Genomic DNA, 227,116 nt, shown 5'->3' on the forward strand with positions numbered 1-227,116 from the left:
CATCAGGTTGGTTGGCAATTTTAAGAAAGCGATCAGCCCAAGAACGACCATCACGATAACAGCGGCAAGTGTACCCATCGGATGATTGATAGGCACTTCCAAAATATGTTTTTTCTTTTCTGGCATACTTTTATTTTTTATCTGTACTTGGACCGGTTATTATTTTTACAGGAGCACCATCTTTAAGTTGTTCCATACCTTTTGTAACAACCAGTTCTCCCTCAGAAAGACCTTGAATAACCTCAACCTGATTTTCAAGTACCGCTCCCAGCTCTATTTTTCGCTTTTCCACCTTATTGTTTTTCACTACAAAAACCGTTACTTCACCACTTTGTGTATCTTCGGTAATCGCCGTTCGATCAAGTGTAATCGCTTGTTCCCGTATAGCAGTTGAAAACAATACGCTTACCTGATAGCCGGGTTTAAGTTTCGGGAACACTGACCCTGCATTCAGTTCTACGCCAATTTGATGAGATACAATATCGGAAGCGGGAGATACGTGACCTATCTTCGCAGGTAATGGATCATTCGTAAATTCTGACTGCAAGAGTACTCCATCACCCACTTTTAAAGTTGAGGCAATTGTTTCTGGAACTTTAGCTACAACCAATAAACCGGATATATCTGAAACGGTAAACAAAGGGCTACCTGCCTGTACGGTATTCCCTGTAAATACCTGTTGGTCTGTAATGATACCCGTGATAGGGCTTGGGAAGTTGGTGAAGGAAAGCAGGGTCATTAACCGTTTAACATTCTCCTGGTCAGCAGATTTTTGCGCTATGGCAGTCTGAAGCCTTGTTTGGTTCGCCAGTCTACGATCAACAAGAGCCTGGGCACGTTTTAATTCATCAGTGGAACGTACAAGCTGCGCTTGTGCCTGGCGTAAATCAGCCAGTTGCAAGCGGCTGTCCAGGATAGCCAGTGATTGTCCCTTTGTTACTCGGTCGCCTATTTTTACATTTACTTTTTGTAATACGCCGCTGACTTGGGAAAGCACAGGGATTTCCGATTTTCCATGTACGGTGGCTACTGCCTTATATTGTTGATTTAAGGTGGTTTTACTTACACTGGCAACAACTACAGGCACCGGGCTTTTATTCGCATTTGTTGTTTGTGTGGATTTGTCGCCGATACCCAAGTAAGGGTATATGAATAATGCAGCCGTAATAGTAGCTACAACTATCAGCGGAATATTTTTTTTGAGTGTTTCAGAAAGTTTGCTCATTGATTAATTGTTTGCGGTTTACGGGCATTAACTTCTAAATCCGGCAATGTTTCAAAAGAGTTATCTAATGGCTTTTGTACTATGTTTTCTAAGCTGCCCAGCGTGGTTTGCAGCCGTATCAATGCCTGAAGCAGAGCCCTCCGGGCTAATGCAGTTTCCAGCTTTGCGCTTAACACATCCAGGTAAGTGAAGTCGCCTGAATTAAAAACTCCGGTAATTTTCTTTTCCCGATCTTCATTTATTTTTAGTATTGTTTGCGCTGCTTCATATTCTTTCAAATTTGATTGATATACTGCCTGCACTCTTTCCAGTTCAGTTAGAGAGTTAGCCTGTAATTGTAAAAAGGTAGCTGCAATTACGTCCCTGTTTGCTTTAGCCTCAGCAATTGGCCCCTGGTTTTTATTAAATATGGGCAAATCCATACCTGGAGTAGCCTGCCACCTTTGCTGCCCCTGATAAAAACGGAGGCTTGTGCCAAGTTGAACATCAGGGTATTGTTTGGCTACCTCTAACTGGAGGGTTGCTTCTGAAACTGAATAATCCATTAAAGCACGGCGGATATTCAGGTTATTTATCAGTACCTGACTTTCAAGTGTATCCAACTCCATTAATGCGGGTGGATTAAATAAATCTGGATAGATAAACTGTTTACCAGACAAGGCGGTTAGAGGAACGCCGAGGCTGTTAGCGAGGAACACTTTTCTTTCCGCCATCAATCCTTCGCCAGTAATCATGCGCAAACGGGCGTCGTTTAGCGTAATACGCGCCAGTTCCATATCTGTAATAGTAATTTCACCGAACTCAAACAAGGTCTGTAGACTGTCTACAAATTCACTACGCAGTACCACTTCCTTCTTTAGCAATTCAAGGTCGTTTTCAAAAAGTATATAACTTGCCAGTTGCTGGCGCAGACGACTTCTTACCTGCCATGCAGCCACACCTACATTTAGGCGTGCAGCCTCGATGAGGTAATTTGCCTGATTGATACGCAACTTTCGTTTACCCGCTGTTTCAATAATAAAGTCAAACGAAGGAGTAAAAAGCCAGGGACTAAGGGGGATTTGCCCTGGCGTGTAATTATAGCCAACGTTTATCCCTACACGTGGATTGGGCCTTTGCCCGGCTGTAATCAATTTTCCTTTTTGAATGTCCAGTTGGCTGCGGGCAATATCCAAATCCGGATGATAATAAAAAGCGGCAAAAGTCAAAACTTTAGCATCCCATACTGTATCTGGAGGTATTGCATCCAAATATTTGTTGAGGTATTGTTTTAATTGAGGATCATCCAAACCCCGGCTCTGATAAAAGGAAATTTTCTCCTGAGCCGATATAGGCTTAGCCTGATACCGCTGGAAAGCACACCCGTTAAATATAAAAGTTAGAGTGCTTAATGGAATCAATATTTTCAAATAATGATAGACTGGAAACATATCCCGTCGTTGGACTTTATTCATGCTCTAATAGATTACTCTCTGATAATGCAGACTATCAAATAGGACATACTGGTGTCTTATGAAACATCATAAAACACCAGACGCCATTTAATTGCTTAAAATGCAATGCATTGAACTGCTGCCGGTTCCTAGTAGAAACGGAAGCAGACTTTTAAAAGAAAAATCTTAAATTAGAAAAACAGAATAATGCAGATAGAGTTTGTCAGGCTTAGGAGGCCGGATACGATTATAAGAGAAGACAGTGTTTTGAATGCCGTTATAGAGAATACAATTTGCAATCCAATTGTCTTTTAATAAGAAATGCTCATCAAGATGCTTTATTATTTTGAGATGATAACTATCAGCTTGATTTTTTGCATGAATGTAAGTATGGGTTTCTTTCTCATAATTCTGCAACCTCTCAGCTTCGCATATTTCAAGCGTAGAAGAAGTATAACAAATAGCTGTTATAAGAATGAGGCAATATTTAAAGAAAGACTTCAAGTTTGCAAGGTAGTAATAATATTTTAATTAGAGAAATGGCATTACGCATGGCGATGGTATGTCAGAAGCCAACGAAAACCATTTAAAACCGTTTGACACTCCTTTTTCTTTTACCCCATCTGTACTGATGTGTCCAATAGGAAATTTTTGTTGACAATATTCCAATGCCCGCACCTACTAGCACATCGCTTAAATAGTGTTTGTTATTCATGATGCGTAGTGCGCCAACTGTAGACGCCAATGTATAGGAGAGATAGGGAACCCACTTATACCTTTTGCCGTATTCCTCAGAAAGAAAAGCAGCAGCAGCAAATGCCTGGGCTGTATGTCCTGATGGGGCTGAATTATTAGCACTATGATCGGGCCTAGTTTCATAAATAGTGCTTTTAAGAACTGTAACAGTGCTTAGCATGAGCAACTCACTTTTCATCAATATTGCTGATCTGTTGTAGAAATCAGTTCTTGATGGCATTCCTAATGCATCGAAACTATAAGCCAAGATAATAGGCGAAAACTGTAGGTAGTCGTCAGCACCCGTTTGAAAATGAGGAATGTCATTATTCCTCTCTTTATACAATTCAAAGTTTAAGGACTTTTTAAAATTGACCTCCGAAATGATGCCACCAAAGATGAGCGCTGAAGGAGCATACAATTGCCGCAAAGGATGATTACCGCCCGCTTTAAAACTAATTTTGGGAAGAGTATCATTAGTTTGAGCAAACCCCAAGAAAGTATGCAGTAGTAAAAATATAGTTAATAAATTTTTCATAACAACCATTTCAAAATGTTAATAATTTTAATCTTGTTCCCCACCCTGCGATTTATTCTTTTCCGACACCAGAAAATATGTTCCCTTTGTAACGACTTTAGCAGAAGGAGGAACGCTTTCTAAAAAACTGACCTGTGTATAGCCTGCTTCGGAAGCGCCAGTCTTCACCTCCTTCACTGAAAAAATATAATTGGTATCCTGCTTTTCGACGTAGGTTCGGGAGAGGATAAAAATGTTTTCTGTTTCGCCTGTTTTAAAGATTGCTTCCTCCGGAAGGGCAGTGACATTTTCATTTCCGGTTTCAATAAACGCATTTACATAAATGCCAGGCATTAAGTCTCCTATTGTATTGCGATCAACTCTTGCATGAACCGTTATTGATTTATTGGTGCTGTCAAAAGCTCTATCTATAGCGTAAATAGTTGCCATTGTATTGGCAGTACTTAATGATGGAGTAGTGAAAGTGAGTTTTTGACCGATGCGTATTTTACCTAAATCCTGCTGATAAATTTGAAGGTCTATGAATAAAGTACTATTATCGTAAATTTCAAAAATTATTTGGGTTGGGTCAGCAAACTTTCCAACATTCGCATTTACTTTCTGCACGTATCCGCTAATGGGTGAAATCAGTGGCACGGCTTGCAGTATTCTTCCATTTTCAATACTATTAATCGGTATGCCCAATAAATTAAGTTTATTTTTCAGGGAAAGTACAGTTGCACTTGTAGTATTATAATTGCTTAGCGTTTGCTGAACTAATTTTTTAGATGTAGCACTGTCGCTTAACATGTTTTTTTGCCTATCGTATTCCTGCTCTAAAAACACAAGCGAACTTTTAGCTTTCAGATAATCTTCTTGTAACTGTATATAATCGGGATGTTCTAAATAAGCAAGCACCTGCCCTTTTTTTACATAGCTGCCAGGGATAACCGATACAGATCTGATAACCCCACCCATTACCGGGGAAACATTTGCTTTATTTTGTGGTGGCGATGTAATAAATCCATTTGCTTTTATAATGTTTGTGAGATTTTTTTGAACAGGATTGCCGAGTTCTATTTTCATTATGTCAAACTGCTTTTTAGTAAGCATTACTTCGTCTGGTTTTAGACCTGCTTTTTCTTTGGTAGCTTCCTCCTGCGCTTTTTCCTTTTTTTCCTTGTCCTCGCTTTCCATCTGGCAAGAGTATAAAACGAAAACACACACAAATGAGAGTAGTGAAATCCGTATAATTGAATGTTTCATCTTTTAAAATTTAGTTATTTCCTAACAAGTAGTTTATATTAATGATGCTTTGGTTATATTGATTGAGCGCTCCCAGATATTGCAATTTTATATTAAATGCCTGGGTGAGGTTTTGTATATATTCTATATAGCTGATGTTTCCGTATCTATAGTTCACGCCTGCGTTTTTTATTATTTCATCCGACTGTTTTAAGCCTGCACTCTCATAGTAACTCAATTGCTCATGCCATTTTTGATACTGTTGGAGTTGTTGATTATAAGCAGCCCTTGTGGTGTCAATAACATTGGCGTAGTCTGCTTCGGCAATTTTTACACCCATCTTAGCCGCTTCATTTCTGCCCTGATAAGGACGGAACCAGAGAGGAATGTTTACCCCCACACTAAAACCAAAGCCGGAATTACCTATAAACTTTGAAGTACCAAAGGAGAGATCGGGCAAGGCTCTGCTTCTTGTTAATGCAAGGTTTGCAGCCGCAACATTTATATTTTGCTGATAATAATTAAGAATAGGATTTTGATATGCAGGAAGTGTATCTAATAAAATGGGCGTTGGCAGCTTTTCTACTCGGTTAACTGTTGGTTCAACAGGCGTATTAGTAAAAAGCCATTTTTGCAATTCCTGTTCGTAGATGATAATATCTGCCTGTGCTTGTTTTCTGAGCAATACAATTTGCTGATAGGTGGCATCGGCAGTTACCTTTTCCAGATAGCCTGTTTCTCCATTTGTATATCTCGAATTTGCTGCATTGGTAAAATTCCTATAAACACTATCCTGATAAATAAGCACCTTTAAATAATTCTGCCCATATACAAGTTGATAATAGGCCGTCTTTACATTTCTTATCAGGTCGGCTTTTGATATAGTCAAATATTTTTCACTTAAAACAACCTGCTGGTTTATTAGCTTCCCTTGCCTGTTATAGACAGTCGGTAAACTGAAAGACTGCTGAACTCCAATACTTTTATTGCCATTTGGAACGGTGTTATCAAAGCCATATTGAAATCCGGTTTTATTAAGGTCAACTGCGGTTTTTCTTAAAGCCTGTTGTTGACTTACTCCATATTCTGCACTTTTAATTGTCTGATTGTTTTTTAAAGCAAGTTTGATTGCATCATCAAGAGATAGCTGTAAAGGCTGAAAACCAGATGAGACAGGTAATTGTGCTTTACCAGTAAAAGGAAAGCAAAGAACCACCAATAAGAATAAAATTCCGATTGCATTGCCTATGCCTTTAACTTTTTTAGGCTTTTTGGTTGACATAAATAAGCTGTATAAAACGGGCAGCACAATTAAGGTGAGCAAAGTGGATGTTATTAAACCTCCAATGACAACAGTTGCCAAAGGACGCTGCACTTCAGCACCGGCAGAGGCAGAAATTGCCATAGGTAAAAAGCCAAGTGAAGCAACAGTGGCTGTCATCACTACAGGTCGAAGCCGTACATTAACGCCTTCTAAAATGCGCCTATTTATATTAGTTCTTCCTTCTTTTTTTAATTGATTAAAAAAGCTGACGAGTACAATGCCGTTGAGTACTGCCACACCAAAAAGGGCAATAAAGCCAACACCTGCAGAGATGCTAAAAGGCATACCCCTTAGCAGCAATGCAAACACACCACCAATAGCTGCAAAGGGTATTGCTGTAAATATTAACAGCGTTTCTTTAAGCGAGCCAAATGTGAAAAATAAGAGCATAAAAATCAAGGCTAAAGCGACAGGAACGGCAATCATCAGTCGCTGTTTTGCATCAATTAAATTCTGAAAGGCACCGCCATACGTTATAAGATATCCAGTTGGCAATTTCAACTGCGATGATAATTGAGTTTGGATGTCATTCACAACACTTTGAACATCCCGGTTACGAACATTTAACCCTATCGCTATTCTACGTTTAGTGTTGTCTCTTGAAATCAGAGAAGGACCTTCCTGATATTTTACAGTAGCAATTTCACTTAATGGAATTTGACTGCCGTTTGATAGTGAGATGAATAAATCCTGAACATTGGATAAATCTTTCCGGTGTTGCTCATCATAACGTATTACTAAATCAAACTGCCGATCTCCTTCATAAACAATGCCTGCCTTTGCCCCTGCAAAGGCAGTTTCCAAGGCGGTATTTACTTCCGCGATAGATAATCCCATTTGAGCGATTTTATCACGATTATAGGCTACGGTTATTTCCGGCAGCCCATTTGTTCTTTCTGCCAAAACATCCTGCGCACCGCTCACTTTGCTTATGATAGTCGCAGCCTGAGTTCCCAATTGTGCCAGCATATCCAAATCATCACCGTAAATCTTAACCGATACATCCTGCCGGGAACCACTTAATAATTCATTAAACCGTAACTGAATAGGCTGAGAAAATTCATAGTTCACCCCTGGGATTACCGATAATGCCTGTCTCATTTTATCAGCCAGCTCGGCCTCGTTAGCAGCGCTTACCCACTCGCTTTTATCCTTTAATACTATAGTAAACATTGCTGTTTCAATCGGATCAGGATCCGTTGGTATGCTCGCCACTCCAATACGGGATACAACTTCTTTAACTTCCGGGAATTGCTTCTTTAAGATATCACCCGCCTCTATTGTTGTTTTTATTGTTTGTGATAAGGAGCTACCCGGTTGTAAGCGAAGCTCTACCGTAAAATCTCCTTCTTGTAGTGTAGGAATGAATTCACCGCCAAGCTGGTTAAAAACAAAATAACTTATTACTAATAGTGTAACAGACGTAATAACTATTATAATTTTCCTTCGCAAGGCAAATAATATTACTGGCCGGTATATACGATGTAAAAAGCTCATTATCCTGTCTGCAAGGGTTATTTTATGGGAAACTTTTTTACTTAGCAGCACTGCCGACATCATGGGAACATAGGTAAGAGATAAGATTAATGCGCCCACAATGGCAAAGCTTACGGTTTGTGCCATAGGTTTAAACATCTTTCCTTCTACACCAGCCAAAGCAAGAATTGGAATGTAAACCATTAGGATAATTATTTCTCCGAAAGCGGCTGATTTACGGATACGTACAGCAGACTGAAATACCTGCTCATCCATTTGGGACTGTGATAATTCATTAAGTTTAGATAGCCGGGAATTATGGTGAACGCTAAAAACAATACTTTCTACGATAATTACTGCCCCATCTACTATTAATCCAAAATCAATGGCTCCCAGGCTCATTAGATTAGCAGAGACCCCAAAGAGGCTCATCATTCCCAAAGCAAACAACATAGAAAGAGGGATAACGGAAGCCACCACAATGCCTGCTCTAAGATTGCCTAAAAACAAGATTAATATAAATATAACTATCAATCCTCCTTCAATAAGGTTGCGGCTTACAGTGTGAATAGCCCTGTTTATTAAATTACTCCGGTCAATAAATGGCTTTATGATTATACCCTTTGGTAACGCTTTTTGAATTTCGGTTATTTTATTTTTTACAGCAGTAATTACCTGCATCGAATTTTCGCCTTTCAACATCAGTATCACACCACCCACTGCTTCTCCGGTTTCTGAAGTTGTCATTGCACCATACCTTATAGCATGTCCAAATTGCACCTGCGCCACATCTCTGATAAGAACCGGAATACCGCCATTATTTTTTACAACGATTTTTCCAACGTCATCAAGCGTTTTTACCAAACCTATCCCTCTTATAAAATAGGCGCTATGCAGTTTTTCTATGTATGCTCCACCTGTGTTCTGGTTATTTTGTTGCAGTGCATTAAATATTTCATTGACGGTAATATTTTGGCTTCTTAGCTTTTCAGGATCAACAGCCACTTCATATTGTTTTATATAGCCGCCGAAACTATTTATCTCGGCTACACCGGGTGTTCCTTCCAATTGTCTTTTTACAACCCAATCCTGTATTGTTCTGAGTTCGTCTAAGGAATATTTCTTTTCGCTGCCCGGCTGGGGTTGTAATACATATTGATAAATTTCGCCCAACCCTGTAGCAATGGGAGACATCTCTATAGTGGCGACACCTTGCGGAATTAAATCTTGAGCACCCTGAATTTTTTGAAATATCAGTTCCCTGGCACGGTAAATATCAACATCCTCTCTGAATACAATGGTTATTACCGATAGGCCAAAACGAGAAATAGACCTGATTTCGATAATACCCGGCGTATTAGCCATTGTAATCTCCAAAGGAGAAGTGATAGTTTGTTCAACATCTTGTGCCGATAAAGCAGGAGCAATGGCATGTACCTGCACCTGGTTATTAGTAATATCGGGTAAAGCATCAATAGGGAGCTTTGTTACAGAATAAACTCCCCAACCAATCAATGCCAGTACAAAGAATATAATAATGGCTTTATTTCTTATAGAAAAGCCTATGAGGTTATCAATCATGAATATTGATATAGATAATGATTTGAATGAAATCTTTAAGACAAATGGTATTATCCCGGCTTATTTTCGGAAATGAAAATTTTCACCGTGATTATGCATTAATCCGGCGTGCAGGAATTAAGAAGATAAAATCAAATCAAGAAAACAGAGTAGAACAGGTAAAGCCTATCTGGCTTCGGTGGCGGGGAGTTATATAAACCGAAATAGAATTTGTTGCCTTTATCAGCAGCAACTAAATAACGGTAGCAGAAGTTTACAACCAGATAAAGGTCATCGAGTTGTTTTACAGATTTAAATGTAAAGGTTTTGCCGTCTTTTTCAGCATTTGTATAGACATGTGTTTCGTTCCCATAATTCTGCTTGCATTCATTACTATCTAATTCAAAAACTGAATTAAAGTAACAAATACCTATAAGAATAATTAGGCAATATTTTAGGAAAGACTTCATCAGTTTCGCAATTTAGTAAAAAAAGCGAGATATACAACATATTTATATAAATAAAATAGTAACGATCTTTGAGAAAATTGTTACAGGTAAGCAACATATTGTACATCAGCCAACGAAAGTTCAGAAATTCTAAATCGGCGTAGGAGAGCAAAAATCATTATATGGTTTTTTCACTACAGACACAAAGTATCGCAAGCCTTTCCTTGATTATTTCTTATTCATTGTCTCTTTCATCCGAATCCAAACCACAACACCTGATAAAAAGGTGACAATCCCTGCGATATGTACTGCCCAAACGAGGCCGAGTAAACCAGCAACAATGCCTGCCATTAATGCTCCAACGGCATAGCCTATATCCCGCCAAAAGCGATAAACACCTAAAGAAGATGCTCTCCATGAAGGATGTGCCGTATCGCTTACCGCAGCCAGTAAAGCAGGATAAACCATAGCCGTTCCCAATCCCAACAATATAGAACCAACAATTCCTGAAGTCATAGGAGAAAACATTTCAAGACCGATAACGATATGCCCTAACACCTGTACGAACATCCCCCAAACAATAAGTGGTTTCCTGCCGATCTTATCGGCTAAAGGACCTGTTATGATCTGACCTGCACCCCATACTACCGGATAAATAGCTTTTATCCATCCAACACCTTCCAAGCCGACACCCATTGATACAAACAGTAATGGGAATACTCCCCACGACATACCATCGTTCAGATTATTGATCAACCCTGCCTGTGATACGGCAAAGAGGTTTTTGTTTTTAAAGGAAGTTTCTTTGAAAACCCAAAGCAGGTTGGGTTTATGCGCGTGTTCACCTGAAGTAGTCGTTTTTACTTGCGCAGCCTCAAGTCGTGCATGTTTGCGTGTGTCTTTTACAACAAAAATGGACAAGAGTATCCCGATAACAGTATAGGCAATACCGATATAGAAAGGTTCCGGTCTTAATCCGTAATAGGAAGCGAGATAGCCTGTTAATAAAGCAGTAAGCCCAACTGCACCATAACCGGCAGCTTCGTTAAGCCCCATTGCAAAGCCCCGCTTTTTAGGGCCAACCAGATCAATTTTCATATTGACCGTCATTGACCAGGCTAAACCCTGACTTACGCCTAACAGAACATTGGCAAATAATATCCAATTCCAGGTAGGCCCCCAGGCAAGCAGGAAAGGAACAGGCATCCCGATCAACCAGCCTATGATCAGCACTTTCTTACGAGTGTACCTGTCCGCCAAGGTGCCTGAAATAAGGTTGGTAAACGCTTTTACGACACCAAAAGCAATAATGAAAGAGAATACGACAACATCAGAACCGATCTTAAATTCATCGGTTCCTACAAGCGGTACTACGGTTCTTTCCAGCCCAACCATACCGCCCACCATCATATTGACAAGTACCAGTAAGGTGAACTGTCGCCAGTTTTCTTTTAATCCTAATCTAATTGTATCCACTTTTACTATGGTGTTATGTAGCCTTCCATTCCACATCAGGAGAATTCATTTTAAGTATTATATTTTTAGCAGTACCACCTATTGTTTGGGATGCTCAGACTTCGGATGTTCGGAGTTTGGATGTTCTGAGGTGGGGTGTTCGTTTTTTTTCTTCCCTTCCGGTTTGGTTTTCCAGGTATTGCCGTCCTTGTACCAATCATATCTGGCAACACTGTTCACTTTATGCACTTTTCTTTCCGTTGGGGTAAGCTCTTTACCATCCCATTTCATAAAAACATCAATATCATACAGCCTGCCGTCGTCGCCCTTAAAATCTGCACAAACAAAATAATTGTTGTCGCCTACATGCGCCAGTCGGTCGTCATGTATTTTATCCAGCTTTAATTTCAACAGATTTTTTGCAACTGAATCATAAACTGTATAATAGCCATTGTTTTCTTTTTGCTCCTTTTTTACATAGTCGCTCACACCAGCGGAAAGCTCACTTGCAGTAAGCTGTTTTGCGTTCTGCTGTTTATTTGCGGGGTGTTCTTGCCCGCAGGCTGTCAACGACCATACGCAGATAAACAGCGTCGGGATAAATGTGATTACTTTCATGATTTTTTTTACGTAATGAATAGATTAAAAAGTCATCGCCTGATCTGCCTCGGCAATCCATTTTCCGAGGTCATCCATGCAGCTCATTTCTGAACCTTCAATGATCTGCCCGGCAGTAAGCCCCCGCGCTTCAGCGCAACTTCCACACAGTTTCACTTTTGCCCCTTTGGTAAGAGAAAATTTCATCATGCGTTCAATGTTATAATATCCGTTCGGCGTTTTCTGTCCTGCGATAGCGCAGCTCACAGCATCTGCCATCAGAAAGACGTTTACCTGTACGTCAGCATGATTTTTATTTAACTGATTGGCGATGCGAAAAGCATTGTAGGCTTTTTCCGTTCCATAAGGGGCATCGTTGATGATAACGAGTATCTTTTTCATTGAATGGCTCTTTTTGAATTACAGGATTATTATGAAACGGCACATCTGTTAGCACCTGCTTCAAGGTCTGCCGGGTTAACACCTTCGTAGCTTCCTGCTTTATTAAGTGAAGCAATCTGAAGATAGTTGGGAGGTGTGGGAGGAATACGCTTCATGGTCTGCTCTACGAAAGCGTCCTTTTCCAATTGAAGCAATTCTATCTTTACGGATAAGTTAGAGAGTTTATCTCCGATTATGTTACCATCAAAAGCAATTGCGCTTGAAGTGTGCGCAGGCAGGATGAGCAGGTCTTCATCGCTGAGGGTTAAAATCTTTCCGAGTGATGTAAATAGTTGCTCGGCATTTTTTAGTCCCTGTTTATGATCAGCTTTCAAATCGGGCCTTCCCACACCATCAGTAAACAGGATGTCACCTGTAAGCAGGTAATTATTGTTTATCAGATAAGAGATACTTTCAGGTGTGTGGCCTGGTGTAAATACAGCCATTAGATTAGCTGAACCAAAAGGAACAACGTCTCTGTCACTAATCGGGGTAAAATCATATTCAACGCCTGCATTCTCTGTAAACAAATGCACGGCATCTGTGGCTTTTGCCAGCTCGATGGTACGAGAGATGTAATCTGCATGGATGTGGGTATCCATCACATATTTGATTGTCCAGCCATTTTCTGCTGCAATGGCGGCATAAACCTCGGGGTCTAATGAAGCATCCACTACAATCGCTTCATTATCGGAGCCAAGGATATAAGATAGGCATCCCTTAGCCACTCTTCTTACCTGGATGATGGTCACATCTCCATCCTTTATTTCTGCAGTATTCCAGGCATAGTTCCAGGCTTTCATACCGCCTTCCAAAGAATAGGCATCAAAGCCTTTTTTTCTTAATGCATCCGATGCCATTTGACTTGTCCTGCCTGCGGCACATACAGTAACAACTGTTGTGTTTTCAGGTAGATCAACCTCATCCAATACCGAGCGATCACCTTCGTTAAGTCGCTTGTAAGCATCCACATAATGGCTGCCGGCAATCTGCCATTCGTCTCGCTGATCTTGAGGGCGTACATCTAAAATAGTTACCTCTTCTCCCTTCTCCAGCATTTTCTGAAGTTCGGTTACTGTTATTGCCTGAGTGTTCATGATATAATTTTTTAACAAGGCAAATGTAAGAAAAGAAAATCAACTATTCAATAGATTTATTGAATAGATTGAACACCACAATTCACTCTCATTCCTATAGTAGAATAGGAGTCAATGTAGATGCAATTAGATGAAGGTTCTTATTGGCAATACAAGAAAAATCAGGATTAAAATACAGTCGTTGGAGTACTTACTTAAATCCTATGGACTTATGTTTTCGGTATATTAAACAATCTGTTGACTATGTTTTATAACCAATTCAAGAAGCTCTAACGTGTCCATACTTCCAAAGTATTCACCCTTTTCAAAATCACCTTCGCTTTGTGCCATAGTATTTGTGAGGTGAGCAAAGCAAATTATATGCTTGCGTTTCGCTATGCCCAAAGCGTACAAGGCAGCAGCTTCCATTTCAACACAAGTGATACCTTGCTTCTTCATTGCCTCGATAGCTTCTTTCGTTTCCCTGTAAGGCGCATCAGTAGTCCAGCTTTTGGCGTCAACCCATAAAGGCTGAGAAATAGAACTAAGCTGTTTGAAAAGATCATCACAAAGGGAGGCTCTGATTTCCTTAGAAATATAATGATAACTTGTGCCCTCGTCCCTTACAGCCTCAGTTATTAACGCAAATCGTTTAGCTTCACCAGGTTCATTAATAATACCCGCTGAAGTAACACTGATCAATAGTTCACAACCTGAAACAAATAATTGTTCTGCAACCAATACAGCGTAAGATGCTCCTACGATGCAGGGCAATATGCCTATCCTGATCCCTTCTAACTCAAAGTGATAAAGATTAGAATGATAGCAGGCCCAACAATTATTTTTCTCTGCCAATCCTTCCTTATTGAGATAGCTCACCAAATCTCCATCTGGATCTAATACGCAGATGGCAGGAACCGGACAAGTGCCGATATTTTTCTGTCGTCGTGCTTCCCGTAACAAGTTCTCAGGAAGAAAAACAGAAGGGGAATTGTAAAACTTGTTGTTAAGTATCGTCAGTTTATCCTGGTTATTCATTTTAAATAAAGTACAAAGCCTATAACTCCTTTATGCTGTTAATGCAGTAATATGGTTGTTATTGTTTCACTTTCCCTTTGAAGACTCTTTGGAAATTTTCAAGTTTTACCGCGAGTCTTTTATGTGTGTGCAATAGGATAACCTTTCAATGCCCAATCAGGAAATCCTTCGTCCATTCTTTTCGCTTTAAAGCCCTTCTTTTTCAACAGGCTTACAGCTTCATCCGCATACACACAGAATGGGCCTCTACAGTATGCTACGATCACTTTATTTTTAGGAAGATTCCTCAAATACTTCGCAAGTTTTTCTAACGGCGTAGATATTGCTCTGTGAATATGTCCTCTGCTATATTCTTCTTCAGGGCGAACATCGAGCAGTATCACTTCGTCTTTTTCTATCAACCTTACTAACTCGTCAGTACCTACACACTCCATATCACCATAGCCAATGCGAAAATCATTTACTACTTTTTCCACTTCTGCATTATAGGTTAATCCAAGCTCCCGTAACGACGACCAAGCATTGAAAACATTTTCGCCTGCGAGCGCATAGTTTATAAAATTTCCATTACGGGCAATGCTAACCAGTTTCGCATTTTTCAGCGTTTGTAAATGTTGTGACGCGTTAGCTACCGACATTCCGGTGTAATTGGCAATTTCTTCTACAGAGAAAGGTCCCTGTGCAAGCAGATCAATTATTTCAAGACGGTGGGGATTAGCGAGTGCCTTTGTCACTTTTGACAGTTCCCCGTACACTTTGTCTTTAAATTCTCTTTTATTCATTATTATTATTTATCACATTTTTATTTCCTTTAAAATATCCTAATTCTGTTTTTCCAGATACTGTTTTATAAAATTCGCCAGTTCTTTACCATGCAAATTTGTAGCAGCAACATTTCCATTTCCATCAACGAGTACATTGAAAGGTAATGCTTCTATGCCGTAGATGTTTGCTACAGGACTATTCCAAAATTTCAAATCGCTGATTTGTGGCCAAGTAAGTTTTAAACTGTTGATAGCTTTTCCCCAACTATCCTTTTTCTTATCTAAGGATACGCCCAAAATTTGAAACTTTCCTTCCTTAACATATTTGTCATATTGCTGATAGATTGCTTTTAGCTCAGGTTGCTCTTTAACGCAAGGCGCACACCAAGAAGCCCAAAAATCCACCAATACAAGTGAACCTTTTAAAGAAGACAAAGACAGTAATTTTCCGTTTGGTTGAGATAGTGATATTTCCGGTGCAGGAGATCCAATCTGTAGTGATTGATTTTGGGCCATAAGGCCGTAACTAAATAACATCGATGTTAATAAGCTCAACAAATATTTCATGATTATTCAGTAACAGGATAATTTTTGTCAATCCAATCCACCTTAATATTTTTAGGCAAGTTGAGGAGTTTGGCATTTTTAAAATTCATCTCCTTTATAGTGTTAAATGCTGGTCTGATATTGGGGCATTTGTCAAATGGACAACAACCACAATAAATGACAATCTCTTTATCCTTTTTCAGGGTTTTTAGATAGCTCCTCAATTTTGTAAGGTTGGCTGCCTCATGTGTTGACCCGATATCAACAGATCCTTTTATCAAGGCATCTGGTCCGACGTTTATTATCAGCAAGTCTCCGGTTTGGTGATTAACAATTCTTTCTGCAAGAACGCCTGGCTGCATTAGCTGACTACTGTTCCAGGGCTCCTTGTCTTGTGCTTTGGCATTGCCGTGCCAAAGCACGAATGCTATAACTGCTGCGTAAAAAAACCTTATTCTCATTGAATTTTTTCCGCAATATACTACATTTTTTCTATTCAATAGAATAATTGAATTGTTTGTTTTGAACCTCACTCCCTAAATGTTTATATTTGCACGGAAAATATTCTTGAAGCGTTTTTGCTTTAAGTCCCACACTGAAACTTAGGAACTTTCAAATGGCAACGGGACATAAGTGGAGAACGCTCATGCTACGGCGTGGGCGCACTTATCGTTGCCGGGTTTCCTAAGACCTCAGTGCGGTGAGTTGTTGCCTGCGCTATTTTTTTGCTTAGGCGACAAGTCCAAACGAAACTATTAAAGGAACATAGTATGACTTCAGCTAATCACTATCCCGATTTTGAGTACACTGCGGGACAATTATTCAAGTTTCTTGCTGCCAGCGACTTTTTCACCATTATGCTCAAAAATGGTGACATTATTCATTTTGCACCCAAAAATGTAAGTGGTTTTCAAAAATGGTTAGAGGAAAACAACATACCAAGTATCCGATCAGAAGAAGGATGGGTGATCTCGAAGAGAAACTAAAAGACCATTATATCCTCATCCAGCTCATCTCTTTTTTTCTCTTTCATACAAAAATAAGCCATTTGAAGGGATCAGAGGCCCTATACCTACAAACATCTGTTTCCCTCCAAATGGCCCTGATGTTATCCGCTACTTTGTACTGAGTGCTTTCAGTTTTTCACTGAGTTCTGTTAGGCCTGCTTTAGTAAGATAATCATCAGCAATTACTTGTAATTCCTGCAAAGCTTCGGGGGGAATACTTTCCAGTAAGGCAGACGATTTATCATCGTCTTTGGCCGTTAATCCACGCTTGAGGACACTATGCAATAACAATACGTTCTTGCGGGAGATCCTCATGTCAATCTTCACTGTTTCACTCATGCCAGGGATACTCAGAATAGTATCATACACTTTGGCTACATCACTTGTTGTTAGCATAATCACTCGGTTTTAATTTAAACAATACTCACTATACAAAAATAAATAACCCGGCTTTCTACATCCTCATCAAAATATGATGAGGATAGGTTAATCCCATATCGCCTGTTTAACTTCGCATCGAAGAACTGAATGTGTGTTTGAAAAAGTGTGGTTATGGATTTCAGGAACAAAAGGCTTTCCATCAGTGAGGCCAAAGAAATAGACATCGTTCATTACCTGTCAAATTTAAGATATGAACCTGCAAAGATCAGGAACAATGATTATTGGTATTTTTCACCACTGCGCGATGAAAAAACGCCATCTTTCAAAGTCAACCGCAGGCTGAACCGCTGGTACGATCATGGCCTCGGTAAAGGTGGCAACCTAGTTGATTTTGCCATCCTGTATCATGGCTGCACCCTTTCCCAATTACTACAGAATTTAAATGGTAATCTTTCCCTTCAAAAGCCCGTACTTCAGCAGTCTTTTACCAGGCACGAACCGGAAAATCAAATAAAGATTTTAGGGGACTTCATACTTTCCTCCAGCGCCCTTTTGCGGTACTTGCAACAACGCCGCATACCTGTTGACATTGCCGACCGCTATTGCCGGGAAGTCCGGTACGAACTCAGGGGGAAAGTTTATTATGGCATCGGCTTCAGGAATAATTTAGGAGGCTTTGAAATACGCAATCCTTACTTCAAAGCTAGCAGCTCGCCAAAAAGCATCACCACCTTTGATAACAGCGCCGGTGAGGTCATCGTTTTTGAAGGATTTACTGACTTCCTTTCCTTCAAGGCCATCCATCAACAAGACCCCGAATACCCCTTTGATTTTGTAGTGCTGAACTCTGTGTCCTTCTTTGAAACTGCACGCCCTTTTTTGGAAAAACATAATGCCATCAGGCTGTACCTGGACAGGGATACTACCGGACAAAATTGCAGCCGATATGCACTCTCCCTAAGCAGTAAATACAAGGACGAAAGCAGCCTGTATCAAAACCACAAGGACTTCAACGAATGGATGGTGAATTTCGGCAAGCCGCAAAGGAAACATCAAAAACAGAAGTTGAAATAAGTGATAACAGAACTATAAGAGCCGCTTTAAAGTGCTTTAGCCCTCTTATATGCTTTAGAGCCTTATCAATGTCTGAAAGAGGTTCTAAAAGCTGAAGGATTGCAACTTTCCCGCAATCGGCCAGATGAACGGTTGTTAAACAACCGGATCTGGCTGCCCTTCACTCGGAACTCGTGGGCAGGGCGTCTGAAAGGTGAAAATGAGTTTGAAAACGTGAAAATGAGTAGTGATGGAAAGACAACATTCAAACAGGACACGCATTATCGGGTTGCGTCTGACACCCGATGAGTATGCAAAAATTGAAAAGAAATGGAAGGCTTCAACTTGCCGTAAGTTAAGTGATTATGTACGTCACAGCCTGTTCGAGAAGCCTATTGTAACGACCTACCGCAGCAGCTCACAGGATGACTTAATGGCAGAACTCACCCGCCTTCGCAGTGAGTTAAATGCAGTCGGAAACAACTTCAATCAGGCTGTTAAAAAGCTCCATACACTCAGCCAGATCATTGAATTTAGAAGCTGGTTGATAGCGTATGAAGTGGAGAAAAAAATCCTTAGCAATAAGGTAGACGAGGTAAGGAATAACGTAAAAAAAATACTGGAAACATGGTTGCAGTGATCAGGCCCGGCCACTCCATGCACCGTATTTTCAAATACAATGAGAACAAGGTTAAAGAAGGTGTAGCAGAGTGCATTGGGGCAGAAAATTTTCCGTTGAACGCAGATGAAATGAGCCTGAAAATTAAGTTGGGCTATCTGCTGAAAAGGATAGAACTGAGAGAGAATGTTAAACGAAACAGCGTACATATTTCCCTCAATTTTGACCCTTCGGAAACGAATTTGAGCAAGGAAAAACTGATGGAAATTGCCAATGTCTATATGCAGAAGTTAGGCTTTGGCGAGCAGCCCTATCTTGTTTACCAGCACCATGACGCAGGCCACCCGCATATCCACATAGTCACTACCAATATCCAGTCTAACGGCAATCGTATTGACCTGCATCACCTCGGCATTCGCAAGTCAGAACCCGCAAGAAAAGAGATTGAAAAAATGTTCGGTCTTGTAGTGGCAGATGCCCATGCAAGAAGGGAAGCATTCAGGTTAAAACCTATTGACGTAAAGAAGGTGCAATACGGGCGTACAGAAACAAAAAGAGCCATCACCAATGTATTGGATGCGGTACTGTCGAAGTACCATTACACCAGCCTGCCGGAGCTGAATGCAGTATTGAAACAGTACAATGTACTGGCAGATCGTGGCAGTGAACATTCAAGAATTTTTCAGGGTGGCGGATTGGTTTACCGAATATTGGACGGGGAAGGAAAACCAGTAGGCGTACCGATAAAAGCCAGTGACTTCTACAACAAACCAACTCTGAAATTTCTGGAAGAAAAATATACCCCTAATGATGCCAAACGACAGCCTTTTAAAAGCCGTGTGAAAAATGAGATAGACAGGTTGTTTATTAGCAAAACGCCAACGCTTGATGAACTGGTAAAGCAACTCGAAAGAAAGGGCATACACGTTGCCTTACGTCAAAATGATGCCGGGTTAACATACGGCATAACCTACGTGGATCATCAAACCAAAAGTGTCTTCAACGGAAGTGCATTAGGTAAGCAATATAGTGCTAAAGCCATACAGGAAAGATGCGGCTTTAAAGAAACCGTGAAACCTGACTTACTGCCGAAACCCGGCCAAAAAACAGGAAGTACCTCCATTCCTGCACAAGCTACTAAACCTGACATTACACCTGTTCTCCAAGACACTAATACGGTCCCGGTTACAATATCCGATGGTAGCATACTGGATTCCCTTTTACAAACCGAACAGGCGGCTGATTATGTACCCGGACAACTAAAGAAAAAGGGTAGAAAAAAGAAACAGAGAAAGAACATTTCCAATAACCAATAAAATTTAAAACAATGGCTGTACAGACAGGTGAAAATGAACAGGCGCTGAGAAAAATTCTGGACATGACCAGGTTAATCAGTATCGTTATTTTAGTGATACACTTCTATTATTATTGCTATGCCGCCTTTCAGGAATGGGGGTTAAGCAGCACTTTCAGCGACCGTATTTTAGGCAACATTTACCGAACAGGCATATTCAGCAACTTCGTTAAAAGCAAGTTGATTGCTTTAGGCTTTCTGATAATTTCCCTGCTCGGAGCCAAAGGCCGGAAGGATGAGAAACAGAGCTATAAAACTGCCTTTGCTTATCTCATAACGGGGCTGTTACTTTATTTTGCAAGTTATCTTTCCATGATGCTTCAGTTGCCTTCACAAGAGAAGGCAATCGTTTATATAAGCATCACCTCAATAGGCTTTTTGCTGGTACTTTCTGGTGGCACATTGCTTTCCCGGATCATTAAAAGCAAGTTCAATAACAAGGATATTTTCAATAAGGAAAATGAGACGTTCCCGCAGGAAGAACGCTTTCTGGAAAATGAGTTTTCCATTAACCTGCCTGCACGCTACCATTTAAAAAATAAAGTACGTAATAGCTGGATAAATATCATCAATCCGTTCAGGGCTATCATGGTGTTGGGTACGCCGGGAGCAGGTAAATCCTACTTTGTTATAAGGCATGTGATTACCCAACATATCCGTAAGGGATTTACAATGTTCGTGTATGACTTTAAGTTCGACGACCTTTCAAGAATTGCCTATAATTCCTGGTTGAAAAACAAGCACAGGTACGTTAAGCCACCAAAGTTTTATGTGATCAATTTTGATGACTTAACGAGAAGCCATCGGTGTAATCCGTTGGAGCCGTCAGCCATGACTGATATTACTGATGCTGCGGAATCTGCCCGTACTATTTTAATGGGATTGAACAGGGAATGGATCAAAAGACAAGGAGATTTTTTCGTAGAATCGCCCATTAACTTTCTGACAGCGGTTATCTGGTATTTGAAAAAATACAAAGACGGAGAATTTTGCACATTACCACACGTCATTGAGTTGATGCAGGCAGACTATGATAGCCTGTTTACATTATTCAGAACAGAAGCTGCCAAAGAGTGCGAGGTATTGATCAATCCGTTTTTGAATGCCTACTTAAACGATGTTATGGAGCAACTGGAAGGCCAGATTGCATCTGCTAAAGTAGCTATGGCAAGACTTTCATCACCACAGTTGTATTATGTTTTATCCGGCAATGATTTCAATCTTGATGTGAATAATCCAGACGACCCGAAAGTAGTTTGCATGGGCAATAATCCGCAAAAGATACAGATCTATGGAGCAGTGCTTTCCCTTTATGTAACCCGTCTTGTAAAGCAGGTGAACAAGAAAGGAAAATTGAAAAGCAGTTTGGTTTTTGACGAGTTTCCGACTATCTATTTGAACAACATGGATAGCCTTCTAGCCACTGCAAGGAGCAACAAGGTTTCCACCTGCTTAGGCATCCAGGATTTCAGCCAGCTTCGTAAAGATTATGGCCGGGAGCAGGCAGATGTAATTATGAATATCACGGGCAACATCGTGGCCGGGCAAGTCACAGGCGATACCGCAAAGCAGCTCTCCGAACGCTTCGGGAAGATCATGCAGGACAGGGAAAGTTATTCCATCAACAGCGGCGACACGTCTATCAGTCGTTCCAAGCAGCTTGAGACCGCTATACCTCCCTCAAAAATATCCGCATTAAGTTCAGGCGAGTTCGTGGGTATGGTGGCTGACGACCCCGATAATAAGATAGAGCTGAAAACCTTTCATTGTGAAATTATCAATGACCACGTAGCGCTGAAAAGAGAGGAAGAAAACTATAAAGAGATAGAAGTTATCCGTAAGCTGGATAGTAGCATGGTACAGCGCAATTATTTCCAGATCAAGCAGGACGTACAAGATATTATTCAGTCGGAAATGGAGAGGATGTTGAATAATCCAGGTTTGAGTCATTTGGTTGTGAAGAAACAATAATAACATGCAATTGAATAAAAACATCTCATTAAATGATATATTTTCAAAAAAGTGGTACCTTTAAAATATTAACTTTTGAAGCAAATGAATCGCATCAAAGAAGTTTTGGATGAAAAAGGTATCAAACAAAAATGGCTGGCTGAAAAGCTCAAAAAAAGTTACAATATGGTGAATTCTTATGTTCAGAACAGGAGGCAGCCGAGCTTGGAAATATTAACCGAAATAGCTGCGATACTGGATGTGGATGTACGAGAATTGATAGTAGCAACAAAAAAATAACTAATTGAAGTAATATGATAAAATATATACACGGTGCCAGGTGGTGGAAATTCGATTTTCACAACCATACACCTGCCTCAGATGACTTCGGTAAAGGAGATGGGCTTCATCAAGCGATTACACCCAAAAACTGGCTGTTGATGTATATGCAAGCCGGCATTGACTGTGTTGCTATTACTGACCATAATTCAGGAGAATGGGTAGATCAATTAAAGAGCGCATTGCAAACGTTAGATCAAACGCAACCGACCGGGTATAGAAAATTATTCCTATTCCCTGGGGTTGAGATAACGGCTTCAAGTAACATTCACATTCTTGCATTGTTCGACCCGTCTGCTGAAACAAAGGAAGTTCACGCTCTTTTAGGAGCAATCAATTTCCCGTCCGAACATTTCGGAACTTCTGACGCCGTAAGCCCTAAAAGCGTTGAGGAAATTATAAACGAGATACATAAAAAAGGTGCAATTGCAATTCCTGCACACGTTGATGAGGCTTGTGGGTTATTTAAACTTACTGGGCACACATTTTCACAGGCGCTTAAAGCAGAAGATTTGCTTGCTATTGAAGTAATCAATAACACGTTAGAAAAGCCTGAACTTTATAAGCAATCCAAATTATCTTTAGCGGAGGTTCTTGGTTCCGACAGCCATATTGCTGCACAGGTAGGGAGTGGCTACACTTGGATAAAAATGAGCGATCCTTCATTGGATGCATTGAGGCTTGCATTGCATGATTGCGAAGACGGAATTATTCGGAAAGGAGATTGTGGTAGTGATCCTAACATTATTAATAACAGATATTTTGTGAAATCTATCAGGGTTTCAAATGGGTTTAAAGCGGGAAATGGTTTACCATTAGATGCCAAATTAAGCCCTTGGCTTTCTTCAATTATCGGCGGAAGGGGATCTGGTAAATCAACAATATTAAACTATCTCCGAATTGCACTTAATAGAATTGACGAAATGCCGGATGACATACAATCCGAATTTAACAAGTTTAATCAGATTGGAAGAAAGAGTTTACCGGGAATGTTGAGAGATACGACAACTATTACGGTTGAGATATTCAAAGACGGTAAACTTCATTTAATAACTTGGAATCAACAAAACCATTCTCTTCAAACGTGGGACAACAATTCAGGTGATTGGGGCGTCTCTAACACCGTTTCTAACATTAATGAATTATTTCCAATCCAAATATTCAATCAAAAGGAATTATATGCGCTGACAGGCAATCCATCAAAATTAATTGAACTCATTGATTCGCAGTTTGACAAGCAAAATTGGCTCGATGAAAAAGAAAAACTAATTGAAAAATGGCTGGCAGATCGGGCAAAAGCAAGACAACTTCAGGCCGCTATTTCAGAAGAGCAAAATCTTAAAGCCCAACTTGATTCGACCAATAACAAAATTCAATTGTATGAAAGTTCTGAATATAAAGACACACTTGGCAATTTTAACAAGCTAACCGCTGTTAATGACTTTTTCACGACTACAACCACAAATATTTCTCAGTTTATACAAGAATTGGAGGAGTTAAATCCAAAGGCTCCGAACATCAAAGCATCAGAAGCTGTTTCCGAAAGTCTCAAAACTGAATCACTGGACTTCCTCTCAGTTGTAGAGACAGCAATATCAGGGGCAACGCAAAAGATTTCAGAAGCAATAGCCTTAATAGCTCCTTACAAAGAAAATTTACAAAACCAATTCAATGCCCTTCCCTGGTTTGCTGAATTTGAAACCGCTAAAGGTGCCTATGAAGCTATTTTGGATAAAATTCAAGAACTTGGAAGTGAGTCCTACGAAACGTTGATCCAACGAAAAAACTCTTTAGTTGGGAAACTTGCTTTGATAGATACACAAAAACAGCAACTCGAAACATTAAAATCTGAACTGCTGGCACATTACACATCAATAATTGATAAAGAGAAAGAATTACGGGTAAAACGAAAAGCTATTATTGATCGATGGAAAGAGTTTGATAATACAGACAATCCTTTTCTTATAATTAGTTTGCAGCCCATGTCTGATGCAGAAAACGCCAATGCTACTTTCAGGAAGTTATTGAGAAAGGAAGGTTCTGAATTTGCAGGATATATTTATACTCACGACGATGAAACAGACATTAGTTCTGGATTAATTGGTACTATAATAAATGAAGCTGAAGATACGAGATGGGAAAAAAGATTCAATGCCGTTAAAAACTTTGTCTCTGCAACTGAGACTGATACTAAAGGTCTTGATTTAAGATTGGCAAGGCATATAACCTGGCTTAATCAAAATACACCAGAAGATATTGATAGGTTACTTATCTGGATTCCAGAAGACAAACTCGTTCTTAGGTTTAAAAAAGAAGGACGTGAAGAAGATATACAAACAGGCTCGGCTGGAGAGCGAACGGCGGGAATGTTAGGTCTGCTTTTAGCCCTTAATAATATCCCTCTCATTATAGACCAGCCAGAAGATGATTTAGATACAAGGCTTATTTCCTCTTTTGTGGTACCTGGTTTTAAAGCGTTAAAACAAAAAAGACAGTTACTGCTCGTAACACATAACCCCAATATCGCAGTAAATGCAAATTCCGACAGTATAATTCATATGAATTTTAATAATGGACAAATAGTTGTTGACGGAAATGATGCCTTGCAGAATAAAGATATACGATTGGCAGTATGCAATGTGATGGAGGGCGGTAAAGACGCATTATATAAACGCTATTACAGAATTTCTAAAGCCTTAAAGTAATTGAGGATGGGCAATAGTATAAATGAACAAGCATGACAGCAGGTGTAGAAAATCAACTTTTTAAAAGCAAGATTTATCAAATTTTTAAGGAGAACGCTTCTAAAGAAGGTGATTCAATAGAAGCACAAGTAACGTCTATCGTTCACGATGGAGTGAAAGATGCCTATGAAAAATCTAAGCTAATTATTAAATACATGCCGGAATATACGCTACATGATGGCGCACATTTGTTCCGTGTTCTCTACAATATGGAGAAACTAATACCAGAAGAAAATATTAAACAATTATCTGTTCCTGATTTAATGCTCCTTATTCTCACTGCATTTTTCCATGATTTAGGAATGGCTCCCTATGAATACGAAATTAGAGCGTGGAAACAAGATTGGAAAGAAACTGAACCTGATGAACAAGAGCGAGCACTATATTTGGAATTTGAAAGATTTACTAAAACTTATCCTGAGAAGTTAGATGAGATAGGAAGACTGAGGGGAAAAAAACAGGAGGCGAAAGCAAGACTATTAGAAGACTATTTGCTTTCAGAATATATAAGAACTACACATGCACAAAGGGCTAAAATTATTATTGCGAAGGAATGGAAGGACCGCGTAAAATATCGAGATACTGACTTGACTCATGCACTTGCACAACTCTGTTTTAGCCACAATGAAGACTCAATGGCACTTTTAAAACTGGATGCTTCATATTTATGCGGCGAAGATATTACCACCAATCTACAATTTGTAGGACTTATCTTAAGACTCGCAGATTTATTGGATTTTGATGCTAAAAGAACACCGTCTGTATTATTTTCTCATTTAACGGTTCGTAATCCTGTATCATTAGCGGAGTGGCAAAAGCACAGAGCGGTACAGGCTTGGAAGATCACCAAGGATGATATTGCTTTTTCAGCTAAATGTAGTCACCCAGCTATTGAAGCAACTATTAGGAAATTCTGCGACTACATAGATGACGAGTTGAAGAATTGTGGTATTATCCTTGCTAAAATGCCTGAATCTATCGGAACAAATTCCAATCCTTGTAAGATTTCGCTGCCGGTGAGAGTCACAAGGGATAAGATCGAAGCAGAAAAAGATATTATCACAGGCGATCCTATCTATTATTACGAAAACACCTCTTTTGAGCTTAACAAGAATCAGGTGATAGAGTTACTTATGGGGACTAAACTTTATGGAAATCCTGAAGTTGCACTGAGGGAGCTTTTGCAAAATTCAAGAGATGCTTGCAAATTGAGCATGGCACTGCATGAGAAATGGGACGTCCCATATATTCCTGAAATAACCGTCAAATACTATACACAGGGAGATGAGGACTTTCTCGAAGTAATAGACAATGGTATTGGAATGAACAAGGAAATAATCGACAAATATTACTCTAAAATTGGTTCATCTTTTTACAAATCCAGAGACTTTTACGAATTAAAGGCCAAATCAGATTTGAATTTTACTCCTGTTTCAGAATTTGGTATAGGCATTTTGTCTTGCTTTATGATTGCCGATACAATAGAGGTGGAAACCAAAAGACTGAAGGAACAATTTGACTATGACAAACCCTTGAAATTAATCATTGAAGGACACGATAGCATTTTTACGATTCTTAAGAGTGATAAAAAGGTACCCGGAACCTCAACTAAGTTATTACTCAGGGAGAAAAATCCCTGGAAGAAAATGACAGAATCACAATTCATACGTTCAGTGCAAAATGTCTTTCCTAACCCTCCCTTTACAGTAAATATTGAAACAGATAAAGAAAAACTTTCTTATACACAGAATGACTTTAAAAACCTCGATGCTGTAGAATTGAAAGATTATTCCTGGAAAGAAGAAGAAAATATAAAGGAAGTAAAAATCACGCTAGCTGAAAATGACTTTTATGGAAATGCAGTCGTTGCAATTTTAGAAAAAGACAAGGCTCCAGTTAAAATCATAAACAAATTATCAAAAGAAGTTATCATTGATGATGAGACTTTTGAGTTGAATATGGAAATTCGCTTAGGCGTTAACGAAATCGATAAAAGTAGTTCCACTATTGATGTTGACGATGAAGGGAATATAAAATCAAGTTCACATTATAGTACGCTTGCAAAGTCAAAGTCAAGGTTTTCCTTACATGGCATCAATTATGCGGGCAATCTGTTTCCAGAGTATTATAATAGAGATAAGAAATCTATGCTTAAATGGCCGTTGCCGATATTAATTATTCTTGATGTACAAGGTGAAAACGGTTTGGATTTAAATTCAGCTCGTAACGAAATAATTTATAATGACAAGTGGAATAAGTTTGAAGAAATGTTGGCCTACATCATTTGCAAAGGTTTAAAAAAATCTTTAATGCCTAAATACTGGCAACAGCTTGTTCCAATATTGCTGGAAAAAAGCGAATCTGAAAATTTCACTTCTGGCCTCAGCAGGGCAAATGATAAATAAGTCGGATTAATCCTTAGGTTTTAATTCAAACATAGCTATGGGAAAGATTGGACGAAATGACCCTTGCCCCTGTGGCAGCGGTAAAAAATATAAGCAATGCCATTTAAAGCAGGAAGGCAGTCCGATTGGCACAACGGCGCAGGCCACCAACAAACCATCACCAATGAATTTTGACGATTTACTGGCCTCTAAAAACTCAATACAACTATTGGGGTTATTAGGCGCACTACAACTCCATCCAGCAAATCATGGCAGGAATGTTCGCTTTGAACAATTGTGCCTTGCAACCTTACGCCAGTTTGACCCGAATGATGAAAAACCGTTGGCTACCTGGGAAAAATTAAAAGAAGTCATCGAAAATTATACTGACGGTGAAGCGATGGAAGATCCTCTTACCAATGCGTACACTGAGATTGCTATTTTTGAACAAGGCAATTACATTGTATATCCAGGCATATATGATGGCCTTACCGAGATACTAAACCAGCTTACAGAGTGCATCTTCCTCCATAAGCATACTCTTGATAAAGACTTTGTAAAAAAAGTACGGGATGCAATAGGTTTACTGTTGTTTATGAGTGAAAGCGTGGCTCATGATGCTGGCCATGTACCATTTATCTACAAAGAGGGAGAATCCGATGACATTGAATTTCCAGTGTATGACAAAGCCACTCAATACACCGATGCCATCTATTTTACAAGAACATATTTAGAAGAGGTATGTGACGGACACGGATACGATATTGGTATTTTGGAAGACTTTATAGTACAGCTCGGTACAGAAGACCTTCAGAACGATGATCCGGAGGAAAATATAGTCAATTTTAAACCGCTTGTTTCGGTCAAGGATGCTATCATACTTTATATGCCAACGGGTATCTCAAACGCACTTATAAGTTATGTTTATAAGAAGGCAAAAGAGTACAAATGTTATGAAGAGCTAATGGAGCTACTATATGAAAGGCAATTCCATCTTACTTGCGTAGCCCTGGCAAAAACTGGCTGGTTGGCAACCGACATCGCCCTCCCAGAATCCAAAAATCAATTGTCGATTAAAGAAACTGTATTCCAGTTCGACAACCAGAAGTTGGCATATATATGCTATATCAAAACAGGAGAAGTATTATCAGCAGACGCAGAAGATACTTCCGCAGCAAAACCAGCCGACCCGTATGAAGAAAGGACAGTAGAAGTCGTTCAATATCTAAGCTCCCTCGAAGCATCGCAGCCATTTGGTGTATTTTGCTTATACATTATTGGGGAGACAGCTAACGACTATTACTTTATGTGGGCTAAACCGTCAGCAGGAAATCAATCATTAGCTTTAAAATATCGTGAACTGTGGACAATAACTCATTCTTCCAAGGTGAATAGTCTTACCCTTTGGAAATTTGCTAAATGCTATAGTAGAACAAACGAATTGGCAAGAGTAATGGCAATGGGTGGCGCAATGGATGCGTATGCTATATACCGAAAAAATCACGGAAGTCTATTAGATTCAGATGAGGTCAATCCGTTAGGTGGAATGCTGATGATAGTAAACGGCAGTTCCGATGAGTTTAGGCGGGAAGTTCAGAAACAACTGAATGAACACGCTGTTCCAATTTTTTACAAGGGTAAGCTTGCTTACGCGAAGGTTTCACGCTTTAAAGATTATGCTCCTATTTACGTGGAAAAGGAAATAAGCGAATATCTCCGCATAGTGATTGAAAGCTTTAAAATGCCTATCTGGATCACCAGTCCACAAACAAAGGCAGGGAAGGAAAGTTGGGCTACCTACGCATGCGAAGCCGTTGCATTTTGGTTAAATAAAATGGAACCGTTGTTGGCTCCCTACCTGAATGAGCAACGGCTGATTCAATTTGAAGTTGAAATAGTGATAGCAGATGAGTTGATGGATGCTGAGCAGTTTGAGATCAAGGATGTTAACGTAAACGACATTAAACTTGGTATTGAAATCGTTGTACCGCGCATACGTGTTTCCCTGCCCTTTGACTACTTATATGCTGTTATGCGCTCTGACAACCGCGCTGATAAAATGCTGATGACCTCTGTGCTTCAAGGTATCAGAGATTACATAACCACGTCCGGAAACAGTACCGCCCTAAACGCCGATATTATTACTGAAATCGTTGAGCAGACATTGCAGCCTGTAGGTGCAAAGATGCTTTTGTTTAGCGATGCCTCAGCAAACATCAGAATGGATGACCGGAACCTGCCTCCGATGCGCTATATAAGCGACACAGATGTTTCCTATATCCTGGATAACCTTGTAAGTTACTTACCGAAAGGTTATGCAATCCCTAATGATATTCCAGACAAGAAAGATAAGATCAAACTATGTGATGATATTGTATCTGCGCTTATAGGACAGATTACGAGCAGGCTTGCGGAGTTCGACGGTGTCGGATTACTTGAATGGTTGATTAAGCTCAATGAGAGATGTATTCAGTTGCGAGAATTTCGCGAAATACTTATTCCAGCTAAGATTGCCAGCTTCAGCGATTTTCAGACGGAGGTGGACGAATTGATGGATGGCGAACGCAATTTGGTAACAACTGCCCATGCTATCAGGACACTAATCGAATTTATAGCGATTAAGATTCCTACAGGTCAAAAGTGGCCCAATTTTGATGATATAGACGAATTGCTGGCGCTTACCAATCAACTTACAGAATGGGGAGCTTTGAGCGAAGCAATGCGGATGGGTATTGACGATCCAAAGATAGGCCTCTTACCATCAGGACGTATAGGTACCGACAAGACAGTTGAACGTGAAGCCTTTAAACCGTATGCGGTTGCTAAAACAGAAAGCACTGTATTCAGGAACATAGAAGACTTTGAAAGTAATTATGTTCCAGCCAGAAAAACAGGCGAAATAGTAGAAACTGAAGAATCGAAATCCCTCGACGTTGCGTTTAAGGCTGAGTTTGGTATAACTCTTACTCTACTGTCCAAGATCATCGGCACATTGGTGAACGAAGGATTTACCAGCGCAAAATCCTGCATGAAGATGAAGGAAGCCGCGTTGAAAATCTTGTTATCAAAAATCGAAGGCATAGCTGCCGCGGACATTGATATTGCTTTGGAATTACTGACGCTTTTAGAGCGAAAAAGTATTGGCGTGCCTCCAGACGGATACACCCCTCTTGATATTTTTCCCTGGAGGTATAATCGCTCTATATCCTACATCCGAAGGCCACTGGTCAAAATAGCCGATAAGGAAATCGTCTATTATTTCGGTTACAGACATCTCATGCAGTTTATAGATAACCTCTTTTACCTGTTATTCTCAAGTAAACTTCCTGGCGCAAAATCCGAAGAAATGAAGAGCTGGCTTGCAGCTGTATCAGGAGATAAAGGAAATCCCTTTCGGGAAGCTGTAAAAAAATGGTTCGAAGAAAACTCAGGATATGAAATCATACCTCACGAAGTGCAGATGGATAAAGATGCTCCGAAAGGTCATATCCAAGCAGAGAAGCATTATGGCGACGTTGACCTGTTTGTAATAGATCATGAGCATCTGATTATATATCCTATTGAGTGTAAGAACTTCACGGTGGGCGTAATGTCCATGAAATGAAAGTTGAAATGGACGATTATCTTGGAAGAGATGGCATGGATAAAAAAGCAAAAATGCGTAAGCACGTTGAACGTAATGATTGGCTGAACGCAAATAAAGCAGCGTTGAAAGACCTTGTATCTGATGCTGAAAATTATACAATCAAATCATTTATTTTAACAGCCGACGAAATTCCACTTGGTTATCTTAAAAAAGATGACCTTCCGTTGCCAATAAAATCATTCGCCTTCCTGCGAAAAAATGGATTGTCTTATTTATCAGATTTATAAAATTAATTTAATTGCTAAAACGAAAGCTGTTAGCCGAAAATTTTTTCTTCAGCTTTTTTATTTTTTAGAGCATGTCCCTTTGGGCCGGGTCATTCCAGGGTGCGCTTCGCTTCCGTCCCTCTTTCATCGTGACCGGCTCGTTCCTCACCGCCTTACATCCCCCTCATGCTTCATTGCATAACCCATTATCAAGTCCGCATTGGTTGAAATAGCAACCAGCCTGCTTGGCATTTTCCAATCGAAACGGATAAAAAGGCAGCTAAGATAGTTTCGCCTTCGTTGCTACGAGCGCATAATGCTGCGCTTCGCTTGCACCCTTCGGGACTTATAGCTCTCCGCACCTGCGGCTACACTCTGTCGCTGCTTTCTTTTTTTCCGTTTTTTCTTTTGGAAAAATGCTTTTAGGGCAGGCGGGTGAAAAAAGAAGTAAACAAAATGGTTTCACAATTAAAATTAAAAATCATGAACATCATTGGCAGATTAACGAAGGATGCACAAATCAGCACCTTGCCGAGCGACAAACAGGTAGTAAATTTTTCCGTAGCGGTTAACGACAGCTACCGAAACAAACAGGGTGAACGGGTGGAACAAACCGAGTATTTTAATTGCGCTTACTGGATTTCAACAAACGTAGCTAAAGTGCTCACAAAAGGCACATTGGTGGAACTCTCCGGCAGGGTGAGCGCAAGGGCGTGGATTGGTGGAGACGGTGAGGTACACGCAGCACTCAATTTCCATACATCACAAATCAAATTGCATGGAGGTGGTAAGCGGTCTGAAACCGTAGCAGGTGGTAACAGAAACAACTCCGTAGCACCTGCTAATAATGGCACAGACGATTTGCCTTTCTAATCATTCATTTTTCATTTATCAACCTTTAAAAATTACAATCATGGCACATAATCTTAATTATAACGAACGTACAGGCAAATACAGCTTCTTTAGCGTACAGCAGAAAGCATGGCACAATTTGGGACAGATAGTAGAGCAATATCCCACCAGTGCCGAAGCTATCAAATATGCAGGGCTTGATTTCGAGGTTGTCAAATCACCCTTATACACCCGTGGCACAGACATAAGCATAAACAATGACGGTGAAATAAAAGAAGGTGGTAACATCTTACTGCCCGACAACTTCGCTACCATGCGAACCGATACCAATCAGGTTTTTGGTGTAGTGGGAAAGGATTACCAGATAGTACAGAATGCAGATGCCTTTGCGTTTTTCGATGCTATTGTGGGTGGTGACGATGGAATCCTGTACGAAACCGCAGGAGCATTGGGTAACGGGGAACGCATATTTATTACCGCTAAACTTCCCGATTATATCCGTGTAGGTAACGGTGATGATGTTACCGAAAAATACATCTTCCTGACCACCTCACATGATGGCACAGGAAGTATTACCGCAGCGTTTACGCCTGTGCGTATCGTTTGTCAAAACACCCTCAATGCTGCATTGGGCAATATGTCTAACGTGGTACGCATCCGCCATACATCAGGTGCAAAGCAGCGTTTGGAAAACGCCCATAAAGTAATGGGACTGGCTAATCAGCTAAGTGTCCAACTGGAGGGAATATTCAACCAATGGACAAAGATGCGTATATGTGATGAAGAAGTAAAGAAACTCATCCAACTGGCACTTTGCCCCAACAAGGAAACATTGGACGCACTTAAAAAAGGTGCAGACGATGAACTGTCAACCGTGTTTAAAAATACGGTGGAAGATGCCTTTGCCTACGCAATGATGGCAGATACCCAACAGATGAATACAACCAAAGGAACAGTATTCGGTGCATACAATGCAGTAATTATGGAAAGTAAAAGATTATGTAAAGCGGTTAAATAAAATCAGCAAGAGTGCCTGTGTTACAGGCGCTACTTTACATAAATACTTTACATAAGATTACTCCAGTTATTTGTGATGGCAATTTTGCCACGACATTTAAAAGAGTAATCAATGGAAACATTCGAAGAATTAATTAAGCAATGCATTCAGCATTTTGAACGGCAGCGTTTTTCTACTGCCAGAATTAACATGTACAGATTCCTATGGCTGAAAAAATTAATGCCATACATGATAAAGGAATCGGCAATGTATTACGACGCCTCTGTGGGCGAAAAATTTCTGCGTACTATAGTGACCGGAGATATTATTTCCCGGTATCAGGATGACATCATTAGAAGTGTCAATTTCTTAAACGAATTTCAAGAGACAGGTACAATCAGTAATCATCATTACAAGCCCCTTGAACGGGAGTTATCAGGCCCCATAGGTCTTGCGATGGAACAATTCTTATTGCATCTTGGGGCGTTACGCCGTACCCAAAAAACCGTCAGTGAATATCGGCGTGCGCTCTATAGGTTATTAATTTACCTGGAAAGCAAGCAAATAGAATGCTTAAAAGCGATCAGCGAAACGCACATTGTAACGTTCCTTTCTACCAGTACAAATAACAAGGCCTTGATTATATCATCGATCAGGTTTTTCTTGCAATACCTGCATAAAGAGCATTTATTGGAAAACGACCTTTCGTTGGTTATTGATGGATATAAATACTCCCGGGGAGAAAAATTGCCCTCCATATATAGCAAAAATGAAGTATTACAAATAGAAGCGTCCATTCAAAGATCAGATGCTACCGGAAAAAGGAATTATGCCATGATGCTGTTAGGGACACGCTTGGGACTTAGGGCATCGGACATTGCCCATTTGAGTTTTAACAATATCGATTGGGAACAAAATACTATCACCTTATGCCAGTATAAAACAGGAAAGGAGATCAAACTTCCTTTGTTATCAGAAGTTGGCGAAGCGCTTATAGATTATTTGAAATATGGCCGAAAAAATAGTGAGTCAGATAAAGTCTTCCTTTTCATGATCGCACCTTTTTCCCCCATGACCAAAAGTTCGGTCAGCAACATGTTTTGCCGCATTATTGAAGCCTCCAAAGTAGATGTCAGAGGCAGGAGACATGGGGCACACGCAATGCGCCATAGTCTCGCCTGTCGATTTTTGGAGAACAAGGAATCTATGCCCGTAATATCCGAAGCACTTGGTCACCAGAGTACAGAGACCACCATGTCTTATTTGCGGATAGATCTGGGATCTCTAAACCAATGTGCATTACATGTTCCGCCAGTTTCCAGCAGTTTCTATGAACAGAAAGGAGGTGTTTTTTATGAGTGAGTTAAACTATCAAAGTATCTATGCGCCCTATATTAAGCAGTTTATAGCCATAAAAAATGGGCTTGGCTACACCTCATTACGGGCACAATGGATTCTCCTTGAACTGGACAGCTTTTTTGTAGATAATGATGTAAGGGAACTGGGGATCACGCAACAACAGGTCGAACAGTGGCGAGCAACCCGTATTAATGATGCCCAATGCACGATCTACGACAAATATTGTACCCTGGCGCAGTTCTGCAAATATATGTGCAGGATCGGTTATGATTGTTATATCCCGAGGCTACCCCGGAAGATAAGTGGGTTTACCCCGTATATTTTCACCAATGAACAGATGATTGGCATCTTTCAAGCCTGCGATCATTATGAATTATATGACAGGCACCTCCACACAAGCCTTTTTATAATACCGGCGGTAATACGTCTGTTATATGGAACTGGCCTTAGGATCAACGAGGCTTTGTCCTTAAAAAACAAGGATGTGGACTTTGATAAGCAATGCCTTTACATTAGAAAAAGTAAGAATGGAGATGAACGTATATCACCTTTGTCTGAAACTTTGGTAACAGTACTCAGGCAGTATTTGCAATATCGTGATCGTATGCCTCTACCGCAGGTCAACGATGAGAAAAATTTTTTCTTTGTCTCTCCGATGGGGAAAAGATGTTCGCAGGGCGCGGTCTACTATTGGTTCAGAAAGATGTTAGCGGTCTCCGGAATCCCGCATCAAGGAAATCACAAAGGCCCTCGTCTTCATGATCTAAGGCATACGTTTGCGGTTCACTCACTTGTAAAAATGTCTAAATCCGGATTGGACCTGTACTACTCCCTGCCTTTGTTGTCCACCTGCCTGGGGCATAGGTCTCTGAAATCGACAGATCAATATGTAAGGCTTACGGCTGAAATATATCAGGATCTGTTAAACGACGGCAACGAAATATCCGCTCATGTTTTCCCTAAAACCCAAACGAACGCAGCCAATGGAAACAACTGATCTAGCAAAATATCTAAGTGACTTTTTCGCCAAATACCTTCCGGGAGAGCGCAATGTCAGTTACAACACCATCCTGGCTTATAAAGACACCTTTGTTCAGCTCATCACTTTTATGAAAGAGCAAAAAGGCATAGCGGCGCAAAAGCTCACGCTTGAAAAAATAAACAAAGAAGCGATCATCGATTTTCTTGACTGGCTACAACAGACCAGGCATTGTAGCAACGCCACCCGCAATCATCGTCTTGCCGCTATTCGTTCGTTCTTTAATTACCTACAATATGAAAATCCGGAAAGGTTGTTCGAGTGGCAGAAAATCATCTCCATAAAGGTAAAACAGCACCAAAAGAAAAGCATCAACTATCTCACGACTGATGGTATAAAGTTACTCCTTGAGCAACCCGACATTGGTACACGTAAAGGCCGCCGAAATCTTGCGTTGCTTGCCCTGATGTATGATAGCGGTGCCAGGGTTCAGGAGATGATCGACCTTACACCCTCCAGCGTTAGGCTGGATTCCCCTAACATTGTAAAGCTTGTAGGCAAAGGGCGTAAAGCCCGGATGGTTCCGCTCCAAGAGGAACAAATTGTGTTCCTGAAAAAATATATGCAGGAACTCCATTTGTTGGAACCGCACGCCAACTTGTATCCATTGTTCTCAAATACAAGAAACGGAAAGCTTACCCGCGCTGGCATAACATACATTCTAAAAACGTATGCCGATCAGGCAAGGAGAATAAATCCGGGTATCATGCCAGAAAAAATCAGTTGCCATTCCTTGCGACACTCAAAAGCGATGCATCTTTTGCAAGCTGGCGTTAACTTGGTTTATATCCGTGATATTCTCGGACACGTATCTATTCAAACGACAGATATCTATGCACGTGCAGATTCCAAACAAAAACGAGATGCTTTTGAAAAGGTTTATGTCGAAATGAAACCTGAAAAATCTAAAGCTAAATCGTGGGAGAAAGATGTTACCTTATTGGAATGGCTAAAGAATCTTAAAAAATAGCCGGGTTATTATGTAAAGTGATATTGTAAAGTAGATGCCTAAACACACCTGTTTAACCTATTTTATGATGTTGCTTTACATAATCTTTTACTTTCCATAATAATCGTTATGCAAAGCTTTGCATAACCGTTACAGGCTACTATCAGAATGTGCGCAATTATAAAGATGATGAAAGCAAGCTGCAATCCATTGTAATGGGTGGCACTGCACAGGCTAAAGCACAGCGGGCGTTTGAATTATGCAGCCAGTTTGCAAAGGACGGTGCAGACATGCTTGCACTGAACTAAAGTAACAGGACAGGCAGCAATGCCTGTCCTTATTATCCACTTAAAAAATTAGGTATATGAAACCGTTAGATAATTTGATAAACGTAGAGAAGGCAAAGTTGCTTCACGAACTATTTCCGCAGGAAATACCTGCCTTATTGGAATACACCAACAATATGTGCATTACCATACAGGAGGACGAACAGTTGATACGCAGCCAGTGGGAAAACGGGTTGCTTACCATTGAAGCATGGCTATCCTTTGTGGAGGAAGTCAGGAACAAGATAAGTAAGTATGGGAAACGACTGCATACGCACAGCCGCTTATTTGCCGACCAACTTTTTGATGGCTATGTCGCATTGTACATGGTGCATTGTATGACCTTATACACCACTATACGGAAGCACAGCAATCCCAAGTTTGCGTTAGCCATTGATTTATTATTTAATCCATAAAATACAAAGTTATGGAAGCATTGATAAAACTATTGCAGGCAATGTCTTATCCGACTATGTTCTTTGTCGGTTTGGCAATCAGGCTGTTGGTCGGTATGCGACAATTTAACCGCAGGGGCTTAGGTGGATTGCAGCATTTCAATAACTATTTCGTTGGCTTAATCACACTTGCAATAGAATGGGTACTGAAATGGGCAGCCTTAGCCTTGATGCTATGGGGCTTATGGGGATGGCTTTTTAGATAAGACAACACAGAACTAAAACGATACAGGACTGTACAGAAATTCTTTTAACAAAAAAACATTTGAACAATGGAAACAACAAATTTTTTCAGCAGCGTAGCTGCATTGAATATAACAGGCGACCTGCAATTGACCATACGGAAAGGAACAGAAAGTAACTGGATAGTATCGGTTATGCTCAACAATGAGCAATGCGGTGACGATGCACGGAAACTGATACCGCCTCTTAATCTTAGAGGGAGTGCCGAAGAACTGGATAACGGTTTCTTTGAACGAATAACTACACCAATACAGACCGCTTCGGGTTTAATGGTGGACATGGAAGGCTTTATGAAACAGTTGGAGGAAGTGAAAAAACAATCCGCTATGGAAAAGGAAAAAGCAGACAAGGAGCGAAAGGAAAAGGAAGCCAGAGAGAAGAAATACAAAGAAGTAATGCAGAAAGTAGATGAACTGGAGAAAGAAGGAAAATACAGGGATGCATGGATGAAAGTGCCTGACCCATCAGAATATCCCGAACAGGCAGAAGCTATCCGCAAACGAAAATCATCCTTGTCCGCAAAGTTTGCCCCTGACTTGTTTGGCAGCACTGCAACACCTGTAGCTGACGAACAGCCACAAAGGGATGAAGCGAATGCGGAGGAAGAAGACAACCAAGAAAATGCTGAAACAATAGAAGGCGATTGGGAAGAAGATGAAGAAACAAATCAATAATCTGTAAAACGAAAAGCCATGTTAATAGCAAAGCAATTAGACAGGGTTTTCCTGCTCAAAGAAAACGGAACGGATATAAGGCTTACAGACCCTGAACCTTCATGGAGCGTGGAAGCGGTAATGAACTTTTATGCCAATACCTATCCCATACTCACCACCGCCAAAATATCCGCACCACGAATTGAAGATGATACCGTACAGTATCGTTTTGAAAGTGTGATGGGAACAAAAGGTTAATCTTAAAACTTTAAAGCAATGGAATATGCAGCACAATATTATATCGGGCATCATCCAAATGCCCACAAAGCAAAGGCAAAGAAAGCTCTACAAACAGTTGGGCGAGTTCACAGCATGGGTACAAAGGACAAAAGACGCACACGAAATAAGCAAGGACAAACGCAGGTCGGTACCGCAACAGATGTTGCCAATGGTTTTTTAAGAACCACTTTCCTGCCTAAACTGGAGGCGATGAAAACGGTACAATCTGCTCCAGAAGTGGAGAAAATAGAAACTGATTTTTATTGCTCCCTGTGTGCGGTTGCCAGGCATTACAGTGGTTTCGAGCCTACGGATACGAGGACGTTCGGCTATCCCTATAATATCGCCCTCTCTGTATGGGAAGTGGAAAACCATTTAAAACGAAACATTAAAGACTGGAACAGTTTGCGTTTGGTACAGGATGATAAGGGAAAGACTTTTTTCATTAGCGAGGAACAGTACAATACAGGAACAACCTTGTTTTACATTCCTGTAATACCGTTATATAACATGCTCAAAGAACCGAAGACAAAAAGAGCAGCCCGACTATTATTATCAGTATTCGCTTACCTGTATCATGTAGCAGATATACCTTATTACAGGCAGGAGGATGCTTACATCTATTGGCAATACGAAATGATTGCCGATTGGATAGAACAAGACGATGAAGCAGAATTGGACAGCCGTAAAGAAGAATTAAAGGTTGCCGGGTGGTGCGGTGAAAAGATGGAACAGAAAATATTCAACCGTAAAAATCTTGATGTATTTGCAGAACGGATAAAGGCATTCAAACCTAAGAACGACTTTGAACAGGAGTGCCTGAATGTAGGAAAGGGAATGTTTGCACTTTATACTGACTATCCTGCAACAACTATTTTCCAACATGCAAAATATGTTCATGATGATGAAGAACAGGAGGACGAAGTAATTGCAATGAGAAAGTATATATCCTTTATAGCAGATGCAAGGGGATGGCTTTATGAAACGGTTGCCGAAAGTGTAAACAATGAGTTCAATGAATGTAGTTCAACAGAAGAACCCACCATATTAAAAAAGTTTAACGGTACTGCAATCACGAATTGCAGCCTTGAATTTGAAAACAGGTTGTTTCCATTGATAGGCGATTTATGTTACCTGCTGAATAACGATTAAAGCAATTACCATGAAAGATTTAATGGAAAATATCGGCACACTGTACCATCCTAAAACGGCTTTGGTATTTTATGAAGCGAAAGGAATGGATGCAGAAGTCTATGTAGAATATTTTGATATGGATAAGAATGGCAATCCCATTAATGCACATCCCTTAACCGTTAAGGAAGCACAGCGTTTGTCAAGGGCACTGGACACAACGGGCGAAGGAAACAAGGCTTTTCTGAAGCCTAAAGGTATTATCGGTGCAAATATCCTTTACACAGACCCTTCGGAAAACGGTTTTGTGATGTGGTTTACAAAGGCGACCTGTAAAAATCTCTTTTTTGTTGAAGGGTTGGGCATTTCAAACGGTATGGCGAGTGTACCCGCATTACTTTGGATAGCCAACAAAGAAAAGCTGCATATCTATGCCCTGAAAAGCGACAGGAAACCGACTGAAACCACACCGCTTTATCATGCCCCTTTTTTCAATGTCTATGCAGAAGGAAACGTATGTATGGGTACGGTGGATGTCAATATCAGGAAGTCTGCGTCATTAGAAGAATTTACAGCCGCATGGGAAGCCTATTTCTTTAACAGCTATTTCAGTCACCTGATGCAAAATCATAACCCCATACAAGGTAACTGTGTGAGCCTATGGAAAAAGCTGCGAAAAACTGGTTTGCCATTTCCGAAAGAGGTATTGAAAAAGACAGAAAGGACAATAAAAAATATGCTACGATGAAAACGGATAAAATAAAAGTACACTTTACAGACAATGACCTGATTGCTCCTACTAATCCCATCGAGGTAAACCTGATAGGGGCTGGAGGCACAGGTTCAAAAGTGCTAACCGCATTGGTAGAAATGAATTACAGCCTGAATGAATTAGGACATGCAGGGTTAGCGGTCAGGCTTTGGGATGATGATATAGTAACAGATGCCAATTTAGGCAGACAACGGTTTGCTGAATGTGAGGTAGGACTTTATAAGTCCGTTGCCCTGATAAACCGTTCCAACAGATGGGCTGGCACGAACTGGAAAGCTGAAACCACAAAGTTTGAGAGGGATAGTTTGGACAGGTTGCCCGAACACGCACAGGCAGGTATTTACATCTCATGTGTTGACAGCGTGAAGGCACGATTTGAAATAGCAGAAATACTTAAAGGACTAAATAATAACAGGGCTTACCGCAACCAAGCCAAATACTGGATGGATTTCGGTAATAGCCAATCCACAGGGCAGGTGCTACTATCTACTATCGGAAAAATCAGGCAACCGCAGTCTGAAAAATATCAGGCGGTTGCAAACCTGCCATTTATTACGGATGAGTATGGCGAACTGCTGAAACAATCCGAAGAAGCCGACAATACCCCAAGCTGCTCACTGGCCGAAGCACTGGACAAGCAAGACCTGTACATTAATTCCTCCCTTGCTCAAATGGGTTGCTCCCTGCTATGGAGCCTTTTCCGCCACGGAATGACCGAAAACAGAGGCTTTTTTCACAATCTTGACAATTTCATTACCCAACCTATAAAGATCGCCTAAAGCCCTCCCAGGCGGCGCATCGGCATTCCTTTCCCCGTAGGCGGAACGCCGCTGCGCGGGAAGCGGTGCAGCCACTTGTCCAAACCGGAATCCCGCCCTATTCCAATAATCCGCTTTGTACAACAGGCAGCGGCATTATTACCGTATTTCACAGAATACCCTAAGACATCGGAGATACTGGAAGATGGTATGCTTCAACTGTAACGCAGCGTCCACCACGTAAGAAAGTTGCAGATATATTTAACTTAATTATAAAGTGATTTATATCTTTACGCCGTAATCTCGGTCAAGAGCTTTAAATCCGCTAAAAAGTGGTTCGAGTTTTGTACCACAGGGTTCACCACGTGGGACAAGACACACGACTTGTCCCATTTTTTTGGGCTTTAATTCCCTATCTATCAAGGATATAATGTTGATCATTTTATTCAAACTTTTGGTTTTGTGTAGCTTCTGACCTAAATAGAAGCATTTTCCTCAACCGCCGTCATTTTTATAAGAGTTACCGTTACGTTTTATGATTGTATACCCATAATATTTGTAACGTCACTGCCGTCATTTGGTTGCATTTCGATTCATGGAATATTAAAGGATTTCCCCTTTTGCTACTTTCAACGAAAATTGTGCTTTGTTGAATCCCGCTACAGCTTTCAAATAGTCCAACTGCGTCTGCATATAAAACTGTTGTGCCTGAAAAACCTCAAAGGGTTTTGCCGTTCCTAATTTTTGCCGTTCCATACTTTGACTCAACGCTTCGGCCGTGAGGTCTAATGCGTCTGTGGCAATCTGTACTTGTTCTTTGCCAATAATGAGTTGCTGCGTAGCGTTGGCAATTTCTTCATTGATTTGGGTTTTGAACTGTGCTGCTTTTGTTTCCTGTATTTTGATGAGTGAATTGTATTTTTTCAAATCACCGCCATACACCAATCGCCCTAACGGAATGTTCCACTGCAACGATGCGCTAAACAGACCAGTCGGATAGAGTTGCTTAATTTCCGGATTTGAGGCCGTATTCATCGGGTTGACCTTACCCCTCAAACCACCAAAATATGAGCCGTAAGTGCCGATGCTTAATCGCGGAATGAGCAAGCCTGTAGTAGCGGTTTTCTTTTCGGCTTGCATGGAACGAATACTCAAATCAATAAATTTAATTTCAGGTCTGTTTTGATAAAGTTTATCATTTATGGTCAATGATTCTTCGTGAAATTCTAAAGGCATCAACAGGCTATCTACGCTTACTAATTTCGTTTCCGGATCAAGGTTAAGCAGGCGTACCAGTTCTGAAGAAGTGGAATTGTATTCGCTTTGCGTATACAGCATCTCAATTTTCAAATGGCTGTAGTTGCTTTTTGCCAACAGTAATTCCGACTGGTAACGCAAACCTGCATTCACCTGCACTTCTATTTGTTTTGTAATGGTGTCCGACTGCTGCACCAAGTTTTTATAGGCGACATATTTTAATTGTGCAATTTGTAGGTTGTAATAGGCTTTTATCGCCTGTAACAAGGCTTTGTTTTTTTCCGCCTGTGTTTCAAAAGCCGAAGCCAGCACCTTCAGCTTTGCCGCCTTGGTTTTGAAGATGCCCTGGGCAAGATTCCAGTTGGCATTCAGACCCAAGCCCGTCCAAAGACTGCCTCGGTTTACGTCCAAAAAGAAGTTGCCGTTACCGTTCATCACCGCTCCCCAAAGCTGGTTCGTCTGTAAACCTGCATAGAAATCGGGGAGCCACCATTCTTTTGTCTTTGAAAAATCTGCCGATGCTAATTCCTGCTTTGCCAGAAATTCTTTTATCGTCAGGTTGTTTGCTCCGCCCATTTCCAAAACGGTCTGCAAATTAATTGGCAGGGATTGCTGGGCACTTGCAGTCAGGGTTAGAAGAATACCCATCCACAAGGTCAATATTTTTATTCTTTTCATTACTTCCAATTTTTTAGTTGTTAATTGATTTTACATTCACGCTTAACCCGTCAGAACAAAACTCTTTTCCCTTCACCACGATATGAGCTGTTGATTTTATGTCGCCGCTCAGGATTTCGGTGAATTTTTCGTCGCGGATACCAGTCCTGATGTCCACTTTACGCACTTTATTGTTGGCAACAACATAGACGAATGATTGCCCTTTGATGTTGCCAATACCTTCATTGGGAATACTCAAAGCGTCTTTGTGTCCCCTTTGTGCTAACTGCACTTTGGCATACATACCGGAGCGGATTTTCAAATCACGGTTCGGCAAATCAATTTCGACTTTCATCGTTCGGGTATTTTCGTTCAAACCGTAGGCAGTACGGGAAACGGTTGCTGTCAGGTTCACATTCGGCAGTTCGGGAAACGACACACTGCCTTTTGTTCCTTTGCTTACGGTTGTCGCATCAGATTCAGGAACATCAATCGTCAAGCGGATCGGCTGCAAATCCTGCATTTCAAACAAAGACATTGCGTTCGCGTTGTCCAAACTATTTTGAACGATTGCTCCCTTGTCTAAAAAGCGATTGACAATCACACCCGAAAATGGAGCTTTCACTTGTAAAAAATTAATTTGTTGCCGCAGGGCATTGAGTTGTGCTCTGGCACTTTCATATTCTGCTTGTGCTTTTTCCACATCTGCAATAGTGGTGAGCTGCGGTGTTTTGTCATATACACTTTTCAGTCGTTCGTAAATGGATTTTTTGCCTTTGAGTTCGGCCTCCCACTTTGATTCTTCGCTCAACAATTCTGGGTTTTGCAATATGGCAATGGTTTGTCCCTGCTTTATAAAATCACCAATATCTGCTTTAAGCGACTGCACGTAACCGTTGGTCATAGCAAACACTTTTACCTGTTGATTGGGTTTTGCGGTACCTGAAATTTCAAGCGATGCGCTGAACTTGTGTTGAGCTGGTGTGGCAACCAACACAGTCGGTGTGTTTTTGGTTGTAGTTTTATTTTCCTCGTTGTTTGACTTATTTCCGCAGGAAGAAAGCAATACAAACGCCAACGGAATGATGATCATATTCATTGACTTCATTTTAATTTCAGATTTCTTGCCTGCCTTGTCGGCAGACTGGTTAAATAAATAAAAAAGTATCGGCACAACAAACAGCGACAAAAACGCAGCGGCTAATACACCTCCGATGATTGCTCTTGCCAAAGGCACATTGGCCTCACCGCCAATTTCGTAACCCAGCGACATGGGAAACAGAGCGAATACTGCCACAACGGCGGTCATCATAATTGGGCGAAAACGGTTAGCTACCCCTTCTTTAATGGCTTCACGCAGTGGCTTTCCTTCTTTCAGCAGGTTGTTCATTTTGTCCACCAGCAAATTGCTGTACGCCACAGTGATACCCACCATCATGATAATCCCCATCATAGATTGAATGTTGAGGTCGGTGTTTGTTGCCAATAGCATCGCTGTTACGCCAATCAAGCCCAAGGGAATAACCGTGATGATAATGATAGGCAGTTTAAACGAACGCAGCAGTGGCACGATGACCAAATAGACCAGCAAAATGGCAAGTCCCAAGCCCAGCCCAAGATTGCTGAACCCTTCATTCATACTTTGAATTTCGCCACGGATTTCAATTTTATAACCTTCCGGTAAATCCTTACGAAGTGTTGCTAACTTTTTTTCTATCTCTGCCGCTGCAGAGCCGATGTCTCTGCCTTCCACGTTAGCAAACACATCGGTTACCCGTTGTAAATTCAGGTGGTTAATTTCAATCGGGGCGGACGAGAGCGAAGTCTTGGCAATGTTTTTCAGTTGTGTTACCTGCCCGTTGTTGCCCTTCAATGAAATGTTCTCTATCGACTGTGGATTATCCAGTTCAATTTCGGGATAAGTAACGCCCACGAAATAGTGATTGCCGTTGCGCTCATCAATCCAAAAAGACGGTTTGAAATTCACCGATGAATTAAGTGCCGAAACTGTATTTTTTACTACTTCATCCGCATTGATACCCAGCATCGCCGCTTTGGTACGGTCCATGTCCACTTTTATTTCGGGATGGTCATACCGCTGGTGTATGCGCACATCTTCTGTGCCTTTCACGCCGTTCACTATCTCACGAACCTTTACGGCTATGTCGTGCGATTGATGCAAATCGTTTCCGATAATCTGAACGTCAATAGGCGAAGGCAAACCGAAATTCAGCGCACTGGTTACAATACCCCCTGTGTTGAAAATGAATTGTACACCTGGGAATTTTTCTTTTAGCTTTGGTCGAATGTGTTGCACGTAATCCGACGTTTTAGTTTTGTGCCCTTCTTTCAGTTGCACATTTATGGTTGCGTCCTGCGTTCCCGAATTGGTCGTATAGGCAGCAGGCCAGTCGTTCAATACGCCCATATTGGAAACTACCAGATTTACATCTTCGCCAATTTCCTCTTTTAGAAAATGTTCAATGGCGGTTACGGTTTCTTCGGCTTTTTCTATGCGAGTGCCGCTCTCCATGCGCACATCCATTGAAATCTGCCCTACGTCCATCTGCGGAAACAATTCTGTTCCGATGTTTCTGAGACCCAAAATAGAAATCACAAAAAGGATAGCAACACTTCCCAATATCCACCAGCGAAATTTTAGGGCTTTGTCAATGGAATGGATATATCGTTTAGTCAAATTGTTGATGCCTGTATCAAATTTTCTTAAAAAACCTTTTGGCTTGTGATCTTCGGAATACCCTTTGAAGAATGCTGCTGCCATTATTGGCACGAGCGTCATGGAGATGAAACGGGAGCCAATCATTGCCAATGAAACCACGATTGCCAAAGGTGCAAAAAGAAATTTTGAGACCCCTGTTAGAAAAACAATCGGGAAAAATACAATAATAATGGTGAGCGTAGTTACCAGCACGGGCATAGCCACCTCCTTCGCACCGTCAAAGGCAGCTTGTGCGGATGTCTTTCCCAATTTCAGATGCTTGTCAATGTTTTCCAACACTACAATGCTGTCGTCGACCAACAATCCGATTGCCAAGGCAAGCCCGCCCAACGTCATACTATTGATAGTGTCGCCCGTGAAGAACAAACCTATAAATGCAAACATTACCGAAAGCGGAATGCTCAACGCCACGATGAACGTAGAACGAAAATTCCCCAAGAAAAGAAACAGAGCAATAGAAACCAAAAGCAAACCCAATGTGCCTTCTTTCAGTAATCCGTTTATGGAATGACGCACGTAAGTAGATTGGTCAAGAATTACGTCAAGGTTTACCGATTTAGGCAAACGCTCCTTCAGTTCTGCTAATTTCCCTTTCACTGCTTCCACGGAAGCAATCGTGTTTGCTCCAGTTCGTTTGTAAATCGGAATGTAAACCTGTCGCTTGCCATTGATATGTACTACGTTGGTTTGAATAGCGGAGGCATCTTTAGCATAGCCGATGTCTTTCAGGAAAATGGGCGAACCGTGCGGATTCATTTTAATTACGATATTGTTGAAGTCTTCCACCTTTGGTAACATACCGTTTGCGTTCACGCTATAATTCATATCCCCAATATTTACGTCACCTGTGGGTATCATCACATTGTTTTTCTGCACGGCTTCTATCACGTCCGTTTGAGAAAGGTTGTATGCGTGCAATTTGTCAGGATAGACGTACATAAAAATCCTACGCAATTTCCCACCATATACCGCCGGGGCGATGATGCCTTTTACCGACCCCAACAAGTTCCGCAAATCAAAATAAGCGATGTCGTAAAGTTTCTTTTCCGTAAGGCTGTCGCTGCTCACGGCAAGCAAAGCCAATGGTGTTGATGCAGTTGGGTCGTAAGGCATTACCATTGGCGGAACTGTACCGGGCGGTAAATAATACAAGTCAGACATGGCCAATGAGGTAACCTGTGAAAGAGCGGTGTTGGGGTCGATGTCTTCGCCAAAGAAGTCTTTAACGATACTCACGCCAATCATACTTTTGCTTTCCTGCTTCACAATACCGTTGGATTGTCCTGTCCAACGTTCAATGCGTGAAGTAATATCTTTTTCCATCACTTCGGCTGGCATACCGGGATAGAGCGTAAGCACCTGCACAGCTGATGTTTTGTAATTGGGTAGAATATCAACGGGCAACCGTTGTATTGCCACGATGCTGATAATGGCTATCAATAGCGACAGCACGATTATCAGGTATTTGTTTTTAAATGCTAATTTTAACATAATCTCCGTTAAACTTTTATGTATTATAACCTTGTTAGGACACACGACGGCCTATCCGGTATAGTGTGTATTCCGACGAATTGAATATTGGGACAGGTATAAACACGAACGCCCTTCTATGCGAAGGGGAACGGTTCACCATTCCTGTTCGAAAGAAAGGTTATGCTACGGGAGACCCGCGCGTGGGGCTGTTTAAGATTAAGGTTGCCGAACGGCATCGGGGGTCAGGGGGCAATATGAAAGGCCGCTCCTGAATACTGGAAGCGTTGGGTAACTCAAAAAGTACGGTTAGAATAGCAACGGTTGCAAGTGTTGGAACAATTTTTTCCACCTGCGGCGGTTGGTACTGTCCAATTTCGAGTAAATGCTGTTCGCATTCCATCGGTGGAAAAAGATGCCGCCCTGGCTGTCGTTCCCCAATGCGGCGTAATTCACAGGGACTTGGTCCATTGTGTTGATGGTGCTTTTCTCCAAAAGGATGTGCCGTACATACCAATTGCCAGGGAAATATGATAATTCCCCAAATTAATAGGACCGATATGGCTTTGAACTGACGCACCAATGAATAAAGATAGAAATTTAATTAATTAGGGGCTCAGCAAGTTTTTTTATATTCATTATCAATATTGTCCGACTAAATTAAAGAAAAGGAGGCAATTTTATAGATCTGTCCCAAATTGTCAAGTTTGAGTTACCAAGCTTAACAAAAGCCCTGAAGAAAATAAAATCTTACCAAGACTCAGGTCATTCATTCAGATTTATACATTCCATGTTACAGGGAAGTTCACTTACACGTAATCCGTTTTAACCAAGGGGCAATTTATCTGTTTTCAATGGTGGAGCCGCTGCCAGACCGGTTACTTCCAAGATTTCCTGTTCATTAAGCGTCTCTCGATCTAAAAGTGCATTTGCTAAAGCGTCCAGCTCAGTACGATGTTCTTTCAACAACCTGAGTGCCTCTTCATGACAATTGTTAATGATGTTCAGTATTTCTGAATCTATTAACCTGGCGGTTTCATCACTAAATGATTTTCGGCTGGATGCCCCGCCCAAATAAGGGTTTTGACTTTCTGTAAATTGAACTAAACCCAATTTATCGCTCATACCCCACCGCGTTACCATTTGCTGCGCCAATTGCGTAGCCTGCTGGATATCATTTTCGGCCCCTGTCGTTTTGGTGCCGTAAACAATCTCTTCTGCCGATCTCCCACCTAGCATTCCGACAATTCGCGCCCGCAAATAATCCTCAGGGTAGTTGTACCGATCACTCTCCGGCCTTTGGTAAGTCACACCCAAAGCCTGACCACGAGGAACAATGGTCACTCTGTTTACAGGATCAGCACCCGCAACTACCAAACCCAGAATAGCGTGTCCTCCTTCGTGATAGGCAATCCTTTCCCGATCTTCATAACTCAGCACGAGCGGACGCGCAGGGCCCAGGACAATTTTTTCGAGGGCATCCATAAAATCTTTCTGGTGCACTTCCTCATTATTTCTGCGGGCTGCCAGCAACGCAGCTTCATTAACGATATTTCGTATATCAGCTCCTGAAACGCCCGGAGTAACCGATGCTATTTCCTCCAAATTAACATCGGCAGCCAGCGGTACCTTCCGGGTGTGAACTTCGAAAATTGCTTTACGTCCTTTTTTGTCCGGCAGATTAACAACTACACGACGGTCAAACCGTCCCGCCCGCAACAGGGCTTTGTCAAGCACGTCAGGCTGATTAGTGGCAGCAAGCACGATCACACCTTCTTCGCCTGAAAAACCGTCCATTTCCGTAAGGATTTGGTTGAGTGTTTGCTCCTGTTCACTGGAACCCCCGATGACAGTCTGCCCGCGTGCCCGGCCTATCGAATCGATTTCATCAATAAAAATAATAGACGGGGCATGCTCGCGCGCCTGTTTAAAAAGATCACGTACTCTTGCTGCTCCCACTCCCACTATCATTTCTACGAATTCGGAACCGCTCATCGAGAAAAAAGGTACATTGGATTCTCCGGCCACAGCCCGGGCCAACAATGTTTTACCCGTACCCGGTGCACCAACCAACAATACCCCTTTCGGCGCTGCGCCGCCCAGCCTGGTGTATTTTTTAGGGTTCTTAAGGAAATCAACAATTTCCGCTAATTCGTTTTCCGCTTCATCTATTCCGGCCACATCGTCAAAAGTTACTTTCTTACTTTGATCTTTATCGAAGCGTTTAGCTGTGCTGCGCCCTATATTCATCATGGAATGGCCCATTCCACCGCCCATTTTCTGTGCTCTTCTGAAAAACCAAATGTAAAGCCCAATAATTAATATTGCAGGGCCAAAACTCATCAGGAAAGAGATAAATGGGCTGACTTCCTTTTCTATGGGCTCCGCTAAAATTTCTACTCTGTGTTGAATCAACAAACTTTCCAGACCCGGATCTACAAAAGAGGGCAATATCGTTGAGAAATTCTGAACCTTAACAGGATGAACCTGATTTTTCACCCCCGAAACATTTGGTGGTGTGTAGACTACCGTGTCCTGAAATTTCCCGGTGATTGTTTCGCCCCGGGAGTAAACTGCCTTAACATTTCCGACTTCAACCTGTGATTTGAACAAGGTATAAGGAATGGCAACAGGTTTATGCTGATTAGGTGAGAATATACTTACTATAGCATAATTTAAAATCAAAATAAACACGAACCACAACCACGTGCTTCCCGGTGGTAATTTCGCTCGTTCGCCTTTATCGGGAGTTGTGTTTTGTTCCTGACGCTTTGGGTTGCTCTCCGGCTGAAAATTTGATTTATCCATATTTAACTAAGCTTTAGACAGTAAAAATTAAACTGCACGAAGTAATTTACAATTTCAAATTTGCTTTAACTATACGTAATTTAGTTGTGGGAAAAACCGAAATTGCCGCTTTTGAGCCAAGAACGCCGGACCTGTCAAAAACTTCAGTATCCAGACAAGACCATAAACAACTCCGGACCGATCCAAATATTCTCACTTGGCTACGATTTAGTGCTTTGAATTATTGCCATTGAGTGAACTACGAGCAAAAACAACACCCTCTATTCTAATGCCGACAAAGCACAGGCCTGATTTGAACGAAAATCCACATTCAGACCAGTCGCCGCTGACTTTTTTTTAGTGGAACTAAGTTACTAAAAATGTGGAAATGAAAAATATTGGATGTAAATGAAATTAATAGATATACCTACCCTAAAACGTAAAATTTGTCATTTGGGTGCACACAACTTAATGTAATGAAATCCCTTGGGAACACAACTTCCTGAAGATGCAATAAAGATATTCAAAATCTCATTCTCACAATGAATAAATAATATAATATAAGGGGCAAACCGATAGCAGACAATATTACAGTTGCAGTAAGTACATTTTTCTCACCGCGTAAACTAACCAGTAAAAATTTATACCCTAATATACCAATCAATCCGCCCAAACAATTTAGAATAATATCGTCAATATCCGCCGTTCCAATACTCGAAAGTCCCTGAATGATTTCAACAAACAGACTCACCGCGAATACAAACAACAAGTTGGTCCATACTCTTATATCATTTTTGAATAATGGCAAATAAAAACCAAGCGGAATAAAAATAACAATATTTCCGACCACATTACCAAAAGCAAATGTTCTTAAATTCGTGGTGCGGCCAGATATATACGCCATCATACTATGAAAAGGAATGAGATTGATTGATCTGTGCTCCAAATGTGAAACCCTTGATAAGAATAATATTTTAATTAACAAGAGTGTATAACAGATGAAAACAATATATATAAATCCCCTTTTAAATCGTTCAGAATTATTCATAATACTTGGTTTAATGTTGCCCGAAAATCGCACCTCGTCATTATATCAAAATTTCTGCTTGCCAATAATCATAACTTTTCATTTCGCCCGTGTCCATTTTAAAGTCATAAGTTATTTTGTTAATCCCGGCAATTTCGAAGTCGATTTTTGTTTTAAACAGCTCTCCGTCATAGGAAAAAGTATGGTACTCACCGTTTTCACCACATAAGTCAATGCCGACTGGCAGCGATCGGGAAAAATCATCATCTAGTTCTCTTCCAATGAACGTTTGGTCAAGTTTGTCTGCCTGGGTTATAATAATTTTTGTCTTAATGCCCGATCTCAAAAAGTCGCTAAAAATCTCTTGAGAGGTTCTGCCCCAAAGCGGCTCAACGACTTCAATGCCCAATGGTTTCAGCTTACTTTCACGATAGGATTTCACGTCAGCCAAAAATATATCACCAAAAATAAAGTGCGTCACACCCAGTTTTCTAAAATGTTCCACTGCCTCAGTCATTCCTTCCTCGTAGGTCTTATTGTCTCTGGAAAGTAAAACAGTATAAAGTGGAATTCCAATGCTTCTAGCTTGCATCAATAATAATTTCAGAGGAATGGCATGAATTGAAGAGGTTCGTGTTTCTTCGTTTATCGTCGTCAGTAGCGAAACAACTTCAAATTCATTTTCCTGAAGTGTTTTTTGAAGAGCCAGGGCTGAGTCCTTTCCGCCACTCCAATTAAATACTGCTTTTTTTCTTTCGGTCATATTATCTTTTTCAGGATTTTTATGAACTGATCCACTCGCTGCCCGACACATAATCTTGTGCAAATGTGATTGCCGAAATAAGCATGAAGATTAATGCCGAAAGTATTTTTTTCAAAATGGTCTTTTTTGGTAGCACTCAAGTCCAAGAAGGCAAGGCCGAATTAATTCTATCTGGATCACGCTTCATATCGATTATTATGATAATACACTATAAATCAATTAGTTATACTTTATGCTGCTTCACTATAACCTCCTATTTTCCCAACTATGCCCAGAATTGTTCCTAAATGTTGGAATATTCTCCAAACCTTTTACCCGATGTTTTCTCAAAGTCGATGCTTTGCAGCTTATGGCCTTGTCGATATTGACTACACAAGCCAAGCGAGACGTGAAAAATACGCCAAAATTGGAACTTTAAAAAGAAAATCGTGTTTTTGCAATGTTTTACCATGAAAATCGTATATTTGGGTCTCGTTTTACATGGTAAATTATGGAAGTCAGGCGACAAATTTCAAAAGAGTTCGAGGAATACCTTAAAATTTTTCCCGCAACTGGTATCCTTGGGCCAAGACAAGTTGGTAAGACAACGCTTGCTAGGCAAATATCTACCAAAAAAGACTATTTATACCTTGACTTGGAAAATCCATCCGATCGAAATAAGCTCGCTGATCCAGTGTTTTTTCTATCCCAGTTTACTGACAGATGTATCGTCCTTGATGAAATTCAATTTATGCCAGAAATGTTTGCAGCATTAAGAGGCATTATTGACGCGGATCGAAGACCGGGCAGGTTTATTATTTTGGGTTCAGCTTCGCCCGATATCATTCGTAATAGCTCAGATACCCTTGCCGGGCGTATTGGTTATCTTCAACTGACGCCTTTTACACTAATGGAGGTAGATGATTTACAACAGTTGTGGTTGAGAGGAGGATTTCCTTTGTCTTATCTTGCATATTCAGAACGGGCGGGTATTCTCTGGCGTCGTAATTTTATTACTACATACATTCAGCGCGATCTGGGGCTACTCGGCCTGCAGACGGATGTCCAGATCATGGATCGTTTCTGGAGAATGCTGGCTACTGCGCAAGGAAACCTGCTAAATACTGAAAGCTTCGCGCGTTCTCTGGATATTAGTCGTCCAACGGTGTTGCGATTTCTGAATTTCCTGGAAGGCGCATTTATGATCAGGACGCTTCGACCCTGGTCTGTAAATACCCATAAAAGGTTGGTAAAATCACCCAAAGTCTATATAAGAGACAGCGGTTTGTTACATAGTTTGCTTTCTATTGAAACATATGACTCTCTTATTAATCACATACAGATGGGGGCTTCATGGGAAGGTTTTGTGATCGAACAAATTATTAATAACCTGCACGACGACCTGCAACCATGGTTTTATCGTACACAACAGGGAGCCGAATGTGATTTACTCCTTGAAAAAAATGGTAAAATCATCGCTGCAATAGAAATAAAACACGGTTCAAGCCCTTCAATCAGTAAAGGGTTCCATATTTCCAGGAAAGACACAAAAGCCGTTAATGGCTATATTATTGGAAATAGCGAGGAGACTTACCAAATTGAAGAAAACGTTACCATCACCAACCTTCAACATTTTTTACGTCAGATCCTGCCCTCTTTTTAATTGAAATTCACAGCATGATTTACATTCACTATGTAAATTTAGAAGCCATAAACTTTAACCGGACCCCATGCTTAAAAACTATTTGGTCATTGACCATAAACAAACAGAGACTACGCTAAATGCAAGATTGAAGAAAATCCTAGCGTTCCACCGTGTTGCTTTTTAACCTACTTTGAGTAAGATGCTTTTCATTCGTTCTATAAGATTTTTATCTTTTGGATGAAGAAATCAAGAATATAATGCCCCCAATACGCAAGCGACGCCTGTGTACCGCGAATCAATCATTTTAATTTTATATGTTAGTCCAAAACGAATCCCCCGCCCTGCTAAGCCTCCCGCCCCACCGGACGTTTAACGCCAACCCAATTCAGGCGCCACAAACTTCAGAATGGACGATAGCACATGTACATTGTAATCAACACCCAGCGTATTGGGAATGGTTAATAGAATTGTATCCGCTTCCCGGATAGCCTCATCTTTTGCCAACTCCTTTATGAGTTGCTCCGGCTCCGCGGCATAACTTCTGCCAAAAATGGCTCGAGTATTTTGGTCTATATACCCGATCTGGTCACTTCTTTTTGACTCATGCCCAAAATAGTAGTGATCCGTATCGTTTACCAACGCAAAAACAGAGCGGCTCACTGACACCCGCGGCTCCCGTTGATGACCTGCTTTCTTCCAGGCTTCTCTGTATGCCCTGATTTGCTCCGCCTGTTGCACATGGAATGGTTTTCCGCTTTCGTCTTCCTTTAGTGTAGAACTTTGAAGATTCATACCGCGTTCCGCAGCCCAAATGGCTGTGGCATTAGAACCAGCTCCCCACCAGATACGTTCACGCAATCCTTCGGAATAAGGCTCCAGTCGCAATAAACCCGGCGGATTTGGAAACATCGGATTGGGGTTAGGCTGTGCAAAGCCAACACCTTTTAGTTTTTCCAAAAACATTAACGCTTTGCGACGACCCATGGCTACATCATCCTCACCCTCAGAAGGTTCATAACCGAAATAACGCCAGCCATCAAGGACCTGTTCCGGCGAGCCCCGGCTGATACCTAATTGCAACCGCCCGCCGGAAATTAAATCAGCAGCACCGGCATCCTCTACCATATACAGTGGGTTTTCATAACGCATATCAATCACGCCGGTTCCAATTTCTATTTTACTGGTCTTAGCGCCAATCGCAGCAAGTAGTGGAAACGGCGATGCCAACTGAGCTGCGAAATGGTGTACCCGGAAATATGCACCATCTATGCCGATTTCTTCAGCAGCAACAGACAAATCAATAGACTGGAGTAAAGTATCACTTGCCGATCTGACTTTGTATGACGGATGATTAGCCCAGTGTCCAAAAGATAAAAAACCTATCTTTTTCATGTGCCTTGCTTTAAGTTTAGTTCTAAGTATTCAGTGTCTGCATTTACTTTACCACAAAAAATCCTGCGTTTTGATTTTTGTGTTAAGTAAAAGTATCTGATGTTTTTTATTATTCTCTTTTTAGTTCAAAAAAACGTCATTTTATCAGGCTTTTGTTGACTAAAAATAACCAAACCATTTTTAAGGTTGCGTCGAACGAGCGATCAGTTCTTTGAAAGTATTGCCAATATTAAGTTACAGAACATTTTACTTTTCAGGACGACCGTTTTTTTAGTATAAGGCCTAACGTTTGGGGTATCACTGTCAGGCGGAGATTTTTAGCACTACCGCTCATTAGAAATACCGCATTTCAAATTTAGCAAAAAGGTTCATAGTATCACTTTGGTCTCGCTTAAATTCAGGAGTTTTCCTTTTTTGAAATTGGGTGATTGCTTTATTCTTTCGAGTCTTGCTCCCTTCGGACTTTTCCCAAATTTATCTTGTTTCGTATATAATATGACGATTATACCCAATACTCCTATTATAGTTATTAGAACTACCATTATTTTCTTCATTTTTTGAAAATATTCATGCGTTGTTATTCACCTTGTTAACCACGCGAAACTAAAAAAGTTTATTGGTTAACCATCCGCAGTGTAAGGATTGGGTGAAACTCTTACAACAACTTTAAATGCGAGGCCGACACATCGAAGTTAGTAAAAGCTTTCCCACTAAGAACCACAGACCCGCCCGGCGCCAAACCTTAACTCTACCTCGATTATCATCTGTTACTATTCAAAAAACCAATGACTTCATTAAACACTTCAGACACCTCGGGCTTTGATAATCCGCCTTCAAAAAGATCGAATACGTGTCCATGATTTTTAACTATAATAAACTTGTGTTTAATATTCTTTAATTCCAACTCCTTGTCCATAAGAGCTGATTGTTCAAAAGGAACGTCTGTGTCATTATCACCATGAATCAGTAATACAGGAGGATAATTTGCCTTAATATTTTTAATCGGGCAATATTTATCAAACCATTCACGTTCCGTTACGGGATCATGACCACTGACAAGTGAGGACCACACTCCCTTTTGCCGGCTAAATAAATATACATTATATCGCTGCTCAAATGATGCAGACGTGATTGCTGAATCGCGTATTAATTTTCCTACCTGATCCTCACGAACTAAAGTTTTTGTCAGATAAAACGAATCTGGCTTAGTACACCATGGCGATTGGATTTCACCGTACCCATAAAATGAAACGATTGCTTTAGGTGGATTTTCAAGAAAATATCCTGACATCAGGGCCAAATAAGCTCCTCCTGAATGACCAATCACAAAAATCCTGGTTGAATCAATTCCCAGGGAAACGAAGGCATTCAAACGAACCCATTTGATGGCGTCGGTTATATCATTTACAACGTCTGGTAATTTAGTCTCAGGCGCTAACCTGTAGTCAATTGACACGAGAGAAAATCCTGCTTTTAAGTACAATCTTAGTTGCTCATCGGGCAAATCAGTCCGGCTCCCAAAAATCAAACCTCCCCCATGTATCCAAACAATGCCGGGTTTTAATTTACTACCATCGGCTGTTTGAAACAAATCTGCTTTAATCGAACATTTGTTTGCTGTCTTGTAAATGAACGTCTTTTTTGTGAGTTGTATTTCAGTATTCGTTATAGACTGCGAATGAATATTCAGACTCCAAAAAATCAAGCATGTAATAAGTGATACGTTCTTCATTGTTATTGTTTTTAGTACTGAAGGTGCAGATAAATGGCGTAAAATGTCCACTTATTGTCGACAGGTACTTTGGAATAAACTGCGGCAGTTCAATCGGAGATAACTACTTTTACTGAACGGAACGCGGGGGTTACAACGAGTCGAATCAGATTTGTAACCGAAGAATCGTTTGGAAAGCCGTGAACTGTCAATTTTTAAATATATAGCATTTGAGCAATCATTCAAAAACAAAGTAAGACTTTAATACATGAGATCTATCGTCTGCCTGTTATTGACGCTTGTCTTAATAACATCTTTACATGCGCAACTGCGCCCCAACATCATTTTATTTATGGTGGACGACATGGGCTGGCAGGATACGTCAGTGCCCTTCTGGAAGGAAAAAACGGCGTTAAATAAACAGTTCCACACCCCATCCATGCAGCGCCTGGCGAATGAAGGCATGAAATTTACCAATGCCTACGCCACGCCGGTTTGCACCCCCACCAGGGTCAGCCTGCTGACGGGTATGAACGCCGCTCATCACGGTGTCACCAACTGGACTTCACCTCAGCCAAACAATCCGACAGATGCCCCCGATGATCAGTTTGCACCGGCCAACTGGAATTATAACGGTTACAGCCCGTTTACTGGAATCCCGCATACGGTTCATGCCACTTCGTACGTACAACTCCTAAAGGACGCAGGGTACTTCACAATCCATGTGGGTAAGGCACACTGGGGTAGCAATGGGATGCCGGGCAGCAATCCTCACAACCTGGGTTTTATGGTCAACATCGCGGGCAGCGCTACCGGGCATCCGCAAAGCTATTTAGGCGAGGATAATTATGGTAATATCCCCGGCAAAGCGGGCTGGCATGCAGTTCCTGATTTACAGGAGTACTATGGAAAAGATACGTTTCTTACCGAGGCCCTTACCCTGGAAGCGTTAAAATCTATCGAGGCACCCATCGCCAATAAACAACCCTTCTTTTTACACCTCGCACATTATGCTGTTCATGTACCTATCATGGCTGACAAACGATTTTTACAAAAATATTTGGATGCTGGTCTGGACAAAACCGAAGCAGCTTACGCAACACTGATCGAAGGCATGGATAAAAGCCTGGGAGACGTAATGGACTATTTAAAACGAAAAGAGGTTGACAAAAACACGATCATTATTTTCATGAGCGATAACGGCGGTTTAAGCACACCGGGAAGCAGAGGTGGGAAGGGAGCTTATACTCATAATCTCCCATTAAAAGCAGGCAAAGGTTCAGTTTATGAAGGCGGCATTCGTGAACCTATGATTATTAAATGGCCGGGCATAACCCAGCCAGGGTCCGTTGCTGGTCAATACATCATCGTAGAAGATTTCTTTCCCACCATCCTGGAAATGGCAAAAGTGAAGAGTTATCGAACGATCCAAAAAATTGACGGAACGTCATTTGTTCCTATCCTTAAAAATTCACCACACAGAGATAATAATCGTGTATTGCTCTGGCACTTTCCGAATAAGTGGATCCCCAATGACGGACCAGGTATCAATTATTTCAGCGTCATCCGCAAAGGAGACTGGAAAATGGTGTACAGCCTGCGGGTGGGCAAAAAAGAACTGTATAACCTGGCCAAAGATATTGGTGAATCGAACGATGTCTCGCAACAATACCCCAAAAAAGTGAAAGAATTATCAGATGAATTACTTAGCCGGCTAGAGAATTGGCACTCCCCTATGCCGGTAGATAAAAAGTCAGATAGGCCATTAGAATACTAATCAGGATCCATTGACTTAAATCATCAGGTGTACATGGCACTATATTTTGCATCTGATCAAATCCGGCGCTTAAATTCAGCAGTCTAACTACGGACATAATATTTTATCCCCTCGAGTACACCTCTGGCTGTAGGTTGTTTTGAGAAATACACAGATCTGCTCTGCCGCAAAGGTTCCAGTTCCGGACTGTAATTGGCTACAACGATACCCTTGGTCTTACCTTTCAGCATGCCCATATCATTCCCCGCATTGCCTGCAGTGATGAACTGCTCGATTGGTAGTTTCCACTTGGCACTTAAATACCTGACTGCCCTGCCCTTCCCTGCTCTGACGGGTAAAATATCAAGATATTTGTTTTCTGTAAGTAATATCCTTGCCCGCAGCCTTTTCTCATCCAGATAGCGATACAATTCTGCAAGGTCATCCGCAGAAAAATTTTCCCCCACATAATAACTCAGCTTAAAATTCCATTGCGCATCTTCTTCTTGCTGGCGTATTTTGGGAAAATGTTTCATAGCCTTTTGAATTTCATGACGCTTCCATTGGTAATTAATATGGCGCTCCCAGCCGGGGTCGGGAATGAAGTTTTTTGTATAATAAATTTCGGTCCCGGCTGAACAAATCAAAATATCTGGCTCCGGCAAATCATATTCATTGAGCGCCTGGGCTGTCATAAGATGATTACGACCACTTGCGAGTCCAAATATCACGTGAGCCTTATTATCCCCCACCCAGTTCTTCACTTCCGTCAATCCTTCGGCGTTTGGTCCATCGACCAGTGTTCCGTCAAGATCAGAAATGATGACGAGGCTGGCTTTGACTAGTTTTTTACCAAATGAAATTTCGTTATCATGCCGGTACTTTGAATACAAATCATCCACAAGGCTTATATACTTATTGGTGTGTGTTGTCCAGGAATAATCCTCCTGGCCGGCCCTGATCCCCTTTTCCGAATAGCTCTGCCACAATGCTTTATCGGAAATGATTTTTTTAAGCGCCGCTGATAAGGCCTTGTTGTCTTCTACATTCACCAGCAGACCATTCCCCGCATTGCCAATAATTTCTTTGGGGCCACCTGTCGGAGAAGCGACAACCGGCAGACCACAAGCGGCGGCTTCCACAATAGTCAGTCCAAAATTTTCACCAAGCGTGGCATTAACAAACACGCCCATTTTTCTGGCGGCCAATCTGTATATTTCTGGAATCTCAAATGCGGGTTCATTTTTCTTAGGCAAAGCCATCTTTCCGTAAAGATCATGCTTATCCATCAGCAATAACAGGTTAGTCAGTATTTCTTTTTCGTCGCCCGGCATCGTGGAAATATCTTTTCTCACGCCTGCAAAAATGGCCAGGTTCGCCATAGCCTGCAATTCCTTATCTTCTCCGTAGCTTTCAATGATGGACTCAAAATTCTTTCGCTTATCCGCCCGGCCTATGGATAAAATCAATGGCTTCTCAGGTGCAAAAAGGAAACGTTCTATTTCTGCGTTGACCCGATACAAGGCTTGCTCCTGTTCCAGACTCATGGTGAACGAAGGCATGTCCAGTCGGTAAAACGGGTAAAAGATATCAGAATTAACTCCGGGTGGTATAACTTCAAAATGCGCCTGATCCTTATTTTCATAAAGACTGTACTGAGAATTGATCTCGTGCCGGGTACTGACAATGACGACTCTTGCGTTTATCAGTGTTTTTTCCTCTTCACTGATACGACGAATCATATTAAATTTTTCGTTTATTTTATCTTCAGACAACCCTTCTTTGAGTAGAATACTTTTTTTATTTCTTCCAAGTGAATGACCTGTTGCAAACAGTGGAACTCCAAAGATCCTGCTTATTTCTCCCGCAACATAATTTCCGTCTGCGTAGTGGCCATGAACCAGGTCGGGAAAATCATCCTGCTTTTCAATAAACTGCAGTGTTCTGTCAACAAACTCATCGAGAAAATCCCATAGTTGTTCTTTCTCGCGGTAAACTTTTCCGCCGCAGGCTACACGCACGATCCTTGCCTTTTTATTTATATCCTCAATTTCCCTGTCATAATCAGGAGATACGCGCTTGTCGTGAATTTTTCTGGTAAATAAATCCACCCGTCTGATTCTCGGATGTTGTGAAAGGGACGTTAAAAGTTCCAGTACATACTTTACCTGTCCACCGGTATCTTTATCCCTGCCAATTTCAGGGTTATTATACCGGATTAGCCCGTGGGGACTGAATAGTTGTATATAATAATCTTTCATAGACCTACGGATAAATTTTTGAAAATTGACCAATATAAACAATTTTTGCTTATGCCGCAAGATAAAATTTCATTCTACAGCAGTTCAGGCTTTAGCGACTGGGAGATTGGTGATATTACCGTCATCAAACACGATAACAAATATCACCTGTTTCATCTCATCATTCCCAACCACGATTATATAGCGCATGCAATCTCCCATGACGGTATATCCTGGCACAGGGTCAAGAATGCATTGTTTGTCGGTGACCCGGGTGAGTGGGATGATGATATGCTATGGACCATGCATGTTTGCGAGATAAACGGAGTATTTGAAATGTATTATACCGGTTTGCATCGTCAGGACCGGGGTGTGGTCTCGAGGGTGGGTCTGGCAATTTCAAATGATCTCTTTAATTGGGAAAAAGTGTCCACGGGCATATTCCCATTTGAGTCCAAAGGGCCTTATTATGAGGACCTGGAAAATAATCCAAGAAACTGGCTGAGCTTCAGAGACCCCTTCAGGTACGATTATAAAGGTGATGTGTACTTCCTGATATGTGCAAGATCATCATCCGGACTTGTTAGCAGGCGCGGATGTATAGGTCTGGTCCGACAAATCAATGATCATCTGGAATACCTGCCTCCACTGCACTACCCGATGATATATGACGACCTTGAATGCCCATGTGTATTTGAACTGAACGGCCGTCATTACATTCTGGGTTCGATTAGAGAAGATATTAAAGTCCGTTATTGGTTTGCACCGGATTTTCTGGAAGAATACCATTGTTTTCACAACAACGTGCTGCTTCCACAAGGCAACTATGCCGCACGTGTTACCAGAGACGGTGATCATGTTTTGATCTATACCTTTTTTTATACCCACGGAAGTATCGATTCGTTAAGAATATTACCTCCACCAAAAGAATTGGATACAGATATCAACGGCAGGTTAATACTAAAGACATACTACAAATGGAACGAAAAAAGAATAGGCACAACTTCGCATGACGACACCAAAGCCTGGGCGAAAATGTTTAATAATCCAACATCCTCGATTATAGAAATTGATGAAGGCTGGATATTCAGCAGCCGCAGCGGCTACGAATTATTTTGCATCGAGAAGCCTTCTGAAAGTTTCATTTGGGAGGGTGAGCTGACCGTTGAAGGAATGGGAAAACTGGGATTACTAAGTGATCTCGATCCAGAAGGTAACGGTTATTTTTATTCACTGGATCCAGTAAACGGATATATGCAAGTTTCAGCCTGGGGATTTAATCCGAACAATAATAAAAATAACTTTATATATCTGAACCTGCAGGATAATACTTTTGCAGTAAGTACCTCACGGACTTATCAATTTGCACTCTTAAGACATGGCAACTATATGGAACTTTCTATAAACGGTGTTGTTAAACTTACACTTATGGATTTTCTTTATAATGGTCCCATGTTGGGAATCTACTCTTCTTCCTCTGCCATTTCACTGAAGAAATCCATTGTGAGCAAATTACCTGATCCGGTGAGTGAATATTTAGTGGAATAGAAATAACCTTATATCCATTAAATAACGACACGGCCAGGTGTGTCTACATACACATATGTTTCAATTATTAATCCTAAATCGGGGAACTGCAAGAAATATCTGTACTCACTTATCGTTTCAGCGCTTACGAACCACCAGCCATCCGTCAGATGACAATGTCATCTTTCCCCTCCGCGGAAAGTACAGACTTGTACCATGCGTCGGTTTCAAACGCCACTTGCCTGAAGGAATAACGGGAGGTTGCATTTTCCGAAATTTCTTTTTGATTCATTCTCTTAACCGATTCCTGCATTTCGAGTATAGCCGCAGCCAGCCCATCAACGTCCCCCGGACTAACAAACAATCCGTTCGATTCATCCAGCATTTCGGGAACACCGCCGACCCGGGTGGCGATAACCGGCACACCGCAACAAAGTGATTCCGCTATGGCGCAAGGGAGGTTTGCAGAGTTACTAAAGAGAGCAAAACAATCGGCATTTCGCAATTGATCGGCTACTTCATGGTAGGAAATTATTCCGGTAAAATGAATCCCAGGGTACATTTTTTTATACCGCCGGTTTAGATCCTCCGGCATTCCCACAATGGTCAGTTCAAAATCATCCGTATCAAGTGCATTGAAAGCCTTAATAATTCCAGGTACATTTTTTACCGGGGAGCCATCTGAAATATGAAGCAACCGGAATTTCCGTCCAGAATCTTGTACCGGATTATATGTAAAAAATTCTGTATTTACACAATTGGGTATTACAGTAAATGGTTTATTGAGCACCATTTTTCGGATCTGTTCACCCAGATAGAAACTCACAGAATGAAGAGCAGAAGCGTCTTTCAGGGTATCTTTTACAACACTTCGAAACCATGGCTGTCGTTGTCCATAATTGTCTTCAACGATATTATTATATCCTCCCCAATGTTCGGTCACCACAAAGGGAATTTTATACTTCCGTTTAAGTTGCCGGGCTATCATACCCGACCTGAATGGGATATGCACATGAACGAGATCTGGAGGTCCGTTCTTTTCAATATAATTTTCTGCCGCAAACTTGTACAGTGAATACCATCTGAAAAAGGAAACTGTCTTCCCGACCAGTTTCATAGATTTGGGATAATAGATCAGGATTTCGGTCAGGTTAGGCCATTGCTGATAAGTCCTGGTAATCCGGCTAACGCCCGTCGCGTCCGGGTCGGGCGTTAGCTTGATTACTGTAACCTGACTGTACAAAGAAGCCGCCTGAGCGTGGCGCTGAATAAAGGCGCCCTCAAACGGTGCAATTTTGTTGGGGTACCAACTGCAAAGCCAGAGTACTTTCAGCATCTGTAATATTATTTAAGTGCTTTGATAATTTCTACAAAATCTTTTGCTACCAGTGAAGCGCCGCCCACCAAGCCGCCATCCACGTCTGCACAGGCAAAAAGCTCTTCAGCATTATTGGCTTTTACGCTACCCCCATACAAAATTGGAATTTCAGCAGCAACTTCAGTCCCATATTTCTTTGCCAAAACAGAGCGCAGATACGCATGTATCTCCTGAGCCTGTTCTGTCGTTGCCGTTTTACCTGTTCCAATAGCCCAGATGGGTTCGTAAGCAATGATCAGTTTTTTGACTTCATTTTCCGGCAGGTGAAACAGTGATTCTTCCAACTGTTTTTCAACAAATTCATTTTGCGCTCCGGCCTCACGAATTTCAAGCGGTTCACCGCAACAGAAAATGGGTGTGATCCCAGTAGCCAGCAGCAGATCCAGTTTTTCTGCCAGCATTTGGTTCGACTCATTAAAATATTCCCTCCGCTCACTATGACCAATAATGCAGTGTGTGATTCCAATAGAATCCAGCATGCCTACTGATACTTCACCCGTGTACGCTCCAGCCTTTTTGTTATAGCAGTTCTGAGCAGAAACAAAGTAATTATTCTTGCCGGATAGTTTTTCTTTTGCCATCAGCAGGTAAGGGAAAGGCACTCCAAATATCACTTCCTGGTGAGAATTAACTTCCACTCCCGCCTTCAGAATATCAGCAATTAATTGCTCTCCTTCAGCGTAAGTCAGGTTCATTTTCCAGTTTGCAGCCGCGATTTGTTTTCTCATGTTAATTTCTATTTAATTTGATTATAAATTTGCGCCAACGTGTTTCTCTCCTCTTCTGTCAATGTCGCATTTTTTAATTTTTTCCATTGAGCAGCATCCTCAAGGGCCTTTTCCAGCTTATAAATTTGTTTCCCATCCGCACCCCATGAAAAAGAAGGAATTTGCTTGCCAGTAAGTCCGGTCCCGAAAACGTGGGAGCTGACACCGATAATCGTTCCGGAGTTTAAAGCTGTTTGAATAGCGGTCCTCGAAAAATCGCCCATAAATACCCCGCATTTAGTTCCCGCGCTCAGCGTCCGGTTACCCAGTGACACGCGGATTTCAGATACGGTATTCTTCAGATTACTGTTGCTGGTACCTGCCCCCAGGTTGCACCACTCGCCTATTACAGAGTCTCCCAGGTAACCATCGTGTGCCTTATTCGAATGTGCAAACAGGACGGAATTCTTGACTTCCCCACCCACAATACAACCGGGGCCGACTGATGTGGCCCCGTAAATACGGGTTCCCATTTTGATGACGGCGCCATCTCCGATATAGACCGGTCCGCGGATCAGCACACCCTCCATTACAAGAGCATCCTTCCCAATATAGACCGGACCATCTTCTGTATTGATGATACAATGCTGCATCCTTGCTCCCTTCTCCAAAAACAGTTTCTTTCTGCCGCTAACCCCGTTGGAAGGATCGATTCCAGCTGAATGCCTGCCTTTTGTCAGCAACTGAAAGTCATACTCAAGCGTCGTACGGTTAAGCCTGAAAATATCCCAGGGAAATACAACCCTTTGGATATTGTCCGGATCAAAAGGGACGACCTTCTTTTTGACTTCCCTACGAACTTCACCGTCTATCCGCTCAAGAATCTGAACCAGTATTTCTCCGTCAGGTGCCAGGATCACGTGTCCGGGTTTCATCTTTTTGATTTCAGTCAGCAGTTTTTTTGATGGCAGCAGATTTGGCGCTATCGAACAAACATTTACTGTCTTCCGGCTATCCTTAGATTTCAGCGGCACACCTCTTCCTGACGTCACGGCAGAGACGTCTTCATCCACCGAAGGCAAGCCCAGGCTCTTTTCCCACCTCGACCGAAGGGTCAGCATCCCGATCCTTATGTCCTGCACCCGACGCGTGAGTGTAAATGGATAAAGGTTTTCCGGCCGGCAATTACTGGATGAAAATAGAATTGAATGCATAAACCGAGCCGCGAAGTTAATCAATTCTGCGCACCATAAAAAAACCCCGGAAGACCGGGGTTTTGCAAAATAATATTCACAGTTATTTTTTCGCGTATTTCTTTTTGAATTTGTCGATACGTCCTGCGGTGTCTACCAGTACGTTCTTCCCGGTATAAAATGGATGAGAAGTACTTGAAATTTCCAACTTGATCAAAGGGTATTCGTTGCCGTCTTCCCATTTGATGGTCTCTTTGGAACCTGCTGTAGAGCGGCTTAAAAATGTGTCACCGTTACTCATGTCTTTAAAAACGACAAAACGGTAATTTTTAGGATGGATACCTTGTTTCATAAATATATGATTTTTAAGGTTGTACGATATTTGCCGTACGTTTATTAATAAATTTTGAGTCGCAAAGGTAATCAAAAAGTACAAAATGTACTAAAATTAATTACCAGTTAATTGACGCGTGTCCGAAAAACATTCACCCTATTGAAAGAATGATAACGCAATTTTCTCCCTATTTCTGATTTTACTGAAAAAATGTACGCGGCCCTTCCTTTCTAACTCCTCATATTTTCCACTTGCAGCGGAACTTCGATCGTCCAGCTTTTAGATGCACTAATAACTGCCTGCAAATCGTCGATCTTCTTCGCAGTAACCCTCACCAGATCATCATGAATTGCTGCCTGTACTTTCAGCCCGCTGTCCTTGATCAGTTTCACGATTTTTTTCGCATCCTCCTGCTTTAACCCGTTACGAACGCTAATTTCCTTTTTCCAGGACTTCCCGATCTGACTGCCTTCCCGGCTCATATCAAAAGCTTCAGGGGCTATGCCCTGCTTATGAGCCCGACTGATCAGCACATCAACCAACTGTTTCATCTTCATTTCATCGTCAGTCTCCACACTAAGCTGAAAGGTTTTTTTATCCAGTTCGATCACCAGATGGGAACCCTTAAAATCAAACCGGTTTGCAAGTTCCCGGCGAACCACATTCACCGTATTGTCCAATGACTGAACGTCCACTTTACTGACAAAATCAAATGATGGCATATGTTACTTATTAATTTCATCAAATATACTAAAGAAAAACAGACACAGAACCTCAAGCCCCTGGTTGTCAAAATAACTCGGGCGAACCAGGGTCACGGTAATTTTAAAGTTTGATATTAAGAACTCTTCTACTTGGGAGCCAGGGCATAAAGCCGCCACGCTACCAATGAGAAAAGCATATTTGGCATCCACGCGGCCAGTGCCGGCGGGAAATTTCCCTTCACAGAGAAGACCGTGGAAAACTGATCGGCAATAATAAAAATGGCCGCAATAATAATTCCGAGCGCCAAATGCATTCCGCTTCCCCCACGCGATTTCCGGCTGGCGATAACGGCTCCGATGAAAGTCAGAAGCAACACGGTAAAGGGCGTTGCAGATCGTTTGTAACGTTCAACTTTTAGCGCATTTAATCCCTCTGTACCGCGGAGTTCTTCCTTTTCAATGAAACGGACCAGTTGGGGTGTGGTGAGTTTATCTTTCAGATACTCGTCTTTAACGAGTTCATCAGGCACAATATTCAGTCGGACTGTTTTTTCATGCGTCCTCACCACGCGTTCACCGAGACTGTCAACAAATCGTTCCACTACATTCTGGGCTTTCCACTGCCTTGCAGCCGTATCCCATCGAATCGATTCCGCACGTAAATTGTAGACAACACCTCCATTTTTTACCCGGTCCAAAAAGAAAGAACCGCTGGTTTTTGTATCCGGATTATAATTTTTTACACCCATATAAGTGGCGCTATCAATCCTTTTGTAAAAACAATTATAACAGGAGGTCTCTTGGCGATTTTTCAACGGATCATTTTTGTCGATATATGTTTTCTTAAACTTAGCCTGAATTTCATTAGCAAGGGGGATGAAATTCCGCTTACCCACAAACAATATCAAGGCAAGAAATGCCCCCCCAATCATGTAAGGTCTTAAAAACCGGTTATAAGTAGTGCCACTGGCCAAAATGGCTATAATCTCCGACCGAACAGCCATCTTACTGGTAAAGAAAATTACGGCAATGAACACAAAAAGCGGGAAAAGGAGACTCCATATAAAAGGTATAAAGCCCGTATAATACTGTCTGAAAATCTCCCAGGTACTCAGCCCCGTTTTTACAAAATCATCGGTCTTTTCACTGCTGTCAACAGCCACCGCAATGACGGTAAACAGTAACATACAGAAAAAAAAGGTAACAAGCAGCTTTTTTAATATGTACCAGTCTAATATCTTCATTTAAAGGGTCAAAAATAGATGAAATAGAGGAATTGGTGAAAGGTGGAATCCCCAAGTTTAACATTATCTGGTATTAATTCACGCATGTGTTAAAGTCTGGTTTTTAATTGTTCAGTCATTCTGATTTTCCATTCACTGAAATCATTCCGGACAATATGTTCCCGGGCTTCTTTAACCAGCCAAAGGTAAAAGGACAAATTATGGAGGCTGGCGATGGTTAGCGCAGAAATCTCTCGACTTTTGAACAAGTGACGCAGGTAAGATTTTGAATAATAGTCACTAATGCCGTTAGTCAGGTCTTCGTCAATTGGCGAAAAGTCGAATTCCCACTTCTTATTATCAATGTTAATAACACCGCGGGAGGTAAATAGCATAGCATTCCTTCCGTTCCTGGTCGGCATCACGCAGTCAAACATATCCACCCCCATTCCGATACACTCCAGGATATTCCAGGGCGTGCCCACGCCCATCAGGTACCTCGGTTTCTCTGCGGGCAAGTGATCACAACACCAACCGCAAATTTCATACATGACGTCTTCAGGTTCACCCACACTTAATCCGCCAATAGCGTATCCCGGTGCATCTTTTGATGTTACAAACTCGCAGGATTCCTTACGCAGGTCTTTGTAAACGCCTCCCTGAACAATAGGAAACAAATTTTGTGTATAATCGTATTTGCTTTGAGTCTGATTAAACTGTTGCAGGCAGCGATCCAGCCAGCGGTTAGTCAGAGCCAGGCTCTTCTTAGCATAACTGTGTAAGCTACCTCCCGGCGGACATTCATCAAAAGCCATCACAATATCTCCACCAATGCTACGCTGAATATCCATGACTTTTTCCGGTGTAAACAAGTGGCGGCTTCCATCTATATGCGACTGGAAAGTCACTCCTTCTTCCTTAATTTTTCGGGTACCGGCTAAGGAAAAGACCTGGAAACCGCCGCTGTCCGTCAAAATGGGCCGGTTCCACCCCATGAACCGATGCAGCCCTCCCGCCCTTTCCAACACTTCAGTGCCCGGCCGCAGATAGAGATGATAAGTGTTCCCGAGGATTATCCTGGCATCTATGGTATCTGCCAACTGTTGTTGCAACACCGCCTTCACAGAACCAACTGTACCCACGGGCATGAAGATAGGCGTTTCAATAGTCCCATGATCCGTTTGAATGAAACCCGCCCTTCCTGCCGACCCCGTGTCCTCGTGTTGAACTTCAAATGAAAGTCTAGCCATGGTTTTTGATTGCGACAAATGTAGTCAGTATCCGGATAACCACATAAGAAATAAGGCCGGATTCCCAAAAACGATGATCAGACCCATGACTGCAGGCCTCTGCCGTTGGAAACCTCTTATCATAACGCTCAACAAACCGGCAGGCGGATAATCGATAAGCGTGTATCTTTGCTGCCATGCCAATTCTGACACCACCATATATTATTTTTTACTTTTTTGTTTTCTTAAACCTCATCCTGGTTTTCTACTATCTTTATTTTTTCCGCCGGCTGGCCATCTTCAAGCCGGGACCAAAGAAAGAAAGCCTTCAACACCCTGTATCCATTATTGTATGTGGCAGAAATGAAGATGAAAACTTTGCCCGCAATATACCGGGTCTTGTTTTTCAGCAGTACCACAGCACCCGTCAGGTCGTCGTAGTTAATGATAATTCCACAGATGATACCAAGTACATCCTGCAGGAACTTAATCAAGCCTTTAAGTCTCTTAAAATTGTAGAGCTCACGCAGGAACCGAAAATGATTGCCGGAAAGAAATTTCCACTGTCTGTGGGCATACGCGAAGCTGATTACGAAATTCTGTTATTAACCGATGCCGATTGTGTGCCGGCGACTGAACATTGGTTGCAAAAAATGCAGGATGGCTATGATGAGGGTATCGAAATTGTTTTGGGTTACGGGCCGTACAGAAAGAAGCGGGGCTTTTTGAATAAGGTGATTCGCTTTGAGACTTTTCACTCGGCACTTCAATACCTAAGCTATGCTTTAGCGGGCCAGCCCTATATGGGTGTAGGTCGTAACCTGAGTTATAAAAAAGGATTATTCCTGAAGCACAAGGGGTTCGCCCCCATCAATCATTTGCCAGGGGGGGATGATGATCTCTTTATTAGTAAAGCCGCCACTAAGAAAAACACCGCCATCGTCATTGATCCGGATGCGCACACGCTGAGCGAACCCAAAAAAACCTGGAAAGAGTGGAAGCATCAAAAGACGCGTCATTTCAGCACGGCAAAATATTACAAACCCAGGCACAAGTTTCTGCTGGGATTGTACAGCCTTAGCCATTTCCTTTACTACTTCGTTGCACTTGCTTCATTTTTGGTGTTCGACTGGAGATGGGTGCTAGGGGTTCTACTGGCGAAAACGATCATCCAGTTCATCGTGTTCGGCGGCGCCATGAAGCGGCTGAACGAACGGGACCTGCTTAAATGGCTGCCACTTATGGAACTTTGGAACATCTGGTATTATTTCATGTTTGCTCCTTATTTGTGGAAAAAAGAGCGGCAAACCTGGTGAGCATGTTTTCATTCCCTCCCGATGACTGCCACACGCACGTTAACCGGCATAACCCCGACCTGGTGAGCATGATTTCATTCCCCCGATGAAGGCGTTGTCTACGCCTGTGCCGTGGGACCCCCGAAATTGATTGGAAACTGAATTTCATCCAGATCTTTGATCTGACCCTGAGCCGATTCAAATTTCTCGATATTTTCCACCAGGGCCTTCATAAATCTTTTCGCGTGCTGGGGTGTGAGGATTATACGGGATTTCACCTTACTTTTTGGGGTTCCGGGCATCACGTTCACAAAATCAATGACAAACTCCGCGTGAGAGTGTGTAATGATAGCAAGATTAGCATAATTTCCTTCTGCTATTTCTTCAGAAATTTCAATATTCAATTGGTTGGGTAACGGCTGATTGTCCATATTATATATTTGAAACGAAGTTAAAGAAAAAAGGCAGCGCGACTTGGAAATCCCGGAAATCGGACCATCAGTTCTCCCCCTGGCACCAGGTAGAATGCGCGTTTGCTGACCTGACTCGCGCGCCGTTAGGAAGTACCATTTTCCCCCATCATAATACACAACTATAAGCCCGCGGCGGTGCAGGCAGGTCAGGTACCTATCACTTGAGTGGATGGAATTGCTGAACTTCAGTTACTCTTCTCTTTCAAAATGTCGATCAGGGAGATTACATCATTTTGATCTTGCGTGTTAGTTTTATACTTGTCCATCAGTATGCGGACATGTGACTTCGACAGGCCAAACGCTCTTGCGAGCGCTGCAGGAGAATCAGCAGGATATATATTTTCACCCATCAGCAATCCGAAATTTCGAACGTACCGTATATCACTCCGGTTTTGATATGCGCGGTTAATATAGGTTGTAACTGTATTGCTCACCTCACCGGAGCTTCGTAAACCGGTTCCTGCTTTGTCTGACCCAACTTCTTTTGGTACCGTTCTGTTGCTGTAATAGATAACCAGATCCGGCCGCTCTGTTCTTTCATAAAATTTTTCCTTTATGGGGATAAAACTTGCACTTCCCAACTGTACCTCCCGGATATTTTCTAGCCCTGTTAACTCCAGATATTGCCCGTTCCCCACAAAAACCAATTGCTGGTTATTGGTGTTATAATTAAAGACGGCCTTCTCAGTCGAACCGTTTTTCATGAAAACAGTTCCGTCCAAAAAGTTCTTGAACAATAAAGGCTTCAAATTCAGATCTGCTGTGACTGGTTGAGCTGCCAGTTGCGTTGCTATACCCAAAAATATACCAAGACTTAACAAACCTTTTTTCATATAGTGTTTTTTCAATTTTGAAGTAATGGTTTCCCGAAGTTAGTTCATTACACCTAACATTAAAAAAAAGCTGTCCGTTGCGGACAGCTTTTTCTAATTTGTATTAAGATTTTCTAGCGGGAACCTGTCCTCGTAAATCTTTCGGTGAAGGTAGTACGTATGACGAACCCATCAGTCTGAGTCATATAGTATTTGACATCGAAGTACTTGACAGTTCCATCCGCATTGAACACTACATTATTTGCGAACGTCGCTTCAATCTTTCCACTTCTCTTTGATCCGCCCGACAGTTGTCCCCAGTAATTGGTTACGTCTGTCACCTTATCATTTGTGAAAATAAACACCGGACCGAAGCTCCCGTAATACGAGCCGCTTGTGCCACTCTTAATGGGATGCCCGTATGTACCCGAGTAAACTGCATCCCAAAGAGCTACCGAAGTACCGGTTTGAGTTCTCAGCTCCATGCCTTCCAGCGGATACCAGCCGGTGAGCCCAGGGTTCGTAGCGTCTACCATCGGTGCCAAAGCTGTGATTGTGTAAACCCCATCATAAATATTTCTTACAGACAGGGAGTACAGCGCTGATCCGAAATTGCCGCTAATGATATATCCGGCCGGACTAGTAGAGACAATTTTGAGCGGAATAGCATAGTTCTTACTCAAGTCAAAGTCAGGAGTCAACGTAACTTTAACTTGCTGCGTTGTAACACTTGTGCCTTTTTTAATTACCACCGATGAAGGGAAGCTAAAACTTGCTGCTGGTGGGATGATATAGTTTGAGCCGTTTTCTGTATTGTATTTTGCCAGGGCTGCTGCATCCAAAGACAGGTTCAGGGTAATATCTTCCGGCGCATTATTAACACCAGAATATCCCAGGTTAAGATTAAAATTCTTGCTCTGCGAGATTCTAAGCGCACCCAGGTCTATGTGAAACCTCGGATAGGTCGAATTCTGTGCGGAGACATTATCGCCGGTATTTTTGAACTCAATCACGTTCTGGGTATTGCCATGCCCGGTATCAATATTCCCGATCCTTTCCTTCAGGCAGGCGGTCAGTCCCAACGGAAGCAGTGCAATGAGCAGAAACTTAATATTAATTATTTTTTTCATGTTAAATTATTTTGGAATAAATTATTGCATTGCCCAAAAGATCAGAGACGAGAATGGTTCGATATTTTTAGGCATGTTCGTTGCATTAACAGCGCCTTCAATTGAGGGATAAAGAATCCTTGTTGGCAAGTGATCCGGCCGGGTGGATTTAGATTGCGTAGAGGCAAAAGTATGCACACCGTCGGCTGCCGGGCTATTATCAACTGTGGGGTAATGGGTTCTCCGGTAATCGTTCCAGGCTTCCTCAGAGTTAACCATATTCAGCGCAATATATTTCTGGGTAATGATTGCTTCCAGTTTTTGGGCGTTAGTGGCAGCCAGACTAAAATCAACCAAATAATTACCTGCATTTTGATCATTGTACCATTGAATATCACCTGGAATGTCCGCGAAATCGCCGGAATAAGTGCCATCAGGTCTCGCGTACAGATATTTAAACGATGCTTCAATGCCTTTGTTAAACAAAGCAGCTACATCACCTGTAATGATTCCGTTTAATGCCGCTTCTGCCTGCAGGAAGTAACTTTCTGCTGCCGTCAGGATCGGCATTGGCGCATCAGGACCTTTCAGCACACCCGTTGCACCGCCAGCCGTACGGCCGTTTCTTTGATCGCTTGGATACCAGAAGCTTCCTTCCGGACTGGAAGGAATATTAGTGGATTCAACACCCAGCCTGTTATGATTGGGGCTCTTGGCGTCAAATTTGTAGTACACTGCCCATCCCCGCGGATCTGTCAATTTTTTCCCGTTATAAAATCCGAAAACAAAAGTGTTGGGCATCCAGGCCTTGTTACCGGAGGAGCCGGTAGCTGACCAACCCCAGGAATTCCATTTGGGGTTTTGTTTTCCGTTAACTCTGGTATATCCCGGATTTACCGTAGCATCAGTGGTCAGGAATCCGCCGGCGAAAGTCTTCTTTGCAAAATTCACTTTCCCGTTTGATGTGACCATTAAACGAAGTTTCAGTGTATTTGCAAATTTTATCCACTGTGTCATATTGCCCTTAAACATCGGATCGGTTGCGGAGTTGAGACTAATGGTCTTTTGGGGATCGTCAGCCAGGGCCTGATTGATCGTATCAATGGCCTTATCGAGCTGCGTACCAAGATCCTGATAAATAGCAACCGGATCATCATATTTTGGGGTCAGGCTTTTGAGTCCGCCCAAAGCTTCGGTGTAGGGTACCGAGTTGTACTGGTCTACCAGTTTCTGCATCCCGTGGACTTTCAAAATCCTGGCTACTGAAGCGTAGTATCTGTTGGCCGGGGTTCCTTGTGAAGCTTCTATTACCTGTTGAATATCTTCCAAAACATCATACATATCCCACCTTGCCTGAAAATCGCTCGATGTAAAGGAATAAGTCACTGAAGAACCGAAGCCGCCATAACCGCCGGCATTGGCCATATATCCCACCAATTGCGCGCCCATGCTATTGTACCCGTTCAATTGTGATGCTGTTCCAACGATGGTCTGGGGCAACATAACCTTCGGTGTTGCACTGGTGGCTTCATTCGGATTTTTATTTATATCCAGAAATTTTTTACAGGAAGTAACCGATAGCGTCACTGCCAGTAAAAAAAGAAGATTGATTTTTTTCATGTCGTAAAATTTATAACTATTATGCTTCTCAGCAAAACTGTTCTACAAGTATTGACGGTTAAAATTTAAGGGTTAAAGTTGCACCATAAAATCTGGAGGGAGGAGTTTGTCCAATACCTGTAAGACCGATACCATTTGTATCGTTTCCACCGTCACTAAATTCAGGATCAGTATAATAATTATCCTTAGCCATCCACATCAACAGGTTTCTGCCCTGTACGCTGACTCTGATTCCTTTGAGATACTTTTTATCACCCAGGTAACGATCGGGAACATCATAAGAGATTGCCGCCTCTCTGAGTTTCCAGAAATCGCCCGAAGTAACATAGTTTGAAGTGACATCTCTGTTCACACCATCGGTCCAGTATCCGGCATTTCCGTTGCCGTCTTTAACGGTGATATTCGTATTCTTTTCATATACGGGATTAGCCGCTGTGCCGGTATTGATCACTGAATTGGGGAATACAAAGCGTTCGCGATTGTAAACACCAGTTCTGTAACCTGTACCGGACCAATCCAGTTCACCACCCATATTATTGTAGATCTGCGCGCCTCCTCTGTATTCAAACAAAATAGAGAAAGTCAGGTTTTTATACCTCAGTCCTCCGTCGAGGCTCAGCCTATTTGGATACTGTGCTACACCCAGAATGGAGATCGTATCAGATTTAGAAGGCAGACCTGTAATCTTATTGACGATTACTCTACCCTGGGGGTCACGTTTATAATCGAATCCCATGATCACCGGGAAGGCCTGTCCGGCTACTGCATATGAACCGGCACCGTTACCATAGGTTGCCAGGGGCACCCTCGGAATATCGGCGGTAATTTCTTCTACGCGGTTGTTCAGATGAGTATAGTTTCCGCCAATCGTCACTTCCAGATCATCGGTTCTGATTGGCGTTCCGTGTACGGTTATTTCCCATCCCTTGCTGGATGTTTTGCCCACATTGGTTCTGTAATTATAAAAACCTGATGCGGGAGAAATTCTGGTTGAAACCGTTTGATCGGACGTCGTTGTACTGTAGAAGGTCACGGATGAGGTAAAGCGGTCTCTGAACAGGTTCAGATCTAAACCGGCTTCATACCCTTTCGTGATTTCTGGTTTGAGGCTTGGGGAAACAAGTGTATTACCCGCAGTAAATCCTGGATTTGAGCCATAAGGATAACCATATGCCTGTCCGTAAGTAGGTAACAATTGGTAAGCACCGTAGTTACCTGGCAGATTCACCTGGCCTACTTTTGACCAACCCGCTCTGATTTTCAACAGGCTGATCTGGTCGATATTGTTGAGAGCCTTGATTGCCTGATTCAGGACCACAGCAGCATCGACAGAGGGGTAAAAGAACGTATTATTTGCCGGATCAAGCACGGAAACTTTATCCTGCCTGCCTGTACCGTGAAGGTAGAGGAAGTTTTTATAACTCAGTCTGACATCTCCGTAAATTCCCACTTGGCGGGCCTTTGCATTACTTTCCCCGCCAGCAAGTTCACCTACACGCACCCCCACATTGAACACATCCGGAATTACCAGACCAGAACCAGCCACATTAATTGATTTGGTTTCATCCTGGCGCATTTGTACACCGGCGATAGCCGTGAGGTTGAAATCATTATTCAGAAACTTCTTATTGTAATTTACAAATCCGTCCGTAATCAACTCTGTTGTATATCCGCTTCCATCAGCCACTGTACCTGGTATATCGGTTTTTGAACTCGCATCTGTATGTTTGGAGTATTCAGTATACAAAAATTCAGCCTGTGTGTATTTCCAGGAGTAATTGCGTGATGCAATACCCTGCCGTGCAACAAAATCCAGACCCTGGATAGGTGTAAATTTCAGTTCGATATTTCCGGTTAAATAATCGTTTCGCGTCTTATTACGATAATTGTCTGCACTGAAATAGGGGTTCTCATACCATGGATTGTAATAACCAATAGGATTCGCAAACGGATCAGTTCTCCAGTTTTTATATTTGGTGATATCCACGTTTGACGGCATGTTGAGCATATTCCCGTACATTGAGCCTGTTTGCGTAGTGATATCATATCGGTTTTGCACATATCCTGTGGCATAGGTCACCATTATAGATTTTCCAATCTTACGAGTACCGTTGATCCGCATTGAGGTACGGTTATATTTATCTCCGGGCGTGGTTCCGGTGACTCCTGCATATTGACCAGCCAGGTAGAAGGTTGACTTTTCATCTCCTGTAGTAAGTGAAACATCTTCCTGGTTAGTAATGCCTTTTTGCCAGAATCCGTAGTGACCGTTATTGTAGGCATAGTATGCAGAGTCCTGGCGGCCATCCTGGAGTGGAGCCCCAAGTTCGCGTTTACTGCCATCAAAAGGCGGACCATAGGATTGATTTTCGATGTATGACCAGGTTGGAAGTCCAAATTCATCATATCCGTAAGACGAACCACCGGCACCGAAATTTTTCTGAATCTTTGGATAAAAGCCTACGCTTTCAATCGTTGTAGTATGAGAAAGCACAACAGAGGATTGTCCGGCACGTCCCTTCTTCGTGGTAACGATAATAGCGCCATTTGAAGCCTGTGAACCATAAAGCGCTGCTGCGCCTGAACCATTCAGCACTGTAACTTCTTCTACGTCGTTCGGATTCAGGTTTCCTAACACGTCGTTAGGAACGATCACGTTATCAAGTACGATCAGCGCCTGGTTATTACCAGTCAATGAACGCTGACCACGAAGGATCATCCTGAAGTTCGGATTAACCCCACCGTTCGTTCCGTTGATCATCATACCTGCAACCTTTCCCTGCAGGCCGCTGGCCACGTTTGTAGCTTTACCGGAAACCAGATTATCGGCCTTTATAACCGTACTGGCTGTACCGAGACCTCTTCGGAGTGTTTTAGTACCACCGGCTGTAACTACGACTTCTTCGATAGTGGTACCTGTAGCGATCAATGTTACTAAGACGTTGGCGCCAGTGGGAGTAACTTCTTTTGATTCATACCCCGTAGCTGTTACAACGAAGGTCTCTGAACCCCTCATTGAAATTTTAAAGTCGCCATTTGCATCTGCAGACACACCGTAATTCGTCCCTTTAATATTGATAGAGGCAAAAGGGACCGGATTACCGGTTGCATCCACTACTTTCCCGGTGATTATCCCAGTCTGAGCGAAAAGGACTACCGACAGAGCCAATAATAGCGATAAGAAACCTACCTTTCTCATGTAATAGTGTGTTATTTATGTGTGAGGAAATAATGATTCTTGAAAAACTAGCAAATAATTTTTCAGGAACCACTTCGCAAATTAATTATCTCTTAACAATTGTTTCATATTTTTTTAAGATTATAACCGAGCAATCGAATTAATATTTGTTTTATTCAAATCAAGACTTCCTGATTCCCAAGATGTTATATAAATTGTCACGAGTAAACCCAAAAAAACAAAAATTGATTTAAATCAAGTCACCCAAAATGTAGTTTGAAATTTACGTTGGATTCCGTTCTTCCATCAAATCGGTGGGTGTATGTGATGGCACTAGTTGCTGCTGAAAAGAAGAAGGGCCGCATCAAAATAATCTTTGATACGACCCTTTCACATATTGGCTGAACAAATTCTAAAACTTATCCCAGAACAATTTGGATTCTACTTTATCTCCTCCAAACTTAGCAGCAGCCGAAGTGTAATTATCGGGATTCAATTGCTGTTCATTTGCCGGATAACTATACCTGTTCGGGAAGCCTGATTTTGCCCCTACGGGAGGAGGCATTATTGGAAAATCAAATCTTCTGTACTCAGTCCATGCATCAAAGGGCCGGTTATACAAGGCGATCCATTTTTGGAACCCAATTTTTTGCTTCCAGGTCCCGGTAGCGGTTGCATAAGCCACTTCCGGCTGTTCCAGGTAAGCATCGGCCTCGGCAGCAGTTCCCCCCCACTCCAGAATCGATGCCTTGATAGCTTTGCTATAGTGTTCTGCGGCTGTGCCACCCACATTATAACCTCTCTCAACTGCTTCCGCCTTGAAGAATTCAGTTTCCACATAATCCAGAAAAATCAACGGTGCGGTTGCTGCAGAAACCTGCGAGCTGGGTTTTGAGACTGCTGAATAAGTATTCACTGAACCTACTGTACCTCCTATATAAATGCCGTCATTATTTTTACCAAAATACAAAGGTTTGCGGGGATCATTCAACCTAATAAGCTGATCCATCAGATCCTTTGCGGCCACATAGTCTCCCCGGCCACCTAATACGATATCGGTATATAGCGGATTGGTATTGGGGCTTGCCGCCAGATAATTAAATGCAGTGTTATCGGAAGCAGATGTGAAAGAACCCGCCACGGCTGCTTCCACGTTAGATTTGGCGGCGCCGTTATCTGAATCAGCTAATAACATGCCCATCTTCATCCGTAAAGAATTGGCAAACAGCTTCCATTTGCCGACATTTCCCTTATAAATCAAATCCTCGGAAGAGCTGAATCCTGCCTTAGATGCATCCAGTTTTCCAATATCAGCCACTAGTCTGGTCAGCAAATCGGTGTAAACTGTTTTTGCATCATCATATTTTGGAAATAGCTTGGTAGCGTCCAGTGCTTCACTATATGGAATATCTCCAAAAGTATTCACCAAAACATAGAAGGAGTAAACTTGCATAATATCAATCATTGCAAGCTGATTGGACTTCACACCAGCATCCAGCGTAGTGTTTGCGGTCACTATTTTCCCTGATTCCTTCAGATTGGCGAGAACATCCCGGTAAAGTATAGTCCACCACGTCTGAGGAATATTACGGGTTGAAAAGTCATACTGAGCTTCTTCCTGGTACACGGCCTGGGCCCAGTGTTTTACTACGAAACGCAAAGGGTCAATATTCACACTCGCTGAAGCGTACACATCTGAGAGGTTTCTAACACCGTTTGCAAATAAGGTCCCAGCAGGTACATTCGCCGCTCTTTTGGTCTCCTTATTCAAAGAGCTAAGATCTTTGCCGCACGAGAATAGGGAAACCACAGCGAGCGAAACAATTAAAATCTTTTTCATACTATTTAAATGTATCATTATATTAAAAGTTAAGTTTAACGTTGACTCCCAAAGTCCTGGTCGTGGGATAAGCACCACTCTGCATACCCTGTATATTTCCTGATGAAAGGTTTTCTTCAGGATCGGAATAAGGAAGATTTTTGTGAATGATCCAGAGATTCCTTCCGAATACAGAGACGTCAACACCTTTGATAAAGTTCGTCCTGCTTAATACTTTTTTAGGAATCGAGTAGGTCAGATTGGCTTCCCTGAGTTTTACATAACTGGCATCGTAGGAATTTGCGGCCTGAGGTTTGGCTGGTGAATTGGCATCCAGTACAATCCTTTTGGTGTTAGGTTTACCATCTGCTGTCACTCCTTCCAAAATTACACCTCCCCCTTCTTCCACGGAGTTCCGCATCGGATTACCCAGGTCGTTCAGTCCTGCAGTTTCGGGGTAAACACCGGTATAGTTCATGCCATAGAACATATCAAGAGACCAAACATTACCGCCCTGTTTGGTGTCTACCAAAAAGCCGAGAGACACGTTTTTATACTTGAACGTATTGTATATACCGCCGAACCAGTCAGGGTTCACATTACCGATTACATTATTGGTCGTAGAGCTTACCTGGTAGAAGCCATTTGATTTTACCAATTTGGGGGCCGTACCATCCCAAGGCTTTGTTTTTGTTGGATCAGCCGGATCGATCATCATCCAGGTCTTGCCCTGAATGGTTCCATAGGGCTGACCTTTGGTGGCATTGATGCTCACACCTCCCTGGAAACTACCCAAGAGAAGGTTTTTGCTATTACCGTAAAGATCAACGACCTTGTTGCGGTTCCTGGTCCAGTTCAGGTTTATATCCCATGAAAAGTCTCTGGTCTTAACCGGTGTAGCAAATATGGTTAACTCAACCCCTTTATTTTCGATCGTCCCGGAATTCACAAACATATTTGAATATCCCGTGGCAGTGGAAACGGCTACCGGCAAGATCTGGTTATATGAATTTGTCCGATAATATGTTACATCAAAGCCAAGACGGCTTTTCAAAAATGCAGCATCAAGACCAACCTCCATACTTTCTGTAAGTTCAGGTTTCAGGTTTTCATTGTTTTTCGTCGTGGGAAGGGAAAACAGAATGGTTGATCCAAACGGGTTGGGTTGACTATACACATCCCGCAGACTTCCCCAGGGTGCATCATTACCCACAGTGGCGTAGTTTACCCGGAGTTTACCGCTACTCAACCATTGCTGGTTCATCAAATGCTTGGAGAATTGCCAGCTTCCGGATACACTCCAGTATCCGTACTTGTTATTGTTTACAGGAAGTGTGGATGACTTGTCGATCCTGTAAGTTCCATCCAATGTAAGGAGGTCTTTGTATCCAATCGTTGCTCCGGCAAAATAACCATCCACCTCCCTCGGCTGATGTGATTCCACCGGATTGGCGGCTGCTCCTTTTGAATTCGCTATCGTGTATAATTGGGGTACCACCAGACCTCCCGAAGTAGCCTGATTGATCGCATCCAGTGTAGATTTGCGGATGTTAGTACCCAACAGTCCATGCAAATTAAAATTCTCTGATATCTGCTTATTGGCCGTAGCCATCAAATCGTAGTTAACCTCCTGAAACCTTCTGTCGACACGGGCATACATAGGAACACCCTGACTTCCGACTGCTATACGCTCGTCCTGAAATTCTGTATAATTATCCAAAGTGATTCTGCCTAAAATATTCAGCCAGGGCAGCACTTTATAATCCAGGGAGGCATTCCCAAAAATACGATTACGGGTGTCCATCTCATAATTCTCGTAGATTGTCCAATAGTAGTTATCCGTATAAATTGGAACTAATCCAGCAGCAGTGGAAGGATCTTTCCAGTTCCAGGTTATGTTCTGCCTGTTTCTGAAATAAGCCGCTTTCTGATCCTGTATATCAACGTTCGTTTGATACCATTGCCTGAAGTTCTGATTTACGTTCCTCCCGTTGTAACCGGTACCAAATCTTCCGCGTCCGTCTATTCTAGAAAAGCTTGTCAGGGCAGAAGCTGTTAATTTGTCGGTGATAGCATAACTTCCACCAAAGTCTATGATATTCTTTTTTACGTTACTATTTGGAAGCACCCCGTTTTCATCATTCCGGGTGTATCCTAACTTGAAATACCCCTTGTCAGTAGCTGCGTTCAGCATAATATTATTATTCGTACTGTAAGCTGTTCTGTAAAAGGTGGATGGGTCGTTTCTTGCAGCAACCCAGGGAACCGCTTTCTTATAGTTCGGCGATGAAGGGTCAAAAGCATCCCATTGAAACACCATGATTTTGGGATCGAATTTTGCGCCGAATGAAGCGTCCTCTGAAGTGGGTACTACATAGTCTTTTACTCCGTCACCGTCAACATCAAAATACAAAAACCCGTCTTTCTGATAAGGGTCTGAATAGCCGGCTCCGTAGAGCTTTTGGTAGGTTGGGAACGTTTTCCTGTCAATTTTCCCCATCATAACGCCCGTATTGACTGTTACGCCAATACCCCACTTTGCTTTCTTTGTGGTAATCATGATAACACCATTTGCAGCCCTGGATCCGTATAGCGCAGTTGCTGCGGCGCCTTTCAACACGTTGACGCTTTCAATATCGTCCGGGTTAATATCAGCTGCGGCATTACCATAATCATATCCGCCCCGGCCTGTCCTTTGATTTCCCGTATTAGTGTTTGCGTTATCGATAGGTACACCATCTACCACAAACATGGCCTGGTTGTTACCGGTCAGGGATTTCATACCACGTATGACAACGTTTGTTGAACCACCAATGCTGTTACCCTGGATAATCTGTAACCCGGATACCTTTCCCGACAGCGATGCCGCCGCGTTACCGGTCCTTGTTCTCGCTACATCATCACCGGTTACCTGTTGCGCTGCATAAGGGAGGGTGTTCTTCGCCCGTCTGATACCCAGGGCAGTCACCACAATCTCTTCCATAGCTGCAGTTGACTGGGAAAGCGTAACATTCACGGAATTCAGGCCGGTAATCGAGACTTCCTTTTCTCCCATCCCAACCGCAGAGAACAATAATATGTTCCTGGCAGCCGGCACTTTAAGTGAGAATGTCCCATCCGTACCTGTTGTCGTTCCGGAAAATGTCCCTTTTACCAGAACCGATGCATTGACAATCGGCGCGCCAGCTTCATCAGTAACCTTACCCGTTACTGTTCTGGTCTGAGCAAAAGCCAAAATTGAGAAAACTGTCAAAAGTGACAGCAGTAGCATTCTTCTCATGTACATATGTCTATTTTGTTTAGTTGATTAATAAAAACCTCCTGCAAAAACAGAGGATTCTCAGCAAGAGTAATATGAAAATTAAAACAATTTTAACAACAGTTTCATATTTTTTTAATATTTGTAAAACATAATTAAGTTCGATTTTTGGCTTTTTTTTAGTACATATTCTTGATTATCATACTAATATTAGCTAAAACAATCAGACATCAACGGTAAAAAAAATTGATTCAAATCAATTTATTAACCTAAAAAATTGCTTAATGACCCGCGCCGGGCATATTCCTGCCACTAGTTCCGGCTCCCGGTTACCCAGTGGTTGATTTTCCCGGGTGATGTTCATTTTGAACCCAAACTTTATTAGGTTTGCAGCATGCAAATACTTGACGGGAAGAAAACTGCCAAAGCTATACTAGATACGCTGGAAATAGACGTGGCCCAAAGAGCCGCCACCGGTAAAAAAGTCCCCCACCTTGCTGCTATACTGGTGGGAGAAGATGGCGCCAGCCAGACCTATGTAGCTTCCAAAGTCAAAACCTGTAATGAGATAGGCTTTGTCTCCACGTTAATCCATTTTGAGGAAGATGTGGCAGAGCTCAGGGTTTTGGAGAAAATTGAAGAGTTGAACGAGGATATGTCTGTAGACGGTATCCTAGTGCAATTACCGCTTCCGCCACATATCTCTGAGCGGAAAATTATTGAAGCTATCTCGCCACTGAAGGACGTTGACGGATTTCATCCTGAAAATATAGGGAGAATGATTTTGGGCGAAGAAGATGGGTTCCTACCGGCGACGCCCTATGGAATCATGTTATTGTTGGAACACAACAAGGTCCCAACAAACGGAAAACACGCTGTGATTTTGGGCAGAAGCAATATTGTTGGACGGCCCCTGAGTATTTTATTAAGCGCCAATAGCAATCCGGGTAACTGTACGGTTACACTCTGTCATTCCAAAACCAGGGACCTGGCGGAAATATGCCGTCAGGGAGACATCATTGTGGCTGCCCTGGGTGTTCCAAAATTTCTAAAAGCAGAAATGGTCAAGGAAGGCGCCGTGGTTATAGACGTAGGTATTACGCGAGTACCCTCCAAATCCAGGAAATCAGGTTACGCAATCGTTGGTGATGTGGACTTCAAAGAAGTTGCACCCAAAAGTTCCTTTATTACACCAGTTCCGGGAGGGGTAGGCCCAATGACCATCGCGGCACTGATGAAGAATACTTATAAATCCTGTATTTCCAGGAACTAAAGGTCGACACAGCGCCAACCGATAATAAATTACAAAACGTCTTGAAAAATGACTGTGTAGTTAAAATATGCCAGAGACAGATATTCAGACATCAGTAGTTTACCCCGTCATGGAACACTTTTATACCCTTCAGGGTGAAGGGTTCCACCAGGGGAAAGCCGCCTATTTCATACGACTGGGCGGATGCGATGTGGGTTGCACCTGGTGTGACGTGAAGGAAAGCTGGGCATTCTCCGGCCATCCTCAAATGAGCGTTGCCAGCCTGGTCAGCGCGATCCGGGCGACGCCCGCGACCATAGCAGTTATTACCGGAGGCGAGCCACTGCTTCATAACCTGGACAGCCTGACCTCGGCGATCAGGGAAGCGGGAATTTCCACACACATCGAGACTTCCGGATCTTCGCCACTCAGTGGAAACTGGGATTGGGTCTGCCTTTCACCCAAAAAATTCAAGCCACCGATGGAAGACTCACTGCGCGCCGCAGATGAATTGAAAGTAATTGTATATAACCAAAGCGATTTCAAATGGGCTGAAGACTACGCGTCCCGCGTTTCGGGGACCTGCAAATTATATTTGCAACCCGAATGGAGCAGGTTTGAAAAGATGATCCCCTCGATTGTCAGCTACATTCGTGAAAATCCAAAATGGGAACTAAGCCTGCAAATCCATAAATATATTAATATACCCTGACCCCCCTCTTCTGGCGAACACATCTTCGTACAAAAAACGATTGCGTGATCAACAGGCTGCGCGATCTTAACTTTGTGAGGCCAATCTTTTATCGGAACAAATTTGATAATTGTTGGAAATAGCCTATCTCCTTCTCCTGTCACTGTTATCACTCCTGTTACCGCCGCTATTGCCCGGGGAAGAATAGCCACGACTCGGTGGCGCCTGACTTACCCTTGGCGAAGAATAACTCCTTGCCGGCGGGCTATAAGATCTCGATGGGGCACGGCCGCTTTGACCGCGGGAATCATAATTACTTCTCTCTCTCACAGATGGACGTGCATTCAGCCTGCCGGTATTTGGATTCCGGTAATTAAATTCTCCCCTTAGCCGGTCACCTTCATAGTTCCTGTATCGGTCTGGATAACTCCGGCGGTCATATCGGTGACTATAATTCCTGTAATTATAATTACGGTTGCGATAATAATAGCGGGGGTAGTAATTATTTCCGTAATACCCGTACCCATAGTAACCAGGATAATAATAATAACCAGGGTAATAATAGCCGTAGTCATCTTGCGGATAATAGCTTGGATTACAAGACGCCAGTGTCACCAGCACCAAAGCAAGTCCGCCTGTAACTGCCAATCCGAACCGATTAAACAAACCTTTTTTCATTTTCTACACGGATTTAAATCACTTCCAAGGTACGAAGAATTTCTTACTTCTTAAAGTACGAGATTGAATTTATCAAAACTTTAAACAATCTTATCGTTCAGAATCCGCCGCTCTCCAATGAAGATTTTTTTATTAACTGCTCTGAAACCAGTGTGTGATAGGTACACGATTTGCGTGAAAATCAGTCTTTACGAGGCTTCTTCAAATCCCCGTTAACCAATCAGCATAAAAAAGCCTGCAACGAAACTTTTCAGGTGTAAATCCACTCAATGCGTGGACCCTGAGAATTATCGATGCAGACCCATTATCAGTTTACAATCCAAACAAACTTCCTATCCTGCGGGCTGTTTCCGCATTCCTTCTTTGCTGATACCGGTCAGCCTCATAACGGTTATTGTAGAAGACACGGTTATTCCCTTGATAATACCTGTCGTTTGAATAGGCTTTTTTCTGTTGCCCCGGGGCAAATTGTCTTGCAGATTTATATCCGTAGATTTTTTTTGCCTGCCCGGGTGGCAATTGCTGGTTATAAACCCTGTAGGGCTGCCTGCTTCCACGGTAACCGTAGTCCCGACTGGGATAGCCAAGTATCTCATTGCTCAAAATATTGCCCAGGCTGTTATATCCATAGTTTCGGCCATAATAACCGTAGTCGCGATTCCGATATCCGTAATCTCTATTGTCATAACCGTAATCACGGTTCCGGTACACTCGTCTGTATTCTCCCTGATCGTCATCATCATCATCTTCGTCTTCGTCACCATGACCCCTGTACCTTCCATAACCTCTGTTATATCCCTCATCGTCGTCCCGGTCATGACCTTTCATTTTGCCATAACCCCAGCCGCGGCCTCGTCCCTGCGCATGCAGGTCGGTTAAACCAAAAAAGGCGATGAGCATTGCCAGCATGATAATTTTTGATTTCATATTTTCAAGTTTAGAAATGATTAATGTAGTTCTCAACTCTAAGACTATGCCAATGAAAAATTGGTTTGTTAATAAAAACTAAAATCTTTCAAAGACACCTGCAATACCCTGTCCGCCGCCTACGCAGGCGGTAACCATCCCGAATGTTTTATTAAGCCGTTTCAAATCATTGAGCAACTGAACCGACAGCTTCGTCCCGGTGCAACCAAGTGGATGCCCCAGTGCGATCGCTCCGCCATTGATATTTACAATCTCCGGATTCAGCTTCGCCTCTCTGATCACAGCCAGTGTTTGAGCAGCAAAAGCCTCGTTCAACTCTATCAGATCAATCTCGTTCAGTACCATGTCGGCCTGTTTCAAAGCTTTAGGAATTGCCTTCACCGGACCCATTCCCATAATCCGCGGATGTACTCCGGTGGACGCACAGGCGACCAGCCTGCCAACGGGTTCAATGTCAAGATCCTTAACCATCCTGTCGCTCATAACAATGACGAAGGCTGCACCATCGCTCATCTGCGATGAATTGCCGGCGGTGACCGTGCCATTAGCTGCGAAGACAGGTTTGAGTCTGGCCAGCGCCTCCAGTGAAGTATCCGTTCTGGGCCCTTCATCCGTGTCAACAATGAACTTGCGGCTCTGTCTTTTCCCCCGATCATCCAGATACACCTCTTCTACCTCAATGGGTAATATTCCTGATGTAAAATAACCCTTCTGAATGGCGTTCACAGCCTTCTGATGAGATAAAAGGCTATATGCATCCTGGTCTTCGCGGCTCACACCGAACTCCTTCGCAACTTCTTCCGCGGTCAATCCCATGTTAATATAATAATCCGGATCATCCAGGGTCAAGGAATAGGAAGGAGAAGTTTTCCATCCTGCCGTTGGGACAAGGCTCATACTCTCCACACCGCCGGCAATAATGCAATCTGCCTGCCTCGTACGTATTTTGGCGGTAGCCATGGCAATGGTTTCAAGCCCCGAAGCACAGTAACGATTAACTGTTGCACCAGGTGTTTCAACGCCAAGAGCTCTTGCGGAGATCATCCGCCCGACCTGTAAACCCTGCTCCGCCTCAGGAACAGCATTTCCCACTAACACATCATCCACCATGCTAGGATTCAGGTCGGGCACCGATGCCATCAGTCCTTTTATCACTTCTACAGCCAGGTCGTCCGGCCTGTAAAATCTGAATCCGCCTTTACCGGCTTTACCCACCGCGGTCCGGTATCCCGCTACAATATATGCTTCCCGCATAGTATAGAATTTTAATGTTATTACAGGGTATTCATTTCGCTGACTTGAAAATTCATCCTGTTAATCTAGCTTAGAAAATAACCGGAAACCTGGTTCGCAACTAACTGGAGCGAGACAACTAACGGACTCTATCCGGTCATCTGCACCAATTATTTATATAACCCTCATGCAGTTTTTGATTCGAACCCACCAAAATCCGGAGGGCGTTAACCCAGGAAGAATCAAAAGTTCAGGCTATCCCGGTTATCAAATATAAAAAACAGCTTCAATTATTCCAAACCTCTTTCCAAGTTGATTTATATTTGTGCACATGTACCAAATTCTGCGCCCGCTTTTTTTCCTTTTATCCCCTGAAAAAGCGCACACCCTTGCTATGTCGGGTATGCGAGTGGGAATCCGAATTCCATTTGTAAAATCAATAATCCGTCGCATGACGGGCACTTCAAATAAAAACCTTGAGACCAGGTTTCTTAATATGAATTTCAAAAATCCGGTAGGATTGGCGGCAGGATTCGACAAAAATGCAAGCTATCTGGAAGAATTGGAGGCATTAGGTTTTGGGTTTGTGGAAGTCGGTACGGTAACCCCCCTCCCGCAACCTGGAAACCCTCGCCCGCGGGTCTTCAGACTGCCTAAAGACAAAGCACTTATAAACCGGATGGGCTTCAACAACCTGGGGGCCGATGCTGTTGCAGCTAACCTCAGGGAATGGCAGGAAAACAGAAAAGGAAACCCGGGCAAACTCCCGATGATCGTGGGTTGCAATATTGGAAAGAATAAAGTAACCCCAAATGAAGAAGCCTGGAACGATTACGCAACTTGCTTCAACAAACTACATCCTTATGTTGACTATTTCGCGGTAAACGTGAGCAGCCCCAACACTCCCGGGCTGAGAGCTTTACAGGAAAAGGATTCTCTCAAGAAAATATTTCTAAACCTTGCTATGATCAACAATGCCAAGGCGACAGCCAAGCCGGTATTGTTGAAGATTGCGCCTGATCTGGAACTATCGCAACTGGATGACATTCTGGATCTGGCGATGGAAATTAAACTGGACGGTATCATCGCAACCAACACGACGACTTCGAGGGAGGGTCTGACGACCGATCCGGATCAGGTAAACGCGATGGGCCCTGGAGGATTAAGCGGCAAGCCGGTCACGGCGAGGAGTACCAATATTGTCAAATATATCCACCAGCGCACTCAAGGACAGGTACCCGTTGTTGCTTCCGGCGGAATTTTTAATGCTGCAGATGCAAAGGAAAAATTCCAGGCAGGAGCGGCGCTCGTTCAAGTCTGGACTGGATTTATTTACGAGGGACCCGGCATCGCTCATGCCATCTGCAAAAACCTGTAAGTCGCCGTGACCAGGACGGCAAAGGTTGTCTTCGATTTATTTTAAAGGAGTTAATGTAACAGGACCCATCAGGCCCGAGGGCACTGGCTGCCAGTCCGATGCATCAAAGAGCCCGCTCTTCACGTTTTCCTTTTTCCGGGCGGGCATATTTGTGTTGTAAAATATTTTCCAGGGCAACTGATGCCGGTCCATATAGGCGATTCTGTTAGCCATTAAATTAGCGACCCTTATCTCTAAAGTATTATTTTCATTTAACAGCCCAGCTGTAATAACCGTCGTAAAGTTGGGGCCCACAAGTGTTGCAAGCAGTTTGCCATTTAGCAGGACATCACAGGTTTCGTGCACTGTCCCCAGATCAAGTAAATACTTACCAGCACCTCGTGGTCTTTTAAATTTGGTTGAGTAGATCCCGGTACCCGAAAAATCTTTCAGCCCAGCTTCGGGAAACTCAGTCCAGGACTGAAGCTTACGCACGATCGAAGGCTTCGGAATGTCCGGTCCTCCGTCCGAAAAGCTGAGTCGCCATGGGCCGCCTATCGCAACCGGGTTCCCGGCCGACTGAACATAAGGGAAATAATCACCTTTAAGTGACCTTATATAAGTCCGGATGATCATGGAAGCATGGGGTTTCAACTTCACCAGCACTTCTGTCTTTCCCGCAGTACTACGCAATTGTCCCTTCCCCTTTTCTCCACTCATGGCGTCGAACAAGGCAACTGTGCCAGGATGACTGCTTAGCGGAATCCAGGCTTCTGTCTGGTTGTCTGAACGGTTACTGACAAACAAGGTCGCCCCATCAGCATTCTTCTTCCTCACCATGAAAATATTCTTTGCTACCTTGCCACCACCACGCGCATCACAGGCTCTCATCAGCGCTTCCAAATCGCTGCTCAGGTAAAAAGCACCCTTGCCTACAACCGCCTCCTGCAGGTTATGATCCAGGCTTGTAAACCTGAGTTTCGCGATCTCTCCTTTAAACTGGTTTCGTCTTGAATCCAGATCACCAAGCCCCGGAACATCCGCTGGTAGTTTTTTGTAGAAGAGAACCTTCGCTCCCTTTTCTGCCAGGGTGATCAGTTTAGCGAAAGATCTTTCATCGATCAGCTTATTGGCCGGCAACAAAATCGCTTTGTATCCATTTCCACCTGTGAGAATACTATTCCCGCTAAAATTAAATTGTTGCAGTTGACGGTCAGAAAAGAAATCGAAACCATAAGTACCGGCAATCATTTCCTTCGCAACATGTTCAAAATCGGTATTTTCAAAATTCTTTTCCATGCCGTCAAAATGTTGCAGCAATGCCTTACCCGGCTCTGAATACCGATCAATGATGGGGTAGTAAAGCAGGATGTCATTATCCGGTCTCGCGCGCTGTAAAAAGGATTGCACCCGCGCGATGTATTGGTTTAAGGCATGAAAGTGCTGCCACTGCGGATTTACAGGCTGAAAATGAACGGCAGCATAAAACAACCATCCCGGCCAGGGCGCTTCGGGCGGAGAATATTCCGTCCCGTGATAAAAAATATGATTCACACCTCCGAGGAAATAGAGGTCGATTGCTTTCTTCACATCACCCCAGGAAGAAAGAAAATGCTCATTTAGCCAGGTGGCAGACTCAGATGAAACCAGCGATTTACCAGAAACGTTGGCCGCAGATGTGGCAAACTTAAATCTTAAAATATCCGTCCCTTCTGTTTCTGGAATATCCACAACGCTGTATAAATCCAATGTATTGGCCGGCGAACCGTGACTTTGGTTACGCAGCATAGCACCTTTTCCTTCGCCCCATTTCTTCCAGACCTTTGTGAAGTTCTCAAGGAGTAAGGCATCGATGACCGACCTGTAGTCATAGATCACCCGGCTGTTTTTCTCCTCACTGTCCTTCCCAAATAACGCGGGCAACCGCTCCCGCAAATCGTATCCTTTTCTTTTTTTAAACTCATCAAAAAGCGCTGGCGTCCAGTCAGCCTGACCATAAGCGTCATCCACTTCATAGGAATCGTTGAAAAATCCCCGCAGGTAACTTATATCATAACCCTTGAAAGCCTCATCAAAACGCTTAAAATAATCCTCCGCTGCCCTTTTAGAAAAGTGATCGATCGCATATCCTTCACCCCCCGGCGCTGCCCGCTCAACCATTTTCCCGTGAAGCCCCTCAAACAAAGCATATAAGGTCCAATTTTTTGAAGTGGACGGTGCCGTCCAGTTTAGCTCACCATTCACATTTACGTTGTTCGTAATATTTATCGACCGGCCGTTGTCGCTGTAGGCCATCAAAGTTACCAGTGGCATCTTTCCCGGGAATCTCACCTGATCCAAGGCCAGATCCTGCAGGTTCTGGTTCAGACTGATGGGGTTTTTAATCTTATTAATGTCGGTAGACTTACTATTGGCCGTACGGACATATCCCTGCCTGATGAAAACTATTGACTCTTTGAGTTGCTCACCACCTTTTAACACATAAGTTTTGTACTCAATGGTTTTGCTGGCGTCTGCATTTTTCACCCAGGGTCCTCCAAAAGGCCAGCCAGTTGCATTGGCAAGATCCACACCAAGTCCAAGGCGCTTGCTTTCATTCAATGTAAAGGCAAATAACTGCATCCACCTTGGCGTCAGAAATCTGACAAACTGGTTTTCATACCCATGTACACCGTAAATCGGCGTTATTTCCACACCCCCCAGGCCAGCTTTCTGGTATTGCTGCAGGTTCCAGGTCAGGCCCTTCTCATTGACTGCACTCCCCTCCCACCACCACCTGGTCCAGGGTTTATTCACCTGAGTAATTTCAGGCCAGTTTATCTGACCATTTACACTAAGGGCGAAAAAAAGTGTCAGGGCCGCAAATATGCTACGCGCTATTGAAGTGCACCCCTTAAAATAACTTAAATTTCTTTTCATCTTCATGTAGTTATTTTCATTTTCTCAATAGTCACTACCCCTCGGGAGGTAACCCTGCCTAATGGGCGGCGGCGAGGAACACGCCAAAACATCATCCGGGATTTGTAAGCAAATTACTGCTTATACGTATTTCATGTTGTTATATCAGAAAAAATTACATCCTATTCATCGTTGAATTGCTCCCTTTTATGTACGCCTGGCATCACACTACTCCTGAACTTACCTGGCGGGTTCTTGTACTTCATATGACGACAGTTTAAAAATTGATAGTGCTAATGTAAGCTTTAGTTTTGTCCTAACTGTCCTGAGCTTTCCTGATAAATGTAATTTTTACGATTATTGATTGAAATCGAGTCGGTTTGAAGGAAGAGATGCGAAATTAAAGACGAATGAATCCCTGGAAAGAAGGCAAAGTCGCATAATGACCCTGTTTCAGCCGTCTTTGAACTGCTGAAAAGATCGACACCACCGAAGGATGAGGTTAATTATTCGGACCTCATTTTTGCAACGTCCGCAGGACTTACCGGTGCCGGGACGGCATTTGAAATCGGCGGAAGCGAGTGGAGATAGGCATAGATGGCCTTCAGTTCTTTGTCATCCAACCTAACCAGGTTATACCAGGGCATTGGTGGAAGAAGATCTCTGCCTGTGCCGCCACCCCAGTGCCTACCGCTGCGGATGGCATTGATGAAATTTGTCTCAGACAGAACGCCCAGCCCCGTCGCTGAATCCGGGGTAAGATTTATTACAGGTTTGCCGGCTCTTTCGCGGACAGCAGCAGATGTCCGCGAAACCAACATGCCTGCCTATAACAGCCGGATGATATAACTGTAAGAATATTTTTTGCCCTCCAATCTATACGGTTCATGCGGCAGACGGCCCCAACTGTTATCGCCGCCCACTCCACGCTGGTTCAGGTCGATCTGAAGAAATACATTTTGTTCCGGCCGCAGGTCCGAAGGATGTTGCTGCTTTTTCGTCAGGCCCGGATCCATCGCTTCCGTTGAATGATTGATTGCGCTGAAACATATCGGCTGAAGCCCTTCTATCCTGTATCCGTTCCCTTTCTCGTTGGTGATTGTCAGCCAGCGTACATCCGTCCTGTATCCGTTTTCCTGTGGGCGGATATAGCTCGAAGTAAACATATGTTCCGGACTATCTTCATAATATCCCACAAAAGCAGATTCATTCCGGTCGCTGTAGTTTTCCCAGGGTCCTCTGCCTAAATAACTCACCCGGTTGTAACTTTCCGGCAGCACCATCCTGGTCCCAAATCGGGGCATCTCAGGTAAATCCCTTCCTGTAAGATCAATAGAAGGCGTCACTTGCAGCGCACCATCATTAAGGATTTTATATATAACGGTATAAGGCACACCAATGCCTGACAGCTCGTAACTGAGCGTGATGGTAATCCCGTCAATGCCCACCTCGCCGGCTGTCACACTTTTCAACAGCATATTCACATGGGCATTACGCCAGATACCAAGAACAGACGGCATTTGATTGCCGAAATCATTGTCCGTCGGAGCCCGCCAGAAATATGGCTCGGGCAGGCGATTTGAACTCATACTATTGCTTTTTTTATAGCTGACCAAACGGCCATTCCTGAGATCAAATTCTCCACTGACTTCTCCTGCGGTAAATGTCAACTTGCTCTCCGACTTATACCCCTTAAGTCCGCCCTGTACCGCTTTCGGACCTGAAAAATAATTCCCGCCTAACGCAAACTGATGACTCGCCATCTCGTAATGCGCGGGAAGCAGTTCAGTGGCCGACCTGGAATAGGCATACAGGTTCAGGAAATATTCGTCAGTACCGCTATAGCTCTGTTTAGGCAAATCGATGGTAATATCTCTCGATTGCCCGGGCGCCACATTAGCCTCAAATTTTCCGTCCGCGATCTTCTTCCCATTCTGCATCAGTTGCCACCCAAAATCGAAATTGCTCAGATCAATAAAACCATAATCATTCTTGACAGTAACGATACCTTTTGCAAGATCCTTTGCCTTGAAATTAATATGCTGATAAACCTTCTTCACTTCATGGAGTCCCGGATGCGGCGTGCGATCCGCAGCCACCAGGCCGTTGGCGCAGAAATTCTCGTCATTGTGACGGTCATAGCTCCCCAAATCGCCGCCATAGGCGTAAAACAGATCGCCCGAGGGGCTTTTGGTCTTAAAACCCTGGTCAACCCAATCCCAGATGAAACCTCCCTGCATGTGCGGGCTGCTTTCAATAATATCCCAATATTCCCGGAAATTCCCAGTGCTGTTACCCATGGCGTGCGCATACTCACACATGATAAAAGGCCATTTTGGATTGGGATCGGCGGCATAGTTTTTCATCTCATCAATGCCTGGATACATCGGGCAGTAAACATCGGTGTTCCAGTCCTTACCTGCCGATTCAAACTGTACCGGCCTGGTATTGTCCCGCTGCTTTATCCAGGAATAGGATTCATGCATGACCGGGCCGTTTCCGCTTTCATTCCCAAGCGACCAAATAATCACTGATGGGTGATTTTTATCGCGCTCCACCAGCCGTACGTGCCGTTCCCGGATGGACGGAGCCCACTCAGGTCTGTAACAAGGATGCGCCGCAGTATCGAACCATCCCTGCTTCCCTGCACCCATTCCGTGAGTTTCCACGTTCGCCTCATCAATCAGATAAATTCCGTACTGATCGCAAAGTTTATACCATTCGGGATCATTCGGATAGTGGCAGGTACGGTCGGCATTGATATTGTTTTGTTTGTATAGTGAGATATCTTTCAGCATCAACTCCTTAGTTGAAACATGACCGAGCACCGGATCATGCTCATGCCGGTTTACCCCCGTTACGCGCAAAGGAACTCCATTGACCATCAACTGCGCGTCTTTAATTTCCACCTTCCGGAAACCAATTTTTGCACCGGTGTAGGTGGCAACCCCGCCCACTGGCTTAAACGATATAATGCAATCATACAGGTTTGGCGTCTCCGCGGTCCATTTATCCGGATTCCTGACCACCCCGCTGAAAGTCGTGTTAAGTAATGAATCTGAAGAGAAGGTTACGTTCTTTTCCTGACTAAATACCGCCTTGCCGGATTTGCCCAAAATCTCCACGCTTAAAACGCCGCTTTTGGCAACAGCATTCCTGAACTGCCGCAGGGATATTTCAGCCGAAAACAGACCATCTTTATAACTGTTATCCAAATCACCCTTCAGGAAAAAATCCCAAACGGAAGTCCTTGGCAATGCATAGATAAATACATCCCGTTCTATTCCGCTGATTCGCCAGAAATCCTGATCTTCGAGATAGCTGCCATCATGCCAGCGAAAAATCTGAACCGCCAGTATATTTTTGCCCGGTTTGAGATACTTTGTGATATTAAACTCCGCAGGCGTCTTGGAAGCCTTACTCAACCCAACTTTCTGACCATTCAGATAAACAAACGCAGCACCGGTAATTGAGCCGAAATGCAGTATCACTTCATGATTGTTAAACGTCGCGGGTACGGTAAATTCCTTCCGGTAGGTGCCCACCGGGTTATCTTCTCCTACAAATGGTGGATTTTTAGGAAACGGATATTGAATATTTGTATAAATGGGTATCCCAAATCCCTGCAATTCCCAATTACCCGGAACCCGGATATCACTCCACTTTGCCATATTCAAATCTTTCTTATAAAAATCCCTGATGCGATCTACAGCCCGGCCGGCATAAATGAACTTCCAGGTTCCGTTTAAAGTTTGATGGCAAGGTGACCTGCTGTAGTCATCCTTTACAACATCAGCCGCGGTCCTGAACAACATAAAAGTTGCATGACCAGGTTCTTTATTCAAGGCGAACAAACCAGGATTTTCCCAATCGTTGGACGCTGGCTGAGCATCAGATGTAGTTGAAAACAGGATTAAAATAATCCATAAAAATAACTTGCCAAAACTGCCTGCTGGCTTTTTCATATTACTAAACTTTTATTACCTAAGAATTTCAACATTCATTTGAAGCTGTCCACATCTTCATTCTCTCTCAACTTCACTTAAATACTCCTTTTACTTTGAGTGGTGGCTATAATTTTAATTGATACACCCGGACAAGCTGATCTTTCGGAAACCAATCATTTGTAAAGATAAATGGTTTTTAAACAAGCCGGATGTTCCGTAGCTGGATTTTTTTCCCCGCACCTATCTGGCACCCGCTGTGCCCTGTTTGGCATCCACGATCAGAGATAGTTTCGGCTATCCGGTAAAATTCTTAACTTCACTGATAGTTTTTGTACTAGCTTAGTAACTCAAATTTCACCATTTCGGCAGTCCTAAGAAAACTGCGCTAATTTCAACAATTCAGTCGGACTATAATGATTCCACCATGAAATCAATAGTGCCATACAAACCCGGTGATCCTGATACCCTGATTATTGAGGACCGCCCAATTCCAAATCCCGGCGAAGGACAGGTCCTTAACAGCCGGGATATTCGACTTGAAAACAATTACTTACAGAAATTCGTTAATACCCTGGAGACCGGCAATTTTTCAATTCGGGTAAAAAGGGTATTCCGCCCGACGGAAGCATCAGACGGGCATCATTTTAAAAAATATTGCGTGGGGGTTGGTAGATAATAGTAGTAATACGCTAAAAATCGCTTTGAATAAATGAGTTTAGAGTTAACGGGAAAACAGGAATATACAGAAAGAAAATCAATCAATAATTTTCGTAAAGACGTGTTAGACGGTCTGCTGCTTCCACAAAAGAAGCTTTCATCGAAATATTTTTATGACAAGGACGGGGACCGTCTTTTTCAGCAGATCATGGCCATGCCGGAATATTATCTCACCAATTGCGAACTGGATATTTTTAAAAACAAAACGGCTGAATTGGCAAAAAGCATCATTGCCGATAAAACTCCGTTCGATCTCATAGAATTGGGGGCGGGTGATGCAACGAAATCAACCTTCCTCTTAAGTTATCTATATAAAAACAAGATTGACTTTTCATACATACCAATAGACATCTCGAAGTATATTCTTAATGGCCTGTCAGAAAAATTAGACATCGAGTTTCCTGCTTTAGAGGTCATGTCGCTGACGGGTGAATATTTCGACATGTTAGATCAGGCTACACTTATCTCGAAAAGAAGAAAAGTTATACTTTTTTTAGGCTCTAACATCGGCAATATGGATATTAAAGACGCGAATCATTTTTGCCGGGGAATAAATGAAAAGTTGAATGACGGTGATATCTTTATTGCGGGGTTCGACCTCAAAAAAAACCCTCACACCATACTTGCGGCATACAATGATGCAAAGGGAATTACTGCAGCATTTAATCTGAATCTTTTAAAAAGAATCAATAGGGAACTTGATTCAAATTTTGATATTTCCAGGTTTCAGCACTATCAGACCTATGACCCTGTTTCGGGTGCATGCAGAAGTTACCTTGTAAGTGTTTGCGAGCAAAACGTCCGAATAGCAAATACCGTTATTAACTTCAAAAAAGACGAACTGATAGATATGGAAATTTCTCAAAAGTTTTCTGAGGATGATATTAAACATTTAGCAAAAAATTCCGGTTTTCATATTGTTCATGAGATCCGCGATTCACGAAATTGGTTCGTCGACTCCATATGGGAGGTATTATAATTAAGAAATTAAATTGAAATGAATATCACGCAAAGAAAAACCGCAGAAACGAAAGAACTGATAAAAAGGTATTTGGAGATCCGACAACATTCAATGGAGATCTGCGCACCTTTGGAAATCGAAGATTATGTTGTGCAACCCATCGTAGATGTCAGTCCGCCCAAATGGCATCTCGGCCATACGACCTGGTTTTTTGAAACCTTAATTCTGCAGCCAAATTCCCCTGCTTATCAGGTTTTTGATCCACAGTACAACTTTGTTTTCAATAGCTATTACGAAACCATTGGTGCCAGGGTTATTCGTACCGACAGGGGAAATTTAAGCAGACCAACGGTTTCAGATATTTACAGCTACAGAAAATATGTGGATGAAAAAATGGTTGCGCTCTTACAAAATGTTTCAGTAGCAGAATCTATCGCACCATTACTGGAACTGGGTTTAAATCACGAACAGCAACATCAGGAACTTTTGATGACGGATATAAAATATATATTAGGACATAACCCGCTTTTCCCGGCTTATTATAAAGAAAAAACTGACAAGAGGATCGTTCATACGGAATCCGGTCAAATGCTGAAATTCCCGGCGGGTATTTACGAAATTGGTTTTGACGGAGATGGATTTTGCTATGACAATGAAAAGGAAAGACATAAAGTTTATCTCAATGAATTTGAAATAGCCGACAAAAACGTAACCAACGCTGAATATCTGGAATTCATGCGTGCTGGGGGGTATCATGATTTCAGACATTGGCATGCCGAAGGCTGGGATTGGGTCAAGAAAAATAATGCAAAAGCGCCGTTATACTGGCATTTTATCAACGAAAAATGGATGCATTATACATTGTATGGTCTGGTTGAAATAAATCCGGATGGAGCCGTTTGTCATGTAAATTTTTATGAAGCCGCAGCCTTTGCATCCTGGAAGGGGATGCGTCTACCCACGGAAGCTGAATGGGAGGCTGCATCGGGGAAACTGGATTGGGGACAGCGCTGGGAATGGACAAATTCCGCTTACCTTCCTTATCCGGGTTTTAAAAAAGAAGCTGGTGCAGTAGGTGAATACAACGGGAAATTCATGGTCAACCAGATGGTGCTCCGGGGGGCATCTGAAGCGACGCCAGCAGGACACAGCAGAAACACTTATCGTAATTTTTTTCAGACTGCATTGCAATGGCAGTACTCAGGTATCAGATTAGCCCGATAATTCGCTTGCTATGATAAACGTAGAATCCGTTTCCAAAAGTTTTGACAAGTCTTATGTTGTTGACCATATTTCCTTTCAGGCTAATGATAAAGAAATATTGGTACTCTTAGGCACAAGTGGTAGTGGAAAAACGACGACGCTTAAGATGATCAATCGACTTATCGAATCGGATTCAGGAAATATTTTAATAGACGGGATAAATGTTAAGGATAAAAAAGTTGAAGAACTGCGAATGAGCATCGGTTTTGTGATGCAGCACGCAGGACTGTTCCCTCACTATACGGTTCAGCAAAACATAGCGGTAGTTCCTGAATTATTAAAATGGGATAAAAAAAGGACGGTAAGCAGGACCGAAGAACTCTTGAATAAGCTACATCTTTCGGAAGATCTCCTTCCCCGCCTTCCCAGTGAATTGAGCGGTGGGCAACAACAACGGGTTGGTATTGCGAGGGCTCTGATCGCAAATACCCCTGTACTATTGATGGATGAACCTTTCGGCGCGTTAGATAATATTACAAGAGCGGGTATTCACGCAGAATTCAAGTCTTTGGAAGAAATTAAAAATAAGACGATCATTTTGGTAACCCACGATGTTGACGAGGCTTTTGAACTGGGACATAAAATAAGTTTGATGGATAATGGTAAAATCATACAGACAGGCACACCTGAAGAAATACTTTATCAGCCCGCAAACTCTTTCGTACGGGATTTCTTTGCTGAAAACAGGCTTTTACAGGAATATAAAATAGCAACAATGGAAAATCTACATGCTTTTATTGAAGAGCCGGGAGACCTTTATGCCAACTATTCGTTTTCGGGGAACCCAAGTGTGTGGAATGTTTTGCAGGAACTAAGTGCAGACCTGAAGAATATCGCCTATTATGAAAAGGTGATTAAAGCGTTTAACGAATACAGAAAATCACATCTCAATTAAAATGACCCGGCAAAGCCTCTGGCAGTTTATCGTTGAACAGCAAGATAAGCTTGCTAACCAGGTGATCCAACATTTGGGACTTACTTTTACGTCGTTATTATTAGCCGTTGTAGTTGGCCTCCCCCTGGGGATTCTTATTGCAAGGAAAAGAAGAATTTCGGGTTCCGTGTTAGGCATTGCAGGAGTCCTGCAAACCATTCCGAGCATTGCATTGCTGGGATTTATGATACCGGTTTTTGGAATTGGAGCGACTCCGGCCATAGTTGCCTTGCTGATTTATGCCCTCTTACCTATCATACGAAATACTTATACCGGAATTACTGAAGTAGACGATACAGTAAAAGAAGCGGCAAAAGCGATGGGGATGAATCAGCGACAGCTGCTTTTGAAAGTTGAACTTCCTTTGGCTATGCCGGTTATCATCGCAGGTATAAGGACTGCAGCGGTCATTAATGTGGGTGTGGCTACGCTGGCTTCTTTTATCGGCGCGGGTGGATTGGGTGAATTTATTTTTGGCGGAATTTCGCTGAACAACACCAATATGATACTGGCGGGGGCGATTCCGGCGGCTTTGTTAGCTGTTATATTGGATCAGTCTATCGCCGTTTTGCAAAAATACGGCTATAAGGTCTTGAGAAAATTAGTCTATGTTATCCCACTCACGTTTATTATCGTTGGCACGCCTTATTTAGTGAATATACTTTCCAGAAATAAGATTCGGGCGGGTTTTACGCCGGAATTTATGGGGAGACAAGATGGGGATCTTGGCCTACGTTCAGTATATGGTTTACGTGTAAACCCTGTGATTGTAAGCGACGCGATTATGTATAAAGCGCTATTTGAAAAGAAGCTGGACGTCATTAGCGGATATTCTACGGACGGGCGGGTTAAAGCTTTTGACCTCATTGTCCTGAAGGACGATAAAAAAATATTTCCGCCTTATTTTGCAGCACCCATTATTAAGAAAACCACATTGAATAAATTCCCCGGTCTTGAAAATACTCTGAATTTAATTGCCGGGAAATTCAATGACTCTATCATGACCGACTTGAATTACAGAACTGACTTTTTAAAACAAACACCAGAGAAAATTGCCAAAGATTTTCTGATAAAGAATGATTTGTACATGATGCCAAAAGTTGGCAATTCCGGCGTCATACGGGTTGGTTCAAAGATATTTGGTGAACAGTATATCCTTGCCGAAATATATAAAATGCTGATTGAAGGCTTTACAAATTATAAAGTGGAAACAAATACCGGCTTGGGTGGTACAAAAATTTGCTTTGATGCGTTAATGAACAATGCCATCGACTTCTATCCGGAATACACCGGAACCGGGCTATTGGTATTACTAAAACCTACAGCAGAAATTGCTGCCAGCGTTTCACGAAGCGCGGAGAAAACTTACGATTATGTACAAACCGAATTCGAACAACAATATGGGATTGAATGGCTGAAGCCTTTGGGTTTCAACAATTCCTATGCTTTAATGATGCGTAGACATCAGGCAGACAAATTACAAATAAAAAGCATTTCTGATCTTAAAAAGTATCTGGATGCAAATTAGGATCAGATTTGAATATATATCGTTTTAATGAAATAATAACCAGGGACGTGACGAACTCCGTCACAAATGGCGACACCCTGGGGGTAACTACCACCAAACGGCACTTGCTTTTATTTGTGCACATTACCGAAACTACAGGTCGACCACTAGCGATTTCAAACCCGGAGATGAAAAGCTTACTTTTATGCCCTTTGCTCCCCCCAATCTTTTAATATAGGCTACCAGTCTTCCCCGGAAAGTGTGCTGTTTATTATCGGTATAATCTCCCATATCCCGGTTATTCCCCGCTTCCAAGCCTAGCAATGCGCCATGTCCCGCAATGGTGCAGGTTATTTCAATCTCTGCGGTATCCACCGGATTACCCTGCTGATCCACAACCTGCAGCGCGATCTGCTCCACTTCTTTTTGTTTGCGGTCTGTTGCGGCCTTTATTTGTCGAACAGCAAAAGGTTTGCCGGGCGTTTTGACTTCGTAAGCAGAAATCACCTTACCAGTTTTGCTGAGCCCCTCCACACGAAGCGTCCCAGATTGATAGGGAATATCCCAGAAAATGATCCCCGTTTGATCATCGTAAGTTTTAGTTTCGCCTACCTGCCTGCCGTTGAGAGACAAGCGTGCTTTCGCTGCGTTTGTGTAACAAACCACACGGACAGATTGTCCTTCTGTATAATGCCAGGATGACCAGGCATCCATCGAGGGTACCTTCTCCTCCCTGCTTTCGGATTGAGCTAACACATCATCCGTCTGACGCTGTCCCGCGGCCTGTTTGCCAGGCGTAGGATAGGTCCCCAGATAGGCCATCGGCTTTTCGCTCCATAATGATTGCCTGAAATAACCACGAGGCTTGATGAAACCAGCAAAGTCCACCAGACCTGAATAAAATCCCCGCGAAGGCCACCTGCCGGACTCGCCCAGGTAATCGATACCTGTCCATAAAAACTGACCAAATATAAATGCGTTATTAGTGACCGATTTCCATGCGGCGAGGTCGTGCCGGTTCTCACTTCCATATATCACACGATGGGGATATTTCTGATGATCAGAAAGATAGCGGTTTTCCGTGTAGTTATAGCCCGCGATATCAAGCGCAGCGGGATAATCCGTTTCGTTAGACATGGCAACACCCGCCAGTCCGGCTGTCACGGGCCTTGCCTTATCAAATTCCTTCACCACCGCAGCGAGCCGTTTTGCAATAACTCCAAGCCGGTTTGCGTCCGGTGCGTCTTTTTTATACCCGCCAAATATTTTCTGCGTAAAGCCACTCTCGGCCGACCCATCCAGCACCGGATGTGAGTAGGGATCATTGGGATAGTCAACCTCATTTCCTATGCTCCACGCAAAAACGGAGAGATGATTGCGATCACGCTGCACCATATCACCCAAATCCTTATCGCCCCAGGAATCAAAAAAATCATAAGCGCCTTCAAAGCCAGGCCTCCCAACGTTCCAACCCTCCAGCCATTTTCGCTTTGGATATTCCCACTCGTCAAAAGCTTCGTCAATCACCAGGAAACCCAGCTCGTCACAAAGTGCGTAAAAAGCAGGCGCCTGCGGATTGTGGCTGGTTCTGATGGCGTTTACGCCTATTGCCTTCAGGGTGAGCAGTCGCTGACGCCAGACGTCTTTATAAAAGGCCGAACCTAGCACGCCGGCATCGTGATGAATACAAACGCCCTTAACTTTCATCCATTGACCGTTCAGGGCAAAGCCTTTATCGGGATCAAAAGCAAAAGAGCGAAAACCAGTCGTAGTCGTCGTTTCATCAACCAGCGTTCCGTTCCTCAGTACTTTAGTTTTAAGTTGATATAACGCTGGCTTTTCGAGGCTCCACAACTCAGGTGACAGAACATTCAGTTTTGTTTGCAACTTGCTTTCAGTACCAGGCTGGATTGTTACTGATCTCGTATCCCTAGCCACTATTTTACCTTTGCGATCAACGAGTTCATTGACCACCCTGACCTGCTCTGACTGCTGGTTACTATTTTTAATATTCACCTCAATATTCATGAACCCTCTGTTTCCTTGCAATTCCGGCCAGGCGTACACGCCCCATTCTGCAATGTGTACGGGGTTTGCATAGACCAACCACACATCGCGGTAAATCCCAGAACCCGTATACCACCTGGAATCCGCAGCACGATGATGGTCGACTTTCACAAGTATTTCGTTATCCTGATCAAAGCGGACGAAAGGCGTTATATCATAAAGGAATGAAATATATCCGTTAGGACGTTTCCCAACTGATTGACCGTTCACAAACACTTCACTTCGGTTATAGACGCCTTCAAAATATAAATAAATACTACCAGGCTGTTTTGATATATGTACTTTCTTTCTATACCAACCGATACCACCCGGCAGGTAGCCCATACAACTGGCATTTTTTGGATCAAGCTTTTGCTTCACGCTCCAGTCATGTGGCAGGTCAACCTGCCGCCACTGCGCACCAGCAGCAGGGATCAACGCACTGCTGTTTTCACTGTCCAGTGCAAACTGCCAGCCGTTATTTATTTTGTTGGCCCTGCCAAAACCAGGCTGGGCATAGGCGAATTGGAAAACACTTAAAACACTCAGGAGAATTAGAACTGGAATAGTTTTTAAAATAGCACCCATGTTGATCAATTTGATTATACTCACCTCAAAAAATCCGACTTTAGTTTTTTAGTTTCGCAGGCGATTCATTGGAGTGATGGCAGAAATGTGTTGTCGCTGACATTTTTTATAATAATAAAAATGAATACTAGTTCAACTGAAGGCTCACCACAGAAAGTCGTGGCACTTTAATTTCAAGCTGACGACCATTTATCTTAGCACCTTTAAAATCGGTCGGCACCACTTTCTTTTTGTTTTCAAAGGTATTGATATCGGTAAACTTTTCGGAAGTCAGTATGCTCCCCTTTACCGAGCTGAAAGATCTCCCCTCCAGGTTGGTCTGAATGGTGATATCATTTTTCGGGTCGATGTTAACCAGGGTGATGGTTACGCGACCCAGCGAATCGATGGAAGCCGATCCATTCACCGCCGGCAGGCTGCGGTCAACGTTCGTATAGGCAGGAGATTTTAGATCCAACGGAATGAGTCTGGCGTCCATATGCCCTTTGAATAAATCGAATACGTAGTAGGTTGGGGTAAGCAGCATGTCGTTCCCCTTAGTCAGAACAACGGCCTGAAGTACGTTTACGGTCTGAGCCAGATTGGCCAACCTTACGCGGTCTGCATGGTTATTGAAAATATTCAGGGTGGTCCCTGCGATCAACGCATCCCGCAGGCTGTTTTGCTGGTACAGGAATCCGGGGTTGGTACCGGGTTCCACATCTGTCCAAACGCCCCATTCATCCACCACCAGGGCCACGCGCTTTTCTTTATCATACTTATCCATAATTGCCGAATGTTTAGTAACCAGCTCATCCATGAACAGGCAATTCTTCATAGTATTGAAATACTCGGCCTCATCAAATTGCGTAGCGGAACCTTTCTTCCCCCAGTTTCCGGTCGGGATGGTATAATGATGCAATGTTAGCCCCCACATCATGTGACGGGGAATATTCTTCATCAACACTTCGGTCCAGTTATAGTCTGACGAATTGGGTCCGGCGGCAATTTTCTTCAATGGGCTTCCAGGATAATTCCGGGCGAAAGTAGCATACCTCCTGAATTCATTGGCGTAGTATTCCGGCGTCATGTTTCCGCCGCATCCCCAGCTTTCGTTGCCAACACCCCAGAAACCCACTTTCCAGGGTTTATCCCTACCGTTTTGTTTTCTGAGTTGTGTCATGGGGCTATTGCCATCGGAATTCAGGTACTCCACCCATTTCGACATTTCCTCTACGGTGCCACTACCAACATTGCCTGCGATATAAGGTTCCGTGCCAAGCAGAGAGCAAAGCTCCAGGAACTCATGGGTACCAAAACTATTGTCTTCGGTCACCCCGCCCCAATGGGTATTGGTCATTTTTGGCCTTTTGCTTCGCTCGCCAATGCCATCGCGCCAATGATATTCATCGGCAAAACAGCCGCCGGGCCAGCGCAGATTGGGAATCTGGATCTTCTTCAGGGCTTCCACAACATCCAGACGGATCCGGTCTTTTTTTGGAACATTCATACCAGGGTCTACCCAATAACCATCATAGATGCACCGACCCAGATGCTCGGAAAAATGCCCGTAAATATGACGGGAAATAACAGTCTTAGCTTCGTTGGTATTCAGTTGCAACGCTATTGTCTGCTGTGCGCCCAGTGAAATGCCTGTTCCCAAAAGCAAAAGGAGAAATTGAATTTTTTTCATGTGGTGGTTTATTTTAATATATGTTCCAGCTTTCAACATTCGTCCTGATATCGATCAAAATAGATATAATTGTATTTATTACAATTATTAGTCCGGCCTAAAGATAAGGTTATTTTATGAAAACAATCCATTTCAAATGATACTGAACAGGGCATTAAATGAACGGTCTTAGGGCAGGTAAAAAACTTCTTTCAACGGCGTTGACACCGGCGAATGATCTGGATTCGTTTCCATAATATCCCGCATATAACTCCACCAACGCTGCATGACAGGATGATTGGGCAGATCATCCATCGTGCTGCCCTCCACTAATTTCAACACCCCAAAAAGATCACCTGTTTCCTCATCCAGGAAAATGGCATAATCCCCGATGCCGGTCTCCTTCAATAGCCCTTCCAGCTCAGGCCATAACAGATCATGGCGGCGCTTATACTCAGCCTCAAACCCTTTGAAAAGTTTCATTCTGACAGCAATTCTTTGCATGGTAGATGGTATTTGCGATAAAATTAATCTAATTCAAGTAAAACCCCGGGAGCTAAACCAGGATTTTCAGGATCGGAAAAAAATCCGGATATTGCAGGAACATATTTTTGATAAAAATTAAAACCTGCCATGGGATCCCGTCGAGAATTTTTACAAAAAATATCGCTTTCCGCGGCCTTTTTGCCTTTCTGGAACCAGCGTTCACCCTTAGCTCAAAACGTGTTCAGCTATCCGGTCTTCGAAGGCCCCGTTTTAAAAGTAGCGCTGATGGGATTAGGTTCATATGCCTCCAGGGTGGCCGATGCCATGCAATCCTGTAAGAGGGCGAAAGTGACCGGGCTAATAAGCGGCACCCCATCCAAAATTCCTGTGTGGCGTGAGAAATACGGCGTACCGGAAAAGGATTGCTACACCTATGAAAATTTCCACCAAATCAAAAACAACCCGGATATCGATGCCGTTTATGTTCTTACACCTAACGCGCTCCATCACCCCAATACGTTGCAAGCCGCATCGGCCGGCAAACACGTCATCTGTGAAAAACCAATGTCTATCAACGCCAGAGAAGCACGAGAAATGATCAGCGCCTGTCAGAAAGCGGGGGTAAAACTGCTGGTCGGTTACCGGATGCATTTCGAGCCAAATACCCTGGCCATCATTGACATGAGGAACAAAGGTGAATTTGGCGAGATTAAATTCTTTCAGGGGCTAAGTGGATTCAGAATCGGAAACCCAACGCAATGGCGACTGAATAAGCAACTCGCCGGCGGAGGATCGATGATGGATATTGGCATCTACTCCATCAACGGCGCACGGTACCTGACCGGTGAAGAACCTGAATGGATTACCGCGCAGGAAACCAAGACCGATAAAATCAAATTCGCACCCGGAGTGGATGAGACCATCCAGTTTCAAATGGGCTTCCCGGGCGGAGCCGTGGCCTCCTGCCTCTCTACCTACGCCATGAATAACCTGGATCGTTTCTTTCTGAATGGCACCAAAGGATTCGCTGAGTTGCTCCCCGCAACCGGATACGGTCCCATCAAAGGGCGTACACACCAGGGCGCCTTGTCTCTCCCACACGTAACCCATCAAACTATACAAATGGATGAGATGGCTGCTATTATCCTCGACAATAAAGTTCCGCTGGTTCCCGTGGACGGTGAAGAAGGTTTTAAAGATATGCGAATCATTGATGGGATCTACAAAGCCGCTGCAACCGGTAAAAAGATTACGCTGTAATGCGGTTCTGCAAATGGCCAAAGGATTTTTATAGCCCCGTCCAATGAGCCGGATCCTCCCGCCATTTCAGCAATTGCTCCGCTTCTGCTTCACTGATGATTTTTTTCTCTTTTGCCAGCTCCAGTAAAACCGGATAAGTGGTCAGGGGCACAAATGGAAGACCGCGCGCTTCAAACGCCTGTTTCGCAACGGTAAAATCATAGGAAAACACGGAAACCATCCCGATCACCTGGAGACCGGCCTGCAAGAGAGCATCCACAGCCTGCAAGCTACTTTTTCCGGTACTGACCAGATCCTCCACCACCACTACTTTCTGACCTTGTTCGTATCGACCTTCGATCTGGTTGCCCAGGCCGTGATCTTTTGGTTTTGGCCTTACATAAATAAATGGGAGTTTCAATTGATCAGCAGCCATCGCTCCCCATGGAATACCTGCAGTTGCAACGCCCGCGAGGGTTTCGGCTTCGGGAAACTGACTGAAAATGACATTGCTCATCTCACTTTTTACAAGATCCCGAACATATGGAAAGGATAACACACTCCGGTTATCGCAATAAATGGGGCTTTTCCAGCCACTCGTCCAGGTAAATGGCTCCTGTGGGCGAAGTGATACCGCCTTTACCTGTAATAACTTTTCTGCAACTACTTTTGCGTCATTCATGATACCTGCTTACATTTAGGCTGCGAAATTAAGTTCATCGCCATTAATAATAAAATGATGTATCTTAAAGTTTATATCTCAAACAAACCTCTCTACTTATGTGATGCGCTGGACAAACGGATGAAGGCCCTGCTTCACAAACCGGACACCGTCCTGATCGATGAACTGAACGCACATACTGTGAAGTCGATGTTCCGCGAATTGAACCTTCCGGAAATCAATACTGGTATTTTTGTGCATCCGGATCTGGAAGCATTAAAATCCGCCATCTTCAAGAAATTCCAGCTGATTCAGGCAGGCGGCGGTGTTGTAAGGAATCCTAAAGATCAACTATTGATGATTTTCAGAAGGGGCACCTGGGATCTTCCCAAAGGCAAGCTGGATGACGGCGAGACCCTGGAGGAATGCGCACTCCGTGAAGTGCGGGAAGAAACCGGCCTCGAAAAGCTTGAACTGATCAAACCTCTCACTATCACCCGGCACACTTATGCCCTGGGTACACATCAGATCCTGAAAGAAACACATTGGTTTTTGATGAAACACCAGGATCCCGAAGTGCTAAAGCCACAAACTTCAGAAGATATCACAGACATCAAATGGGTGGATCCCGCAGCGCTGGCGCGCTACCAACGCGACACATTTCCTTCCATACGGGACGTGTTAGACAGCGTTCAATAATTTTCAATTTTAAATTTTAAAATCAGGCCTACCATTCTGGCGCGTCGGAGGATGGGATGTGCTTTTTGAGTAACCGGTTTCCAATGGTACAGCCCAGGCATTTTTTCAAGTCACAATAGCGGGTTTTCAACTCAATCCAGGACTGGGAATCGTAGGCAGATTTATTTTCCATCCCCATAGCCATGAATCCACGGGTGGTCCGGTTATTCTCTGCTTTAGTTTCTTCAAGCCAGCGAAGTGCGCGGGCTCTCAATGACAGCTGGCCACGTATTTCACCGTAAGCAAACAGCACCGGGACCAGCGCGTTAATGACGATATGATTGATCATCGTTTCTCCAACAACCTTCTTGCGAAACGCGGAAACCTCGTCCAGTTTATAGTGATAATGCCAAAAATCATTCGCTTCCACATCAAACCATTTGCGAACAACCGACAAATCATCTTCTTCCACAATCCTTGAAAACAGATGTACAGAATGATGGACAAGTACTGCCAGTTGCGCGAGCCGGAGCGTTGGAAAATTGGCTGGCCGCATGCGCAAAAAATGAACAGGGTGATGTACCGATATTAACTGGTATTTGGATTTTAAATATTTGAATTCCTTTTGGAGCATAGCCGGATAGGGATCGTCGAACTTTTCATCCAGCAGGCCGGCCTGGCCCAGCAGCAGAGCCTCCAGTTGATGTATCTGGTTTTTGTGCCGCGCCAATACATTTACAGGCAGCGATTTGGCTACGGCGGCGAAAGCATCCCCGTTTACATCAGATCCAAAAGTCCTGGCCAGCAGCCACCAAAAAGTCTCTTCCCAGTGATCATTGGTTTCACCGAGACGCTGTTTGATCAGTGCAGATTTCCGGGACATCCGTTCCGCCACCATCCGGTCGCGGCATGCAGTCAACGTAAATGCGTCCACCCCGGCGATCATCGGTTCACAGGGAATAAAATGCCTCGACTCCATCAGTTCGCGGTAGTGATTCAGGAGATTCCTCGATATCCTCGTCTTTAATTCGAGCGTCGGAAGATAATGCGAATCCCGGTCATGTTCATAGACAACATGCAGGATCACATTTCCATAATTTTTATCATTCCCATGCTGATGTCTGTCCCAGTCGGAGGTTTTCAGGTGGAGCTCAACGGTTCCGGCCCAGGTAGTGTTTCCGACGCGGATCCGTGCACCCACAAAATCCGGACCCTGGTTCGTATTGGGGGATCCGGGGTGGATAATTTGAATGGTTTCGCCATCAACAGATTCAAGGGAGTGCAGGTTAAAATATCCCAGTTGCCAGATAAAATGCAGGAGCTGTTCGTTCATGGCAGAATATGAAGGTTTATGGCCTGACAGGTCAAACCGGTTTACAATCGAGATTTATTTTCACTGGCGTCAATCGTTCTGAACCAGCCTAATTGCGCTTATTTTTTCATGCTGTTAGGGCGGGTTTGGCCAAAATTTTCAAGTTCGCGGATGACGCGGCTGACAGGCAATCCCATCACGTTATAAAAATCTCCCGTCACTGATTTAATACCTATAACACCGATCCATTCCTGGATAGCATAAGCGCCCGCCTTATCAAAAGGCTGGTACTTGTCAACATAATACATGATTTGCCGCGGCGTGAGCGTGTGAAAACTCACTTCGGTCACATCAGCAAAAAGCACCTGCTTCTCACCCTGGACAATGGCCACCCCCGTTATGACCTGGTGCATATTTCCCTGTAACTGTGTAAGGATGTTAATGGCGTCGTCGCGGTCCAGCGGCTTTCCCAGCACGCGATCATCCAGTGCCACCATCGTATCGGCAGCCAGGATGACCCGGTCTTTATTTAATCTCTTTTTCACCTCCAGCGCCTTATTCAGGGCTATATACTGTGCCGCTGATTTAAGGTCCATTTCCGGGGGGAATGATTCGTCAGTTTCCGCGGGTATGATCTCAAACGGCACTTCAGCCCATTCCAGCAATTGCTTTCTCCTGGGCGAGGACGAGGCAAGAATAATATTTCCCTTTTTCTTTTCTGTCATTAAACGTAAATATAGAAAAATATCATGGATAATATACCCGAGAGCATGATCGCCTTGGTGAGTCTGCTCAGTGCATTAAAGTCGTTCACTCCTTCGGCGCCAAGCAATTTTTTGAAAAGAATGAGCAGGGGTATCAGAATGAAAAGAAAGCAATAAACGACTGCAATCCACCACCGGAACTGGAGTACATAAAACTGGATCACCATCAGTACGGCGATTAAGATAATCACCCAGACAGCAATATAGACCTTGGTTACACGGATGCCCCAGGCGATCGGCATCGTATGGCAGTGGTACCTGGAGTCACCAGGCATATCTTCAATATCCTTGATGGCTTCCCGGATCAGCGAAATCACGAAAGCAAAGCCGGCATAAAGTATTGCAAAGCGGAAAAATTTTAGTTTTTCCGGAGGGCCGTAATGAAACGCGTCGGCGATGGAAAATTTGGATAAAAAAATGATCAGGATAGTCCAGGCTGTCAACAGCGAAATAATCACATTGCCGATGAGCACATCGCGCTTAAACCTTGCCGAATAAATCCAAAGTAGTAGTACGCAACCCAGGTTTGCCACCACCAGGTACCAGCGGGAAAAAGGATTAACGGCAAGGGCGGTCAGCAGCACGCCGCCAACACTCAGCACCAGATGCCAGCCCAGCGCCTTTCGCCGGCTGATAAACCTGTCCAGGATCACCTTTTGCGGCTTGTTGATGCGATCGATATTTAAATCAAAATAATCATTGATAATATTTCCACCCGCTGCAATAAAAACGGATGCTAGGACCAGTAATATAAACTGACGAAGATCGCCCGCTGGTCTTTCGGGATATATGGCATAATAAATGCAGAACTGAAACAGCGACTGCGCCAGGATGATAAAGATGAGATTAGGCAGTCTGACAAGCTTCAAAAATGGCAAAAGAGCCCGCATAAGCAATAATATTACTTATTTTGATGCAATATTTTCGTCAACACCCCAATGGCCGCGGATCTTCATAACTTTTTCAATGATCTCCCGAACGCAACCTGTACCACCCGGCAGCGATGAAATATACCTGGCGGCAGATTTCACGTCCGGAACAGCATCTGCGGGGCAGCAACCAATGGCAACGATTTCAAATACCGGCATATCCGGCATATCATCGCCCATGAACAAAATCGTTTGTGGATCCAGGTTGTGCTCGGCAATCAGTTTTTGCACAAATGCCTTTTTATTCATTACACCAAAATACACGTTGGTAATACCCAGGTTGTTCATTCTCCTTTCCACACCGGAATGTGCAGAACCGGAAATAATAAAGAAGCGGTAGCCCCTTTTAGCTGCCAGTTGCAGAGCATAGCCATCCTTGGTGTTCATGATGCGGGCCAGATCCCCATTTCCCATAACAACAATGCCTCCGTCAGTCATTACACCATCCACGTCAAACATGAACGTGTCTATCCGCTGGAACCTGTCTTCAATACTCATGCGTTTAATTTTGCACTTCAAAAATAATGCTTTGTGCTGACAGCCCGAAAACTCAAAAAATTATGAAATTAGATGGTTCCCCAGACCGGCAACCAAACCGCATCTGGCTGCTTCAGACAAGCTGGCGAAGACAGGTTCGGGCATCAAAATGCCCCGGGGACTGTCGTTACCACTGGACATCAGTCCTGGACCCATTCAGGTCTATTTTTCTTTGGGACCATTCCCCTTCCCTTTCCCCGCAGGAGCTTTCAGCTTTTTTTGTCGTCCGGCTTGCAAAATGGCCTGGTATAAAAGGTATTCGATTTGTCCATTTACGCTGCGAAATTCATCTGCCGCCCATTTTTCGAGGGTGGCATACATCGTCGCATCGATCCGGATAACAAAATTTTTCTTTCCCGTCAAACCCACTTTATGTTTTCGGACTTACCATCCGGGTTAAAAATTTAAACTCTACTGAAAAGATTACTGGCTATAGTAGTCTAAGCATACAGTGTACCGGTATTGAGGATCGGCTGAGCCGCTTTTTCACCACAAAGTACCACCATCAGGTTGCTGACCATCGCCGCCTTGCGTTCATCGTCCAGTTCCACAATATTCTCACTCGAAAGCTTTTTCAGAGCCATATCCACCATCCCAACGGCGCCTTCCACGATCTTCGTCCTGGCGGCAACAATAGCGGTCGCCTGCTGCCGCTGGAGCATGGCGCCGGCAATCTCGGGGGCATAAGCCAGGTGGGCAATACGGGCTTCCTGGACAATCACTCCGGCCCTGTCGAGCCTTTCGGAGAGTTCTTTCTCCAGGATCTGGTTTACCTTATCTCCGCCTTCGCGTAGCGTAATATCGGCTTTTTCATCTTCCAGGTTGTCATAAGGAAAACTAACGGCCAGGTGACGCACAGCGGCCTCACTCTGCGTGCGGACGTAATCTATATAATTTTCTACATCAAAGGCAGCTTTATAGGTATCTCCGACCTTCCAGACGATTACCGCCGCTATTTCAATGGGGTTACCCATTTTGTCGTTCACTTTCAGGGTCTGACCCTGCAGGTTTTCCGAACGCAGGCTCACCCTTTGTGTGCCGTAAAGGGGATTGATGAAGAATAACCCGTTCTCCTTGACTGAGCCAACATATTTACCAAAAAATGTCAGCACCCTTGAATGATTGGGCTGAATGATCATCAGACCTTTCATAAAAAAGATAAATGCAACCAGGCAGATGATGGCGGTGACAATATAAAATCCACCGTTACCGCCTGCGTCACTTAATTTGCCGCCAATAACAAAAAGATAAATGGTTGCCGCCAGAAGGAGCAGCGAGATGATCAGGGCGAGAAAACCGGACATCGGCTTAATAACTTTTTCCATACAAATCGTTTTAGTATTAAAGTGATATCATAAAGATATAATAAAACGTGATCCTGACAAAATTACTTTTTGATATCCTTAAGGAATCAGTTCAAAGAGAGGCAACCGGGCTTTCTGTGCCGCCTGAAAATTGTTGTCAGTCACGAAGATCAGGCCAGGATGGCCATTTGCCAGTGGAAGGCGGGAAACAACCATGGTAATGATTAGGGTTAAGATTTGGAAAAAAACAAAAAGTTACAAGCCATAAGCCGGATTCTGTTTCCCCTTTGAAAGTGGATGGCTATCATTTATCTGTTGTTGCAGTTACCCGCAACAATCAATCTGCCTACCCTCCGGTGTAGGAACGGGCCGCTCCACCGGTCTATATGGCATTTCAGCATCCAAGGTTTACCCGAAGTATTTATTACTAAATACGGCCGTGGGCTCTTACCCCACGTTTTCACCCTTATCCCGCACAGAGCGGGACGGTTATTTTCTGTGGCACTGTCTGTTCCCGGCGATGCCGGGACCCGGCTATTCACCGGTGTATTGCCCTTTGCTGTCCGGACTTTCCTCCCTCCAATGCACGGAGAGCGATAGCCTGGCTTGTAACGCCTCAAAGATACAGCATTTGTCGGAGTGTACATGATCCGTTATTAAAAGGAAAGTTGATCTTATAATCAAAATAAAGAATATTTAATTTAGCTGTATAATGATTATATTCGTTAAATGCTAATCATATAAATCTTTATACATGAAATTTCTGGCACGCCTTATTTCCATTTTAGCGGCTTTTGTAGCAGCTATCGCGTTTTTGCCGTTGTTTGGATGGATGTACTGGCTGATTATTCCTATGGCCGTAGTGGGCCTTATCTTCTCTGTGCTCGGAAATTCAAGAGGAAGCAGGTTATTATGTATCGTAGTTATTGTGGTGGGTTTGATCAGGCTCGCAATAGGAGGAGGTTTATTTTGATTATTAATGTATGGTATTTCTGCCGAACTGAAATACCTTTACGCCCAACATCTTTTAAACTGATTTTTCTATATGATTATCGATTACAGATCAGACACAGTTACCAAACCCTCAGCCGGCATGCGTGACGCCATGATGTCTGCAGAAGTGGGAGACGATGTATTTGGCGAAGATCCGTCTGTAAACAAACTGGAAGAAATGGCCGCCGCGATGTTTGGCAAGGAAGCTGCGGTATTCTGCAGCAGCGGCACCCAGACAAACCAGATTGCCATCAAATGCCATACCCAGCCGGGTGATGAAGTCGTGTGTGATGCAGATGCGCATATTTATCAATACGAAGGTGGGGGCATCGGCTTCAATTCGGGTTGTTCAGTAAAACTGCTGCCGGGCGACTTCGGGCGGATCACTGCCAGGCAGGTCCGGGAGAACCTCAATAACCCGGGTGATTATCACAAAGCCAGGACCTCGCTTGTTTGTGTTGAAAACACCAGCAACCGGGGGGGCGGGAGTTGTTACGACTTTAGCGAACTCGAACGCATTCAGACCGTTTGCAGAGAGCACGGGCTAGGTTATCATATCGATGGGGCGCGGTTGTTTAATGCCATAGTGGCAAAGCATGAAGAACCGGGGCTGTATGGTAAATTGTTTGACAGTATTTCTGTCTGCCTTTCCAAAAGCCTGGGTTGCCCCGTGGGCAGCCTGCTGCTGGGTGACAAAGCTTTTATCGAGCGCGCGCGAAGAATACGCAAAGTACTTGGTGGGGGCATGCGCCAGGCGGGATTCCTGGCGGCTGCGGGTATTTACGCGCTTCAGCATAATATTTCCCGCCTGCAGGAAGATCACCAACACGCACAGGAAATTGCTCATGCGCTAAAGAACAATAAATTCGTGAAGGAAATCTTTCCTGTTCAAACCAATATCATTATTTTCGAAACCAGGGGTATCAATGCTCCTGCGTTGGTGGAAAAGCTGAAGGAGAGGAATATTTTGTGGTATGCTATCGCCCCGGAAAAGGTCCGTTTGGTTCTGCACCTAGACATAACACCCGAAATGGTACAAAAAACCATTGATGTTGTTAAGAGTATTTAATATTCCTTCTCTCCATATTGAGCGCGGGAGCTCATCAAAATAACAACCTTCTGAAACCATTCTTTTTATAACCTACATTTTATAATATGTTCCCATCAATCAATCCAACAAAGACAAAAACCTGGAAAAAACTTCAGGCACACGCGGCAGCCATGGAAGCTACGCCTATCCGTGATTTATTTAAGACGGAAGAAAACCGCACTGATAAGTTTTCGATTCTGTTTGGTGATATTTATTTTGATTACTCCAAGAACCGGATCAATGCCACTACCCTGGATCTTCTGAACGCACTAGCCGAAGAGGCGGGCCTAGGGGAAGCGATTGAGGCCATGTTTGGCGGGGAGATCATCAACCAGACGGAACAACGCTCAGTGCTCCATGTCGCCCTCCGGAACTTCAATGGCAAGCCGATAAAAAGCCAGGGGCAGGATGTGATGCCCGAAGTGAAGAAGGTGCAGCGTAAGATGAAATCGTTCTGCCAGAAAATTCATGACGGCACTCACCTGGGATACACGGGGAAAAAAATAAAATCCATCGTAAACATTGGGATCGGTGGCAGCGACCTCGGGCCATTCATGGTTACAGAAGCGCTAAAACCCTACCAGGTAAAAGGAATAGAATGTTATTTCGTTTCGAACGTCGATGGGACACATATCGCCGAGACCCTGAAAAAAGTGAACCCGGAAACCACGTTGTTTTTAATTGCTTCCAAAACATTTACCACGCAGGAGACCATGACCAATGCCCATACTGCGCGCGACTGGTTCCTCAAAAAGGCTAAAGACGTCAAACACGTGGCCAGTCATTTTGTGGCACTGAGCACCAACAAAAAAGAGGTCAGCAAATTCGGCATCGATGTAAAAAATATGTTTGAATTCTGGGATTGGGTTGGCGGCAGGTATTCGCTTTGGTCAGCCATTGGATTATCAATAGCACTTTCCATCGGATACGAAAACTTCGAACAACTGTTGAAAGGAGCTTATTCGACGGACATGCATTTTAAAAACACCCCGTTTGATCAGAATATTCCTGTTGTGATGGGATTAATGGGACTCTGGTACACGAATTTCTTCGGGGCGGAAAGTGAGACTATCCTGCCCTACGATCAGTATATGCACCGGTTCGCGGCTTATTTTCAACAGGGAAACATGGAGAGTAACGGAAAAAGCGTGGACAGGAACGGAAAGAAAGTACAATATTCCACGGGCCCGGTGATCTGGGGCGAGCCAGGGACAAATGGCCAGCATGCTTTTTACCAACTGATCCACCAGGGCACGCCTTTGATTCCCTGTGACTTTATTGCGCCCGCAAAGAGTCACAATCCTCTGGGCGATCATCATCAAAAACTATTGAGTAATTTCTTTGCCCAAACGGAAGCTTTGATGAACGGCAAGACAGAAGCAGAGGTAAAAACAGAGCTGAAAAAAACAGGTATGGATTCCGCTGCTATCCGAAAGCTGACACCTTTTAAAGTTTTCGATGGCAACAAACCCACCAACTCATTCCTGATAAAAATGATCACGCCATTTACTTTGGGACAGTTGATCGCACTGTATGAACATAAGATATTCGTACAAGGAGTCATCTGGAATATTTTCAGTTTTGATCAATGGGGTGTAGAGCTTGGCAAACAACTGGCCAGCAAGATACTGCCCGAACTAAATGATGATAATAAGGTAGAAGGTCACGACGCCAGCACAAACAGTCTTATTAATATGTATAAAAAGATGAGAAGCTGACCATCGAATTTTTCCGCTATCAAACCGGTCTGCCGACCGGTTTTTTTTTTGTGGTTCTGTTATCCGGCCTCGTTGTACCTTTTGAGTTGCAACTTTCAGAAACTCATTTTGTTTGATCGGTGGAAGGCCGGGGTTAACCGGGACTCAGGGAAATTTCAATACTGATTACTTCAGCACTTCAACGATAAAGCTAAGCTTGCTTTTCCCCGGAAATTCTTTGCAGGTCCCGCAACCTCGATTTCGCTTTATTAAAAACATTCCTGCCACGGTCGATCCCACTGCTCAGGCGCTTTTGCTCCGACTTGGGGAGATGGATAAAATCCCTGCAGGCTTCACTGCAACAATGTTCATATTTTTTTGCGCAGGCTTCACATTGGATAAAAAGCAGGTGACACGAGTCATTGGCGCAATTCACATGGGTATCAGCAGGCTGCCCGCACTGGTGACAATGAGAGATCACTTCTTCGGTTACCCGTTCACCCAGGCGTTGGTCAAACACGAAATTCTTTCCATGAAACTTTATCGGGAGACTTTTTGTTTTTGCCTGATTTACGTAATTGATAATACCACCCTCCAGGTGGAAAACATTCCTGAAACCTTTGTGTAACATATAAGCGGAGGCCTTCTCACACCGGATTCCGCCGGTGCAATACATGATAATATTCTTTTCTTTGTGGTTCTGCATCATCTCCACGGCCATTGGGAGCTGTTCCCTGAATGTATCGCTGGGGATCTCAATCGCATTTTCAAAATGACCCACTTCATATTCATAATGATTCCGCATATCGATGACGATCGTATTCGGATCATCCGTTAATTCATTGAACTTCGTTGCATTCACATATCGCCCCTTATTAGCCATATCAAAAGCCGGGTCGCTGATTCCGTCAGCAACGATCTTTGGTCTGACTTTAATATCCAGGACGTAAAACGACCTGCCATCGTCGTCCACAGCAACATTCAACCGCAGTCCGTTCAGTGGCTCAATCTGGTATAGTGTTGATTTGAACTTTTCGAAATTTGCCTCAGGCACGCTGATCTGCGCATTAATACCCTCGGATGCTACATAGATTCTACCTAAAACGCCCAGCGAATGTAAGTCCCGGTACAACCTGTCGCGGAACAGGGCCGACTGTTCGATCTTGAAATAACAGTAAAATGAAATTGTAGTGCGGGGTGTCTCATCTCTGATGATGCGCTCTTTCAGTTCCCGCCGGGAAACCCTATTATGAAGTGACATTCTTTTGAATTTGATCCGCTCTGGCGGAAATTAATTAAATAATTGGACAGTTGCAGGCTGCTCCAAATTCCGGCACAAAGATAATGTTGTTTTAGAAAACGACCGATAATCGGGATTAGACGCTGGATGCTAGACGCTAGATGTTAGATTTTAGATTTGAGATATTGAATTTTATACATAAATCATTATTAATATCCTTTAATCCTATATTTATAATTATTAGCAAGTTTCAACCTAAATTCCAAGTCAAACTTAAGACTCGACTTTAACGCGCCTCAAAAATAATGCAACGCTTAATGCCGCCAACCCCGCGACCAGGCCCCCCACGAGTCCGGTGAGCAGAATCATCATCACCGGATGGTTACCTACGCCCATCAACCTGCCTATCCTTCCCGCAAGAATGCCATTATTGGATGCGCTGATCAGCGAAGCCAGGAGTATCCACAAACCCGCGACGGCTACGAAACCGGAAAGAAATGAATGCGTTGGCCGCTGCGGAACGAGCGCGGTCACCAGCGCTGCCACCAGGGCAATGGCCCACCACGGAAAATATATACCTGCCAAAAATGAAAGAATGGCCGTAATCGCAACCGACAGCAGGAATTTAATCATCGGATCTGGTTTTTGATTTTATGGTTCGTGGATATTATATCAAAAAAATACTTAACATTACCCTCTCGGCTGCGCAACTCCGGAAAAGGACATAGTAAATTTTACCCGGGGATCTTTCCATTCGTCCTCGTTCATCAACCATAGCCGATAATATTTTCCCCCGGCCCAGTCGCTCACCGAATTGTCATAATACCGGCTTCCCGGGTTTCCGCTTTGCCCGCCCGGATAAACACCATATGCTTCAGTCTCGCTTGAAAGTTGCACAATCATTCTCCAGCTCGGCCCATGAGTGTCTGTCACGGCATTGATCGTATTTCTCCATCCCCCGACATCAAGACCCGTAATGCCAAACGGCATCAGGTCTTCCCTCAAAAGGTGATAAATGGTAACCTGCTTAAAAGCAGCCCAGGAAAGCTTTCCCGCGATTTCGGCCCCGGCCAGCGGTTCGGATGCCTTGTTAAGCGACGCCGTCACCACCTCTCTGAGTGTCTCAATTTCCGGTGTATTCTTATTGTCCACAAATCCATAAGCCGTTGGATCCCGCTTCAGGATTTCCATCGTAGTTTGTTCTGAAGGCAACATGAAGGGTGGACCTGCTTTTTCAAGTTCATCTCTCCAAATCCCTGTCCTCAGGCTATCGAACCAGGTCTGGTAGATGGTTTGCCCTCGAGACTCCGGGCTTGCCAACAGGTTCCATTTCTTAACCTCCTGATAATACCGGTAGGCAACCGGTTTGAGTTGCGTTACATCTACCTGGCTGAAAAGTATCGGCAGCATCTCCTCTGCCATTATGTTGTAGACGTTATTCTGGAGTTTCATCATATCATTCACTGTAGCTGCCCGCATGGGCGACAGAAATCTATCTATGGCCTGTGCTCTCGCAGTAATATACAAACCCGGGATAAAATAAGGATAGGTCCAGTCTGCAGGCCGCTGGTTAGCACTGAATAAATATCCTTGCGCAGGATCGACGGCATGAGGATTCTCTTCCTGCGGAATAAACCCCTGCCAGCGGTAGCTGCTGTCCTCGCCCGGCATCACGTATAATCCCTGACCATACCAGCGATTGGGAAACCGGCCCTGCTGCCAGATTGCAATATGCCCCGACTTTGACGCAAAGACGAAATTCTGACCGGGACAATCAAACGCTCTGATCGCCTGTAAATAATCGTCATAATTTCTGGCATGGTTCAATTGATAAAATGGATAACCTTCATCACCCAATTCGTGTGCCACCCACTTAACTGCGAGCGCTTCATGGCGCGGATTCATGGCATCATCCCCGAAACTTCCGTCATAAATAACGGGACCAAAAACGGTATACGATACGGTATCAAACACTGCCGGCGCCGATTTCACCCGGATCTCTTCTATCCTTTGCTGAGCTGGACGCCATTCATGCTCATACCAATACTCCCTCCGACTCTTGTCCCTGAATCTGATCCGGTAGTAATCCTTTACATCACGCTGAGAGTTGGTTACTCCCCATGCGATGCTATCGTTAAATCCGATCACGATAAAAGGAGACCCCGGAAGCGACACTCCATAGGTTCGGTTTCCTGGTGTACTGAGTTGCATTTCGTACCAAATCGAAGGCAACGATAATTCAAGATGCGGATCGTTGCACAGGAGCGGGTACCCGGAAGCAGTTTTACTACCGGCCAGCGCCCAGTTATTACTTCCGTTGTCAGGATTGGGGTTCGACACCACATTAGCCGGCCCTCCTTCTCCCCCATGGAAATAAACGGAATCTGCGTTATCCGGGGCCCGAAAAGTTTCGCGCGGTTTAGGAAAAAACGTTCCCCTGGGAACGATCGGAACCGTTGAATCCTGAACCTGCGGGAACAGCGTCTGCAATTGCTCGTGTGTGAGTACTGTTTTCAGATTGGTGTAAGTGAGATCTTCTGCTGTTCCTGATGACAACATTTTGGCCATCATTTGAAGCAACAAGGCGGTCCTCAGGTTGGACCATTCTTCCGGCTCAACATTCAGAATCTTGTATTCAACCGGAAATTCGCTTTTTTTCAGTGAATGGATAAAGGCATTAACACCCGCCGTATAAGCTGAATACAATTTCAATGCACCAGGATTTTTCTCAATGGAAAGCAATGCATGTTCAGCACCCAATTTCATCCCCAGCCGGCGCTGTTCCTTATCGTAGGCTATCGCGCCTGCTCCGGCAATCTCACTGATCCTGCCTTCTGCCGCCCTCGTCTGAAGATCCATTTGAAACAACCGAAACTTCGCATGCAGGTATCCCTGTACAAAATACAGATCTTCATCGTGCTCGGCAAATACATGCGGAACCAGCCTGCTATCCAGATAAACATTCACCTTTCCTTTTAATTCCGAAAAATCAAGGCGCTGATTGAAACTTTTATGCACATCCTCTGCGTTTTGCCAGAATCCTGTCTGCGGGCTCAGAAAACTGCCCAGGGGCATCGGGATGGTCTTACCCCATGGGCGGTTGAGTGTCCAGATCAGTAATATCGTAATAGCAAATGTCAGAAGTCCGCGAAATAAACGCATAAAATGGCATTGAATAATGAAGTTAAGCTTTTACAGACACAATTGATAAAAACCCCAAGTGTCCGCACTACTCCCCCATGATCTGCTTCGATAAAAATACATACAGCTTCTGCAAATCCGGATGCGATTGCAATAATTCAATATGCTTGTCAACCGTTGCGTAATCATGACGATAAGCCGGGCCCGTCTGCATCTCTGCCGGTGATTCTTTTTCGAGCCTTTCGATGGTATGATTGACCAGTGGCAGCAACTCCGAGAAAGCGATACCTTCTTTCTTACAATAGTCTTCCGCCAGCGAAAAGATATAATTGATGAAATTATTCAGGATCACTCCGGCAACGTGGAGTTTAACGCGTTTGTCAAACCCTGCCTGATAAACCTCTTTCCCCGAAATGGATGCTGCAAGCTCCTGTAAGACCGCATCCGATTTCTCCGTCGCACCTTCAGTATAAATAGGGATAGTCATTCCGGCGTCTGATTCTTTCCTAAGGCTTTGCAGCGGATAAAATACGCCATAGTGCTGGGTTACGCGTGATAAGACCTCCATCCTCACGGAAGCAGCCGTATGAGCGACTACTTTGTCTGGCAATCTTAAATCCCTGGCTACTTCTTCAATGGCACTGTCGGAAACCGCGATAATATAAACGTCGCCTTCCTTATTAATTAAACTGTTATAATTCGCTGACGCAGTATTCCACTCATAAGCCAGTTCTGATGCGGCTTTGGCGTTCCTGCTCAGTACCTGTAGTATACGGTGGCCGGCTTTTACGAATCTTCTGCCCAGTGTAGCCGCCACATTGCCCGAGCCGATCAACACAACATTCATAGATCGTCATTTTAATTTTTCTGCGATAACTTCGCCCCGTCAAAATATGAAAATACAAAAATTAGCACAAAGCTATTATATCCGGCGCATTCGAACGCTTGGACTTTTGTCTAAGAAAGGAGCCGCAAATCTGGCCTTTAAAATTTTTTGTACGCCATTCAACAAAACAATTTACAAACCAACCCCGTTTGTCAAGAAAGCAAATGAGCTGACGCTTAATCTGGACGGTTTGGTTCTGAAAGGGTATCAGTGGAACAAAGGTGCCGGAAGGAGGATCCTGATCGTGCATGGATTCGGGTCTGCATCAGTCAATTTTGTCCACGTCGTCAGAGCTCTTATTTCCATGAATTGCGAAGTCATCGCCTTTGACGCTCCGGGGCATGGGCGAAGTAAAGGGAATACAATTACAGTAATCCAATACCGGGATATGATACGGATGATACTGGAAAAATTTGGGCCGGTCGATGGAATTCTGGGACATTCTTTGGGTTGCATGGCGGCTGCATTTGCCGTTGCGGAATGGCCTGAGAACCAGAAGATCAACCTGGTTTTTATCGCAGCGGCCTCTGATCTCTCCGAGCTTACCTCTATTTTTTTCGGACAAATGAAGATCAACGATAAACAGGTCCGGGACTATTTTATTGGGAAAATAGAGCACCTTACCGGTAAGCCGATCGAATGGTTTACCATTCAAAGATGTCTGCCTTTCATTAAAGGGCAGGTGCTGTGGATACACGATTTGAACGATAAGGTAACGCCGGTTAAAGACGCAATGGAAGCAAAAGAGCTGGGCATGCCGAATCTGAATGTTACGTTTACGAGCGGACTTGGACACCGGGACATCTACCGGGATGAACAGGTGGTTGCGCAAGCCGTTGATTTTCTCGCGCGAAGTCCAGCGTAAAACTGATACTTATTATACAGGGCAGCCGATGAAAACAGAACCCCGAAACAGTTCATTTTGATATGTTTCTGTGAGCAACATCCCAGCTTTTGCATTTGATTTCCATCATAAAAAATTTGGATTTATAAAAAATATCCTAATCTTGTGGCCGAAACAGCAGTCTATTTAACATAATTAATGGCGAAGAATTTATTAATCGTAGAGAGTCCGGCAAAAGCAAAAACCATCGAGAAATTCCTCGGAAAAGATTTCCAGGTGAAGAGTTGCTTTGGACATATCCGTGACCTGGAAAAAGCCGGAATGGGTATTGACCTGGAAAACAATTACGAACCGCGATATATTATTTCGGAGGATAAACGCAAGGTAGTCAGGGAACTCAAATCACTGGCGGAGAAAAGTGGCGAGGTTTGGCTCGCAACGGATGAGGACCGCGAAGGAGAAGCCATTAGCTGGCATCTTTGTGAAGTTTTGGGTCTTGACGCTGATACAACCAAGCGGATCGTTTTTCACGAGATCACCAAACCCGCTATCCAGAAAGCCGTTGAAACGCCCCGTACCCTGGACATGAATCTGGTTAAAGCCCAACAGGCGCGCCGCATCCTGGACCGGATTGTTGGCTTTGAGCTTAGCCCGGTGCTGTGGCGCAAAATAAGCGTAAGAAATAACCTGAGCGCAGGAAGGGTGCAAAGTGTGGCCGTGAGACTGATCGCGGAAAGGGAAAGGGAAATCAACGCCTTTCAGCAGCAGTCGGCCTTTAGGATTGAAGCCCTGTTTAATACGAATGACAATGCGGGAAAAACAGCTTCATTCAAAGCAACCGGAAAAAAATACGATCAGGAACAGGATGCCCAGACATTCCTTCAGTCTTGTTTTCATGCTGAATACACCGTTAAAGACATCCAGGTGAAGCCAGGCAAAAGGTCGCCTGCACCACCTTTCACCACTTCGACTTTGCAGCAGGAAGCCAGCCGTAAGCTGGGATATAGTGTTAACCGGACCATGCAGATCGCACAGCAATTATACGAAAACGGACTGATCACTTACATGCGTACGGATAGCGTTAACCTCAGCAATGCGGCACTGGCAGATATTGATCATACGGTGACGGAGATGTATGGAAAGAACTACCACCAGTTCCGGAAATATAAAACCAGAAGCCAGGGTGCACAGGAAGCCCACGAAGCTATCAGACCGACCTATATGAATAATACAACAGTCACGAACAACGATTGGAAGAGACTGTATGAACTCATATGGAAACGTACCATGGCTTGCCAGATGGCGGATGCACAACTTGAAAAAACGAATGTCAAAATAGGAATTTCAACGAATGGTGAAGATTTAACCGCTTCTGGGGAAGTTATCAAATTTGAAGGATTTTTAAAAGTTTACCGGGAAGATAAGGACGAGGAAGAGTTGGGTGATGATGAGGTTCAGGATGGCGTGCTTCCGTTGATGCAGCTAAATCAAAAGCTACAGTTGATTCAAATGAGTGCAACGGAAAAATTTACCCGTCCGGCGCCGAGATACACCGAAGCATCACTAGTGAAGAAACTTGAAGAACTGGGTATTGGTCGCCCATCCACCTATGCACCTACCATATCTACCATTCAGAAGCGCGAGTACGTTGAAAAGCGCGATAAGGAAGGATCACCGCGGGCGTTCAGGGTGCTGGTTTTGAAAAATAACGAAATCACAACATCCACGGAACAGGAAATTACGGGGGCGGAGAAAGCGAAATTATTCCCAACCGATCTGGGCCTCGTTGTTACCGATTTTCTGAAACAGTACTTCGAGGATATTATGGATTATGGATTCACCGCCCGGATTGAAAACGAGTTTGATGAGGTAGCGGAAGGAAAGCTGGCCTGGAATGACATGATCGATGACTTCTACAATCCATTCAAACTGGATGTGGAAAAAACCATCGAACAGGCTGAGAGAATTAAGGGAGAACGTGAACTGGGTGTGGAACCCGAAAGTGGAAAGCCGGTTTACGCACGTATGGGAAGATTCGGCCCGATGATCCAGATCGGAGGCGCTGATGATGAAGACACCCCTCGTTTTGCTTCACTGCAAAAGGGACAAAGCATAGAAACGATCACACTTGCCGAAGCTCTCGAACTTTTCAGGCTTCCGGTAGCACTTGGTGAACATGAAGGCAGGGAGGTATCTGTAAATATCGGCCGGTACGGGCCTTATGTAAAGTGGGGCGACGACTTCATCAGCCTGCCGCGCGGTGAGGACCCGCTGGCGGTAGATCTTTCGCGGGCAGTTACCCTAATTGAAGAAAAAGCAAAAGCCGATGCGCCCATCGCAGAATTCAAGGGTAAACCTGTTACCAAAGGCAAAGGGAGGTTTGGTCCGTTTATTAAATGGGATGGCATGTTTATTAATGTCCCCCGCCGTTATCCGTTTGACAATTTGTCGCAGTCGGATGTTGAGGAACTCATTGAAGCAAAAATTGACAAAGAAGCCAACAGGTATATTCAGCAATGGCCGGAGGAGAAGATCGCGTTGGAAAATGGCCGTTGGGGCCCCTTCATCCGCTTTAGCAAAAAAATGATCAAGATTGGTAAGAAAGCGGACGGCTCAAAATATGATAAGGAGGAACTGGCTGTTATTCCCCTGGAAGAGGTAAAGAAAATGATCGAAGCGGAAATGCCCGGGGCGTTTAAAACTGCACCCAAAAAGACAGCGGCAAAGAAAACGGCTGCTAAGAAGAAAACCACCGCGAAGAAAACAACTCCAAAAAAACGATCCTAAAAAAAAACCGCTTTGTAGTTACACAAGGCGGTTTATATTCTGAGGAAAATGGTTGTTACAAACTATTCCCGAAATCTTCTTTAAATTTCGCCATTAATTTCTCCGGCCAATCGTTAACTGGCTCCAGTCCGCCCATGAAGAAGCGCAATACCGGCGGCTCATACACGAATTTCAGTCCGCCGATCAGTTCGCGGTTATGATACAACCAGGTCATTCTGTCCTCCACATATTTAATCTGCGATAAGGTGAACACCCTTCTCGGAACAGCGAGGCGAAGTAATTCCATGTCGGAGTAGGTTTCATTGCCATATTCGTCACGCTGATTGGAGATAGATCCCCTTTCCATACCCCGGATCCCGGAGACCAGGAACAGCGCGGCAGCCAATGATCCGGCGGGATATTCTTTCTGGGGTATATGCGCGCAAACCTGCATGGCATCCACATGAGCGCCCAAAACACCGGCCGGTCGGATAACAGGTACTCCATTCGCGTGAAGCGCCTCCACCAGGTAATGGATAAATGATGGGCTCTGGCTGATCATGGTTTCATCCAAGGTCTCATATAGCCCTACGGCCATCGATTCAATTTCGCGTACGGAAATTCCCCCATAGGTGAGAAATCCCTCAAAAAGCGGTACCAGCGCTTCCAGCTCTCTATAGATCGCCAGGTCATTGGTACAAATACCGCCGCCGCGCGAAGAACTTAATTTCCTTGCAGAGAAATATACCAGGTCGGCAAGTTCTGTCATCGTCCGGATAATATCACCCATGGAAGACGACTGGAATTCCGGCTCGCGTTTCATGATCAGGTAAGCATTTTCGCCGAGCAGGCTGGCATCAAGAACCAGACGAATCTGGTATTTGTCTGCGATGGCCTTCACATCCCGGAGATTCTGCACAGAGAATGGCTGCCCCCCGATCAGGTTGGTTGAAGCCTCCATACGAATGAATGGAATATTCTTCGGACCGTGAATTTTTACGATCTCTTCCAGCTTGTCCAGGTTCATATTTCCTTTGAAAGGATGGGATGAGTCCACAACATAGGCCTCATCATACAACAGTTCGGCTATCTTCCCGCCGTATTGTGTGATATGGGCCATGGCTGTCGTAAAATGATAATTCATGGGAACCAGGCTCCCACGCTTGACATAAACGTTAGATATAATATTTTCCGCGGCCCGCCCCTGGTGAACCGGAAGGAAATATTTTTTCCCCAACACTTCTTCGACTGCTTTCTGCAGCTTCACAAAACTCTGGGAGCCGGCGTAAGCATCGTCAGCCTGCATCATAGCAGCCAGTTGATTATCGCTCATGGCATTGGTGCCACTGTCGGTAAGCATGTCCAGGAAGACATCCTTCGTGCTCAGCCTGAAGGTATTAAAACCTCCCTCATAAAGCGCTTCAAGCCTTCTTTCAATGGGGACAAGATTCAGCTTTTGTACAATTCTCGCCTTATGTAATTCAAGCGGTATCGTCTCCCCGCTGTAAAATTTAATCTCCTGCATATCGCATAAATATTATTATAATATATAAAATAGTTCATTTTTGCGATCAGCAGCGATCGTTGCGTCTGCGATCAACAAAAGTTAAAAATAGCATTTTATGTCGCTGAATCAGGATTGACTACTATGATAATTATCATGTTTGCCTATAAACCCGCTCTGAAGAAGGCTTTCCGCCGTTAACAGGTATTGCAGACCTTCAAGTTCCCGGCCAAATCAGACCAACAGGAAAGATCCCGGCAAACAGAAATATTCCGGCAAAATTCCAACCCGCCACAGCTATCGTTTTAAACTTGTTGCGCCACAAACCCGGGTTTATGAATTCCAGATCTCCCAGCTTCGCTCTGCCTGTCCCACCAGCATATCGTAACCGTTTTTGACAGAGGCTCCCCTCTCCCTGCCTTTTCGCAAGAATAGCGTCAGGGGCGGATTATAGACCAGGTCATACAAATAATGTTGACTCGTAATATATTCATAAGGCAGATCGGGAACCCCGCCCGTTTTTGGAAAACTCCCCAGCGGAGTTGTATTGATGATCAGGTTATGGCTTTCAATGGTCTCCCTGGTTAGATCCTGATAACTAAGTTGCCCCTGCATCGGGTTCCGGGAAACGAACGAAAACTCAATCCCCAGATTCTTCAGCACATAGGCTACTGCTTTAGACGCTCCCCCAGTACCCAGAATAAGCCCTTTTTTATGAAATGGCTGCAGTTGAGGCATCAGCGATTGCTCAAAAGCCGGAGCATCAGTATTAAACCCAGTAAGTACGTCGTTGGATATTTTTATGCAATTGCAAGCACCAATGGCAGCGGCATGTTCATCCAGTCTCGTCAGAAATGGAATAACTGTCTCTTTATGAGGTATCGTGACATTTAACCCGCGAAGGCTGGGATGTTCCTTGATTAATCCGGGGAACAGGTCGATAGATTCCAGTTCAAAGAGTTCATAGGCCGTATCCCTGATCCCCTCCCTCAAAAACTTATCCGTGAAATATTTTTTGGAAAAGGATTGTTCCAGAGGGTGACCAATCAGGCCATAGAGACGCATCAGGCCGTCACGTTTTTATTCAGGTACAGGGTAAACGTGTCACCTCTCAACCCTATCCGCATGGCCTCAAGGGCAATAACTTCGGATGGTGGAATATTTCCGAGATTCGCATTGCACCCCAACAATTGAAGAAAATAAAGTTGCTGCGCCTTTTGAGGAGCTTCCCAGATAATTTTCGCTTCAGGGATCTGCGTAAGGATTTCCTGCACCAGACCTTCCCGCACCTCGCCGGTCCCTCGGTAAATTCCTACATTTCCGGCTTCCCTGGCCTCGGCAATGACATAGGATGAACCTGCTTCAAGTTCGGCTTTCATTTGTTCGATCCATTTATAGGGAGGAATAATGTGTGTGGCGTCCTTTGAACCGACTTCACTTAATACAGTGCCATGCTTTGTCATTTTTTCAATATAACCGCATTTCTCTGCATGTGGAATCGTAATGGATCCATCACTGATCTCCATGTACTCAATACCAAAATCACTACAGATCCGGATATAATCGTCGATCTGGTTACGTACCAGGAAGGCTTCAAAGAGCGTCCCCCCAAAATATACGGCCATGCCATGTGACTTGTAAACCGCAATTTTCTCCTCCAGGTGAGGCGATACTACGGCAGTTCCAAACCCGAGTTTTACAAAATCAACATGGGGAGAGGCAACGCTCATAAAATTTTTTGCTTCTTCAAGGCTGAGACCCTTGTCCATGACCATCGTGATGCCATTTGTTCTTGGATGCTGGTTCCTTTCCGGCAATTGAGAGAGATTAAATTTCATTATAATGCAATTAATTCTACAGCAAAAGTATGGTATTTCAGATTTTGCCTGCGGCTAATTTTCCACAATATCGCCGTAAATCTGATTTGCTCCTGGCCAACGGGCGGGGCGGATCTTATTTTCTCCGCTTTTTTTTCTTTTTATATTTAATGATCAGTTCAGTCACCTTCTGGTCCTGTAATAAGGACGGGTTGAACTGAATAAATCTCCTGACAAAGCCGGGCGACTGACTCAGACCTTCCTCCAGGTCTTCCAGCGCTTGTTTTCTCCTGCCTAAAGCAAAATTCAAGAGGGACTGATAATAAATAAAAGCAACATTTCCCGGGACCGCAAGCCGTGCATTTTGCAGTTGCTCCAGGCCAAGCTCATAATTTTCTGCTTTGTAAAGGCTATGTATCAGCGCCTCCCATCCCGCACGGGACTTAGGTTTAATCCGTACCGCATTCATGAAATACTGAACGGCTTCCCTTGCAAAGCCCAATTCCAGTTTACACTCGCCCATCAACAGGTGAAACTCCGCCTTGTTTCGCTTTATTTTCAGGGCTACTTCCAGTTGTTTCACCGCCGACTCCCATTTTTGTTCTTTGAAATAGGTGAACGCTACTTTGTAGAACAGCAGGGCATTACCAGGATCAAGGTGAGACGCTTTTCTGTAGTAGAATCTCGCCTGGGCCCAGTTTTTGATCTTCTCGTAGCAATATCCAATAGCTTCGAACAGAACCATTTCAGGCTTGGTGAGTTCGAGTGCCTTCTCCAGGTTCTCTATCGCATCCCTGTACTTGCGCAGTCTGATGTAGGCATCACCAATATTCCGATAAGCATAATCAAATTTTTCGTCAATAGCGATCGCATATTTATAAGCGTCAATGGCCTTTTCATAAAGTTTTATGCCCTGGTAAGCAGCCCCAAGGTTGAACCAGGCTAATTCATTGTATGGGTAATCATCAATAATTCGCTGATGCAGTTCAACACTCTCGGCATTTCTGCCGGTGAAATCAGTCCAGAAACAAATTTTATAAAGGGCTTCTTCGTTGGTGGGTTCCTGGGTCAGGATCGCTCTGATGCAATCGAAAACCTTGTCAAAATCTTCAAAGTCATCGTAAACGTCCGCCAGTTCAAACAGTAACTCCACCTTCTCTTCCCCTTCAAAGCGGTCCAGCGACAGCTGCAGCAATTCAACGGCTTCATCCTGCCTGTCAAGCGCCAGAAGGGCTTCAGTCTTCAATATATATAGGTCGATATCATTCTTGTCGAAAAGATAGGCTCTGTCCAGCAAATCCAGGGCTTCCTGATAATGCCGCTTATCCAGCAATAAATCGGCTTTTTTTACCAACAGGGAACTGGAGTACGGATATTGCTCCATACCGGTTTCCACGGCTTTCATAGCCTTGCGAAACTCCTCACGGGATTCATAATATTCAATAATTTTTTCAAAAGCCTCTTCCTCAAAGTACGCACTTGACTTCCCCGTTTGCTGCGACTCATAACGAAAGATCAGCTCTTCCATTTCTTCCTTTTGCCCGTCACTATAAGAAAACTCCTTCATGTCTGTAGTTTTTGTGTTTCAACACCCTTCCGGCAATTCGATAACAAATTAGCGAAAAAAATAGTTCTTTTCCAATTTTCAGGTTTCCCCACCTGTTTAAAACTTTTTTGGCATATTCTTTGTCTTTGGTTAAATAAAATATAAAATTTTTTAGTAAATTTGCCGTATATTATGTAAATTTGTTAAAACGCTAACATAAAATATTAATACAATGTTAAAATCTATTATATTTAACACATTGTTTCTGTTGGTTTTAGGAGGCGTTTCCTATGCGTCGGGCGATGTTAATGAAGGGGAGTTCGGAAAGGAAAAACCCAAAAACCTGATTTTGGAAAACGCACCGGTAAAGGAAATCAAAACCTTTTCACTTCGTTCCGGGCTTCAGTTCCGTGGGGAACAGGTGATTAATCAGAAACCTGACTATAATTACATTAATCTGAATACTTCGATTACCTATCAAAAAGGCCAGAACAGTTTTGTGCTCCCCTATAAGAAGACCGTTTTAAGCAGAATCACGTTCAACCCAAATATTGGATTAAGAAGTCTTTTTTAAGAATAGTTTTTAATTGAAAGATACTCCTCGCTGAATACCATTCAGCGTTTTTTTTTGCCAGACACAGGCCAGAAGATGCAACCTTCTTTACTTCGGCTGACAGTGCGCCCAATACAACCCCGCTAATTTTGTAGCTGCATTCAAACCTGGAATTCATGTGTTATCAGATATGCTGATCTTCAGCAATTTGCGTGATCGCTGAATAACTCATGCTCCCCGAAAAAGCATTTTTTACCTGCCCTTCAGGCTTTCTTCGTAAGTCATGACCCGGTAACCGGCTTTGGGAAGGTCAAACCGCGAAAGAGGCACAACAGAAAAATCGATATTGGAGACAATATAAGTAGCCGTCGCCTTGCCTTTTTTGGCTTCGTATTGCATCGCTAGTCCAGGCAAATTCCGGTTAATTGGCGCCAATTCATTATTAACCGGCAGCAGGTCGCGCGTGAAATAAACCACAAAACTGGTACCATCTGGTAGTTTGCCCGTTGCCTTCTGGCAGTTATATCCCGCGATGGTTTTAAATTCATTCTCGATGGAGTAAACAACCCCGTCGTAAGTCTTGTTGATGTTTTTCCATTCCGCCGGCGTCAGCGTGATCATGAATTTCTGGTCGCCATACTCCTTCAGAATGGTAACCGAATTCGTTTTCCCATCAAGTATGGTGGATTGGGTACCGAGTGAACTGATCATATCAGACCGGGCCGATCCACCTTTGATATAGATAATATTGGTCGCCCCGTCCAGCATATCGGCAGCCCGTGGCGTAGTATTGTTCGTATTGATCACAAAATCATAATAAATGGTGGCTTCCGTCAACTTTTTCTGAGCCAGCACAGTGTTGCCTGTTATCATCACCAGTAACACCAGAAACAACTTGTTCATACCGAGTTTAATTTTAATTTAGGCCCGACGAGCGGGAGACGTTTCAGTAGCTTAAAAAACTGACAATTAGCACATGAAGCTACAATTTTTTCCGGAAAACGGTCCCATGAGCCTTTATACTTTCCAGGCTACTCCTCCTGCCTTTCCTTATAACTTCAATCCCCAGGGGATTTCATCATTTCTGGTTTAAAAATCAGATTTGCCATGTGCCCTCTCGTGGAAACAGCGCTCTCATACTCGCTTACAATTCACAGACGAAGGAAATCAGCCAGAGGGTTGCTTAAAAAATCCGGAACTTGTTGGTCCCGGATTCAAACGATATCTTTATTTCTTTGCTTTTCTCTGTTTATCCTGAAGTTCCTTTTGCTGTACCTGCACTTGTTCCAGGCGTTCCTGCCACTTCGACTTACCTTTGGGTTTCTTCCGGTTTGCCTGGATTTTTACCAGGATCTTATCATGATCAATGATATAGTTTTGAATGACAAACTGAAGCCCCAAAGTGACCACGTTAGATACAGTATAGTACCAGGTCAGCGCAGCTGGCATACTGTTGAAGAAAAACAACATGAACACCGGGAAAATATAGGGCATATATTTCATCATGGGATTGCTTTGATCAGGCGACATGCTCATCCCATAAATTGAAATAGCCATACTGGTCAGGGTGGCGGTTAACGTAAAAAGACTCAGATGCGACCCCAGCAGGGGAATGTGAAGCCCAAACTTGATGGGATCGTCAAATGCAGAAAGATCGTGCGCCCACAGGAATGCAGCTCCCCTCAAATCCACACTCGCGTTAAAAAAACTATACAACGCAAAAAAGATGGGGATCTGGAACAAAGCAGGGATACAGCCTCCGAGCGGATTAACGCCTGCTTCCCGGAAGAGTTTCATTTGCTCCATACTCATCGCCTGCTGGTCGGCACCAAACTTTTCCTTTAGTAGTGCGATTTCCGGTCTCAGGACTTTCATTTTAGCACCACTCAAATAGCTTTTGTAGGTAAGCGGGGATATGAGGATTCTGATGATCAGGGTTAACAGGGCAATGATAATCCCGTAGTTATGAGAGAATGATTTGAAAAAATTGAAAGCCGGAATGATGACGTATTGATTCAGGGGGCGGACAAAAGCATACATACCCTGTCCCAGGTTGACCAGCTTGGCCAATCCGTGATCATACTTCTTCAGCAGGTTATAGTCGGACGGGCCATAATAAATACTCAGCGGAACGGTGCCGCCTGTTACCTTCATTTGCAGACTCGCCGTACTCTGGACAATCACATGTTCGTCATCCGAAGGTATGGTCCAATCCAGCCTGCCTCCCGAAAAATCACTTCCTGCCAGCAGAAAAGTGTTGAAAAATCGTTGTCTGACACCGATCCATTTAACCGGCTTTGAAAATTCCACACTACTCTTCCTGCCGATAGTGTGGTAATCAAACGCCCCATTCTCCTGATATCCGATCTGCGTATTCTGTTTTTCAAAATGGATATCTTTTTCCTGCTGATGCGCTTCATACTGCCAGACAAAATTGAGCTGGTTACCTGTAAGCAGACTTTCCGGATGTGCAAAATGAATATTAAAATCGATCTTGTAATCATCCGGGTAAATAATAAACTGGTGAACCAGGTCTGCATTGGATTGCAGGCTGTCGTTACCACCCAATTGAAAACTTACCACTTTTGTTCCTGAAGGGCCGTCCTCTACCCTACCATTACTGAAATACAAATTTGCAGTTTGTGCGCTTTGACTGGAGGATGTATTGATGGGATAGCTGAGCTTATTAAAAGTAGAAGCTGCCAGTCGCACGAGCTGACTATCAGTCGCATTCCTGAATTTCTTCAGCTCTACGTATTTTGGCTGGCCGCCTTTATTTGTAAAGGCAATCTTAAAGAGACTGTTTTCAGCAAACACCAGTTGTTCAGTTCCATTGGCCGCATGCAGGAAATTGCCTGCTTTTGAGACCTGGCTCATTGAATCTGCCCGGAGTGAATCCTGACGAGCGGTAGCGATATCTACCTTTGGCTTCAGCGCATTGGCGATGGAGTCCTTCATGGCCTGCTCCTTCTGATGGGCCACCTGCTGTTTATTATTATAAAAAAAATAAAAGAAAAAAAGTACCGCCAAAAGGATAAAACCCATCACGGTGTTGCGATCAAAATTCATCAGGGACTTTTCATTTTTTGAGGCGCAAAGATACGACAAACAGAGATTATAAATGATGGCAACCCGACAAGTGCCCGTTGCATCCCGAAATTCCTGTTTTACGCAAAATAACGCCGGAATTTATCCTATCGCGGGTGCGTCAGCCTCCGCCATTACCTTGTTCTTTTCCATCGAGAACCGAATTGCAGCTTTCACGAAACTAACAAATAGCGGATGCGGGTTCTCTACTGTACTTTTAAGTTCCGGGTGATACTGGACGCCGATAAAGTAAGGGTGCCCAGGCAGTTCGATAATTTCTACCAGGCCGGTTTCCGGGTTTTTACCACTGGCAACTAACCCCGCCTGCTCAAATTCTTTGAGATAGTCATTGTTGAACTCCCAACGGTGGCGGTGCCTTTCGCTGATTGTATCCTGCTTGTAAATATCATGGGCCAGTGTACCGGGTGCTATTGCACAATCATAAGCGCCCAACCGCATCGTTCCCCCTTTCTCTGAGATTTTTTTCTGATCTTCCATCAGTGCAATTACCGGGTCCGCGGTGTTTTCATCCATCTCCGTAGAATTTGCTCCGGGTTTACCCAGGACATTCCTCGCGAACTCGATGACCGCCATCTGCATGCCGAGGCAAATCCCAAAAAAGGGCAGTCCTTTTTCACGGGCAAATCTCACTGCCTCGATCTTACCTTCTATTCCCCTGACACCAAACCCCGGTGCAACCAGTAGTCCGTCCAGACCTGAGAGCTTCTCGTCCACGTTTTCCCGGTTAAGGTTTTCGCTGTGGATATTCTTGATCTGGACCTGGCATTCATTTACTGCGCCCGCATGCACAAAGGCTTCGAGGATCGATTTATAAGCATCCTGCAACTCAATGTATTTTCCAATCAGACCTATCTTAACAACCGTCCTGGGGTATTTTAACTTGTTCAGGAACTCCCTCCATTTATCCAGCTGCGGCTCGTGGAATTCAGTGATTCCCAGCTTCCTGAGGCAGATCAGATCCAGCTTTTCCCTTAACATGGCTATCGGCACTTCATAAATGGTATTCTCGTCCGCTGCTTCAACCACTGCTTCCTGTTTCACATTACAGAACTGCGCGATTTTCCTTCTAACCTCTGGTGTGAGTGATTTTTCTGTACGGCAGACAATGATATCCGGGCTTACGCCTTCCTGGCTCAGCATCCGCACGCTATGCTGGGTGGGCTTGGTTTTGAGCTCTTTGGCTGCATTCAGATAGGGTACCAGGGTCAGATGAATCACAACCGTGTCTTCTTCAGGCAGCTCCCATTGCAACTGACGGATAGACTCTACAAACGGATGGCTTTCAATATCTCCAATGGTACCGCCAATCTCGGTTATTACAATGTCAAATTTCCCAGTGCTGCCCAACTGCATCATGCGCCTTTTGATCTCATTGGTGATGTGCGGAACCACCTGAACGGTCTTGCCGAGATAAGCCCCTTCACGTTCCTTATTTATTACAGTCTGATAAATTCTTCCTGTGGTGACATTATTTGCCTGGGAAGTAGGGATATTCAGAAATCTCTCATAATGACCCAGGTCCAGGTCGGTTTCTGCACCGTCATCGGTCACGTAGCATTCCCCATGTTCGTAGGGATTCAGGGTTCCGGGATCGATGTTGATATATGGATCAAATTTCTGAATAGTGACTCTAAGTCCCCGTGCCTGCAAGAGTTTAGCCAGCGAGGCAGCAATAATTCCTTTTCCTAAAGAGGAGGTAACACCTCCCGTTACAAATACGTATTTTGACATATGCTCTATTATTAAGTTCCCGGCATGAAAAATCCTGAAAAATGCATGTCAATACCTATACAGGGATCTTACATTCATATTCTCCAGGAAAAGAAATCCTAAAAACCCATGATCTTAATCCTATTCAATAAAGTGACCGGCTGAAATAATCTGGAAAAAATTTCGAGAGGTCGTACAAAGATAGAAAAAATGCCGGAAATAGATTTTTATTTGAAAAATCCTGTGCGTGGATTGTGGAAAAGATCCAGGTTGACGCAGCCATTGTCTACCCAGGGGAGTTCTCCGCGCAATCGGTAAGGCAATCCCGCATGCAGGCATCAACCTGTCTAAACCTCTATAAAAGATCTGATGATCAATCTTCCAGTATTTTCTTATAACTGGTAATGACTCCCCGGATCAGTGAGGAGCTGAATCCCTGGTGTTCCATTTCATTTAAACCTACAATTGTGCACCCTTTCGGCGTGGTAACCTTGTCGATCTCCTGCTCGGGGTGACTGCCATTTCGCAGCAGCAGATCTGCCGCTCCTTTTACTGTTTGCGCGGCAATCAGGCTGGCTGTTTTCGCATCGAAACCAATTTCTATACCGCCCTGGATATTCGCCCGGATATACCGCATCGCATAAGCAGTGCCGCAAGCGCCCAGAACGGTCGCCGCATCCATCAGGCTCTCATCGATCATAGCTACCTTTCCGAGGTTGTTAAACATATCTGTAATATACTGAACCTGCTCCGGGGTGGCCAAATCATGACTGATGCAAGTCATGCTTTGCTGAATCGCTATCGCCGTATTGGGCATAACCCTGAAAAGGGGAATAGATACCTTCACCAGCTTCCGGATATCAGCGATGCTAACCCCCGTCAGGACTGAAGCCAGAATATGCGTTTCGTTCAAATCATTACCGAGCCCTTCCAACACGCCCTCTACCTGGTATGGTTTTACCGCCAGGATCACGAGCTGACTTTTCCTCACAGCCTCTCCGTTGTTTGCTATCACGGCAACACCCCGCTCAACCAAGTGTTTCAGCGTATCGGGGTTGCGTTTAGTTATGATCATATCTTCCGGCCTGCAAAACCCGCTTTTCAAAAGTCCTTCGGCGATAGCCGAACCCAGGTTGCCTCCGCCGATGATCGCGATATTCATGTCTTAATTTTTATATTTTCAATGGTCACATGTGATTTACCATAGAAAATTTTCATCGCTTTTTGTATGAATCTGCTCGAAAATTTTTATGGACATTTCATGTGTTAATCTTTATATTTATTTGATGGTATTCTTTCTTATCCGTTTCAGCTCCCGGCTTAAAGTCCACCCATTGCTTCCGAAGCCAGCTCTTCCTCCAAGAGCCTTTCAATTGAAGTGTCGTAAGAAGTTTTCCAATCAGTAATATTACCCCAGTCATCCCCGTCCACACTGATTTCACCGCTGGTAACCATCCCAATCAGGTCGAAAGGCAGACTGCCCAGTTCTTTTTCAAAGGCAGCTTTTTTGTTGGATTTAACAGTTACCGCCACCCTGCTCTGCCCTTCGCCGAAAAGAAATGCATCTCTGCGAACGGAATTGTTTTGACTTAAATTAAAACCCAGTTCACGCGGAAATCCTTTTTCACACAGTGTTACAAACAACCCGCCTTCGCTCAGATCGTGGGCAGAAAGAATCATTTTTTTGGCGATAAGCGTGCTGATTTGTTGCTGCAGCTTGCGTTCTTCTTCTAATTCAAACTCGGGTACGGGAGAATATTCCACCTGGTGAATTGCCGTAAGATAGGCAGAGGAATTCAGATCGTCAGTTTGCCGGCCCAGGAGATAAATCAAGTCACCCTCGTTTTTGAAATCCAGGGTCATTTTAGCGTCCAGATCCTCCAGGAGACCCACCATACCGATCGTTGGTGTCGGATAAATAGGGCCATCAGGATTCTGGTTATAGAAACTTACATTCCCGCCGGTAACCGGTGTATCAAATTTCCGGCAGGCCTCACCCATCCCTTTTACAGCCTGTACAAACTGCCAGTAAACTTCCGGATCATAAGGATTGCCAAAATTCAGGCAATTCGTTACGCCAAGAGGTTGTCCGCCGCTACAAACAATATTTCTGGCAGCTTCGCTCACCGCGATCATGGCTCCTTTATAAGGATCGGCAAAGACGTAGCGGCTGTTGCAATCTGTGGTGACAGCCAGGCCCATTGCGGTCCCTTTTATGCTGACTAGCGCAGCGTCAGAAGGGGCGTTGGTGCTGGCGTTCACGGTTCCCACCATGCTGTCATACTGATTGTATATCCACCGCTTGGAAGCAATGGACGGAAGATTGATTAGCGTTTCTGCCACTTCCCTTAAGTTCTCAAGCACCGGTACTGAAGCCGGATCAAATGCACGGATTTTTTTCAAGTATTCGGGCTCACGGTATTCACGTTCGTACTGTGGAGCACCTCCACCAAGCACCAGATCATTCGCAGGTAAAGAAGCATCCAGAACGCCGTTCATATAAAAATTCAGTATGCCATCATCTGTCACTTCCCCTATCACCGCGCAAGGCAGATCCCATTTGCTAAAGATGGCGGTCACTTCATCTTCCCTACCCTTTTCCGCAACCAGTAACATTCTTTCCTGGCTTTCACTCAGCAGAAGCTCCCAGGTTTTCATATTTTCCTGGCGCGTCGGAACTTTATCCAGGTCAATACGCATTCCTACGCCGCCTTTGGCACTCATTTCAGCGGTGGAGCATATAATTCCGGCGGCACCCATATCCTGCATACCCACCACAGCACCGGTTTTTATTACTTCCAGACAGGCTTCCAGCAACTTTTTTTCCTGGAATGGGTCTCCAACCTGAACAGCAGGCAGATCCTGGACGCTTTCTGATGTGATTTCCGCTGAGGCAAAAGACGCACCGCCGATACCGTCTTTTCCCGTTGCGCTTCCTACAAACATGACTGGATTTCCATTTCCGCTCGCAGTTGCCGACATAGTTTCACCAACTTTCACAATGCCCACGCTCATCGCATTTACGAGCGGATTGGTATGATAGCAGGGATCAAAATAGATTTCACCCCCAACTGTCGGCACGCCAAAACAGTTGCCATAATGTCCAATTCCATGAACTACTCCAGCAAGCAGATGCTGGGTCCTCGGCTCGTCGAGCTTCCCAAACCTCAAAGAATTCAGGGCAGCAATAGGTCTCGCACCCATAGTAAATATATCCCTGTGGATTCCACCTACACCCGTAGCAGCCCCCTGAAAAGGCTCGAGTGCGGAAGGGTGGTTATGGGATTCAATTTTGAATACGACGCCCAGTCCATGGCCGATATCCATCAAGCCGGCATTTTCCTCACCTGCGGCCACCAGCATACGACCTCCGTCGCGCGGCAGAGTTTTCAGCCATCGGATAGAATTCTTGTAACTGCAGTGCTCACTCCACATGCCAGAAAAGGCGCATAACTCGTTGAAGTTGGGCGTGCGCCCCAATTTCTGTTTAATCAGTTCAAACTCTTCCCCGGTCAACCTTAATTGCTCTGCTGTTTTTACTGTTATTTCCATTTCAGGATTTTTTATGTTTTTGCTTTCGATGCCTTTCAGTCAGACCGCAACCCTCTCAGCGCAGACTATGACCATATAAAGGCTTTTGTTTGGGTCCCGGCCGAATGCCCCGGAACCGAATTGAATCCGGCAAATCTACTAACTAGTTTGTTTATAAAGAAAAAGCAATTCACCAGCTAAATCCAGGGATGTGTTTTGCCCGATACCGCTCGATCCTGTTCCCACTGCCGGCACCTGCGCAGCCTAGCGGAATCCCCCGGGAAAAACGAAATTAGTTATATCAGAATTACAATAATATGTATATTTTAATATAAATACGGCACGAAACGAGGTAGTCGGTTAAAATATTTCATATTTTCTGTAATTTTTTCCAAATTTTGATATTTGTTGCGAATTTTCCACATACATTTGCAAAAAATTTAAGTAAATGTCATTACGTTTTTCCGCTTTATCCAATCTTCAGACTTCTATTGAAGACCTGAGCAAGCCCACGCCTAAAACGACCAGTTATTTTAAGTCACACGTTTTCGACCTGAAAACGGCCCGGGCATACGTGAGCGACGAGGCCTACAAAAGCCTGGTGGCGTCCATTGAATCCGGGCAGAAAATTGAACGGAATGTGGCCAATCAAATCGCCAACGGCATGCGTGCCTGGGCTGAACAAAAGGGGGTGACCCATTTTACGCACTGGTTCCAGCCATTAAGCGGCGCAACCGCTGAAAAACATGACTCTTTTTTCACGCTGAAAAGTGATGGTACCCCCGTTGAAGAGTTTGCAGGTGATTCCCTGATTCAACAGGAGCCCGATGCATCTTCCTTTCCCCACGGCGGACTAAGAGCCACCTTTGAGGCCAGGGGTTACACGGCCTGGGATCCTTCTTCCCCTCCTTTTATCGTGGAGATGAACCACGGCAGAACACTTTGCATTCCCACTATTTTCATATCCTATACGGGAGAATCCCTGGACTATAAAGCGCCGCTTCTAAAATCCATCGAAGCGCTCGACAAAGCAGCTGTCGAAGTGTGCCGCTATTTCGACCGGAGCGTAGAAAAGGTAACACCCACGCTTGGCTGGGAACAGGAATACTTTGTTGTAGACGAAGGTCTTTTCCTTTCCCGTCCCGATCTGATCATGTGCGGGAGAACTTTGTATGGACACAACTCGGCAAAAAATCAACAGCTGGAAGATCATTATTTTGCTGCCATCCCGGAAAGGGTTTACGCCTATATGCGCGAGTTTGAAAATGAATGTTATAAACTGGGTATTCCCCTGAGGACGCGCCACAATGAAGTAGCTCCAAGCCAGTTTGAATGCGCACCTATTTATGAAGAAGCTAATATAGCGGTGGATCACAACACCCTGCTGATGGACGTCATGACCCGCACCGCGCTGAAACATAATCTAAGAGTCTTGTTGCACGAAAAACCCTTCGCCGGCGTGAACGGAAGCGGCAAACACAACAACTGGAGTCTGGCAACAGATACCGGGATCAATCTATTGTCTCCAGGCAGAACGCCTAAGACGAACCTGATGTTCCTGACCTTTTTTGTGAATACGATCAAGGCTGTTCACGATTACCCCGAAATTCTGCGGGCCTCCGTTGCATCGGCGCCAAATGATCACAGGCTGGGAGCCAACGAAGCACCTCCTGCCATCATTTCAGTATTCATCGGAGAATACCTGACCAAAGTATTAAATGAAATTAAAGAGCGGGTGTACAAGGGGATGGACGAGCAGGACGAAAGCATGCTGAAGCTGGACATCCACAAAAATATTCCTGAGGTGCTGATGGACAACACCGACCGGAACCGTACCTCTCCTTTTGCTTTCACAGGGAATAAATTTGAATTCCGCGCAGTAGGATCTTCTGCCAACTGCGGCAATCCCATGACGGTTTTAAATACCATTATGGCACAGACCCTGAAAGAATTTAAAAGGGAAGTGGATGAACTCATTGAAAAAGGCGAAAAGAAGGAAATTGCCATTATGCATGTGATCCGCGAGTACATCGTAAGCAGTGAAAAGGTATTGTTTGAAGGCGACGGATACAGCCAGGCATGGGAAGATGAAGCAGCGAAAAGAAAACTGCCAAATGTAAAAGTTACTCCCTATGCGCTGGATGCAATGATCGAAAAGAAAAATGTAGACCTGTTTTTGAACAATGGCATTTTCTCGAATTCTGAACTGTATGCACGCCACGAAGTAGAACTGGAAAAATATGTGAAGAAAGTTCAGATTGAAAGCAGGCTGATGGGGGAAATGGCTTCGAGTATGATCCTCCCTCCTTCCATCCGCTACCAGAACCTCCTGGCGAAGAATATTGCGAGCTTGCAGGCGGCAGGGATACCAGAGGAAGGTTACGCCAGTCAAAAACAAATCCTGAACAAAATTTCCGAGCACATCAATACGACCAGTACCCTGGTTAAACAAATGATCGAAGCGCGGAAAGTTTGCAATAAACTCGAAGACATCAGGGAAAAAGCTATCGCCTACGAAGAAAAGGTAAAATCAGCCTTTTTCGACAGGATCCGTTACCACGTGGATAAACTGGAACTGCTGGTTGATGACAATGAGTGGTACCTGCCAAAATACCGCGAATTATTATTCCTGAGATAGGAACGGGTTTTACGGTTCGCTGCAAAGCAGAAACCCCCAAAGAAACCAGGTTGCCCTTGTGCAACCTTTTTTTATACCCTGACTTTCGCAATGCCCATTGCCCGGCGGCGATTGGGAAATCTGATTACCTTTGTCTAAAAACAGAATGGCTGAATACTCATTGCGCGATGCCCTGCAGGATTTCCTGAACAAAAGCAGGATCAGGAATGATATCCGATCCCTGCAGATCGAGGAGATATGGGAGGAACTGATGGGAAAGACGATTGCCCGCTATACTGATAAGTTAATGATCATCGGTGACAAGCTGATCATTACAACCCAGGTGGCACCTCTGAAAAATGAGCTGATCTATCAACGGGAGAAAATCGCGCAGCGAATCAATGAAGCTTTTGGCGGAAAAATTATCCGGGAAGTGATCATTAAATAAACGGAAACACTAATAAGTAAACCCATCTATTTGTTGCGGATCCTTACCCTGGGATCAATCCACCCGTACAACATATCAGCAACGATATTCATCAACACAAAAAAAGTGGCCGATATCAGCACAGAGCCCATCACAACCGGATAGTCCAGTTTCTCCAGGGCATCTACCGTTACCTTTCCGATCCCCTGCCACCCAAATATGTATTCAACAAAAAAAGCTCCGGCGAGCAGTTCTGCAAACCAGCCGGTAATAGCTGTGATGACAGGATTCAGCGCATTCTTGAGGGCGTGTTTCCAAATAACCAGGTTTCTCGTCAGGCCTTTCGCATAGGCGGTCCTGACAAAGTCCTGATCCAATACGTCCAGCATTGCGCTTCGGGTCAACTGAGTGATGATGGCCAGCGGCCTGATCCCAAGCGTGATTGCCGGCAGAATAAGATTGCGCAGACTTAGGCTTTTTGCCCCTGTTACCTCATCAATTTCGAACCAGTTGCCACTGATGTGAAGACCGGTATATGGCGATAATACAAATCCAAAAATATAGGCAATAATGATCCCCATGAAAAAAGAAGGCGCGGAAATTCCGGCGATACTCGAAAAGACTGCAGTGGTATCCACCCAGGTATTCTGCCTTACCGCCGCCAGAACTCCCAGGGGAATCCCGATAACGACAGCTAGTATCATCGCCGTCAACGCAAGCAATATGGTCCCTGGCAAAGCTTCGAATAACACATCGCTCACTTCCCTCCTGCTTTGATAGCTTCGCCGCAAATAAGGAACTTTAATGCCCAGTTTCTTTTCACTCCCTATAAAAATACCTTTCAGTTGTTTTTTATTGATGTCTTCCCGGCTATGAATACTAAGCGGCGAAACGTCATTCATATACATCAGAAACTGCTTCCAGCGCGGCTGATCCAGGTAAAGTTCCCTTCGGATATTCTCCTGAGTTTTTGCATCGCCTGTCTGGCCCAGTACAAGTCGGCTTGGATCGCCGAATCCCTGAAACAAAAGGAACACCAGTACTACAACCCCCGCCAGTACCAGCACACCGTAGAATATCTTTCTGGTTATATAGCCGAGCAAAGTAAAAAATTAGATGATGATCGTATCCCCCGATGCCGATCTGGGAGGTGCCGGGGGAGTTTCTTTTTTCTTTTCCTGTTCAGGAAACAACTCCCTGCCGGCCTTACCAAAACTCTTGTACCCCCACTTCCCGGCAATGGCCGTTTTACGAAGCAAATATAGCTCGGGGCGTACTCTCGCCGCAGTTCTGATCATCGTCCTGTCTGCTTCCAATACAGTCATATCTCTGAAACCCGTTGAAGAGAAAGCTTTTCTTACTGCGCCTCCTGTTGCGGTAACGGCATAAACAGGAATACCCTGCTGAACAGCCTTCCGATAAATATTTTCAAAGGATTGCTGCCAGGGTTTCACGGAGACTGTTGCATCTTCTATAAATAGCAGAAGCACTTCGTTTTTGCTGAGAATTTCATGAGTACTATCACCGCCTGACGCGCCTTTGAGAATAAATCCCTTGATGGCCGGTTCATTGTTCCAGCCCTTCCTGATCATTTTATCATACCTTCTGACAAACTCGTAGGTTTCCTCGTTGAAGTCCGCCGGAAACTGATCGGCCTGAAACTCAATTTCCTTCCCATTCTTTTTATAAACAAATGTAATTGCCGTGCTATCCGGAATTGCATTGTTAGGGACCGTCATCAGTTGGGGTAAAATCCCTCCTCTTTTAAACGGCAGGCAGTCCACTACCGGCAGATAACGCAGGGTGTACCATTGCAATCCAAAACTAAAAACGGTTACACACAATAACAGAAACAGTACAACACCCTTAGAAAATATGGGTCTGATATATTTCTGGTTGAAAACAATAATCAGTATACCGGCCAACAAAATTAAATCCTTCACGAAAGAACCTCCTGATGTCAGCGGAATACAATCGCCAAAACAACCGCAGTTCTTAACCTTACCCGAGAAAAAAGCATAGCCGGTGAGCAGCGTGAAGAACACGATCAGGATCAATAACAGGCTACTGTTCCATTTTACTTTCCATCCAAGCAACAGCGCAGCACCGGCGATGATCTCCAAGGCTATCACCGCTACCGATAGACTCAGGCTCGCAGTATTTAAAAAGGACATCCCCCACAGATCAAAAAATTCCTGCATTTTATAACTGAGGCCTACGGGATCATTGGCCTTAACCAATCCTGATATAATAAACAGGACCCCAACTAAAACCCTTACTATATTCACAAATATTTTCATGTGTATTTTTTAATGTTTTCGATGGTCACCTGCCTACCGGCAGGCAGGCATGGAATTTACCATAGAAAATTTTATAAGCATTGTTTGTTATTGATTTTGGCGCTTATGAGCGCTTCGCGGTTCATCGCAGTCGGCATGAATTTGCTCGAAAATTTTTATGGACATTTCATAACATCTATTTTGTGTCGGGTTTGGCCTGGCCTGCCATTTCACCCTGACGGATTAACGCAAAAACAGCGTAATTAATAATATCGTAATAATTTGCATCAATTCCCTCGCTCACCAGCGTCCTCCCCTCATTATTCAGAATCTGGCGGATACGCTGCAGCTTCATCAGAATCAGATCCACGAAACTCTCCTGGCTCATAGACCTCCAGGCTTCACCGTAGTCATGGTTCTTGTCCTGCATCAGCGACCTGGCTATGTTGATTTCGTGACTATATAATTTTTCTGTCTCCTCAGCGGGCAGGTTTTCCGGCCCATCGGGTGGTAAAGACAGTTGGATCAATCCTATTACGGCATAATTCACAATTCCCTTGAATTCTCCCTGTTGGTCATCTTCCACACGTTGTAGTTTTTTATCCTGGAGGGTCCGGATCCTTTGAGCTTTGATATAGATCTGATCAACGATCGAAATAGTTCTCAACACGCGCCAGGCCGTGCCGTAGTCCTGATTTTTTTTAAAGAAGATCGTCTTACAGGAAGAAATCACCTCATCAAACTGTTGTTCTGTTTTGCTCATGCTTTTTACTTAACACTATTCGCCTAATTCTTATCTTAGCCTCAAATATAATAAACTAATCCTGATGTTAAATCTCAATTGCAGGGGAAGGCTCATTACTTTTGAAAGGCCGCTGGTCATGGGCATCCTGAATGTTACCGGAGACTCATTTTATGCAGGCAGCCGGTATTCGACAGAGGCCGATGTTCTCGCAGGGGCCGAACGGATGCTGGCTCAGGGCGCGGATATGCTTGATATCGGAGGGCAGAGTACAAGACCGGGAGCCAGACAACTGGAACCTGTGGAGGAGCTCGAGAAAGTAGTAGCGGCTGTCAGAGCTGTGCGAAAAAATTTTCCCGAGATAATTATTTCAGTCGATACATTTCTGTCGGTTGTCGCGCGCGCGGCTGTCGAAGCGGGAGCTGATTTGGTCAACGACATCAGCGCCGGGACCCTTGATCCCTCACTGCTGGACACAGTGGCCGATTTAAAGGTTCCCTATGTACTAATGCACATGAAAGGTAGTCCCCGGGACATGCAACAGAATCCGGTATATGCTAATGTAACTATGGAAGTGCTGGATTTTCTGATCCGGAAACTGGCAGAATGCAAAAGCAGGGGGATCCATGATGTGATCATTGATCCGGGAATTGGTTTTGGCAAGACGCAGGAAAACAATTTTACCCTGCTGCACGATCTGGAACTATTCAAGATGCTGGACTGCCCGTTATTGCTGGGTGTCAGCCGGAAATCTGTCATTTACCATACGCTTGAAACCGATCCTTCCGAAGCGTTGAACGGCACTACAGTCTTAAATACGATCGGCTTGATGAATGGAGCTTCTATCCTGAGAGTTCATGATGTAAAGCAAGCCGTAGAAGCGGTTAAACTGTTTGTCGCGTACCGTGGAACGCTCACGGAGTATTCCGCCGTCTGATATCAAATTTCAGGGGAGCTAAAGAACAGGAGGTGAAGCAGTTCAATTGCATAATCCTTGCCTGGCTTACATGCAATGTCGTGACCCTTCCCGTTAGATACGTATGATTAATTTAGCTAACGTAATATATCAGGCTCAAACATGTTGCATGATCACCTGTTCAAGTTGGCGGGCAGGTACAACACCACTTTGGCGCCAAAGAATCCGGCCATTTTTAAACAGGATCAGCGTGGGTACTGCCTGTATACTGTAAGCCTGGCTTGCCTGTGGGCTCCGATCCACATCAACTTTAATAATGGAGGCCTTGTCCCCAATTTTGGATTTCAGTTCTTCCAGGATGGGTTTCAACATTTTACAGGGGCCGCACCATTCGGCCGAAAAATCGACCAGCACAGGCTTGTCCTGATTAATGATTTTGGAAAAAGAGTCTGCCATAATATCTTAATCAATACAAATTTTGATGACACGATCCACTGGGCGGACATTGAATTATGCTTGCCCGTCCTATCTATTCATCCACTAATCAATTCCCTCGCAAACTATGCCGCGGTAGTTTTCTTTTTGTTCGTATGCATACCGAACAGGGCATACAGCGGGCAAAAATTAATCAAAGCGGTAAGCAGGAGAACAACTGCCAATACCAACACGACGATACCCCAGACTCCTGTCAGCATTCCTTTCCAGTACAGGTAGCCAAGAACCAGAGCCAAAATAACCCTGAAAATACGATCAAAAGAACTCATGTTTTTTTTCATGTGCTTATTTTTATGTTTTTAATGGTCACATGGAATACGCCAAATAATCTGTCGTGATTTAAAGCAAGTTTCTGCCTGTGGCTATTTCATGACAATGATTTATTGCATAAAGTTACTCAATATCACCGTTGCCGTTCGTGACTAAAGTTACGTCTTTCAATAAAAAAACCGCCTCAAAATAAGGCGGTTTTTCAAATTTTTCGTACTGATTACGTATCAATGACCGGCTGGAGCCTGGACGGGATGTTCCGGCACAGGTTCTTTGTCGCCGACACTTGTAATTTCCACATCGAAATAGAGGGGTTCAAAAGCTTTGAACGGTGAGCCCGGAGGCGGATTCTTGCCGTAAGCCAGGAATCCGGGAATATAAATAGTTCCTTTCCCGCCCTGTTTGAACTGGGAGATGCCATTTTCAAAGCCACGAATGAGCTGTCCTTTGCCCATTTGAATAGTGAACGTGTTAGGACCCTCAAAGGTGCTGTCGGTGTGCACTTTCTTTCCGGTATATTTAACGGTCACAAATTTTCCGTCTGCTGCAGCAGCGCCGGATCCGGGATTATCGATTTTCACAAAAACGCCCATCGGGGTTTTAACTGCGTTTACTTTGTTTTTTGTGAGGTACTGCTGTACTTCATCAATCTGCTTGTTCTTTTCGCCCGACTTTTCCAGTTCCGCTTCCTCGGCCTTTTGCTGGGCTTCCATATCCTTTCTCATTTTCTCCATCTGCGCTTCCTGTTCTTTCTTCTGGCGTGGAGCATCTCTCTCCATTTCTTTGGCGTAATCAGCCTGTGCAAGACTGTCATTTTTGAACACTTCCATCACTTTAAAAGTATAAGTGATCTTGTCGCCTTTCTTGATGAACGGAGGTAACATCGCTTCCTGTGCGATTCCTTTTTTGATAGCAGAGTCGATAAAGATAATAGCAATCAGGCTGTCGCCTTTTTTCAAATGTTTGAAAACCTCATCAGGTCCGTATACTTCCGGTCCCGGTGCTGGCGTACTGATTTTCGCGAATACGGGCATTTTCCCATAAGTCGTCTGCAGCAAGGTATCTTTATGACCAGTGAGCCGCTGGGTCATTTCCATTTTTAAAACATCCCCTTCTTTGGATGAATCTTTGCTACCGCCATCAATGATCTTGTATTTTAATCCACTCGCCGTGGTCTTGTAGTTAGCGTTTTCGCAGCTAACAAAGGCAAGCACGGATAAAACCACTGCGCTGATCAAGCTGATTTTTTTCATGTTTTTTATTTGATTATTACTGTAAAAATATTGCGTTCTCCTTTAAAGCGCTCTTAAATTTCTCTACGGTCTGATGAAGAGAGTCTTTAGAGCCCCCGCCTGCAGCATTGAAATGCCCGCCACCGTTAAAATATTTTCGCGCGAAAGCATTGCAGTCAAAATTCCCTTTACTCCGGAAACTCCATTTTCTTTCCTCATCCCGGTCGATCACCATACCCACCAGTTTTATACCCTGCACTGCCTGCGGATAGTTGACAAGCCCTTCGGTATCACCGGTCCTGATCTCAAACTTGATCAGATCTGACTTTGGAATCACGATCAGGGCGGTGTTGTATTCGTAGAAAAATTCGAGGCGACGCGTCAGAACATGTCCGATGAACCGAAGCCGGTTCTCCATAAAATTGTCGAACAGGTTGCTGTGAATGAGGGAATGGTCGAGTCCGGTTTCCATCAGCCGGGCCACCATTTCATGCACGGAAGGACTTGTTGAAGGGAAGCGGAATGACCCGGTATCAGAAACCACACCAGAATACAGGCAACTAGCTACCTGGATATCTATCTTATCTGCGTTGCCAGATTCCACGATGAAATCATAGACCATTTCACAGGTGGAGCTTTTGGCAGTGTTGCTAATACCAAAATCAAAAGAAGCCTCGTCAGGTTCCTGGTGGTGATCGATCAGGACTTTGGTACAGTTCATTTCACTGAGTCTGGGCGCCAGATTTTTGGTCCGGTGAAAAATATTAAAATCGAGGCAAAAAAGGTATTTCGCCTGCGCGAGTATTTTGTCAGCTTGTTCCCGGTCCCGGTCATAATTCAGCACTTCCTTGCAACCGGGCATCCAGTTCAGCCAGCTTGCCCAGTTGGTGGGGGAAATCACTGTCACCTCATGCCCGAATTTCTTCAGGTAATGATACAAGGCCAGGCTCGAACCCATCGCATCCGCATCAGGTTTCTGATGCATAGTGATCACCACGGTCGATGGATTTTCAATCTGGTCGAATATTTCGTCTATTGGCCTCATGGAGCGCGCAAAAATAGGTAAATATCCCGACTATCTTCTAATTTGGTTTTGCTACCTTTGCCGACCAAATCAAAAAATAAAATATGAGTAACCGCACGTTTACAATGATCAAACCTGATGCTATGGAGAAGGGTTATGCCGGCGAAATTCTGGACCGTTTCGTAAAAGAAGGGTTCAGGCTGGTTGCCCTGAAGCTAACCGCCTTGAGCCCCGCCAAAGCAGGAGAATTTTATGCAATACATAAAGATAAACCATTTTATCAGGACCTGATTACCTACATGAGCCGGGGACCCATTATTGCTGCTATACTGGAAAAAGAAAATGCGGTTTCTTCCTTTCGCGACCTGATTGGCGCTACGAACCCCGTGAATGCTGCCCCCCGAACCATCCGTAAATTGTTCGCGGTATCTATTGAGGAAAACGCTGTTCACGGCAGTGACAGCGATGAGAATGCAGCTATCGAAGGTAGTTTCTTTTTCAGCGGACTGGAGAAAGTCTGAAGAGACACCAACTATTAGACGCTCTCAAAAAATTGATGTGGAGGATACCGGATTCGAACCGGTGGCCTTCACGCTGCCAGCGTGACGCTCTAGCCAACTGAGCCAATCCCCCAAACAGGGCCGCAAACTTACAGGATAAATACTGATCGAACAAAAGAATTTGAGGCAATTAACCCGGGGAAAACATGAGAAATCAACTCCGGATCCTGTCCGCCAACTTATGCAAACGCGCCGGTAAGCCGTGCTTTGACCGCCTCCTGGTTGAAGCCTGCATATGACGGTTCTTTTCATCCGGAATCTCAGATCTCCGCGCGCTGTCCTTGTTGTCTGCAGACCCCTGGAGTTGTTCGCCTCTTGCTACTTTGATCTGTTTTGCTTTTATCGGTACATCTGTCACCTGCGGATTCAACACATCTCCCATATCTGCTTCTCTGACCGAACTCGCCGCACTATGCAGGGATTTAATAATCAACTGGTTTACACGCGGCGCCACAACAAAACCTGAAATTTTTTTCACCACCCAGGGAACAATTATTCTGGGTACCCATCCCGCCCTTTTCAGAACAAAATTTTCCAGCGCAAAGCCAGCCGCGTTAGCGACTGCCTGCTTTACAACCGGACTGGCCTCCCCTCCATTGAATAATTTCCTGGCCTTGTCCGACAATACCTTAAAGGGATTCATTTCATCCCGGATCAAATCCAGATCAGCGCTGATCTGTCGCCGGCTGACCCTGATTTGTTCGCTAATCCTCTCTTTTTCAGCAAGTAAATCGCTGACTGTCCTAATCCCCGGCGTATTATTAGTCATAAAGATTTTTAATAAATAAGTTTCTGATCATTGGTTTAAGCACACGCCCCTTGAGAATCAGAATAAGGAACAGGATCAATAATAAAAAACCTGCAATGATAAAGAACCCCCATACGGGGCTACCTAATAACCGGCCCAAAAGAAATCCTGCGCCAATGCCGGCAAATAAGAAAGCGAAAAATAATAAGGCTGCAACCAGACTGCTTATAACCAGCGTGGAAGCCAGCTTGCTGCCCTTTTCAACAGCTTTTAACATCGTGAGATTATAGTAGTTTCTGGCAATTTCATCCATGTTATCCATCAGGTTCTCTACTTTGTCTTTAATTTCAAACATATTGTTCTTTTTGAGTTTACAAACAAAATAAGGGTTGCCTTAGCACCCTGTCCTGTCAGCCGGAAAACGATTTCCGCCAGGCAGGGATTACGCCGGGCACCGGGGCAACCTTTGCTGTATAAACTTTTCGGGGGGCTAACTCAGCTTATTGGCATACTCGTCAGAATTATGTTTCTGCGTCATAGCCTGTGTTTTAGTCTTCACCTTTTCGATACCGTGCCTGGCCTTTTCCATGGCCTTATGTGACAGATCGGAAAGGTTCTCCCTACCGGATGCCATCAGGCTACCCAATGAGTCTGCCCAGTCGTTGGCCGTATTTTTCATTTTTTTCCGGGTCTTTTTTCCCTCATCCGTATAAAAAAGCAAGCCAATAGCCACACCAGCGAGCGCCGCGCCGATAATACCCAGCAGAATCTTGTCTTTGTTCTTCATAACTTAAACTTTTAAAGGTCATTGTTAATCTATTCTTCCTCAATATACAACAAAAAACCGTACCAAAAAAACCTCTAAATGCTCTTATTCAGGGTATCTGAGCTATCTCATATACGTAAAATCAGTTAGTCGCCCAGGTTCTCAACCTCTTTATTCAACCACCGTTTTACAGCCGCAGTAGTCACTGACTTGGGTCTTTCCAACGGCATATTCAGCACCCTGTCCCAGCATAAGCTGGACAACACACCAAGAGCACGGCTCATTGCAAACAGTACCGTGTAATACTCATACTCAACCATTCCAAAATGCACCAGCAGAGCGCCACTATGAGCATCCACATTGGGCCAGGGGTTCTTTACCTTGCCGAGCGATTCCAAAATCGGCGGGACGGTTTCATAAATCTTCCACACGGTATTTACCAGCGGATCGTCCGGCATATATTTCTTTCCAAAGTCCATCTGAACGGTGAACCTCGGGTCGGTTTTGCGAAGTACAGCATGCCCATAACCAGGAACTACTTTGCCTTCTGCCAGTGTTTTTTTCACGTATTCGGCAATTTGCTCACTGCTGGGGCTTTGGGTTTTCAGGGATTCCTGCATGTCATAGATCCACTTGATCACTTCCTGATTGGCAAGACCATGCAGGGGACCGGCCAGGCCGTTCATACCGGCTGCATAACTCAGATAAGGATCGCTGAGTGCGGAACCCACAAGGTGGGTGGTATGTGCCGAGACATTCCCGCCCTCATGATCGGCATGGATCACCATATACAACCTCATCAGCTCCTTAAAATCATCGTTGTCATAACCCAGCATGTGCGCAAAGTTGCCCGCCCAATCGAGCAGGCCATCAGGCAGCAAAGCCTTGCCGCGCTTGTATTTCCGCCTGTACACATAAGCCGCGATATGAGGTATCCTGGCGATCAGATCCAGGGTATCTTCAAAGGTCGCTTCCCAATAATCTTTTTTCGACAGGGTCCCCTGCGCGTAACCTTTGGCAAAATGACTTTCGTTCTGCAGTGCCATTACCCCCACTACGAACATCGTCATGGGGTGTGTATCCTTGGGCAAAGCACCCATGGTCTCGAAAACATAAGTGGGCACATGGCTCCTGCGCTGGAGGACGGAACTAAGATGCTCCACTTCATCTTCGGTTGGCATTTCACCCACGAGCATCAGGTAGAACAATCCCTCAGGAAGTGGTTCAGTGCTCCCTCTCATCTTCGGGAGTTTTTCCCTGAGTTCTGGGATGCGGCGCTGCCGAAAACGAATCCCCTCTTTGGCGTCCAGTAAGGAGGTCTCCGTAACCAGAGCTGTCATTCCGCGCATCCCCTGGTATATCTGGGACAGTTTTGTTTGTTCGATAACCGTGTCACCATGCTCCCTGAGGATTTCTTTTATTTCAGCGCCGAGTTTATCTGCCTGCTCCTTAAATCTTCTTTTTAATAGCTCCATAAATTATTCTGCCGGAATTTTTGAATGTAAAAATATCTTGTTCGGAAAATAAAGATAATTAAAGCTTAGTGGCTCAGCAAATTATCAAACCAAAATATTTAAAACAAGGAAATCATTTTTCCCTATCTTCAAAAATTATTTTGATTCGAAGGAGTTCTAAAACAATGTGCAATTATGTCTGCGAGTTTTCTTTTTTCAGTGGTGATCCTGTATTTCATTCTTTTGCTTGCGGTAGCCTGGAAGACCAGCAAAAACAGCAATAACGAATCCTTTTTTATTGGCAACCGCCGGAGCAACTGGATGCTCGTGGCATTTGGGATGATTGGCACATCGCTTAGCGGCGTGACCTTCGTAAGCGTGCCGGGTGCAGTCGGTATTAATTCGTTTGCGTATATGCAGATCGTATTCGGCTATTTCATCGGCTACCTGCTGATCGCATTTGTTTTGCTTCCCCTCTACTACCGGCTTAAACTGACATCCATTTACAGTTACCTGAAAACCCGGATGGGCATGATGTCTTACAAAACCGGCGCCTGGTTCTTTATCATCTCGAGGTTGTTGGGCGCGACCGCCAGACTTTACCTGGTCGTTGTTATTTTACAGACCACCATCCTGGACAGCTTCGGCATCCCGTTCTGGGTTTCCACCCTGATCATCCTGATCATGATCATACTTTACACCTTTGAAGGTGGGGTTAAAACTATTGTCTGGACGGACACTCTGCAAACTACCGGAATGCTCGTGGGGCTTATTGCGGGCATCGTTTTTATATTACACCAAATGAATATAAGCATTCCTGACAGCCTCAATATGTTGCGCAGCCAGGGATTATCAAAAGTATTTCATACGGATGTAAACTCAACGCTGTTCTGGCCAAAACAGATTCTGGCGGGTATGTTCATCACGCTTTCGATGACGGGACTCGACCAGGAAATGATGCAGAAGAGTATCTCAGTTACGAACCTGCGGGATTCAAAAAAGAATATGGTATCCCTCGCGTTCATCATGCTCGTGGTTATCGGCATGTTCCTGTATATGGGCGGTTTGCTCTACCTCTACGGCCAGACGGTAGGCGGCCAGTTTACCGAAGTCATCAGGGATGGCAAACCTGTGAAGCAATTTTTGCTGGACAATAAAGATGTACTTGGAGATGGCATTTTCCCCCAACTGGCCATCCACCATATGCCAAACGCCTTGTCTATTGTTTTCATCATCGCCCTGATCTCCGCGCTGTTTCCCAGTGCCGACGGCGCCATGACTGCACTGACTTCCTCTTTCTGTATTGATATCGCCGGCATCAACCGTCGCGAATCCATGTCAGAAAAAGAAAAAAAGAGGTTCCGCCAGCGGGTGCACCTCGTTTTTGCGCTTCTGTTCCTGATTTTTGTACTCATTTTTTATTGGATTGGCAGCCGGAGCATTATTGATGTCATCCTTCGAATAGCAGGCTATACCTATGGCCCTCTGCTGGGATTATTCGCGTTTGGAATCTTTGTCAAACGACGGCCGGTGGATAAACAGGTTCCCATCGTGTGTTTTGCGGCTCCCATCATTTCGTTTATTATTGATGAAGGAGTAAACAAACAACAATGGCTGGGAAACTACAAAATCGGACTTGAGCTGATCATTGTAAATGCACTCCTGACTTTTATAGGGCTCTATTTCATTTCAAAACGGGTTAGCGTAGATAAGCTGGAACAGGGAACCGTTCATTAATTAAAATTCCTTACGGCAAAAAATCACGCCTATGGAACTCATAAATCCTATCGTAAATGCTTTCGCCGAGGAATTTTCGACCCCGGAGAATGATCTACTGGCCGAGGTGGCAAAGTTTACACAAATACAATATCCTGAGTCTCATATGCTGAGCGGACAGGTGCAGGGTCAGCTTCTGAAGAACATCAGCTGGATGCTCAGACCGAGGAGGATCCTGGAAATCGGGACCTTTACCGGGTACAGCGCTCTTTGCCTGGCCGATGGTCTGGCTGAAGATGGCTTGCTGTTCACCATTGAGAACCGGAAAGAAACAGCCGCATTCGCACACAATTTTTTCCGAAAATCTGCGTTATTCCCAAAAATAAAGCTGCTGATTGGAGAGGCAACAGAGATTCTGCCAACCCTGGATGAGACCTGGGACCTGATATTTCTGGATGCTGACAAACCAGGGTATATTGACTATTTTGAAGAAATTTTTCCTCATATTCGAAAAAATGGTATTATCTTAGCGGATAATATACTTTTTCACGGGAAGGCGCTGGAGACGGAGCCTAAAGGAAAAAGTGCTAAAGGAATAAAAGAATTTAATCAACATATCCGGCAAAGGGCCGGTATCGACAAAGTGGTTCTGACAATACGAGACGGGCTTTATTTGTTGCGAAAACTGTAATTGTTCAAAAGATGATCCTTAGACTCAACGCAATCTTCCTGTGCTTACTTGCCGTTATTATGGCTACTGCCCAAAAGGCGGATGTCATCAGTGACTACATCCGCAATTACCGCGGACTTGCCATCCAGGAAATGAAAAGAACCGGTGTTCCGGCTGCCATCAAACTGGCTCAGGGTATCCACGAAACGATGGCCGGCCAAAGCGAGCTCGTCCGGAAATCCAATAATCATTTCGGCATCAAATGCAAATCGGGATATACGGGCCCTTATGTGCTCCATGACGATGATGCTAAGAATGAAAAGTTCATGAAGTACGAAAACTCCGAACAATCTTATATTGACCACTCCGATTTTCTAAAAGGCCGTGAACGTTATGCCGCATTGTTTACACTGGATCCCACCGATTACAAAGGCTGGGCTTACGGACTTAAAAATGCGGGCTATGCAACCAATCCCAGGTACCCGCAACTGATCATTGGCCTGATCGAAAAATATGACCTCGAACAATATACCCTGATGGCTTTGGGCAGGGCAGACATGCCGGCAGATGTGAAAGAATTCCTGGCCAAAGGTTCAAATAAAGAGAATAATGAGGCCATTGCAAAAGTTGAGACCGTAAAATATCCCGAAGGCGAATTCAGGATCAATGATACCCGCGTGGTCTTCGTGAGGAAAGGAACTGTTTTTGTCGATCTGGCGCGGCAATTCAATATGCCCGATCGGTGGATATACAGCTTTAATGATTTCCGGGAGCCCGCAACCATCGCCATGAACGATCAATTGGTGTACTTGCAGTTAAAGCGGATGTTTGGCAAAGAATCATATCGCGTGGTCAAAGAAGGTGAAAATTTATATGATATTGCGCAGACTGAAGGAATCAGGCTCGAGGCTCTGCTGAAGTACAATAAACTAACTAAAAACGCTTCCCCCATAGCGGGATCTAAATTATATTTGCAGGACCCCGCAACCAGGAGCCACATGGCAGCAAACTAATACTGATCGGCATCCGGGTACTGCGTTTAGGTGCAGAACCGAATTTCTCAAAAAGACGTGTAATAAAACCCGCTATGTCTGAAGTCCGAGTCCACGATAAACAATTCACTATCTTTCTGACTGAAAACCAGATTCAACAAAGAATTAAAGAAATCGCAGACGCCATTAACCGCGACTACCAGGGTAAGAAAGTGTATTTCGTTTCCATCCTGAACGGATCCTTTATGTTTGCCGCAGATCTTTTTAAGCTCCTGTCCATCGAATGCGAAATAAGTTTTATTAAACTGGTATCCTATAAAGGTCTCAGGTCAACGGGAGATGTGGCCACCACGATCGGACTGGATGAGGACCTCCACCAAAAGGACGTGATCATCGTAGAGGATATTATCGACACCGGCAAGACCCTGCATTTTTTCCTGCCTAAACTGATGCATCAGCAACCGCGCTCGCTTAAAGTTGCGGCCTTACTGCACAAAGCCGAAATGACCCGTTATGAAATTCCAATGGACTATATTGGTTTTGTAATCCCGGACAAATTTGTAGTAGGTTACGGACTTGATTATGACGGTCAGGGCAGAAACCTGCGTAATATTTATCAATTGGCAGAGTAGTTAATAGCTGCAACATATAGGAAGAGCTTTCATTTCACTCATCTGAAACCACCAACTTTGAAACGGCGATATCCCATTTTGATCCTTACGCTGGCAGGCCTTTCCCTGGTTTCCGGAATATTGTGTTCTGGTATTTCGATGGTAGGCCGACTGGGTGTTAACCTTTTTTACAAAGAGTATCGCTTCTTTAAGATCTGGTGGCAGGGCGCCCTGGTCTGTTTTGGATTGATGCTGCTGGTACTGGCTGTTTTGTATTTCCTGGACAAGAGGTTGAAACCTGTTGCGGGAAAATTAGTGATGTGGTCGTTTTTCCTTGTATGCCTTGCCGGTTTGTATTTTACTTACCGGGATTTCCGCACAGACCTGTCCCATCGACTGCTGGGTGAAAAGTTTCACCTGGGTATTTATTTGTATTGGATAGGCTTCAGCATCATCAGCCTGTTTTTTGCACTGACGAAAAAAGCGAAACCCGCAAATAATATCTCCAATCAGTGATTATTCAAGAATCCCGTCGCGAAAAAATGATGTGATCCGTCGAACTAATTTCAAGTGACCGGTGCGCGTATCCACTAACTTAAAGCAGGTCTTCATTTCTTTTCTTCTGGAGAAGGCTCCAACCGAAGCAGAAGATTTTTTGTTTTGATTTCAACTACGCCATCCACTCCTTGCTCACCGTAAGCACTGGCGCCTGAAGCGCCTTTAAGAACAGTCACACTTTCAATCGATTCGGGCCTCAGGCTATTGATCTTTTCCCTGGAAACTATAGAACCATCCAGCACAAAAAGCGGTGTAACGGCGTTCCTTAGGCTGAGTCCGGAGCCCGCCGTATCCCTCGCGATCCTTATGCCTGAAACCACCCCAGAAGTCCGGGGTAGAGTCTGAGTGCCTCCCTTCGTGTTGGGTTCGGCATCTCCAAGCGATCGGATCATCAGGACCGGCGATGAAGAATTTGCACTGTCTCTGACAATATTCACTTTTTGGCGACTTTTTAAGTTGACCCCAGGCTTCAGGGTAATCTTAATAATACCATGCTTTGCCTTCGGGCCAAACTCATTTTTGCTTTTCTCATCTTTTAACACATCAATCGAATAAATATCATCGGGATTTATATCCCTGATCGTTATACCCTGAGGCAATTCAGACCCGTTGACCAGTATCAGGGGTTCTCCTTGCTGGTGAGCAAACTTCAGTCTTGCGGGAGATCCCGGTGGCTTACCGGAAGCAGCCTGCTGCAGATCCTGCAAACCCTCAGGCGCTACAACCGGCTTAACGGTATCTGCTACAAAAAGTGCTACAGGGATCTGACCTCCCGGCACTTTAGCCTGTGAATCTTTTCTGAATGACAGCAAAATAACGGCAAGAACGGGGAGAATAAATAAGAATTTGACCAAATGTATCCTGGCACTCTTCAACGAGTTCAACATGATGATCCGCCGCCTGAGGGATGAAAAATTGAAAGGTGCGGCAAAGGCAAAATCGTTGTTCCCCGTCGCTTTCAACAACAAATACTGGTAAGTCTTGGAATCGCAGCCCTGCCGAACAACCTCCTGGTCCGCGATAAATTCCAGGTTCTGTTTCACGGACCTCCTCAGTAACCAGGCAAAGGGATTGAACCAGTTGATGATACACAAAAGCTCACACCAGACAATATCAATACTATGCTTCTGACGCACATGCACAAACTCATGCCGGATGATTTCTTCGAGACCGGTATCACTTTGCTGATCTTTATTCAAAAAAATTGAATTGCCAAAAGAAAACGGACTCATTGAATCGCCGGTCTGATATATCCTGGCAATACCTTGTGAAATCAGGGTGGCCCGTTTTCTCATCTGGTGGTATGCTAGCACTTTCGCAAAAAAGCGGATCAGCAAAACGGAAGCTCCCGCTGCAAATACAACGAACCACCAATCCCAACCGGAATGGAGACCTGTAGATCTGGTTCCCATGGACCGGGTATTGACCTCAAGCGCCGGTATCAAAACGACCAGTGAATGGTGGTCCCATTGTTTTTTTTGTAACCCGGGCAGAATATTGATCAGGGGAATGAAAAAGCTGAGTAAAGAATACCCGAGTAAATACCAGCGATTCCACCGGTAGAAGGTAAGCCTGGCCAGGAAAATCCTGTAAAACAGAAATATGATGGTCAGACAGATGTTGAGTTTCAGCAGGTACTCAATAAAAGGCGTCATCGTTACAAAATATAGGTGTAAATGATAAATGTTTTATGGGCTCGGATAGACGCCGGGAAATTCACCAGCGTCACTACCGGCTTTACTTTTTCTTGCCGGACTCGATCAGACGGAGAATTTCTTTCAATTCCCTGGCGGAGATCTTCTTACTATCCACAAAGAAATTTACTAATTCTTTGTAAGAATTGCTGAAATAATCACGCACTACATTACCCATAAACCGACGCTTATACTCCTCCTCCGATACAGCGGGTTTATACACGTAAACATTGCCAAAAAGCCTGCTGGTCAAATATCCTTTCTTCACCAGGTTCTTCATGGTGGATGCCACCGTTGTATAAGGTCCGGGCGCATCCATCTTTTCCATAAAAGCCTTTACGTGACCCTCCCCTGTCTTCCAGACAGCTATCATCACCTGCTCTTCCTGTACCGTTAATTTTTCCATAATTTACGAATTCACTGCAAATATTACGACAAACTCGTAATGCACCAAAACTTTAACCCGTTTTTTAGTAAACTTTAGCGCTTATTTCCTATTTTGCAGAACTTGGGTGGCCTGGCCAACCTGCTTAAACCTTTTTCTTATGAAATACTGGATGTATTTTTCCTTGCTGTTACTGTGGGGACCCTTTGTATCTGCCCAGAGAATGGCGCCCTACCAAAAACTTAGAACCATACCTTCTGTCAGGCTGCTGAATGCAGATAGCAGCGCGTTCGAACTCAGGTCGAGACTTGATAAAAAGAAACCCTTGTTAATTGTTGTGTTCAGTCCGGAATGCGACCACTGCAAACATGAGACAGAAGAAATGATCAAAAATATCGACAAATTCAAAGATATCCAGATCGTGATGACCACACCGCTCCCCCTGGCCAAAATGAAAGCATTTGCCGATCACTACAAGCTGGGGAACTATAGTAATATCCTGGTAGGCAGGGATTATGCCTATGTGCTGCCCACCTTTTACGGTATCAGAAATCTGCCCTTTCATGCTTTTTATACAAAAGATAAAAAGCTGATCAACGGAGTTGAAGGTACCATGAAAATAGAAACGATCCTTAGTAATTTTAGGTGAGATGATTTCCTGAAAAAAAGACTAACCTGCTAAAAATCATAGTTTAAACAAAAAGCCTGCATTAGTTTTGCAAACAAACGTTTGCTATGACACAGGACTCATATGTATCAGCAGAAGAAGCCATATCCCTGATTTCCAGCCGTTCCAGGGTATTCTTCCACGGCAGTGCCGCTACGCCGGTTTTTTTATTCAGAGAGCTCGCCCGGCAGGCCGGCAGACTCCGGAACGTGGAGATTGTCTGTATCACCGTTCAGGGGAACATTGAGATCGCCAATCCCGAATTCGCAGAATCGTTTTTTGTCAACAGTCTTTTTGTATCCGCTCCCGTCCGCGAAGCCGTCAGTAGCGGCAGGGCAGATTACATACCAGCATTTCTGAGTGATATCCCCGATCTGTTTAATTCAGAGCTGCTACCTCTGGATGGCGCCGTGGTCATGGTCTCCCCGCCCGATAAACACGGATACTGTTCTTTGGGCACCTCGGTAGATATTGCACGCTCGGCTGTTGACCACGCCCGTTTCATTATTGGACAGGTCAATCCCCGGATGCCCCGTACCCACGGCGACAGCATGATCCACGTGGACCGGTTTGCCAAACTCGTCTGGCATGAAGAACCTCTACCGGAAACAGATTATGCAGCAAAAACAACCGAAGATGAGCTGCAGATCGGGCGATATATTGCTGAGCTAATCGATGACAAAAGCACCCTGCAGGTAGGCATCGGCACTATTCCCGACGCGGTACTGAAAAACCTCAGGAACCACAAAAACCTGGGAGTACACACCGAAATGGTCAGCGATGGTATTATCCAGCTCTATCTGGATGATGTGGTCAACAACAAATGCAAAAAAATCCATCCTAATAAATCGGTAACTTCCTTTGCCAACGGAACCAGAAAATTATACGACGTCGTGGACGATAACCCTGCTTTCGCGTTTCTCGACCTGGATTACGTAAATGACCCTAACGTGATCATGAGAAATGAACGGGTAATCGCCATTAACAGCGCGATTGAAGTAGACGTTACAGGCCAGATCTGCGCAGACAGTATCGGCACCTATCATTACAGCGGTATTGGCGGCCAGATGGATTTTATGCGGGGAGCTGCTATGAGCAAAGGTGGAAAACCGATCACCGCCATCACCAGCCGGACCAGAAAAGGCATTCCACGGATTGTTCCCTGGCTGAAGCAAGGCGCCGGCGTAGTCACAACCCGGGGGCACGCGCATTATGTGGTGACTGAATATGGCGTAGCCTTTCTCTTCGGTAAGAACCTTCGCCAGCGGGCAAAAGCATTGATCCAGATCGCCCATCCCGATGACCGGGAGAACCTCGAGAGAGCCTGCTACGAGAGATTTAAAATATTTTAACGAAATTTTGTCGATAGCCCTGATTCTGCAAGGACGCCAAATTAATGAATAACTAATCGGCCAAATTCCTGGTTTTGTCGGGTTAAATGAGGGATTTTAGACAATCCGGCGAAGTTTGCCACTTATAAAAACGATCATTAAAGCCCCGCTGAAATAACACCTGTCATACTGTCATATCGTTATACGAATTTTATTATCTTTGCTTCCCTTTAAATTATATTTAATGTTGGAAGTTTTCGTAAAAAAGGAACACGATGAGGCAAGACAGGGCGAGGCTTTTGCACCGTTTGCTTTAGATCCGAATGAATACCGGAAGAAATTCTATATAGAAAGTTATGGATGTCAGATGAATTTCGCGGACAGCGAAGTTGTGGCTGCTATTTTGAATAAGGAGGGCTTTGGCGCTACCCGAAACCTGGAGGAAGCCGACCTGATCTTCATCAACACCTGCTCCATTCGCGAAAAGGCAGAACAGACCGTGAGAAAGAGACTCAGTGAATTTAAGAAACTGAAATCCGGCAACCCTGGTATCCTGGTGGGTGTTCTGGGTTGCATGGCGGAAAGGCTTAAATCACAGTTTCTGGAAGAAGAAAAACTGGTCGATATTGTTGTTGGGCCTGATGCTTATCGCAGCCTGCCGCAACTCGTGGAAGATGCGGGGTCCGGACAAAAAACGGTAAATGTCCTGTTGAGCCGGGAAGAGACTTATGCCGATATTTCTCCGGTAAGACTGAACAGCAATGGCATCACGGCTTTTGTCAGCATCATGCGGGGCTGCAATAATATGTGCTCGTTCTGTGTGGTGCCATTTACCAGGGGTCGGGAAAGAAGTCGCGATGCGGAGAGCATCCTCCGGGAATGTACCGAACTATTTGAAAACGGATATCGCGAGGTAACGCTGCTCGGGCAGAATGTGGATTCCTATTTATACGAGCCGGGCGATGAAGGCAGCGCTGTCAACTTTGCAAAACTGTTGGAAATAGTAGCAAATATATCGCCCGATCTGCGGGTCAGGTTTTCCACCTCCCACCCCAAAGACATTACCGAGGAGGTCCTGCATACCATGGCATCGTATGAAAATATTTGCAAATGTATTCATCTGCCTGTACAAAGCGGTTCCACCCGGGTGCTTCAGTTAATGAATCGCACTTATACGAGGGAATGGTATATGAATAAGGTCGACCAGATCCGGAAGATCCTGCCCGGATGCAGTATTACTTCAGATATTATTGCAGGATTTTGTACAGAAACGGAGGAAGACCACCAGGACACATTGCGGATCATGGATTACAGCAGCTACGACCTGAGTTATATGTTTGTTTATAGCGAGCGCCCGGGAACACTGGCTCAGAGGAGGTACGTGGATGATATTCCCCTGGATGTAAAGAAAAGGAGGCTTCAGGAAATTATTGATAAACAAAACACCCTTTCACTGGCAAACTATCAGCAGGACATTGGTAAGACTTACAGGGTGCTGATCGATGGAGACAGCAAAAGGAGCGCTGAAAGCTGGGTGGGACGCACCTCTCAGAATAAAGTGGTTGTCTTTCCTAAAAACGATCATGGGTTAAGAAAAGGTCAATACATCAACGTGACGATTCAGGATTGCACACAGGCAACGCTGTTCGGAAAAATACAGGAACCCGTAACTTCGGTAATGGAATAAGGTGCGAGGGTTTTAATCGCGTTATCAGGCTCCAAAAAAGTAAAAAAAGATCATCAGTTATGGATCTGCAATCAATAAAAAACCGGTTTGGTATCATTGGAAATGCGCCTGGCCTGAATTACGCGCTACAGGTCGCGATTCAGGTCGCCAATACGGATCTGACCGTCCTGATCATCGGTGATAGCGGTGTGGGAAAGGAAGCCTTTTCATCTATTATTCATACACTCTCCGCCCGAAAGCACAACCCGTTCATAGCTGTGAATTGTGGCGCTATTCCTGAAGGCACCATCGATTCCGAACTTTTCGGTCACGAAAAAGGTTCATTTACCGGTGCAGTCGATTCACGGAAAGGTTATTTTGAAACGGTGAATGGCGGTACCATCTTCCTGGATGAAATCGGTGAGTTACCGCTGGGTACACAGGCCAGATTACTTCGTGTACTGGAAGCGGGAGAATACATCCGGGTAGGGTCCAGTAAGGTGCAAAAAACAGATGTACGGATCATAGCTGCCACAAACAAAGACCTGCTTCAATTGGTGGAGCACAACAAATTCCGGGAAGACCTTTACTATCGTTTAAGCACGGTGCCCATCCGGGTTCCCTCACTGGCCAGCCGCAAAGAAGATATCGTGCTACTATTCAGAAAATTCGCATCAGATTTCGCTGATAAATACAAAACCCAGTCGGTCCAGCTTGAAGACGATGCCAAAAACCTCCTCCTCACCTATCCCTGGCCTGGAAATGTCCGTGAACTAAAGAATATCGCTGAACAGGTTTCAGTGCTTTCGGAGGATAAATCGATCAGCGCAAAAGAACTTGGACGCTACCTGCAGCCATACTCCAACAACAGGCTACCGATGGTAGTGCAAAACCAGGTAACCCATGAGTTCCAGAATGAAAGGGAAATTCTGTATAAGGTGGTGTTTGACATGAAGAAGGACGTCAACGAACTAAAGCGGATGTTTGTGGAGATCCTCCAGAACCCGCAGGTTGCCGAACAGCATCCCGAACTGGTGAATAACCTCAACGAACTACGCTCGGCTCCCGAAAATTATCACCCATTGGTGAACTCTGCAGCTATTGCTGCCCCCCCATCTCCCCAGCAACATATCCCCGTAATAATGGACCATGATATCCAGGAGCCTGAAGAGGTAGAGGAAAGTCTAAATATTATGGACAAGGAAAAAGAATTGATCATTAAGGCCCTGAAAAAGCACAAGAGCAAAAGAAAGGATGCTGCGCTGGATCTGGGAATCAGTGAAAGAACCCTGTACAGAAAATTAAAGGAATATGACATCGAAGATCTATAAAAAATTTTTCGCGATTTTGGCCGTGGCGGTCCTGACGGTTTTTGTCTGGCTTCAAACAGGCTGTGGCGTTTATCGCTTTAAAGATGTGAGTATCCCTGATTCGGTACATGTTGTACGGGTAAAATTTATTGAAAATAAAGCGGGATATGTCAACCCGACCCTGGCGCCGAGACTCACCGATAAACTGCGGCAGAAAATCTCCAGCCAGACCAAACTGACGCAGACCAACAATGACAATGCCGACTGGGATATTGAGGGCACGATCACAGGTTATAGTTTTTCAACCTCAGGTATTTCCAATCAGCAGGTCAATATGAACAGGCTGAATGTCAATATTAGTCTGGTGGTGCTGGACAAAAAATCGGGAAAACGGACCAACCCGCCTTACACGGTTACCCGAAGTTTTGATTACTCGGGCAGCATGTCGTTGCAACAGGCCGAGCAAAGCCTTGAAACGCAAATGCTGAGAGATCTTACAGATGATATGTTTAACCGGATATTCTCAAACTGGTAATTAAGTACATGCGGAACCTTTTGAATGCAATATCGAATTCATTCTTGTCCCGGGAACTCGGGGACTGCAGTCTGCAGGAATTATCAGACCTTGCTCAGTCACAGCCCTACTCCGGTTCAGTTCAGTTACTGCTGGCTCAAAAACTGAAGGACGAGGATAATCCTTCCTGGGAGCAACAATGGCAGAAAACACTATTGTACTTTAGCAATCCTGCCGCACTCCACTACTGGTTTACTAAAAAACCCGTCCTCAGCCCCTGGGAAAAGAAAAACGCGGACAACCTGCCCGGGTCTAATGCCGCTGAACCGGACTCGACAGGCCAGGAGGAAATATTGCCGGTGATTACAGAGCCACCATCTGCCCCGGTTACACCAACCGTGGAACCTGATGTATCCGATACGCTACCTTCCCGGGATCCAGAAGCCGCAGCAGTTGCAGATAAGGAGCAGCCTTTACCGACTTTTACGATCCTGCCTCAGGACGCCAGGAATACTGAATTAGTGTTCACCCCTTATCACACGGTTGATTACTTTGCGTCTCAGGGTATTAAACTTTCGGACGACAAAAACACGCGAGATCATTTTACTCAGCAACTGAGGAGTTTTACAGACTGGCTGAAAGAAATGAAAAGGCTGCCCGAAGCGGAAAGAAGCGCCCGTCTGGTGGGAAAAGAAGAAAGGAAAGTAGAGGAAATGGCGGGCAAATCATTGACAGGCGAAAACGCAATCACGGAAGCGATGGCGGAGATTTGGATAAAACAGGGAAACCGGGCGAACGCGCTGGCAGTATATCATAAATTAAGTTTGCAAAATCCCCTTAAAAGAGCTTATTTTGCAGCCAAAATCGAACATTTAAAGAAATCTTTATGACCACTTTATTCGTAATATTGATCGTTATTGCTGCCGTGGCTCTGGGTTTGATTGTCCTGATCCAGAACCCCAAAGGTGGTGGGCTGGCTGGCAGCTTCGCAGGAGTGAGCACTCAGTTCATGGGCGTGAAACAGACCAATGACGTTCTGGAAAGGGGAACCTGGATTTTTGCTGCGGCCATTGGCATTTTGAGCCTGCTATCGACTTTCTTTATATCCGGATCCAAATCAAGCGATGTCGGCGGAAGATTACAGGATATCAGCACCCGTCCGGTTCAACAACAACAGCAGGCCGCGCCCGCCGTTCCGTTTAGCAGTGGGGTCCCCGCAGCAACTGCACCGGCAGCCGGAAAAGATTCAACTAAATAGCGGATTAATTTGTTACAGTATATGGGCGTTTTCTGACCTCGTCTATTTTTATCAAATTTCTCGATAAACGCATAAAAATTAAAGGCATCTGTTTAAACAGGTGCCTTTTTTTAATTGATGCGTTTGCAGGACGAAGCGGCCACACGATAATCCAGGAAGATATCATCCTGAAAAGAAATTCCAACCTAAGTGCGATTCCCTGGTTATTGATTATTTCTGGCCTGTGACTCTTTGTATTGTTTGATCATTCCGATGAAATCATCAAAAAGGTATCTGGAATCATGGGGGCCGGGCGTGCTTTCCGGATGGTATTGCACAGAAAAGGCCGGTTTACCTGTCATGCGGATACCTTCGATGGATTGATCGTTCAGGTTGATATGGGTCACTTCTATGCCACTGGCGGTTCTTACCGCTTCAGGATCTACACCAAAACCATGATTCTGGCTCGTAATTTCAGATTTTCCAGTCACCAGGTTTTTTACAGGGTGATTGAGTCCCCGGTGTCCGTGGTGCATCTTAAAGGTAGGAATACCGTTAGCGAGCGCCAGCAACTGGTGACCCAGGCAGATACCGAAAAGGGGTTTTTCAGATTCGATCATCTGCTGAATGGTCCCCACCGCATAATCCATCGCAGCCGGGTCGCCAGGGCCATTTGACAGGAAATAACCGTCTGGGTTAAAAGCTTTCAGCTCTTCAAAGGTTGTCTTTGCGGGAAAAACTTTCAGATACGCACCACGTGAAGCAATACTTTTCAGAATATTCTGTTTCGTACCATAATCCAGTACTGCGATCTTCAGGTCTGCATCGGGTTCTCCTACGGCAAAAGGCTCGGGTGTCGAGACTTTTGACGCCAGTTCCAGTCCGTTCATATTAGGCACCGCTTCAAGCCTGCTTTTCAGTTCATTGATATCAAAAATTTCCGAGGAAATAATACAATTCATAGAACCTTTTGTGCGTATGTGAGCAACCAGGGCCCGGGTATCCACCCCGTGAATTGATACGATATTGTTCTTTTCCAGATATTGCTGCAACGAACCTTTTGCTTTCCGTCTTGAATAGTTCTCATTTAGGTTCTTGGCTATCACGCCGAGGATCTTCACACCATTGCTCTCAACGTCCTGATCAAAAACGCCATAATTCCCCACATGTACTGAGTTCATGATCACGATCTGGCCAAAATAGCTGGGATCAGTAAACACTTCCTGGTAGCCCGTCATTCCAGTGTTAAAGCAAATCTCGCCGGTTGTGGTTCCGATAGCGCCGAATGCCAATCCTTCAGCAACGGTTCCGTCTTCCAATAATAAAATTGCGGGTTTGTGTTTATCAGACATGTCGAAAGGTTTGAAATGAAAAATCGGGCAAAAATAGGATAAAATTGGAAATTGAGAAGGTATAAAATTCGGCACTCCGGGAAAACCTGGCGGCTTACGACATGAAATAAGCAGATCTGCCAGATCTGTCAGTTATCAAAATGCAGGGAACTCTGCCCTTTGTCAACCGATGTAGCCACTGCGATACCGCGATTATCCTTTTCATCCACCGCACAGTAAAAATGATAGACCACTCCTTTATATTTCAATATAAAGGATTTATGTGCATATCTTTTGTCGAACGCCGCAGATGACCGGATCAGGTCGTCCCCGTTCCAATCGGTCCAGTGAATCAGATCATAAGAACAGGCGAACCGGTTAAAGGCGTCTGACCGCCCCTGCCAGAAAGCGCCGAAATAAAACATCACCCATATTTTTCCAATTTTCTGAATCACAGGATCGCCCGTAATACCCGCGGGATGATGCACCACAGGCTCTTTCAAAAACCTTGTCCAGTGCACCATATCATTGGAGACAGCCATACCTATTCTTTCATACCAGCGGGTTTCTTTGTTATCTGGCAGCGAATCCCCCACCGCGTTGTAATACATTACAAACCGGCTGCCGGTAAGTCGATCGCGGTCTTCAATGACAGTGCTCTTAAATAATTTATTTCTGTTTTCCCACCACCGCACATCCGGGTCTTTGGCAGTTAAAACAGCATTGGGCAAACGGTCCCAGGCAAAGGCACGATCCGGTTTCTTCGTGGTGTAGGCCATCCCTATTGCCAATGGCTCGGGTTCATAGCCTTCGCCAGAGCCGCCAACGTAGGACATCCAATATTTCCCGCTATATTTTTTCAGGGAATAGTTGCCACCCCATTCTGTGTTAGTCAAAGCGTTGTACCCTGCCTTCTGACGGGTATCCCAACCGTGCGAGGTAAAGGCCAATTGTTTTCCTATCACCTTCCAATTCAGCAGATCCTTACTACGCGCCAGCCAGGTTTCATAACCGCCTCCGTCAAAAACGATATAAGTCATAAACCAGGTATTGCCAGACCTGTAAACAGTGGGGCAGTCGATTTTATGTTTCGCATCGGGAGGCAATAGTACCAGTCCGTATTTGTAGGGCGTTCTGACTTCCTCAAATATTTTCTGCATGACAGCCTGCGGGACAACTTTCTGCGCCCGGGAAGGAATCCAATTGAATGATAACAGAAATATTAGTATTAATTGAATCAGTTTCATGTGTAGTTTTTATATTTTTAATTATCACATGTCAGCATCTTATATGATCTATAAATCTTGTAATAATGCACTTAACCTCCTACGTGGTTATTTTAGGTTGACTATAAAATTATACGACCCTGATCCCAGCTTTACCGGCGCCTTTTTGCTTGCCGGCGGAAAATATACCGTGGCCACGGTATTCACCGGGATTATCACACTCAGGTGAAATTTGTCAGATTCTTTTGTCCAATTTACAGCGATCCTACCGTTCACCGACTTATAAGATGCCCGTGCATACTTGATATCACCCACGGGCTGTGGTTTGATCTCTATCTCTTTAAACCCCACCGATCCTTCTTTTTGTCGGATACCGCATAGCCCGGAATAAAACCATTCCATGAGATGTCCCAGCATCAGGTGATTGTTGGAAACATTTTCAAACGCCTGCCAGGACTCGGTGAGCGCGGTGGCGCCTTTTTTTAGCTGGTAACCGTAACCGGGCACATCATCGCGGCTGTTCATATCATAAATAACATCACTGCGACCAGCGTCTTCAAGCGCACGTAACACGTACCGGTATCCGACATCGCCCGCTGTCAGCGCATTGTTTCGCGACCGGAGATCTTTGATCAAACTCTCCAGCACTGCGTCTTTATAAGCAGGGTCCACCAGACCCACACAGATGGCTATCGCGTTGGCGGTCTGGCTGCCTGACGCATATTGCTTCCGGGACTCATCAAAATATTTGTTATTGAAAGCAGTCTTTACTGCGCTAGCCAGATCCTGAAACTGCTTCGCTTCATCCTTTTTGTCCAATAGGTCGGCGCCCTTCACCAGTATGGTCAGGTCATAATAATACATGGCCGTAGCGGTTACCCCCAACGGCGTCAGTTGAGAAACACCGGGGCTGCCCGGACCGATATCAAACCAGTCACCGAGCCCATACGAAATAATATGATTCCCGGATTTACTTCTCAAATACGCTACATATTTTTTCATCATCGGGTAGGCCATTTCCAGAACAGACTTATCGCCATACCACTGGTAGGTGTACCAGGGCAGGATGACAGCAGCACTTCCCCATTCCGGAGAGTCGCGGAAGCCCCCGCCAAATTGAACATACTCGGGCGCTATATCAGGGACCATTCCATCCGCGGTTTGCGCCTGCATCATGTCCCTGATCACTTTTTCGTACAAAGCGGCAATATCAAAATTATATTGGATGGACGTCCCCATGAGATGAGTCTGCTCCAGCCATCCCAGCTTCTCGCGGTGCGGGCAATCTGTGACAACACTTGCCAAATTACTTTTGATCGCCCATTTGATCAGTTCATTTGTTTTATTAAACAATTCCGAAGAACTGGAGAATTCACCAATCGTCTCGGCGCTATTGCGGATATGTATACCCCTGATATCCCTGATCACCGGCAGTCGGGATGTATTATCTTCACCGTTTGGTGAAGCTCCCTCAACCTGGATATAGCGGAAACCATAATAAGTAAACCGGGGCTGCCATTTTTCAATACCCCTGCCGTTCAGCACATAGGTGTAATAATGAGGGCTCCCCGTAGCTTTTTGATTGGCACTGCCGTCTTCATTGATCAGCTCAGAAACGTACATCCGTATGGTGTCCCCCTTTTGTCCTTCCACTTCAATCGCCGGGATACCTGAAAAATTCTGTCCCAGATCATAGATCCAAACGCCCGGGCGGAGGAGTTTCTTGCTGACAGGCCTGAACTGTTCAAATTGTTTTACCGGCTCCGCTATCTGCGGGGTCATTTTTCCCGGACCTTTCGTCGACAGCGCATTGCTCCAGGATCTATCATCAAAACCCGGCTTATTCCATCCTGCCTGCTCCTGGTTGGCATCGTAGTCCTCCCCACCGTAAATGCTTGAAAAATAAATGGGTGAAGTTGTGGTTTTCCAGGATGAATTGCTCACGATAATTTCGGAAGTGCCGTCTCTGTATTTGACGGTCACCAGTGCGATCATCTTAGGGTATCCATAAGCGCCGGTTAGTTTCCGGTAGCGCTCCCCGGGTATATAATAAAATCCATTACCCAGCATCACGCCCAGGACATTTTCACCCTGCTGCAATTGCCGGGTAATATCGAAAGTAACATACTGTGCTTGTTTGCTGTACTGCGCCCATGCGGGATCTAAAAAATGATCGCCGGTTTTCTGTCCGTTTACCGACAACTCAAACTGTCCCAGTCCCGAAATGAAGACCGTCGCGCTTTTCAGCTGCTTGCGGATCTCAAATGTCTTCCTGAACTGAGGTAAGACATCAGGTCTGTCACCCCAGGCTTTCTGCCCATTGCCATGCGCGAAAGGGACTATAACGCTGCTGTCTGGCAGTTCCTGAAAGGCGATCCATGTAGCGCCCTGCCAGTCTGCTTTATCGGGCAATCCCATCTGCCAGAAACTAATATCACTATATGGTGAACTATTTCCTTTATTATCCCACACCATTACTTTCCAATAATAGGTCCCGCCGGGGAGAAGTCTCTTGCCATCGTACCGAACGTTCACTGCATCTGTGCTACTGACTTTTTTTGAATCCCAGATATCACCCTGGTTTTCTGACAACAACCCGGGATCACTGGCGACGATGATCCTGTAGGCCGTTTGTACTATATCTTTCCCGGTTGACTGTATTTCCCAGCTAAGCCGTGGACGCGGCTCCACAATCCCAAACGGATTTTTCCGGTATTCACATCGGAGACTGCTAACCTGCAGTCCCTGGGCTGTTCCAGCCAGTGAAAAAAGGATAGCCCATAAAAAAATCAGCTTTGTTCTCACATTAAACTATTTTTAAGTGTATAATTTTACATTAGTATCTGCTACACCCTGGACCGCGATATGAGCAGTCCTCTGTTATATCAAAGTTGTTTCTGCCGTTCGAGTGATCCATTAAAAGTATAAACTCCATTCCTGGAGGCTGCCAGCTTCACTACTTTCCCGTTGTAACGCAGGAGACAATCTCCTCCCGTCAAAGAGATCACCTTGAGCTTTTGCAGCTTCCCCTTATCCCATTTGATATCCAGGGTGAAATTCCCCCTTGCCCTGACCCCCCTAATTTCCCCCGTAGGCAATGCCGCCGGCAGTGCCGGAAGAATATCGATGTATTGCGTGTGCGACTGTAGCAATAATTCGCCAATACCTGCTGCGCCACCAAAGTTTCCGTCGATCTGGAACGGGGGATGGGCGTCAAATAAATTAGGGTAACTGCCAGCACCGCCAATCGCCGGACTCAGCAACATCCGGATCAAATTATAACTGTGTTCCGCATCTTTGAACCGGGCCCACAAATTGATCTTCCAGCCAAGGCTCCAACCGGTAGCGGCATCGCCGCGGTATATTAAAGATTGTCTTGCGGCCCTCATCAGATCCGGACTGCTCTCCCAATTGATTTCGCTTCCGGGATACACCCCCCAAAGATGCGATACATGCCGGTGTTTATTGGTGGTATCATCGATATCCTGCATCCACTCCTGCAACTGACCATATTTCCCTATCTGGTTTGGCGCGATCCTGGCATACTTCTCTTTCAGCTCAGAGCGCAGGGAAGCATCCAGGCCTAATAATTCAGATGCCGAGATTGTATTTTTGAAAAGCGCCCGGATGATCTGGTGATCCATCGTGGGACCTGCCACCAATCCGCCCTGCTCGGGTGAATTCGAGGGAGTGCTGATCAGCCAACCTGTTCGCGGGTCCTTCACTAAATACGTATTAAAAAATAAAGCAGCCTGTTTCATAATTGGATAAGCCGTATCGCGCAGAAATTTCAGGTCGCGGGTATAAGCAAAATGTTCCCATAAATGATCGGCGAGCCAGGCGCCACCGGTTACCCAAATGCCGTGATTGGAGGCGTTGATGGGCGCTGTACCCCGCCACAGATCGGTGTTATGATGCAATACCCAGCCGGGGGCCCGGTAATACTCGCGTGCCGTCTCACGTCCTGCGACCGACAGCTCCCGGATCATCTGAAAGAGCGATTGGTGCATGGGCGAAAGATTGAGCAGCTCTGCCGGCCAATAATTCATTTCGAGATTTATATTGGTCGTGTACTTACTGCCCCAGGGTGGATTGAGCTGGTCGTTCCAGATTCCCTGGAGGTTCGCCGGCCTGGTACCGGGGCGAGAACTGCTGATCAGCAGATAGCGACCGTATTGCAGGTAAAGGGCTACAAAAGACGGATCATCAGAACTGGCAAACCGGGCTAACCGCTCATCAGTCGGAAGTAGCGACGGATCGGAGTTGACATACTTTTTCACCAATGAGTGAATTTTACCGCGATCCGGATTTGGGAAGCCGACAGAAAGCGTGTTGAAATAACGCTGGTACTCTTTGATATGGGATGATTGAATGGCTGCAAATGATTTACCAGCATTCCTGGCCATCGCAGATACAGCCCGCAATTCCGCTTCATTATCCTTCACCGGCTGATCGTAACCATTGAAGTTTGTATAAGCATACAGGTATAATGTTACCGCATTGGCATTCCGGACAACCAATTTGTTTCCCGAAATACTGCGCTCGCCACCTTCCGTGTTACAACTTACCAGCGCCGCTCCTTTTAAAACGCCGTCCCTGACTTTCACACCCAGCTTTAATACGCCATCGCTAAATTTTTCAACCGAAAAATTCTTATGTGGACTGCTTAATGCAAGTTCAAAACTGACGCTATTTTTCCTGCTTGCAGTTAAATGCACGGCTATTGCCTGCGCCGGCTCGCTAGCCAGGTATTCGCGTTTATATCGTACTCCATTGTATGTATAGCTTGTCGTCGCCATAGCATTGCTTAGTTCCAGGCCGCGATGATACTGAGAAATCTTTGACTCATCCAGATTGAAGTTCAGGTACAAATCGCCAAAGGGCTGATAGCTTGCCTGGTACTGCCCTGCTGCGGGCGGTTCATCATCCTGTATAAAATATTTCCATCGGCCGTTCAGATAGGTACGATCTTCATCTGTGATCCTGTTCAGATCGAGTTTCAGATCACGGCCAAACCAGGACTCAGGCAGTTCGAAGCTGGTTCTAAACCAGATTGCACCATCCAAGCCTTCAAAACCTTCAGCTTCCCATCCATCATAGTTTGGTACGCGGATTTCCTTCCAGGCCGCATCATTATAATCCGGCAATGACGGATTATCGGGCTTCTGGAAAATCGTGTTAATCTTAGCCACCCAGGCTTCTCGGCTGCCTTCGTTTGATTTCAGCCCCATAAAATGTTGCTCCGCGATCGATTCGGCGGCAGCCTGTTTACCAGCAAATAATAAGTTCCTGATCGTGTCCAGATAGTGCCAGGCGCCTTTTTTATTATAATCACGCGGGTACCCGGTCCATAAGGTTTCTTCGTTAAACTGTATCCTGTCCTGTTTTGCACCGCCAAAGATCATCGCACCCAGTCTCCCGTTACCGATGGGAAGCGCCTCCACCCACTTCTGCGCAGGTTTATTATACCATAGCGTTAAATCCTGTGCGAACAGTGTCTGGGTTGAAATCAGCAACACCCATAACCCAGCCACTTTAAGTCCTTGTATCATATTGAGCAATTTTAACCGTTTTACTGCAGGTTTAATTTTCTGATCTTCTCAGATCTTCCGGATCAACTTCCTGACCACAGGTTATCATGTCCTTTATGACCAGGATATTGTGCAGGATGACATCTTTACCATGATTACCTGGCAGGCATTTCCCGCAGCCCGCTAATATACATCGCTTCTTTCGTATATGCGGTAATATTGCTCAGACGGATATTCGGGAATCTGGGCGTTCCTTCGGAAACTGGTTCTGGCGGCGTTACTGACAGGCAAATGGATAATAACGGTCTCCGGGGGTTTGGCGGCCGCACATAGCATCCCAACAAATACAAATAGTTCCATTAAGTTCAGGCGTACAATATCCATTCCTCAGTTACTTATTTTTATTCACACATGTTCCTGATGTAAGGCAAGGACATCAAATCATTAAACCCATAAAAATCGCGAGCATTCTCTCCCAGGAAATATCTCTTTTCATCCTTTGTCAGCAAACCGGACCTCAGGATAAAATCGTAAGACATCTTATAAGTGATAGCTGTCATGGTGCGTGGATAATCGGATCCCCACATGAGTTTTTCGATACCCACGAGTTGAATCGCTTCCTTTATTGCCCCGACCGCGCTATTAAACGGATAAAACTCATCATTAAAAAGCCAGGTGATCCCGCCCGATTCAATCCTAACATTTTTGTTGGAAGCCAGTTTGATCTGTTCCTGCCAGCCTGGCCGGGTGACCATCCCAAAATGCCCGATCGCTATTTTCAATGCGGGGTAGGCGGCGATAATCTCTTTCATTTCTGCAACCTGCTGATCGCCATCCGCAAGATCTATCGACAAGATCAGGGAGCGTTCTTCCATCAGCGCGAAAATCCTCATCATCTCATCGGTATTCAGATATATCCTTGACTGATCATTGATCAGCCGGTTTGCCGGAATCTTCATGGCTCTGAATCCCTGGTCGATCAATGCCTTTGTTCTTTCAAAATATCCCGGCTTTCGCGGGTCGATGAGTCCACAACACAGAAACCTGTGGGGGTATTTTTGCTGAACCTCCCATAAATAGCTGCTTTGATCGCCGTCGATGAACTCCTGGGTAATGACAGCGGCGGAAACCTGCGCGTAATCCATATTCGACAGGAACACTTCAGCCGTATTTCTTCCATCAATCAGATACGGTGGCAGCATCTGCCGGGTCTCCCCCATAAACAACGACTTCCCCCCGGTGAGGCTTTTGATCTGCATGCCTTCAACCAGGGCGCCCTGGTGTAACCAGAGATGTGCATGAGCATCTATGATGGGGAAATTCATATAATTATTTTTAGAATTTTATCAGATACCGGAAAACCTTACCTGGTTCAGCAACCCATTGCTCCAATACCTGTTGCGCCTCTCCGGGTTCAAAAATCCCTGAGATCAGTTTATCGACGGGGCAGGTTCCGCGTTTAATATATTCCATCACCGCCCGGAAATCTGAAGGCAATGCATTCCTGGAACCGCGGATGTCCAGCTCCTTTTGTACAAAGAATTTTGTCTGAAAAGACACTTCTGCTTTCGCATAACCTATGCAGATTACCCTTCCGGTAAAAGCCACTTCATTGACAGCAGTAACATAGGTAGCCGGGCTTCCCACTGCTTCAATCACGACATCGGGTCCAAATCCATACGTTATTTTTTGAAGTTCGTCGTGCAGGGACTGCGATGCACTGTTGATCGTGAACATCGCACCTAATTCCTTTGTCAGCGCCAGTTTCCGGTCATCGATATCCACGGCGATGACTTTAGCTCCCCTCAGTGCCGCTCTGATGATCGCGCCGAGGCCAATCATTCCGCAACCCAGGACCATCACGTAATCCAGATCAGTAACCTCCGCTCTGGCCACTGCATGAAAACCTACACTCATGGGCTCCACCAGCGCAAAGTTGCGTGGTGTAATAGCATTATCTACCAACACTTTTGACCAGGGTACAGCCTTGTATTCGCACATGGCGCCATCTCTTTGTACACCAAAGGTTTCGTTGAATTCACAGGCGTTCACACGCCCGTTACGACAGGCGGAACATTTACCGCAATTTGTATAGGGGTTGATTGTACAGGCATACCCGGCGCTAAAACCGGGCGGAACCTCTGTGCCAAGTTCTTCAATGACTGCGCCGATCTCGTGGCCGGGAATCACGGGGAGTCTGGCCATCGGGTTTCGTCCTAAAAAAGTATTAAGATCGGAACCGCAAAAACCCACGTACCTTATCTTAACCAGGATCTCGTCAGGTTTTAAAACCGGTTTTTCGATATCAACCAGGGATGTTCTCCCTTCCGCTTCTATTCGCACTGCGTTCATAATGTTCTTTTTTTACTTCAGCTATTCAACCAGGTGTCTCTCATCCGCGGCTCCAGAATTTTACGTACCTCAGCCAGTAAATCCTCATCCAGCGGCTCTTCCGCCCACCTGATGTTACGAACCACATGCTCAGGGTTGGCGGTGCTGAAGAGGGTTGTGGCGATCTCTGGGTTTGAGATCGAATATTTGATGGCTAATTGTTCAATCGACTTTCCCATTGACCTGCAATATTCCACAGCTTTTCTGCAAAGGTCGATCAGCGGTTTTGGCGCGGGATGCCAGTCGGGCACACCCCTTTCCGTCAGCAGCCCCATCGAAAATGGCGAGGCATTGATCACGCCCACTTTACGCTCCCTGAAATAGTCGAGGTAATCCACCAGCGCATCATCATTGAGGCAATAATGGCAAAATGAAAGCACCGTTTCCACGGTACCCGCGGGCACATGGTCAATGATATATTTGAAATGGCGCAGCGTCAGATTGGTGATACCCACATGCCGCACGACCCCTTTTGATTTTAGTTCCACCAGCCCCGGCAGGGTGGTTTTACAAACCTGTTCCAGATCTGAAAATTCGATATCGTGGACGCTGATGAGATCCAAATAATCCGTATGCAGTCTGTCCAGGCTTTCATAGACACTTTCCACCGATCTTTTTGCGGAATAATCCCAGGCGTTCACGCCATCTTTACCATAGCGACCGACTTTGGTTGATAGATAAAACTTCTCGCGATCAATCTCTTTTAATGCTTTGCCTAAAATAATTTCTGCTTTCAGATGACCGTAATATGGAGAAACATCGATAAAATTAATCCCGTTGTCCACAGCGGCGAACACAGCATCCATGGCGCTTTTCTCCGTTACCTCGTGAAAAACGCCACCCAAAGAGGAGGCGCCAAAACTAAGCGCCGAAACCTTCATTCCGGTACAACCAATTTCCCTGTATTCCATGAATCAATGTAAATAGACAACAATATTGTTCTACCCCCGCCATGGGTTTTGCGGCTCCAAGTTAGCCCCGAATTCGCTGCGAAACAAACGCGTAAGTTCCTTTATTTGCGCAATCGTTCCCGGACGGCTCCGCACGCTGACCCTCATGGAGCCCCGGCATTATGGATACTCCGAGCAATAATTTATTTCTCCCAGTTTATTTTCTTACTGAGCAGGTCCCGCGAGTTTGACCCGATCATAATTTCGAACTCGCCACTTTCCCAATCGTATATCAAAGAATCATTATAAAATTTCAGGCTTTCCGGGGTAATTTCAAAAGTAACGATTATTGATTCACTTTTTTTTATCATCACTTTTTTAAACCCCTTCAACTCCTTCACGGGCCTGACAACTGAACCGACCATATCCCGGATATAAAGCTGAACCACTTCCTCTCCGTCATAGCTACCGCGGTTCGTGATGTGCACACTGGCTTTGAGCGTTTGATAGCCTTTGAGTGATGTTGCGCTAACCTTTAAATCGCTATAATCAAATTTTGAGTAGCTCAAACCGTAGCCAAATGAATACTTCGGATAAATGGAAAGGTCGATATAAGCTGAGCGATAAAACCTGTCGCTATCGCTGGTTGCAGGTCGACCGGTATTAAAATGATTATAATAAATGGGAATCTGCCCCTCAGATAACGGGAAGGTCATAGGAAGTTTTGCCGAAGGATTATAATCACCAAAGAGTACATCGGCTATGGCATTACCGGCCTGGGTACCCAGCCACCAAGTATACAAAATAGCCGTGGCATGGTCGGCTGTCCAATCTGGCTGACCTTTCTATCGCTTCCATATCCCAGCTCGCAGCTTCCGCCAGTGGTATGGGAAAAGTGGTCCGGTACCCGTGAATCACGTCCTGGCCAAATAACAGCGGAATCTTCAACCGGCTCTTCAGCGCCTGCTGCTGCAGGGTCGTCGTATGATTCACTCCCATGATATTCAGCATGGAACCGACCATCCCTTTCCGGATCTGTTCCTGCTTTTCATCATCACGGGTAATCGGACCCGTCACCGCCCAATCGCCATTGTATTGATTCAACTGGCCGACCTTCTCTTCCAGCGTCATTTTCCGCAAAAGCGATTCCACTTTCTGGCTGATTGTCTGTGACATGACTAAACCTGTTTGAGAGATCAAACACGTAAAAAGTAACCACTTGTTGATCTTATTGTTCATCCGTATATTTTTTATTTAAGCTCAGGCGGACCTCACTTTTCGTAATAGGTCAGTAACGATATCAGATAAGCCCCAGCGCCATAACCCACCATGGGTACCATGCCAATATACTGCCCGTCTTTATCACGAATACAATTACACCAAACCTCCGACTGATAAAATTCGGGGGTCACTAACTGCATTTGTTTCTTATTGCTGATCATTTCAGGCAGCAGGTTGAAATTGGCCGAAGCCTGGTTGGTCAGGTAACGCGTCATCTGGTAGCCTCTGTTCCTCTCGCCCAGCATAAAATGAGCCAGGGCAATGCGGAGGTTCATAAAGACCCATTCCTGGTTTTCATAAGGATCGGTGCTACGCAAGCGGATATATCCGTCCCGCGGGCCTTTTATCCGCATAGTGCTGTCGTAAGCCTGCATGTGCCTTGCGAAAAGTTGCTTATCTGTTATCAGGGCGTTGGCAAATATTTCGAAAGTACCGCCATCCCAGTACTCATGATCTCCGGTGCTGAAGTCTTCTGCGTTTCCCTTAAAATACCGGTCATCGATCAGCATATATTTCTTCAGTGCCCGCTTCATCTCTGCAGCTCCTTTCGCGAATTCAAGATATGGGAGATGATGCACTTGTTGCAGTTGTGCAAACATCTCCAGCCCGCGCGCACTGACTCCGGTAGTAAACGTATATTTTTTTACCAACGCCAGGTGGTGCTCCCAGGGACCGGAATCAGCTTTAATCAAGCCGGTTGCGTCTCTCACGTGCAGGATGGGACCGGCAACTTCTCTGGCTACCAATTCGCGCCATTTATTATAAAAATCCTTGTCACCACTTGTGTTTATATATTGAACAAATGCCTGAAGAAAAAGACCCCATCCGTCAAATTCGATATTCGGACCATCCTCATTAAAATCGCATTCTTCCCGCCCGTTTCCGAAATACCTGGTGAGTGAAATAACGTAGGGTACTCCAGCGCCATAATCTTTGCCGTCCTTGTGTACATAGTGTACAAACTGTCCGGTTGGCCGGGCATTCAACATAAACTCAAGCCCTTTTCTGGCCTCGTTAAACATTCTGAGCTTTATCATCGCTTCGATGGCAAACACCCCGTCGCGCACCCACGCGGTATGCCACAAACCGGGCCGGATGGAGGCGATGATCTGACCATGGGACCTGGAAAAGATTTCCTTATCAGACACCTGCGACATCTTCAGTACCGAGACAGACTGCTCTACAACATTCCTTTCGGCTGTCGTTAGCTTTGCGGGGATTTTGCAGGTTGAGATCAATGTTCGCATATACCTCAGCTCCTCATCTACCAGGGAATAATTTGCCCTTTGCAGTTCTGCCGCCGTTTTTTCCAGAATGGTCTTATCGGTATGCAGCGAATCCGTGAAAGAATACATGAAGTACTTTTCATATCCGCCTTTTTTATAAGGTTTTAAAAAGGCAGCTTTTAAGGCACTGCCATCAATTCGCACGGGGAGATCTTCCAGCGGATTCTCCAAATGATCAATACCACGTACAATGGTCCCCGCACCTGTTTGAGCATCGAAATCAAGGTCACGGATCTTCTCCTTATTTCCCCTGGCGATGATATAAAACACCTTGTCCTGCCTGGTAAATGAAGCCAGGTAATACAGGTCAAAATCTTTGAAATGGCAGGTAATGATATGGGTATTCTCCAGGTATCTGGTCTGAAGAGGTTTATAATTTCCCCTAAGTGTGATATTTCCTACGAACGGATGCACATACTTGTCCGAATCAATCAGTGCAAAAATATGAGGGTACACATAATCAATGTGCCCTGCCTTCACATTATATACGGATACGATCAGTCCGTTAGACGTTGGAATCTTGAACTGGCTACGCGCGACAGGCGGTTCAGCAGCCATGGCGTTAATTACAAGTAAGAATAAAGGAAGCAATACATAAGCGCTCTTTTTCATAGCTGATGATTTATGTTTTATCAACCGGTAACGACCCCGGGTATGCATCTTCCTGAATGATACAATCCACATGATGATGCAGCCATAATAAGGAAGCGGGAATCCTGCAGGTTATTTGCCTGGATAGAAGTTTTTGTACGATGCTCTTTTTTTTCGGACCGTTAATCAATAGCAATATTCTTCGTGACAGCAAGATATCCGCCACACCCATAGTGAGCCCATACGAAGGCTTCTCCTCCAGATTCGCGAGCATCGAATGACCGCGTGATGAAGTTGCGATCTCAGCAACGTGACACCCAGCAGTTAATACCCTGGCTGGTTCATTTAATCCAATATGCCCGTTAACTCCCAATCCAAGGATACAAAGGTCCGGCGGGCCGGATTTGTCCAGTTTTTTTTGGATCCGTCCGCACTCCTCTACGGGCTTCGGGGAGTCGCTTTGAAAACTAATATAATTTTCCTCAGGAATCGTTAGCGGCCGAACAACAAATTCCTGCAAATAGTATTCACAGGTAGCTGGGTTGTTCATGGGCAGTCCGCCCCACTCATCCAGTTTGATGATGCGCATCGTATCAAATAATTCCGGGCGTAGTGTATGTTCATGCTTGAGCAGGCGGTAAGCGCCCTTGGGGCTTTCGCCGGTAGCTGCGCATAAGAGCATACCGGGTTTCTTTTTGAGTTCTTCGATAATTATATCAGCACTCAGCTTGCTAAGCTCGTCGTAATTTTTGACAATATGTATCTCCATGTTGCGAGTGGATTGATCAAATAACGCTTGAAATTCATGACCTACCATCCGGGACTTTGGGTTAAAGTTCCTTTTGAAAGTTGTAGCTACTGTAAAGGTCGGAAATCCAGATCGTTCTTTTCCTGAGTTTAGGGTTTTTAGCACGGTAAATTAAACTACCCCGCAGCCTCAGGCATTTCACCGTAAAAGGCCGTGCAATAGTAACCACTCTGGCACCGTATTCCCTATTTCACCATCGGCCAGGGGAATTTACTTTTCAGCCTGATCCGCATCCCTGTATCCTGAGATCTTCTGGCTGCTTCAATAATTTCGAGTACATGACTGATGGCGTTGTTGTCATCTTCCACCAGCACCTGCTCATGCAGTCCGCATTTATCAGGAAGTCTGCAATTTTCATCAACCTTCGAACAGCGGTGTCTCTGCCTATCCAGCGCCAGTATCAACATCCATTATGTCCGGACCGGACCACAGAGCCGTGAATAAGCTGAACGCCCACCGGGAAAAAGACTGCAAGTATGCTCTTTCGGAACTAAATTGCAGCCGTCCCGAAGATCCGATAAGTCAAGTTAAATAATAGTTTCTATCGGACCCGGACAAATTGGACGATAACGTTCAAACGTTAGAATAAGAGACAGAAATACGCAACAATAATGACAAAATTAAGCATCCTGACTATTTTAAGTTGCATGACGCTGGCCATGTGTACGCCTAAGACCCAGCCAGCGTCGGCACCACAGACCTCTTACACCAATCCCCTGCCTGTGCAGTTTGGCGACCCTTATGTGCTTCATGTTAAAGGTGATAAATATTATATGTATGGAACCGGAGGCGGCGCTACGAAAGGGTTCTCTGCATACAGCAGTTCCGATCTGGTACACTGGAAACAAGAGGGCCAGGTGTATTTTGGCGACAACAAAAACGGCTGGGGCGAGAAAGACTATTGGGCGCCCGAAGTATATCAGCACAAAGGCAGGTTTTACATATTTTACAGCGCACACTGGAGAGTGAACCCGAATAATGAACTTGAAAATTATAAGATTGGCGTAGCCGTGGCAGATAAGCCCACCGGCCCATTCATCGACCTGTACGACCGGCCAGTCTTTGATCCCCGGTATCCGATCATAGACGCTAACGTGCTTTTTGAACCTAATGGAAAAATCTATTTATACTACTCACGCTGTGCTTACAAACATCCTGTGGAAAGCGAGGTGGCTGACTGGGCACGGAAGAAAGGATGGTTTAGAGAAATTGAGGAAAGCTGGGTCTATGGCGTCGAAATGAAACCTGATTTCAGTGGAGTCATTGGCGAACCCGTGCTGTTGTTGCGTCCGCCGGTGAAAATGGATGATAAACAGGCAGAATGGGAAAGCCGGTCTGTAACGAGCAAGGAAGTGAACCGGCGCTGGACCGAAGGGTCATTTATCTTCCGAAGAGGCGGCACCTATTATATGATGTACTCGGCCAATTTTTTCGGCGGGAAAAATTACGCGGTGGGTTACGCCACATCCAACAATCCGCTGGGGCCTTTTGTGAAAGCCTCAAACAATCCCGTTCTCCAAAAAAATACGGCACAGGGTGGGATTGTTACCGGAACCGGTCACAATAGCGTGACCACCAGCCCCGACGGCAAGACGATGTATTGCGTGTATCATGGCCGCACCAGCCAAACGGGCAACGAACGCGTAGTGTTTATTGACAGAATGAATGTATCGAAAAACGGTGTACTGACAGTTGCCGGACCGACTACCACGCTACAGGCCGCTCCCTGAAGTTTTGTGAAATCAAATTTGGGGGGCGGGGATTGATGATTTTCCTTTCCTTACTAAAATTGAAATCGCCGAACAACTTATACTCAATTTAAAAAAAATGCTTACCTACTTTGGCATTAACAATAATTCACGCCACCCCGATCTTCGCGGATTATGCAGTTATTTAGAGGACTACTATAATTGGAAATCCAAATAATCACTAAAATCTGGCAATTTATTTTTCAATCGCAGTTTTTAGGCAAAGTTTTGAAGTAAGCCAGGCTCAAAACATCAAATAAGTTCTAAACCGACTTGCTTCAGGTAATTAAATGTCGAATCGTAGAACTCAGGCTTCCTTGTGTGGTCTGCCGAGTCCCCTTCCGGAACAACAATAACCATCCCCTGCCTCGCCCTGGTCAATAATACGCGGTAGGCATTGATAAGATATTTTTTCCTTTCAAGATTGTTGATATTTTGCCAATTCTTCCCTTTAAAGGAAAAAGTTTTCCAGCCATCCTTCGCGTATCTCAGGTCACCATCCCAAGTGACGCAGGACCAGTCCAATTCGAGACCCTGAACGTGGAACTCGGTAGCGACGTCTTCCAGATAAAATGAGGATCGAACATCATCCTTCCCATCAAGGAACCAATTAACGGGATTCATGGGCGACTTTACATCAATCGCAAATGGCTTTAATCGTTGAGCCTGCGATGAAACAACCATTCCATATCGCTCACTACCACGTGCCTTTTCCCGAAGCCAGACCTTTGCCTTAAACAAATCCCGGGTAAGAACTATTGGATACTTACCACGCATCGTTTCATAAACAACTCTTGCTTTTTCTTCTTCCAAATCCAATAGGTACTTGATAAGCAAAGAGAGATTCTCCGATCGGAAAGAACGTAATGATACACCAAGATGCAAATCCTGATCATAGTTGACAGAACACTTTAACTGAAGTCTCTCTATCGCATCTACTGCTGCGTATTCAGAATCAGTTAGATTTGGAGAAATAAAGACATGCCAATCATTAAAAGTATTTTCAATCGCAGATAGCCACTCTGAGATACCTGCTTCACCCGTGTTGATTTCCTGCCCGCCACCAACTAAGCACACGATCACTGCCCAGTCCTCGTGCCTGTTCAAACATGAAATCAGAAACTCAGGCTCTGAATATCTGAAGTCATGCTGATTCTTTTTCTGTCGCATGAACTTGATTGTTTGCTCTTTATTCCAGGCTCTTTGTGCTTCGTCAAATATTGCGACGTGATCGTATGGCGCTTCAGGATTTACCAAATAGGCATCCCGGTAATGGTGAATAATTTGTATAAATGATTTTACGGCCTGCTTCGCTTCCTTTTTTGTCACCCTTCTCCCGAAGCTTGATTCTCTTTTGACCTTATCCCTTGCCAGAGCCTCCTGCAAAATTGCCACAAGCGGTGCATTACCTGAAAGATAAACGCTCGTATTTCCTTTCTCCTTGTCCAAATGTTGCGTTGCAACTTTCAAGCCGACGAGCGTCTTCCCTGCGCCCGGGACGCCTGTTACAAAACAAATGACTTTCTGGTGCTGCTCTTTAGCTTGTTCGATAATCTCCGAAATTGCTGATGTAGTAAGTGTAAGATTCTTAACTCCCGCTTCACTCCGAGTGATATCCGCTACTGAATGATTATTATACAGCGAAATAGCAGCTTCAATGATCGTGGGAGTTGGCGAATAGCTTCCACTAGCAAAATCGTCTCCGCTCATTGCCAAATCACCCCTGAAAAAGCTTACCACATTCTTAAATATCAATCCCAGATCTTTTTCCCCAGTCTTCAAGGGCAGTAAAAGATTATCATCGTGTGATGTCGCCTTTATTTCTAGAAATGAACTTCTAGCTTCGGTAGCAACAAGAATTGGCGCGAGGATCGCTGAATGGCTAGGTTTATGGAAATTTTTAAGGTCAAGGGCATAATCCCAAACCTGCTCAATCTGCTGGTGAAGAAATTTTTGTTCACCCACTTTGAATTCTATTACAAATACCACGTCATCAATTATGACAATCGAATCGATTCTGCTTCCCATTCTCGGAACGGAAAACTCAAAAAAGATTGTTCCAGTATATCCCCTCAAAGCATTTTTTAGGATGGGTATTTGTCGCTCCCACGATTTGTTTTGAAGTTGGGTTGAATCAAATTCGTTTGCAATAGTAATTGCACCGATTATTTCTTCAACACTTTTCCCTAAAAAAGATTCTATTGTATCTTTAAAATAGTAATTGAGCATATCAATTATCTCCTAAGCATGTTCAAATTAAGCCCCATCGCGGCCGATAAATCATAGTCCAATTATTTACCAATCTGCGTCGTCATTTCATGGCATACAGTGTCTAAATGTATCAACAAATCTAATTAAAACCAAAGCATTTAACACATTTCTTATGGAAGACACATCACTTACATCGTGGATGGGCGTAGTATAGGGGAGAAATCTCAAGTATGCCAAGAAACAAACAATACATGTTTGAGGGTCACCAGGAGGCTATAAACCCATTCCCGCTGACGCCAAAAAAACCGGCAACAAAACTCCCCGTTAAATTCCTTTAATCTGGAGAAGTCTTCGTTGCCGGTGCCGACAGTCATCTTATCGGATAGCTCAATACACGCAGAAGTATCTTCTATTTTGCCAGGCCTATTTGCTTCATAAAGGACTGGTTGTCCCAGAACAGGTACTCCTCAATCATCGTACCTCCCTTCCAGTGCCCGACAGTGCACATCATGAGCTTAAACTTTTTGTTGGTAGGTGGAATCGTTTTGCCGCCACCAATGGGCATCGGTTTGGAAAAAGTACCGTCCATTATACCAATGACTGCAGTCCAGTCGCCACTACCGAAACGAACCGGATGGGTTCTTATTTTTGTATCCGGTGCAAACACAAACTGGCCTTTGATCATGTCGATGTGTTGCGGATATAATCCCACTGAAGTAGCTCCATCAGGATAATACACCTTAATGTCCGGCGCATGGCTCTGCGTAAAATCCTCCCATTTCTGATTACTGTAGAAATCAAAATCAAGCGAATCAAATCGGATAAGCCGCTGGTCGGTTATCGCCTTTTCATCGGTGAACTTTTTCAGTTCTTTTTGCAGTGAGTCAACTTTAGCCTGTAATGAGGCAGACCCTCCCATGCTTGAGCAGGATCCTAACAGCGTAGCTGCCGCTAAAACAAAGATCAGGTTTTTCATTTTTATTGTTTTTGTTGAATTTATCAGTGAAAAGGATATCTGTTATTGCTATCATTTATAAAATTTAAAAATGACTGCAGTTTTCACAATTCAACAGCACGCTGACCGTATTTGCAGAAGAATCAAATATGGTAACAGATACTAAATATACGAAGTTCTATTCCCGGATGCAAATAATTTATAATTATTGAGCTGATCGATAATGGTTCTAACCCAAATAACGGGATGTCCGAAATAACCGCTTCGTGTTGCTACTGTGAAGATTTATGTCTATTTTGTCGCCTGAAAAATCTAACTCAAACCCGGATAGACTATTGAAAACAGCTTTCTTGACCAGCTTTTTGTTTAGCGTCTTGTTGTGCCAATCCCAGGAAATAGATATTGCTCCTTATATTAGAGCTTTTTCAACGAAGGGAATTAAGCAGAGCAAGGAATCTCAGGCGCTGTATGATGTGATGAAGTTTAAGCAGACACCGCAAACCTTCGAAAGGACTGTAACAGCACTCTATAAATACCTGGAATTGCACTCCGACAGGAGGCTTATGGTACGCACAATGATGTTTGAGGTATTAGGCCAAAGGGAGTTTGAGCTGGCTCCCACTAAAAAAAGATCAGAACTGGCCATGCATGCCATTGAACTGGCTTACCCCCTGAAAGATGAGCAACTCAACGCAGAGCTATACGCCCTCTATGGGGACATGATTCTCTCCGGTTATGATTATCTTTTCTATAACCTAAAGTCGTTGGAGCTTCAGCGGGAAATCGGTTTCAATCATTTTGCCAATGTACAGAACAGGTTTTTTGGCGTAAGCGCGGCACTATACCAGACAGGTGATTACAGGCATAGCATAAAATACGCAACGGAAGGACTAAATCGATGGAAAGAGGATGCGCTACATTGGGACAGACGGGTATATATCAGGCAAATGGATATTCTGGGATCGGGCTATAAGAAACTGAATATTTATGACAGTGTTCACTACTACTATCAGCAGATCCTAATCGCGCTGACTGCGAATCCATCCAGAGATTCTGCGTTTCAAAAGATATGGCTGGGTATTGCAAGAGGTAATATCGGCCTCGCACTTGTAAAGCAGGGCCGCTTCGATGACGCCTGGCCGCTGCTGAGAGTGTATCTCGAAACTGCCCTGGAAACAAGAGATACACTGAATATTGCGATGGCCTATAACAACCTGGCTGAGGGGCATTTTTTAAAAGGTAATATTTCGAAGTCCCTGGATAATAGAAAAAAGGCCCTGTTATTTAGCAGTACAGTCGACCTTCCGGAACAGCGCCTCCTTGCACTGCACGGGATCAGTGATCTTTACCAGAAAACAGGCAGGGCTGACAGCTCACTGGCTTATTCAAATAGATATCACCAGTTAAAGAGTGTGATTGACAGCATTTTTGACGAAAGTAATTTTGCGAAAGTCAGCCGGCACGTGGCTTTTGACAACCTACAGTTAAGTTTTGAACGCGCAGAGTTCGCTTATTTGAAAGAACGCCGAAATCGAAATGCCGTCTTGATAGGTATTGCTTTGCTGATGATAATTATACTGTTGTTGTATAACCGTCGTCGACTTAAAGAAAAAATGCGATACCAGGAGGTACTACAAAAACAGGAAATCGCGGCGAGGGAAGTTGCAGAAGCACGAAACAAAATCGAGGGGTTCACCCATTCTATCATCGAGAAGAACGAACTCATCGTCGCTCTTCAAAAACAACTGACCACCACGGCGGGTCCGGGAGAAATCCCTGAAAACCTGCTGCAGTTCACGTTGGTTACTGACGCTGAATGGCTCACTTTCAAAAAAGAATTCAGCAAGGCGTATCCTGAATTCTTCGCTTCGCTTTACGAAAAACTTTCACCCTGCACGCAGGCAGAAGAAAGGCTTGCCGCACTGATATTCCTGCAATTAGATAACCGGCAGATTGGCGCTACTTTGGGCATCAGCCCCGAAAGTGTGGCCAGAGCTCGACGCCGACTTCGCACCAGGTTAAATCTGGGTAGCCGCGGCGAATTGGAAAATTATATCAGGACGATTATCTAGAGAGCTAACCTCACATGCAATTAATAATTAATAATTAAGGATTCCGAGTTAGGAATTACGAATTACGAGAAAAGCATTTTAGTACTCAGTTCTCTACCTTACACATGAACCATTCGTCATTCGTCGTTGACTCGCGTAATTCCCAATTGACTCAAACTAAACGAGTGTCTATCTTAATTGAATGCGCCATTTTCAAACAGAATCCTACTCTTTTTAAATCATTCGTAATTCGTCATTGACCATTCGTAATTGAAACCAAACCCGCAGCTCGGGTTTGGCCTGTCCGTTTTCGTCCGGGTCATTTACAACTATTTAATATTCAATTAAATAAAAACGTCCAGACTTGTCCGCCCTAAAATTTGGAAATGGAGCTCGCATTGTGGCATCTTTACAGATTGAGGAGCGGGAAGGAAACATACCTCGTCATCATCATTATACAAACAGCCCTAATAAGCATGCTAGCTGTATGGATCTATTACGGTTTCAGAATGGCGGTGGCCTGGCCTCATCAAACAAAACATGAAAAATATTCATTAAACATCACTAAATGGTGATACACTAAATCAACCGCGAGACTTCAATCCGGCAAGGCGGCGCGACAAAAAACAACACACACTTGCTGGTCTCTGGTAAAACTGCAACTTCATGAGAAAAAACAATATGCCAATGCAAAGGATCAGGTTCTGTTTGCTGATGGTCATGGGTATTCTTTGCCTTCCAGTCTCATCAGATGCTCAACAGACTTCGCTATCAACCTCCAGGTTTTATGGCGAGGTTCACACGGGCATTGCTTTGTTCTGGGGAGATCTTTATTCCATCGGCACAACGACTTACCCTGGCGTTGCCGGCGGACCGGCCGCGGGTTATAGGCTTACCAATTGGCTGGCTACCGAAATCAGCGCTGAACGGGGTGTAGCTGTGCTGGGCGCCTCGGGCTGGCAGACAGAAGACTATATCAATAGTACCGGAACCATTACTTATACGCAGGGCAACTGGAAACTGGGCGACATCTACAGCCGGACAACCTATCTGAGAACGGGTGTGAGGTTCCCGGTGCAAGTACTTACACTGTTAAGCCCCTCAAAATACAGGCGGGCAGACTTAGAACTGGCTCCCCACTACTATTTGAACCGATTCTGGCCGGGTATCTATGATAAACTAACCAACGGCAAACTGACCGCAGGTGCCAGGCCGGCAAATTGGTTCTACTCAGTTGGTGGCGATGCCGGTATTCAACTAAAACTGGACGGTCGCTCAAGAATTTACCTGCGAACATCGGTATCCTGGCTAAGCGATGACCGCTTTGAGGGTATCCGCACAGATCCATCCTGGAGAGTCAATATCCAGTCGTACACTTCCGCCGGGTTTCAGTTTGATATAGGCGGGGGGTCCACGCATCAGAAAAAATAATAGTCACTATCAAATTAAAGAATAAACCCTTCCTCATGATGAGAGTTCAACTACTTTTCTTTTCTATAGCCATTTTACTTTCAGTCGGCTGTCAGCGTACCGATTTTGGTGAGATCAAAAGAAGACAACAACAACAGGAAGACAACATAAACGGTCTGACCACCCGCATCGCAGCGCTTGAAACTACCGTCAAATCTATCAATGCAGATATCACCACGTTAAAAGGCATTACCGCGGCACTACAGCAAAACGTTAGTGTAAGGTCCTACGCAACTACAGCTACGGGCTACCAGCTCACCATGAGCAATGGCAGTACACTTACCATTACCAATGGAAAGGATGGAGCCGCTGGTAAAGACGGACAAAATGGAGCGGATGGCGTAAATGCTCCGGTTATGGGTGTAAAAAAAGATACCGATGGCTGGTATTACTGGACCGTTGGTGGGGAATTTATGCTTCAGGGCGGACAAAAACTCAGGGTAACCGGAAACGATGGCGTCAACGGGAAAGATGGTGCTACGCCTCAGTTCAGGGTTAGTAATAACCAATGGATGGCGAGCTATGACGGAGGTAACGCCTGGATGATCGTAAAAGATGGTGCGGGGAACCCAGTCGCGGCCACAGGTCCGCAGGGTTTGCAGGGAATACAGGGTCAGGCAGGACCTCAAGGTCCGCAGGGAACAACGGGTGCCACGGGACCGCAGGGTCCGCAGGGAACAACAGGTGCAACCGGAGCAACCGGAGCCACTGGACCACAGGGTCTGCCAGGAACACCCGGAGCCACAGGACCACAGGGGCTGCCAGGAACGCCCGGAGCCACTGGACCACAGGGGGCGCCCGGCGCAACCGGAGCAACCGGAGCAACGGGGGACACCGGACCACAAGGGATCCCGGGAACAACGGGGGCAACAGGAGCCACGGGAGCCACTGGACCACAGGGGGCGCCAGGAGCTACAGGAGCCACAGGACCACAGGGGGCGCCAGGAGCTACAGGAGCCACTGGACCACAGGGGGCGCCAGGAGCGCCGGGAGCTACAGGACCGCAGGGGCCTGCAGGTATTGCCAACTTTAGCATCACTGAAAGTGCCGATTTTATCGAAATTACTTACATGGGGGTCACCTACTCCCTGGCAAAAGCAAAGTGGCAGATATCAACGACAATACGGAATAGTTTCTTCCTAAGCCCCGATGGCAATCTATACGGTGCGGGAAACAATCTGTACGGGCAATTAGGTATTAGCGGCGGTAATCGTTCCTCGCCGGTTTTCATTATGGGGGGCGTAAAAGCTGTTGCAGCAGAGAGCTTTCATACGCTCGTCTTAAAGCACGATGGTACCGTTTGGGCGGTTGGTAACAATCTTTACGGTCAACTGGGTGACAGCACATCGCGCAACACAAAAAAAACTTTTTTCCAGGTTGCCACTGATGCCATAGCCGTCTATGCAGGCATATACATGTCATTCATCATTAAAACAGACCATACGCTTTGGGCTACCGGCTACAATAATGCTGGGCAACTTGGGTTGGGTCATACAAATAGTGTAAGTGTATTTACGCGTGTTACGGATAATGTAATGGCCGTAAGCGCTAACTATCACCACACGCTGATCCTCAAAACAGATGGCTCACTATATGCTGCAGGCTCGAATAATAATTTCCAATTAGGGCTCAGCGATGGGTTGAACAGAACCACTCCCACGCTTGTAACGAACAACGTGATGGCTGTGGCCGCAGGCTTCGAGACTTTTTCAATGCTACTAAAAAAAGACGGCACGGTCTGGGCAACCGGGTCAAATACTGACGGTCAACTGGGGACGGGTAATAATACCGGCAGCGATCATTTTATACAAGTTGCCGATCAGGTAAAAGCTATTAGCGCGGGATCACAACATGCTGCTATTTTAAAAAATGATCAGACGCTGTGGGTAACTGGACATAACGCATATGGTCAGTTGGGAAGTGGCAATACTATTAATTCAAACCAGTTCATAAACGTCGCCAGTGGTGTGCAAACTGTCAAAGCTGGCCCCTATTTTACCCTGATTTTTAAAATTGGAAATTTCCTGGCAAGCGGCGACAACATGTACGGTCAATTGGGTATTGGGACGGCCAGCAATGTGAATGTCTTCACGGCGCTACCTGTGTTCTGGTAGTATTTTTTTGGAATTTAAAAAGTAGAAATTCAGTCGCGCACCTATGCCGGGTTTCAGTTTGATATATGAAGTGGACCCAGGCATCAGAAAAAATAATAGTCAACTGTCAAATTAAAGAGTAAACCTTTACTTATGATAAGAGTTCATATATTTTTTATCTTTATAACATTTTTGCTTTCAGCAGGCTGTCAGCGTAACGATTTTGATGAGATCAAAAGGAGACAACAGCGACAGGAAGATAACTTAACCGGCCTGACATCCCGCATCGCAGCATTGGAAACAGCCGTTAAATCCGTCAATGCGGATATCTCATCATTAAAGAACATTACTACGGCACTGCAGCAAAACATTAGTGTAAAATCTTATACTGCGACGGCAACGGGCTACCTGCTTACGATGAGCAATGGCGGTACGATTTCCATCACCAACGGAGAAGAGGGTGCCACTGGTAAAGACGGACTAAATGGAAAGGATGGTGTGAATGCACCGGTCATAGGTGTAAAAAAAGATACCGATGGCTGGTATTACTGGACCCTTGGCGGAGATTATATGCTTCAGGGCGGGCAAAAACTCAGGGTAACCGGAAACGATGGTGTCAATGGAAAAGATGGCGTTACTCCCCAGTTCAGCGTTAGTAACAACCAATGGATGGCGAGCTATGATGGAGGGAATGCCTGGATGATTGTAAAAGACGGCGCCGGGAACCCCGTCGCAGCCACAGGTCCGCAGGGACTGCAGGGAATACCGGGTCAGGCAGGACCACAAGGAATACCGGGAACGCCCGGAGCAACGGGACCACAGGGTTCGCAGGGAACAACGGGAGCAACCGGAGCAACCGGAGCCACAGGACCACAGGGGATCCCAGGAACACCGGGCGCAACAGGACCACAGGGGCTGCCAGGAACGCCCGGAGCCACAGGACCACAGGGGCTGCCAGGGGCAACGGGAGCAACCGGAGCAACGGGGGCCACAGGACCACAGGGGCTGCCAGGGGCAACGGGAGCAACCGGAGCAACGGGACCACAGGGAACAACGGGGCTGCCGGGAACACCGGGGGCCACAGGGCCACAGGGGGTGCCAGGAGCAACGGGGGCAACGGGACCGCAGGGGCAGCCAGGAGCGCAAGGAGCAACAGGACCGCAGGGACCTGCGGCTATTGCCAATTTCACCATCATAGATAGAGGCGATTTCATAGACATTACCTACATGGGAGTCACTTATTCCATGGCAAAAGCAAAATGGCAGATGTCCGCGGGAGACAGGCACAGCTTATTTCTTAGCCCCGATGGAAATCTGTACGGCACAGGGGACAATACATACGGGCAACTTGGTATTAACGGCGGGATCAGCTCCACACCGGTTTTCATCATGGGGGGCGTAAAAGCTGTTGCAGCAGGCGGCATGCACACACTCGTCTTAAAGCACGATGGTACCGTTTGGGCGGTTGGTTACAATGCTGAAGGTGAACTAGGTAACGGTGCAACCGCAAATACAAAAGCTTTTTCACAGGTGGCCACCAATGCAATCGCTATCTATGCTGGATTTCTTAACTCATTCATCATAAAAACAGACCGTACGCTGTGGGCTACCGGCGACAATCAATTTGGGCAGTTAGGGTTAGGCAATACGACCAATTTAAATGTGTTTACACAGGTTACTGATAATGTACAGACAGTAGGCGCTGCCTATGGGCACACGCTGATCCTCAAAATGGATGGCTCACTATATGCTGCAGGCAGGAATAATCTTTTCCAATTGGGTCTCAACGATGGGTTGGACAGAACCACGCCAACGCTTATAACCAACAACGTTATGGGGGTCGCAGCAGGCAATCATGCATATTCAATGATTCTAAAAAAAGACAGTACGGTCTGGGCAACCGGCTCAAATGGATTCGGCCAATTAGGGACGGGTAACAATACAGACAGTGATCATTTTATACAAGTTGCCGATCAGGTAAAAGCAATTAGTACCGGATCAGGGCATACCGCCATCTTAAAAAATGATCAAACAGTGTGGATAACCGGATATAATTTAAATGGCCAGCTCGGTGTCGGCAATCAAAATAATTCAAACCAGTTCATAAACGTCGCTAGTGGCGTGCAAAGTGTTGAAGCCGGCTTCCAGTTTACCCTGATCCTAAAAAATGGTAAATTTCTGTCAAGCGGCCAAAACAACTTCGGTCAGTTGGGTATCGGGACGTATAGCGATGCGCACGTCTTCACTGCGTTACCTGTGTTTTGGTAGTACTGTTTTGAAATGTAAAAAATCAATAGTCAGTCGGACGCATTCACCGGGTTTCCGTTTAGTATCGACGGGGATCCCGGCATCAAAAAAATAACAGGCAGCTATCGAAATAATAGTTAGCTATCGAATCAAAAAACAAACCCCTACTCATGTTAAGAGCTTATACATTTTTCTTCTTAATAACCGTTTTGCTCTCAGTCGGCTGTCGGCGCACCGATCTTGAAGAGGTCAAAAGGAGACAGCAACAGGAAGAATCCCGCATCGCAGCGCTGGAAACGGCCGTTAAATCCATCAATGCAGGTATCTCATCATTAAAAGACATCACCGCAGCCCTGCAGCAAAACATCCCTGTAAAATCTCATACGGCAACGGATTCAAGCTACCTGCTCACCATGAGCAATGGCACTACAATTTCCATCACCAAAGGAAAAGATGGCGCCGCTGGTAAAGACGGATTAAATGGAACAGATGGAGTGAATACGCCGGTCATCGGCGTAAAAGAAAATACCGATGGCTGGTATTACTGGACCATCGGCGGAGATTTCATACTTCAGGACGGACAAAAACTCAGGGTCATAGGAAGCGATGGCGTCAAGGGGAAAGATGCTGTTACACCCCGGTTCAGGGTAACTGATAATCAGTGGATGGCGAGCTACGATGGGGGTAATGCCTGGGTGATCGTAAAAGACGGCGCGGGGAACCCGGTCGCGGCCACAGTTCGGAAAGTGCCTGCAGGTATCACCAATTTCAGTATCACTGACCGCGGTGATTTTATAGACGTTACGTACATGGAGGTCACCTACCCCTTAGCAAAAGCGAAGTGGCAGATCGCCGCGGGAATCTTGCACAGTCTCCTCCTTAGCCCCGATGGGAATCTGTACGGCACAGGGGACAATACATACGGGCAACTTGGTATTAACGGCGGCATCAGCTCCACACCGGTTTTTATCATGGGGGGCGTAAAAGCTGTTGCAGCAGGCGGCATGCACACACTCGTCTTAAAGCACGATGGTACCGTTTGGGCGGTTGGTTACAATGCTGAAGGTGAACTAGGTAACGGTGCAACCGCAAATACAAAAACTTTTTCACAGGTGGCCACCAATGCAATCGCTATCTATGCTGGATTTCTTAACTCATTCATTATAAAAACAGACCGTACGCTGTGGGCTACCGGTGACAATGAATTTGGGCAGTTAGGGTTAGGCAATACGACCAATTTAAATGTGTTTACACAGGTTACTGATAATGTACAGACAGTAGGCGCTGCCTATGGGCACACGCTGATCCTCAAAATGGATGGCTCACTATATGCCGCAGGCAAGAATAATCTTTCCCAATTAGGTCTCAACGATGGGTTGAACAGAACCACGCCGACGCTTATAACCAACAACGTTATGGCGGTGGCAGCAGGCAATCATGCATATTCAATGATTCTAAAAAAAGACAGTACGGTCTGGGCAACCGGCTACAATTATTTCGGCCAATTAGGGACGGGTAACAATACAGACAGTGATCATTTTATACAAGTTGCCGATCATGTAAAAGTCATTAGTATAGGTGAAATGCATAGCGCCATCTTAAAAAATGATCAAACCCTGTGGATAACTGGCTATAATACATATGGTGTGTTCGGAATTGGAAACACCAATAGTTCGAACCTGTTCATCAAGGTCGCCAGTGGTGTGCAAAGTGTTGAAGCCGGCTTCCAGTTTACCCTGATCCTAAAAAATGGTAAATTTCTGTCAAGCGGCCAAAACAACTTCGGTCAGTTGGGTATTGGGACGAGAAGCGATGTACATGTCTTCACTGATTTACCCGTGTTTTGGTAGGCCTGATTTGAAATGTAAAAAGTCAATCGTCGGACGCACGCCTACGCCGGATTTCAGTTTGATATAGGCCGAGGATCCAGTCATCTCAAAAAATAATGGTCAGCTATCGAATCAAAAAATAAACACGTACTCGTGACCAGAGTTCATATACTTTTTCTTTTTATAGCCACTTTGCTTTCAGCAGGCTGTCAGCGTCCCGAATTTGATGAGATCAAAAGGAGACAACAGCGACAGGAAGATAACTTAACCGGCCTGACATCCCGCATCGCAGCATTGGAAACAGCCGTTAAATCCGTCAATGCGGATATCTCATCATTAAAGAACATTACTACGGCACTGCAGCAAAACATTAGTGTAAAATCTTATACTGCGACGGCAACGGGCTACCTGCTTACGATGAGCAATGGCGGTACGATTTCCATCACCAACGGAAAAGATGGGGCCGCTGGTAAAGACGGACTAAATGGAAAGGATGGCGTGAATGCACCGGTCATAGGTGTGAAACAAGATACCGATGGCTGGTATTACTGGACCCTTGGCGGGGATTATATGCTTCAGGGCGGGCAAAAACTCAGGGTAACCGGGAACGATGGTGCCAACGGAAAAGATGGTGCTACGCCTCAGTTCAGGGTTAGTAATAACCAATGGATGGCGAGCTATGACGGAGGTAACGCCTGGATGATCGTAAAAGATGGCGCCGGGAACCCCGTCGCAGCCACAGGTCCGCAGGGACTGCAGGGGATACCGGGTGCGGCAGGACCGCAGGGCCTTCCAGGAACGCCGGGGGCAATCGGGCTACAGGGTCCGCAGGGAACAACGGGAGCAACAGGAGCCACAGGAGCCACAGGAGCCACAGGACCACAGGGGATCCCAGGAACACCGGGCGCAACAGGACCACAGGGGCTGCCAGGAACGCCCGGAGCCACAGGACCACAGGGGCTGCCAGGGGCAACGGGAGCAACCGGAGCAACGGGACCACAGGGGCTGCCAGGGGCAACGGGAGCAACGGGAGCAACTGGACCACAGGGGACAACGGGTCTGCCAGGGACAGCGGGAGCCACAGGACCACAAGGTGCGCCGGGAGCAACCGGGGCAACCGGACCGCAGGGGCAGCCAGGAGCGCCCGGAGCTACAGGACCACAGGGACCTGCGGCTATTGCCAATTTCACCATCACAGATAGAGGTGATTTTATAGACATTACCTACATGGGGGTCACTTATTCCATGGCAAAAGCAAAGTGGCAGATGGCTGGGGGATACTTGCACAGTCTCTTCCTTAGCCCCGATGGCAATCTGTATGGTACGGGGAACAACTCATTCGGGCAGTTAGGCATTAGCGGCGGTGACCACTCCACGCCGGTTTTTATCATGGGAGGCGTAAAAGCTGTTTCTGCAGGCTCCTTGCACACACTCGTCTTAAAACACGATGGCACCGTTTGGTCGGTTGGCATCAATTATGCCGGTGAGCTGGGCGACGGCACAGCGGGAATTGGGAAAACAGTTTTTGCACACGTGGCCACCGATGCCATAGCTGTCCACGCGGGTATAAGCAGTTCGTTCATCATCAAAACAGACCATACCCTTTGGGCTACTGGCGCAAATGACTCCGGACAGCTTGGGTTGGGTCATACGAACAATATATTTGTCTTTACGCAGGTTACGGACAATGTACAGACAGTAAGCGCTGCCTTTGGGCACACGCTGATACTTAAAATGGATGGCTCCTTATTTGCTGCCGGCAGAAATAGTTATTTCCAGTTAGGGTTCAGCGATGGGTTAAACAGAAGCACGCCGGCGCTTGTAACCAATAACGTCATGGCTGTGGCTGCCGGCGAACATGACTATTCAATCATATTGAAAAAAGACAGTACGGTCTGGGCTACCGGCTACAATTATTTCGGCCAATTAGGGACGGGTAACAATACCGATGCCGATCATTTTGTACAAGTTGCCGATCAGGTGAAAGCTATTAGTACGGGAGGAGAGCACACCGCAATTCTAAAAAATGATCAAACACTGTGGATAACTGGACATAACGCATATGGTCAGTTCGGTATAGGCAATACCAGTAATTCAAACCAGTTCATAAACGTTGCAAACGGTGTGCAAACTGTTAAGGCAAGCACCGGGCGTACCCTGATCTTAAAAAATGGAAAAATCCTGGCAAGCGGCTACAACATCAATGGCCAGTTGGGTATTGGGACGAAGACCCATGTGAGTGTTTTCACTGCCTTACCCGTGTTTTGGTAGATTTTTTTTGGAATTCGCCGGGCGGGCGTAACTTTAGAGTGCTCTTTCAACAAAACACAAAATCATGATACTAAACTGGAATGAATATCAAAAGAATGTGCTCGCCGGCATTACCCAGGTCGCGAGACTAAGCCCCGATCTGCTTCGGGGTTACCGGACATTGACCGATGCCGATGCAAAGAACAATGTACTGGATGCAAAAACAAGAGAACTTATTTCGCTGGCTGTGGCCGTAACCAGGCAATGTGATGGCTGCATCATCATTCACACGGATGCCGCTATAAAACAAGGTGCAACACGGGAAGAGGTTGCCTCAGCAGTTGGCGTAGCTATCGCCGTAAATGCCGGAGCGGCACTAGTTCACGCAGCAAAAGTCATTGATGCATATGATACTAAAACATCCGAAAAATAATATCAGCAGAATATAACCGCGCCAATCTTTTAGTTCCAGTTGTCGATCTTGATATCATCGGGATCGGGATTACCTTTACCTGTCTCAACAAGAGCCTTCAGGCTCATCAGGAATATCGCCCACTTGGTACTGCAATGATGCATGAATTCTACAGGCTCCTTCCAGTTGAGGTGCTTAAATAGCACAATCACGTAGTCACCGTCTTGCTTAAGCTCATAACGAATGGTTGTACCGATCCATTCTTCAGGGCCATCTGCCACTTCCCATTCAACCAGATGGGGTTTATCAAGTCTGGTAACTTTCATATCGAAACCTCCCGCGCCAAACCTGAACCTGATGATGTTTCCAACCTGATCACCCTCTCCCTCGGTGTTGGTGGCCCACCAGCCGGCAAGGCCGTCTCTCCTGGTCAGCGCCCTGTAGACTTCGTCAATCGATGATGTCTTGATTCCTACCCGATGTAAGATATCTGCCATAACTGATTATTTTTTCAAAAGTAAATATTTAGACCCGTCCCCGAGGATGGCGATTCAGACAACATCAGGGGGTGATTCCGACAAATAATAATAAAGCTAAAGAGGCCGGAAGAATGATTTCGAGAATACTTTGATCCTTATCTACCGTCCTTGCGAATTCGGTCATTTTTGAGAGAATGTAAAAAAATTAATACTTAAAGGCTTCAGGGTAACATCGCCCGCATCGACAGATTGCCCTTCAATTGATGGCAATTCATCATTGGCCGTTAACTGCAGATCTTTGCCATTAAACTGTACTTTACTTGCCTGAAGTTCTTTCGCCGTTAAAGTGTATTGTTGCCCTTTATCAGCGATGTTTATTTTCCCAGGCGTTTTATTGGTATTTAGCACCATAAGTGTGATGCCGTTCTTAACGCCCTTGGTGTCATGAGCAAATAGATAAACACCCGGATCTCCCTTTCCCGCATCATAGACTTTTGTGCCCATCAATTTTGCCCACAATAAAGCCGCCCAATAGTTGGGCTTGGGTAAATGTGTATCCTGATCAATGAGACTGTACTCACTCGCCGCAAGGGTATTGTGCATGATAACCTGAATATTTTTCTGTGCTAAAGAACCTAATTGATACAAATATCGAAAACAATCAAGATACGTGGCAGCAAACGGGTCGCCGCCAGCAGCCGCTTCTCCGGTTTCAGTTATCCACAACGATTTACCCGGATTGTATTTATCTCTTAATCCTGTATAATAAACAGCCACCGTGTCCGTTCTGCGCAGCCACGCATCTGTCAGGGCATTGTCAGGCTTTATTGAGAATCGGCCGCTTTGCACCATGCGAATCGAAGCCGCACCATAAAAATGATATGAGAATACATCAAATACTGGCTTAGGATCAGCAGACATCATCGCATCGCTCGACATGAACTGTACTCTCAGGTCTGCAAAGTTTACACCGTTCAAACCTTCACCAACAGAGCCGGGGCCGGCAATCAACATGTCGGGCACTTCCTTTTTCACCCAGCTTTTGAAAACCGCCACATCCATGGCAAAATTGTGTGCGGAATAGTTCTTATTCATCGCACCACCGGCCAGGGGCATAGTCGGTTCATTAAAAAGCTCGGCTGCAGCAATGCTGCCACCCATGCTTTTGGTATAGTCTGCAATCTTCTGCGCTTCTTTGGGTGTCCATACACCCTGCCCATCTCGCACCCCATTGGATACCGCAAATGAAGTAACCAATTTGGAACCGGTGGCTTTGATAAAGTCCAACACCCCTTTCCATTCTTTTCTCGTCAGAACATTTACGAACCCTGCCGGCGCTTTCTCTACTTTCGGGTTATCATCATTCTGAAAATAAATGGCATTAGCCCAGGTCCCGCTTACGCGGACATAAGCCGGAGCAAGCCCTTTTGCCAGATTGAGCAAACGCTTGTCTGTCAGATTAATCGGAGCCAGCTGGCGATACATCTGGTCATTATTCTGCGAAATATCGTAAGTAGAAGTAGCCTGTCCCGAAGGGAGGCTGTCCATCAGCTTATAAGGTTTCCAGAATTTACCGCCTACAACTTCCACCATTTCCACGTTGTACGACTGAAATCGCTCATTTACATTTCCAATTTGTTTCATTTCGGAAGGGTTGATTTTTGTGAGATTACTATTTGACGATTCCCCGCTCTTACCGTTTCCTTTGCAGGCATTCAATATTAAAACAATGCCGAGCGTCATCAGGAATAAAAAGTTTGTCGATTTCATCGGTATATTTTTTTAATTGCATTTTTATGTTTGACCATTGCGTGCATTTAGAAATTTACAACGTCATCCTTGACCTTAGCCCCTCTTCACAATAGTTTTTACCACGATCATATTAGCTTTTTAAATAATCTTTCAGTAACTTTATAAAACGGCCAAATGCCTCTATGTGGGGCAAATGCCCGACATTTTCAAATCCCGGTTTTGACTCTTAATATTTATAAAATGCATCTCAAAGGGATGGTTAGAATTGGTCAGCATGATGTCCAGTACCGGCCGTCGCTTTTGTGCTACTGAACTTTGGAATTTTGAAATCAACAGTACAATCAGTATATCTTTTTTCTTGTACATTTTCAATTAGATAATTAAAAACTCCGATTAATTTCTTTGCTATCTACCGCCTGGTGGGTTCACTTAGGGTCGCCTTTACTGCTAATAAAGATAAAACAATTAATACTTAATGCCTGCAACGAAACACTATCTACTTTTCTTTTTTTTGTCACGGCACGAAATTCCGCCGTTTTTTGGAGGATTAGTACCGGTCAATTTTGAGAGAACGCTGCTTAAACGCCGCAGGGAGACATCGATTCCGGCATCCGTATTCCTTTTTAGGGACCAAAGTTTTCCGGCGCATTAAACTAGTAACAAAAATGACTGTTCTAAAACCTCCTTCCCCTCATTTTATCTGATAGAAATTTGAGTAGCTCCAGGCACAATAAACAAATAATTGTAACCCACGCAATGATTTCCATCGCTTCCAGGCTCAAACTTGTGGTTCTGAATATTGAATGCAAAAAAGACTGATATACAAGCAAGAGCTGCAGTATGATTGTCACGATGATGGTTACCCACATAGCTTTATTTGAAAATATCCCCTTAGCAAAAAGTGAATGATGAATTGATCGGCAGGATAGCGCATTGGCTAATTGAACGAAACACAGTGTTGTAAATACCATGGTTTGTTGTGTTACCAGATCATAACCCTTTCCGATAGCCCACCATTGAATAAAAAGTGCAGCCAGCGTCAATACAATGCCTGATGATATTATTTTCGCCGCCAGCCCGCCGGCAAACAAATTCTCCTTCGGTGGCCTCGGAGGTTGCTTCATAATCCCTTTCTCTGCAGGTTCTGCCACCAGTTCTATACCGGGCAGTCCATCTGTTACCAGGTTTATCCATAAAATATGAATAGGAAGCAGTGGCATAGCAAAGCCGAGCAGAGGTGCGAAAAGTAGTGTTAGTATCTCGCTCAGATTGCAGGAAAGTACATACAGGATAAATTTTCTGATGTTTTCATATATTCTCCGCCCTTCTCTTACGGCTTTTACGATGGTAGCAAAATTATCATCAAGCAAAATCATATCAGATGCCTCTTTGGCCACGTCTGTTCCGGTGATACCCATTGCCAATCCAATATCAGCCTGTTTTAACGACGGTGCGTCATTGACTCCATCGCCCGTCATAGCTACAAACTCTCCATTTTGTTGCAGTGCTTTTACGATATTTAATTTTTGTTCAGGCGATACCCGCGCATACACAAAAAACTTATTGACTTCACCTTGAAGTTCTTCTTCGGATAGATCCTGAAGTTCTGCTCCCGTGATGGCGGCCCTGTTCTTATCAATAATTTTCAGTCTTTCTCCAATGGCCCTGGCTGTAAGCGCCTGATCACCGGTTATCATAACCGTTTTAATGCCGGCGGTTTTACATTGCAGGATCGCCTCTGCAACTTCCTCACGGGGTGGATCAATCATGCCCGCCATTCCTAACAACTCCATGTCCTTTTCCAAACTCAGGTCAGGTTTTGAGGGTTGTTTATCAAAAACCTTATAAGCAAAAAACAAAACCCTAAGGCCCCGGTTCGCCCATTCTTTGTTAGTTTTTAACCATTCTTCCGCTTTGTTACTTTCATCTGCAGAAAGTACTTCCGCAATTTTTATGGGTGCGCCTTTTGTAAATAATATCCATTTGTTTTCATATCTGTGCAGGGTACTCATACGCATCCGGTCCGAATCAAATGGCAGCGTTGCGACCAGCGGATATTTTGCATCCGCATTTTCTTTCTCATAATGTTGTTTGAGCGCATAGTTTACCAAGGCAGTCTCTGTAGAATCACCCAACAATTCATTCTCACCGGAAACTTTGACCTCGTTATTCAGGAGCATCGCGTAATTTAATAAGTCTTCCTGATTTTCGGTTGACTGCAATTTTTCAACCGTCATTATATTTTGAGTAAGCGTACCTGTTTTATCAGTGCAGATGTAGGTGACCGATCCCAATGTTTCTACGGCGGGAAGTTTCCTTATCAGCGCTTTTTGTTTTACCATTCGGGCAGCGCTTCTGGCCAGGGCGATCGTAATAACGACTGGAAGCGCTTCCGGTAATGCTGCAACGGCCAGGGAAAGAGCCGTCAGGAACATTTGAAAGACTGGCACACCCCTCTGCAAGCCCAAGACAAAAACCAAAGCGCATATGATGATGACGATAACAGCTAATTGCTTGCTGAATACGGCAAGTCGTTTTTGCAATGGTGTTTTTTGGAACCCGGTATCCATCAGACCCGCGATCTTTCCTACTTCCGTATCCATGCCGGTAGCTGTCACCACTGCCTTTGCCGAGCCGCTGCTGACAATGGTTCCCTTAAATACCATATTTAGCTGATCCCCGGCCACCAGGTTATCTTCTGCTATGGCATTCGTTGTCTTTTCAACAGAATAGCTCTCGCCCGTCAGGGAAGCTTCGTCTGTCTTAAAAGCGCTTACTTCAAGTAGTCTTGCGTCTGCCGGTATAATATTGCCTGCTTCCAGCAAAATCACATCCCCGGGGACCAACTCGGCGGCTTCCAATTTCACAGGCTTATCTTCACGCAGTACCAGTGCAAATTGCGCGGCCATTTTCTTTAGCATCTTAATAGATGCTTCAGCTTTATTTTCCTGCGAATAACCCAACCAGGCATTTCCAATAATAATGGCAAGTATTACAATTGCATCTGTATGCTCACCCATAAAGAATGAGATAGCAGCGGCAACGATCAGTATAATGATCATTACATCATTAAACTGACCTAAAAGAATGGAAAGTTTGCTTTTTTGTTTGGCCTCTACCAGCACATTCTTCCCATACTTTTTTTGCAGCGCGGGAATTGCCTCATTCGTCAAGCCGGAAAAAGATGATTGAAGCCGGCCGACCACTTCTTCCTTGCCTAGCTGGTAGTTCTTCTTCATCTGAATACTTTTAATTCCGCCTGGGACGAGTTTTACAAGATCTTCCAAATGCAAGATTAAACATAACCATGGGACACGGCCATTACCTCACCGTTTAATGCGCATAACCCAGGGTTTGACGAATTCATTCACAGGCATAAAAATCCCGGCTTCGAAAAAATAATGCAACTAAGTTACATCCTAATTCAAAAAGAAAATGCTACCCGACCAGAAGGTTTTCAGGTCAGTTAACCATTTTTTTCAATTGTTTTAACCTGAAAGAAAGAATAATCTGCGCTATGCCGATCATCATAAAAGCAACGCCAAGAAAGACGACAATCGCAAACCCTGTTATCGCCGGATTCAAAATCAACAAAAAAGAGAAGATCAATCCCAAAATGCCCCAAACCAGCACCCAGCCCCAATTTCTGATACGCAGCCTGTTTAACTGTACAGACCATCCAATGGTCATAATTGACCTAAAGATCAAAGCAAACCCCACATAAAAGATAAGCACAACTACTGAGGCCGCCGGATTGGCTATCAATAAAATTCCTATGAGCAAATCAATGACACCGCCCACCAGGTTCCATCCCCAATGATCGATGGCCTTCCTGTTTGAGATTGCATAAATGATCTCAAACAAACCGGAAATAAAGAAAGTAACTGCAAAAAAAATGGACAAAGCAATTAGTGAGCTTACCGGTGTCAGGAGCACTAAAATCCCCATAGCTATGAATACGAGGCCAAGAATCAATATCAAATACCAGTGTTTTGCAGAGTTTCTTAAAGAATCAACAACGTTAGTATCCATGATTTAATATTTTAAGCGTGATAGTTCTGAAAGAATCTTCAATTCATTCAAATAGTAGCATTGTTTACTTCAAAAAAGTAAGCAATTTGCGCAAGACCCTCTCTCGTCTTTTCAGCGTTTATTCAAAGTAATTAGGATAGATATGCAGACGGTCTATCATTCCGGAAGCAACGCCGCTCAACCCGGTTGTATCGGTTGCATCACTCAAAGTCTTGCTTTGCGTCAGCACAGGATGAAACCAGACATGAAGCGCTCCGTCTGCCGCTCCCGTCATCTTACATTCGCTGATCATTTTGTTTATGCCCGCGTTGATATCATTCCCGAAATTGTGATAATCTTCCAGTGTTCTCTTTGAATTCGCGGAAAATTTATTACCCGTAGCGACAAGCAGTGCAACATTCTTATTCGTAGATTCATCAGCCTTCCATTTAGCGCCATTGTTTAGAGCGATGTCGTCTGACGATGTGTTTTCATGTTCATGGCTTTCTCCCATAGTTGCGCCGTGTGCGTGTTCACTTGAATCAGTTGTTGATTTGGCCTGATCGTTCCCCCCCGAATTACATCCCTGTATCAGGATAAAGATGGAAAACGCGGCTGCCGGCAGAATAAATTTCAAAACATTCTTTTTCATGATAAATTTCATTTTAAATGAATAATTGATTTTTAAATGATGCTTCTTAATATACTCTTTTTATTAATTCCGTTAGATCAGCGTTAGATATATCTCTTCAGTAATTTTTGTGAACCCGCCAAATACTACTGTGTGGGGCAAATGTCCGACATTTTCCCATTCATCCAATTTTGCCGGGGATTTTATATTAGATTTCTTTTTTGAGCATCTGAAAGCGATCAATTTAATTACGAATTATTTCGTAATTCATTTTCTGTCTGCCGACAGCCGTTCCGTCTCCCGTTCCAATGATCACGAAAATGAGGACCTTCTGATCAGTTAAACGTTTCCATAAAAATTAGATTCGCCACCATCAATGGCAATAGTTTGCCCATTTACGTAAGAAGCATCTTCGCTCAATAAGAACGCCACAACCTTAGCCACTTCCTTAGGCAAGCCCAGTCGTTTGGTGGGGTTGTGTTTTGCATATTCAGTTTCTGCCGCCTTAGGGTCAGCCGGGTTCACCTGTTTGAAAGCCCCTGCCACCATGGGTGTTAGTATGGCGCCCGGCGCAATAGCATTTGTAGTAACTCCATACCGGCCGTACTCAAGCGCCGCATTTTTCGTCATGCCGGATACGGCGTGTTTGCTTGCAACATAAGGGATTTGATTCAAAACGCCACGGATACCGCCTACGGAAGCTGCGTTTACAATACGTCCAAAATTCTGCGCTTTCATTACCGGTAATACATACCTTAACCCATAATAAACACCCATCAGATTGATATCAATCACTTTCTTAAAAATATTTACGTCGTATTCCGCCATTCCGGCCTGGTGGCCTTCAATCCCGGCATTATTGTATAGCCCGTCTATTCTGCCAAAGGTTTTCACCGTCTCATCTACGTAGTTTTTTACGGATTCTTCGTTAGAAACATCAGCGACTACGGTATGAATTTTCACATTTGGAAATTCATGACTGATTTCTGCCTTTGCATCGGCCAGACCTTTTTCGTTGTAATCAACTAAGGTAAGGTTGATACCTTTTGCCGCCAGCTCTTTAGCTGCAGCCAGACCTAATCCCATCGCCGCTCCGGTGATGATGACGACTTTGTTTTCTGATTGATTCATTTTTTGATTATTTTGATAATGAAATACATTTGCTTTTAAAGTTCAGCGTTTGATTGTTTTATATAACATTTATCCCCGCACAATGGTTCAACCAGGTACCACTGGCCCCCTCTGTTATCAGGTGAGTCATTCAAGATAGTTATCCTTTGAAATAACCTGAAAATCTGTGTCAAGATATGCGGTTTCAAAAGCGGCCGGTCTTTTTTACTTTCTTGTCAGGAGAGTATTTGAACCCAAAGGTGCTAAGTACCCGTTTTTCACCTCGCTCATGTCAACTTATTGACGAAATGACGTAACTTTACATATCTTATTGATATACAATAAATTATCTTCCAATCAAATAGAAAATATAAGACAGGAAGGCATTTACGCCAATCCGGTTGGTCGGGACGTTAGACATCATTAGTACAAATGTTCCGAAACCCAATGCAAAAATCCTTGGCTGTTACCTAACATCACCACTGAAAACCTGGTGGAGTTGAGCAAAAAAAATGAACGAACTCAGTGCAAACAAGTGATGCCATGTCCGGTAGATACTAAGCAGCAGCGCCCACGGGCTTGTTTTTTCTCCGCAGTACCGCTGCGATCAGCAAGGCGAAAATAAAGGTAAGCAGGGGAAAATATCTTTCAACACGGGTTTTGGCAGGAATATTCAACATTTCTGTTTCAGTGTCTCTCTTTCTGTTCAATATTTGTGACCCAAAAACGCATTTTCGCTAAGTTTGTGGTGATCTGTTAATTCAAATTTGACGAAGCAAAACAACCATTGGCATGACAATCGAAGAAAAAATAAAACAGGTTTTTGACGCTTACTTCAACGTTCCGCTAGAAGCATGGAAATCATTCACAGATTTAGGAGAAATTATTACCGTTGAGAAAGGCCAAAGCATAAAATCTGCCCACACTACCGAAAAATACCTGAGCTTTATCTTAAAAGGGAGCGGTGGAATTTTGCTGTGGAAAAACAACAACTTTGTCTGTATAGACTTATGCTATGATGAAGATTTTTTTGTGGATTATATGTCGTTTCTCACACAGCAACCTACGCCACTTGAAATAATCACTTTTGAGCCAACGGAGCTGTTCAGAATTTCCAAAACGAATTTTGACAAACTAAGCCACAATACAGACTTTGGCGATAGAATCTGTCGCTTTGCGGCAGAAGCGTTGTTCATACACAAGCAGCAGCAACAAACCGATATACTTGTCAAGACGGCAAAGGAGCGGTATGCCGAATTGCAAGCCAAGCAACCGCAAATCATTCAGCGAACGCCTCAAAAATATATAGCTTCGTATTTAGGCATAACGCCTCAAAGCCTGAGCCGCATACGGAATGAACAGGTTCCTCATCATTAATTACCATTTGATAACTGCTATTGGTTCTATAAGCCGGATTATTGCAGTAATTAAATTACTGCAGTATGTTGTACAAAAAAGTATTTGTATGGTGCCTTATTTTTTTATATATCATCCCTGTTTCCGCACAAGAATATGTTACGGAAGGTAAAAACCGCCTGAATTTTGCAAAAACATATTTTGAACTTGGCGGAAATTATTCCCCGAAATTTACTTCCAAAATATTAAACGGAAATACAGCCGGTTCTATTCAGAATACAGCTTCTTTAATGCCCTACCTGAATATTGGCGGCATTCATTTTTGGGGACACGCTGATTTTTATATCTCAATTCCTCTTGGACAAATCAATCTTAAAAATAATGATTCTTCCCATTTTTCGCTGAATCAATCCGTAGTAACGGGAGCAAGATTCTTACCGTGGGCATATAAAGACAATCGTGTAAGGCCATATATCGGTGCAAGTTGGGCAGTGGTCAACTTCAAACAAAAATCATTACCCGATAATACACAGCCTCTTTTTCAACAAAACAAGTTGTTAGCTGATATGGGATTGCTATACGGCAGGGGTAATTGGCTAGTACGGGCGGGAATGAATTATAATTATTCCAACAAATGGCAATATCCCCTGTCTAAAACCAATTCTCAACAAATTAAAACGCCTGTCTGGAGCGGAAACATCGGTATAATCTATGCCATGGAGACAACCCGTTCAAGGAATATGGAAAAAGAAAATGAACGTTTAAACCGATACCGTAATATTACCAAACCAACCAAAGACGCTTTAAAATCAGGCGACTATTTTATTGGGACGGGATTTGCCACTTCTTTTATGCTTTCGAGTGCTGACTATAATAACAGCAAGCATCCGTACTTCAATAAAAAAGTTATCTCCAACACTTATTTAGATGCTTCAATTGGTTATCATTTTAACAGAGCGGGCATCATAACGGCGGTATCATACAGAAATCCGAAATTTGTAAACGAAGCCTTTGGTGTAAAACAAACCATTCAAAAAAATTCCATCGCATTGGAGGCATACAAGTTTTTGACGGATTACAACGGATTTACGCCATACGCAGGCTTGAACATCGCATATGATAATATTAAATTTTCCGAAACCGGGGATCAGCCCGTTCAAAAAACATTCAATCAATTTAATCCCGGAGTTACCTTCGGATGGGACATTCTTCCGGGAAAAACAGAACAGTTTTTTGTACTGAGAACCAATTTGCGCTGGTATCCGTTTGCAACAATAAACATTAACGGACAATCATTCAGCCAGCATCAAATTGAATACAATGTAATTCAGGCGGTATTTTATCCGACCCGATATAAAAATGTCAAAACGAAAAAGGAGCTATAATTTCTGCTATACACCGCTGGCACAACAAAAATCAAATTTAAAATGACAAGGCAATTAAAAATAATACTCCCAATCGTACTTGTGGTGATCTATACTGTCGGAATTTTATTTGCCATACAGTGGAGCGGAAAACCTGATTTTGTGATTAGTGATAATGTATACATAACAAAACAATTCAATCATCAATTGGTACTGATGTTCATTACAGCTATATCACTACTTACTACGTGGTTATTAAACAAGCAAAATTTTTCAGGTTATTTTGCATTCGGGCAAATCTCGGCAGCCGGACAAGGATTAAAGCTATTTGGCATTAAGCAAGGAGATTCTTGGATAAAAACAGGGCTATCGCTTTGTATTGTTATCAGTGGGGTTACAGCAATATTCCTTTATTTTCAAATAAGACATGCAAATCCAGATTGGGCAAGTTTGCAAACTGGCATATTCTGGATTATTTTGTTTTCTCTTACCAATTCTTTTGGTGAAGAAATGATATACAGACTTGGCGTTGTGTCGCCATTAAGCGGACAACTTGCGCCAACAGCAATTTTTCTTATTTCAGCAATACTGTTTGGGATACCGCATTTTGCAGGGATGCCTAATGGAATTATAGGGGTAACGCTTGCAGGGATTCTGGGTTTTGTATTAGCAAAGTCGGTGTATGAAACACATGGTTTCTTTTGGGCCTGGACAATACATTTTCTACAAGACATTTTAATAATCGGAACATTATTTTTAATATATGAATCCAATAAATAGAAAGAATTGTCGTTGCTCCTTATTCTTTAGGCCGTGCTTTTGAAGCTCAACTTTCGATTTTCATGTATAATGCTTTCCCACAGCAAGCCTGTATCGTTCCTAGTGCCGGCAATCTGAAATCGTTAATAATCGCATTTCTTATTCCATTGTTGGCAGGAATTAGGCTTTTACTTGCAGAAAGCCTATGTCAAAGATTGGATCCCCTCATCACTCTATCGTCTTTAATACTGCTAAAAGCATCTTCCCGCTAAGTCGTTCTTTATAGTTCGGATTGATGTACTCGAAAAGAATTTTACCGTTTGTGTCCAAAACCATCACGGTAGGAACCGGGATTATATCGGATATCTTACCTTTCTGTCTTTTGGTGGCGGCAAAGCCTTTCATCACGACAGGCGTTTGAAACGCGATGCCTATATCGCTGATAAACTTACCGTTTGGGTCGGATAACAGTTTATAATGGATGCTGTCTTTTTCTTCCGTGTTCACCAAGTTCCGGTAATCGTCCGGGCTAATGGCTATGATTTGATAACCTAAGTCTAGAATATCTTTTTCAATTTTTACCAGGCCCGATAGCTGCATATTGCAGTAGGGGCACCATCCACCCCTGTAAAACACGAGAACGGTAGGTTTCTCCTTTACATATGACAATAGGTCAACCTCGCTTCCGTTGTTGTCAACCAGCTTTGCATCAGGCAGCTTTTCCCCAATAAGCAGGGGGCTAATATCCTCTGCATTCTTAGGTATTTGTGCCTTACTCCCCATAGTACAGGAAAAACAAAAAATACCCATCAGCACTTTTGTTACACTTGTCATAATTAATTATTTTCCTAAGACGGCATTCCCTATTTTAATAAACGTTTTGGGGTTGTGAGCCCCCTGGTTTGCGCCGCCACATTGCCGTTCCCTTCTATGGAAAAACAAAATAGGATAACCCCTTATAGAACTCTATACTACCCTTTGTATCCGGTCTGAAATCCGCTTCAGCACTGCATACGCAAAGTATGCTACTACTATCCCAAGAAATAATAAAACCAACTACTTTTGGATCGGGTAATTTTCTTAAGATTTAAACCAAATGTTGTTGATATAGCTGATGCGGTGAACAACCTGCAACTCCGGTTTATAGATTAGTTCCAGGAACAGAGAAAAATCACCCACACAAAAAATTCATTTTCTATTGCGAAGGAGAATTAGCTTCGCTTCTTTGATGAACTTTTGAGGATATCTTCAGCACGTTCAACAATTCCCCAATGGTCGTTGCACCTTTGTCTTTTGTGTACCACAAATGTAGGCTCTCTTCAAATTCTTCCCATGTGATCGTGTCCTTGTGCGCCTTCCAGTTCAGCATAATCCGTTGTGCAGGTTCGGGACGTGGGCCCCAGGTGCTAAGCACCACGCTAACCGTGTCGTTATCCAAAACAATTAGCTCGGGTGTAGATTTAGACCCGTCTGTTGTAAATTCCTCAATGAGCTCGGGGAACATATCCCGTGAGACTATCCGCAATTGCACTTTGCCTTTTGTAGCTTCCGCCACTTTGTGAACAATGGGTGTAATTTGGGCGCAATCCCCGCACCACCCATCGGCAATTAACAGCCATTTGAAGCTTTTGCCGCTCGCTTCTGCTTCCTTTAATTGCTGCTCCGTTAAAAAGACCGTCTTGTCTATTCTGTTCATTCGCTGAACATTCAGTCTGGTAAAGTCAACCAGCTCGCTGCGCTGATCATTGCCTGTCGTTTTATTTTCTGCGACAAGTTTATCAATCTGCTCACGATATGCCTGATAGGGTAATCCCGCATTAAATATTTTTTCTAAGTCCATAATGAATTTTTGATTTATTCTTATTCTTTAAGCCTTGCGTTTAAAGTTCAGCTTTTAATTGTCCTATATAACGTTTACCCTGCAAAATGGTTCAATTAGTTGACAAAACGCCAGAATAGGCAGTTTCTTGTTTCATTTTAAAATACTCTCCCACTAAAATCCGGGTTGGTTACAAGTGGCCCCGTTCCTACAGCGGTACAATGATTGAGCGCCTCGAGGTTGCCAATCCGCCTAGGGCTTCATATTCTCGGAAAGGCAAGCACCGGCTTATACGAATGCTTCGCTGCATTCAATTCCTCTGCTTTTTCTTCGCTCAAGCAAATAATCCACGCTGAATTTGCCGGGGCCGAATGCAATCAGGGCGATGAGCATGATGATGTAGTACAAAGGAATTTCAAAACCGTTTTCACCTGCTTCAAATCCGTTGCTCCAATGAACGGTAGCAATAGCTACAATCAAGGTAATGATTAAAGGAATTGAAATGATGCGGCTGAACAGCCCCAACGTGAGCAAAATGACACCAAGTATTTCTGTGCCGGCAACCAGGTATGCGCTCAGCAACGGCAGGGGTATATGAATGCTCTCAAACCATTCCGCGATGCTGCTTATATCCTTAACTTTCATCAGGGCAGGATTAAGAAAACCGTAGGCTAAGATTAAGCGGATAAACAGCAGGGACAGGTCTTTTAACCTATATGTGCCACCGTAGTATTTGTCGATTAGTTTCATTTAAAGAATGTTTTCTAAAAATTCATTTTTAGCTTATAGTTGTCTGTTACCTTTTATATCCGAGTACGAGGTTGTTTGCAAAAGCAAACTGTTCAAATTCATTCAGTCCATTCATTACGATATTTATATCGGATTCGTATTTCATCAGTATCCTTACCAGATCATTCTTTGTCAGTCCCCTTTCATTCATTTCAATCAATATTTCTACAAAGGGGTATGACAGGTCGTTGAACCTTACCTGCTTTGTATAATAATCCCTATGGATAGATACAAAGTATTGTCCCTTGTCTTCTTCCACAATCTTTTTGGCATCTTTTATATGTACCGGATAATACAGGGCTAATATTTTTATTTCTGGGTTCGGCACATAAATGGCGTCCTCTGCTTTAGCCGTTTGCTTAAAGGGTGTAATGGGCAGGTCTTCCATCATAAAAACTTCTATTTCGAGCCATTCGTATTGCAGAAGTTCCTTTAAGAATGGAACGGCTTTGTCGGTGGGAAAATCATGATGCTGGTAATACTCGCTGAATTCCTGGGGCAACTGCCACACATGGGGCGTTTGGCACTTGTGGTTTTCAAAGAAATGAACAACCGCCGCCTTCCATATTTTTTTGCCAACCACTTTCCTTGCAATAGGAAAGGCAGATCTTAAAGTGTCTTTTACTACGTTAAACACCAGTCTCCGGTAATGAAAGGTATGCTCCTGTATGCTGGTCGGCGGCTCGTTCATACCTGTTCTGCAAAACAACCCCAGGTCAGTTTGCAGCGAAAAGGTTTTATTCTCTGATAGCTGCATGATTTTCCGGTTTTAAAATATTTTCTTTGATGCTTCTAAGTTCATTAATTTCCGTCTGCAGTTCCGACAATTCCGGTATGTTAAAATCACGCTCCAGGAGTACCGGAACATCCCTGTTTAATTTCGCGATCGTGTAGCTGAACAGATCGAAAACAGCGCCGATTATATCCGCTCCGTGTGTATCGATAATCAGCTTGTTATTTACCTGTAAATGCCCTGCCATATGGATGTATTTTACTTTGTCCAAGGGCATTTTGGAAATGAACTTGCGGGCATCATAGTGGTGGTTAAAAGAGTTTACATACACATTGTTCACGTCCAGCAGCAACTCGCAATCTGTTCTGTTCACTATTTCGTTTACGAAATCTTCCTCCGACATTTCGGCTTTTAAAACGGTATAATAACTCCCGTTTTCTAATATCAATCTTCTGCCTAATATATCCTGCACTTTTAGGATGTTTTCTGAAACCCTGTCTATAGCTTCCTGTGTAAAGGGAATAGGCAGCAGGTCGTACAAATGCGCATTATCTACTTTGGAAAAGGTAAGGTGTTCGGAATACAGAACCGCTTGCGTTTCGTCTAAAAAGGCTTTTACCTTCTTAACGAAATCGACCTCGATACCTTCCGGGCTGCCTACCGATAAGGAAAGCCCATGACAGTAAAGGGGGTACTTTTCAAGCACTTTTTTCAACTCCCTTTTCCAGTAGCCGCCAATCCCCATCCAGTTTTCAGGGGCTACTTCTATGAAGTCCGGCTTCAAAACCGCTGAGCTTAAAAACTCATCCGCAAAATCTTTTCGATAACCAATACCTACCATGATGCTGCGTTTTAAAAAAGCAAGAAATCGGCATTGTACAACACCGATTTCCTACCGGGATAAGGAAATTAGTTGTCAGGCTACTTTTGGGCTCTTGCTTGTTCTTTAGCGCCTTTTTTGCTGCTTTTCCCCCCGCATTTACCCTCGCCGCATTTGCCGTCTTTAGTTTTAGCTTTTTTCATTTCAGCTTTTTTGTCGCCGCATTTTGCATCGCTGGTCTTGGTACTGTCAGCCTTTTTGTCGCCACATTTGGCATCTAATACCGTGACGCCATTGGCGGAAGTTGTTCTTAGGTTTGCGAATGCCGGAACGGCGCCCATTGTAATTGCGCTTAATGCAAGCGCACCCACTAAAATTGATGACTTCCTCATTTTTTAGATATTTTAATGTTATGGAACAGTAATAGTGCTGCTCCATAACATTAATCCCAGAGACTAAAAAAAATCACCCCGCACCCGAAATTACTTTTAACGCCATTCACTGCAGCAGGATACATGATGAGGTTGATCAGCGTAAAAATGCAGGACTATTCAGTTAGTGCCGAGCTTCGATAGCAGTTGATCCAATTGTTGGAAATCTATGGTCATACCTTCCTTAAAGCCCATTTCGATTTCTTTTTCCAGATCCGAAAGAGTATCGTAGGTCAACAGTATCTCTACCCGGGTTTTATCATCTCCTTGCAGAAACCTATTTTCCCATAAGTTTTGCGGAAACGCAGGATTTAGAACACCGTTTTCATCGCTAAACCCACCTTTAGACGCAAATGACGTTTCCTTTACAATGGAAACGAAATCGGTTCTGGCCCACTGTTTTTCACCTTCGGGACTTACCATAGCGTAGAGCCAGAAGCCGCCTATCCGAAAATCCATCTTCTTCGTTTCTGCTCTCCAGGGTTGAGGCCCCCACCATTGGTCGAGCAATTCCGGAGTTGTCCATGCCTGCCACACCAGTTCAAGGCTGGCATCAAATTCACGGGTGATGTGAATGGTCTTGTTCTCTTTGTTGACAATGAAGTCAAATAATAAATTGCTGTTCATTTTTTCTGTTTTTTAAGGGTTGTGAATAAGTCGTCAAGCTGGTTGAAACGTGTTTCCCAGATTTTTCGGAACTGCTCCAGCCATTCGTCTATTTCTTTCATCTTATCAATTTCAAGCTGATAATAAATTTCCCTGCCTTTTTGCTCCTGTTTGATGAGTTCGCACTCTGTCAGGATACGCAGGTGTTTGGAGACCGACTGCCGGGTCGTGTCGAAATGCTCGGCAATGGCGTTGGGTGTCATAGCCTGGACTGCAATCAGCGCGATGATCGTCCTTCTTGTAGGGTCGGCTATCGCCTGAAAAATATCCCTTCTCATTATTCCAATACTTTTAATTATGAAACCAATCAGTTGCAAATATAAGTGCACCCTTTTGGTTTCGCAAATTTTTTTTACTTTTTTTTTTTGAGATGGTCATACTACTGATTTTTTAACAATCTCTTCATAAAAAAAACTTCTGGATTGGATTTTTGTCAGTCAGGTTATTGCTGTCAGCCAACGTAAGCAGTTGTTCGGTTTTCTCAATCGGTTTCCTGGCCGCTACTTCCTGAAAGATGAAAGCCTTGCCATTGCTACTTTCGCAGCGGCAACCTGTCCCCCCAGTTGTTCCATCACATCATTGAGATAGACAAGATAGCTGAAGAGATACAACAGCAGCCCCGTGATGATATCGGCAACGGAAGATGAAAAAATTCCGAGGCTGGTATCCAGCGTCACCAGTGGATGCTAAGCAACAGTATCCACTGGTTTGTTTTTTCTTCGCAGTACCACGGTGATCAGGAAGGCGAAAAGAAAGGTCACCCCGGCAAAATATTTTTCAAAACGGGTTACAGCAAAAAGATTGCCGATTGTGTTGAGCGAATATATGACGAAAAATACCCATAATAATATTCGCACTGCTTTCGGAGAAAATATCGGTTTGATAAAACTTCCCTTAACCAGCAAGGTGACACTGAAAAGCAGATTGATCAGGATGGATACCGCTTCGAATACATACATTTCGTTGTCGGTTTTTAGTCTGCCGCCCCAGGCTATATTATAGGGAACGATTTTGAAAACGATGGTCAAATGAAACAACAATACCGCCGTGTTCAGCAGGAGCAATAATACGATTGCAGTTTGCTGTTGTTTCGGATTTGCATTGAGCGAGGGCATGGACGATTGGGTTAAATTTTTATGAGTTATGCATCTGTTTGTTTTTGCATATCCACTTTATGAGACAGTGTCATGAATTTTCCTGTCAATGCAGTTTTTAAATATTTTTCGACATACTTCTGAGAGATTTTTTCCTGCTCTAACCTACTTTTATCTATGAGTTTTAAATGTTCAAAAAGTTTACGTTCTTCATCATTTAATAATGACAGCTTTTCAGATTTGTTGCGTGCCCCTACGACTGCAAATTCCGAAAAATGCTCAAAAGTTTTATAATCCATCATTATGCTTTGTGTATTCGGATAATAACTCCGTAACTGGTGTAGCATTTGAAAACCATGCTCATCAATATCCCCCCAATAAAAAATATGTTTCTCTTTCAGCCAGGAAACATTTCTGAGATAGCTGACCTTAAATCCGCCACCGCTCCAAACAGCAATGGCGGAAGGCATGGCCGGTAATGTAAGAAAATTCATCTTGTTCTCTGTAATCAGGACATTCCCTGCTGGCAAATCCAGCTTTTCAAAATCTGTAAGCGGTATACTAATATCAGAGAAATTGCCAAAGCGGGTCAGACATGTATCCAGCATGCGCATCCTGATAAGAGGTTCGTCATATTTTAGAAAATATCGCTCTGCAAATCGCTTCTGCTGATGATTACGGATATGGTGCGGAATAAGAAAATCAAGTATTGACTGGATAATCGCTACATTGTCTTCAATAAATTTTGTATGAACAGCTATGGGCAACTGTCGCAGGTACAGGTTAGGTCTTGGATTGTTCAAAAAATAATGGCATACTTTGAGTATACCCTCCCAGTTATTTTGTGCATCTGTTAGCCACACGCAGTTAGGCAATGCCCAATCTTTTAGTTGAGGAATATTAGCTATTATTTTCTCATAGTTGGACAGGAAGAGTTTCCATTCCTTTTTTTTACCGGTGAAGGCCACATAATCTTCAACCGTTTCAAAAACAATAGCATCAGGCAATTCGTGGCTACCCGATCGCCTGAAATTTCGTCCGGCGATTTTCACCAGGTAACCTGCTCCTGTATCATTTTTAGAATAACGGTATAGCTCTTCAATTTCCTGTTGCAGAATCTCAAATCTTGCAATAACATGACTGGATTTGACTTTCCCAATACGATCTATGTTTTTGGGGAAAAACAGCTCGTCCTGAATATAGCTCTGTAACAATGGCTTCCACCATTTTAAAGCTTGCGTTTTTATTTCGGTCGGGCTAATCATAGCTCAATAGTATTTTGAAAGACACCGTTATGCCTATCCCGTTCAGTTTCATATTCTTCTTTTGTAAAATTGCTAACCTGTGAGTTGTTACCTTCCCGGTTGCTGACAAAATGAAAGGAGTTTACGTGCCCTTCTATCACATGTATTTTTTGCAATGGGGTAACAATAAGCAGTTGGAGATTGAGCTTTTTAAACAGTTCGAGTCCATAACGTGTACTTTCATCGCTACCTCTGCCAAAAGCTTCATCAATGACCACAAAGCGAAAACTCCGGCTTTTGCTCTCCCCGAATTGCAGTCCGAACTGATAGGCCAATGCGCTGGCCAGAATGGTATAGGCCAGTTTTTCTTTCTGACCACCGCTCTTACCGCCGGAACCCTCGTAAAATTCCTTTTCACTGTTATCCAGCCGAAAACGTTCGCTGGCATTAAATTCAAACCATTGGCGTACATCGGTAACGGTTGAAGTCCAGTCGCGGTCTATATTTTCCATACTTGCGAAGCGATCTAAAATGCGTTTGATCTGTTCGTACTTTTCTTCCGTATATAAATCATTATTACTGCTGAACGAATGGATGTAACACTTCTTAAGCTCTTCCCTGAAAAGACGTATTTCTTTATTGGCAGTGGCGTCCATCAAAATGGTTATATAGGTGTCCTGCGAAGCATTGTATACTATCTCGGAAAGATGCTGGTTGATGGTACGTATTTTTTGCTTGATATCGGTTTCATGTTTCTGTAGCTGACTGTCGAATACCGCAATACTGTTGATCACATTCTTGTTCAGCTCTTCTTTGAAACGTTCTTCATGACGCTTTAAATCTTCCGAAACCAACTGTTCAAACTTTTTAATATACTCTGCCCGCGCATCTATGCTTTCTGTGATCTCACTGTATTCTGCCCTGGAATGTTCCTTGATTTCCCGCATCTTTTTCTCAATGGATGAGCGATATCCCATTTGCCGCCCCCTAAGTTTCCGTAATTCACCATTTTCTCCCTGAAACTGTTTGCGGAATTCTTCCTGCCTGTTATCTATCCCTCTTAGCGTGATCTTTATTTCTGTAAGTTTTAGTTCAATTAACGGGTACCATTTTTCTTTTAAGTGGTTCGCTAATAGTTCCTTTTGTTGATATGCGCTTTGTTGCTGATCCTCATAATTTTTAATGGTCGTTTTCAGACCTCCTATTTTTTCCGTTAATTGTGTTTCTTTTGTTTTGCTTTCACTGATCTGCTGATCGACCTGGCTCTTATTGCGTTGCAATTGCGCGAGAACATCGTTGTTATTTAGCAATTCGTTGCGTTCCTGCTCCAGCTCATAGATTTTCCCAACGTGATACTGCCAGTTGATTCGGGAAAAGTCTCTGACATAAAGTAACAAGCCCAAGAGTTGCTTTTGCTCTTTGTTTTTCTTCTCTTGCTCTTCAATATTGTTAAGTTGCGATCTTAGGTCATTTATCTTTTTCTCCAGTTTATCAACAGAAGCTTCCAGTGCCTTTATTTTTTCCGTATTGCTCCATCCCAGCACATAGTTACGCCTGTCATCAATACGTTTGCGGTCATCCTTTGTATGTCGTATACGGCTGCTTTTAATCAAACCTTGTTGGGTAATACCAAAAGGTACGTGTTGTAAACCGGTTACGTCGGTGCAAATGTAGTCTCCGAAACTCCGCTGTATATAGACTTCCAGCCAATCGTAAAAAGGTGTTTCAGGCTTGATGTCCATTTTATAGGCGATACTGTCCTGATCCAGTTCCTTAATTATGCGGCTGTTGTTGTTATACAAATCAGCCTCCAGGTAAGTGAGTTTGATACCACGTCCGTCAGCACTTTTTAATGGGTTGTTATTTACATAAGTGCTGACGCTCCTATAATGATTTTTAGGCACCAGGAAGCTGATGCCAACATCGTGCAGCAGTTTTTCTATCGCGCCTTCCCATGCAGTTTCATCTTCATTCACTTTCAAGAGTTCCCCTGCGAAAGGCAGGTCTTCTTCATCAATGCGCAAATCATCACATAATTGCGAACGAAAACCGACAAGCCATGCCGGAATCTGTGTTTTTCGTTCTTTTAAGGATTGAAGCTCTTTTAGCTCCAGTCGGTATTCTGTTTCCTGTTTGCGTAATTCTGTTACCTGATTGTCCCGCTGCTCACGAATCTTCTCTTCAAACTGTCCACATTGTTCGTCAAGTTCCTTTGCCTTCTTAATGTTTTCCTCAAATTCACTTTCATTCTGTACGCCATTCAGGCCTGCTTGCAGCGCAAGGCGTTCATAATCGTCAAATTCCTTTTGCTTGGTTTCCTTATCCTGCTCATGCCGTTTGATCTCTCCGGCAATCTGCTCTATTCTTTTTCCGCCGTTGCTGGCAATATCCTGTATAATCGTTTGCCTTCTGCTTTCCAGGTTGTCCAGTTCCTCTACCATACGTTGCTGTTGCTGCATGACCTTTTCCAATTCATTGCCGGCATCTTCAATAGCCTGCTCCAATAGTCCCCATTTCTTTTCAGCGAACCATACCGGCATCACTTCCAGCATGGATTCGATGTCCTCTATCTCGCGGGTAACTTTTCCGTACTCGATACAGGCTTCGGTTAGTGGTTTCAATATCAAATATTGCTCCCTGGTATGAACCACAGCAGCATGGGCTTTATTAAGGTCATCAAACCGTTTCAGCAATGTTATGATCTGTTCTTTGACATCGGTCTTCTCCAACATTTGTTCACGGACAAAATCAGTAAGGCTGCTTACGGATTTCATCGAAACGGTTTGATAAAACAGGTCAATAGCCTTATCGCTGTTCATGCCAAAAAGCCTTCGAAAATGTTCGCTATATTGGGAGAAGTTCTCGTTGAACAGTTGCACTCCCTCCGTATTGCGGAGTTTTTTCCTCAGATCATTTATATCTGTAAAGTTTCCAAAGTGATCTTTAATCGTCAATGGTACCGCTCCTATAATAAGCAGTTTCTCTACTTTGCCTTCTTTGCCTATCCAAAAAAACTGAGCTAGGCAGATATTTTCATTATATCCTTCATTATGAAAATTTCCGATCACTACCGTATAGGTATTGTCATCCGACCGTAGATACACTTTCTTGGCTATCTTGGTGATCTCTTCTTTTTCCTTTTTATACTCGCCCCTCACATAGCTCAATAGGTTACGCTCCTTTCCTTCGGCCCCGGCAGCCTTATTAAAAACAATCTTATTATGCGGTACCAAAAGGCAGGTCAGAGCGTCAACCAGGGTAGATTTACCCGAACCGATATCTCCGGTCAGCAAAGCATTATGTCCGTTGGGTTGTATTTGCCAGCGAACTTTGTTGAATGTACCCCAGTTGAGTACTTCCAAATATTGAAGCCGAAAACCGGACATCTGGAAATTTATATTATCAAAAAGGTCACTCATAATTCTCCGTGTTAATGGTTACATATCTTCCTCGTCCAGATCCAGTCGTACTCTATCATTATTGATTAACTGTTTCAGCTCCTCCTCATCAGGCAGATAAAGACGATATTTGCTGGCGAACAATTTTTCATTTTCTGCAAGAACCGAATATTTTACTATTGTTTCATCTTTTTCGGTACATAGAATAATACCTAAAGTGGGATTATCATCAGCACCTTTTTTAAGGTCGTTGTACATGCGCACATACATATCCATTTGACCGATTGCTTCATGAGAAAGCTTATGCGTTTTCAAGTCAAGCAGTACAAAACATTTTAAATAATAGTTGTAAAAGACAAGATCTATAAAAAAATCCGATGTATCCGTCACAATATGTTGCTGGCGTGCCACGAAAGCAAATCCTTTTCCCAACTCCATCAGAAATTGCTGAAGGTGGTTGATCAAGGCGGTTTCTATCCGGCTTTCGGTTTGTTTATTGTCTGCCGGCAATCCCAGAAATTCAAAAATATAAGGGTCTTTGATGAAATGATTCGTTTCCGGCTTTTCGCTCGTTCCTCCATCGGGCACTTTCAGCAAGCGTCCCAGGTATTGGCTGTCAATATTTCGCTGTAATGTACGGGTATTCCAGTTGCCTTCGATACTGTGAATAATATATTGGAGCCTAAGCTCCTGATTTTCTATTCGGCTAATGATCCGATAATGAGTCCAACTCAATTCGGTACGCACTGCGTTCCAAATTGGGAAAGCAAAGAAAAAGGCTCTCATGTTATTGAGATTTCGCTCATTGAAGCCTTTGCCGAACTCAATTGTTAATTGTTCAGCTAGGTTTTTCAGTACATTTTTGCCATATTCGGCTCTGTTTTCTCCGTGCTGCTCATCTTCAATGATCAACTGGCCGATTTCCCAATACATTTTCAATAAAATAGTATTAGTATTTCTGTATGCCGCTGCTTTTGCAGCGGTAATTATATCGGCAATAGCGCGGAATAAGGGAAGGTTGGAAGGAGCTGTAGGTTCGTTCATCTATTTACATATTTGATAGTTAACTTTTTATTCTGTTGCCTGTTTTTCCGCCGCATAGCCCCGGAACCTTTTCAATGTATCGTCTATCACATCGGCATTTACAAAGCCCTTGATAATGCGGTGAATCTCATAGTTTTTTTCCTGACCTTCCAGCTTTCTCAAGAAGCCTATCTCAAGTACGCGGTTTATGGTGGTTGTGATCTTTTCCTGCTGTTTGGCTTCATCACTTGCATTCGGCAAAAACACCTTTGTTCGGCTGATGATCTCCTGTTCGCTGATTATCGAACGTACAGATCCTCCCTGGGCATCATGCTCAAGCAAATATTTTCTTAACACAATACACACTAATGAAGTCATAAAATTGAGCTGTCGTTTTTCCGCCAGCTTTGGCAGTTGCAACTCATCTTCTTCCCATTCTTTTTGCCTGAGAAAAGCATAACCTTCGCTTTTATCCAAAAACAATTCAAGACCGATGGGGACGAAATATTTTTTGATATCGGGTTCGTAGTGCAGTAAGTTTTCCCATACCTCTTTTTGGTGATTGTACACAATTCCTTTTAGCAGGGCAATGAGACTTAGCGAATATTTATGTTCCATATTGTTTATCGGTTAAAAATGATGACCGGCGTTTGCATACGGTACTTTTTCCCGCTGCCCGTGTTCTCGATGGTCAGATACTCGAGTTGATCCCGGTTCACTACGTGTTTTCCCTCATTGGTAGCGATCTGCATATAACCTAATATTTCGGTAACCCCTTTAGTAGGTTTGTAATGGTCTAATAAATCAGAAAGTGCGATCTGTGATCTGTTTTTCAATAAGGATCTCACGTTGTTTCTCAGCAGGTCTATATCCACATAAAATTGTTCAAACAGGATGTCTGTGTCCGCTTCGGCCCAACCGTCTTCGATAGCCGTATTTTCAAAGACAGCTTTTACCGGAGGGTTAAAAAGCGGACGATCCATTGTAAACGATGGTTTAAAAAGGTCATCGGTTTCCATCCAGACGGCTTGCTGGTCTATCGTTTCTTTATGTTCCAACAAAAGGCTTTCTATCTTTTCGATGCTCTGAAGGATATGTCTGCTTTCCGAGAGGTTCTTTTGTTCCACAAACTTCCTGAGTTGTTCTATTAAACCATCATTACTGCGATTTACTTTGTCTCCGGCATCCACGAGATTTGCTTTTATCCTGTCCACCGTCTGTTCTTTTTTGATTTCCATGATTGCGGGTATGCTGTTGATCTTTTCTAGTAGCTGTTCCAGTTCTTCCTGCATTTGCTCGCTCATCAAAAACTCCCAGAAAGTTTTAAAGCTTTTTCCCTGGTCGGTACTCGAGAGGTAATCCTGTTGCTGAAATACATTGTCCAAAAGGTCTGCTTTTGCGAGACTGCTCTTGATGATCGTCTGCCGGGTTTGTGTATCCAGCTCTCTAAAGTTTTCTTCCACCTGTCGAAAATCAGACAGCAACCTTCTTGCTGTTTCTTCTGCCAGAAAATAATTTTCTTTGACCTGGGTATTGGATGGCTTGGAAAAATTCCCCTGTCTGATCTGCTCGATTTCCTTATCAATTTTATTACGTTCATCCTCTAGCTGCTGGATACGTTCGTAGGGACCGGAGGTTGTATTGACAATCTGTTGTAGTAAATGGAAGAACTGTATGAGACGGCTATGGGTACCTATAAACTGTTGTTTATTTAGATCTTCCAACCATTTTAAGGCATTTTCTGTAGCGGGGGAGAGTTCATAAACTGGTTCGTCGGCACTTTCGTAATACCTCCGCAGATATCCCTGTTCAGCCCATTTCTGTAAATAATCCACAGCTGATTTTCCGTAATCATTGATACCCTGCCGTTGGAGTGCATAAATATAGTCTCCTAAAAGACTTTGCAATTCACTCTGCAAATACGAAATCCTGTCTTGCTGCTTGAATGCCAAATGAAAGAAAGCAACTAACAACGGGAAGTGCTCTGCCCGAAGTAGCTGAAGGGTCTTGTCATTTTTATAAAAGGATAAGGCTTTTTCGTAGTTCATGAGATATATAGTTATTGCATAGTGTCAATATCTTTTTTTCGCTTATGTTCTTCCCTTGCAAACCGCTTTAAGCGTTCGTTGGGGACTTTTATTTTTCTTGCCATTCCGTTACAACATTTGATAAGTTCCCAATAAACGGAATAGCGCCATAACGACCTTCAATGTAATCTTTTTCGAACGAACGGTCTTTACGGATAGTTTTCCCTTCTTCTTTATACTCTACTAATGAGTACATTTCAGACGCACCGTAGGTATCTTTCTCAACGAAATAGATCTGATCTCTCCGGTAGTTACCGTAATACAATAGATTGGTGTCGTGTGTGGCAAAAACCAACTGTGCGTTATTCTGATTAAATTCTCTGGAGCTGAAAAGCTTAGTGACAGCGAGTGTCAATAACGGGTGAAGACTTGCATCTAATTCATCTGTTACCAACACGCCGCCATCATTTAACACATCGAAAATAGGCCCGGAGATGTTGAAGAGCTTATTGGTGCCGGAAGATTCCTGGCTTCGCATATCAAATTCTACATTACCTACAGGCTTGCCCTTGGCATTGTATTTTCTGTGGATCGTTTTAATATCAATTCTGAGTGCGCCTTCTAAATCCGTAACCAACTGCTTGAATAAACCCTCAGGCATGTCACTTGGAAGTTCTTTGGGGTCGAATGGTTTCTTGCTGATATTAATATCATCGAAACCTAAGTCTAGTTTTTTATAAAAATTAAGCAGTGTAGCACTGGTGTACTTATTTTCCAGCATACCAAAAGTTACGCTTTTGTAGCCTTCACGGCTCGAGCCTGATATGGTAATTAAGTTATTAAACCATTGCATGATTTTCTTGGCAATCTTACCATTGAACTGATCTGCAACTGCCAGAAATAGTGCATTTTCTCTCGTCCGTTCTTCTAAATCCTTTCCTTCAGGAAAACTCCTCATCACTTCGATTCCATCTGCTTCACGAATAAATAAAGGCCTGTCTGCATTTTTAGGGGCCTCAAACAACCATTCAGCATGAATCTGCTTATCGTCAACTTCAAATCCATATCTATAGCGGATATTATCGATGATAAAAACCGTCTCGAAAAAGGAAGCTGCTTGCTCCGTCTCAGTATTTAGCAGGAAAGGAACAATATCAAGTTCATCCGTGGATGATTGTTCAAAAGACTGCAAAACCAAACGTCTCATAGTTGACATAGCTTTGATAAAATTGCTTTTACCGCCGGCATTTGCACCATAGATCACTGCACCTTTCAACAAATCCAACCGTTTAGTGGAGAAAATATTTGTTTCAACATGTTCCTTAATCGAGGTTGCAGCCAAACTAAGGGTTGTTTTTGTTTTAAATGAGAGGTAATTGCCAACTGAAAATTCGACTAACATAGCTTCTGTCTTTATGTGAAATTTTCTCGAAAATACAAATAAATTTAAAAAAATATCAAATTTTGAGAAATTTTCTCGTTTTTAAGCATCGGTATGGCTAGGCCACATATTTTTAAACTGTCTTTTCATTTGTAACTGGAATCTCTGCCACTTTTTAAATGTGTCGACATTATTGACACAATTCACTTAGCGTGTTAATTGCAGTCAACAATCAAATACTATCACGTATCTATTCGTTAATATCCGGCAAGGAGCTAATAAGAGCCAACGCCTCAAAGCTACACATCAAATACTTCAACAGGACATGCATTGTCTTAACCCCTTATAAACTGGACTGATTTTTCAAGAAGGTTTGCTTTTGATTGTTCGTATCTATCAGAATAACAGCAAGTTAAAGAAAAAAAATGGAACAAGTCTAAAAAAGACTTGTCTCTGGAAGTGATCCCGCTGGGGCTTCCCGCATCGGCGGGATAAACTTCTCGCCCCCGTTTTTGCTATCGCAAAAAAAGCGACACGCCAACGCGTATCGCTTTAGATCACTTCGCGACCTCATTGGTACAAAATTCGAACTTTTTAATACAGGATTTAAAGTTAATGTTTTACATCATGGCTGCATAAATAACTCATAACCAATTTCATGTCTCACAATGCGACAATACTGATAGATTTTGGAAATCGAAAAAGTTGTTTAACAAATAGGTAATAAGCAAAATAAGATACTAACGAGCCATTGATGCGTCATTCGTGTACCTGGATAGCTTTTAATCAGGGTAATTATTACAATATGGATTTACCTTATGACAAGCTAAAAAGTATAACATTAATTCGCTGACTTTTAGATGCTCAAATTTGCATTCAATAACTATTTATATCATAAATTTGAGCGTTGACGGTAATTTTATGACAGACCTTTACGACATTAAAGAAGTTGAAACCGAAGTGCGTGAGATTGCAGATTTGGCATGTGGACACGGCACAAAAAGTATTGTGGATGATTCTGAGTATAATACTCCCCGAAATTCAGACCAGAGGGTTAGTTAATAAATTTGTATTAATTTAAACCTCAATTATGAAGAAGC

Annotated in this window: 189 protein-coding genes, 1 tRNA gene and 1 other RNA gene (1 of these 191 cut by a window edge); 71 read left to right on the plus strand and 120 right to left on the minus strand. The window is 44.1% G+C overall.

Translation table 11 applies throughout. The features are described 5' to 3' along the window. The 15 genes from AC3WS5_RS11780 to AC3WS5_RS11850 form a co-directional block, all read right to left on the minus strand. A protein-coding gene (locus AC3WS5_RS11780) for an efflux RND transporter permease subunit (RefSeq protein ID WP_492467578.1) crosses the window boundary here: on the minus strand, positions 1-126 show its start. 2,985 nt of this gene lie to the left of the window's left edge; only the first 126 of its 3,111 coding nucleotides appear in the window; its start codon is at positions 124-126; its stop codon lies beyond the left edge, outside the window. Between the two features lie 4 nt (positions 127-130). Then, a complete protein-coding gene (locus tag AC3WS5_RS11785) occupies positions 131-1,225 on the minus strand; it encodes an efflux RND transporter periplasmic adaptor subunit (RefSeq protein WP_492467579.1) in 1,095 nt (364 codons plus the stop codon). Then, positions 1,222-2,679 (minus strand): TolC family protein, encoded by a 1,458-nt coding sequence (locus AC3WS5_RS11790; protein WP_492467580.1) that lies wholly within the window; start codon positions 2,677-2,679, stop codon positions 1,222-1,224. Before AC3WS5_RS11790 ends, AC3WS5_RS11785 begins: the two co-directional genes overlap by 4 nt. Before the next feature lie 565 nt (positions 2,680-3,244). Beyond that, entirely contained in the window at positions 3,245-3,931 is a 687-nt protein-coding gene (locus AC3WS5_RS11795; RefSeq protein ID WP_492467581.1) for a phosphatase PAP2 family protein, read from the minus strand. Positions 3,932-3,958: 27 nt separating this feature from the next. Beyond that, positions 3,959-5,107 (minus strand): efflux RND transporter periplasmic adaptor subunit, encoded by a 1,149-nt coding sequence (locus AC3WS5_RS11800; RefSeq protein ID WP_492467582.1) that lies wholly within the window; start codon positions 5,105-5,107, stop codon positions 3,959-3,961. A gap of 79 nt (positions 5,108-5,186) precedes the next feature. Further along, complete coding sequence (locus AC3WS5_RS11805) at positions 5,187-9,536, minus strand: CusA/CzcA family heavy metal efflux RND transporter (RefSeq protein WP_492467583.1); 4,350 nt, start codon at positions 9,534-9,536, stop codon at positions 5,187-5,189. Positions 9,537-9,667: 131 nt separating this feature from the next. After that, entirely contained in the window at positions 9,668-9,985 is a 318-nt protein-coding gene (locus AC3WS5_RS11810) for a hypothetical protein (RefSeq protein WP_492467584.1), read from the minus strand. A 207-nt stretch (positions 9,986-10,192) separates the two neighbouring features. After that, the gene (locus AC3WS5_RS11815) at positions 10,193-11,476 is read right to left on the minus strand and encodes an MFS transporter (RefSeq protein ID WP_492467585.1); all 1,284 of its coding nucleotides are present in this window, start codon (positions 11,474-11,476) and stop codon (positions 10,193-10,195) included. A 42-nt stretch (positions 11,477-11,518) separates the two neighbouring features. Further along, positions 11,519-12,037 (minus strand): hypothetical protein, encoded by a 519-nt coding sequence (locus tag AC3WS5_RS11820; protein ID WP_492467586.1) that lies wholly within the window; start codon positions 12,035-12,037, stop codon positions 11,519-11,521. A gap of 24 nt (positions 12,038-12,061) precedes the next feature. Continuing rightward, the gene (locus AC3WS5_RS11825) at positions 12,062-12,418 is read right to left on the minus strand and encodes a DsrE/DsrF/TusD sulfur relay family protein (RefSeq protein ID WP_492467587.1); all 357 of its coding nucleotides are present in this window, start codon (positions 12,416-12,418) and stop codon (positions 12,062-12,064) included. Positions 12,419-12,447: 29 nt separating this feature from the next. Next, positions 12,448-13,554, minus strand: coding sequence for an MBL fold metallo-hydrolase (locus AC3WS5_RS11830; protein WP_492467588.1), 1,107 nt, complete (start codon positions 13,552-13,554; stop codon positions 12,448-12,450). 225 nt (positions 13,555-13,779) lie between these two features. Next, complete coding sequence (locus AC3WS5_RS11835) at positions 13,780-14,571, minus strand: nucleoside phosphorylase (RefSeq protein ID WP_492467589.1); 792 nt, start codon at positions 14,569-14,571, stop codon at positions 13,780-13,782. A 119-nt stretch (positions 14,572-14,690) separates the two neighbouring features. Next, positions 14,691-15,353 (minus strand): ArsR/SmtB family transcription factor, encoded by a 663-nt coding sequence (locus AC3WS5_RS11840; RefSeq protein WP_492467590.1) that lies wholly within the window; start codon positions 15,351-15,353, stop codon positions 14,691-14,693. Positions 15,354-15,392: 39 nt separating this feature from the next. Beyond that, a complete protein-coding gene (locus AC3WS5_RS11845; RefSeq protein ID WP_492467591.1) occupies positions 15,393-15,902 on the minus strand; it encodes a TlpA family protein disulfide reductase in 510 nt (169 codons plus the stop codon). A 2-nt stretch (positions 15,903-15,904) separates the two neighbouring features. Next, a complete protein-coding gene (locus AC3WS5_RS11850; protein ID WP_492467592.1) occupies positions 15,905-16,414 on the minus strand; it encodes a rhodanese-like domain-containing protein in 510 nt (169 codons plus the stop codon). Positions 16,415-16,651: 237 nt separating this feature from the next. Between AC3WS5_RS11850 and AC3WS5_RS11855 the strand changes: the two genes are divergently transcribed. Next, a complete protein-coding gene (locus AC3WS5_RS11855; protein WP_492467593.1) occupies positions 16,652-16,867 on the plus strand; it encodes a hypothetical protein in 216 nt (71 codons plus the stop codon). Positions 16,868-16,996: 129 nt separating this feature from the next. Here the strand turns inward: AC3WS5_RS11855 and AC3WS5_RS11860 are convergent, their stop codons facing one another. After that, a complete protein-coding gene (locus tag AC3WS5_RS11860) occupies positions 16,997-17,284 on the minus strand; it encodes a hypothetical protein (protein ID WP_492467594.1) in 288 nt (95 codons plus the stop codon). Between the two features lie 156 nt (positions 17,285-17,440). Between AC3WS5_RS11860 and AC3WS5_RS11865 the strand changes: the two genes are divergently transcribed. The 22 genes from AC3WS5_RS11865 (at position 17,441) to AC3WS5_RS11970 (ending at position 41,398) form a co-directional block, all read left to right on the plus strand. Then, on the plus strand, positions 17,441-18,343 hold the full coding sequence (locus tag AC3WS5_RS11865; protein WP_492467595.1) for a DUF8464 domain-containing protein: 903 nt from the start codon (positions 17,441-17,443) through the stop codon (positions 18,341-18,343). Positions 18,344-18,572: 229 nt separating this feature from the next. Then, complete coding sequence (locus AC3WS5_RS11870; RefSeq protein ID WP_492467596.1) at positions 18,573-18,962, plus strand: plasmid mobilization protein; 390 nt, start codon at positions 18,573-18,575, stop codon at positions 18,960-18,962. After that, positions 18,950-20,257 (plus strand): relaxase/mobilization nuclease domain-containing protein, encoded by a 1,308-nt coding sequence (locus AC3WS5_RS11875; protein WP_492467597.1) that lies wholly within the window; start codon positions 18,950-18,952, stop codon positions 20,255-20,257. The genes AC3WS5_RS11870 and AC3WS5_RS11875 overlap by 13 nt, the downstream gene beginning before the upstream one ends. Positions 20,258-20,268: 11 nt before the next feature. Next, positions 20,269-22,266 carry a conjugal transfer protein MobC gene (mobC, locus tag AC3WS5_RS11880; protein ID WP_492467598.1) on the plus strand — a complete coding sequence of 666 codons (1,998 nt, stop codon included), beginning with the start codon at positions 20,269-20,271 and terminating at the stop codon, positions 22,264-22,266. Positions 22,267-22,350: 84 nt separating this feature from the next. Then, positions 22,351-22,545: a helix-turn-helix domain-containing protein gene (locus AC3WS5_RS11885; protein ID WP_492467771.1), complete on the plus strand. Its 195-nt coding sequence runs from the start codon at positions 22,351-22,353 to the stop codon at positions 22,543-22,545. A 14-nt stretch (positions 22,546-22,559) separates the two neighbouring features. Then, positions 22,560-25,289 carry a TrlF family AAA-like ATPase gene (locus tag AC3WS5_RS11890; protein ID WP_492467599.1) on the plus strand — a complete coding sequence of 910 codons (2,730 nt, stop codon included), beginning with the start codon at positions 22,560-22,562 and terminating at the stop codon, positions 25,287-25,289. A gap of 32 nt (positions 25,290-25,321) precedes the next feature. Then, positions 25,322-27,733, plus strand: a complete 2,412-nt coding sequence (locus AC3WS5_RS11895; RefSeq protein WP_492467600.1) for an HD domain-containing protein — start codon at positions 25,322-25,324, stop codon at positions 27,731-27,733. Positions 27,734-27,770: 37 nt separating this feature from the next. Further along, the gene (locus AC3WS5_RS11900; protein WP_492467601.1) at positions 27,771-31,316 is read left to right on the plus strand and encodes a YecA family protein; all 3,546 of its coding nucleotides are present in this window, start codon (positions 27,771-27,773) and stop codon (positions 31,314-31,316) included. Next, complete coding sequence (locus AC3WS5_RS11905; protein ID WP_492467602.1) at positions 31,313-31,585, plus strand: hypothetical protein; 273 nt, start codon at positions 31,313-31,315, stop codon at positions 31,583-31,585. Before AC3WS5_RS11900 ends, AC3WS5_RS11905 begins: the two co-directional genes overlap by 4 nt. Before the next feature lie 462 nt (positions 31,586-32,047). Then, a complete protein-coding gene (locus AC3WS5_RS11910) occupies positions 32,048-32,437 on the plus strand; it encodes a single-stranded DNA-binding protein (protein WP_492467603.1) in 390 nt (129 codons plus the stop codon). A gap of 40 nt (positions 32,438-32,477) precedes the next feature. Next, positions 32,478-33,434, plus strand: coding sequence for a DUF932 domain-containing protein (locus tag AC3WS5_RS11915; protein ID WP_492467604.1), 957 nt, complete (start codon positions 32,478-32,480; stop codon positions 33,432-33,434). 111 nt (positions 33,435-33,545) lie between these two features. Further along, positions 33,546-34,775 carry a site-specific integrase gene (locus AC3WS5_RS11920; protein ID WP_492467605.1) on the plus strand — a complete coding sequence of 410 codons (1,230 nt, stop codon included), beginning with the start codon at positions 33,546-33,548 and terminating at the stop codon, positions 34,773-34,775. After that, the gene (locus AC3WS5_RS11925; protein ID WP_492467606.1) at positions 34,768-35,769 is read left to right on the plus strand and encodes a tyrosine-type recombinase/integrase; all 1,002 of its coding nucleotides are present in this window, start codon (positions 34,768-34,770) and stop codon (positions 35,767-35,769) included. The genes AC3WS5_RS11920 and AC3WS5_RS11925 overlap by 8 nt, the downstream gene beginning before the upstream one ends. After that, a complete protein-coding gene (locus AC3WS5_RS11930) occupies positions 35,756-36,781 on the plus strand; it encodes a site-specific integrase (protein WP_492467607.1) in 1,026 nt (341 codons plus the stop codon). Before AC3WS5_RS11925 ends, AC3WS5_RS11930 begins: the two co-directional genes overlap by 14 nt. A gap of 149 nt (positions 36,782-36,930) precedes the next feature. Next, entirely contained in the window at positions 36,931-37,068 is a 138-nt protein-coding gene (locus tag AC3WS5_RS11935; protein ID WP_492467608.1) for a hypothetical protein, read from the plus strand. Positions 37,069-37,124: 56 nt separating this feature from the next. Next, positions 37,125-37,502: a hypothetical protein gene (locus AC3WS5_RS11940; RefSeq protein WP_492467609.1), complete on the plus strand. Its 378-nt coding sequence runs from the start codon at positions 37,125-37,127 to the stop codon at positions 37,500-37,502. 11 nt (positions 37,503-37,513) lie between these two features. Beyond that, positions 37,514-37,747: a hypothetical protein gene (locus AC3WS5_RS11945; RefSeq protein WP_492467610.1), complete on the plus strand. Its 234-nt coding sequence runs from the start codon at positions 37,514-37,516 to the stop codon at positions 37,745-37,747. A 66-nt stretch (positions 37,748-37,813) separates the two neighbouring features. After that, positions 37,814-38,458: a hypothetical protein gene (locus tag AC3WS5_RS11950; RefSeq protein ID WP_492467611.1), complete on the plus strand. Its 645-nt coding sequence runs from the start codon at positions 37,814-37,816 to the stop codon at positions 38,456-38,458. A gap of 18 nt (positions 38,459-38,476) precedes the next feature. Continuing rightward, entirely contained in the window at positions 38,477-38,695 is a 219-nt protein-coding gene (locus tag AC3WS5_RS11955) for a PRTRC system protein C (RefSeq protein ID WP_492467612.1), read from the plus strand. A gap of 18 nt (positions 38,696-38,713) precedes the next feature. Then, the gene (locus AC3WS5_RS11960; protein ID WP_492467613.1) at positions 38,714-39,868 is read left to right on the plus strand and encodes a hypothetical protein; all 1,155 of its coding nucleotides are present in this window, start codon (positions 38,714-38,716) and stop codon (positions 39,866-39,868) included. Positions 39,869-39,878: 10 nt separating this feature from the next. After that, positions 39,879-40,595, plus strand: coding sequence for a hypothetical protein (locus AC3WS5_RS11965; RefSeq protein WP_492467614.1), 717 nt, complete (start codon positions 39,879-39,881; stop codon positions 40,593-40,595). Next, on the plus strand, positions 40,508-41,398 hold the full coding sequence (locus tag AC3WS5_RS11970) for a PRTRC system ThiF family protein (protein WP_492467615.1): 891 nt from the start codon (positions 40,508-40,510) through the stop codon (positions 41,396-41,398). The genes AC3WS5_RS11965 and AC3WS5_RS11970 overlap by 88 nt, the downstream gene beginning before the upstream one ends. A gap of 582 nt (positions 41,399-41,980) precedes the next feature. Here the strand turns inward: AC3WS5_RS11970 and AC3WS5_RS11975 are convergent. The 5 genes from AC3WS5_RS11975 to AC3WS5_RS11995 all read right to left on the minus strand — a co-directional run bounded on the left by AC3WS5_RS11975 (position 41,981) and on the right by AC3WS5_RS11995 (position 52,078). Next, positions 41,981-43,312, minus strand: coding sequence for a TolC family protein (locus tag AC3WS5_RS11975; RefSeq protein ID WP_492467616.1), 1,332 nt, complete (start codon positions 43,310-43,312; stop codon positions 41,981-41,983). A gap of 13 nt (positions 43,313-43,325) precedes the next feature. Continuing rightward, positions 43,326-47,522 carry an efflux RND transporter permease subunit gene (locus AC3WS5_RS11980; RefSeq protein WP_492467617.1) on the minus strand — a complete coding sequence of 1,399 codons (4,197 nt, stop codon included), beginning with the start codon at positions 47,520-47,522 and terminating at the stop codon, positions 43,326-43,328. Between the two features lie 804 nt (positions 47,523-48,326). Further along, positions 48,327-50,309, minus strand: coding sequence for an ATP-dependent zinc metalloprotease FtsH (gene ftsH, locus AC3WS5_RS11985; RefSeq protein WP_492467618.1), 1,983 nt, complete (start codon positions 50,307-50,309; stop codon positions 48,327-48,329). A gap of 502 nt (positions 50,310-50,811) precedes the next feature. Continuing rightward, positions 50,812-51,336, minus strand: coding sequence for a VanZ family protein (locus AC3WS5_RS11990; protein ID WP_492467619.1), 525 nt, complete (start codon positions 51,334-51,336; stop codon positions 50,812-50,814). Positions 51,337-51,376: 40 nt separating this feature from the next. Further along, positions 51,377-52,078, minus strand: coding sequence for a Dph6-related ATP pyrophosphatase (locus AC3WS5_RS11995; RefSeq protein ID WP_492467620.1), 702 nt, complete (start codon positions 52,076-52,078; stop codon positions 51,377-51,379). 490 nt (positions 52,079-52,568) lie between these two features. On the opposite strand from AC3WS5_RS11995, the gene AC3WS5_RS12000 reads away from it, so the two are divergent. Beyond that, on the plus strand, positions 52,569-53,720 hold the full coding sequence (locus tag AC3WS5_RS12000; RefSeq protein ID WP_492467621.1) for an ATP-binding protein: 1,152 nt from the start codon (positions 52,569-52,571) through the stop codon (positions 53,718-53,720). A gap of 351 nt (positions 53,721-54,071) precedes the next feature. Here the strand turns inward: AC3WS5_RS12000 and AC3WS5_RS12005 are convergent, their stop codons facing one another. Beyond that, on the minus strand, positions 54,072-55,094 hold the full coding sequence (locus AC3WS5_RS12005; RefSeq protein ID WP_492467622.1) for an LLM class flavin-dependent oxidoreductase: 1,023 nt from the start codon (positions 55,092-55,094) through the stop codon (positions 54,072-54,074). Positions 55,095-55,854: 760 nt separating this feature from the next. Continuing rightward, positions 55,855-56,826 carry an alpha/beta hydrolase gene (locus AC3WS5_RS12010; protein ID WP_492467623.1) on the minus strand — a complete coding sequence of 324 codons (972 nt, stop codon included), beginning with the start codon at positions 56,824-56,826 and terminating at the stop codon, positions 55,855-55,857. A gap of 247 nt (positions 56,827-57,073) precedes the next feature. Between AC3WS5_RS12010 and AC3WS5_RS12015 the strand changes: the two genes are divergently transcribed. Further along, positions 57,074-58,582, plus strand: a complete 1,509-nt coding sequence (locus AC3WS5_RS12015) for a sulfatase (RefSeq protein ID WP_492467624.1) — start codon at positions 57,074-57,076, stop codon at positions 58,580-58,582. Positions 58,583-58,665: 83 nt separating this feature from the next. Here the strand turns inward: AC3WS5_RS12015 and AC3WS5_RS12020 are convergent, their stop codons facing one another. Further along, the gene (locus tag AC3WS5_RS12020; RefSeq protein ID WP_492467625.1) at positions 58,666-60,882 is read right to left on the minus strand and encodes an HAD family hydrolase; all 2,217 of its coding nucleotides are present in this window, start codon (positions 60,880-60,882) and stop codon (positions 58,666-58,668) included. On the opposite strand from AC3WS5_RS12020, the gene AC3WS5_RS12025 reads away from it, so the two are divergent. Continuing rightward, positions 60,874-62,349 carry a glycoside hydrolase family protein gene (locus AC3WS5_RS12025; RefSeq protein ID WP_492467626.1) on the plus strand — a complete coding sequence of 492 codons (1,476 nt, stop codon included), beginning with the start codon at positions 60,874-60,876 and terminating at the stop codon, positions 62,347-62,349. The two genes, AC3WS5_RS12020 and AC3WS5_RS12025, sit on opposite strands and share 9 nt — an antisense overlap. 145 nt (positions 62,350-62,494) lie before the next feature. Here AC3WS5_RS12025 and AC3WS5_RS12030 read toward each other — a convergent pair whose 3' ends face one another. The 7 genes from AC3WS5_RS12030 to tgt form a co-directional block, all read right to left on the minus strand. Continuing rightward, entirely contained in the window at positions 62,495-63,664 is a 1,170-nt protein-coding gene (locus AC3WS5_RS12030; protein WP_492467627.1) for a glycosyltransferase, read from the minus strand. 8 nt (positions 63,665-63,672) lie between these two features. After that, the gene (tpiA, locus tag AC3WS5_RS12035) at positions 63,673-64,434 is read right to left on the minus strand and encodes a triose-phosphate isomerase (protein ID WP_492467628.1); all 762 of its coding nucleotides are present in this window, start codon (positions 64,432-64,434) and stop codon (positions 63,673-63,675) included. An 8-nt stretch (positions 64,435-64,442) separates the two neighbouring features. Next, positions 64,443-65,627, minus strand: coding sequence for a putative sugar nucleotidyl transferase (locus AC3WS5_RS12040; protein WP_492467629.1), 1,185 nt, complete (start codon positions 65,625-65,627; stop codon positions 64,443-64,445). An 82-nt stretch (positions 65,628-65,709) separates the two neighbouring features. Next, positions 65,710-65,958, minus strand: coding sequence for a type B 50S ribosomal protein L31 (locus AC3WS5_RS12045; protein WP_492467630.1), 249 nt, complete (start codon positions 65,956-65,958; stop codon positions 65,710-65,712). A gap of 212 nt (positions 65,959-66,170) precedes the next feature. Next, on the minus strand, positions 66,171-66,662 hold the full coding sequence (locus AC3WS5_RS12050; RefSeq protein WP_492467631.1) for a YajQ family cyclic di-GMP-binding protein: 492 nt from the start codon (positions 66,660-66,662) through the stop codon (positions 66,171-66,173). Positions 66,663-66,790: 128 nt separating this feature from the next. Continuing rightward, positions 66,791-67,888 carry an LptF/LptG family permease gene (locus AC3WS5_RS12055; RefSeq protein WP_492467632.1) on the minus strand — a complete coding sequence of 366 codons (1,098 nt, stop codon included), beginning with the start codon at positions 67,886-67,888 and terminating at the stop codon, positions 66,791-66,793. 89 nt (positions 67,889-67,977) lie between these two features. Continuing rightward, on the minus strand, positions 67,978-69,117 hold the full coding sequence (gene tgt, locus AC3WS5_RS12060) for a tRNA guanosine(34) transglycosylase Tgt (RefSeq protein ID WP_492467633.1): 1,140 nt from the start codon (positions 69,115-69,117) through the stop codon (positions 67,978-67,980). A gap of 176 nt (positions 69,118-69,293) precedes the next feature. Here tgt and AC3WS5_RS12065 point away from each other — a divergent pair, with 176 nt between their 5' ends. After that, complete coding sequence (locus tag AC3WS5_RS12065) at positions 69,294-70,412, plus strand: glycosyltransferase (RefSeq protein ID WP_492467634.1); 1,119 nt, start codon at positions 69,294-69,296, stop codon at positions 70,410-70,412. 98 nt (positions 70,413-70,510) lie between these two features. On the opposite strand, the gene AC3WS5_RS12070 is transcribed toward AC3WS5_RS12065, so the two are convergent. The 7 genes from AC3WS5_RS12070 to AC3WS5_RS12100 form a co-directional block, all read right to left on the minus strand. Then, positions 70,511-70,822, minus strand: coding sequence for a DUF3467 domain-containing protein (locus AC3WS5_RS12070; protein WP_492467635.1), 312 nt, complete (start codon positions 70,820-70,822; stop codon positions 70,511-70,513). A gap of 227 nt (positions 70,823-71,049) precedes the next feature. Further along, positions 71,050-71,697: a hypothetical protein gene (locus tag AC3WS5_RS12075; protein ID WP_492467636.1), complete on the minus strand. Its 648-nt coding sequence runs from the start codon at positions 71,695-71,697 to the stop codon at positions 71,050-71,052. 113 nt (positions 71,698-71,810) lie between these two features. Then, positions 71,811-72,806 carry a DUF1735 domain-containing protein gene (locus tag AC3WS5_RS12080; protein WP_492467637.1) on the minus strand — a complete coding sequence of 332 codons (996 nt, stop codon included), beginning with the start codon at positions 72,804-72,806 and terminating at the stop codon, positions 71,811-71,813. Between the two features lie 21 nt (positions 72,807-72,827). Further along, entirely contained in the window at positions 72,828-74,405 is a 1,578-nt protein-coding gene (locus AC3WS5_RS12085; protein ID WP_492467638.1) for a SusD/RagB family nutrient-binding outer membrane lipoprotein, read from the minus strand. A gap of 58 nt (positions 74,406-74,463) precedes the next feature. Then, entirely contained in the window at positions 74,464-77,604 is a 3,141-nt protein-coding gene (locus AC3WS5_RS12090; protein WP_492467639.1) for a SusC/RagA family TonB-linked outer membrane protein, read from the minus strand. Positions 77,605-77,995: 391 nt separating this feature from the next. Beyond that, positions 77,996-79,423, minus strand: a complete 1,428-nt coding sequence (locus AC3WS5_RS12095; RefSeq protein ID WP_492467640.1) for a SusD/RagB family nutrient-binding outer membrane lipoprotein — start codon at positions 79,421-79,423, stop codon at positions 77,996-77,998. Positions 79,424-79,445: 22 nt separating this feature from the next. Continuing rightward, complete coding sequence (locus tag AC3WS5_RS12100) at positions 79,446-82,682, minus strand: SusC/RagA family TonB-linked outer membrane protein (RefSeq protein ID WP_492467641.1); 3,237 nt, start codon at positions 82,680-82,682, stop codon at positions 79,446-79,448. 373 nt (positions 82,683-83,055) lie between these two features. Here AC3WS5_RS12100 and AC3WS5_RS12105 point away from each other — a divergent pair, with 373 nt between their 5' ends. Together AC3WS5_RS12105 and AC3WS5_RS12110 are read left to right on the plus strand one after the other, a co-directional pair. After that, entirely contained in the window at positions 83,056-83,934 is an 879-nt protein-coding gene (locus AC3WS5_RS12105) for a bifunctional 5,10-methylenetetrahydrofolate dehydrogenase/5,10-methenyltetrahydrofolate cyclohydrolase (protein ID WP_492467642.1), read from the plus strand. A gap of 67 nt (positions 83,935-84,001) precedes the next feature. Further along, on the plus strand, positions 84,002-84,625 hold the full coding sequence (locus tag AC3WS5_RS12110; RefSeq protein WP_492467643.1) for a 7-carboxy-7-deazaguanine synthase QueE: 624 nt from the start codon (positions 84,002-84,004) through the stop codon (positions 84,623-84,625). Between the two features lie 123 nt (positions 84,626-84,748). On the opposite strand, the gene AC3WS5_RS12115 is transcribed toward AC3WS5_RS12110, so the two are convergent. The 3 genes from AC3WS5_RS12115 to AC3WS5_RS12125 all read right to left on the minus strand — a co-directional run bounded on the left by AC3WS5_RS12115 (position 84,749) and on the right by AC3WS5_RS12125 (position 87,463). Continuing rightward, entirely contained in the window at positions 84,749-85,282 is a 534-nt protein-coding gene (locus AC3WS5_RS12115; protein WP_492467644.1) for a hypothetical protein, read from the minus strand. A 312-nt stretch (positions 85,283-85,594) separates the two neighbouring features. Continuing rightward, positions 85,595-86,209 carry a hypothetical protein gene (locus AC3WS5_RS12120; RefSeq protein WP_492467645.1) on the minus strand — a complete coding sequence of 205 codons (615 nt, stop codon included), beginning with the start codon at positions 86,207-86,209 and terminating at the stop codon, positions 85,595-85,597. A gap of 78 nt (positions 86,210-86,287) precedes the next feature. Continuing rightward, on the minus strand, positions 86,288-87,463 hold the full coding sequence (locus AC3WS5_RS12125) for a thiolase family protein (RefSeq protein ID WP_492467646.1): 1,176 nt from the start codon (positions 87,461-87,463) through the stop codon (positions 86,288-86,290). A gap of 310 nt (positions 87,464-87,773) precedes the next feature. Here AC3WS5_RS12125 and AC3WS5_RS12130 point away from each other — a divergent pair, with 310 nt between their 5' ends. Continuing rightward, positions 87,774-88,820: a quinone-dependent dihydroorotate dehydrogenase gene (locus AC3WS5_RS12130; protein WP_492467647.1), complete on the plus strand. Its 1,047-nt coding sequence runs from the start codon at positions 87,774-87,776 to the stop codon at positions 88,818-88,820. A gap of 36 nt (positions 88,821-88,856) precedes the next feature. Here AC3WS5_RS12130 and AC3WS5_RS12135 read toward each other — a convergent pair whose 3' ends face one another. The 3 genes from AC3WS5_RS12135 to AC3WS5_RS12145 form a co-directional block, all read right to left on the minus strand. After that, positions 88,857-91,718, minus strand: coding sequence for a glycosyl hydrolase (locus tag AC3WS5_RS12135; protein WP_492467648.1), 2,862 nt, complete (start codon positions 91,716-91,718; stop codon positions 88,857-88,859). Positions 91,719-92,203: 485 nt separating this feature from the next. Then, on the minus strand, positions 92,204-92,518 hold the full coding sequence (locus AC3WS5_RS12140) for a hypothetical protein (RefSeq protein ID WP_492467649.1): 315 nt from the start codon (positions 92,516-92,518) through the stop codon (positions 92,204-92,206). Positions 92,519-92,524: 6 nt separating this feature from the next. Then, a complete protein-coding gene (locus tag AC3WS5_RS12145) occupies positions 92,525-95,662 on the minus strand; it encodes a glycoside hydrolase family 2 TIM barrel-domain containing protein (protein ID WP_492467650.1) in 3,138 nt (1,045 codons plus the stop codon). Between the two features lie 406 nt (positions 95,663-96,068). On the opposite strand from AC3WS5_RS12145, the gene AC3WS5_RS12150 reads away from it, so the two are divergent. Genes AC3WS5_RS12150 through AC3WS5_RS12170 form a run of 5 tightly spaced genes read left to right on the plus strand, consistent with a single transcriptional unit; the run spans position 96,069 to position 101,047 of the window. Then, a complete protein-coding gene (locus tag AC3WS5_RS12150) occupies positions 96,069-96,320 on the plus strand; it encodes a hypothetical protein (RefSeq protein WP_492467651.1) in 252 nt (83 codons plus the stop codon). 33 nt (positions 96,321-96,353) lie between these two features. Next, complete coding sequence (egtD, locus tag AC3WS5_RS12155; protein WP_492467652.1) at positions 96,354-97,340, plus strand: L-histidine N(alpha)-methyltransferase; 987 nt, start codon at positions 96,354-96,356, stop codon at positions 97,338-97,340. 18 nt (positions 97,341-97,358) lie between these two features. Beyond that, positions 97,359-98,546 (plus strand): ergothioneine biosynthesis protein EgtB, encoded by a 1,188-nt coding sequence (gene egtB, locus AC3WS5_RS12160; protein WP_492467654.1) that lies wholly within the window; start codon positions 97,359-97,361, stop codon positions 98,544-98,546. A 10-nt stretch (positions 98,547-98,556) separates the two neighbouring features. After that, the gene (locus AC3WS5_RS12165; protein WP_492467655.1) at positions 98,557-99,480 is read left to right on the plus strand and encodes an ABC transporter ATP-binding protein; all 924 of its coding nucleotides are present in this window, start codon (positions 98,557-98,559) and stop codon (positions 99,478-99,480) included. Position 99,481: 1 nt separating this feature from the next. Further along, the gene (locus tag AC3WS5_RS12170; protein ID WP_492467656.1) at positions 99,482-101,047 is read left to right on the plus strand and encodes an ABC transporter permease/substrate-binding protein; all 1,566 of its coding nucleotides are present in this window, start codon (positions 99,482-99,484) and stop codon (positions 101,045-101,047) included. 132 nt (positions 101,048-101,179) lie between these two features. On the opposite strand, the gene AC3WS5_RS12175 is transcribed toward AC3WS5_RS12170, so the two are convergent. The 3 genes from AC3WS5_RS12175 to rhaM form a co-directional block, all read right to left on the minus strand. Next, a complete protein-coding gene (locus AC3WS5_RS12175; protein WP_492467657.1) occupies positions 101,180-103,660 on the minus strand; it encodes a glycoside hydrolase family 2 TIM barrel-domain containing protein in 2,481 nt (826 codons plus the stop codon). 127 nt (positions 103,661-103,787) lie between these two features. After that, positions 103,788-105,332 carry an alpha-N-arabinofuranosidase gene (locus tag AC3WS5_RS12180; RefSeq protein WP_492467658.1) on the minus strand — a complete coding sequence of 515 codons (1,545 nt, stop codon included), beginning with the start codon at positions 105,330-105,332 and terminating at the stop codon, positions 103,788-103,790. A 168-nt stretch (positions 105,333-105,500) separates the two neighbouring features. After that, entirely contained in the window at positions 105,501-105,815 is a 315-nt protein-coding gene (gene rhaM / locus AC3WS5_RS12185; RefSeq protein ID WP_492467659.1) for an L-rhamnose mutarotase, read from the minus strand. 129 nt (positions 105,816-105,944) lie between these two features. Between rhaM and AC3WS5_RS12190 the strand changes: the two genes are divergently transcribed. Beyond that, positions 105,945-107,057 (plus strand): Gfo/Idh/MocA family protein, encoded by a 1,113-nt coding sequence (locus tag AC3WS5_RS12190; RefSeq protein WP_492467660.1) that lies wholly within the window; start codon positions 105,945-105,947, stop codon positions 107,055-107,057. 28 nt (positions 107,058-107,085) lie between these two features. On the opposite strand, the gene pyrE is transcribed toward AC3WS5_RS12190, so the two are convergent. Further along, positions 107,086-107,718: an orotate phosphoribosyltransferase gene (gene pyrE, locus AC3WS5_RS12195; protein ID WP_492467661.1), complete on the minus strand. Its 633-nt coding sequence runs from the start codon at positions 107,716-107,718 to the stop codon at positions 107,086-107,088. Between the two features lie 54 nt (positions 107,719-107,772). Between pyrE and AC3WS5_RS12200 the strand changes: the two genes are divergently transcribed. Next, complete coding sequence (locus AC3WS5_RS12200; RefSeq protein ID WP_492467662.1) at positions 107,773-108,396, plus strand: NUDIX hydrolase; 624 nt, start codon at positions 107,773-107,775, stop codon at positions 108,394-108,396. A gap of 28 nt (positions 108,397-108,424) precedes the next feature. Here AC3WS5_RS12200 and AC3WS5_RS12205 read toward each other — a convergent pair whose 3' ends face one another. From AC3WS5_RS12205 to rnpB, 7 genes are all read right to left on the minus strand, one after another. After that, positions 108,425-109,708 carry a DUF2851 family protein gene (locus tag AC3WS5_RS12205; protein ID WP_492467663.1) on the minus strand — a complete coding sequence of 428 codons (1,284 nt, stop codon included), beginning with the start codon at positions 109,706-109,708 and terminating at the stop codon, positions 108,425-108,427. A 98-nt stretch (positions 109,709-109,806) separates the two neighbouring features. Then, a complete protein-coding gene (locus AC3WS5_RS12210) occupies positions 109,807-110,412 on the minus strand; it encodes a Maf family nucleotide pyrophosphatase (RefSeq protein WP_492467664.1) in 606 nt (201 codons plus the stop codon). After that, on the minus strand, positions 110,412-111,341 hold the full coding sequence (locus AC3WS5_RS12215; RefSeq protein ID WP_492467665.1) for a geranylgeranylglycerol-phosphate geranylgeranyltransferase: 930 nt from the start codon (positions 111,339-111,341) through the stop codon (positions 110,412-110,414). Before AC3WS5_RS12215 ends, AC3WS5_RS12210 begins: the two co-directional genes overlap by 1 nt. A 15-nt stretch (positions 111,342-111,356) precedes the next feature. Continuing rightward, positions 111,357-111,878 carry a KdsC family phosphatase gene (locus AC3WS5_RS12220; protein ID WP_492467666.1) on the minus strand — a complete coding sequence of 174 codons (522 nt, stop codon included), beginning with the start codon at positions 111,876-111,878 and terminating at the stop codon, positions 111,357-111,359. Positions 111,879-112,079: 201 nt separating this feature from the next. Continuing rightward, the gene (locus tag AC3WS5_RS12225; RefSeq protein WP_492467667.1) at positions 112,080-112,280 is read right to left on the minus strand and encodes a type II toxin-antitoxin system antitoxin; all 201 of its coding nucleotides are present in this window, start codon (positions 112,278-112,280) and stop codon (positions 112,080-112,082) included. Positions 112,281-112,357: 77 nt separating this feature from the next. Beyond that, the gene (locus AC3WS5_RS12230; RefSeq protein ID WP_492467668.1) at positions 112,358-113,242 is read right to left on the minus strand and encodes an SPFH domain-containing protein; all 885 of its coding nucleotides are present in this window, start codon (positions 113,240-113,242) and stop codon (positions 112,358-112,360) included. A gap of 229 nt (positions 113,243-113,471) precedes the next feature. Continuing rightward, positions 113,472-113,834, minus strand: an RNA gene (rnpB, locus tag AC3WS5_RS12235) — RNase P RNA component class A. A 141-nt stretch (positions 113,835-113,975) separates the two neighbouring features. Here rnpB and AC3WS5_RS12240 point away from each other — a divergent pair. From AC3WS5_RS12240 to pgi, 3 genes are all read left to right on the plus strand, one after another. Continuing rightward, positions 113,976-114,194: a hypothetical protein gene (locus tag AC3WS5_RS12240; protein ID WP_492467669.1), complete on the plus strand. Its 219-nt coding sequence runs from the start codon at positions 113,976-113,978 to the stop codon at positions 114,192-114,194. A 72-nt stretch (positions 114,195-114,266) separates the two neighbouring features. Next, positions 114,267-115,283, plus strand: a complete 1,017-nt coding sequence (locus AC3WS5_RS12245) for a threonine aldolase family protein (RefSeq protein WP_492467670.1) — start codon at positions 114,267-114,269, stop codon at positions 115,281-115,283. An 86-nt stretch (positions 115,284-115,369) separates the two neighbouring features. Then, positions 115,370-117,022: a glucose-6-phosphate isomerase gene (gene pgi, locus AC3WS5_RS12250; RefSeq protein WP_492467671.1), complete on the plus strand. Its 1,653-nt coding sequence runs from the start codon at positions 115,370-115,372 to the stop codon at positions 117,020-117,022. A 190-nt stretch (positions 117,023-117,212) separates the two neighbouring features. Here the strand turns inward: pgi and trhO are convergent, their stop codons facing one another. The 4 genes from trhO to AC3WS5_RS12270 form a co-directional block, all read right to left on the minus strand. Then, positions 117,213-118,262 carry an oxygen-dependent tRNA uridine(34) hydroxylase TrhO gene (gene trhO, locus AC3WS5_RS12255; protein WP_492467672.1) on the minus strand — a complete coding sequence of 350 codons (1,050 nt, stop codon included), beginning with the start codon at positions 118,260-118,262 and terminating at the stop codon, positions 117,213-117,215. Positions 118,263-118,514: 252 nt separating this feature from the next. After that, positions 118,515-118,874, minus strand: a complete 360-nt coding sequence (locus AC3WS5_RS12260; RefSeq protein WP_492467673.1) for a hypothetical protein — start codon at positions 118,872-118,874, stop codon at positions 118,515-118,517. Positions 118,875-118,931: 57 nt separating this feature from the next. Continuing rightward, positions 118,932-121,403 (minus strand): penicillin acylase family protein, encoded by a 2,472-nt coding sequence (locus AC3WS5_RS12265; protein WP_492467674.1) that lies wholly within the window; start codon positions 121,401-121,403, stop codon positions 118,932-118,934. A gap of 67 nt (positions 121,404-121,470) precedes the next feature. Further along, the gene (locus AC3WS5_RS12270) at positions 121,471-122,229 is read right to left on the minus strand and encodes a Rossmann-like and DUF2520 domain-containing protein (protein WP_492467675.1); all 759 of its coding nucleotides are present in this window, start codon (positions 122,227-122,229) and stop codon (positions 121,471-121,473) included. Between the two features lie 46 nt (positions 122,230-122,275). On the opposite strand from AC3WS5_RS12270, the gene AC3WS5_RS12275 reads away from it, so the two are divergent. Continuing rightward, complete coding sequence (locus tag AC3WS5_RS12275) at positions 122,276-123,133, plus strand: alpha/beta hydrolase (protein ID WP_492467676.1); 858 nt, start codon at positions 122,276-122,278, stop codon at positions 123,131-123,133. 177 nt (positions 123,134-123,310) lie between these two features. After that, positions 123,311-125,899: a type I DNA topoisomerase gene (gene topA / locus AC3WS5_RS12280; protein WP_492467677.1), complete on the plus strand. Its 2,589-nt coding sequence runs from the start codon at positions 123,311-123,313 to the stop codon at positions 125,897-125,899. A 55-nt stretch (positions 125,900-125,954) separates the two neighbouring features. On the opposite strand, the gene AC3WS5_RS12285 is transcribed toward topA, so the two are convergent. The 4 genes from AC3WS5_RS12285 to AC3WS5_RS12300 all read right to left on the minus strand — a co-directional run bounded on the left by AC3WS5_RS12285 (position 125,955) and on the right by AC3WS5_RS12300 (position 130,766). Next, positions 125,955-127,403, minus strand: coding sequence for a tryptophanase (locus tag AC3WS5_RS12285; RefSeq protein WP_492467678.1), 1,449 nt, complete (start codon positions 127,401-127,403; stop codon positions 125,955-125,957). 312 nt (positions 127,404-127,715) lie between these two features. After that, positions 127,716-128,447: a shikimate dehydrogenase family protein gene (locus AC3WS5_RS12290; RefSeq protein ID WP_492467679.1), complete on the minus strand. Its 732-nt coding sequence runs from the start codon at positions 128,445-128,447 to the stop codon at positions 127,716-127,718. Next, positions 128,447-129,220 carry a phosphosulfolactate synthase gene (locus AC3WS5_RS12295; RefSeq protein ID WP_492467680.1) on the minus strand — a complete coding sequence of 258 codons (774 nt, stop codon included), beginning with the start codon at positions 129,218-129,220 and terminating at the stop codon, positions 128,447-128,449. Before AC3WS5_RS12295 ends, AC3WS5_RS12290 begins: the two co-directional genes overlap by 1 nt. A gap of 115 nt (positions 129,221-129,335) precedes the next feature. Beyond that, positions 129,336-130,766 (minus strand): tetratricopeptide repeat protein, encoded by a 1,431-nt coding sequence (locus AC3WS5_RS12300; RefSeq protein ID WP_492467681.1) that lies wholly within the window; start codon positions 130,764-130,766, stop codon positions 129,336-129,338. Between the two features lie 211 nt (positions 130,767-130,977). Here AC3WS5_RS12300 and AC3WS5_RS12305 point away from each other — a divergent pair, with 211 nt between their 5' ends. Next, complete coding sequence (locus tag AC3WS5_RS12305; RefSeq protein ID WP_492467682.1) at positions 130,978-131,319, plus strand: hypothetical protein; 342 nt, start codon at positions 130,978-130,980, stop codon at positions 131,317-131,319. 231 nt (positions 131,320-131,550) lie between these two features. On the opposite strand, the gene AC3WS5_RS12310 is transcribed toward AC3WS5_RS12305, so the two are convergent. The 5 genes from AC3WS5_RS12310 to purL all read right to left on the minus strand — a co-directional run bounded on the left by AC3WS5_RS12310 (position 131,551) and on the right by purL (position 139,668). Next, positions 131,551-132,201 (minus strand): hypothetical protein, encoded by a 651-nt coding sequence (locus AC3WS5_RS12310; protein WP_492467683.1) that lies wholly within the window; start codon positions 132,199-132,201, stop codon positions 131,551-131,553. 324 nt (positions 132,202-132,525) lie between these two features. Beyond that, positions 132,526-134,367 carry a membrane protein insertase YidC gene (gene yidC, locus AC3WS5_RS12315; RefSeq protein ID WP_492467684.1) on the minus strand — a complete coding sequence of 614 codons (1,842 nt, stop codon included), beginning with the start codon at positions 134,365-134,367 and terminating at the stop codon, positions 132,526-132,528. Between the two features lie 120 nt (positions 134,368-134,487). Then, the gene (gene pyrG / locus AC3WS5_RS12320; protein ID WP_492467685.1) at positions 134,488-136,137 is read right to left on the minus strand and encodes a CTP synthase; all 1,650 of its coding nucleotides are present in this window, start codon (positions 136,135-136,137) and stop codon (positions 134,488-134,490) included. A gap of 352 nt (positions 136,138-136,489) precedes the next feature. After that, a complete protein-coding gene (gene proC, locus AC3WS5_RS12325; protein WP_492467686.1) occupies positions 136,490-137,278 on the minus strand; it encodes a pyrroline-5-carboxylate reductase in 789 nt (262 codons plus the stop codon). Between the two features lie 158 nt (positions 137,279-137,436). Then, complete coding sequence (gene purL / locus AC3WS5_RS12330; RefSeq protein WP_492467687.1) at positions 137,437-139,668, minus strand: phosphoribosylformylglycinamidine synthase subunit PurL; 2,232 nt, start codon at positions 139,666-139,668, stop codon at positions 137,437-137,439. Between the two features lie 427 nt (positions 139,669-140,095). Here purL and AC3WS5_RS12335 point away from each other — a divergent pair, with 427 nt between their 5' ends. Together AC3WS5_RS12335 and AC3WS5_RS12340 are read left to right on the plus strand one after the other, a co-directional pair. Next, positions 140,096-142,285 (plus strand): glutamine synthetase III family protein, encoded by a 2,190-nt coding sequence (locus AC3WS5_RS12335; RefSeq protein ID WP_492467688.1) that lies wholly within the window; start codon positions 140,096-140,098, stop codon positions 142,283-142,285. Between the two features lie 130 nt (positions 142,286-142,415). Beyond that, positions 142,416-142,712, plus strand: coding sequence for a DciA family protein (locus AC3WS5_RS12340; RefSeq protein ID WP_492467689.1), 297 nt, complete (start codon positions 142,416-142,418; stop codon positions 142,710-142,712). 26 nt (positions 142,713-142,738) lie between these two features. Here the strand turns inward: AC3WS5_RS12340 and AC3WS5_RS12345 are convergent, their stop codons facing one another. The 3 genes from AC3WS5_RS12345 to AC3WS5_RS12355 form a co-directional block, all read right to left on the minus strand. Further along, the gene (locus tag AC3WS5_RS12345; protein ID WP_492467690.1) at positions 142,739-143,794 is read right to left on the minus strand and encodes an ABC transporter permease; all 1,056 of its coding nucleotides are present in this window, start codon (positions 143,792-143,794) and stop codon (positions 142,739-142,741) included. Between the two features lie 9 nt (positions 143,795-143,803). Further along, a complete protein-coding gene (locus tag AC3WS5_RS12350; protein ID WP_492467691.1) occupies positions 143,804-144,991 on the minus strand; it encodes a BT_3928 family protein in 1,188 nt (395 codons plus the stop codon). Between the two features lie 175 nt (positions 144,992-145,166). Further along, positions 145,167-145,733 carry a DUF1599 domain-containing protein gene (locus AC3WS5_RS12355; RefSeq protein WP_492467692.1) on the minus strand — a complete coding sequence of 189 codons (567 nt, stop codon included), beginning with the start codon at positions 145,731-145,733 and terminating at the stop codon, positions 145,167-145,169. Between the two features lie 64 nt (positions 145,734-145,797). On the opposite strand from AC3WS5_RS12355, the gene folP reads away from it, so the two are divergent. After that, on the plus strand, positions 145,798-146,649 hold the full coding sequence (gene folP, locus AC3WS5_RS12360; RefSeq protein ID WP_492467693.1) for a dihydropteroate synthase: 852 nt from the start codon (positions 145,798-145,800) through the stop codon (positions 146,647-146,649). Positions 146,650-146,784: 135 nt separating this feature from the next. Here folP and trxA read toward each other — a convergent pair whose 3' ends face one another. The 4 genes from trxA to AC3WS5_RS12380 form a co-directional block, all read right to left on the minus strand. Then, a complete protein-coding gene (gene trxA, locus AC3WS5_RS12365; protein WP_492467694.1) occupies positions 146,785-147,084 on the minus strand; it encodes a thioredoxin in 300 nt (99 codons plus the stop codon). Between the two features lie 104 nt (positions 147,085-147,188). Beyond that, positions 147,189-147,404 (minus strand): YgaP family membrane protein, encoded by a 216-nt coding sequence (locus AC3WS5_RS12370; RefSeq protein ID WP_492467695.1) that lies wholly within the window; start codon positions 147,402-147,404, stop codon positions 147,189-147,191. Between the two features lie 216 nt (positions 147,405-147,620). Beyond that, the gene (locus tag AC3WS5_RS12375) at positions 147,621-148,646 is read right to left on the minus strand and encodes an FKBP-type peptidyl-prolyl cis-trans isomerase (protein WP_492467696.1); all 1,026 of its coding nucleotides are present in this window, start codon (positions 148,644-148,646) and stop codon (positions 147,621-147,623) included. Positions 148,647-148,662: 16 nt separating this feature from the next. Next, positions 148,663-149,670 (minus strand): DHH family phosphoesterase, encoded by a 1,008-nt coding sequence (locus AC3WS5_RS12380; protein WP_492467697.1) that lies wholly within the window; start codon positions 149,668-149,670, stop codon positions 148,663-148,665. A gap of 83 nt (positions 149,671-149,753) precedes the next feature. Here AC3WS5_RS12380 and AC3WS5_RS12385 point away from each other — a divergent pair, with 83 nt between their 5' ends. After that, a complete protein-coding gene (locus tag AC3WS5_RS12385) occupies positions 149,754-150,170 on the plus strand; it encodes a nucleoside-diphosphate kinase (RefSeq protein ID WP_492467698.1) in 417 nt (138 codons plus the stop codon). Between the two features lie 38 nt (positions 150,171-150,208). Here AC3WS5_RS12385 and AC3WS5_RS12390 read toward each other — a convergent pair. From AC3WS5_RS12390 to AC3WS5_RS12410, 5 genes are all read right to left on the minus strand, one after another. Further along, positions 150,209-150,282: transfer RNA gene (locus tag AC3WS5_RS12390), tRNA-Ala, on the minus strand. Between the two features lie 81 nt (positions 150,283-150,363). Beyond that, positions 150,364-150,978 (minus strand): hypothetical protein, encoded by a 615-nt coding sequence (locus tag AC3WS5_RS12395; protein WP_492467699.1) that lies wholly within the window; start codon positions 150,976-150,978, stop codon positions 150,364-150,366. Beyond that, positions 150,971-151,312: a phage holin family protein gene (locus tag AC3WS5_RS12400; RefSeq protein ID WP_492467700.1), complete on the minus strand. Its 342-nt coding sequence runs from the start codon at positions 151,310-151,312 to the stop codon at positions 150,971-150,973. Before AC3WS5_RS12400 ends, AC3WS5_RS12395 begins: the two co-directional genes overlap by 8 nt. A gap of 135 nt (positions 151,313-151,447) precedes the next feature. Next, positions 151,448-151,744 (minus strand): YtxH domain-containing protein, encoded by a 297-nt coding sequence (locus AC3WS5_RS12405; protein ID WP_492467701.1) that lies wholly within the window; start codon positions 151,742-151,744, stop codon positions 151,448-151,450. A 125-nt stretch (positions 151,745-151,869) separates the two neighbouring features. Then, complete coding sequence (locus AC3WS5_RS12410; protein ID WP_492467702.1) at positions 151,870-153,198, minus strand: citrate (Si)-synthase; 1,329 nt, start codon at positions 153,196-153,198, stop codon at positions 151,870-151,872. 174 nt (positions 153,199-153,372) lie between these two features. Between AC3WS5_RS12410 and AC3WS5_RS12415 the strand changes: the two genes are divergently transcribed. The 5 genes from AC3WS5_RS12415 (at position 153,373) to AC3WS5_RS12435 (ending at position 157,682) form a co-directional block, all read left to right on the plus strand. Beyond that, entirely contained in the window at positions 153,373-154,914 is a 1,542-nt protein-coding gene (locus AC3WS5_RS12415; RefSeq protein WP_492467703.1) for a sodium:solute symporter, read from the plus strand. Positions 154,915-154,945: 31 nt separating this feature from the next. After that, positions 154,946-155,584, plus strand: coding sequence for an O-methyltransferase (locus AC3WS5_RS12420; RefSeq protein ID WP_492467704.1), 639 nt, complete (start codon positions 154,946-154,948; stop codon positions 155,582-155,584). 11 nt (positions 155,585-155,595) lie between these two features. Further along, on the plus strand, positions 155,596-156,576 hold the full coding sequence (locus AC3WS5_RS12425; RefSeq protein ID WP_492467705.1) for a glucosaminidase domain-containing protein: 981 nt from the start codon (positions 155,596-155,598) through the stop codon (positions 156,574-156,576). Positions 156,577-156,650: 74 nt separating this feature from the next. Then, positions 156,651-157,187 carry a hypoxanthine phosphoribosyltransferase gene (hpt, locus tag AC3WS5_RS12430; protein WP_492467706.1) on the plus strand — a complete coding sequence of 179 codons (537 nt, stop codon included), beginning with the start codon at positions 156,651-156,653 and terminating at the stop codon, positions 157,185-157,187. Between the two features lie 57 nt (positions 157,188-157,244). Further along, complete coding sequence (locus AC3WS5_RS12435; protein WP_492467707.1) at positions 157,245-157,682, plus strand: cytochrome d ubiquinol oxidase subunit II; 438 nt, start codon at positions 157,245-157,247, stop codon at positions 157,680-157,682. A gap of 92 nt (positions 157,683-157,774) precedes the next feature. On the opposite strand, the gene AC3WS5_RS12440 is transcribed toward AC3WS5_RS12435, so the two are convergent. Together AC3WS5_RS12440 and AC3WS5_RS12445 are read right to left on the minus strand one after the other, a co-directional pair. Further along, entirely contained in the window at positions 157,775-159,379 is a 1,605-nt protein-coding gene (locus tag AC3WS5_RS12440) for a M56 family metallopeptidase (RefSeq protein WP_492467708.1), read from the minus strand. 82 nt (positions 159,380-159,461) lie between these two features. Continuing rightward, the gene (locus AC3WS5_RS12445) at positions 159,462-159,824 is read right to left on the minus strand and encodes a BlaI/MecI/CopY family transcriptional regulator (protein WP_492467709.1); all 363 of its coding nucleotides are present in this window, start codon (positions 159,822-159,824) and stop codon (positions 159,462-159,464) included. Between the two features lie 139 nt (positions 159,825-159,963). On the opposite strand from AC3WS5_RS12445, the gene AC3WS5_RS12450 reads away from it, so the two are divergent. The 7 genes from AC3WS5_RS12450 (at position 159,964) to secG (ending at position 166,549) form a co-directional block, all read left to right on the plus strand. Next, a complete protein-coding gene (locus tag AC3WS5_RS12450; protein WP_492467710.1) occupies positions 159,964-160,452 on the plus strand; it encodes a TlpA family protein disulfide reductase in 489 nt (162 codons plus the stop codon). 86 nt (positions 160,453-160,538) lie between these two features. Continuing rightward, entirely contained in the window at positions 160,539-161,822 is a 1,284-nt protein-coding gene (locus tag AC3WS5_RS12455) for an acetyl-CoA hydrolase/transferase family protein (RefSeq protein WP_492467711.1), read from the plus strand. Positions 161,823-162,045: 223 nt separating this feature from the next. Further along, positions 162,046-163,488, plus strand: coding sequence for a tRNA (N6-isopentenyl adenosine(37)-C2)-methylthiotransferase MiaB (miaB, locus tag AC3WS5_RS12460; RefSeq protein ID WP_492467712.1), 1,443 nt, complete (start codon positions 162,046-162,048; stop codon positions 163,486-163,488). A gap of 59 nt (positions 163,489-163,547) precedes the next feature. Continuing rightward, the gene (locus tag AC3WS5_RS12465; protein ID WP_492467713.1) at positions 163,548-164,798 is read left to right on the plus strand and encodes a sigma-54 interaction domain-containing protein; all 1,251 of its coding nucleotides are present in this window, start codon (positions 163,548-163,550) and stop codon (positions 164,796-164,798) included. Beyond that, positions 164,779-165,312: an LPS assembly lipoprotein LptE gene (lptE, locus tag AC3WS5_RS12470; RefSeq protein WP_492467715.1), complete on the plus strand. Its 534-nt coding sequence runs from the start codon at positions 164,779-164,781 to the stop codon at positions 165,310-165,312. Before AC3WS5_RS12465 ends, lptE begins: the two co-directional genes overlap by 20 nt. Positions 165,313-165,320: 8 nt before the next feature. Further along, entirely contained in the window at positions 165,321-166,181 is an 861-nt protein-coding gene (locus tag AC3WS5_RS12475; protein ID WP_492467716.1) for a DUF8458 domain-containing protein, read from the plus strand. Beyond that, positions 166,178-166,549 (plus strand): preprotein translocase subunit SecG, encoded by a 372-nt coding sequence (gene secG / locus AC3WS5_RS12480; RefSeq protein WP_492467717.1) that lies wholly within the window; start codon positions 166,178-166,180, stop codon positions 166,547-166,549. Before AC3WS5_RS12475 ends, secG begins: the two co-directional genes overlap by 4 nt. Positions 166,550-166,752: 203 nt before the next feature. Here the strand turns inward: secG and carA are convergent, their stop codons facing one another. The 13 genes from carA to AC3WS5_RS12545 form a co-directional block, all read right to left on the minus strand. Next, positions 166,753-167,880 (minus strand): glutamine-hydrolyzing carbamoyl-phosphate synthase small subunit, encoded by a 1,128-nt coding sequence (carA, locus tag AC3WS5_RS12485; RefSeq protein ID WP_492467718.1) that lies wholly within the window; start codon positions 167,878-167,880, stop codon positions 166,753-166,755. 128 nt (positions 167,881-168,008) lie between these two features. Further along, positions 168,009-169,106, minus strand: a complete 1,098-nt coding sequence (locus AC3WS5_RS12490) for a glycosylase (protein ID WP_492467719.1) — start codon at positions 169,104-169,106, stop codon at positions 168,009-168,011. An 87-nt stretch (positions 169,107-169,193) separates the two neighbouring features. Then, positions 169,194-171,890 carry a glycoside hydrolase family 78 protein gene (locus tag AC3WS5_RS12495; protein ID WP_492467720.1) on the minus strand — a complete coding sequence of 899 codons (2,697 nt, stop codon included), beginning with the start codon at positions 171,888-171,890 and terminating at the stop codon, positions 169,194-169,196. Between the two features lie 80 nt (positions 171,891-171,970). Continuing rightward, a complete protein-coding gene (locus tag AC3WS5_RS12500; protein ID WP_492467721.1) occupies positions 171,971-174,637 on the minus strand; it encodes a glycoside hydrolase family 95 protein in 2,667 nt (888 codons plus the stop codon). Positions 174,638-174,799: 162 nt separating this feature from the next. After that, positions 174,800-175,000: a hypothetical protein gene (locus AC3WS5_RS12505; protein WP_492467723.1), complete on the minus strand. Its 201-nt coding sequence runs from the start codon at positions 174,998-175,000 to the stop codon at positions 174,800-174,802. A 17-nt stretch (positions 175,001-175,017) separates the two neighbouring features. Continuing rightward, a complete protein-coding gene (locus tag AC3WS5_RS12510; RefSeq protein ID WP_492467724.1) occupies positions 175,018-175,941 on the minus strand; it encodes an amidohydrolase family protein in 924 nt (307 codons plus the stop codon). A 10-nt stretch (positions 175,942-175,951) separates the two neighbouring features. Continuing rightward, a complete protein-coding gene (locus AC3WS5_RS12515; RefSeq protein WP_492467725.1) occupies positions 175,952-176,968 on the minus strand; it encodes a zinc-binding alcohol dehydrogenase family protein in 1,017 nt (338 codons plus the stop codon). Positions 176,969-176,985: 17 nt separating this feature from the next. Next, entirely contained in the window at positions 176,986-177,918 is a 933-nt protein-coding gene (locus AC3WS5_RS12520; protein ID WP_492467726.1) for an aldo/keto reductase, read from the minus strand. Between the two features lie 182 nt (positions 177,919-178,100). Then, complete coding sequence (locus AC3WS5_RS12525; protein ID WP_492467727.1) at positions 178,101-178,700, minus strand: fibronectin type III-like domain-contianing protein; 600 nt, start codon at positions 178,698-178,700, stop codon at positions 178,101-178,103. Beyond that, complete coding sequence (locus AC3WS5_RS12530) at positions 178,666-179,073, minus strand: glycoside hydrolase family 3 N-terminal domain-containing protein (protein ID WP_492467728.1); 408 nt, start codon at positions 179,071-179,073, stop codon at positions 178,666-178,668. The genes AC3WS5_RS12525 and AC3WS5_RS12530 overlap by 35 nt, the downstream gene beginning before the upstream one ends. Positions 179,074-179,168: 95 nt before the next feature. Next, complete coding sequence (locus AC3WS5_RS12535) at positions 179,169-181,076, minus strand: hypothetical protein (protein WP_492467729.1); 1,908 nt, start codon at positions 181,074-181,076, stop codon at positions 179,169-179,171. A 10-nt stretch (positions 181,077-181,086) separates the two neighbouring features. Then, positions 181,087-181,824: a galactosamine-6-phosphate isomerase gene (locus AC3WS5_RS12540; RefSeq protein ID WP_492467730.1), complete on the minus strand. Its 738-nt coding sequence runs from the start codon at positions 181,822-181,824 to the stop codon at positions 181,087-181,089. 224 nt (positions 181,825-182,048) lie between these two features. Continuing rightward, a complete protein-coding gene (locus AC3WS5_RS12545; protein ID WP_492467731.1) occupies positions 182,049-182,270 on the minus strand; it encodes a hypothetical protein in 222 nt (73 codons plus the stop codon). Positions 182,271-182,474: 204 nt separating this feature from the next. Here AC3WS5_RS12545 and AC3WS5_RS12550 point away from each other — a divergent pair, with 204 nt between their 5' ends. Further along, complete coding sequence (locus AC3WS5_RS12550) at positions 182,475-183,593, plus strand: glycoside hydrolase family 43 protein (RefSeq protein WP_492467732.1); 1,119 nt, start codon at positions 182,475-182,477, stop codon at positions 183,591-183,593. Between the two features lie 270 nt (positions 183,594-183,863). On the opposite strand, the gene AC3WS5_RS12555 is transcribed toward AC3WS5_RS12550, so the two are convergent. Together AC3WS5_RS12555 and AC3WS5_RS12560 are read right to left on the minus strand one after the other, a co-directional pair. Continuing rightward, positions 183,864-185,639 (minus strand): DUF2075 domain-containing protein, encoded by a 1,776-nt coding sequence (locus AC3WS5_RS12555; RefSeq protein WP_492467734.1) that lies wholly within the window; start codon positions 185,637-185,639, stop codon positions 183,864-183,866. Between the two features lie 592 nt (positions 185,640-186,231). Further along, complete coding sequence (locus tag AC3WS5_RS12560; protein WP_492467735.1) at positions 186,232-186,798, minus strand: ester cyclase; 567 nt, start codon at positions 186,796-186,798, stop codon at positions 186,232-186,234. A gap of 329 nt (positions 186,799-187,127) precedes the next feature. Between AC3WS5_RS12560 and AC3WS5_RS12565 the strand changes: the two genes are divergently transcribed. The 8 genes from AC3WS5_RS12565 to AC3WS5_RS12600 all read left to right on the plus strand — a co-directional run bounded on the left by AC3WS5_RS12565 (position 187,128) and on the right by AC3WS5_RS12600 (position 199,150). Then, a complete protein-coding gene (locus tag AC3WS5_RS12565) occupies positions 187,128-188,849 on the plus strand; it encodes a hypothetical protein (protein ID WP_492467736.1) in 1,722 nt (573 codons plus the stop codon). Between the two features lie 365 nt (positions 188,850-189,214). Next, a complete protein-coding gene (locus AC3WS5_RS12570) occupies positions 189,215-189,403 on the plus strand; it encodes a hypothetical protein (protein ID WP_492467737.1) in 189 nt (62 codons plus the stop codon). A gap of 91 nt (positions 189,404-189,494) precedes the next feature. Next, positions 189,495-190,259 (plus strand): hypothetical protein, encoded by a 765-nt coding sequence (locus AC3WS5_RS12575; RefSeq protein WP_492467738.1) that lies wholly within the window; start codon positions 189,495-189,497, stop codon positions 190,257-190,259. 35 nt (positions 190,260-190,294) lie between these two features. Further along, complete coding sequence (locus AC3WS5_RS12580) at positions 190,295-192,412, plus strand: RCC1 domain-containing protein (RefSeq protein ID WP_492467739.1); 2,118 nt, start codon at positions 190,295-190,297, stop codon at positions 192,410-192,412. A gap of 132 nt (positions 192,413-192,544) precedes the next feature. Next, on the plus strand, positions 192,545-194,659 hold the full coding sequence (locus AC3WS5_RS12585) for an RCC1 domain-containing protein (protein WP_492467740.1): 2,115 nt from the start codon (positions 192,545-192,547) through the stop codon (positions 194,657-194,659). A gap of 149 nt (positions 194,660-194,808) precedes the next feature. Further along, complete coding sequence (locus AC3WS5_RS12590) at positions 194,809-196,488, plus strand: RCC1 domain-containing protein (protein WP_492467741.1); 1,680 nt, start codon at positions 194,809-194,811, stop codon at positions 196,486-196,488. 132 nt (positions 196,489-196,620) lie between these two features. After that, positions 196,621-198,738: a PL29 family lyase N-terminal domain-containing protein gene (locus AC3WS5_RS12595; protein WP_492467742.1), complete on the plus strand. Its 2,118-nt coding sequence runs from the start codon at positions 196,621-196,623 to the stop codon at positions 198,736-198,738. 64 nt (positions 198,739-198,802) lie between these two features. Beyond that, complete coding sequence (locus tag AC3WS5_RS12600; RefSeq protein WP_492467743.1) at positions 198,803-199,150, plus strand: carboxymuconolactone decarboxylase family protein; 348 nt, start codon at positions 198,803-198,805, stop codon at positions 199,148-199,150. A gap of 29 nt (positions 199,151-199,179) precedes the next feature. Here AC3WS5_RS12600 and AC3WS5_RS12605 read toward each other — a convergent pair whose 3' ends face one another. From AC3WS5_RS12605 to AC3WS5_RS12635, 7 genes are all read right to left on the minus strand, one after another. Next, positions 199,180-199,626: an SRPBCC family protein gene (locus AC3WS5_RS12605; RefSeq protein ID WP_492467744.1), complete on the minus strand. Its 447-nt coding sequence runs from the start codon at positions 199,624-199,626 to the stop codon at positions 199,180-199,182. Positions 199,627-199,788: 162 nt separating this feature from the next. Then, the gene (locus AC3WS5_RS12610; RefSeq protein WP_492467745.1) at positions 199,789-201,378 is read right to left on the minus strand and encodes a hypothetical protein; all 1,590 of its coding nucleotides are present in this window, start codon (positions 201,376-201,378) and stop codon (positions 199,789-199,791) included. Between the two features lie 656 nt (positions 201,379-202,034). Beyond that, positions 202,035-204,599: a cation-translocating P-type ATPase gene (locus AC3WS5_RS12615; protein ID WP_492467746.1), complete on the minus strand. Its 2,565-nt coding sequence runs from the start codon at positions 204,597-204,599 to the stop codon at positions 202,035-202,037. A 223-nt stretch (positions 204,600-204,822) separates the two neighbouring features. Next, the gene (locus tag AC3WS5_RS12620; RefSeq protein ID WP_492467747.1) at positions 204,823-205,392 is read right to left on the minus strand and encodes an HdeD family acid-resistance protein; all 570 of its coding nucleotides are present in this window, start codon (positions 205,390-205,392) and stop codon (positions 204,823-204,825) included. A gap of 118 nt (positions 205,393-205,510) precedes the next feature. Then, complete coding sequence (locus tag AC3WS5_RS12625; protein ID WP_492467748.1) at positions 205,511-206,023, minus strand: hypothetical protein; 513 nt, start codon at positions 206,021-206,023, stop codon at positions 205,511-205,513. A gap of 318 nt (positions 206,024-206,341) precedes the next feature. Then, positions 206,342-207,133, minus strand: coding sequence for an SDR family oxidoreductase (locus tag AC3WS5_RS12630; protein WP_492467749.1), 792 nt, complete (start codon positions 207,131-207,133; stop codon positions 206,342-206,344). 536 nt (positions 207,134-207,669) lie between these two features. Further along, positions 207,670-207,822, minus strand: a complete 153-nt coding sequence (locus tag AC3WS5_RS12635) for a hypothetical protein (protein ID WP_492467750.1) — start codon at positions 207,820-207,822, stop codon at positions 207,670-207,672. Between the two features lie 82 nt (positions 207,823-207,904). Between AC3WS5_RS12635 and AC3WS5_RS12640 the strand changes: the two genes are divergently transcribed. The 3 genes from AC3WS5_RS12640 to AC3WS5_RS12650 all read left to right on the plus strand — a co-directional run bounded on the left by AC3WS5_RS12640 (position 207,905) and on the right by AC3WS5_RS12650 (position 210,612). Continuing rightward, complete coding sequence (locus tag AC3WS5_RS12640; protein ID WP_492467751.1) at positions 207,905-208,489, plus strand: Crp/Fnr family transcriptional regulator; 585 nt, start codon at positions 207,905-207,907, stop codon at positions 208,487-208,489. 65 nt (positions 208,490-208,554) lie between these two features. Then, entirely contained in the window at positions 208,555-209,853 is a 1,299-nt protein-coding gene (locus AC3WS5_RS12645) for a hypothetical protein (protein WP_492467752.1), read from the plus strand. A 42-nt stretch (positions 209,854-209,895) separates the two neighbouring features. Next, complete coding sequence (locus AC3WS5_RS12650; protein ID WP_492467753.1) at positions 209,896-210,612, plus strand: CPBP family intramembrane glutamic endopeptidase; 717 nt, start codon at positions 209,896-209,898, stop codon at positions 210,610-210,612. Between the two features lie 207 nt (positions 210,613-210,819). Here AC3WS5_RS12650 and AC3WS5_RS12655 read toward each other — a convergent pair whose 3' ends face one another. The 16 genes from AC3WS5_RS12655 to AC3WS5_RS12730 form a co-directional block, all read right to left on the minus strand. Further along, positions 210,820-211,425: a peroxiredoxin-like family protein gene (locus AC3WS5_RS12655; RefSeq protein ID WP_492467754.1), complete on the minus strand. Its 606-nt coding sequence runs from the start codon at positions 211,423-211,425 to the stop codon at positions 210,820-210,822. Between the two features lie 361 nt (positions 211,426-211,786). Next, entirely contained in the window at positions 211,787-212,431 is a 645-nt protein-coding gene (locus tag AC3WS5_RS12660) for a thioredoxin family protein (protein WP_492467755.1), read from the minus strand. Between the two features lie 267 nt (positions 212,432-212,698). Continuing rightward, positions 212,699-213,160: an HvfX family Cu-binding RiPP maturation protein gene (locus tag AC3WS5_RS12665; RefSeq protein ID WP_492467756.1), complete on the minus strand. Its 462-nt coding sequence runs from the start codon at positions 213,158-213,160 to the stop codon at positions 212,699-212,701. A gap of 46 nt (positions 213,161-213,206) precedes the next feature. Then, positions 213,207-213,956, minus strand: a complete 750-nt coding sequence (locus AC3WS5_RS12670; protein WP_492467757.1) for an HvfC/BufC N-terminal domain-containing protein — start codon at positions 213,954-213,956, stop codon at positions 213,207-213,209. Further along, a complete protein-coding gene (locus AC3WS5_RS12675; protein WP_492467758.1) occupies positions 213,937-214,773 on the minus strand; it encodes an HvfB family MNIO-type RiPP peptide maturase in 837 nt (278 codons plus the stop codon). The genes AC3WS5_RS12670 and AC3WS5_RS12675 overlap by 20 nt, the downstream gene beginning before the upstream one ends. Before the next feature lie 80 nt (positions 214,774-214,853). Continuing rightward, complete coding sequence (locus AC3WS5_RS12680) at positions 214,854-215,144, minus strand: HvfA family oxazolone/thioamide-modified RiPP metallophore (RefSeq protein ID WP_492467759.1); 291 nt, start codon at positions 215,142-215,144, stop codon at positions 214,854-214,856. Between the two features lie 159 nt (positions 215,145-215,303). After that, the gene (locus tag AC3WS5_RS12685; RefSeq protein WP_492467760.1) at positions 215,304-215,810 is read right to left on the minus strand and encodes an SRPBCC family protein; all 507 of its coding nucleotides are present in this window, start codon (positions 215,808-215,810) and stop codon (positions 215,304-215,306) included. Continuing rightward, positions 215,807-216,127, minus strand: coding sequence for an ArsR/SmtB family transcription factor (locus AC3WS5_RS12690; protein ID WP_492467761.1), 321 nt, complete (start codon positions 216,125-216,127; stop codon positions 215,807-215,809). The genes AC3WS5_RS12685 and AC3WS5_RS12690 overlap by 4 nt, the downstream gene beginning before the upstream one ends. A 222-nt stretch (positions 216,128-216,349) precedes the next feature. Next, positions 216,350-216,526, minus strand: a complete 177-nt coding sequence (locus tag AC3WS5_RS12695; protein WP_492467762.1) for a hypothetical protein — start codon at positions 216,524-216,526, stop codon at positions 216,350-216,352. 9 nt (positions 216,527-216,535) lie between these two features. Continuing rightward, positions 216,536-216,964: a hypothetical protein gene (locus AC3WS5_RS12700; RefSeq protein WP_492467763.1), complete on the minus strand. Its 429-nt coding sequence runs from the start codon at positions 216,962-216,964 to the stop codon at positions 216,536-216,538. A gap of 26 nt (positions 216,965-216,990) precedes the next feature. Then, positions 216,991-218,208, minus strand: a complete 1,218-nt coding sequence (locus AC3WS5_RS12705; RefSeq protein WP_492467764.1) for a Wadjet anti-phage system protein JetD domain-containing protein — start codon at positions 218,206-218,208, stop codon at positions 216,991-216,993. Next, positions 218,205-221,606 (minus strand): ATP-binding protein, encoded by a 3,402-nt coding sequence (locus AC3WS5_RS12710; protein ID WP_492467765.1) that lies wholly within the window; start codon positions 221,604-221,606, stop codon positions 218,205-218,207. Before AC3WS5_RS12710 ends, AC3WS5_RS12705 begins: the two co-directional genes overlap by 4 nt. A gap of 18 nt (positions 221,607-221,624) precedes the next feature. Beyond that, a complete protein-coding gene (locus AC3WS5_RS12715; protein ID WP_492467766.1) occupies positions 221,625-222,629 on the minus strand; it encodes a PDDEXK nuclease domain-containing protein in 1,005 nt (334 codons plus the stop codon). A 27-nt stretch (positions 222,630-222,656) separates the two neighbouring features. Beyond that, entirely contained in the window at positions 222,657-223,226 is a 570-nt protein-coding gene (locus AC3WS5_RS12720; protein ID WP_492467767.1) for a DUF4194 domain-containing protein, read from the minus strand. Positions 223,227-223,231: 5 nt separating this feature from the next. Next, complete coding sequence (locus AC3WS5_RS12725) at positions 223,232-224,656, minus strand: DUF3375 domain-containing protein (protein WP_492467768.1); 1,425 nt, start codon at positions 224,654-224,656, stop codon at positions 223,232-223,234. 88 nt (positions 224,657-224,744) lie between these two features. Continuing rightward, on the minus strand, positions 224,745-226,037 hold the full coding sequence (locus AC3WS5_RS12730) for an AAA family ATPase (protein ID WP_492467769.1): 1,293 nt from the start codon (positions 226,035-226,037) through the stop codon (positions 224,745-224,747). Positions 226,038-227,116 lie beyond the last annotated feature (1,079 nt).

The sequence above is a fragment of the Niabella sp. CPT15-335-S11 genome (assembly GCF_058792415.1).

What these genes read in the sequence shown, in the direction of transcription:
- AC3WS5_RS12580 (WP_492467739.1), top strand. Translation starts at nt 190,295, where the DNA reads ATGATGAGAGTTCAACTACTTTTCTTTTCTATAGCCATTTTACTTTCA.
- purL (WP_492467687.1), bottom strand. Translation starts at nt 139,668, where the DNA reads ATGGAAATAACAGTAAAAACAGCAGAGCAATTAAGGTTGACCGGGGAA.
- AC3WS5_RS11905 (WP_492467602.1), top strand. Translation starts at nt 31,313, where the DNA reads ATGAAAGTTGAAATGGACGATTATCTTGGAAGAGATGGCATGGATAAA.
- ftsH (WP_492467618.1), bottom strand. Translation starts at nt 50,309, where the DNA reads ATGGATAAATCAAATTTTCAGCCGGAGAGCAACCCAAAGCGTCAGGAA.
- AC3WS5_RS12585 (WP_492467740.1), top strand. Translation starts at nt 192,545, where the DNA reads ATGATAAGAGTTCATATATTTTTTATCTTTATAACATTTTTGCTTTCA.
- AC3WS5_RS11785 (WP_492467579.1), bottom strand. Translation starts at nt 1,225, where the DNA reads ATGAGCAAACTTTCTGAAACACTCAAAAAAAATATTCCGCTGATAGTT.
- AC3WS5_RS12455 (WP_492467711.1), top strand. Translation starts at nt 160,539, where the DNA reads ATGACACAGGACTCATATGTATCAGCAGAAGAAGCCATATCCCTGATT.
- AC3WS5_RS11885 (WP_492467771.1), top strand. Translation starts at nt 22,351, where the DNA reads ATGAATCGCATCAAAGAAGTTTTGGATGAAAAAGGTATCAAACAAAAA.
- AC3WS5_RS11860 (WP_492467594.1), bottom strand. Translation starts at nt 17,284, where the DNA reads ATGCTAACAACAAGTGATGTAGCCAAAGTGTATGATACTATTCTGAGT.
- miaB (WP_492467712.1), top strand. Translation starts at nt 162,046, where the DNA reads ATGTTGGAAGTTTTCGTAAAAAAGGAACACGATGAGGCAAGACAGGGC.
- AC3WS5_RS12450 (WP_492467710.1), top strand. Translation starts at nt 159,964, where the DNA reads ATGAAATACTGGATGTATTTTTCCTTGCTGTTACTGTGGGGACCCTTT.
- secG (WP_492467717.1), top strand. Translation starts at nt 166,178, where the DNA reads ATGACCACTTTATTCGTAATATTGATCGTTATTGCTGCCGTGGCTCTG.
- AC3WS5_RS12040 (WP_492467629.1), bottom strand. Translation starts at nt 65,627, where the DNA reads ATGCATTCAATTCTATTTTCATCCAGTAATTGCCGGCCGGAAAACCTT.
- AC3WS5_RS12105 (WP_492467642.1), top strand. Translation starts at nt 83,056, where the DNA reads ATGCAAATACTTGACGGGAAGAAAACTGCCAAAGCTATACTAGATACG.
- AC3WS5_RS11835 (WP_492467589.1), bottom strand. Translation starts at nt 14,571, where the DNA reads ATGAATAACCAGGATAAACTGACGATACTTAACAACAAGTTTTACAAT.
- AC3WS5_RS12210 (WP_492467664.1), bottom strand. Translation starts at nt 110,412, where the DNA reads ATGACAGAAAAGAAAAAGGGAAATATTATTCTTGCCTCGTCCTCGCCC.
- AC3WS5_RS11845 (WP_492467591.1), bottom strand. Translation starts at nt 15,902, where the DNA reads ATGAAATATTTGTTGAGCTTATTAACATCGATGTTATTTAGTTACGGC.
- AC3WS5_RS11925 (WP_492467606.1), top strand. Translation starts at nt 34,768, where the DNA reads ATGAGTGAGTTAAACTATCAAAGTATCTATGCGCCCTATATTAAGCAG.
- AC3WS5_RS12700 (WP_492467763.1), bottom strand. Translation starts at nt 216,964, where the DNA reads ATGCCCTCGCTCAATGCAAATCCGAAACAACAGCAAACTGCAATCGTA.
- AC3WS5_RS11955 (WP_492467612.1), top strand. Translation starts at nt 38,477, where the DNA reads ATGTTAATAGCAAAGCAATTAGACAGGGTTTTCCTGCTCAAAGAAAAC.
- AC3WS5_RS12515 (WP_492467725.1), bottom strand. Translation starts at nt 176,968, where the DNA reads ATGAACGCAGTGCGAATAGAAGCGGAAGGGAGAACATCCCTGGTTGAT.
- AC3WS5_RS12300 (WP_492467681.1), bottom strand. Translation starts at nt 130,766, where the DNA reads ATGAAGGAGTTTTCTTATAGTGACGGGCAAAAGGAAGAAATGGAAGAG.
- AC3WS5_RS12200 (WP_492467662.1), top strand. Translation starts at nt 107,773, where the DNA reads ATGATGTATCTTAAAGTTTATATCTCAAACAAACCTCTCTACTTATGT.
- AC3WS5_RS12610 (WP_492467745.1), bottom strand. Translation starts at nt 201,378, where the DNA reads ATGAAATCGACAAACTTTTTATTCCTGATGACGCTCGGCATTGTTTTA.
- AC3WS5_RS12305 (WP_492467682.1), top strand. Translation starts at nt 130,978, where the DNA reads ATGTTAAAATCTATTATATTTAACACATTGTTTCTGTTGGTTTTAGGA.
- AC3WS5_RS12625 (WP_492467748.1), bottom strand. Translation starts at nt 206,023, where the DNA reads ATGAAAAAGAATGTTTTGAAATTTATTCTGCCGGCAGCCGCGTTTTCC.
- AC3WS5_RS11875 (WP_492467597.1), top strand. Translation starts at nt 18,950, where the DNA reads ATGGTTGCAGTGATCAGGCCCGGCCACTCCATGCACCGTATTTTCAAA.
- AC3WS5_RS12465 (WP_492467713.1), top strand. Translation starts at nt 163,548, where the DNA reads ATGGATCTGCAATCAATAAAAAACCGGTTTGGTATCATTGGAAATGCG.
- AC3WS5_RS12150 (WP_492467651.1), top strand. Translation starts at nt 96,069, where the DNA reads ATGAAATCAATAGTGCCATACAAACCCGGTGATCCTGATACCCTGATT.
- AC3WS5_RS11975 (WP_492467616.1), bottom strand. Translation starts at nt 43,312, where the DNA reads ATGAAAAGAATAAAAATATTGACCTTGTGGATGGGTATTCTTCTAACC.
- AC3WS5_RS11795 (WP_492467581.1), bottom strand. Translation starts at nt 3,931, where the DNA reads ATGAAAAATTTATTAACTATATTTTTACTACTGCATACTTTCTTGGGG.
- pyrG (WP_492467685.1), bottom strand. Translation starts at nt 136,137, where the DNA reads ATGTCAAAATACGTATTTGTAACGGGAGGTGTTACCTCCTCTTTAGGA.
- AC3WS5_RS12660 (WP_492467755.1), bottom strand. Translation starts at nt 212,431, where the DNA reads ATGGACTTAGAAAAAATATTTAATGCGGGATTACCCTATCAGGCATAT.
- AC3WS5_RS12680 (WP_492467759.1), bottom strand. Translation starts at nt 215,144, where the DNA reads ATGAGGAAGTCATCAATTTTAGTGGGTGCGCTTGCATTAAGCGCAATT.
- AC3WS5_RS12665 (WP_492467756.1), bottom strand. Translation starts at nt 213,160, where the DNA reads ATGAAACTAATCGACAAATACTACGGTGGCACATATAGGTTAAAAGAC.
- AC3WS5_RS12415 (WP_492467703.1), top strand. Translation starts at nt 153,373, where the DNA reads ATGTCTGCGAGTTTTCTTTTTTCAGTGGTGATCCTGTATTTCATTCTT.
- carA (WP_492467718.1), bottom strand. Translation starts at nt 167,880, where the DNA reads ATGTCTGATAAACACAAACCCGCAATTTTATTATTGGAAGACGGAACC.
- AC3WS5_RS12710 (WP_492467765.1), bottom strand. Translation starts at nt 221,606, where the DNA reads ATGAGTGACCTTTTTGATAATATAAATTTCCAGATGTCCGGTTTTCGG.
- AC3WS5_RS12400 (WP_492467700.1), bottom strand. Translation starts at nt 151,312, where the DNA reads ATGTTTGAAATTAAAGACAAAGTAGAGAACCTGATGGATAACATGGAT.
- AC3WS5_RS12380 (WP_492467697.1), bottom strand. Translation starts at nt 149,670, where the DNA reads ATGAGGCCAATAGACGAAATATTCGACCAGATTGAAAATCCATCGACC.
- tgt (WP_492467633.1), bottom strand. Translation starts at nt 69,117, where the DNA reads ATGGCTAGACTTTCATTTGAAGTTCAACACGAGGACACGGGGTCGGCA.
- AC3WS5_RS12600 (WP_492467743.1), top strand. Translation starts at nt 198,803, where the DNA reads ATGATACTAAACTGGAATGAATATCAAAAGAATGTGCTCGCCGGCATT.
- AC3WS5_RS12545 (WP_492467731.1), bottom strand. Translation starts at nt 182,270, where the DNA reads ATGTTGATACTGGCGCTGGATAGGCAGAGACACCGCTGTTCGAAGGTT.
- AC3WS5_RS12590 (WP_492467741.1), top strand. Translation starts at nt 194,809, where the DNA reads ATGTTAAGAGCTTATACATTTTTCTTCTTAATAACCGTTTTGCTCTCA.
- folP (WP_492467693.1), top strand. Translation starts at nt 145,798, where the DNA reads ATGTTAAATCTCAATTGCAGGGGAAGGCTCATTACTTTTGAAAGGCCG.
- AC3WS5_RS12725 (WP_492467768.1), bottom strand. Translation starts at nt 224,656, where the DNA reads ATGAACTACGAAAAAGCCTTATCCTTTTATAAAAATGACAAGACCCTT.
- AC3WS5_RS12705 (WP_492467764.1), bottom strand. Translation starts at nt 218,208, where the DNA reads ATGATTAGCCCGACCGAAATAAAAACGCAAGCTTTAAAATGGTGGAAG.
- AC3WS5_RS12575 (WP_492467738.1), top strand. Translation starts at nt 189,495, where the DNA reads ATGAGAAAAAACAATATGCCAATGCAAAGGATCAGGTTCTGTTTGCTG.
- AC3WS5_RS11990 (WP_492467619.1), bottom strand. Translation starts at nt 51,336, where the DNA reads ATGAATAATTCTGAACGATTTAAAAGGGGATTTATATATATTGTTTTC.
- AC3WS5_RS12670 (WP_492467757.1), bottom strand. Translation starts at nt 213,956, where the DNA reads ATGCAGCTATCAGAGAATAAAACCTTTTCGCTGCAAACTGACCTGGGG.
- AC3WS5_RS12540 (WP_492467730.1), bottom strand. Translation starts at nt 181,824, where the DNA reads ATGGAGATACATATTGTCAAAAATTACGACGAGCTTAGCAAGCTGAGT.
- AC3WS5_RS12550 (WP_492467732.1), top strand. Translation starts at nt 182,475, where the DNA reads ATGACAAAATTAAGCATCCTGACTATTTTAAGTTGCATGACGCTGGCC.
- AC3WS5_RS12015 (WP_492467624.1), top strand. Translation starts at nt 57,074, where the DNA reads ATGAGATCTATCGTCTGCCTGTTATTGACGCTTGTCTTAATAACATCT.
- trxA (WP_492467694.1), bottom strand. Translation starts at nt 147,084, where the DNA reads ATGGCAGACTCTTTTTCCAAAATCATTAATCAGGACAAGCCTGTGCTG.
- AC3WS5_RS12560 (WP_492467735.1), bottom strand. Translation starts at nt 186,798, where the DNA reads ATGAAAAACCTGATCTTTGTTTTAGCGGCAGCTACGCTGTTAGGATCC.
- AC3WS5_RS11950 (WP_492467611.1), top strand. Translation starts at nt 37,814, where the DNA reads ATGGAAACAACAAATTTTTTCAGCAGCGTAGCTGCATTGAATATAACA.
- AC3WS5_RS12005 (WP_492467622.1), bottom strand. Translation starts at nt 55,094, where the DNA reads ATGAAAAAGATAGGTTTTTTATCTTTTGGACACTGGGCTAATCATCCG.
- AC3WS5_RS12290 (WP_492467679.1), bottom strand. Translation starts at nt 128,447, where the DNA reads ATGCGTCTCTATGGCCTGATTGGTCACCCTCTGGAACAATCCTTTTCC.
- AC3WS5_RS12090 (WP_492467639.1), bottom strand. Translation starts at nt 77,604, where the DNA reads ATGAGAAAGGTAGGTTTCTTATCGCTATTATTGGCTCTGTCGGTAGTC.
- AC3WS5_RS12520 (WP_492467726.1), bottom strand. Translation starts at nt 177,918, where the DNA reads ATGGAATACAGGGAAATTGGTTGTACCGGAATGAAGGTTTCGGCGCTT.
- AC3WS5_RS11910 (WP_492467603.1), top strand. Translation starts at nt 32,048, where the DNA reads ATGAACATCATTGGCAGATTAACGAAGGATGCACAAATCAGCACCTTG.
- AC3WS5_RS12070 (WP_492467635.1), bottom strand. Translation starts at nt 70,822, where the DNA reads ATGGACAATCAGCCGTTACCCAACCAATTGAATATTGAAATTTCTGAA.
- AC3WS5_RS12140 (WP_492467649.1), bottom strand. Translation starts at nt 92,518, where the DNA reads ATGTTGGTTTCGCGGACATCTGCTGCTGTCCGCGAAAGAGCCGGCAAA.
- AC3WS5_RS12010 (WP_492467623.1), bottom strand. Translation starts at nt 56,826, where the DNA reads ATGAAGAACGTATCACTTATTACATGCTTGATTTTTTGGAGTCTGAAT.
- egtB (WP_492467654.1), top strand. Translation starts at nt 97,359, where the DNA reads ATGAATATCACGCAAAGAAAAACCGCAGAAACGAAAGAACTGATAAAA.
- trhO (WP_492467672.1), bottom strand. Translation starts at nt 118,262, where the DNA reads ATGTCACTTCATAATAGGGTTTCCCGGCGGGAACTGAAAGAGCGCATC.
- AC3WS5_RS11790 (WP_492467580.1), bottom strand. Translation starts at nt 2,679, where the DNA reads ATGAATAAAGTCCAACGACGGGATATGTTTCCAGTCTATCATTATTTG.
- egtD (WP_492467652.1), top strand. Translation starts at nt 96,354, where the DNA reads ATGAGTTTAGAGTTAACGGGAAAACAGGAATATACAGAAAGAAAATCA.
- AC3WS5_RS12295 (WP_492467680.1), bottom strand. Translation starts at nt 129,220, where the DNA reads ATGAAATTTAATCTCTCTCAATTGCCGGAAAGGAACCAGCATCCAAGA.
- AC3WS5_RS12190 (WP_492467660.1), top strand. Translation starts at nt 105,945, where the DNA reads ATGGGATCCCGTCGAGAATTTTTACAAAAAATATCGCTTTCCGCGGCC.
- AC3WS5_RS11920 (WP_492467605.1), top strand. Translation starts at nt 33,546, where the DNA reads ATGGAAACATTCGAAGAATTAATTAAGCAATGCATTCAGCATTTTGAA.
- AC3WS5_RS12425 (WP_492467705.1), top strand. Translation starts at nt 155,596, where the DNA reads ATGATCCTTAGACTCAACGCAATCTTCCTGTGCTTACTTGCCGTTATT.
- AC3WS5_RS12535 (WP_492467729.1), bottom strand. Translation starts at nt 181,076, where the DNA reads ATGAAAAAGAGCGCTTATGTATTGCTTCCTTTATTCTTACTTGTAATT.
- AC3WS5_RS12605 (WP_492467744.1), bottom strand. Translation starts at nt 199,626, where the DNA reads ATGGCAGATATCTTACATCGGGTAGGAATCAAGACATCATCGATTGAC.
- AC3WS5_RS12615 (WP_492467746.1), bottom strand. Translation starts at nt 204,599, where the DNA reads ATGAAGAAGAACTACCAGCTAGGCAAGGAAGAAGTGGTCGGCCGGCTT.
- tpiA (WP_492467628.1), bottom strand. Translation starts at nt 64,434, where the DNA reads ATGAGAAAACAAATCGCGGCTGCAAACTGGAAAATGAACCTGACTTAC.
- AC3WS5_RS12395 (WP_492467699.1), bottom strand. Translation starts at nt 150,978, where the DNA reads ATGACTAATAATACGCCGGGGATTAGGACAGTCAGCGATTTACTTGCT.
- AC3WS5_RS12065 (WP_492467634.1), top strand. Translation starts at nt 69,294, where the DNA reads ATGCCAATTCTGACACCACCATATATTATTTTTTACTTTTTTGTTTTC.
- AC3WS5_RS12175 (WP_492467657.1), bottom strand. Translation starts at nt 103,660, where the DNA reads ATGGGTGCTATTTTAAAAACTATTCCAGTTCTAATTCTCCTGAGTGTT.
- AC3WS5_RS11815 (WP_492467585.1), bottom strand. Translation starts at nt 11,476, where the DNA reads ATGTGGAATGGAAGGCTACATAACACCATAGTAAAAGTGGATACAATT.
- pgi (WP_492467671.1), top strand. Translation starts at nt 115,370, where the DNA reads ATGTTCCCATCAATCAATCCAACAAAGACAAAAACCTGGAAAAAACTT.
- AC3WS5_RS12045 (WP_492467630.1), bottom strand. Translation starts at nt 65,958, where the DNA reads ATGAAACAAGGTATCCATCCTAAAAATTACCGTTTTGTCGTTTTTAAA.
- AC3WS5_RS12310 (WP_492467683.1), bottom strand. Translation starts at nt 132,201, where the DNA reads ATGAACAAGTTGTTTCTGGTGTTACTGGTGATGATAACAGGCAACACT.
- AC3WS5_RS11865 (WP_492467595.1), top strand. Translation starts at nt 17,441, where the DNA reads ATGGATTTCAGGAACAAAAGGCTTTCCATCAGTGAGGCCAAAGAAATA.
- AC3WS5_RS12350 (WP_492467691.1), bottom strand. Translation starts at nt 144,991, where the DNA reads ATGAAAATATTTGTGAATATAGTAAGGGTTTTAGTTGGGGTCCTGTTT.
- AC3WS5_RS12650 (WP_492467753.1), top strand. Translation starts at nt 209,896, where the DNA reads ATGACAAGGCAATTAAAAATAATACTCCCAATCGTACTTGTGGTGATC.
- AC3WS5_RS12215 (WP_492467665.1), bottom strand. Translation starts at nt 111,341, where the DNA reads ATGCGGGCTCTTTTGCCATTTTTGAAGCTTGTCAGACTGCCTAATCTC.
- AC3WS5_RS12100 (WP_492467641.1), bottom strand. Translation starts at nt 82,682, where the DNA reads ATGAGAAGAATGCTACTGCTGTCACTTTTGACAGTTTTCTCAATTTTG.
- AC3WS5_RS12405 (WP_492467701.1), bottom strand. Translation starts at nt 151,744, where the DNA reads ATGAAGAACAAAGACAAGATTCTGCTGGGTATTATCGGCGCGGCGCTC.
- AC3WS5_RS11810 (WP_492467584.1), bottom strand. Translation starts at nt 9,985, where the DNA reads ATGAAGTCTTTCCTAAAATATTGCCTAATTATTCTTATAGGTATTTGT.
- yidC (WP_492467684.1), bottom strand. Translation starts at nt 134,367, where the DNA reads ATGAATTTTGATCGCAACACCGTGATGGGTTTTATCCTTTTGGCGGTA.
- AC3WS5_RS12030 (WP_492467627.1), bottom strand. Translation starts at nt 63,664, where the DNA reads ATGCTGAAAGTACTCTGGCTTTGCAGTTGGTACCCCAACAAAATTGCA.
- AC3WS5_RS12085 (WP_492467638.1), bottom strand. Translation starts at nt 74,405, where the DNA reads ATGAAAAAAATCAATCTTCTTTTTTTACTGGCAGTGACGCTATCGGTT.
- AC3WS5_RS12685 (WP_492467760.1), bottom strand. Translation starts at nt 215,810, where the DNA reads ATGAACAGCAATTTATTATTTGACTTCATTGTCAACAAAGAGAACAAG.
- AC3WS5_RS11870 (WP_492467596.1), top strand. Translation starts at nt 18,573, where the DNA reads ATGGAAAGACAACATTCAAACAGGACACGCATTATCGGGTTGCGTCTG.
- mobC (WP_492467598.1), top strand. Translation starts at nt 20,269, where the DNA reads ATGGCTGTACAGACAGGTGAAAATGAACAGGCGCTGAGAAAAATTCTG.
- AC3WS5_RS12620 (WP_492467747.1), bottom strand. Translation starts at nt 205,392, where the DNA reads ATGGATACTAACGTTGTTGATTCTTTAAGAAACTCTGCAAAACACTGG.
- AC3WS5_RS12055 (WP_492467632.1), bottom strand. Translation starts at nt 67,888, where the DNA reads ATGAAGATATTAGACTGGTACATATTAAAAAAGCTGCTTGTTACCTTT.
- AC3WS5_RS12205 (WP_492467663.1), bottom strand. Translation starts at nt 109,708, where the DNA reads ATGAACGAACAGCTCCTGCATTTTATCTGGCAACTGGGATATTTTAAC.
- AC3WS5_RS12220 (WP_492467666.1), bottom strand. Translation starts at nt 111,878, where the DNA reads ATGAGTATTGAAGACAGGTTCCAGCGGATAGACACGTTCATGTTTGAC.
- AC3WS5_RS11980 (WP_492467617.1), bottom strand. Translation starts at nt 47,522, where the DNA reads ATGTTAAAATTAGCATTTAAAAACAAATACCTGATAATCGTGCTGTCG.
- AC3WS5_RS12385 (WP_492467698.1), top strand. Translation starts at nt 149,754, where the DNA reads ATGAGTAACCGCACGTTTACAATGATCAAACCTGATGCTATGGAGAAG.
- AC3WS5_RS11900 (WP_492467601.1), top strand. Translation starts at nt 27,771, where the DNA reads ATGGGAAAGATTGGACGAAATGACCCTTGCCCCTGTGGCAGCGGTAAA.
- AC3WS5_RS11945 (WP_492467610.1), top strand. Translation starts at nt 37,514, where the DNA reads ATGGAAGCATTGATAAAACTATTGCAGGCAATGTCTTATCCGACTATG.
- AC3WS5_RS11995 (WP_492467620.1), bottom strand. Translation starts at nt 52,078, where the DNA reads ATGACCGAAAGAAAAAAAGCAGTATTTAATTGGAGTGGCGGAAAGGAC.
- AC3WS5_RS11805 (WP_492467583.1), bottom strand. Translation starts at nt 9,536, where the DNA reads ATGATTGATAACCTCATAGGCTTTTCTATAAGAAATAAAGCCATTATT.
- AC3WS5_RS11890 (WP_492467599.1), top strand. Translation starts at nt 22,560, where the DNA reads ATGATAAAATATATACACGGTGCCAGGTGGTGGAAATTCGATTTTCAC.
- AC3WS5_RS11895 (WP_492467600.1), top strand. Translation starts at nt 25,322, where the DNA reads ATGACAGCAGGTGTAGAAAATCAACTTTTTAAAAGCAAGATTTATCAA.
- AC3WS5_RS12410 (WP_492467702.1), bottom strand. Translation starts at nt 153,198, where the DNA reads ATGGAGCTATTAAAAAGAAGATTTAAGGAGCAGGCAGATAAACTCGGC.
- AC3WS5_RS12655 (WP_492467754.1), bottom strand. Translation starts at nt 211,425, where the DNA reads ATGACAAGTGTAACAAAAGTGCTGATGGGTATTTTTTGTTTTTCCTGT.
- AC3WS5_RS12130 (WP_492467647.1), top strand. Translation starts at nt 87,774, where the DNA reads ATGTACCAAATTCTGCGCCCGCTTTTTTTCCTTTTATCCCCTGAAAAA.
- AC3WS5_RS11960 (WP_492467613.1), top strand. Translation starts at nt 38,714, where the DNA reads ATGGAATATGCAGCACAATATTATATCGGGCATCATCCAAATGCCCAC.
- AC3WS5_RS12645 (WP_492467752.1), top strand. Translation starts at nt 208,555, where the DNA reads ATGTTGTACAAAAAAGTATTTGTATGGTGCCTTATTTTTTTATATATC.
- AC3WS5_RS12115 (WP_492467644.1), bottom strand. Translation starts at nt 85,282, where the DNA reads ATGAAAAAAGGTTTGTTTAATCGGTTCGGATTGGCAGTTACAGGCGGA.
- rhaM (WP_492467659.1), bottom strand. Translation starts at nt 105,815, where the DNA reads ATGCAAAGAATTGCTGTCAGAATGAAACTTTTCAAAGGGTTTGAGGCT.
- AC3WS5_RS12095 (WP_492467640.1), bottom strand. Translation starts at nt 79,423, where the DNA reads ATGAAAAAGATTTTAATTGTTTCGCTCGCTGTGGTTTCCCTATTCTCG.
- AC3WS5_RS12370 (WP_492467695.1), bottom strand. Translation starts at nt 147,404, where the DNA reads ATGAAAAAAAACATGAGTTCTTTTGATCGTATTTTCAGGGTTATTTTG.
- AC3WS5_RS12530 (WP_492467728.1), bottom strand. Translation starts at nt 179,073, where the DNA reads ATGTCACAGACAATCAGCCAGAAAGTGGAATCGCTTTTGCGGAAAATG.
- AC3WS5_RS12420 (WP_492467704.1), top strand. Translation starts at nt 154,946, where the DNA reads ATGGAACTCATAAATCCTATCGTAAATGCTTTCGCCGAGGAATTTTCG.
- AC3WS5_RS11965 (WP_492467614.1), top strand. Translation starts at nt 39,879, where the DNA reads ATGAAAGATTTAATGGAAAATATCGGCACACTGTACCATCCTAAAACG.
- AC3WS5_RS11940 (WP_492467609.1), top strand. Translation starts at nt 37,125, where the DNA reads ATGAAACCGTTAGATAATTTGATAAACGTAGAGAAGGCAAAGTTGCTT.
- AC3WS5_RS12240 (WP_492467669.1), top strand. Translation starts at nt 113,976, where the DNA reads ATGAAATTTCTGGCACGCCTTATTTCCATTTTAGCGGCTTTTGTAGCA.
- hpt (WP_492467706.1), top strand. Translation starts at nt 156,651, where the DNA reads ATGTCTGAAGTCCGAGTCCACGATAAACAATTCACTATCTTTCTGACT.
- AC3WS5_RS12135 (WP_492467648.1), bottom strand. Translation starts at nt 91,718, where the DNA reads ATGAAAAGAAATTTAAGTTATTTTAAGGGGTGCACTTCAATAGCGCGT.
- proC (WP_492467686.1), bottom strand. Translation starts at nt 137,278, where the DNA reads ATGAATATCGCGATCATCGGCGGAGGCAACCTGGGTTCGGCTATCGCC.
- AC3WS5_RS12165 (WP_492467655.1), top strand. Translation starts at nt 98,557, where the DNA reads ATGATAAACGTAGAATCCGTTTCCAAAAGTTTTGACAAGTCTTATGTT.
- AC3WS5_RS12690 (WP_492467761.1), bottom strand. Translation starts at nt 216,127, where the DNA reads ATGAGAAGGGATATTTTTCAGGCGATAGCCGACCCTACAAGAAGGACG.
- AC3WS5_RS12075 (WP_492467636.1), bottom strand. Translation starts at nt 71,697, where the DNA reads ATGAAAAAAGGTTTGTTAAGTCTTGGTATATTTTTGGGTATAGCAACG.
- AC3WS5_RS12510 (WP_492467724.1), bottom strand. Translation starts at nt 175,941, where the DNA reads ATGAATTTCCCCATCATAGATGCTCATGCACATCTCTGGTTACACCAG.
- AC3WS5_RS12270 (WP_492467675.1), bottom strand. Translation starts at nt 122,229, where the DNA reads ATGAATGTTGTGTTGATCGGCTCGGGCAATGTGGCGGCTACACTGGGC.
- AC3WS5_RS12275 (WP_492467676.1), top strand. Translation starts at nt 122,276, where the DNA reads ATGAAAATACAAAAATTAGCACAAAGCTATTATATCCGGCGCATTCGA.
- AC3WS5_RS12285 (WP_492467678.1), bottom strand. Translation starts at nt 127,403, where the DNA reads ATGCAGGAGATTAAATTTTACAGCGGGGAGACGATACCGCTTGAATTA.
- AC3WS5_RS12730 (WP_492467769.1), bottom strand. Translation starts at nt 226,037, where the DNA reads ATGTTAGTCGAATTTTCAGTTGGCAATTACCTCTCATTTAAAACAAAA.
- AC3WS5_RS11825 (WP_492467587.1), bottom strand. Translation starts at nt 12,418, where the DNA reads ATGAAAAAGATACTCGTTATCATCAACGATGCCCCTTATGGAACGGAA.
- AC3WS5_RS12000 (WP_492467621.1), top strand. Translation starts at nt 52,569, where the DNA reads ATGGAAGTCAGGCGACAAATTTCAAAAGAGTTCGAGGAATACCTTAAA.
- AC3WS5_RS12180 (WP_492467658.1), bottom strand. Translation starts at nt 105,332, where the DNA reads ATGAAAAAAATTCAATTTCTCCTTTTGCTTTTGGGAACAGGCATTTCA.
- AC3WS5_RS12230 (WP_492467668.1), bottom strand. Translation starts at nt 113,242, where the DNA reads ATGGAAAAAGTTATTAAGCCGATGTCCGGTTTTCTCGCCCTGATCATC.
- AC3WS5_RS12675 (WP_492467758.1), bottom strand. Translation starts at nt 214,773, where the DNA reads ATGGTAGGTATTGGTTATCGAAAAGATTTTGCGGATGAGTTTTTAAGC.
- AC3WS5_RS12375 (WP_492467696.1), bottom strand. Translation starts at nt 148,646, where the DNA reads ATGAAAAAAATCAGCTTGATCAGCGCAGTGGTTTTATCCGTGCTTGCC.
- topA (WP_492467677.1), top strand. Translation starts at nt 123,311, where the DNA reads ATGGCGAAGAATTTATTAATCGTAGAGAGTCCGGCAAAAGCAAAAACC.
- AC3WS5_RS12355 (WP_492467692.1), bottom strand. Translation starts at nt 145,733, where the DNA reads ATGAGCAAAACAGAACAACAGTTTGATGAGGTGATTTCTTCCTGTAAG.
- pyrE (WP_492467661.1), bottom strand. Translation starts at nt 107,718, where the DNA reads ATGAATGACGCAAAAGTAGTTGCAGAAAAGTTATTACAGGTAAAGGCG.
- AC3WS5_RS11840 (WP_492467590.1), bottom strand. Translation starts at nt 15,353, where the DNA reads ATGAATAAAAGAGAATTTAAAGACAAAGTGTACGGGGAACTGTCAAAA.
- AC3WS5_RS11820 (WP_492467586.1), bottom strand. Translation starts at nt 12,037, where the DNA reads ATGAAAGTAATCACATTTATCCCGACGCTGTTTATCTGCGTATGGTCG.
- AC3WS5_RS12570 (WP_492467737.1), top strand. Translation starts at nt 189,215, where the DNA reads ATGGAGCTCGCATTGTGGCATCTTTACAGATTGAGGAGCGGGAAGGAA.
- AC3WS5_RS11930 (WP_492467607.1), top strand. Translation starts at nt 35,756, where the DNA reads ATGGAAACAACTGATCTAGCAAAATATCTAAGTGACTTTTTCGCCAAA.
- AC3WS5_RS12050 (WP_492467631.1), bottom strand. Translation starts at nt 66,662, where the DNA reads ATGCCATCATTTGATTTTGTCAGTAAAGTGGACGTTCAGTCATTGGAC.
- AC3WS5_RS12475 (WP_492467716.1), top strand. Translation starts at nt 165,321, where the DNA reads ATGCGGAACCTTTTGAATGCAATATCGAATTCATTCTTGTCCCGGGAA.
- AC3WS5_RS12245 (WP_492467670.1), top strand. Translation starts at nt 114,267, where the DNA reads ATGATTATCGATTACAGATCAGACACAGTTACCAAACCCTCAGCCGGC.
- AC3WS5_RS12110 (WP_492467643.1), top strand. Translation starts at nt 84,002, where the DNA reads ATGCCAGAGACAGATATTCAGACATCAGTAGTTTACCCCGTCATGGAA.
- AC3WS5_RS11800 (WP_492467582.1), bottom strand. Translation starts at nt 5,107, where the DNA reads ATGGAAAGCGAGGACAAGGAAAAAAAGGAAAAAGCGCAGGAGGAAGCT.
- AC3WS5_RS12260 (WP_492467673.1), bottom strand. Translation starts at nt 118,874, where the DNA reads ATGATTAAATTCCTGCTGTCGGTTGCGATTACGGCCATTCTTTCATTT.
- AC3WS5_RS11915 (WP_492467604.1), top strand. Translation starts at nt 32,478, where the DNA reads ATGGCACATAATCTTAATTATAACGAACGTACAGGCAAATACAGCTTC.
- AC3WS5_RS12265 (WP_492467674.1), bottom strand. Translation starts at nt 121,403, where the DNA reads ATGCGTTTATTTCGCGGACTTCTGACATTTGCTATTACGATATTACTG.
- AC3WS5_RS11970 (WP_492467615.1), top strand. Translation starts at nt 40,508, where the DNA reads ATGGAAAAAGCTGCGAAAAACTGGTTTGCCATTTCCGAAAGAGGTATT.
- AC3WS5_RS12555 (WP_492467734.1), bottom strand. Translation starts at nt 185,639, where the DNA reads ATGGGAAGCAGAATCGATTCGATTGTCATAATTGATGACGTGGTATTT.
- AC3WS5_RS12025 (WP_492467626.1), top strand. Translation starts at nt 60,874, where the DNA reads ATGCCGCAAGATAAAATTTCATTCTACAGCAGTTCAGGCTTTAGCGAC.
- lptE (WP_492467715.1), top strand. Translation starts at nt 164,779, where the DNA reads ATGACATCGAAGATCTATAAAAAATTTTTCGCGATTTTGGCCGTGGCG.
- AC3WS5_RS12170 (WP_492467656.1), top strand. Translation starts at nt 99,482, where the DNA reads ATGACCCGGCAAAGCCTCTGGCAGTTTATCGTTGAACAGCAAGATAAG.
- AC3WS5_RS12715 (WP_492467766.1), bottom strand. Translation starts at nt 222,629, where the DNA reads ATGAACGAACCTACAGCTCCTTCCAACCTTCCCTTATTCCGCGCTATT.
- AC3WS5_RS11855 (WP_492467593.1), top strand. Translation starts at nt 16,652, where the DNA reads ATGACTTCAGCTAATCACTATCCCGATTTTGAGTACACTGCGGGACAA.
- AC3WS5_RS12120 (WP_492467645.1), bottom strand. Translation starts at nt 86,209, where the DNA reads ATGAAATCAAAAATTATCATGCTGGCAATGCTCATCGCCTTTTTTGGT.
- AC3WS5_RS12640 (WP_492467751.1), top strand. Translation starts at nt 207,905, where the DNA reads ATGACAATCGAAGAAAAAATAAAACAGGTTTTTGACGCTTACTTCAAC.
- AC3WS5_RS12080 (WP_492467637.1), bottom strand. Translation starts at nt 72,806, where the DNA reads ATGAAAAAAATAATTAATATTAAGTTTCTGCTCATTGCACTGCTTCCG.
- AC3WS5_RS12145 (WP_492467650.1), bottom strand. Translation starts at nt 95,662, where the DNA reads ATGAAAAAGCCAGCAGGCAGTTTTGGCAAGTTATTTTTATGGATTATT.
- AC3WS5_RS12490 (WP_492467719.1), bottom strand. Translation starts at nt 169,106, where the DNA reads ATGAAACTGATTCAATTAATACTAATATTTCTGTTATCATTCAATTGG.
- AC3WS5_RS12125 (WP_492467646.1), bottom strand. Translation starts at nt 87,463, where the DNA reads ATGCGGGAAGCATATATTGTAGCGGGATACCGGACCGCGGTGGGTAAA.
- AC3WS5_RS12720 (WP_492467767.1), bottom strand. Translation starts at nt 223,226, where the DNA reads ATGGAACATAAATATTCGCTAAGTCTCATTGCCCTGCTAAAAGGAATT.
- AC3WS5_RS11830 (WP_492467588.1), bottom strand. Translation starts at nt 13,554, where the DNA reads ATGAACACTCAGGCAATAACAGTAACCGAACTTCAGAAAATGCTGGAG.
- AC3WS5_RS12500 (WP_492467721.1), bottom strand. Translation starts at nt 174,637, where the DNA reads ATGATACAAGGACTTAAAGTGGCTGGGTTATGGGTGTTGCTGATTTCA.
- AC3WS5_RS12440 (WP_492467708.1), bottom strand. Translation starts at nt 159,379, where the DNA reads ATGACGCCTTTTATTGAGTACCTGCTGAAACTCAACATCTGTCTGACC.
- AC3WS5_RS12630 (WP_492467749.1), bottom strand. Translation starts at nt 207,133, where the DNA reads ATGAATCAATCAGAAAACAAAGTCGTCATCATCACCGGAGCGGCGATG.
- AC3WS5_RS12445 (WP_492467709.1), bottom strand. Translation starts at nt 159,824, where the DNA reads ATGGAAAAATTAACGGTACAGGAAGAGCAGGTGATGATAGCTGTCTGG.
- AC3WS5_RS12335 (WP_492467688.1), top strand. Translation starts at nt 140,096, where the DNA reads ATGTCATTACGTTTTTCCGCTTTATCCAATCTTCAGACTTCTATTGAA.
- AC3WS5_RS12505 (WP_492467723.1), bottom strand. Translation starts at nt 175,000, where the DNA reads ATGGATATTGTACGCCTGAACTTAATGGAACTATTTGTATTTGTTGGG.